Source organism: Marimonas lutisalis, assembly GCF_005434965.1.
Lineage (GTDB): Bacteria > Pseudomonadota > Alphaproteobacteria > Rhodobacterales > Rhodobacteraceae > Marimonas_A > Marimonas_A lutisalis.
Map to the genome: position 1 here is coordinate 1,197,924 of NZ_SKCI01000001.1, position 225,988 is coordinate 1,423,911.

At 63.5% G+C, this 225,988-nt stretch carries 210 protein-coding genes, 2 tRNA genes and 3 pseudogenes (1 of these 215 running past the window's edge); 117 read left to right on the forward strand and 98 right to left on the reverse strand.

Translation table 11 applies throughout. The annotated features are described in order from the left end of the window. Positions 1 to 1,327, forward strand: partial view of a divergent polysaccharide deacteylase family protein gene (locus E0501_RS05760; RefSeq protein ID WP_137700362.1) — the 3' portion only. It extends 356 nt beyond the left edge of the window; only the last 1,327 of its 1,683 coding nucleotides appear in the window; its start codon lies beyond the left edge, outside the window; its stop codon occupies positions 1,325 to 1,327. Between the two features lie 153 nt (positions 1,328 to 1,480). On the opposite strand, the gene E0501_RS05765 is transcribed toward E0501_RS05760, so the two are convergent. The 5 genes from E0501_RS05765 to E0501_RS05785 form a co-directional block, all read right to left on the reverse strand. Beyond that, positions 1,481 to 2,245 (reverse strand): FadR/GntR family transcriptional regulator, encoded by a 765-nt coding sequence (locus E0501_RS05765; protein WP_137700363.1) that lies wholly within the window; start codon positions 2,243 to 2,245, stop codon positions 1,481 to 1,483. Beyond that, positions 2,214 to 3,173: an ABC transporter ATP-binding protein gene (locus E0501_RS05770; protein WP_137700860.1), complete on the reverse strand. Its 960-nt coding sequence runs from the start codon at positions 3,171 to 3,173 to the stop codon at positions 2,214 to 2,216. The genes E0501_RS05765 and E0501_RS05770 overlap by 32 nt, the downstream gene beginning before the upstream one ends. Beyond that, positions 3,170 to 5,035, reverse strand: coding sequence for a dipeptide/oligopeptide/nickel ABC transporter permease/ATP-binding protein (locus E0501_RS05775; RefSeq protein ID WP_137700364.1), 1,866 nt, complete (start codon positions 5,033 to 5,035; stop codon positions 3,170 to 3,172). The genes E0501_RS05770 and E0501_RS05775 overlap by 4 nt, the downstream gene beginning before the upstream one ends. Beyond that, entirely contained in the window at positions 5,032 to 5,979 is a 948-nt protein-coding gene (locus E0501_RS05780) for an ABC transporter permease (RefSeq protein ID WP_137700365.1), read from the reverse strand. Before E0501_RS05780 ends, E0501_RS05775 begins: the two co-directional genes overlap by 4 nt. A gap of 119 nt (positions 5,980 to 6,098) precedes the next feature. Then, complete coding sequence (locus E0501_RS05785) at positions 6,099 to 7,679, reverse strand: ABC transporter substrate-binding protein (protein WP_137700366.1); 1,581 nt, start codon at positions 7,677 to 7,679, stop codon at positions 6,099 to 6,101. Between the two features lie 105 nt (positions 7,680 to 7,784). Here E0501_RS05785 and E0501_RS05790 point away from each other — a divergent pair, with 105 nt between their 5' ends. Next, positions 7,785 to 8,450: a DUF1028 domain-containing protein gene (locus E0501_RS05790; protein ID WP_137700367.1), complete on the forward strand. Its 666-nt coding sequence runs from the start codon at positions 7,785 to 7,787 to the stop codon at positions 8,448 to 8,450. Here the strand turns inward: E0501_RS05790 and E0501_RS05795 are convergent. The 8 genes from E0501_RS05795 to fabI form a co-directional block, all read right to left on the reverse strand. Further along, positions 8,447 to 9,130: an rRNA large subunit pseudouridine synthase E gene (locus E0501_RS05795; protein WP_137700368.1), complete on the reverse strand. Its 684-nt coding sequence runs from the start codon at positions 9,128 to 9,130 to the stop codon at positions 8,447 to 8,449. The genes E0501_RS05790 and E0501_RS05795 overlap by 4 nt on opposite strands. Continuing rightward, entirely contained in the window at positions 9,117 to 10,628 is a 1,512-nt protein-coding gene (gene trpE, locus E0501_RS05800; protein ID WP_137700369.1) for an anthranilate synthase component I, read from the reverse strand. The genes E0501_RS05795 and trpE overlap by 14 nt, the downstream gene beginning before the upstream one ends. Positions 10,629 to 10,636: 8 nt before the next feature. Further along, complete coding sequence (locus tag E0501_RS05805) at positions 10,637 to 12,478, reverse strand: peptidyl-prolyl cis-trans isomerase (protein ID WP_137700370.1); 1,842 nt, start codon at positions 12,476 to 12,478, stop codon at positions 10,637 to 10,639. A gap of 140 nt (positions 12,479 to 12,618) precedes the next feature. Further along, entirely contained in the window at positions 12,619 to 13,791 is a 1,173-nt protein-coding gene (locus tag E0501_RS05810) for an aminotransferase (RefSeq protein ID WP_137700371.1), read from the reverse strand. 33 nt (positions 13,792 to 13,824) lie between these two features. Continuing rightward, on the reverse strand, positions 13,825 to 14,328 hold the full coding sequence (gene gpt / locus E0501_RS05815) for a xanthine phosphoribosyltransferase (RefSeq protein ID WP_137700372.1): 504 nt from the start codon (positions 14,326 to 14,328) through the stop codon (positions 13,825 to 13,827). Between the two features lie 11 nt (positions 14,329 to 14,339). Continuing rightward, a complete protein-coding gene (locus E0501_RS05820; protein WP_137700373.1) occupies positions 14,340 to 14,948 on the reverse strand; it encodes a LysE family translocator in 609 nt (202 codons plus the stop codon). Continuing rightward, the gene (locus E0501_RS05825; RefSeq protein ID WP_137700374.1) at positions 14,945 to 15,316 is read right to left on the reverse strand and encodes a hypothetical protein; all 372 of its coding nucleotides are present in this window, start codon (positions 15,314 to 15,316) and stop codon (positions 14,945 to 14,947) included. The genes E0501_RS05820 and E0501_RS05825 overlap by 4 nt, the downstream gene beginning before the upstream one ends. Before the next feature lie 169 nt (positions 15,317 to 15,485). Then, on the reverse strand, positions 15,486 to 16,292 hold the full coding sequence (gene fabI / locus E0501_RS05830; protein ID WP_137700375.1) for an enoyl-ACP reductase FabI: 807 nt from the start codon (positions 16,290 to 16,292) through the stop codon (positions 15,486 to 15,488). 125 nt (positions 16,293 to 16,417) lie between these two features. Between fabI and pdxH the strand changes: the two genes are divergently transcribed. The 3 genes from pdxH to E0501_RS05845 all read left to right on the forward strand — a co-directional run bounded on the left by pdxH (position 16,418) and on the right by E0501_RS05845 (position 18,164). Continuing rightward, on the forward strand, positions 16,418 to 17,023 hold the full coding sequence (pdxH, locus tag E0501_RS05835; RefSeq protein ID WP_137700376.1) for a pyridoxamine 5'-phosphate oxidase: 606 nt from the start codon (positions 16,418 to 16,420) through the stop codon (positions 17,021 to 17,023). Between the two features lie 96 nt (positions 17,024 to 17,119). After that, entirely contained in the window at positions 17,120 to 17,680 is a 561-nt protein-coding gene (locus E0501_RS05840; RefSeq protein WP_137700861.1) for a cold-shock protein, read from the forward strand. Between the two features lie 4 nt (positions 17,681 to 17,684). Beyond that, positions 17,685 to 18,164 carry a DUF192 domain-containing protein gene (locus tag E0501_RS05845; protein WP_137700377.1) on the forward strand — a complete coding sequence of 160 codons (480 nt, stop codon included), beginning with the start codon at positions 17,685 to 17,687 and terminating at the stop codon, positions 18,162 to 18,164. Here E0501_RS05845 and E0501_RS05850 read toward each other — a convergent pair. From E0501_RS05850 to E0501_RS05875, 6 genes are all read right to left on the reverse strand, one after another. Then, positions 18,161 to 19,066 (reverse strand): glucokinase, encoded by a 906-nt coding sequence (locus E0501_RS05850; protein ID WP_137700378.1) that lies wholly within the window; start codon positions 19,064 to 19,066, stop codon positions 18,161 to 18,163. The two genes, E0501_RS05845 and E0501_RS05850, sit on opposite strands and share 4 nt — an antisense overlap. Before the next feature lie 50 nt (positions 19,067 to 19,116). Continuing rightward, on the reverse strand, positions 19,117 to 19,656 hold the full coding sequence (locus E0501_RS05855) for a GNAT family N-acetyltransferase (RefSeq protein ID WP_137700379.1): 540 nt from the start codon (positions 19,654 to 19,656) through the stop codon (positions 19,117 to 19,119). A gap of 62 nt (positions 19,657 to 19,718) precedes the next feature. Beyond that, the gene (locus tag E0501_RS05860; protein WP_137700380.1) at positions 19,719 to 20,801 is read right to left on the reverse strand and encodes a dihydropteroate synthase; all 1,083 of its coding nucleotides are present in this window, start codon (positions 20,799 to 20,801) and stop codon (positions 19,719 to 19,721) included. Between the two features lie 3 nt (positions 20,802 to 20,804). After that, positions 20,805 to 21,740 carry a methylenetetrahydrofolate reductase gene (locus E0501_RS05865; RefSeq protein ID WP_137700381.1) on the reverse strand — a complete coding sequence of 312 codons (936 nt, stop codon included), beginning with the start codon at positions 21,738 to 21,740 and terminating at the stop codon, positions 20,805 to 20,807. 27 nt (positions 21,741 to 21,767) lie between these two features. After that, a complete protein-coding gene (locus E0501_RS05870; RefSeq protein ID WP_137700382.1) occupies positions 21,768 to 22,064 on the reverse strand; it encodes a virulence factor in 297 nt (98 codons plus the stop codon). Positions 22,065 to 22,245: 181 nt separating this feature from the next. Continuing rightward, positions 22,246 to 24,123, reverse strand: coding sequence for a PhoX family protein (locus E0501_RS05875; RefSeq protein ID WP_137700383.1), 1,878 nt, complete (start codon positions 24,121 to 24,123; stop codon positions 22,246 to 22,248). 194 nt (positions 24,124 to 24,317) lie between these two features. On the opposite strand from E0501_RS05875, the gene E0501_RS05880 reads away from it, so the two are divergent. The 4 genes from E0501_RS05880 to E0501_RS05890 all read left to right on the forward strand — a co-directional run bounded on the left by E0501_RS05880 (position 24,318) and on the right by E0501_RS05890 (position 28,903). Further along, a complete protein-coding gene (locus tag E0501_RS05880) occupies positions 24,318 to 25,430 on the forward strand; it encodes a Ppx/GppA phosphatase family protein (protein ID WP_137700384.1) in 1,113 nt (370 codons plus the stop codon). A gap of 150 nt (positions 25,431 to 25,580) precedes the next feature. Next, on the forward strand, positions 25,581 to 27,749 hold the full coding sequence (locus E0501_RS05885) for a BTAD domain-containing putative transcriptional regulator (RefSeq protein ID WP_137700385.1): 2,169 nt from the start codon (positions 25,581 to 25,583) through the stop codon (positions 27,747 to 27,749). 165 nt (positions 27,750 to 27,914) lie between these two features. Then, on the forward strand, positions 27,915 to 28,085 hold the full coding sequence (locus E0501_RS21120; RefSeq protein WP_161594562.1) for a hypothetical protein: 171 nt from the start codon (positions 27,915 to 27,917) through the stop codon (positions 28,083 to 28,085). 116 nt (positions 28,086 to 28,201) lie between these two features. Beyond that, positions 28,202 to 28,903 carry an RlmE family RNA methyltransferase gene (locus tag E0501_RS05890; protein WP_137700386.1) on the forward strand — a complete coding sequence of 234 codons (702 nt, stop codon included), beginning with the start codon at positions 28,202 to 28,204 and terminating at the stop codon, positions 28,901 to 28,903. On the opposite strand, the gene E0501_RS05895 is transcribed toward E0501_RS05890, so the two are convergent. Next, positions 28,900 to 29,142, reverse strand: a complete 243-nt coding sequence (locus E0501_RS05895) for a hypothetical protein (protein WP_137700387.1) — start codon at positions 29,140 to 29,142, stop codon at positions 28,900 to 28,902. The two genes, E0501_RS05890 and E0501_RS05895, sit on opposite strands and share 4 nt — an antisense overlap. Positions 29,143 to 29,460: 318 nt before the next feature. Here E0501_RS05895 and E0501_RS05900 point away from each other — a divergent pair, with 318 nt between their 5' ends. From E0501_RS05900 to E0501_RS05925, 6 genes and pseudogenes are all read left to right on the forward strand, one after another. After that, complete coding sequence (locus E0501_RS05900; RefSeq protein ID WP_161594563.1) at positions 29,461 to 30,045, forward strand: TetR/AcrR family transcriptional regulator; 585 nt, start codon at positions 29,461 to 29,463, stop codon at positions 30,043 to 30,045. Between the two features lie 302 nt (positions 30,046 to 30,347). Beyond that, a complete protein-coding gene (locus E0501_RS05905; protein ID WP_235857750.1) occupies positions 30,348 to 31,346 on the forward strand; it encodes a phenylacetate--CoA ligase family protein in 999 nt (332 codons plus the stop codon). Further along, a complete protein-coding gene (locus tag E0501_RS05910) occupies positions 31,343 to 32,104 on the forward strand; it encodes an enoyl-CoA hydratase/isomerase family protein (RefSeq protein ID WP_137700390.1) in 762 nt (253 codons plus the stop codon). Before E0501_RS05905 ends, E0501_RS05910 begins: the two co-directional genes overlap by 4 nt. Before the next feature lie 107 nt (positions 32,105 to 32,211). Continuing rightward, positions 32,212 to 32,915: pseudogene (locus tag E0501_RS05915) on the forward strand (IS6 family transposase). A gap of 355 nt (positions 32,916 to 33,270) precedes the next feature. Further along, positions 33,271 to 34,551 carry a cellulase family glycosylhydrolase gene (locus E0501_RS05920; RefSeq protein WP_161594564.1) on the forward strand — a complete coding sequence of 427 codons (1,281 nt, stop codon included), beginning with the start codon at positions 33,271 to 33,273 and terminating at the stop codon, positions 34,549 to 34,551. Between the two features lie 279 nt (positions 34,552 to 34,830). Continuing rightward, on the forward strand, positions 34,831 to 35,706 hold the full coding sequence (locus E0501_RS05925; protein ID WP_137700392.1) for a hypothetical protein: 876 nt from the start codon (positions 34,831 to 34,833) through the stop codon (positions 35,704 to 35,706). Positions 35,707 to 35,733: 27 nt separating this feature from the next. Here E0501_RS05925 and E0501_RS05930 read toward each other — a convergent pair whose 3' ends face one another. The 6 genes from E0501_RS05930 to E0501_RS05955 all read right to left on the reverse strand — a co-directional run bounded on the left by E0501_RS05930 (position 35,734) and on the right by E0501_RS05955 (position 43,264). After that, complete coding sequence (locus E0501_RS05930) at positions 35,734 to 36,636, reverse strand: sulfotransferase family protein (RefSeq protein ID WP_137700393.1); 903 nt, start codon at positions 36,634 to 36,636, stop codon at positions 35,734 to 35,736. A gap of 15 nt (positions 36,637 to 36,651) precedes the next feature. Beyond that, entirely contained in the window at positions 36,652 to 37,482 is an 831-nt protein-coding gene (locus E0501_RS05935; RefSeq protein WP_137700394.1) for an SDR family oxidoreductase, read from the reverse strand. 133 nt (positions 37,483 to 37,615) lie between these two features. Continuing rightward, positions 37,616 to 39,394, reverse strand: coding sequence for a GMC oxidoreductase (locus E0501_RS05940; protein ID WP_137700395.1), 1,779 nt, complete (start codon positions 39,392 to 39,394; stop codon positions 37,616 to 37,618). A gap of 17 nt (positions 39,395 to 39,411) precedes the next feature. Further along, complete coding sequence (locus tag E0501_RS05945; RefSeq protein WP_205123450.1) at positions 39,412 to 40,575, reverse strand: DegT/DnrJ/EryC1/StrS family aminotransferase; 1,164 nt, start codon at positions 40,573 to 40,575, stop codon at positions 39,412 to 39,414. Positions 40,576 to 40,787: 212 nt separating this feature from the next. After that, positions 40,788 to 41,699: a CheR family methyltransferase gene (locus E0501_RS05950; protein WP_137700397.1), complete on the reverse strand. Its 912-nt coding sequence runs from the start codon at positions 41,697 to 41,699 to the stop codon at positions 40,788 to 40,790. A gap of 206 nt (positions 41,700 to 41,905) precedes the next feature. Beyond that, the gene (locus tag E0501_RS05955) at positions 41,906 to 43,264 is read right to left on the reverse strand and encodes a KamA family radical SAM protein (protein ID WP_137700398.1); all 1,359 of its coding nucleotides are present in this window, start codon (positions 43,262 to 43,264) and stop codon (positions 41,906 to 41,908) included. A 434-nt stretch (positions 43,265 to 43,698) separates the two neighbouring features. Between E0501_RS05955 and E0501_RS05960 the strand changes: the two genes are divergently transcribed. After that, complete coding sequence (locus E0501_RS05960) at positions 43,699 to 44,805, forward strand: ATP-binding protein (RefSeq protein ID WP_161594567.1); 1,107 nt, start codon at positions 43,699 to 43,701, stop codon at positions 44,803 to 44,805. 274 nt (positions 44,806 to 45,079) lie between these two features. Here E0501_RS05960 and E0501_RS05965 read toward each other — a convergent pair whose 3' ends face one another. Next, positions 45,080 to 45,778, reverse strand: a complete 699-nt coding sequence (locus tag E0501_RS05965) for a sugar transferase (RefSeq protein WP_137700400.1) — start codon at positions 45,776 to 45,778, stop codon at positions 45,080 to 45,082. Positions 45,779 to 46,305: 527 nt separating this feature from the next. Between E0501_RS05965 and E0501_RS05970 the strand changes: the two genes are divergently transcribed. From E0501_RS05970 to E0501_RS05990, 5 genes are all read left to right on the forward strand, one after another. Then, complete coding sequence (locus E0501_RS05970; RefSeq protein ID WP_161594568.1) at positions 46,306 to 47,487, forward strand: polysaccharide biosynthesis/export family protein; 1,182 nt, start codon at positions 46,306 to 46,308, stop codon at positions 47,485 to 47,487. Next, positions 47,484 to 49,697, forward strand: a complete 2,214-nt coding sequence (locus E0501_RS05975) for a GumC family protein (RefSeq protein WP_137700402.1) — start codon at positions 47,484 to 47,486, stop codon at positions 49,695 to 49,697. Before E0501_RS05970 ends, E0501_RS05975 begins: the two co-directional genes overlap by 4 nt. 18 nt (positions 49,698 to 49,715) lie before the next feature. Next, positions 49,716 to 50,807, forward strand: a complete 1,092-nt coding sequence (locus E0501_RS05980) for a glycosyltransferase (protein ID WP_235857751.1) — start codon at positions 49,716 to 49,718, stop codon at positions 50,805 to 50,807. Positions 50,808 to 50,866: 59 nt separating this feature from the next. Further along, the gene (locus E0501_RS05985; protein WP_137700404.1) at positions 50,867 to 52,258 is read left to right on the forward strand and encodes a hypothetical protein; all 1,392 of its coding nucleotides are present in this window, start codon (positions 50,867 to 50,869) and stop codon (positions 52,256 to 52,258) included. Between the two features lie 367 nt (positions 52,259 to 52,625). Further along, a complete protein-coding gene (locus E0501_RS05990; protein WP_205123451.1) occupies positions 52,626 to 54,158 on the forward strand; it encodes a glucosamine inositolphosphorylceramide transferase family protein in 1,533 nt (510 codons plus the stop codon). 12 nt (positions 54,159 to 54,170) lie between these two features. Here the strand turns inward: E0501_RS05990 and E0501_RS05995 are convergent, their stop codons facing one another. Beyond that, positions 54,171 to 55,346: a polysaccharide pyruvyl transferase family protein gene (locus tag E0501_RS05995; protein WP_161594569.1), complete on the reverse strand. Its 1,176-nt coding sequence runs from the start codon at positions 55,344 to 55,346 to the stop codon at positions 54,171 to 54,173. Positions 55,347 to 55,535: 189 nt separating this feature from the next. On the opposite strand from E0501_RS05995, the gene E0501_RS06000 reads away from it, so the two are divergent. Beyond that, complete coding sequence (locus tag E0501_RS06000) at positions 55,536 to 56,741, forward strand: glycosyltransferase family 4 protein (protein ID WP_161594570.1); 1,206 nt, start codon at positions 55,536 to 55,538, stop codon at positions 56,739 to 56,741. On the opposite strand, the gene E0501_RS06005 is transcribed toward E0501_RS06000, so the two are convergent. Both E0501_RS06005 and E0501_RS06010 read right to left on the reverse strand, forming a co-directional pair. Beyond that, on the reverse strand, positions 56,738 to 57,661 hold the full coding sequence (locus tag E0501_RS06005) for a glycosyltransferase family 2 protein (protein WP_137700408.1): 924 nt from the start codon (positions 57,659 to 57,661) through the stop codon (positions 56,738 to 56,740). The genes E0501_RS06000 and E0501_RS06005 overlap by 4 nt on opposite strands. A gap of 135 nt (positions 57,662 to 57,796) precedes the next feature. Next, positions 57,797 to 59,164 (reverse strand): oligosaccharide flippase family protein, encoded by a 1,368-nt coding sequence (locus E0501_RS06010; protein ID WP_137700409.1) that lies wholly within the window; start codon positions 59,162 to 59,164, stop codon positions 57,797 to 57,799. A 188-nt stretch (positions 59,165 to 59,352) separates the two neighbouring features. Here E0501_RS06010 and E0501_RS06015 point away from each other — a divergent pair, with 188 nt between their 5' ends. Then, positions 59,353 to 60,426 (forward strand): GNAT family N-acetyltransferase, encoded by a 1,074-nt coding sequence (locus tag E0501_RS06015; protein ID WP_137700410.1) that lies wholly within the window; start codon positions 59,353 to 59,355, stop codon positions 60,424 to 60,426. A gap of 3 nt (positions 60,427 to 60,429) precedes the next feature. Here E0501_RS06015 and E0501_RS06020 read toward each other — a convergent pair whose 3' ends face one another. Further along, positions 60,430 to 61,419: a GNAT family N-acetyltransferase gene (locus tag E0501_RS06020; protein WP_137700411.1), complete on the reverse strand. Its 990-nt coding sequence runs from the start codon at positions 61,417 to 61,419 to the stop codon at positions 60,430 to 60,432. A gap of 636 nt (positions 61,420 to 62,055) precedes the next feature. After that, positions 62,056 to 63,236: pseudogene (locus E0501_RS06025) on the reverse strand (IS3 family transposase). 56 nt (positions 63,237 to 63,292) lie between these two features. On the opposite strand from E0501_RS06025, the gene E0501_RS06030 reads away from it, so the two are divergent. Further along, positions 63,293 to 64,237: a recombinase family protein gene (locus tag E0501_RS06030; protein ID WP_137700412.1), complete on the forward strand. Its 945-nt coding sequence runs from the start codon at positions 63,293 to 63,295 to the stop codon at positions 64,235 to 64,237. 173 nt (positions 64,238 to 64,410) lie between these two features. On the opposite strand, the gene E0501_RS06035 is transcribed toward E0501_RS06030, so the two are convergent. Further along, a tRNA-Ser gene (locus E0501_RS06035) sits at positions 64,411 to 64,500 on the reverse strand. 124 nt (positions 64,501 to 64,624) lie between these two features. On the opposite strand from E0501_RS06035, the gene E0501_RS06040 reads away from it, so the two are divergent. After that, complete coding sequence (locus E0501_RS06040) at positions 64,625 to 65,467, forward strand: DUF2059 domain-containing protein (protein ID WP_137700413.1); 843 nt, start codon at positions 64,625 to 64,627, stop codon at positions 65,465 to 65,467. Beyond that, positions 65,464 to 66,306 (forward strand): DUF2059 domain-containing protein, encoded by an 843-nt coding sequence (locus tag E0501_RS06045; RefSeq protein WP_137700414.1) that lies wholly within the window; start codon positions 65,464 to 65,466, stop codon positions 66,304 to 66,306. Before E0501_RS06040 ends, E0501_RS06045 begins: the two co-directional genes overlap by 4 nt. A 28-nt stretch (positions 66,307 to 66,334) precedes the next feature. Here the strand turns inward: E0501_RS06045 and E0501_RS06050 are convergent, their stop codons facing one another. Next, positions 66,335 to 66,748 (reverse strand): SET domain-containing protein, encoded by a 414-nt coding sequence (locus E0501_RS06050; protein ID WP_137700862.1) that lies wholly within the window; start codon positions 66,746 to 66,748, stop codon positions 66,335 to 66,337. 351 nt (positions 66,749 to 67,099) lie between these two features. Here E0501_RS06050 and E0501_RS06055 point away from each other — a divergent pair, with 351 nt between their 5' ends. The 6 genes from E0501_RS06055 to E0501_RS06080 all read left to right on the forward strand — a co-directional run bounded on the left by E0501_RS06055 (position 67,100) and on the right by E0501_RS06080 (position 72,277). Continuing rightward, positions 67,100 to 67,777, forward strand: coding sequence for a 50S ribosomal protein L21 (locus E0501_RS06055; RefSeq protein ID WP_137700415.1), 678 nt, complete (start codon positions 67,100 to 67,102; stop codon positions 67,775 to 67,777). 21 nt (positions 67,778 to 67,798) lie between these two features. After that, positions 67,799 to 68,068 (forward strand): 50S ribosomal protein L27, encoded by a 270-nt coding sequence (gene rpmA, locus E0501_RS06060; protein ID WP_137700416.1) that lies wholly within the window; start codon positions 67,799 to 67,801, stop codon positions 68,066 to 68,068. A 170-nt stretch (positions 68,069 to 68,238) separates the two neighbouring features. Next, on the forward strand, positions 68,239 to 68,778 hold the full coding sequence (locus E0501_RS06065; RefSeq protein ID WP_137700417.1) for a GNAT family N-acetyltransferase: 540 nt from the start codon (positions 68,239 to 68,241) through the stop codon (positions 68,776 to 68,778). Between the two features lie 31 nt (positions 68,779 to 68,809). Continuing rightward, on the forward strand, positions 68,810 to 69,847 hold the full coding sequence (gene obgE, locus E0501_RS06070; protein WP_137700418.1) for a GTPase ObgE: 1,038 nt from the start codon (positions 68,810 to 68,812) through the stop codon (positions 69,845 to 69,847). Beyond that, positions 69,835 to 70,941: a glutamate 5-kinase gene (gene proB / locus E0501_RS06075; RefSeq protein WP_137700419.1), complete on the forward strand. Its 1,107-nt coding sequence runs from the start codon at positions 69,835 to 69,837 to the stop codon at positions 70,939 to 70,941. Before obgE ends, proB begins: the two co-directional genes overlap by 13 nt. Before the next feature lie 70 nt (positions 70,942 to 71,011). Beyond that, entirely contained in the window at positions 71,012 to 72,277 is a 1,266-nt protein-coding gene (locus E0501_RS06080; RefSeq protein ID WP_137700420.1) for a glutamate-5-semialdehyde dehydrogenase, read from the forward strand. A 3-nt stretch (positions 72,278 to 72,280) separates the two neighbouring features. On the opposite strand, the gene E0501_RS06085 is transcribed toward E0501_RS06080, so the two are convergent. Continuing rightward, the gene (locus E0501_RS06085) at positions 72,281 to 72,877 is read right to left on the reverse strand and encodes a histidine phosphotransferase family protein (RefSeq protein ID WP_137700421.1); all 597 of its coding nucleotides are present in this window, start codon (positions 72,875 to 72,877) and stop codon (positions 72,281 to 72,283) included. 24 nt (positions 72,878 to 72,901) lie between these two features. Between E0501_RS06085 and E0501_RS06090 the strand changes: the two genes are divergently transcribed. The 3 genes from E0501_RS06090 to E0501_RS06100 all read left to right on the forward strand — a co-directional run bounded on the left by E0501_RS06090 (position 72,902) and on the right by E0501_RS06100 (position 74,773). Further along, entirely contained in the window at positions 72,902 to 73,087 is a 186-nt protein-coding gene (locus tag E0501_RS06090; RefSeq protein ID WP_137700422.1) for a DUF3553 domain-containing protein, read from the forward strand. Between the two features lie 91 nt (positions 73,088 to 73,178). Then, positions 73,179 to 73,946 (forward strand): GNAT family N-acetyltransferase, encoded by a 768-nt coding sequence (locus E0501_RS06095; RefSeq protein WP_137700423.1) that lies wholly within the window; start codon positions 73,179 to 73,181, stop codon positions 73,944 to 73,946. After that, entirely contained in the window at positions 73,943 to 74,773 is an 831-nt protein-coding gene (locus tag E0501_RS06100; RefSeq protein WP_137700424.1) for a lysophospholipid acyltransferase family protein, read from the forward strand. Before E0501_RS06095 ends, E0501_RS06100 begins: the two co-directional genes overlap by 4 nt. Before the next feature lie 149 nt (positions 74,774 to 74,922). On the opposite strand, the gene E0501_RS06105 is transcribed toward E0501_RS06100, so the two are convergent. Next, complete coding sequence (locus tag E0501_RS06105) at positions 74,923 to 75,549, reverse strand: thiamine phosphate synthase (RefSeq protein ID WP_137700425.1); 627 nt, start codon at positions 75,547 to 75,549, stop codon at positions 74,923 to 74,925. Between the two features lie 197 nt (positions 75,550 to 75,746). Here E0501_RS06105 and E0501_RS06110 point away from each other — a divergent pair, with 197 nt between their 5' ends. The 4 genes from E0501_RS06110 to E0501_RS06125 are packed head-to-tail and all read left to right on the forward strand — an operon-like array spanning position 75,747 to position 79,564. Next, complete coding sequence (locus E0501_RS06110; RefSeq protein ID WP_137700426.1) at positions 75,747 to 76,484, forward strand: RNA methyltransferase; 738 nt, start codon at positions 75,747 to 75,749, stop codon at positions 76,482 to 76,484. A gap of 59 nt (positions 76,485 to 76,543) precedes the next feature. Continuing rightward, positions 76,544 to 77,683, forward strand: coding sequence for a heme A synthase (gene ctaA / locus E0501_RS06115; RefSeq protein ID WP_137700427.1), 1,140 nt, complete (start codon positions 76,544 to 76,546; stop codon positions 77,681 to 77,683). 3 nt (positions 77,684 to 77,686) lie between these two features. Further along, positions 77,687 to 79,162, forward strand: a complete 1,476-nt coding sequence (locus tag E0501_RS06120; protein WP_137700428.1) for a carboxypeptidase M32 — start codon at positions 77,687 to 77,689, stop codon at positions 79,160 to 79,162. Between the two features lie 21 nt (positions 79,163 to 79,183). Beyond that, positions 79,184 to 79,564, forward strand: a complete 381-nt coding sequence (locus E0501_RS06125) for a GFA family protein (protein WP_137700429.1) — start codon at positions 79,184 to 79,186, stop codon at positions 79,562 to 79,564. A 12-nt stretch (positions 79,565 to 79,576) separates the two neighbouring features. Here the strand turns inward: E0501_RS06125 and E0501_RS06130 are convergent, their stop codons facing one another. Together E0501_RS06130 and gyrA are read right to left on the reverse strand one after the other, a co-directional pair. Next, positions 79,577 to 79,927, reverse strand: coding sequence for a DUF6614 family protein (locus E0501_RS06130; protein WP_137700430.1), 351 nt, complete (start codon positions 79,925 to 79,927; stop codon positions 79,577 to 79,579). A 64-nt stretch (positions 79,928 to 79,991) separates the two neighbouring features. After that, positions 79,992 to 82,730, reverse strand: coding sequence for a DNA gyrase subunit A (gyrA, locus tag E0501_RS06135; RefSeq protein ID WP_137700431.1), 2,739 nt, complete (start codon positions 82,728 to 82,730; stop codon positions 79,992 to 79,994). A gap of 190 nt (positions 82,731 to 82,920) precedes the next feature. Between gyrA and E0501_RS06140 the strand changes: the two genes are divergently transcribed. Next, entirely contained in the window at positions 82,921 to 83,190 is a 270-nt protein-coding gene (locus tag E0501_RS06140; RefSeq protein ID WP_137700863.1) for an usg protein, read from the forward strand. A gap of 289 nt (positions 83,191 to 83,479) precedes the next feature. Here the strand turns inward: E0501_RS06140 and E0501_RS06145 are convergent, their stop codons facing one another. Further along, on the reverse strand, positions 83,480 to 84,040 hold the full coding sequence (locus E0501_RS06145; RefSeq protein WP_137700432.1) for a lipid-binding SYLF domain-containing protein: 561 nt from the start codon (positions 84,038 to 84,040) through the stop codon (positions 83,480 to 83,482). A 190-nt stretch (positions 84,041 to 84,230) separates the two neighbouring features. Beyond that, positions 84,231 to 85,226, reverse strand: a complete 996-nt coding sequence (gene hemB / locus E0501_RS06150; RefSeq protein WP_137700433.1) for a porphobilinogen synthase — start codon at positions 85,224 to 85,226, stop codon at positions 84,231 to 84,233. A gap of 119 nt (positions 85,227 to 85,345) precedes the next feature. Here hemB and E0501_RS06155 point away from each other — a divergent pair, with 119 nt between their 5' ends. From E0501_RS06155 to E0501_RS06165, 3 genes are read left to right on the forward strand one after another with little or no spacing between them, the layout of a single operon-like run. Then, positions 85,346 to 85,870 (forward strand): component of SufBCD complex, encoded by a 525-nt coding sequence (locus E0501_RS06155; RefSeq protein WP_137700434.1) that lies wholly within the window; start codon positions 85,346 to 85,348, stop codon positions 85,868 to 85,870. A 4-nt stretch (positions 85,871 to 85,874) separates the two neighbouring features. After that, on the forward strand, positions 85,875 to 89,333 hold the full coding sequence (gene mfd, locus E0501_RS06160; protein ID WP_137700435.1) for a transcription-repair coupling factor: 3,459 nt from the start codon (positions 85,875 to 85,877) through the stop codon (positions 89,331 to 89,333). Beyond that, the gene (locus tag E0501_RS06165; protein ID WP_137700436.1) at positions 89,330 to 89,926 is read left to right on the forward strand and encodes a GNAT family N-acetyltransferase; all 597 of its coding nucleotides are present in this window, start codon (positions 89,330 to 89,332) and stop codon (positions 89,924 to 89,926) included. The genes mfd and E0501_RS06165 overlap by 4 nt, the downstream gene beginning before the upstream one ends. Before the next feature lie 137 nt (positions 89,927 to 90,063). Here the strand turns inward: E0501_RS06165 and E0501_RS06170 are convergent, their stop codons facing one another. The 3 genes from E0501_RS06170 to E0501_RS06180 are packed head-to-tail and all read right to left on the reverse strand — an operon-like array spanning position 90,064 to position 91,543. Beyond that, complete coding sequence (locus E0501_RS06170) at positions 90,064 to 90,645, reverse strand: HD domain-containing protein (protein ID WP_137700437.1); 582 nt, start codon at positions 90,643 to 90,645, stop codon at positions 90,064 to 90,066. After that, complete coding sequence (locus tag E0501_RS06175; RefSeq protein ID WP_137700438.1) at positions 90,642 to 90,890, reverse strand: hypothetical protein; 249 nt, start codon at positions 90,888 to 90,890, stop codon at positions 90,642 to 90,644. The genes E0501_RS06170 and E0501_RS06175 overlap by 4 nt, the downstream gene beginning before the upstream one ends. After that, positions 90,890 to 91,543, reverse strand: a complete 654-nt coding sequence (locus E0501_RS06180) for an alpha/beta hydrolase (protein WP_137700439.1) — start codon at positions 91,541 to 91,543, stop codon at positions 90,890 to 90,892. The genes E0501_RS06175 and E0501_RS06180 overlap by 1 nt, the downstream gene beginning before the upstream one ends. Positions 91,544 to 91,733: 190 nt before the next feature. On the opposite strand from E0501_RS06180, the gene iscR reads away from it, so the two are divergent. From iscR to E0501_RS06235, 11 genes are all read left to right on the forward strand, one after another. Then, positions 91,734 to 92,201 carry a Fe-S cluster assembly transcriptional regulator IscR gene (gene iscR / locus E0501_RS06185; protein ID WP_137700440.1) on the forward strand — a complete coding sequence of 156 codons (468 nt, stop codon included), beginning with the start codon at positions 91,734 to 91,736 and terminating at the stop codon, positions 92,199 to 92,201. After that, entirely contained in the window at positions 92,198 to 93,241 is a 1,044-nt protein-coding gene (locus E0501_RS06190) for a cysteine desulfurase family protein (RefSeq protein ID WP_137700864.1), read from the forward strand. The genes iscR and E0501_RS06190 overlap by 4 nt, the downstream gene beginning before the upstream one ends. A gap of 27 nt (positions 93,242 to 93,268) precedes the next feature. Beyond that, positions 93,269 to 94,792 carry a Fe-S cluster assembly protein SufB gene (sufB, locus tag E0501_RS06195; protein ID WP_137700441.1) on the forward strand — a complete coding sequence of 508 codons (1,524 nt, stop codon included), beginning with the start codon at positions 93,269 to 93,271 and terminating at the stop codon, positions 94,790 to 94,792. A gap of 22 nt (positions 94,793 to 94,814) precedes the next feature. Beyond that, a complete protein-coding gene (locus E0501_RS06200; RefSeq protein WP_137700442.1) occupies positions 94,815 to 95,129 on the forward strand; it encodes a heavy metal-binding domain-containing protein in 315 nt (104 codons plus the stop codon). Between the two features lie 156 nt (positions 95,130 to 95,285). After that, positions 95,286 to 95,792 (forward strand): hypothetical protein, encoded by a 507-nt coding sequence (locus E0501_RS06205; protein WP_137700443.1) that lies wholly within the window; start codon positions 95,286 to 95,288, stop codon positions 95,790 to 95,792. 39 nt (positions 95,793 to 95,831) lie between these two features. Next, positions 95,832 to 96,428, forward strand: coding sequence for an O-methyltransferase (locus E0501_RS06210; protein ID WP_137700444.1), 597 nt, complete (start codon positions 95,832 to 95,834; stop codon positions 96,426 to 96,428). A 31-nt stretch (positions 96,429 to 96,459) separates the two neighbouring features. Further along, complete coding sequence (gene sufC, locus E0501_RS06215) at positions 96,460 to 97,218, forward strand: Fe-S cluster assembly ATPase SufC (protein ID WP_137700445.1); 759 nt, start codon at positions 96,460 to 96,462, stop codon at positions 97,216 to 97,218. Continuing rightward, positions 97,215 to 98,528, forward strand: coding sequence for a Fe-S cluster assembly protein SufD (sufD, locus tag E0501_RS06220; protein WP_137700446.1), 1,314 nt, complete (start codon positions 97,215 to 97,217; stop codon positions 98,526 to 98,528). Before sufC ends, sufD begins: the two co-directional genes overlap by 4 nt. Then, complete coding sequence (locus E0501_RS06225; protein ID WP_137700447.1) at positions 98,528 to 99,010, forward strand: YIP1 family protein; 483 nt, start codon at positions 98,528 to 98,530, stop codon at positions 99,008 to 99,010. The genes sufD and E0501_RS06225 overlap by 1 nt, the downstream gene beginning before the upstream one ends. After that, a complete protein-coding gene (locus tag E0501_RS06230; RefSeq protein ID WP_205123452.1) occupies positions 99,007 to 99,603 on the forward strand; it encodes a Yip1 family protein in 597 nt (198 codons plus the stop codon). The genes E0501_RS06225 and E0501_RS06230 overlap by 4 nt, the downstream gene beginning before the upstream one ends. Position 99,604: 1 nt before the next feature. Further along, the gene (locus E0501_RS06235; protein WP_137700449.1) at positions 99,605 to 100,825 is read left to right on the forward strand and encodes a cysteine desulfurase; all 1,221 of its coding nucleotides are present in this window, start codon (positions 99,605 to 99,607) and stop codon (positions 100,823 to 100,825) included. Between the two features lie 8 nt (positions 100,826 to 100,833). Here the strand turns inward: E0501_RS06235 and E0501_RS06240 are convergent, their stop codons facing one another. Next, on the reverse strand, positions 100,834 to 102,327 hold the full coding sequence (locus E0501_RS06240; protein WP_235857752.1) for a fused MFS/spermidine synthase: 1,494 nt from the start codon (positions 102,325 to 102,327) through the stop codon (positions 100,834 to 100,836). Positions 102,328 to 102,412: 85 nt separating this feature from the next. Between E0501_RS06240 and E0501_RS06245 the strand changes: the two genes are divergently transcribed. Then, positions 102,413 to 102,489: transfer RNA gene (locus tag E0501_RS06245), tRNA-Arg, on the forward strand. A 554-nt stretch (positions 102,490 to 103,043) separates the two neighbouring features. Further along, positions 103,044 to 105,515 (forward strand): calcium-binding protein, encoded by a 2,472-nt coding sequence (locus E0501_RS06250; RefSeq protein ID WP_137700451.1) that lies wholly within the window; start codon positions 103,044 to 103,046, stop codon positions 105,513 to 105,515. A 79-nt stretch (positions 105,516 to 105,594) separates the two neighbouring features. Here E0501_RS06250 and E0501_RS06255 read toward each other — a convergent pair whose 3' ends face one another. Then, positions 105,595 to 106,569 (reverse strand): LLM class flavin-dependent oxidoreductase, encoded by a 975-nt coding sequence (locus E0501_RS06255; protein WP_137700452.1) that lies wholly within the window; start codon positions 106,567 to 106,569, stop codon positions 105,595 to 105,597. Between the two features lie 182 nt (positions 106,570 to 106,751). Between E0501_RS06255 and E0501_RS06260 the strand changes: the two genes are divergently transcribed. Continuing rightward, positions 106,752 to 107,594 (forward strand): hypothetical protein, encoded by an 843-nt coding sequence (locus tag E0501_RS06260; RefSeq protein ID WP_137700453.1) that lies wholly within the window; start codon positions 106,752 to 106,754, stop codon positions 107,592 to 107,594. A 132-nt stretch (positions 107,595 to 107,726) separates the two neighbouring features. Next, entirely contained in the window at positions 107,727 to 109,526 is a 1,800-nt protein-coding gene (gene lepA, locus E0501_RS06265; RefSeq protein ID WP_137700454.1) for a translation elongation factor 4, read from the forward strand. 3 nt (positions 109,527 to 109,529) lie between these two features. On the opposite strand, the gene E0501_RS06270 is transcribed toward lepA, so the two are convergent. The 3 genes from E0501_RS06270 to E0501_RS06280 all read right to left on the reverse strand — a co-directional run bounded on the left by E0501_RS06270 (position 109,530) and on the right by E0501_RS06280 (position 112,731). Beyond that, positions 109,530 to 110,030: a hypothetical protein gene (locus E0501_RS06270; protein ID WP_137700455.1), complete on the reverse strand. Its 501-nt coding sequence runs from the start codon at positions 110,028 to 110,030 to the stop codon at positions 109,530 to 109,532. A 98-nt stretch (positions 110,031 to 110,128) separates the two neighbouring features. Continuing rightward, the gene (locus tag E0501_RS21330; protein ID WP_205123453.1) at positions 110,129 to 110,548 is read right to left on the reverse strand and encodes a hypothetical protein; all 420 of its coding nucleotides are present in this window, start codon (positions 110,546 to 110,548) and stop codon (positions 110,129 to 110,131) included. A gap of 725 nt (positions 110,549 to 111,273) precedes the next feature. Next, positions 111,274 to 112,731: an amidase gene (locus E0501_RS06280; protein ID WP_205123454.1), complete on the reverse strand. Its 1,458-nt coding sequence runs from the start codon at positions 112,729 to 112,731 to the stop codon at positions 111,274 to 111,276. 176 nt (positions 112,732 to 112,907) lie between these two features. Between E0501_RS06280 and E0501_RS06285 the strand changes: the two genes are divergently transcribed. Both E0501_RS06285 and E0501_RS06290 read left to right on the forward strand, forming a co-directional pair. Then, a complete protein-coding gene (locus tag E0501_RS06285) occupies positions 112,908 to 114,572 on the forward strand; it encodes a tetrathionate reductase family octaheme c-type cytochrome (protein WP_205123455.1) in 1,665 nt (554 codons plus the stop codon). Next, complete coding sequence (locus E0501_RS06290; protein WP_137700459.1) at positions 114,565 to 115,233, forward strand: cytochrome b/b6 domain-containing protein; 669 nt, start codon at positions 114,565 to 114,567, stop codon at positions 115,231 to 115,233. Before E0501_RS06285 ends, E0501_RS06290 begins: the two co-directional genes overlap by 8 nt. Positions 115,234 to 115,285: 52 nt before the next feature. On the opposite strand, the gene E0501_RS06295 is transcribed toward E0501_RS06290, so the two are convergent. Beyond that, on the reverse strand, positions 115,286 to 115,978 hold the full coding sequence (locus tag E0501_RS06295; protein WP_137700460.1) for a GNAT family N-acetyltransferase: 693 nt from the start codon (positions 115,976 to 115,978) through the stop codon (positions 115,286 to 115,288). A 97-nt stretch (positions 115,979 to 116,075) separates the two neighbouring features. Beyond that, complete coding sequence (locus tag E0501_RS06300) at positions 116,076 to 116,645, reverse strand: YcbK family protein (RefSeq protein WP_137700461.1); 570 nt, start codon at positions 116,643 to 116,645, stop codon at positions 116,076 to 116,078. A 328-nt stretch (positions 116,646 to 116,973) separates the two neighbouring features. On the opposite strand from E0501_RS06300, the gene E0501_RS06305 reads away from it, so the two are divergent. The 4 genes from E0501_RS06305 (at position 116,974) to E0501_RS06320 (ending at position 121,298) form a co-directional block, all read left to right on the forward strand. Beyond that, entirely contained in the window at positions 116,974 to 118,590 is a 1,617-nt protein-coding gene (locus tag E0501_RS06305; protein WP_407943400.1) for a L,D-transpeptidase family protein, read from the forward strand. 30 nt (positions 118,591 to 118,620) lie between these two features. Beyond that, positions 118,621 to 119,712, forward strand: a complete 1,092-nt coding sequence (lpxD, locus tag E0501_RS06310; protein ID WP_137700462.1) for a UDP-3-O-(3-hydroxymyristoyl)glucosamine N-acyltransferase — start codon at positions 118,621 to 118,623, stop codon at positions 119,710 to 119,712. A 106-nt stretch (positions 119,713 to 119,818) separates the two neighbouring features. Next, positions 119,819 to 120,079: an acyl carrier protein gene (locus E0501_RS06315; protein WP_137700463.1), complete on the forward strand. Its 261-nt coding sequence runs from the start codon at positions 119,819 to 119,821 to the stop codon at positions 120,077 to 120,079. Positions 120,080 to 120,089: 10 nt separating this feature from the next. After that, entirely contained in the window at positions 120,090 to 121,298 is a 1,209-nt protein-coding gene (locus E0501_RS06320) for a beta-ketoacyl-[acyl-carrier-protein] synthase family protein (protein WP_137700464.1), read from the forward strand. A 60-nt stretch (positions 121,299 to 121,358) separates the two neighbouring features. On the opposite strand, the gene E0501_RS06325 is transcribed toward E0501_RS06320, so the two are convergent. Next, a complete protein-coding gene (locus E0501_RS06325; protein WP_137700465.1) occupies positions 121,359 to 122,024 on the reverse strand; it encodes an invasion associated locus B family protein in 666 nt (221 codons plus the stop codon). Positions 122,025 to 122,465: 441 nt separating this feature from the next. Between E0501_RS06325 and E0501_RS06330 the strand changes: the two genes are divergently transcribed. Beyond that, entirely contained in the window at positions 122,466 to 124,007 is a 1,542-nt protein-coding gene (locus E0501_RS06330; RefSeq protein WP_137700466.1) for a helicase HerA-like domain-containing protein, read from the forward strand. Here the strand turns inward: E0501_RS06330 and E0501_RS06335 are convergent. The 8 genes from E0501_RS06335 to E0501_RS06370 all read right to left on the reverse strand — a co-directional run bounded on the left by E0501_RS06335 (position 124,004) and on the right by E0501_RS06370 (position 131,843). Next, positions 124,004 to 125,791 carry a transglycosylase domain-containing protein gene (locus E0501_RS06335; protein ID WP_161594572.1) on the reverse strand — a complete coding sequence of 596 codons (1,788 nt, stop codon included), beginning with the start codon at positions 125,789 to 125,791 and terminating at the stop codon, positions 124,004 to 124,006. The genes E0501_RS06330 and E0501_RS06335 overlap by 4 nt on opposite strands. A 133-nt stretch (positions 125,792 to 125,924) precedes the next feature. Next, entirely contained in the window at positions 125,925 to 127,229 is a 1,305-nt protein-coding gene (locus E0501_RS06340; RefSeq protein ID WP_137700468.1) for a branched-chain amino acid ABC transporter permease, read from the reverse strand. Continuing rightward, entirely contained in the window at positions 127,226 to 128,236 is a 1,011-nt protein-coding gene (locus tag E0501_RS06345) for a branched-chain amino acid ABC transporter permease (RefSeq protein ID WP_137700469.1), read from the reverse strand. Before E0501_RS06345 ends, E0501_RS06340 begins: the two co-directional genes overlap by 4 nt. Next, positions 128,237 to 128,581 (reverse strand): hypothetical protein, encoded by a 345-nt coding sequence (locus E0501_RS06350; protein ID WP_137700470.1) that lies wholly within the window; start codon positions 128,579 to 128,581, stop codon positions 128,237 to 128,239. Continuing rightward, entirely contained in the window at positions 128,578 to 128,916 is a 339-nt protein-coding gene (locus tag E0501_RS06355; protein WP_137700471.1) for a hypothetical protein, read from the reverse strand. Before E0501_RS06355 ends, E0501_RS06350 begins: the two co-directional genes overlap by 4 nt. Continuing rightward, positions 128,913 to 129,746, reverse strand: a complete 834-nt coding sequence (locus E0501_RS06360) for an ABC transporter ATP-binding protein (protein ID WP_137700472.1) — start codon at positions 129,744 to 129,746, stop codon at positions 128,913 to 128,915. Before E0501_RS06360 ends, E0501_RS06355 begins: the two co-directional genes overlap by 4 nt. Beyond that, positions 129,743 to 130,531, reverse strand: a complete 789-nt coding sequence (locus E0501_RS06365; protein WP_137700473.1) for an ABC transporter ATP-binding protein — start codon at positions 130,529 to 130,531, stop codon at positions 129,743 to 129,745. Before E0501_RS06365 ends, E0501_RS06360 begins: the two co-directional genes overlap by 4 nt. A 115-nt stretch (positions 130,532 to 130,646) precedes the next feature. Continuing rightward, positions 130,647 to 131,843: an ABC transporter substrate-binding protein gene (locus E0501_RS06370; RefSeq protein ID WP_137700474.1), complete on the reverse strand. Its 1,197-nt coding sequence runs from the start codon at positions 131,841 to 131,843 to the stop codon at positions 130,647 to 130,649. 167 nt (positions 131,844 to 132,010) lie between these two features. Here E0501_RS06370 and E0501_RS06375 point away from each other — a divergent pair, with 167 nt between their 5' ends. After that, positions 132,011 to 133,117, forward strand: coding sequence for a PQQ-dependent sugar dehydrogenase (locus E0501_RS06375; protein WP_137700475.1), 1,107 nt, complete (start codon positions 132,011 to 132,013; stop codon positions 133,115 to 133,117). 50 nt (positions 133,118 to 133,167) lie between these two features. Here the strand turns inward: E0501_RS06375 and E0501_RS06380 are convergent, their stop codons facing one another. After that, the gene (locus E0501_RS06380; protein WP_137700476.1) at positions 133,168 to 134,172 is read right to left on the reverse strand and encodes a GlxA family transcriptional regulator; all 1,005 of its coding nucleotides are present in this window, start codon (positions 134,170 to 134,172) and stop codon (positions 133,168 to 133,170) included. Positions 134,173 to 134,369: 197 nt separating this feature from the next. On the opposite strand from E0501_RS06380, the gene E0501_RS06385 reads away from it, so the two are divergent. Beyond that, positions 134,370 to 135,737, forward strand: coding sequence for a class II 3-deoxy-7-phosphoheptulonate synthase (locus E0501_RS06385; RefSeq protein ID WP_137700477.1), 1,368 nt, complete (start codon positions 134,370 to 134,372; stop codon positions 135,735 to 135,737). A gap of 56 nt (positions 135,738 to 135,793) precedes the next feature. Here the strand turns inward: E0501_RS06385 and E0501_RS06390 are convergent, their stop codons facing one another. Then, positions 135,794 to 136,483, reverse strand: a complete 690-nt coding sequence (locus E0501_RS06390; protein WP_137700478.1) for a PAS domain-containing protein — start codon at positions 136,481 to 136,483, stop codon at positions 135,794 to 135,796. Between the two features lie 249 nt (positions 136,484 to 136,732). Here E0501_RS06390 and E0501_RS06395 point away from each other — a divergent pair, with 249 nt between their 5' ends. From E0501_RS06395 to E0501_RS06405, 3 genes are read left to right on the forward strand one after another with little or no spacing between them, the layout of a single operon-like run. Then, positions 136,733 to 137,623, forward strand: coding sequence for a YicC/YloC family endoribonuclease (locus E0501_RS06395; RefSeq protein WP_235857753.1), 891 nt, complete (start codon positions 136,733 to 136,735; stop codon positions 137,621 to 137,623). 4 nt (positions 137,624 to 137,627) lie between these two features. Beyond that, complete coding sequence (gene gmk, locus E0501_RS06400; protein ID WP_137700479.1) at positions 137,628 to 138,272, forward strand: guanylate kinase; 645 nt, start codon at positions 137,628 to 137,630, stop codon at positions 138,270 to 138,272. Further along, on the forward strand, positions 138,269 to 138,793 hold the full coding sequence (locus E0501_RS06405; protein ID WP_137700480.1) for a gamma carbonic anhydrase family protein: 525 nt from the start codon (positions 138,269 to 138,271) through the stop codon (positions 138,791 to 138,793). The genes gmk and E0501_RS06405 overlap by 4 nt, the downstream gene beginning before the upstream one ends. A gap of 5 nt (positions 138,794 to 138,798) precedes the next feature. On the opposite strand, the gene E0501_RS06410 is transcribed toward E0501_RS06405, so the two are convergent. Then, complete coding sequence (locus E0501_RS06410; protein ID WP_137700481.1) at positions 138,799 to 139,227, reverse strand: hypothetical protein; 429 nt, start codon at positions 139,225 to 139,227, stop codon at positions 138,799 to 138,801. A gap of 181 nt (positions 139,228 to 139,408) precedes the next feature. On the opposite strand from E0501_RS06410, the gene E0501_RS06415 reads away from it, so the two are divergent. From E0501_RS06415 to phoB, 7 genes are all read left to right on the forward strand, one after another. Continuing rightward, positions 139,409 to 140,452, forward strand: coding sequence for an ATP-binding protein (locus E0501_RS06415; protein WP_137700482.1), 1,044 nt, complete (start codon positions 139,409 to 139,411; stop codon positions 140,450 to 140,452). Positions 140,453 to 140,592: 140 nt separating this feature from the next. Beyond that, positions 140,593 to 141,633 (forward strand): substrate-binding domain-containing protein, encoded by a 1,041-nt coding sequence (locus E0501_RS06420; RefSeq protein WP_137700483.1) that lies wholly within the window; start codon positions 140,593 to 140,595, stop codon positions 141,631 to 141,633. 87 nt (positions 141,634 to 141,720) lie between these two features. Then, on the forward strand, positions 141,721 to 143,193 hold the full coding sequence (pstC, locus tag E0501_RS06425) for a phosphate ABC transporter permease subunit PstC (RefSeq protein WP_137700484.1): 1,473 nt from the start codon (positions 141,721 to 141,723) through the stop codon (positions 143,191 to 143,193). Next, positions 143,190 to 144,521: a phosphate ABC transporter permease PstA gene (pstA, locus tag E0501_RS06430; protein WP_137700485.1), complete on the forward strand. Its 1,332-nt coding sequence runs from the start codon at positions 143,190 to 143,192 to the stop codon at positions 144,519 to 144,521. Before pstC ends, pstA begins: the two co-directional genes overlap by 4 nt. Positions 144,522 to 144,531: 10 nt before the next feature. Then, a complete protein-coding gene (pstB, locus tag E0501_RS06435; RefSeq protein ID WP_137700486.1) occupies positions 144,532 to 145,329 on the forward strand; it encodes a phosphate ABC transporter ATP-binding protein PstB in 798 nt (265 codons plus the stop codon). 11 nt (positions 145,330 to 145,340) lie between these two features. Further along, positions 145,341 to 146,060: a phosphate signaling complex protein PhoU gene (gene phoU / locus E0501_RS06440; protein WP_137700487.1), complete on the forward strand. Its 720-nt coding sequence runs from the start codon at positions 145,341 to 145,343 to the stop codon at positions 146,058 to 146,060. A 4-nt stretch (positions 146,061 to 146,064) separates the two neighbouring features. After that, positions 146,065 to 146,754: a phosphate regulon transcriptional regulator PhoB gene (gene phoB / locus E0501_RS06445; RefSeq protein ID WP_137700488.1), complete on the forward strand. Its 690-nt coding sequence runs from the start codon at positions 146,065 to 146,067 to the stop codon at positions 146,752 to 146,754. Between the two features lie 160 nt (positions 146,755 to 146,914). Here phoB and E0501_RS06450 read toward each other — a convergent pair whose 3' ends face one another. Beyond that, on the reverse strand, positions 146,915 to 147,823 hold the full coding sequence (locus E0501_RS06450) for a LysR family transcriptional regulator (RefSeq protein WP_137700489.1): 909 nt from the start codon (positions 147,821 to 147,823) through the stop codon (positions 146,915 to 146,917). A gap of 103 nt (positions 147,824 to 147,926) precedes the next feature. Between E0501_RS06450 and E0501_RS06455 the strand changes: the two genes are divergently transcribed. Together E0501_RS06455 and E0501_RS06460 are read left to right on the forward strand one after the other, a co-directional pair. After that, positions 147,927 to 149,147, forward strand: coding sequence for an acyl-CoA dehydrogenase (locus E0501_RS06455; RefSeq protein WP_137700490.1), 1,221 nt, complete (start codon positions 147,927 to 147,929; stop codon positions 149,145 to 149,147). A gap of 315 nt (positions 149,148 to 149,462) precedes the next feature. Further along, positions 149,463 to 150,218, forward strand: a complete 756-nt coding sequence (locus E0501_RS06460) for a helix-turn-helix transcriptional regulator (RefSeq protein ID WP_137700491.1) — start codon at positions 149,463 to 149,465, stop codon at positions 150,216 to 150,218. 462 nt (positions 150,219 to 150,680) lie between these two features. Here the strand turns inward: E0501_RS06460 and tsf are convergent, their stop codons facing one another. The 3 genes from tsf to E0501_RS06475 all read right to left on the reverse strand — a co-directional run bounded on the left by tsf (position 150,681) and on the right by E0501_RS06475 (position 153,880). Then, positions 150,681 to 151,556, reverse strand: a complete 876-nt coding sequence (gene tsf / locus E0501_RS06465) for a translation elongation factor Ts (RefSeq protein WP_137700492.1) — start codon at positions 151,554 to 151,556, stop codon at positions 150,681 to 150,683. Between the two features lie 84 nt (positions 151,557 to 151,640). Next, on the reverse strand, positions 151,641 to 152,450 hold the full coding sequence (gene rpsB / locus E0501_RS06470) for a 30S ribosomal protein S2 (protein ID WP_137700493.1): 810 nt from the start codon (positions 152,448 to 152,450) through the stop codon (positions 151,641 to 151,643). A 293-nt stretch (positions 152,451 to 152,743) separates the two neighbouring features. Next, positions 152,744 to 153,880, reverse strand: a complete 1,137-nt coding sequence (locus E0501_RS06475) for a HupE/UreJ family protein (RefSeq protein ID WP_137700494.1) — start codon at positions 153,878 to 153,880, stop codon at positions 152,744 to 152,746. On the opposite strand from E0501_RS06475, the gene E0501_RS06480 reads away from it, so the two are divergent. The 5 genes from E0501_RS06480 (at position 153,867) to E0501_RS06500 (ending at position 158,020) form a co-directional block, all read left to right on the forward strand. Then, positions 153,867 to 154,670 (forward strand): DUF4198 domain-containing protein, encoded by an 804-nt coding sequence (locus tag E0501_RS06480; RefSeq protein WP_137700495.1) that lies wholly within the window; start codon positions 153,867 to 153,869, stop codon positions 154,668 to 154,670. The two genes, E0501_RS06475 and E0501_RS06480, sit on opposite strands and share 14 nt — an antisense overlap. 1 nt (position 154,671) lies before the next feature. Then, positions 154,672 to 155,565: a PfkB family carbohydrate kinase gene (locus E0501_RS06485; protein WP_137700496.1), complete on the forward strand. Its 894-nt coding sequence runs from the start codon at positions 154,672 to 154,674 to the stop codon at positions 155,563 to 155,565. Next, the gene (locus tag E0501_RS06490) at positions 155,562 to 156,476 is read left to right on the forward strand and encodes a pseudouridine-5'-phosphate glycosidase (protein WP_137700497.1); all 915 of its coding nucleotides are present in this window, start codon (positions 155,562 to 155,564) and stop codon (positions 156,474 to 156,476) included. The genes E0501_RS06485 and E0501_RS06490 overlap by 4 nt, the downstream gene beginning before the upstream one ends. 86 nt (positions 156,477 to 156,562) lie before the next feature. After that, complete coding sequence (locus tag E0501_RS06495; protein ID WP_137700498.1) at positions 156,563 to 157,108, forward strand: hypothetical protein; 546 nt, start codon at positions 156,563 to 156,565, stop codon at positions 157,106 to 157,108. Positions 157,109 to 157,246: 138 nt separating this feature from the next. After that, complete coding sequence (locus E0501_RS06500) at positions 157,247 to 158,020, forward strand: DUF502 domain-containing protein (RefSeq protein ID WP_137700499.1); 774 nt, start codon at positions 157,247 to 157,249, stop codon at positions 158,018 to 158,020. Between the two features lie 14 nt (positions 158,021 to 158,034). Here E0501_RS06500 and E0501_RS06505 read toward each other — a convergent pair whose 3' ends face one another. The 3 genes from E0501_RS06505 to E0501_RS06515 form a co-directional block, all read right to left on the reverse strand. Beyond that, positions 158,035 to 159,060, reverse strand: a complete 1,026-nt coding sequence (locus E0501_RS06505) for a patatin-like phospholipase family protein (protein ID WP_137700500.1) — start codon at positions 159,058 to 159,060, stop codon at positions 158,035 to 158,037. After that, positions 159,038 to 159,811 (reverse strand): 3-hydroxybutyrate dehydrogenase, encoded by a 774-nt coding sequence (locus E0501_RS06510; RefSeq protein ID WP_137700501.1) that lies wholly within the window; start codon positions 159,809 to 159,811, stop codon positions 159,038 to 159,040. The genes E0501_RS06505 and E0501_RS06510 overlap by 23 nt, the downstream gene beginning before the upstream one ends. 82 nt (positions 159,812 to 159,893) lie before the next feature. Then, positions 159,894 to 160,076, reverse strand: a complete 183-nt coding sequence (locus E0501_RS06515) for a hypothetical protein (protein ID WP_137700502.1) — start codon at positions 160,074 to 160,076, stop codon at positions 159,894 to 159,896. Positions 160,077 to 160,400: 324 nt separating this feature from the next. Between E0501_RS06515 and E0501_RS06520 the strand changes: the two genes are divergently transcribed. From E0501_RS06520 to E0501_RS06530, 3 genes are read left to right on the forward strand one after another with little or no spacing between them, the layout of a single operon-like run. Next, a complete protein-coding gene (locus tag E0501_RS06520; RefSeq protein WP_407943401.1) occupies positions 160,401 to 162,227 on the forward strand; it encodes an extracellular solute-binding protein in 1,827 nt (608 codons plus the stop codon). Between the two features lie 43 nt (positions 162,228 to 162,270). Beyond that, positions 162,271 to 162,747, forward strand: a complete 477-nt coding sequence (locus E0501_RS06525) for an arsenate reductase ArsC (RefSeq protein ID WP_137700504.1) — start codon at positions 162,271 to 162,273, stop codon at positions 162,745 to 162,747. Then, positions 162,744 to 163,397: an aquaporin gene (locus tag E0501_RS06530; protein ID WP_137700505.1), complete on the forward strand. Its 654-nt coding sequence runs from the start codon at positions 162,744 to 162,746 to the stop codon at positions 163,395 to 163,397. The genes E0501_RS06525 and E0501_RS06530 overlap by 4 nt, the downstream gene beginning before the upstream one ends. A 90-nt stretch (positions 163,398 to 163,487) precedes the next feature. On the opposite strand, the gene E0501_RS06535 is transcribed toward E0501_RS06530, so the two are convergent. Further along, positions 163,488 to 164,111: a helix-turn-helix domain-containing protein gene (locus tag E0501_RS06535; RefSeq protein WP_137700506.1), complete on the reverse strand. Its 624-nt coding sequence runs from the start codon at positions 164,109 to 164,111 to the stop codon at positions 163,488 to 163,490. A gap of 65 nt (positions 164,112 to 164,176) precedes the next feature. Between E0501_RS06535 and E0501_RS06540 the strand changes: the two genes are divergently transcribed. The 6 genes from E0501_RS06540 (at position 164,177) to E0501_RS06565 (ending at position 170,013) form a co-directional block, all read left to right on the forward strand. Next, positions 164,177 to 165,709, forward strand: a complete 1,533-nt coding sequence (locus E0501_RS06540) for a class I adenylate-forming enzyme family protein (protein ID WP_137700507.1) — start codon at positions 164,177 to 164,179, stop codon at positions 165,707 to 165,709. Then, complete coding sequence (locus E0501_RS06545; protein ID WP_137700508.1) at positions 165,696 to 166,343, forward strand: DsbA family oxidoreductase; 648 nt, start codon at positions 165,696 to 165,698, stop codon at positions 166,341 to 166,343. The genes E0501_RS06540 and E0501_RS06545 overlap by 14 nt, the downstream gene beginning before the upstream one ends. Positions 166,344 to 166,378: 35 nt before the next feature. After that, a complete protein-coding gene (locus tag E0501_RS06550; RefSeq protein ID WP_137700867.1) occupies positions 166,379 to 167,575 on the forward strand; it encodes an MFS transporter in 1,197 nt (398 codons plus the stop codon). Between the two features lie 164 nt (positions 167,576 to 167,739). Continuing rightward, positions 167,740 to 168,669, forward strand: coding sequence for a LicD family protein (locus E0501_RS06555; protein WP_137700509.1), 930 nt, complete (start codon positions 167,740 to 167,742; stop codon positions 168,667 to 168,669). Further along, positions 168,666 to 169,082: an adenylyltransferase/cytidyltransferase family protein gene (locus tag E0501_RS06560; RefSeq protein ID WP_137700510.1), complete on the forward strand. Its 417-nt coding sequence runs from the start codon at positions 168,666 to 168,668 to the stop codon at positions 169,080 to 169,082. The genes E0501_RS06555 and E0501_RS06560 overlap by 4 nt, the downstream gene beginning before the upstream one ends. Positions 169,083 to 169,386: 304 nt before the next feature. Continuing rightward, positions 169,387 to 170,013: a hypothetical protein gene (locus E0501_RS06565; RefSeq protein ID WP_137700511.1), complete on the forward strand. Its 627-nt coding sequence runs from the start codon at positions 169,387 to 169,389 to the stop codon at positions 170,011 to 170,013. A gap of 27 nt (positions 170,014 to 170,040) precedes the next feature. Here E0501_RS06565 and E0501_RS06570 read toward each other — a convergent pair whose 3' ends face one another. Next, a complete protein-coding gene (locus tag E0501_RS06570) occupies positions 170,041 to 172,227 on the reverse strand; it encodes an NADP-dependent isocitrate dehydrogenase (protein ID WP_137700512.1) in 2,187 nt (728 codons plus the stop codon). A gap of 221 nt (positions 172,228 to 172,448) precedes the next feature. On the opposite strand from E0501_RS06570, the gene E0501_RS06575 reads away from it, so the two are divergent. Further along, positions 172,449 to 172,784 (forward strand): DMT family transporter, encoded by a 336-nt coding sequence (locus E0501_RS06575; protein ID WP_137700513.1) that lies wholly within the window; start codon positions 172,449 to 172,451, stop codon positions 172,782 to 172,784. Positions 172,785 to 172,839: 55 nt separating this feature from the next. On the opposite strand, the gene E0501_RS06580 is transcribed toward E0501_RS06575, so the two are convergent. The 3 genes from E0501_RS06580 to E0501_RS06590 form a co-directional block, all read right to left on the reverse strand. Further along, a complete protein-coding gene (locus E0501_RS06580; protein ID WP_137700514.1) occupies positions 172,840 to 173,799 on the reverse strand; it encodes an NAD(P)-dependent alcohol dehydrogenase in 960 nt (319 codons plus the stop codon). A 63-nt stretch (positions 173,800 to 173,862) separates the two neighbouring features. Next, positions 173,863 to 174,303 carry an ion channel gene (locus E0501_RS06585; protein ID WP_137700515.1) on the reverse strand — a complete coding sequence of 147 codons (441 nt, stop codon included), beginning with the start codon at positions 174,301 to 174,303 and terminating at the stop codon, positions 173,863 to 173,865. A gap of 73 nt (positions 174,304 to 174,376) precedes the next feature. Next, complete coding sequence (locus E0501_RS06590) at positions 174,377 to 175,249, reverse strand: NAD(P)-dependent oxidoreductase (protein WP_137700516.1); 873 nt, start codon at positions 175,247 to 175,249, stop codon at positions 174,377 to 174,379. Positions 175,250 to 175,378: 129 nt separating this feature from the next. Here E0501_RS06590 and E0501_RS06595 point away from each other — a divergent pair, with 129 nt between their 5' ends. After that, on the forward strand, positions 175,379 to 177,853 hold the full coding sequence (locus E0501_RS06595; protein WP_137700517.1) for a penicillin acylase family protein: 2,475 nt from the start codon (positions 175,379 to 175,381) through the stop codon (positions 177,851 to 177,853). Positions 177,854 to 177,864: 11 nt separating this feature from the next. Here the strand turns inward: E0501_RS06595 and hflX are convergent, their stop codons facing one another. The 4 genes from hflX to trkA form a co-directional block, all read right to left on the reverse strand. Continuing rightward, entirely contained in the window at positions 177,865 to 179,163 is a 1,299-nt protein-coding gene (gene hflX / locus E0501_RS06600) for a GTPase HflX (RefSeq protein WP_137700518.1), read from the reverse strand. After that, positions 179,163 to 179,402, reverse strand: a complete 240-nt coding sequence (hfq, locus tag E0501_RS06605) for an RNA chaperone Hfq (RefSeq protein WP_109464662.1) — start codon at positions 179,400 to 179,402, stop codon at positions 179,163 to 179,165. The genes hflX and hfq overlap by 1 nt, the downstream gene beginning before the upstream one ends. A 131-nt stretch (positions 179,403 to 179,533) precedes the next feature. Continuing rightward, the gene (locus tag E0501_RS06610) at positions 179,534 to 181,048 is read right to left on the reverse strand and encodes a TrkH family potassium uptake protein (RefSeq protein WP_137700519.1); all 1,515 of its coding nucleotides are present in this window, start codon (positions 181,046 to 181,048) and stop codon (positions 179,534 to 179,536) included. Positions 181,049 to 181,052: 4 nt separating this feature from the next. Beyond that, on the reverse strand, positions 181,053 to 182,429 hold the full coding sequence (trkA, locus tag E0501_RS06615) for a Trk system potassium transporter TrkA (protein WP_137700520.1): 1,377 nt from the start codon (positions 182,427 to 182,429) through the stop codon (positions 181,053 to 181,055). A gap of 125 nt (positions 182,430 to 182,554) precedes the next feature. Here trkA and E0501_RS06620 point away from each other — a divergent pair, with 125 nt between their 5' ends. Next, entirely contained in the window at positions 182,555 to 183,022 is a 468-nt protein-coding gene (locus tag E0501_RS06620) for a hypothetical protein (RefSeq protein WP_137700521.1), read from the forward strand. A 9-nt stretch (positions 183,023 to 183,031) separates the two neighbouring features. On the opposite strand, the gene ntrX is transcribed toward E0501_RS06620, so the two are convergent. The 5 genes from ntrX to dusB all read right to left on the reverse strand — a co-directional run bounded on the left by ntrX (position 183,032) and on the right by dusB (position 190,241). Next, positions 183,032 to 184,435 carry a nitrogen assimilation response regulator NtrX gene (gene ntrX, locus E0501_RS06625; RefSeq protein WP_137700522.1) on the reverse strand — a complete coding sequence of 468 codons (1,404 nt, stop codon included), beginning with the start codon at positions 184,433 to 184,435 and terminating at the stop codon, positions 183,032 to 183,034. 7 nt (positions 184,436 to 184,442) lie between these two features. Next, the gene (locus E0501_RS06630; protein WP_137700523.1) at positions 184,443 to 186,650 is read right to left on the reverse strand and encodes a sensor histidine kinase NtrY-like; all 2,208 of its coding nucleotides are present in this window, start codon (positions 186,648 to 186,650) and stop codon (positions 184,443 to 184,445) included. Positions 186,651 to 186,804: 154 nt separating this feature from the next. Next, complete coding sequence (locus E0501_RS06635; protein ID WP_137700524.1) at positions 186,805 to 188,172, reverse strand: response regulator; 1,368 nt, start codon at positions 188,170 to 188,172, stop codon at positions 186,805 to 186,807. 12 nt (positions 188,173 to 188,184) lie between these two features. Beyond that, positions 188,185 to 189,261, reverse strand: a complete 1,077-nt coding sequence (locus E0501_RS06640) for a two-component system sensor histidine kinase NtrB (RefSeq protein WP_137700525.1) — start codon at positions 189,259 to 189,261, stop codon at positions 188,185 to 188,187. Beyond that, on the reverse strand, positions 189,258 to 190,241 hold the full coding sequence (gene dusB, locus E0501_RS06645; RefSeq protein WP_137700526.1) for a tRNA dihydrouridine synthase DusB: 984 nt from the start codon (positions 190,239 to 190,241) through the stop codon (positions 189,258 to 189,260). The genes E0501_RS06640 and dusB overlap by 4 nt, the downstream gene beginning before the upstream one ends. A gap of 166 nt (positions 190,242 to 190,407) precedes the next feature. Here dusB and E0501_RS06650 point away from each other — a divergent pair, with 166 nt between their 5' ends. The 4 genes from E0501_RS06650 to E0501_RS06665 all read left to right on the forward strand — a co-directional run bounded on the left by E0501_RS06650 (position 190,408) and on the right by E0501_RS06665 (position 193,942). Further along, positions 190,408 to 191,538: a bifunctional 2-C-methyl-D-erythritol 4-phosphate cytidylyltransferase/2-C-methyl-D-erythritol 2,4-cyclodiphosphate synthase gene (locus E0501_RS06650; RefSeq protein WP_137700527.1), complete on the forward strand. Its 1,131-nt coding sequence runs from the start codon at positions 190,408 to 190,410 to the stop codon at positions 191,536 to 191,538. 97 nt (positions 191,539 to 191,635) lie between these two features. Then, positions 191,636 to 192,136 (forward strand): phosphatidylglycerophosphatase A family protein, encoded by a 501-nt coding sequence (locus E0501_RS06655; protein WP_137700528.1) that lies wholly within the window; start codon positions 191,636 to 191,638, stop codon positions 192,134 to 192,136. Beyond that, positions 192,133 to 192,600, forward strand: a complete 468-nt coding sequence (locus E0501_RS06660) for a CinA family protein (protein ID WP_137700529.1) — start codon at positions 192,133 to 192,135, stop codon at positions 192,598 to 192,600. Before E0501_RS06655 ends, E0501_RS06660 begins: the two co-directional genes overlap by 4 nt. 163 nt (positions 192,601 to 192,763) lie before the next feature. Beyond that, positions 192,764 to 193,942: an ammonium transporter gene (locus E0501_RS06665; RefSeq protein ID WP_137700530.1), complete on the forward strand. Its 1,179-nt coding sequence runs from the start codon at positions 192,764 to 192,766 to the stop codon at positions 193,940 to 193,942. A gap of 48 nt (positions 193,943 to 193,990) precedes the next feature. Here the strand turns inward: E0501_RS06665 and E0501_RS06670 are convergent, their stop codons facing one another. Both E0501_RS06670 and E0501_RS06675 read right to left on the reverse strand, forming a co-directional pair. Continuing rightward, positions 193,991 to 195,280: an MmgE/PrpD family protein gene (locus E0501_RS06670; protein ID WP_137700531.1), complete on the reverse strand. Its 1,290-nt coding sequence runs from the start codon at positions 195,278 to 195,280 to the stop codon at positions 193,991 to 193,993. Positions 195,281 to 195,396: 116 nt separating this feature from the next. Then, positions 195,397 to 195,846 carry a type II toxin-antitoxin system RatA family toxin gene (locus E0501_RS06675; RefSeq protein ID WP_137700532.1) on the reverse strand — a complete coding sequence of 150 codons (450 nt, stop codon included), beginning with the start codon at positions 195,844 to 195,846 and terminating at the stop codon, positions 195,397 to 195,399. A gap of 71 nt (positions 195,847 to 195,917) precedes the next feature. Between E0501_RS06675 and hpt the strand changes: the two genes are divergently transcribed. The 4 genes from hpt (at position 195,918) to E0501_RS06695 (ending at position 198,232) form a co-directional block, all read left to right on the forward strand. Continuing rightward, on the forward strand, positions 195,918 to 196,463 hold the full coding sequence (gene hpt, locus E0501_RS06680) for a hypoxanthine phosphoribosyltransferase (RefSeq protein ID WP_137700533.1): 546 nt from the start codon (positions 195,918 to 195,920) through the stop codon (positions 196,461 to 196,463). A 71-nt stretch (positions 196,464 to 196,534) separates the two neighbouring features. Beyond that, on the forward strand, positions 196,535 to 196,660 hold the full coding sequence (locus tag E0501_RS06685; protein ID WP_328591468.1) for a hypothetical protein: 126 nt from the start codon (positions 196,535 to 196,537) through the stop codon (positions 196,658 to 196,660). A 130-nt stretch (positions 196,661 to 196,790) separates the two neighbouring features. Beyond that, positions 196,791 to 197,273 (forward strand): c-type cytochrome, encoded by a 483-nt coding sequence (locus tag E0501_RS06690; RefSeq protein ID WP_137700535.1) that lies wholly within the window; start codon positions 196,791 to 196,793, stop codon positions 197,271 to 197,273. Between the two features lie 65 nt (positions 197,274 to 197,338). Beyond that, the gene (locus tag E0501_RS06695; RefSeq protein ID WP_137700536.1) at positions 197,339 to 198,232 is read left to right on the forward strand and encodes a cytochrome c; all 894 of its coding nucleotides are present in this window, start codon (positions 197,339 to 197,341) and stop codon (positions 198,230 to 198,232) included. 2 nt (positions 198,233 to 198,234) lie between these two features. On the opposite strand, the gene E0501_RS06700 is transcribed toward E0501_RS06695, so the two are convergent. The 4 genes from E0501_RS06700 to E0501_RS06715 form a co-directional block, all read right to left on the reverse strand. Beyond that, positions 198,235 to 199,515, reverse strand: a complete 1,281-nt coding sequence (locus E0501_RS06700; RefSeq protein ID WP_137700537.1) for a tetratricopeptide repeat protein — start codon at positions 199,513 to 199,515, stop codon at positions 198,235 to 198,237. 58 nt (positions 199,516 to 199,573) lie between these two features. Further along, positions 199,574 to 200,524: a lipoyl synthase gene (gene lipA / locus E0501_RS06705; protein WP_137700538.1), complete on the reverse strand. Its 951-nt coding sequence runs from the start codon at positions 200,522 to 200,524 to the stop codon at positions 199,574 to 199,576. Between the two features lie 89 nt (positions 200,525 to 200,613). Then, complete coding sequence (locus tag E0501_RS06710) at positions 200,614 to 201,546, reverse strand: LysR substrate-binding domain-containing protein (RefSeq protein WP_137700539.1); 933 nt, start codon at positions 201,544 to 201,546, stop codon at positions 200,614 to 200,616. Positions 201,547 to 201,677: 131 nt separating this feature from the next. Beyond that, positions 201,678 to 202,268 carry a Hint domain-containing protein gene (locus E0501_RS06715; protein ID WP_161594573.1) on the reverse strand — a complete coding sequence of 197 codons (591 nt, stop codon included), beginning with the start codon at positions 202,266 to 202,268 and terminating at the stop codon, positions 201,678 to 201,680. A gap of 320 nt (positions 202,269 to 202,588) precedes the next feature. Between E0501_RS06715 and E0501_RS06720 the strand changes: the two genes are divergently transcribed. Beyond that, a complete protein-coding gene (locus tag E0501_RS06720; protein WP_137700541.1) occupies positions 202,589 to 203,317 on the forward strand; it encodes a VIT1/CCC1 transporter family protein in 729 nt (242 codons plus the stop codon). A 50-nt stretch (positions 203,318 to 203,367) separates the two neighbouring features. On the opposite strand, the pseudogene E0501_RS06725 reads toward E0501_RS06720, so the two are convergent. After that, positions 203,368 to 204,444, reverse strand: a pseudogene (locus E0501_RS06725) (DUF6456 domain-containing protein); the annotation flags it as partial. Positions 204,445 to 204,670: 226 nt separating this feature from the next. Between E0501_RS06725 and E0501_RS06730 the strand changes: the two are divergent. Next, on the forward strand, positions 204,671 to 204,973 hold the full coding sequence (locus E0501_RS06730; RefSeq protein ID WP_137700542.1) for a DUF6477 family protein: 303 nt from the start codon (positions 204,671 to 204,673) through the stop codon (positions 204,971 to 204,973). A gap of 82 nt (positions 204,974 to 205,055) precedes the next feature. Here E0501_RS06730 and E0501_RS06735 read toward each other — a convergent pair whose 3' ends face one another. Next, positions 205,056 to 206,600 carry a trimethylamine methyltransferase family protein gene (locus E0501_RS06735; RefSeq protein WP_137700543.1) on the reverse strand — a complete coding sequence of 515 codons (1,545 nt, stop codon included), beginning with the start codon at positions 206,598 to 206,600 and terminating at the stop codon, positions 205,056 to 205,058. 271 nt (positions 206,601 to 206,871) lie between these two features. Between E0501_RS06735 and E0501_RS06740 the strand changes: the two genes are divergently transcribed. From E0501_RS06740 to E0501_RS06750, 3 genes are all read left to right on the forward strand, one after another. Beyond that, on the forward strand, positions 206,872 to 208,155 hold the full coding sequence (locus tag E0501_RS06740; RefSeq protein ID WP_137700544.1) for an OmpP1/FadL family transporter: 1,284 nt from the start codon (positions 206,872 to 206,874) through the stop codon (positions 208,153 to 208,155). 169 nt (positions 208,156 to 208,324) lie between these two features. Then, positions 208,325 to 209,881: a glutamine-hydrolyzing GMP synthase gene (gene guaA, locus E0501_RS06745; protein WP_137700545.1), complete on the forward strand. Its 1,557-nt coding sequence runs from the start codon at positions 208,325 to 208,327 to the stop codon at positions 209,879 to 209,881. A gap of 220 nt (positions 209,882 to 210,101) precedes the next feature. Then, a complete protein-coding gene (locus E0501_RS06750) occupies positions 210,102 to 210,830 on the forward strand; it encodes a class I SAM-dependent methyltransferase (RefSeq protein ID WP_137700546.1) in 729 nt (242 codons plus the stop codon). A gap of 191 nt (positions 210,831 to 211,021) precedes the next feature. Here the strand turns inward: E0501_RS06750 and E0501_RS06755 are convergent, their stop codons facing one another. Beyond that, entirely contained in the window at positions 211,022 to 212,632 is a 1,611-nt protein-coding gene (locus tag E0501_RS06755) for an AMP-binding protein (protein WP_161594574.1), read from the reverse strand. Positions 212,633 to 212,716: 84 nt separating this feature from the next. Here E0501_RS06755 and E0501_RS06760 point away from each other — a divergent pair, with 84 nt between their 5' ends. The 8 genes from E0501_RS06760 to E0501_RS06795 all read left to right on the forward strand — a co-directional run bounded on the left by E0501_RS06760 (position 212,717) and on the right by E0501_RS06795 (position 219,994). After that, entirely contained in the window at positions 212,717 to 213,589 is an 873-nt protein-coding gene (locus E0501_RS06760) for a DMT family transporter (RefSeq protein ID WP_137700548.1), read from the forward strand. Positions 213,590 to 213,658: 69 nt separating this feature from the next. After that, positions 213,659 to 214,543, forward strand: a complete 885-nt coding sequence (locus E0501_RS06765) for a DMT family transporter (protein WP_235857754.1) — start codon at positions 213,659 to 213,661, stop codon at positions 214,541 to 214,543. A gap of 53 nt (positions 214,544 to 214,596) precedes the next feature. Then, entirely contained in the window at positions 214,597 to 215,454 is an 858-nt protein-coding gene (locus E0501_RS06770) for an ATPase (protein WP_137700550.1), read from the forward strand. A gap of 45 nt (positions 215,455 to 215,499) precedes the next feature. Continuing rightward, positions 215,500 to 216,453, forward strand: a complete 954-nt coding sequence (locus E0501_RS06775) for a homoserine O-succinyltransferase (RefSeq protein ID WP_137700551.1) — start codon at positions 215,500 to 215,502, stop codon at positions 216,451 to 216,453. Between the two features lie 6 nt (positions 216,454 to 216,459). Continuing rightward, positions 216,460 to 217,410, forward strand: a complete 951-nt coding sequence (locus tag E0501_RS06780; RefSeq protein ID WP_137700552.1) for an alpha/beta fold hydrolase — start codon at positions 216,460 to 216,462, stop codon at positions 217,408 to 217,410. An 86-nt stretch (positions 217,411 to 217,496) separates the two neighbouring features. Beyond that, positions 217,497 to 218,519: a sterol desaturase family protein gene (locus E0501_RS06785; RefSeq protein WP_137700553.1), complete on the forward strand. Its 1,023-nt coding sequence runs from the start codon at positions 217,497 to 217,499 to the stop codon at positions 218,517 to 218,519. Beyond that, on the forward strand, positions 218,497 to 219,384 hold the full coding sequence (ppk2, locus tag E0501_RS06790) for a polyphosphate kinase 2 (RefSeq protein WP_235857755.1): 888 nt from the start codon (positions 218,497 to 218,499) through the stop codon (positions 219,382 to 219,384). The genes E0501_RS06785 and ppk2 overlap by 23 nt, the downstream gene beginning before the upstream one ends. Then, on the forward strand, positions 219,377 to 219,994 hold the full coding sequence (locus E0501_RS06795) for a TetR/AcrR family transcriptional regulator (RefSeq protein ID WP_137700555.1): 618 nt from the start codon (positions 219,377 to 219,379) through the stop codon (positions 219,992 to 219,994). Before ppk2 ends, E0501_RS06795 begins: the two co-directional genes overlap by 8 nt. Positions 219,995 to 220,059: 65 nt before the next feature. Here the strand turns inward: E0501_RS06795 and E0501_RS06800 are convergent, their stop codons facing one another. From E0501_RS06800 to E0501_RS06825, 6 genes are all read right to left on the reverse strand, one after another. After that, positions 220,060 to 220,647 (reverse strand): acyl-homoserine-lactone synthase, encoded by a 588-nt coding sequence (locus tag E0501_RS06800; protein ID WP_235857756.1) that lies wholly within the window; start codon positions 220,645 to 220,647, stop codon positions 220,060 to 220,062. Positions 220,648 to 221,016: 369 nt separating this feature from the next. After that, positions 221,017 to 222,447 carry a sensor histidine kinase gene (locus E0501_RS06805; protein WP_205123456.1) on the reverse strand — a complete coding sequence of 477 codons (1,431 nt, stop codon included), beginning with the start codon at positions 222,445 to 222,447 and terminating at the stop codon, positions 221,017 to 221,019. Between the two features lie 22 nt (positions 222,448 to 222,469). Then, positions 222,470 to 223,543, reverse strand: coding sequence for a response regulator (locus E0501_RS06810; protein WP_137700558.1), 1,074 nt, complete (start codon positions 223,541 to 223,543; stop codon positions 222,470 to 222,472). 265 nt (positions 223,544 to 223,808) lie between these two features. Continuing rightward, a complete protein-coding gene (gene rpsI / locus E0501_RS06815) occupies positions 223,809 to 224,303 on the reverse strand; it encodes a 30S ribosomal protein S9 (protein WP_137700559.1) in 495 nt (164 codons plus the stop codon). Between the two features lie 5 nt (positions 224,304 to 224,308). Beyond that, positions 224,309 to 224,770 (reverse strand): 50S ribosomal protein L13, encoded by a 462-nt coding sequence (rplM, locus tag E0501_RS06820; RefSeq protein ID WP_137700560.1) that lies wholly within the window; start codon positions 224,768 to 224,770, stop codon positions 224,309 to 224,311. A 168-nt stretch (positions 224,771 to 224,938) separates the two neighbouring features. Continuing rightward, positions 224,939 to 225,844, reverse strand: a complete 906-nt coding sequence (locus E0501_RS06825) for a DMT family transporter (protein WP_137700561.1) — start codon at positions 225,842 to 225,844, stop codon at positions 224,939 to 224,941. Positions 225,845 to 225,988 lie beyond the last annotated feature (144 nt).

Genomic DNA, 225,988 nt, shown 5'->3' on the forward strand with positions numbered 1-225,988 from the left:
GGAGGAGAGCCCGGTCAGCCCGGTAGAGGTGGCCGAAGCGCCCGCTGCGCCAGAGGAAGAAGGCGATCTGTCGATTTCGACCGACCCGGCACAGCCCCGGGCGCCATCGGCCGAAACGCCGCAGACCGCCTTTGGCGGCGCGTCGGAAACGGCCGGTGCCGGGCCAGAAGTGCAAAGCGATGCGCCGGCTGTTCCGGCCACACCGCAGGTTGATGAAGAGCCGGTGGATGCGGCGCAAGTTTCGGAAAAGAAAGACGAAACCGAGCTTGTCATCTCCGTGGAGCCGGAAGCGAAGCCCGAACCGCAGGCTCCGGATGTGGCGGTGACGATTGAAGAACCGCAAGCGCCGCAGGGCGGCGATGAGAGCGATACGGCGTCGCAGGCGGCCGTGAACGAGGCGCAGACGGAAAGCGAGGCAACGGAGGCCGAACCCGCGCCTGAGCCCGACGCGCCGACCGTGATCCGGCCGCGGGACGACGTGGTTGAACCCGCGAGCGCGGAGCAGCAGGAGGAGACCGCGATCAGGATCGGCAAGCCCGCCGGATCGCTGATTAATCGCGACACGGGCGCGACGGTACGACGCCCGACGACGCAGGACGCAGGCCGGGAAGCACCCGCCGCAGAGCCGGAAACGGGTCAGGAGATCAGTACCGAACCACCGGTAAGGCGCTATTCCGTGCCTTTTGAAGCACCTGAAAACAAAGCAAAAATGTCGATCATCCTGATTGATGATCCGGACAGCAGCGTGGGCATTGAGGCACTGTCGACCTTTCCCTATCAGTTGAGTTTCGCCGTGGATACGAGCCTGCCGCAAGCGGAAGATCGGATGGCGATCTACCGGGCGGCGGGGTTCGAGGTGCTGGCAATGGTGAGCCTGCCAGACGGCGCTGCGCCGGGGGATGTGGAGGTGGCGATGCAGAGCCTGATGGCGCGGGTGCCGGAAGCGGTGGCGGTGATGGAAACGCCGGGGGGCGGGATCCAGCAAAGCCGCAACATGTCGGCACAAGTTACTGAAATTCTGAGAGATTCCGGACATGGCCTGGTGCTGTTCCCGAAAGGGCTGAACACCGCGCAGAAACTGGCGGCGAAAGAGGGCGTGCCCTCGGCTGCGGTGTTCCGCGACTTCGATGCCAACGGCGAAAAGCCCGGTGTTATCAGGCGCTTCCTGAACTATGCCGTGCTGAAAGCGGACAGCGAAGGCGGCGTGGTGATGGTGGGCCGGCTGCGGCCCGACACGGTGACGGCACTGCTCTTGTGGGGGCTGGAGGACCGCGCCAGGGACGTGGCGCTGGCCCCGGTCAGCGCGCTGTTGCAGGCGCAGCAATAGCAATGGTTAACACCTCCGGGACCCGCGGAAACCGGGGGTGATCTGCGGCTGACATCCGGCTGACATCCGTGCACCGCCGCAGCGCGGCAATTCTTAAGAGAAAATTCATTAACGCAGCGTGCGCTGCGCTGGCCGCGCGTTGGCCGAGCGGGCCTATTCCGAGATAAAACGGCGCTCCATCGAAACCTCTTGCCGGCGCATCAGCGCCCAGGCTGTTTCCATGTGGTCGCGCATGATGTCGCGGGCCAGATCGGCATCGCCGTCGCGCAGGGCTGCGACCAGGCGCTCCTGGTGGTCGCGGCCCTGTTCCCAGAGCTCGAGGTTGGGCGGCGAGTAGAGCCGGCGATAGACCGTGAGATCGGACAGGAGATTGACCATGAAGTCGATCACGAAGCCCAGGAGCGGGTTTTGCGCCTGTTCGGCCAGGATGGCGTGAAACCGCAGCGAGGCGACGTGCTGCTGGCGTTCCTCGTCCACGGTGGTTGCCGGTTCGGAATATTGGGCGATGTTGGCGGCGAGCTGATCGAGCACGTCGTCAGACAGGTTTCCCGCGAGCGAGGCGGCCAGTTCGGGTTCGAGCGCGAGGCGCAGCTGGTAGATGTCGCCGATGGTGAGATTCTTGAAATAGAAGTAGTTGCCCAGGAGCGCCTTGGCGCGCTGGCGGCTGACCTCGTGCACGAAGCTGCCGCCGCCGGGGCCGGTGCGGGTCTTGATCAGGCCCTGCGCCTCGAGGATGCGCATCGCTTCGCGGATCGTGCCCTTGGCCATGCCGAAGCGTTCGATCAATTCGGCCTCGCCGGGCAGGCGATCACCGGCCTGCAGGCCCTGTTCGACGACCCAGTCCTTGATCGCCTCGGCGACCTGGACGGGGCGGCTGAGCCGGGGTTCAGGTTTCGAGCGGGTGGTGGCAGGCGGCAAGCTGGTCGTCTCCCATGGGTGTAAGGGCCGGTTCTTCCCGGCGGCAGATATCGGTGGCGCGCGGGCAGCGGCCGGCAAAGGCGCAGCCCGGCGGCGGGTTGAGCGGGTCGGGCAGTTCGGTGTCCTTCTGCTCGGGTGCCGTCAGCGGCCGGCCGACGACCGGCGCACTGTCGGCGAGCAGTTTTGTATAGGGGTGGCGGGGGTTTGCAAAGATGCTCTCGGCCCGGCCGATTTCGACGACAGCGCCGAAATAGAGCACGATGATGCGGTCGCTGACCGCTTCGACCACGGCCAGGTCATGGGTGATGAAAAGGTAGGTGAGGCCGAAGTCGCGCTTGAGATCGGCCAGCAGGTTCAGCACCTGCGCCTGCACCGAGACATCGAGCGCGCTGACCGGTTCATCGAGGATGATGATGCGTGGATTGGCGGCCAGCGCGCGGGCGATGCCGATGCGTTGCGCCTGGCCCCCGGAAAACTCGTGCGGGTAGCGGTCGAGGAACGCCTCGCGCAGGTTCACCGAGGCGAAAATCTCGGCGATGCGGACATCGCGTTCGGGCTTTGGCATGTGGTAGAGGCGCTTGAGCGGCGCCTCCATCACCTGGCGGATTGTCTTGCGCGGGTTGAGCGAGCTGAGCGGATCCTGGAAGACATACTGGATGAGCTTGCCGAAGGCGGCCGGGTCGGCGTTGTCAAGCGCGCGGCCCTCGATCTCGATCGTGCCCTGCGTGGGCTCCAGCAGCCCAACGAGCATGCGCGCCAGCGTGGACTTGCCGCAGCCGGATTCGCCCACGACGCCCAGGGTTTCGCCGGTTTCGACCTGAAACGACATCGGCCGCACTGCGCGCACGCCGGGCGGGGCCGCGCCGAAGAGCGGTTTCTTCAGCGGGAAGGTCTTGGCGAGGTTATCGACCTTGAGCGCGGGCATCAGACGAGCTCCTCGGGGTAAAGGCAGCGCACGGCGCGGGGCGGGGTGCCGGAGAGAGGGATGTCGCCCGTGCGGCAGGCCTCCTGCGCCTTGTCGCAACGGGGCGCAAAGGCGCAGCCCGGCGGCAGATCATCGACCATCGGGGGCAGGCCGGGGATGGCGGCCAGTTCGCGCCGCCCGCCCCCCAGTTCCGGCACGCAGGCGATGAGGCGTTTGGTATAGGGATGGGCAGGGGCGGCCAGCACAGCATCGGTCGGGCCGTTCTCGACGATCCGGCCGGCATACATCACCGCGACCCGGTCGCAGAGCTGCGCCACGACGCCGAAATCATGGGTGATGAAAATGATGGCGAGGCCGCGTGCGCGCCGCAGGTCATCGAGCAGCGACAGGATCTGCGCCTGCACGGTGACGTCGAGCGCGGTGGTAGGCTCGTCCGCGATGATCACGTCGGGCTCGTTCGCCAGCGCCATGGCGATGCCCACGCGCTGACGCATGCCACCCGACATCTCGTGCGGGAAATCGTCGATCCGCGCCTCGGCGTTGGGGATGCGCACATCGTGCAGGAGCTGGATGGCGCGGGCCCGCGCCTCGGCCATCGGCACCCTGTGATGCGACCGGATCGCCTCGGCCAGCTGGTGGCCGACGCGGTAGAGCGGGTGCAGCGTGGAAAGCGGATCCTGGAAGATATAGGCCACCTTGTCGCCGCGCTTGGCGCGCAGCGCGGCATAGGGCGCGCCGATCAGGTCTTCGCCCTGAAAGCGCACGGCGCCGCCGGTGATCACCCCGGGCGGCGAGGCGACGAGCCCCATGACCGACAGCGCGGTAACCGATTTGCCCGAGCCGGATTCGCCGATCACGCCCAGGCATTCGCCCGGTTTCACCGCGAGTGACACGCCGCCCACGGCGCGATAGATCCGCTCGCCCACGTGGAATTGCGTGTGCAGGTCCTGGATCGCCAGCAGATCATCGGTGGGGGCGGGAATATCGCCCTTGCGTGCGACCAGCGTGGTGGCGCGCGGCCGCGACAGCGCGCCCGAGCGCAGCCGCGGGTCGAGCGCATCGCGCACGCCATCGCCCAGCAGGTTGATCGACATGACGATGAGAAAGATCATGATCCCCGGCACGACCGAGGTATGCGGATGCGAGATGAGCGCCGAGCGCGCCTCGCCCAGCATCGAGCCCAGATCGGCCTGCGGCGGCTGGCTGCCGAGGCCGAGAAAGCTGAGCCCAGCGGTTTCCAGGATCATCCAGCCCACGGTGGTGGACATGGCGATGATGATCACCGGCAGGACATTGGGCAACAGTTCGGTCAGAAGGATGCGTGTGTGGCCCATGCCCGCGAGCCGCGCGGCATCGATGAATTCGCGGCCCGCAAGGCCCACGGTGACGCCGCGGATGTTGCGGGCGAAGAAAGGCACGTTGACGGCGGCCACGGCAATCAGCGCGTTCATCAGCCCGGGGCCAAGGGCCGCGACGATGGCCAGCGCCAGCAGGATGTAGGGAAAGGCCATCAGCATATCGACGCCGCGCATGATGACGTTGTCGATGCGCCCGCCGAAATAGCCCGCGACGATGCCGATCGCCGAGCCGATGGTGGCGGCAATGAGCGCCGCCGCGACCCCCACGGCCAGGCTGAGTCGCGTGCCGTGCAGCAACCGGCTGAGCAGGTCGCGGCCCAGGTGATCGGTGCCCAGGATGTGGCCGTCGGTCAGCGGCCGCTTGAAACGGTCGGCGGTGGCGGTGATATCGGGGTCCTGCAGCGGCAGGAGCGGGGTGAGCAGCACCAGCGCCACGATCACCGCCAGAACCACCGCGCCCATCGCCGCCAGCCGGTTGCGGAACAGCAGATTCAGGAACGCGCTCATGTCTTGATCCTCGGATCAAGCAGGCTCTGCGCGACATCGACGGCGATGTTGAACATCACGTAGCAGGCGGCGACGAAGACCACGCCGCCCTGAACCAGCAGCAGGTCGCGCTTCAGGATCGCGTCTACCAGCATGCGGCCAACGCCGGGCCACTGGAACACGATCTCGATATAGACCGCGCCCGACAGCACGAAACCCGCCTGGATGCCCAGCACCGGGATGATCGAGACCATCGCGGCGCGTAGCGCGTGGCCCAGGATGACGCGCCGTTCGGGCACGCCCTTGGCCCGCGCGGTGCGGATGTAGTCCTGCCGCAGCACTTCGAGCATGGCCGAGCGCGACAGCCGCGCCACCACGCCGGTGGCCACGGCGGCCAGCGCCAGCGCCGGCATCACCAGGTGCCGCAGCAGGTCGGGCAGGTCACCGCCGCCATAGATCGCGTACATCCCCGACACCGGCAGCCAGCGCAGGTTCACCGCGAAGGCCAGGATCATCATCATGCCCAGGAAGAACGACGGCACCGAGATGCCGATCAGCACCACGAAGGTGATGAGCTTGTCCGCGAGGCCGTACTGGCGGGCAGCGGAGACCACCCCGGCCAGGATGCCGAGCACCGAACACAGAACAAAGGCCGTGCCCGCCAGGATCAGCGTCGCGTTGAACCGTTCCAGCACCTCGTCCAGCACCGGCCGGTTGAGCGAGAAGGAGCGCCCGAAATCGCCCTGCAGCATGTTGCCCAGCCAGATGAAGTAGCGCTGCACCATCGGCTTGTCGAGGCCGAGATCGCGGTTCAGTTTCTCGACATTCTCGGGCGTCGCGTAAGAGCCCAGGATCGCGGTGGCCGGATCGCCGGGTATGAGCGACATGATCAGGAAAACGATGATCGTGATCCCGAAAAGCACCGGGATCGCCGAGACCAGTCGTTTCAGGATATAGCCGCCCATCGTCGCCCTTCATCTTGCCGGAAATATCCCGGGGGGAGTCACGAAATCCCCGGATTTCGTGGCCGGGGGGCAGCGCCCCCCGCCCTGGTCGGGCCGGGCATGGTCCGGCCCGAACCCTGTCAGTTCTTCACCACGCCCTGCAGGTGCAGCAGGAAGGACGGCTCGAGCCCGAAATTTTCGACCCGGTCATTGGTCACCGCGTTCTGTTTCCAGTTGGCGACAAAGACCCAGGGCGCGTCGTCCTGCACGATGGTCTGCATCTGCTTGTAAAGCTCGGCGCGCCTGGCCTGGTCGGTCGCCACGCGGGCCTCTTCCAGCAGTTTGTCGACCTCCGGGTTGGAGTAATAGCCCGAGTTGAAGCCGCCCTTGTCTGGCCAGGCCTCGGAGCGCAGCGCGAGATAGGGCAGGGTGTCGGGATCGTTCGTCATCCACGCCATCTCGGCCATGTCGGCCTTGCCTTCGAGCCCGGGGTTCACCTCGCCCAGGAAGGTGTTCCATTCGTAGGTCTCGATCTTCACGTCAAAGCCAACGGCCTGGAGATCGGCCTGGATGGCGGTGCCCATCGGCACCGGGTCGAGCATGCCCGAGCCGCCCTCGGTGACATAGAAGGTGAGCTCCGCCCCCTCGGCCCCGGCCTCGGCAATCAGTGCCTTGGCTTTCTCGGGGTCATAGGGGTAGGGATCGAGCGCCTCGTTATAGGCCCAGGCAAAGGCGGGCGGGGTCGGGCCTGCCGCAACGGTGGCGGTGCCTTCGAGCACGTCGTTCACGATCGCCTGCTTGTTGATCGCGTAGTTTGCTGCCTGGCGCACGCGCTTGTCGGCAAACGGGCCTTCCTTGGCGTTCAGGATCAGGAACCAGACATGCGGGCCGGCCTGTTCGGCGATCGAGAACCCGTCGCCCTGGAACTGGCCCAGCGAGGTGGGCGGCACTTCGACCATCAGATCGATGCCGCCGGCCAGCATCTCGGCCACGCGGGTGTTGGCATCGGTGATCGGGCGGAAGACCACGGCCTGGGTGCCGGCCTTGTCGCCCCAGTAGCCGTCGTTGCGTTCGATCACCACCGCCTCGTTCGAGCGCCATTCGGCGAATTTGAACGGCCCCGTGCCGACGGGGTTGCGGCCGAACTCCTTGCCGTGCGCCTTCACCGCCTCGGGCGAGACGAGAAGGCCGGTGGGGTAGGCAAGGTTCGACAGGAAGGGCGCGTAAGGCGCGTTGAGGGTGAATTTCACCGTCATCTCGTCGACCACCTCGGTCTTCTCGACCGCGCCGAAGAAGAACGACAGCGGGAAGGGGCCGGTGTCGTGATAGGGGTGATTCTCGTCCAGCATCCGGTCGAAATTGAATTTCACCGCCTCGGCGTTGAGCGGCGTGCCGTCATGGAAGCTGACGCCGTCGCGCAGGGTGAAGGTGTATTCGGTGCCGTCTTCGCTGATGTCCCAGCTGGTGGCCAGCGCCGGTTCGACCTCGAGCGTGCCGGATTTGTAGCGGGTCAGGCCCTCGTAAACATTGACGAGGATACGGAAATCATTGACCGCGGTGACGGCGGCTGGGTCGAGCGACTTGGGCTCGGCGATCTGGCCGACGATCAGCACGCCAGGGGGCGTTTGCGCGGTAACGGGCGTCGGCAGCGCGCCGAGCGACAGGAGGGCGCCGGCAGCGGCCGCCATCACGCCCCGGCGGGTCCATTTCAGTAATGTCATTGGTGAACTCCCAGTTGGCATTATAGCATAGCGGTAAATTATCATGATAAATTGTGTGGGTCAATTTTTCATGATAAATCTGCAGCCCCTGTTAGGATACGGATGATGACCTTTTCGATTCTCGCCAAAGACCCCGAAACCGGCGCCATCGGCGGCGCCGCGGCGACCGGCAGCCTGTGCGTGGGCGGCTGGGTGCTGCGCGGGGACCTGGCGGCGGGGATGTCGGCGAGCCAGGGCGCGGCGCCCTCGACCTTCTGGGGCGAGGAGGTGCTGGCGGGCATGCGCGGCGGCGAGCGCGCTGCGGCGGCGGTGGCGCGGGTGACGCAGGCCGATCCGGGCCGGGCCTACCGCCAGTTGTCGGCGCTGGACCTGGACGGCGGCACCGGCGCCTTTACCGGCGAGAAGAACGAGCCCGCGCGTGGCAGCCAGGCCTTTGCCGGTGGAATCGTGGCAGGCAACATGCTGGCCTCGACCGACGTTCTGGTGCGCATGGTCGCCGGATACGAGGCCGACGACGGCGCGTTCGACCGGCGGCTGCTGGCCGCGCTGCGCGCGGCCGAGGCCGCGGGCGGGGATTTTCGCGGGCTGATGTCGGCGGCGCTACTGGTGCTGCATCCCGAGCGCCCGCCGCTGACGCTGCGGGTGGATTTCCACGAGAGCGATCCGATCGGCGCGCTGGAGGCGCTGCACGGGCGCGCCACGAGCGGCGATTATGCCGACTGGGCCCGGCAGGTGCCGGTTGCCAGCGACCGCACGCGGGTGCTGGACTAGCCCCCCTTGACCGTGAGGGCGCGCCAGGCGCCCGGGGCGAGATCGCCCAGCCGCCAGTCGCCGACGGCGACGCGGATCAGGCGCAGCGTGGGGTGGCCGATATGGGCGGTCATCCGGCGGACCTGACGGTTGCGGCCTTCGGTGATGGTGATCTCGAGCCAGCAATCCGGCACGGATTTGCGAAAGCGCACCGGTGGGTCGCGCGGCCAGAGCCAATCGGGTTCGGGCACGCGGTGGACCTGCGCGGGACGGGTGGCACCATCCCTGAGCGTGACGCCCCGGCGCAGCTGGTCGAGAGCATCCTCGGAAGGAAGGCCCTCGACCTGGACGAGATAGGTTTTCGGCAATTTGAAACGCGGATTCGAAATGCGGGCCTGCAATTTACCGTCATCGGTGAGCAGCAGGAGCCCTTCGCTGTCGCGGTCGAGCCGGCCAGCCGGGTAGAGGCCCTTTTCGGTGATATAACCGGCCAGCGTGGGGCGCGGCGGATCGCTGTTGTCGGTGAACTGGGTCAGCACGCCGAAGGGTTTGTTGAAGAGGATCAGGCGCGCGGTCTGGCCGGCGCGGGAGGAGCGAGGGGCCAGCCCCTCGCGCTCCCCGAGGTATTTTTGGTCAGATGAAGAGGCGGAGGGGCGGCGCGGACGCCCGCGTTTGCCTTGTGGGCGCTTACCCGTTGCCATTGCCGGTAAAGCGCGCGGCATCGGCGGCGGCGCGGCGGATGGCGTTGGATTTGTGCACGGTCTCCTGGTACTCGGCCTCGGGGTCGCTGTCATAGACCACGCCGCCGCCGGCCTGAATGTAGAGCGTGTCGTCCTTGACCACCGCCGTGCGCAGCGCGATGCAGACATCCATGTCGCCGCCGGCGCTGAAATAGCCCACGCCGCCGCCGTAGACGCCACGTTTCTCCGGCTCGAGCTCGTCGATGATCTCCATCGCGCGGACCTTGGGCGCGCCCGAGACGGTGCCGGCGGGCAGGCCGGCGAGCAGCGCCGAGAGCGCGTCGTGATCTTCGGAAAGTTCGCCCACGACGTTGGAGACGATATGCATGACGTGGGAGTAGCGTTCGATGATGAACTTCTCGGTCGGGCGGACAGTGCCGATTTTCGCCACGCGGCCCACATCGTTGCGCCCGAGATCGAGCAGCATGAGATGTTCGGCCAGTTCCTTTTCGTCGGCCAGCAGGTCCTGTTCGAGGGCGAGATCCTCTTCCCGCGTAGCGCCGCGGGGGCGGGTGCCGGCGATCGGGCGGATGGTGACCTCCTGCCCGAAGACCCGGACGAGGATTTCGGGGCTGGCGCCCACCACCTGGAAGCCGCCGAAGTTGAAATAGAACATGAAGGGCGACGGGTTGGTGCGCCGCAGCGAGCGATAGAGCGCGAAGGGCGGCTGGCGGAAGGGCAGGGCCCAGCGTTGCGAGGGCACGACCTGGAAGATATCGCCGGCGCGGATGTAGTCCTTGGCCTTCTCGACCGCGTCCATGTAGCCCGCTTTGGTGAAGTTCGAGACCGGTTCGGCGTCTTCGCCCGCTTCTCCGAGGTCGCGGGCCTGCTGGGGCAGGGCGCGTTCGAGATCGCGCACCGCGTCCATCACGCGTTCGGCGGCCTGCGCATAGGCGGCGCGCGCCGATTGCCCGCCCGAGACCCAGGCGGGCGAGCAGACGGTGACATCGCCCTTCACCCCGTCGAGCACCGCCACCACTGTGGGGCGCAGGAGCGTGGCATCGGGCAGGCCCAGCGGATCGGGCGGTACGTCGGGCAGCCGTTCGACCAGGCGGATCATGTCATAGCCGAGATAGCCGAAGAGCCCGGCCGAGGCGGCGGGCAGGTCATCGGGCAGGTCGATCTTCGATTCCGCCAGAAGCGCGCGCAGGTTGTCGAGCGGGTGGCCGGCCTGAGCCTCGAACGCGTCGGCATCGAAGCGGGCATGGCGGTTGAGGCGGCTGTTCTCGCCGTGGCACTGCCAGATCAGGTCGGGCTTCATGCCGATGATCGAGTAGCGCCCGCGCACTTCGCCCCCGGTGACGGATTCGAGCATGAAGGCATCGCGCGCGGCGCCGGTGAGCTTCAGCATCAGTGACACCGGCGTGTCGAGATCGGCGGCCAAGCGGGTATAGACGAGCTGATTTTCGCCGCGGTCATAGGCGGCGGCGAAATCGTCGAAGGAGGGCGTGAGGTCCATAGCCGGCCTTACTGGAAGTTGGCGAGAACGGCGTTGATGGCGTTCTCGTCGAGTTGCAGGCCGGCGCGGGCCTGAACGTCGCTGATGAAATACTGGTAGATGTCCTGCGCCTGGCCGCTGCTCATCTGCTGGGCCAGGGCGGCGCGCAGCGCGGGCACGGCCTCGTCGGCGTCGTCGGGCGGCAGGATGGCGTCGAGCCGGACGATCAGAACCGCGGCGGGGATCTCGATCATCTCCACGGCGCCGGGTTCCATTTCGAAGACGCGGGTGAGGAAATCGGCGCTGGTGCCGGCGATGAATTCGCCCCGGGTGATGTCGGTCTCCTGCGTCACGGTCAGGCCGAGAGCGGCCATGTCGGCCTCGGGCGTGATCTGCGGGAGGAGAGCCTGGGCCTGACTGGCCAGGCGGCGGGCGGTTTCGGTATCCTGCCAGGCGGCGATGACATCGTCGCGCACATCCTCGAGCGGTTGCAGGCGGGGGGCCAGCATCTCGTCGAGGCGCAGGGTGGCGATGCCACCGTCGTCAAGCTCGATCAGTTCGGGGAAATCACCGTCCTTCACGGCCTGGGCGGCGTCCTGGAAGGCGATGTAGCCGGCGGGACCATCGGAGCTTTCGGGGGTCCAGTCGAGCGTTCCGAGCTGCATGTCGGTTTCCTGCGCCAGTTCCTCGATCGTGGCGCCGGCGGCGAGCAGGTCGTCGATCGGGCCCATCTCATCACCGATGGCGCGGCGGGCACGGTCGGCGGCAAGTTCGTCGCGCAGCTCGTCGCGGGCGTCCTCGAAGCTCATCGTGCGGGCGGGCAGCACGGCGTTGACGCGGAAAAGCGCGGGGCCGAGATCGGTGGCGAAGGGACCGACGACGGCGCCCGCATCGGCGTTGAAGGCGGCGGGGCCGGCTTCGCCCAGGTCGGATTGCAGAACGTCGCCCATATCCACGTCGGCGAGGTCGAGGCCGCGTTCGGCGACGATGTCCTCGAAGCTTTTCTCATCGGACTCGAGGGCGATCTTGGCAGCTTCGGCGCTGGCTTCGTCGGGGAAGGCCAGGCGTTCGACCAGGCGGCGTTCGGGCTGGTTGAACTCTTCGGCGCGTTCTTCGTATTTTTCGCGCAGGAGCGCGTCGTCGATCTGGATGTCGTCGGCCAGCATGTCGGGCGCGAGCCAGGCATAGGTGATGCGCTTCATCTCTGGCAGGGTGAAGGCCGCGGCGTTGTCCTGGTGGTAGGTTTCGAGCTCGGCCGCGGTGGGGGCGGGCAGGGGCTCGGCCAGGTCGGACTCGCCCAGGCGGGCCCAGGTGAAATTGCGGCGCTCGGCAACGTGTTTCAGGATCGTGTCGGCATAGGTGTCGGGCGCGGGCACCCCGGCGAGCATGGCGGCCTGCAGCAGGCCGCGGGCCATCTCATCGCGGATGCCGTTTTCGAACTCGGCCTCGGTCTGGCCGCTGCGGTCGAGGAAGAACTTGTAGGCTTCGCGGTCGAACTTGCCGTCGATGCCCTGCAGGCCCTGCAGCTGCTGCAGCTGGTCGGCGAGGTTGTCATCGCCGATCGAGATGCCGAGGCTGGCGGTCTCGGCGTCGAGTGCGGTGGCACCGATCAGGCGGGCCAGCGCGACCTGGTCGAGCCCCATGGCGCGGGCCTGCGGGAAGGGAATGGGTTGGCCGGTCTGCGCTTCGCGGGTGCGGATTTCATCCTGCAGGGCGCGGACATATTCGTTGACGGTGATCTCTTTGCCGCCGACATCGCCGATGGTGCGGATATTGCCCGACAGGTTGGTCACGCCGAAGCCGCCAAGCCCGAGAATGAGCAGGGCCATGAGGATCCAGACGAGGGTTTTGGTAGTGCTGCCGCGTGCCATGAGCGCCCCTTTGCCGGGTGAGTGATTTCAGGTCGGATGATGTCTATTGCTTTGGCCGCGCAGGGGCAAGGCTGAGACGGTCCCGACGGTGAAAAACATGGATCGTGCCAGGCCTTTGGCCGGGTGCGGACCGGCGGGTATCAGAGGCGGAGGGTTTCGAGCCGCGAGAAGAGTTCGGATATGCCGGCGCGGTCGATATTGGCGAAGGCGATACGCAACTGGCGGGTGCCGGTGGGGTCGCCTTCGGGCATGAACATGGTGCCGGGCAGCAAGAGCACGCCCGCCTGTTCCACCAGCCGCGGGGCAAGCTGATCCGAGGGCATGTCGAACGGGTGTTCGACATAGGCGAAATAGGCCCCAAGGCCCAGGAGTTTCCAGCCCTGCGCGGCGAGACGGGGAAACCCCTCTTCGATGGCGGCGCGGCGGTCGAGGATCTCGGCGCGTTCGCCGGCGAGCCATTGGGCGAGGTTCTGCATCCCCCAAAGGGCCGCGCGCTGGCCGAGCTGGCTGGGGCAGATGGTGACGGTGTCGATGAATTTCTCGACCTCGCGGAGCAGGTCCGCATTGGCCACCAGCGCGCCGACGCGGTGGCCGGTCAGCCGGTAAGCCTTTGAAAAGGAATAAAGGTGGATCAGGGTGTCGGGCCAGTCGGGATCGGTGAAAAGATCATGCGGTGCGCCCGATACCCCGTGAAAATCGCGGTAGGTTTCGTCGATGATGAGCCGGATACCGGCCTCTCGGGCGAGTTCGAAAAACGCGCGGATCGTGGCGGGCGGATATTCGACGCCGCCGGGATTGTTGGGGGTGACCAGCACGATGGCGCGGGTTTTCGGCGTGATCAGCGCGCGGGCGATTTCGGGGTCCGGAACGAGGTCCGCGCCGGTGGGCAGGGCCACGGCGTGGACGCCCGACATGTCGCACCACATCTTGTGATTGAAATACCAGGGCGTCGGCAGGAGGATCTCGTCGCCCTCGGTGGTCAGGGCGGCGCAGGCGGCGCAGAAGGCCTGGTTGCAGCCCGAGGTGATGGCGACCTGATCAGGCGACACGGCCCCGCCATAGAGGCCCGGCCATTGCGCCGCGATTTCGGCGCGCAGGGCGGGCAGGCCCAGGTCGGGGCCGTAGAGATGCACCGAGATATCATTGCGGATGATCTCGGCCAGCGCGTCGCGCATCGCTTCGGGGGGCGCGGCCACGGGGGCGGCCTGGCTGACGTTGATCAGCGGCCGGTCGGGCGGGAAGGTGACGCCCTTGAGCCAGCCGATCGCCTCCATTACGGGCGGGCGGAAGGTGGTGGCAGTGCGGCTGGTCATGCGGGGACCTCCGGAAGGGGCAGGGCGCCGGGCTCAGTCGACCCCGCGATAGGGTTCGACATATTGCAACGCCATGTCCCAGGGGAAGAAAATCCAGGTGTCCTGGCTGACCTCGGTGATGAAAGTGTCGACCTGCGGCCGGCCCTTGGGCTTGGCGTAGACGGTGGCGAAATGCGCCTTTGGATACATCTGGCGCACGAGTTCCAGCGTCTTGCCGGAATCAACCAGATCGTCGATGACCAGGACGCCTTCGCCATCGCCCATCATTTCGGCATCGGGGGCCTTGAGCACCTTGGCTTTGCCCTGATCCTGGTGGTGGTAGGATTTCACGCTGATCGTGTCGACGGTTCGGATGTCGAGTTCGCGCGCGACGATCATCGCGGGGGCCATGCCGCCGCGGGTGATGGCCACCACGGCGCGCCAGGCGCCGTCATCGGGGCCCTGCCCATCAAGCCGCCAGGCCAGCGCGCGGCTGTCGCGGTGAATCTGGTCCCAGCTGACGTGGAACCCTTTTTCGTGGGGCAAACGGTCGGTCATGGCAGCATTCCTTATCGATCGAGCAGGAGCCGCAGGCCGAGCACGCCCAGGACGGTAGCGGCGATGCGGTCGAAAACGGGTTTGAGGCGCAGATAGCCATCGCGCGCCGGCGCTGTCGAGAGGGCAATCGCGAAAAGACTGTAGGCAATATATTCGACGGCGAGGTGATTGGCCACGATCAGCGCCTTTTCCGTCAGGCTGAGCCCGGCGGGAAAGATCACGATTAGCACCGAGGCGGCGAAGAGCACCGATTTCGGGTTGGCGAGGTTCACGCTGAGCCCGGTAAGAAAGGCGCGGTGGCGCGGCACCGGCGCGGCATGGGCCGAGATCGGTTTCGCCGCGTCGCGCCACATGTGAGCCGCGATCCACATCAGGTAGAGCGCGCCGGCGATCTTCAGCGCGAGATAGGCCCAGGGAAAGAGCGCGAAGACCGCATCGAGCCCCAGGAGCGCCAGCGCGGTCCAGCCCGCCGCCATGGTGCCGAGGCCAAGGCCCGTGGCGATGCCATGTGCGCGCCCGCCGCTGAGCGTGGCACGGATCGAAAGCAGCATGGCCGGTCCGGGCGACGCCATGGCCGCCAGCAGCGTGAGGTTGAAGGCGATGAGATGGGCGAGGGTCATGGCTGGGGCGAGGCCTCGACTGGTTCGAAACGGGCGTGCAGGTGGTTGAAGGCGTCGATCCGTTCGACGCGCAAAAGCCCGGCCAGACGGGTGGCGGAGGCGGGCCAGAGTTCAAGCGTGAGTGTCGCCATACGGCCATCGATGCGGGTTATGCCGGTAGCGCGCAGCATCGAGAGTTCCTGAGCGGCGCAGGCTGCGCCCGAGAGGTCAGGATAGGCGAACGTGATCTTGTGGCGTCCCATTTCGACGGTGTGGTTTTCGGGGAGCGGAACGCTTGCGAGTTTCAACTCGACTGGGGTGCCATCCACCGAGACGTCCCGCAGAAGCGGCCCGATAATGAAGTCGTGGCTGCCGGGGGTCTTGTCCATGCGCAGGGCCGCGTCGCGCACCCGGTAGGCGCCCCGCGAGGTGAGTTGCCAGCGACTGTCTGACAGGGCGTTGGCGAGGTCGGCGTCGTCTTGCCATGGGCAGTCTGCCAGTGACGGCGACGCAACGAGAAGCCCGAGCGCCAAGCAGAGTGCCGGGCCCCGCACTCGGTCAGCCTTTCTCGATATCGGGGGCGTCGACCGCCTTCATCCCGACCACGTGGTAACCCGCATCGACGTGCAGGTTTTCGCCAGTCACGCCCGAGCCCAGGTCGCTGAGCAGGTAGAGCGCGGAATTGCCGACATCGTCGATGGTCACGTTGCGGCGCAGGGGCGAATTGTACTCGTTCCATTTCAGGATATAGCGGAAATCGCCGATGCCAGAAGCCGCGAGCGTCTTGATCGGGCCGGCGGAGATGGCGTTGACGCGGATGCCGTCCTTGCCAAGATCCTCGGCCATGTACTTGACCGACGCTTCGAGCGCGGCCTTGGCGACGCCCATGACGTTGTAATGCGGCATGACCTGCTCGGCGCCGTAATAGGTGAGGGTGAGGGCGCTGCCGCCGTCGCCCATGAGTTTCTCGGCGCGCTGCATGACGGCGGTAAAGCTGTAGCAACTGATATCCATGGTCATCAGGAAGTTGTCGCGGCTGGTGTCCACGTAGCGGCCGCGCAGCTCGTTCTTGTCGGAAAAGCCGATGGCGTGGACGAGGAAATCGAGCTTGCCCCACTTGGCTTCGATCTCGGCAAAGGCGGCGTCGATCGAGGCGGCGTCGGAGACGTCGCAATCGATCAGCGTATCGACACCCAGCTGATCGGCCAGCGGGGCCACGCGTTTGCGGAAGGCATCGCCCATGTAGGAAAAGGCCATTTCGGCGCCGGCCTCGGCACAGGCCTTGGCGATGCCCCAGGCGATCGACTTGTCATTGGCAAGCCCCATGATCAGGCCGCGCTTGCCCGCCATCAGATTGTTCGACATGGTTTTCCCCCATATGAAGGCCGATGGCCTGTCCCTCTATTCAGTTGATTGAATTCTTTAGGCGATTGGCTAGGGTGCATCAAGGGCGCGGGTGACGCGAAGCCGGGACGGGAGAGCGGTGTATCATGACGGACAGATCGGGAATTTTCGCGGGCGACGACCCGTTTGCCATCGCGCGGACGTGGCTGGCCGAGGCCGAGGCCAGCGAGGTGAACGATCCCAACGCGATCGCACTGTCGACGGTCGATGCTGACGGCCTGCCCAATGCGCGCATGGTGCTGCTCAAGGAAATCGAGCCCGACGCTTTCGTATTCTATACCAACTACGGCAGCACGAAGGCGCAGGAACTGGACGGCGCCGGCAAGGCCGCGTTCGTGATGCACTGGAAGAGCCTGCGCCGGCAGATCCGGGTGCGGGGCCTGATCAGCCGCGAGGAAGGCCCGAAGGCGGACGAGTATTACGAATCGCGGTCCTTGAAGAGCCGCCTGGGAGCCTGGGCATCGCGCCAGTCGCAGCCGCTGAGTTCGCGCGGGGCGCTGATGGCCGAGGTCGCCAAGGTGACGGCCCAGCACGGCACCCATCCCAAGCGACCGCCGTTCTGGGGCGGGTATCGTTTGCAACCGCTGGAAATCGAGTTCTGGGCCGACGGAGCCTTCCGCTTGCATGATAGGTTCCGGTGGCGCCGTTCCGACGTAACGTCAGTTTGGGAGACTCAACGCCTGAATCCATGAATTTCGCGTCACGCGAAATGCAATCGGTTGAAAAACCTTTTGTTTTTTCCGCTTGCAAGTCGTGGTCGCATTGCGCAAGACAGATGTGTCTGGGGGATGGAAGCTGACGGATGTCTAATTTTGGTACAGGATGGGAATAACGCGCGCGCGCTTTTTGGACATGTGAAATGGTTTGATCCCGTAAAGGGGTTCGGGTTCGTGGTTGCCGATGAAGGCGGGCCGGATATCTTGCTTCACGCAAACGTTTTGCGGAACTTTGGCCAGAGTTCGGTCGCCGATGGCGCCCGGATCGAGGTGACGGTTCAGGAAACGGAGCGTGGGGTTCAGGCTGTGGAGGTGCTGAAGATCGAACCGCCCGAGGGCATCGAGGAAGCACCCCTGGCTGATTTTCAGGAAATTGATCCGGAGGTGCTGAGTTCGGCGCCGTTGGAACCTGCACGCGTGAAATGGTTCGACAAAGCCAAAGGGTTCGGCTTTGCGAATGTTTTCGGGCGCAAGGAAGATGTGTTTCTTCACATCGAGGTTCTGCGTCGCTCGGGCCTGGCGGATCTTCAGCCGGGCGAGGCGCTGGCGCTTCGGGTGATCGATGGCAAGCGCGGCCGCATGGCGACTGAGGTCTGCGCCTGGGAGGCCGGGCTGAATTCCCGAGAGGACTGACCGGATGACCGGTGCCCTGCGGCGGATCGGATGGGCGGTGCTGACCGCAGTTCTGGTCGCCACGGGGGCGGTGGCGGAAACCTGCCGGGAGGACGCGGTGCTGTTGCGCGGTGACTGGGGGCAGGCGCGGTTCGGCGTGGAAGTCGCCGATACTGGTGGCGAACGGGCCCGCGGGCTGATGCATCGCGAGAACCTGCCGAAAAGCCGGGGCATGCTGTTTGTCTATCACAAGGTGGGATACGTGGCGTTCTGGATGAAGAACACGCTGATCCCGCTCGACATGATTTTCCTGGATGAAACCGGAACGGTGGTGAAAGTGCACCACGAAGCGCAGCCGCTCGACCCAACGGTGATCCCCGGGGGCGACAATGTGAAGGCCGTGCTGGAGATCAATGGCGGGCTGGCCCGCGACATGGGCATCGCCGAAGGCAGCGAGATGCGGCACCCGTCCTTTGGCAAGGCGGCCGCCTGGCCCTGCGACTAGCCTTCCGCCTGCGCCAGGCAGAGCGCGGCGCCATGCAGCGCGGCGCTGTCATTCTCGATCAGGCGCAGGGGCATGGATGTGACGATATCGCGATAGGCGCCGCGGTCTGAAAAGGGCCCGGTGAAATCGGGGCCGTCGCACCAGCGAAAGAGCGCCCGCCCGACCGATCCGGCAAGGTAGATCCCGCCATAGGACAGATGCGCCAGCGCGAGGCTGCCGAGATAGGCGCCGAGCACGCGCAGCACGAGGGCGAGGCTGGCCTCGGTGCCCGGGGCGCGGGCGGTGATGTCATGTGGCGCGCGCGCCTGGCCTGCCAGCACGCGGTGCACGCGGGCGAGGCCGGGACCCGAGAGCACGGCCTCGGCCACGGGCGCGCCGAAATCGGCGGCGATGCGGGCGAGGGCGGCGGCATCGGCCTTGCCGGTGAAGGGCAGCGACAGGTAGCCGGATTCACTTGGCGGCACGAACACCCTGCCGCCCAGAGAATGCGCCACGGCGACGTTGATGCCGGTGCCGATGGCCACCACCAGCCGCGTGTGCGACAGCACGGAGCCCGCGATGTCGGGACAGGCCAGTGCATAGCCCATGGCCTGAAGATCATTGAGCAGCACAATGGCGTCGCAGCCGGTGGCGCGGGCCAGTGCGGCGCGGTTGGTGGACCAGTCGCGGTTCGTCAGTTGCACGCGGTCACCCTGCACTGGGCCCGCGGCAGCCACGCAGACGGCGGCGGGTCGGGCACCGGTATCAGAGAGATACTCGGCCAGCAGCGTTTCAATGCCCGCAACACCGTCATTGGCGATGTTGCGCACCGATCCCGGGCGTAGCGTGGCGCCATCGGACAGGGCCAACCGGCTGTTGGTGCCGCCGATATCGGCAAGGAGGAAGGGGGCATTGCGCGACATGGGGCAAGCTTAGCCGGAAAGCCGGGCAGAAAAACCCCGCATCGAGGGCCCTACCAGTAGTCGGGGTGATCAAGGGCGGGCGCGCAGTGCGCCGTCCCCCGGAGCGGGGTGAGCCTGTCGCCGCCGAGGGATTGCGCGAGCCAGCCAATCGGCATGCCCAGAGGCTGGGGCGCGCGCGCCACGTCTTCGGTGATCTGGTGGAAGCCGACGCGGGAATAGTAGGCCGGATTGCCATAGGTGATGGCCACGTCGACGCCACGCTGGCGCAGGGCGTCAAGCCCGTGGTTCAGGAGCGCCTGGCCGATGCCCTGTCCCTGCCGGTCCGGCGCGACGGCGACGGGCGAGAGCAGGAAGACAACCCGATGATCCTGATCGTAGCGCAGACGCGTGAAGGCGATGCAGCCCAGCAGCGTGCCGTCCCCGATAGCGGAAAAAACCAAGAGATCGTCCGGGGGCGTAGTGGCGAGCAGGTTTTGCACCAAGGCGCCGATCAGGCGACCCTCGTCCGCGCCTTCTGACGCTGTGAAGGTGCGGGTGAAAAGCGCGATGATGTCATCTGCGCGGTTTTGATGGCTGTCGCTGAATTCCATGCGGGCTTTAATGGAAACGGGCGCGCGCGATATGGCGCGCGCGCCGGTCTGGTTTTCGCGGATCAGGCGCGGCGGCGGCGCCCACCGGCGCGGCCGCCCCGGCCGCGGGTCTCTTCGCCGGGTTTCACCGGAACCTTGTTGAAGCGGATCCACTCGCCGCCACCTTCATCGTGGTTCATCAGGAAGTTGGCGGCGCGGATCGCTTCCATTTCCTTGCCGGCGCGCGGCTTGGTCGAGCCCATGCCGAAGAGCTGCACGAAGGTTTCGTCATCCATGTCCGCAGGCATCATGATGCCGGCGGCGAGGACTTCTTCCTTCTTGGCGGCGATGGCCTTGGGGCCCACCGGCAGCGCGACGGGGTTCATGATGGCCGAGGTCATGCCGGCCTCGATCGCCATGGGCAGGAAGGCGTTGTTGATGCCGTGACGGTTGGGCAGGCCGAAGGAGATGTTCGACGCGCCGCAGGTGGTGTTGACGCCCAGTTCCTCGCGCAGGCGGCGGACCAGGGTGAAGACCTGCTGGCCGGCGGTGCCCATCGCGCCGATCGGCATGACCAGCGGATCGACGACGATGTCATGCGCGGGGATGCCGAAATCGGCGGCGCGCTCGACGATCTTCTTGGCCACGGCGAAGCGCACTTCGGGATCTTCGCTGATGCCGGTATCGTCGTTCGAGATGGCGACCACGGGCACGTTGTATTTCTTGACCAGCGGCAGGACCAGTTCGAGCCGTTCCTCTTCGCCGGTGACCGAGTTCAGGAGCGGGCGGCCTTCGGCGGCGGCCAGGCCGTTTTCCAGCGCGCCGGGCACCGAGCTGTCGATGCAGAGAGGCACGTCGACGACCTTCTGCACCACTTCGACCAGCTGTTTCATCAGCGTGGGCTCGACGAAGTTGTTGTCGGCATAGCGCGGGTCCTCGGCCATCTTGCCCGAGAAGACGGCGCCCGAGTTGATGTCGAGCACGGTGGCCCCGGCGGCGACCTGGGCCAGCGCGTCGGCCTCGACGCGGCTGAAATCGCCGCGCTCCAGCTCCTCGTTGAGGATCTTGCGGCCGGTGGGGTTGATGCGCTCGCCGATCACGCAGAAGGGCTGATCAAAGCCGATGATGGCGGTCTTGGTTTTCGATTCAACGACGGTCTGGGTCATGTCTTATCCTTGCTGGCTGGCGGGGACGGCCGAGGCGCCGCCATTGTCGATGGCCCATTGGGCGTTGGTCTTGATCCCGCCCAGCGGGAAGAAGTGGACCTGCTCGATGTTGAAGTCCGGGTGCGCGGCCTTGTGGGCGGCGAGCGCCTCGACGACCTCGGTCGGCTCATAGGGCAGGAGCAGTTTCGAGACATCCTTGGCGCGGCGCTGGAGCACGCGGATCGAGGGGCCGACGCCACAGGTGACCGCGAACTTGATCATGGTCTGCAGCTTGGCCGGGCCGGCGATGCCGATATGCACGGGCAGGTCGATACCGGCCTCTTTCAGCGCATTGGCCCAGTGTATGATCGGCGTGGCCTCGAACGCGAACTGCGTGGCCAGCGCCATCTTGGCGTCGGTGCGCTCCGAAAACTTCTGTTTCCACTGCAGCGCTTCGTCGACGTTGCGGGTGCCGCCGTCGGGGTCGATGTCGCGGTTGCCTTCGGGGTGGCCGGCGACGTGCAGGCGGGTGAATCCCGCCTTGTCGAATAGGCCGGTTTCCATCAGCTGCATCGAGCAGTGGAACTCGCCATGCGGTTTGTCCACGCCACCGGCCAGCAGCAGCGCCTGTTTCACGTCCGCTTCGCCCTGGTACATGGCGATCCAGTTTTCCAGCGTGGCGGCATCCTTGATGATGCGGGCGGGGAAATGCGGCATGGCGTCAAAGCCTTCGCGCTTCAGCCGCGCGGCGGTGGCGACCATGTCCTCGATCGGGGTGCCCTCAATATGGGCGATGTAGACGCGCGTGCCGGCGGGCAGGTGATCGCGGAAATCCTCGACCTTCTCGGCGGTGCGCGGCATCACCTCGATCGAGTAGCCCTGCAGGAAGGCTTCGACCTGCGGGTTGACGGGGGTCGCGACCGGCGCGGTTTCTTTCCTGCGGAAGTTCAAAAGAGACATCATCGCACTCCAAAGGCGCATGGGCGCTCAGGCCCAGCCATCGTTGGCGATCAGGGCCTTGATGCGGTCCTGATCATATTCGGCATCGATACGGGCGGCCTCGGCCGCGGCGATATCGGATGCCTCTCCCTCGACAGTGTAGGGATCGGCCTTGCGCCATTCGGCGAGGTAGGCGTCGGTATCCGAGGCGCCCACCTTCATCGCCGCGCGGTCGATCGCCTGTTCGAACCGTTCGGGTAACGGCATTTTCGATCCGCGACGGCCCTTGCCGACGATGACCTGTGCCGGGATGTCCCGCCAGTAGACGATTGTGACCTCAGGCATGGCTGATTCCTTGCTGTTCTTCGCCCTGAGTAATTGAGCGCGCGCGCGTTAAAGGGTCGGTTTTCGACTTCAAGGCGCGATGTTGCGACGTTTGGCTGACGATAAAGGCCCCGGTGGATGGAAACCACCGGGGCCAGTCGTGGAAATTTTCATGTAGATGATGAGAGGTGTTGCGGAAATCTCAGCCCACCGGGGCGCCGTCATCGCGAGTGACCGCGATGATGGCCGAGCGCGGCACCGAGGCGCCGCCATCGGGCCAGTGCGAATTGCCGCGTTCGCCAGGGTGCTGGATGCCGACGAACATGGTGCGGCGGTCGGGCGACCAGCACAGGCCCGTCACCTCGCATTCCCTGGGGCCGACGAGGAAGCGGCGGATTTCGCCGGTGACCGGATCGCCCGCCAGCATCTGGTTGTTGCCCTGGCCTTCGAACTCTTCGGCGTTGGAGTAGTTGCCGTCGGTCTGGATCCACAGAAGGCCTGTGGAGTCGAAGGCGAGCCCGTCGGGCGAATTGAACATGTTCGACGGCGTGACATTCTCGGAGCCGCGGCGCGTGTCGTCGAGCTTTTCCGGGTTGCCGGCCAGCACGTAGAGATCCCAGGCAAAGCCATCGGCGGTGTGATCGCCGCCATTGGGCCGCCAGCGCACGATCTGGCCGAACTTGTTGGCCTCGCGCGGGTTGGGGCCGCCCACCGGGGTGAGATCGCCGCCCGCGTTGGGTTTGATCCCGCGGTTCTTGTTGTTGGTGAGCGCGCAGTAGAGCTCGGGTCCGTTGGGGTTTGCGGTGACCCATTCGGGCCGGTCCATCGTGGTGGCGCCCACGGCGGAGGCGGCAAGGCGGGTGTGGATGCAGATCTCGGCCTTGCTCATCCCCGTGGTTTCGGGGGTCAGCGGCAGCCATTCGCCCGCGCCGGTGTCGTGGAATTTGGCGGCATAAAGCGTGCCGTTTTCCATCAGGGCGTCGGTATCGGCGCCCGGGGCATAGACCCCGTCGGATATGTAGCGATAGAGGAACTCGCCGCGTTCGTCATCGCCCATGTAGATCACAAGGCGGCCATCGGTGTTGATGACGCATTCGGCGTTTTCGTGTTTGAACCGGCCAAGCGCGGTGCGCTTTTTCGGCGTGCTGTCGGGGTTGCGCGGGTCGATTTCGACGACATAGCCGGCGCGGTTGGGCTCATTTGGGGATTTCGACACGTCGAAGCGCTCGTCGATCTGCGCCCAGCCATAGCCCCAGTCCTTGGCCGAAACACCGTAGCGTTTGAGTGCCGGGCTGACCGCGTGATCGGGATCTTCGGCCGAGAAGTAGCCGTTGAAGTTTTCCTCGCAGGCCAGATAGGTGCCCCAGGGCGTGCGCCCCGAGCCGCAGTTGTTCCAGGTGCCGAGGCACCGGGTGCCCGAGGGATCGGCCGCGGTTTTCATCCCGTCGTGGCCGCGCGCCGGGCCGGTGATGTCCATCGGCGTTTGCGGGGTGATGCGGCGATTGTAGGGGCTGTAGGTGACGATCTGCCAGCCGTCGTCACCCGCGGCCAGTTCGACCACGGTGACGCCATGGGCGAGCAGGCCCTTTTCGATGTCGTCGGCGTTGGGGGCGTCATCGCCGCGGTTGCCCCAGATGATGGAGCGGTTGGTGTATTCGTTGTTCACCACCAGAAGCGTGCGGCCCTGATGCGAGAAGATCTCCATCCCATCGGTATTGTCGCCAAAGGCCAGCGCCTGGCTGGCGGCGGTGCCGCGGGTTTCGGGATCGAAGGCGGTGCCTTCCGACCAGAGCGGATCGCCCCAGCGGACGACCACGCGGGCGGAATAGCCCGGCGGCACGGTGACGGCATCGGCGGTCGAGCTGGCAATGGGGGCGAAGGGGAAACGGGCGCCCGACGCGCGGGCCCCCGAGGGCAGAACGCTGCCGAGCGTGGCAAAGCCGCCGGCGGCCAGCACGCCGCCCAGGAAGCCGCGGCGGGAAAGCGCGGCCTCGACCACCTGGTCGAAACCGGTCTCCTCGGGGCGGGGGGAAACCTGTTCGTCGTGATCGTCGAAGCTGATTTCGGGGATGTCTTTCATTGTGTCCTCGGATGCGGTTGAGAAAATCCTATCAGTCTTTGGCTACGCGGTGCGAGGGAATCGCCTGGCCGCGTCGCGCTGCCTGAAATGGCGGCCTTTCATGACAGCGACATGACGCTTGGCGGTGAAACATCTTGCGTGGAACCGATCGCGCGCCTACCTTGGGGGCAACTCGAAATGGAGGGCGTGGAGTTATGGCGCCCAAGCGTCCCGAAGGTGCGGGCGCGTTCCCGAAACCGGTTGAGAGCCCCGCGCCCAATCTGCCGGATCCATCGCAGCTTTATGCCGCGCTGGACCTGGGCACAAACAGTTGCCGCATGCTGATTGCCCAGCCCAAGGGCAGCCAGTTCCATGTGGTCGATTCCTTTTCCAAGTCGGTGCAGCTCGGGGCAGGGTTGGAGCGCACCGGGCGGCTGAGCCGTGCCTCGATGGGGCGCACGGTGCAGGCGCTGCGCATCTGCCAGCAAAAGCTCAAGCGCCACAACGTCAAGCGCATGCGCCTGGTGGCCACCGAGGCCTGCCGGCGCGCCAAGAACGCGCGCGATTTCATCCGAACGGTGCAGCGCGAGACGGGGCTGGAGCTGGAAATCATCAAACCCGAGGAAGAGGCGCGGCTGGCGGTGATCTCCTGCGCGCCTTTGGTCAGCACCAAGACCGAGCAGCTGCTTGTCGTCGATATCGGAGGCGGGTCGACCGAGCTCGTGTGGATCGACCTGTCGAGCGTGCCCAAACGCGACCGGCCGCGCGCGATCATGCGGCTGCATAGCGGGTTTCACCCGACCGAGAGCCCGTTTCCGGCGGCGAAGGTGGTGGACTGGATCAGCGTGCCGCTGGGCGTGGCGACGCTGCGCGACCAGTTCCGCGATGTCGAGGACGACGCGGCGCGCTTTGCGCTGATGAGCTGGTTCTTCGAGGAGAACCTGGCGGAGTTTGCGCCCTACAAGGACGAGCAGACCCGCGAGGGATTCCAGATCGTCGGGACATCGGGCACGGTGACGACGGTGGCGGCAAGCCACCTCGGCCTGAAACGCTATGACCGGACCAAGGTGGACGGGCTGCGCATGACATCCGACCAGATCGATCAGGTGATCCGGACCTACCTGCGCATGGGCCCGGGCGGGCGGCGGCGCGATCCGCGCATCGGCCAGGACCGGCAGGCGCTGATCATGTCGGGCAGCGCGATCCTGCAGGCGCTCTTGCGGTGCTGGCCGACGGACAGGCTGTCCGTGGCGGACCGCGGCTTGCGCGAGGGGCTGCTTTACGCGCAGATGAGTGCTGATGGCGTGCTGGAGGACGGGCCGTTCTAGCCGACGGAGGTGACCCGAACGGCAAAACTTGCTAGGCTACGATGAAATCGAAGCCTGCAGGAGCGCGAAATGCGGTTTCATATCAACCTGTTCGGACCGCCGGCCATTATCGTGTAGGGCGAGCGCCATGCGCTGAGCGCACGCAAGGCGATGGCGCTTCTGGCCTACCTCGCGATGCGGATGAACGAACCCGTGACGCGCGGCCACCTGGCCGGGCTCCTCTGGCCCGACAGCCCCGAGGACCAGGCCCGCACCAACCTTCGACAGGCGCTCAGCCAGTTGCGCAAGCTTTTCGCGGCGGCGGGGCACGATCCGCTGGAGGCCAGCGGCGACCAGGTGGTGCTGCGCGCGGACGGGGTTGACGCCCCGGCGCGTGCGCTTCTGGCCGGTGAACTGGAGGATGCGATGGCGCTGGCCGGGCAGCCTGCCTTTCTCGAAGGTTTCGTGCCGGTTGCCGCACCTTTCGAGGATTGGGCGAATGCCCGCGCCCGCGAGATCGACGCGCGCATGGTCGCCGCGCTGACCGGGCTTGCCGAGCAGGCCGCCGAGTCGCGCGACCATGCCCGCGCCAGTGCCGCGCTGTCCGAGGCGCTGCGTCGCGACCCGTTGAACGAGGCCTTGCACCGCAAGCAGATGCGGATGCTGGCGGCCATGGGCAAGACCGACGCCGCCCTGGCGCAGTACGAGACCTGCCGCAAGGCGCTGGAGGCGCAACTGGGCGTGGTTCCCGAAAGTGAAACCCGGCAATTGGCAAGTCATATCCGCGCCACACGCATGGCGCCTGCCGCCCAAGACACGCGACGCAACGGCGTCGTGACGGTTCTTCTGACCCCGGCGGGCGATCTCGATCATGTGGCCGAGGCTTCGTCGATCGAGCAGGCGCTGAGTGCCGCTTTCAATCATGACCGGGACGGCAAGGGGCGCGCCGTGGTGTTGAACGCCGCCGAGACCGGCGGCGACCCGCTGGACGCGGCGCGCGAATACCTGGACAACACGGAGGCCGGGTGCCTTGCCAGCCCCGCGATTTGTGGCGAGAGCGATCATAGCTCGGCCTTCTGTTTCACCCCCTGCGCCGGGAGCGAGGGCTATGAGGTGTCACAGGTGCCACGCCACCGGATGCAGGTGGGCTCCGTCTACGACGCGCCGGAACGCAAGCTGGGGGCGGACCTGTCCCTTCTCATTCTGCCGTTTCAGGATCTGAACACCGAGGCGGGCGGCATCCCGTTGGGGCTGGTCCTGGCCGAGGAAATAACTGCCCGGGTGTCCCGGTTTGGCGGGCTGACCGTGGCGTCGCCCACCGCGGCGCAGACCTGCCGCAAGCTGGGGATGGACGCGGCGGATCTAAAGGACCGACTCGGGGTGAATTACCTGGTGGATGGCAGCGTGTTGCGCATGGGCGACCGGCTGCGCATCGCGATGAGCATTACCGATCTCACCGACATGACGACGATCCACAGCGACCGCTTCGACGGCCGTTTCGACGAGCTTTTCGAACAGCAAAGCCTGATGGTCGACCGGATCGCGACGCTGGTCGTCCACAAGTCCGAGATTGCCGCGAGCGAACGTGCCGAGCGCGCAATGACCAATTCCATGGGGGCGTTCGACTGGTACCTGCGCGGGCTCTACAATCACCGCCGGGCGGGGCTGTCGCTCGACAATGCCAAGCGTGCGTCGCGGTTTTTCACCGAGGCGATCGATATCGACCGGGATTTCGCGCGCTCCTATGCATGGCGGGTCTGTTCGACGTCCTGGTTCGACGCGGACTATGCCCTGGGTGACGGGCTCCGGGATGTGTCCCAGGCGCTGACCATTCACGAACACGACCCCGAGGTGCAGCGGATTGCCGGGGCGATCGCCATGATGAACCGCGATTTCGACAAGGGCCTGCACCATGTGCAGCGCGCCGTCGAGTTGAACCCCAGCGATGCCTATCTGACCGGGACCTCGGCGGTCTACTGGTGCTGGAGCGGGCATGACGACAAGGCGCAGGAGGTCATGGACCGCGCGCTCAGCCTCGACCCCTTCCTGCCGGTCTGGGCGGTCGAGGACCAGGGGGTGCTGCTTTATTCCCGGGGCGATTACGCGGGGGCGGTCGACTCCCTCAGGAGGCTGGCCTTTCCCACGCCGCGCGCGCTGAGTTTCAAGGCCGCTTCACAGGTGGCGCTGGATGATGTGGACGGGGCCAGGGAGAGCGTTGCCCAGATTTTCCGGCTCGATCCGGATTACAGTTTCGACCAGCTGGAACTCGTCACGCTTTACCAGGACAGGTCGAAGACAGAAGGTCTGCGCAAGCGCCTGAAAACAGCGAGACTGACCTGAATCGCACCTGTACGTGTGACCGGTCAGTGACCGTGAATCCGCATGTTTCACGCCCATCCCCGCCGTTTTCACGCTTTTTTCACGGCGCGACAGACGTTCGGAACACAGGCGATCGGTAGCTTGGTGGCATCAAACGACGCAACCAAGCAACCAGGAGCCAAGCCAATGTTCGACAACCCGATCATCCTCAACCAACACCTCAAGGATCTCGAGAAAGAGGCCGAATTCTGCAAGCAGCAGGGCTTCTCGCTCTACCGGCTGGCCAACTCGCCGGTTGCCGCGGTTCTCGCGATGATCGTCATCGTGGGCGGTATCGCCGGGGTGATGGCGATCTGACCAGGCACCGGCTCGCGAAGCCAGGCACCCGCCAGACCCGCTCTGGCGGGTTTGCCTTTGCCTTGTACCGCCATGGGGGAATGGCTATTTCCGATGGGGAAAGCGGGGTCGGACAGATGGTACGAAAATCTTCGGGACGCGGACGGCGCGATCTGACCGTGAAGGTCAAGACCGCGCGGGGCCGCAAGCTCAGCTCGACGCGGTGGCTGCAACGGCAGCTGAACGATCCGTATGTGCAGCGGGCGAAAAAGGAAGGGTATCGCGGGCGCGCGGCCTTCAAGATCATGGAACTGGACGACAAGTTCCGGTTCCTGGTGCCGGGCGCGCGGGTGGTGGATCTGGGCTGTGCGCCGGGCGGGTGGATCCAGGTGGCGGTGCCGCGCATCAACGCGCTGGGCGAGAAACAGGGCAAGGCCGTGGGCCGGATCATCGGCATCGACCTGCAGGAGGTCGAACCGATCGCGGGCGCCGAAATTCACCAGCTGGATTTCCTGGAAGAAGGTGCCGACGAAAAAGTCAAGGAATGGCTGGGCGGCAAGGCCGACGTGGTGATGAGCGACATGGCCGCGGCCAGTTCGGGCCACAAGCAGACCGATCACCTGCGTATCATCGCGCTGTGCGAGGCGGCGGCCTATTTCGCCTTTGATGTGCTGGAAGAGGGCGGCACCTTTGTCGCCAAGGTGCTGGCGGGGGGCGCGGAGGGCGAGCTTCAGAAGCTGCTCAAGCAGAAATTCGCCAAGGTCGCCAACGTGAAACCGCCCGCGAGCCGGGCGGATTCATCGGAAAAATTCGTGGTTGCGACGGGGTTCCGCGGTTAGCGGCCGAAGCTGGCGGTAATGCCAAGGGCCTGCTGTTCTTCGGGCGAAAGCGACTGACGGGCAGACTGTGCGAACTCGTGCACCTTGGCCGTGGGCCCGGTGGTCTGGGCCGAGGGACGGGCACCGCCGCTGGCCTGCATGGCGCGCAGGTTGTGCTGGCGGATCAGCTCGAACAGGCGCGCGTGGCGCGGTTCGTGCGTGGCGTCAGAGGCCGTTTCGATCATCAGGGCGTTTTCCATGTTTCCCTCGGTCCTGTTGGCCCACGTCGGGGCGTTCAGGCCAATCTGGCGGGCAAATGCGGCGTTTTGTGTCCGCAACGGAAACAATTTCGGGGAAATTTCGCGCCAATCCGGGCCGGAATGTGGCGATGATCCCGGGCATAGCCCGGCGGAATTCCGATAATTTGCGCCAGCGGGGAAGCTCGGGCTCTTGACTTGGTCAAAATATGATAGTGATGTCATGTTCATAAAATTGGAGTTCCTATGATTCCGGCCTCGAGAACAAAGACAGCGATCGCAGATCCGTTCGAAGCTTGGCTCGTCCAGGGCCGAGAGGGCATGCGCAAGGGGGAGCGCACCCGCCTGAACCTTCTTGTCGCCGGCGCAGGTTTCCTGGCCGAAAACAACCTGGATGCGCTGACCGTATCGGCCATCTGCGGGCATGCCGGCGTCGCACATGGCACTTTCTATCTGTACTTCCAGGACCGAAACGACGTGGCCGGCGCGCTTCTGAGCAAGTTCGTGGACTACCTGCAGGTTCAGATGCGCATTTCAGCCCGGCAAGCCGGCGATCCGGTCCGCAACACGACGGCGGCCTATTTCGAGCTTTTCAAGGCCAATGCGGGCCTGATGAAATGCCTGGTCGTGGGAATCGACGCCTTTCCGGAGGCCAGGACGGCTTTTCAGCGGCTCAACAACGAATGGGCACGAACCGTCGTGCGGGCTTATGTGAAGAACCACCGGGGCGGCGGCCTGTCCGAAGATGAACTGATGCGACGTGCCTATGCGCTGGGCGGCATGGTCGACCAGTATCTTACCGCGCTTTTCGTAACGGAAGATCCCTGGATTGCTTCGCTTTCGAAAGACATGGACGCCGTTATCGACACCCTTACGACCCTCTGGAGGAAAGGCATGCACGAATGAGCTTGTTGCAGGACGGGCACCTGATGCCACTCGACGAAATATCGTCACACAGGCAGGACGCCTGGGAAAAGCAAAGCGATTATGTCGCCAGGAACTCTGAATTTTATCAAAGGCTCTGGAACGGCCGGCGGCCTCCCAGGCGGCTTGAAGATCTTGCCGAACTGCCATTTTCGGACAAGGCGGATCTGAGATTGTCGCAACCCGCGTCGCCGCCGTTCGGCGACTACCTTGCGGCCCCGGCGGACAGGGTGAGCAGGCTGCACCGAACATCCGGCACGACCGGCCAGGCCATGAACCTGGCCATGAGCGCAAGGGATTGCGAAATCACGGAAATCGTGGGGGGGCGGGCGCAATCGCTTGCCGGGTTGAAGCCGGGCATCACCGTTGTGCATTGCCTCAATTACCAGATGTGGATGGGGGGGCTTACCGACCACCTGACACTTGAACGCACAGGCGCAACGGTCGTGCCCTTCGGTGTCGGCTCAACCGAGCTGCTGATCGACACGATCCTGGAAACAAAGATCACGGCGATTTCCTGCACCCCGTCCTATCCAGCGGTTCTGGAACGCGTGATTGCAGAAAAATACCCTTCCATGAAACCTCGTGACCTGGGCCTGAAGCTGGGGCTCTTTGGCGGGGAACCCGGGATCGACGACCCGGCATTCCGCAGACGCCTTGGCGATATCTGGGGCATGCAACCAAGAAACGCGAATTACGGGGTGTCCGACGTCTTCTGCAATTTCGCATCCGAATGTCGCCACGACACGGCGCTGCATTTCGTCGCCCATGACGTCCTGCATGCCGAATTGATCGACCCGGACAGCGGGGATGGCAAGGGATTGGACCCCGGCAACGAGGGGGAGTTGGTGCTTACGCATCTCAGCCGCGAATGCCAGCCTCTGGTTCGCTTCCGGACCGGGGACATCATTCGGGTAGAGAACACGGACAAGTGCGCGTGCGGTTGCACGGGGTTCCGGTTTCGAGTGATCGGGCGTTCGGACGACATGGTGGTGGTCAGGGGGCTCAACATGTTCCCGACCATGGTCGCCGCGGTCGTCACCGGTTTCGACGAGTTGTCGGGCGATTACAGGATCATGCTGGATACGCCGCCTCCCTATGATGTCCTGCCCGTGCATGTAGAATTGGCGGTCGAGGGCAGGGACGATGGAACGCTTGCGCGGCGGATAGAGGAGACCTGCAAGAAAAAGCTGGGGGCGACAATTCGCGCCACCGTTCTGCCCCATGGGACGTTTCCCCGGACCGAGGGAAAAACCAAGCGGGTCATAAGGAGCTATGAATGACAACCTTCACTTATGAAACCATCCGGTCAGAGATGACCGGCGATGGCGTCCGCACGATCTGCCTGAACAGGCCGCATGCGATGAACGCGATGAACCGACGGCTGATCGACGATGTGTCCCTGGCGTTGGACGATGCGAACCGCGATCCGCAGACACGGGCCATCATTTTTACCGGGGAAGGCAGGGCTTTTTGCGCGGGCGATGATCGGCACGAACATGTGCACCCGGAAACCGAGGAAGAGGCGCGGGAACTCGTCGACGCCATTCAGCGCGCGACGGTCGCGATCGTCTTCGGCGCGAAACCGGTTATCGGGGCCATCAATGGCTGGGCTGTCGGAGGTGGTTTTGAATGGGCCATCAATTGCGATTTCCCGATCTGGGCGGAAAGCGCCAGGGGATTTTTCCCCGAGGTCTCGCTCAACCTCTTCGTGACGGGGGCGGTGACCTCGATCCTGCCGGCCCTGGTCGGTCCTCTGAAAGCGCGCGAGATGCTGTTCCTGGGGCAGCGCTATTCGGCGGAGGAACTGAGGGAGGTCGGTGTCGCGTGGAAGGTGGTGCCGGACGACAGTTTGCTGGCGGAAGCGGGCGCCGTCGCGGCACAGCTGGCATCGCTGCCGCCTTTGTCCACGCGGGCAATGAAGCGGGTTTTGAACCAGGCAACGGCCGGCGGCCTTCACCAGGCGCTGCAACTGGAGACCGAGGCGACTGTTGCAGGGTTCCTGGATCCGGAAACGACCCGATTGCTCAAGGACTTCTGATCGCGGCTGCGGGCCGGCAAGACGCCGTTCTCGTACATCAATGCGCTGAAGGTCATGTCAAATTAACTTGGCTTGAGCCGGGCAGGTCGCTTTCGTAGCTTCCGGTCATGACCAAGCGCTCCCCATTCAAGTTTTCAAAACGAGCCGTGAGATCATCCGCCTAGCGGTGATGCTCTATGTTCGATTCCCGCTTTGACTTCGCAATGTCGAGGACCTGATTCATGAACGAGGCATCGATGTCAGTCATGAAACCATCCGGTTCTGGTGGAACAGGTTCGGGCCGATGTTCGCATAGGAAACTCGACGCAAAAGGGTTCAGCAACTTCGGGCTTTCTCTTGATGGCAGTATCACGTGGACGAGGTGTTCGTAAAGATTACCGGCGAGCGCTACTGTCTGTGGCGCGCCGTCGATCAAGAAGGCGAGGTGTTTGAGAGTGTCGTCATGAAGCGAAGAAACAAATGCGTTGCATTGAAAATGCTTTGGAAATTGATGCGGCGCTACGGTCCGCCGGAGGTCTTGGTCACTGATCGGTTTCCGGCTTACAAAGCGGCGCTGCGAGTCTTGGGTCACGACCATCTCCAACCCTGTGGACATTGCCTCAACAAACGATTCTAGAACTTGCATCTACCACTCCGGCAGCGAGAAACGGCGATGCAGCGCTTTCGACGGATGCGAAGTTTGCAGAATTTGTCGCTGCCCTCTCCTCCGTCTTCAACCACTTCAACAAGGATAGCAGTCTCTCAAGTCGAGATCATTTACGCAAAACCGAACCGCTTCTCTGGAGAGTGGCGCGGTCTCTGCGCGGCATAACGGACAGAGCTAATGTCCTGGCGGAGACGAGTTCGAATTCGTCTGACAGCACCATCCCGACACCGTTGGCATTCCAGATCGGTCTGGGAGGATTGTTCGGGTAGTGAATAAACAGCCAATCGTGTATCAATGTTTTGTCGATTTCCGAAATCGGGGCCAGATGGTCGCGATCTGCGAGACTTGTGATCCTGGAAATTCAGTCATGCAAACAGTTGCACACGCACTTTCAACGTTGATGGCGGTAACTCTGCTACTGTGCGCCCCGTCAGCGTCTGATGCCCAAGTGCCCCCTCGAATAACCGGGCAGACGACCGGATTGCTAGATAGTTTGCACCGCAACACCAACGATAACAGAGTGAAACTTCTACTGAATGTGGGTGGAACACATCCTTCAGCGCTGTCCGGCGATACCGTGACCGACCGGACGGGGGTACAATTCAAGAATGGCGATCACGCGCGGATTGACCTTGCAGAAGGTGCCGGTTTCGGAGTGATCAGAAAGGGATTGTACTGGTCGCGTGTCGAAAAAACATACGGACAATACGACTTTGCCTGGTTTGATGAAATTGTGAACCAAGCCAAGGCGCGTGGAATGGTTGTGAGCGCCACGCTCTTCGGAAACAACTCGCTCTACGGGCACGTTGAAGAGGGTGCCGTTGCGATTGTAACCGAAAAAGGGCGCCAGGGGTTCGCGAAATTTGCGGCAGCGGCAGCGGCGCACTATGCGGACGAACCCGTCGTGTTCGAAATCTGGAATGAACCGAACCTTCGGCAGTTTTGGCGAGCTCACCCGGCCAATCCGAACAAATCGAATATCGACGCGATGGCTGACGAGTACACGTTGCTGGTGCGAGCGGTGGTGCCTGCGATGAAGGCAGCCAATCCGGATGTTTTTGTATCGGCCGGATCGATCTCAGCGCTGTGGCGGGAATCTTTTTCCTGGTTTGACAGGACGATACAGCAGGGCATGCTTGAAAGCGGCATCGATGCGATTTCGGTACACCCGTACGGCTTTGCCTGGCCCGAATTGGCGGACGTCAGAGGCTATTCGTTTGTGCGCCAGAAACTTGCCGCCGCGGGTCGCAGTGACCTCATGATCGTGAATACGGAGGTCGGTTTTCCTGCAACCGACTGGATCTCTGATCGTGGCTATTCACACGAGGAGGCAAGGAAGCTTCAAGGCGCCTTGTTGATCCGTCAGCAGTTACTCGACCATCTTCACAAGCTGGAATACAGCGTCTGGTATGAATTCCGGTCGTCGGACACATACGGTCTCATCAATAACGAATTCGAATTGAGACCGGCTTATACGGCGGCGAAGACCATGCATAACGAGTTGGATGGTTTCCGGTTGGTCGGTCGCGAAACGACGGGGAGGCAGGAGGATTTCCTGCTGCTTTTCACGAATGGGAAAGAGGAAAAAATGGTCGCCTGGACCTCGCCACCGCTGCTTCGGAACAGGGCTGTCCCGCACACGATCAAAACCGATTATGAAATTCTGGGCGTTGTGGATAGTTTCGGCCGGAATGTTGCCGTGAGCGGTCATACGCTGGACTTGAGCGAGTACCCGATCTTCGTAGCGGTCAAGTCGATTGCCGGGGGCGCTGTTGGTCGCGATCAGACGTCCAGTGACTGACGGGGTCTGGTCGGTGTTTCTGATATCCGGCCGTTCACGAACCGTGGTCTAAGCATGCCCCTGGTCATGGCAGTGCGGAGCTTTGAAACCCGTGGCTTCGAGCCGTGTCCCGACGACGCCGGAACAGCGTGAAAAGGTCAAACGAAAGACCATGGCCGGAACGCGACGCTTGCGTCATCGCATATCCGCTGCATAATCAAACCAAGCAGTTGAGCCGGAAACCTTGTTGGACGAGGGCGTGGAACAGCCCATCGTCGTGGCCATGGACACTTTGTTGGAATGAAGAAACGCTATTTGTTTGTCCTTTTGCCGCTGGCCTTTGCCTATGGAATGCTGAGCGCGCAACTGAAGATCTTCCCCTATGAGCAACTCCGCCAGATCAAGCACCTGATCTCGATGAGGGACGTGTTGGCGAACCGGTACGTGGACACGGCGGGGAAGGTCCCGCTGGCGTCGGTCGCGACCTATCCCGAGAGGTTGGTTTTCCTGACTTACGGACAATCGAATGCCGCGAATACCGGGCAGTTGGGCTATGAAGTGCGCCAGCCCGTGTTCATGGTCAGCGATGGCGTGGCCTATGAATACTCCGACCCGTCGTTGGGCACGACCGGGCCGAACGGATCGGTCTGGGGGCGGGTGGGAGACAAGTTGATCGAGCAGGGCGCTGCGAAGGCCGTGTTCTTCATCAATGTCGCTTGGGGCGGAGCGTCGATGGAGGAACTGGTGAGGGATCACCCGTTCGATTATCTCGAGAACCAGCTTCGGCAAGGTCTGGACCAGTTCGGCCGGATCGACGGCATCCTGATCCACCACGGCGAGCGCCACAACAAGAACATCCCTGACAAGACGCCCATGGGCGCGGAAACCTACCCGGAGCCGTTCATGGAGTTCCGGGGAAAACTTGCACAGCTCACGGATGCGCCGATCTACCTGAGCCTGGTCTCCTATTGCGGGGATCGCGGGATCGACGAGGAGTTGCTGAAGGTTCAGGATGGCCTGATCCGCGACTTGGAAGGCGTTTTGCGAGGCGTGAACAGCGATGCGTTGGTGGACGTGAAGTATCGCTTGCCGGATCAGTGTCATTTCTCGGCCGCCGGACTGGATGCGATGGCGGACGATTGGGTTTCGGCGATTCTGGCGAAAAGCGAGGACTGAGCGACAAAAAGCGCTTCCAGGCGCTTGCTAACGACACCAGTGACTGAGATCGCGACCGATCATCCGCGAAAGCTGTTCGACATCGCTGCGAAAATGGTCTTTGAGCTCCTGAATGAACTCCGGCGGCAGGGGCGCGCGCTTTTCCACCACGGTATTGTGTTTCGCGACAATATCCCGAAGGCCGATCCGCTTGATTCCCAAGACTTTCTTGAAGCGATTCCGGGCGGAGATCAGCCAGGAGGGCTGGTTGATGAGAAACGTGCCCAGCCAGTGCAGCCTGTGACGGCGGCTTTCGAGCGACGGGACGAAGTCGGTACGACCATCGTCCCGAACGCCGAGAAATGCGAGCACGTCCAGGTAGGCCTGCCGCGTGTCGCGCTTGAAATCGTCGAACAGGATGATTTTTACCTGGTCGTCCGGGAAAATCTGTTTCAGCCGAGCTATCTGGGCGGCATATTCGGCGATGGCTGAGTATTGCAGAAACCGAGCTTCTTTACAGTATTTCGGAATGCCGTGGCCGTTATGTCGGGCGCTCTGCATATTCCAAGCCGCCATGAAATCGGACTGGGTTTCGTAGCGCCGGTGAAAGAGTTCCTGATGCATGGAATAGACCTGCTCGACCGGGTTGCGCAGCATCACGATAATCCGGGCGTCAGGATCGTATTGACGGATGTTTTCCAGCGCCACGCGGGAATAGAGATACCAAACCGATCCTTCACCGACGGCCTTGTGGTGGGGGCCGGCCTCTTGGAAGAGTGCGCTGTACGCCTCGGGCGTGCTGACCAACTGCTGACCGGGGAAATCATTCGAGAAAAAACAGGGTTCCTTCGGCTTGCAGACGAAAACCTCTTCGTGATCGTCAAGGTAGTCAGCCATGGCTGTCGTACCGCTTTTTGGCGCTCCTGCGATGAAGAAATTCGGGTTTTTCATGGGGTTGAACCAAGCTTATCGAAAACGCTTGTCGAGCGCGGCATCGGAGAAGAACCGGCGCAGTCGGGCGAAGCGCCGGGCGTCCTTGCCGACAAGGTAGCGCGCTTTGGGGGCCGGGACCGTCATGGCGTGCACGACCACTTCGGCCACATTTTCCGGGGCGGATTTCACGGCGGGGCCATAGCTCCCGTTCTCGTTCCTTGAAAAGCGGCTGCCGTAGATCTGTTTTGCTGCGCCCGAAAAACGCTCTTCGAGTGATTGCCCCTTGGTGATGGAGGTTTGCCAGATATCGGTGTCGATATTGCCCGGTTGGATGAGCGACAGGGCGACACCGACTTGTTTCAATTCCCGGCGCAGGGAATCGCTCAGACCCTCGAGCGCGAATTTCGATGCGGCATAGGCGCCGAAAAAGGGAAAGCCGATGAAGCCGCTGATCGAGCTGATGTTGATGATCCGTCCGCGCCCGGCGCGCAGTTGCGGCAGGAAAGTCTGGATCATCGCGATGTGGCCGAACAGATTGACCTCGAACTCCGACCGGATTTCATCGAGTGGGAGAAACTCCAGCGGCCCCAAGGCGGCGTTTCCGGCGTTGTTGACAAGTCCCTGAAGCTCTCTGCCCGCAAGCGCCTCGCTCAAGGCGGCGATATCGGCGCTATTCGTGATGTCGAGCGTAACGGGAGACAGGTTATCGAGTTCCAGGGCGGCCAGGCTGTTGGCGGCCTCGAGGGTGCGCACACCGGCAAAAACATGAAATCCCGCCTCGGCGAGAGCAATGGCGGTGTGGCGCCCGATGCCCCGGGATGCGCCGGAGACGATGACGTGTTTCTGTTGCGTTTGTTCGGTCATGGAGACATAGCCGGGCGCGGGAGCAGCCGGTTTCAAGTTGGTGTCGCTTGCGCTTGCTCGGTGCGATGGTGATGGGTTTCAAGCGAGCAAGTATTTGAAAAACCTATTTGTTCGAAACTTTCCTGTCCAGTTTTCATTGTTGGCCTTTCAGGTGATCGGCGAGACGGAGAGCGAAACCCATGACCATCAGCGTAGGGTTGGCATGACCGCTGGTCGGGAACACCGAAGCGCCGGCAGCGAAGAGACCCTGGACGCCGTGAACCATGCAATTTCGGTCGACAACCCCATTCCGCGGATCGATCGACATGCGAGTCGTCCCGGCCGAATGTGCCATGTCGATCACCGCGATATCACCGAGGTCGCCGTTGCCGGTCCAGATTTCCAACTGGGGCGCGGGCAACCCGGCCTCAGCAAATTCCCTGCGCAGGATATGGGCAAACCGCGCCATTGTGTGCGCTTCGCGATTGCCGATGCGCCAATTAACAAGCGGAAGGGGGGTGCCGAAACGATCCTTTTCAGTGGAAAGAACGACGCGATTGTCAGGATCAGGCGCCTGCTCGCAAACGGCGATGATCTTGAGCCCCGTGAGTTTGTGCGGAACGCCTTGGGTGAGGTATTCTTCGGCCACCATGTTGGGCCGGAAGCGGACCAGCTGGTTGACGACGAAGCGCGTGATGGGTTTGGGAAATTTCTCGCTTTGAAAGGCCAGCCGACCCAGTCCTTTCGCCACGAGCCCGGGCGATTTGAGAACGGCCATGATATCCGCTGAATAGCTTTGGCTGCGGCGTCTGAGAAGCCGTTTCGCGGCGTTGAAGGGATCATCGGGCGCGCGTTCGCCCTGGAAATAGACGGCGCAATTCAGTAGTTTTTCTTTCTTTTGAACGGTGGGTGTGGGGGCGAGGCCACGCATGTACATGCTGCTGCCGTTTTTGTGCTTCAGGCCGTAGAATCCAAAGAGTTCGGCCATGGCCGCTATGTCCCGGTCATCGAAACTGGCCAGCGCCGCGGAGGGATGATCAAGCAGGTAACGCCCGACATTGTCATGGTCATTGCCGAGCCCCCGTGACCGGTGATCGTTGGAGACGAGAAGCAGGCGCGCGTTCTCGATGGTGCTTGTGGCCAGAACGACTGTGCCGGCCCGGACGGTTCTGGTCGCGCCGGACCTGTCAGCGAAGAGGGCACCCGTGACCCGCGATCCGGCTGGTTCGGTCAGGACTTTGACAGCTGTTGCCCCCGTCAGTACGCGCGCGTTGGCGGGCGGACGATGCAGGAACTCGCGGCCCAGATGCATGACCTCCATCGGGCTGATCGTGGAGCGCGCGAACTGCCAGAAGAACGAGCGCAAGATCTCCGGGTCGGGTCGGGGGAGGGGCGGATTGCGGCCCATCAAGGACCAAAGGTTGTCGTCATAGCAATTGGCCGACAGGTTGAGGAGTTCGGCGGCCCGGTCAAGAAAGGGAGAGAGTTCCTTGCCGTCCACCGGCCAACCGCTTTGCGGTATCCAGGGGCGGGCGGCGAAATCCATTTCATCGAAGGTCGCGGACTTGCCGGCCCATGCGGACGTGGACCCGCCGAGACCGCGACATCGGACGCCGAAGTTCTGGTTTTCATGTGACCAGTATCGGGTTTGCGGTCCGTGGAAAGATTCGCGACGGGCGATCTGTTCATCGTTCCAGTTTGCGGGGTGGGTAAGAACCCGATTGAGCGTATCGGTGTCCTGGGCCTCTTCCAGGCCACCGCTTTCGGCGATCAGCACGTCGAAACCTGTGCCATCAAGCCCGCGTGCCAGGGTGAGACCGGCCGCGCCGCCGCCAATAATCAGGATGTCGCATGAAACGTCTTCTCCTGTCGCCAAGTCGCTCAACTCGCGGACATGGGCAGCTTGGCCTTGGGAGAGGGATCCGGAAGGCATCGGCGCAGTCCGGTTCTCTATTCCGCGGCCTGCGGCGACAGGTAGGCAAGCGTTCTCGTGGCTTTCCGCCGGAGCGATTTCGCCCAGCGTCGCAGCACGAAGAGGGGCAGGTCGGGCCGAAGCGAAATCACGCAGGTCCTGCTTAGGACATCCAGTGTCGTCTGGTAGTCCGCCGGGTCATACGAGATGTCGCGATGCGCCCATCTGTGAGGGTTCATCCGCTCATCGAAGGATCGCTTGCAAAGAACGGCCTCCCAATTTGTGAACACGTGCCGGTTTGTTTCGATCAACCGTTGCACCCCACGCGTTTGACCGAGTAATTCAGCCGCGCGTTCGTCATTGAAGACGACAGTGAGGCCAAGCGCATTCTCGGGGTCATTGTGAGGTGAGATGTGGCAATCGGGCAGGTTGGAAAACGCCTTGGCAAGCAACGTCCGGCGCGCTTTGAGTCGCGCCATCAAGGAATCAAGCCGCGAAAGTTGGGAGTGTAGCAACGTGCCGGTGATCTCGGAGACGCGGAAATTCATGGCTGCGAACAGCGGCTCGTTGAATCGCGCATGGTCGCGAATGAAACTGCCAGGATCATGATACATCCGGGCGCGCACGAACAGCCGTTCATCGTTGCACAGAACCGCGCCGCCTTCGCCGCTTGTCATGTTCTTGTAATGATTGAAGCTTAGCGCGCCCAGATCGCCGATCGCACCGACCCTGCGGCCCTTATAGATACCGCCGACACATTGGCAGGCGTCTTCGATGACTTTCAGTCCGTGACGTTGGGCGATGTCCAAAATCGCGTCCATATCCGCTACAAGATTGAGCATGTGAACCGGGATGATAGCCTTGGTGTGAGGCGTGATGCGGCGTTCGATATCGGCGGGGTCGATGGTAAGGCTTTCATCGATGTCCACCAGCACCGGCACGGCGCCGACGGCAAGCGGGGCAAGCGCGGTGGCGACCCAAGTATAGGCCGGTACGAGAACCTCGTCGCCGGGGCCAATGCCGGCGGCGGCAAGCGCCGTGATCAGCGCATTGGTGCCGCTATTGACGGTGAGCACGTGGTCCACACCGAATTTCCGGGCCATGGCGGTTTCAAAGCGTGCGGTATAGCTGCGCTCACCCCGGGCATATCGCAGCAACCTGCCGCTGGCCAGGACCCGGTTGACCGCGAGGATTTCTTTCAAGGCAATTCTGGGCATTTCAATCCGACCCAAAGAAAACATTGCTTATACAACAGAAGGCTACGCACAAGACGTCGCGCCAGTCCAGAAAATCTGCACAGTCTCAATATTAGCGCGCATCCGATTTCCGGCGCAATTTGGTGAGCCGCCGATGTCGCGGTCGGTCCGGGTGCGATTTCCGGGCGCGCGTGGTAGATGTCGCGGCGGGCGGGAGATCAATAGCTGGTGCCCTCGTCACGCTTGAAAGCAGTGCCGTATCTTCGCGCGCGGTCCTTGCGCCAGAACAGAAAAGGTTCGGTCCCCCAATAGACCCGCCACCAATGCGGCGGTGTGTGGACCCGGGTTTCTTGGAAGATTTGCCGTAAATTCTGGGTGAAGGGGCTGAGGCCGTATTTTTTGGTGAGCGCGACGCGCAGGTCGAGTTGCATGCCCTCGATGAGCAAGACACCGCGCGGCGCCAACAGGCTTACCAGATTGTCAAAGGCGCTGGCGGTGTCCTCGGGTGTGAGGTGGAAGAGCACGTTCTGCGCGATGACGAGCGGCGACTGGCCGAATTTCGCGCGTAGCGTTTCGCCGTCGAGCAAGTTCGCCTGAGAAAAGCTGACATACTCGCGAAGTTCAGGTCGCACCACGTAGCTATCACCCTGGGCGAGGAACGTGTCTTGGAGGAATTCCTCGGTCATGTAGACGCTGTGTAGAACCTCATCACTAGAGTACTCGGCAGCTTTCGCTCGGTCGATCATCGACTGGTGAAGATCGGACGCGTAGATGTGAAAGTCGAGATCGGGGTGTGTTTTGCGCAAGACAGATGCGATCGTGTAAGTTTCGGCGCCGTTGGAACAGGCGAGCAAAGTAATGTCGAGCCGGCCTTGAGGGCGGATGAAATCGAGAACCGGACCGGTGAGCAGCCTAAGCTGAGCCGGCCCGCGCAGAAAGCAGGTGTAGGTGTGATCGTTGACCCGCTTGCTCTTCTTCAAGAGGCGCCGATGGCGCAGGAGCCCATAGGGCAGCAGAATCGTGTCGTACAAGACCCGATTGCGAAGGAACTCGTACAGGCTGTTTGCCTTAGCAGCCTCCGTGCCGGGCGGCTTCGCGGAATAGTCCTTGTAATCGGGTGACACAGACATGGGCAAATCCGATTTCTCCAATCAGAACTTAATGCTAGCAGTATTTCTTGGGCATGTCTTCCGTCAAATCCGGGTAGTCCGTCGGTGCCGACCCCGAAGTTGTCGGAGCCGCGTTCGCATTGGTGACATAGCGTCAAGAAGACTGGTTCGGGGCGCCGGACCACTGCGGGTGCCGATGCGTTTTATTAGGAATGTGTTCTGGGCGCCTAGAGTGGCGACTTTCTTGACACAGGTTTGAGTATTTGGGGGGGTGGCGGGAAGCGGCCGGTTTCCGAGAGCTGCTTGTTCCACAGACTTTTCGTTTCGAGCTGATCGAACCAACAAGCATCGTGGGGGCCCTCGGCCCAGAAGGGTTTACGCACTCGGGATGGGTCGCGGGCTTGAAGGAACTGCAGAAGGAAGCGGGTGCGATCCGGACGGAACTGGGTGTCGATCACTTCGACCTTCCCAGGCGCGGCGCTCATCACCGGGCCGCGGGCGCTGCGCGCCAAGCCCGAGACTTGCTGAATCGCTCTACGATAGATCAAAAGGCTGCGGCTCAGCGGCACTTCGAAGAACTGGCGCGGGCCGGTGTCGCGTTCGATGAACATATAGTAGGGATGCACGCCGAGACGAACCTGATCGCGCCAGTTCCGGGCCCAGATATCGGGATCGTCGTTGATGCCGGCCAGAAGCGGGCCCTGGCTGTGTACGATCGCCCCGGAATCGCGCAGACGGCGAATCGCGGCGTGGGCGATCGGGTGATCCAACTCGCGCCAGTGGTTGACATGGGCCATGACGGCGACATTGCGACCGGCGCGGTTAACGCGTTCGATGAGGCGAAGAAGCTCATCGGCATCGGGATCACTGACATAGCGCTGCGGCCAGAATGTGAGACTTTTGGTGCCGATACGGATTGTTTGGATGTGGTCGAATTCCGGGGCAAGCAGCGGTTCGATATGTGCCGCCAGGTGATGCGTGGCCATGATCATCGGATCACCGCCGGTAAAGAGCACATCGGTGATGTCAGGGTGCGTGCGCAGGTAACGGACGAGCGCCTTGGACTCCTTGCTGGCGAATTTCATCTTTGTATTGCCGACGAATTGCGCCCAGCGGAAACAGAAGGTGCAATAGGCGTGGCAGGTCTGGCCTCGGGCAGGAAAGTATAGAACGGTTTCCTTGTATTTATGCTGAAACCCGGCCGCTGGCGCGCCGTCCAGTTCAGGTACATTATGTTCGCGCTGGCCGGAAGGATGTGGATTCAGATGCGCGCGGATTTCCCGCGCAGCGGCCGCGATCTCGGTCGAAGAAGCATTGCGGGAGACAAGGTTTTCGATGCGGGTGAAAGCCTCGGGCGAGAGCATTTCGCGCGCTGGAAACACGAGCCGGAATACCGGATCGTCGGGGGCCGCGTCCCAGTCAATCAGATTGGAGGTGACATGCGCGTTTACACGAAAGGGCAGGACTTTCGAAACGATCTTCAGGGCATGGCGGGTTTCGGCGGGCAGGCGATTGGCCTGCGGCAAACGGTGCAGCGAATCTGCGCCGATGGCTTTATAGCGTTCGGTTGCTTCGGAAATCCGCATGTCACCCACCCAGCCCCCAACGACTACTGCAAATGGGTCGCCGAAAGTAATGACCCGCCCGCAAAGGTTAAAAGTTTTTTTGCCGAGACCCCAATCTCGAACGTCACTCGAAAAACCACCCTCCGACCCGCGAGCTTCGGAAGTAGTCCAGGTCAATATCTTTTATTATTTTCATATACAGTATCTTTTATTATTTTCATATACAGTTGATTTTGCAAGTTATTTCTGCAAGATCGAAGAGCAAATCCGTGTTTTTTTCAGGAGGGTCAGGCCTTGTTCAGAAATTGCCTGAATATCCGGCAAACGATTGCTGATTTTTGGCCTGAATTCGGATCAGGTTGTTTGAACTTTTTCCATGAGGTGACGGTATGAGAGGCCAAGAATCGGTTCTGCTTCTTGGAAACTACCGTCCTTCAGTCGCGGTGTCGCGGCGAATGGCGCTGTTAGGTTATCGTGTGATCGTAACGCGCGATCATGGAGGCCTGGCGGCGGTTTCGCGAGCGGTGTCGGAGGTGTGGGACGCGCCGAAAACTGCGAAAGAACCGGGGTTCTTCGAATGTCTTAGCGAGTATCTGGCCGAGCGCCCTGATATCGGCGCCGTTGTGCCGGTGGAAGAATCCTATGTGCTGGGGCTGGCGCGGAACCGCGCCAAGCTTCCGCCGGACCGGATATACGGAACGCCGTCGGATGAAATCGTCACGACATGTCTCGACAAGGTAGCAATGCTCGAAGTGGCCGGACGTGCCGGAGTGCCGTCGGCGGCGGCTCAAGTTGTCGAAACGCTGGACCAGATTTTCGACGCTGCGGCACGGATCGGGTTTCCGCTGATTGTGCGTCCGCTTTCGTCTTTGCAACCGATTGCCGGGCGAAAGGCGTTCATCACGCAGGAGGAAAGCGTACTGCGCGAGGCACTGACCGAGTGGCCGGAAGGGCATGACCGGCTGATCGTTCAGCGGTTCATTCGGGGACCGCGATTCAACGTCGATTTCGCGGCCCAAAAAGGCAGGGTGATACGGGCGGTGGCAACCCAAATTCTGAGAACCGACGCGTATGACGGCACCGGGATCGATGTTTGCGGAAAGACCTTGCCGATGCCTGACGATCTGCGCGAGTTCACGGCACGAATGGCGGCAGCGCTGGATTATACCGGGGTCGGGCTTATTCAGTTCATGGTCGACCGCGACCGTGACGAGATCAGTTTTCTGGAACTCAACCCAAGGTTCAACGGCAACACCGCGGTGCCGGATCGGGCAGGGCTTGAACTGTGTCGCCTGTCCATCGACCTGGCGGAGGACCCCGATCGGGAGGAAAAGGTATTCGAATCCGAGGGCGGGCTGCGGCACGCATGGTTCTATGGCGATGTTCAGGGCATCCGCAAATCGGTGAGCCATGGCATGATGCGACGCGGACAGGTTCCGGGTGCGTTGTGGCAGGCGGTGCGCGATGCGGTTACCGCGGATTTTCACGTCATATGGAGTTGGCGCGATCCGCGCCCCGGAATATCGCAATTCACCAACAGTCTGCGAAACGCTTTTCGGTGAGGCAACCCTGGTCGAATTGGCGGTTTCTTGCCATGCAAGCAGGAAGGGGTGCCTCGTTCTTGCCACAATTCGGGATTAGCCTGTAAAAGCCGCATCGCGACGTACTTTCCGCGTCAATTCGTCCTACGGAAACCCGATGATCCTGCGAAACAGCATCTCTGCCTGCAAAGAGTGGGTTCGCTCGACAAGCCCGCAAAAGCTGAGATTGATCGTGATCGTGGCGTCGGTGCTGTTCTGGCTGGCAGTGATCGGATTAGTCTTTCTTTGATCGAGCCTAGCAGGCGCCGTCGCGGGTGAGAACCACTTTGACCGTTTTCAAGATGATCTTGAGATCGCGGGAAAATGACCGATTCTTGACATATTCGACATCCATCTCGACGCGCTGGTCATAGGACACGTCGCTGCGGCCGCTGACCTGCCAGACTCCCGTTATGCCGGGTTTTACCGAGATGTAGTCGCCGAAATTCTCGCCATATCGAATGGCTTCCTCGGCCACGATCGGACGCGGGCCGACCAGTGCCATGTCACCTTTGAGAACGTTGAGAAACTGGGGCAGCTCGTCGAGGCTGGACTTGCGCAGCAAGAGCCCGAGGCAGGTCACGCGCGGATCGCTTTCGAGCTTCTGGGTGGCTTCCCATTCCTTGCGTGCTTCGGCGTCACTTGCCAGGAGGCGCGCAAGGCGCTCATTAGCATCAACCGCCATGGTGCGGAACTTCAGGCATTTGAACGTTTTTCCATTCTTACCGATCCGCGTATGACCGAAGAAAACCGGTCTGCCCTCGCGGATGAGCAGAAGGGCGCAAACAGCAAGCATGAACGGGGCGAAGAAGATCAGCGCGCCAAGTGCGAATGCCTTGTCGAAAGCCGCTCTCAGATGAACCGTGACACTGGCTTCATTGTGTTTGGCCGCCATTGCAGCAAGCTTTGAGGCGTCGGAATCGACGCTGTCAAAGGTGTGAAAGTGTGTACCCATGTTTTGTATTCACTACGCTTGGAAAAAGCGTACCCCCCCGAAAAAAGCGTTCCCCCAATCAAGCGCCCCCCACAAGGCCTCTCAATGAAAATACGAATCAAGTTTCTTCTTCATTATAGAAGGGTAACCGAGATCGCGGAAGGTTTCTTAATGATCGTTAATCAACTAGCTCATTGTTTCCATACGGGAAATAGTTATCCACATTCCGGCAGAAAATTGACATGTTTCCGCCTTATTTCTAGGCAAACGTCAATCGCGACATTGCTTTGATTGAAAAATGGCAATGAAAAAATTCTTTTAGTTGTGGTCCCTCAGATCCGCGTGAAACCCATTTGTTGCGAAACGGCGTAGTGCTGGCCGGGATCCGGGCCGGCATGGCCGGAACAAAAAGCTGACACCTGCCCCTGACCTGATATCATAGGTGCTTCAAATAGAAGACATCGTGATTCGAAATGATCAGGCCTAAATTTTCCGAGCGGCCACTGGTGCTTTGGCAGCTTGTTGCATGTTTGATCGTCGGTGCAACGATGGTCGCAGCGCAGGCCGGGGCGATTCCGGACGACTATATCATCAATATCGGCGACGAGATCGAGCTGGATATCCTCGACGACAGCGACGCTCCACAGCGTTTCACGGTGGGGCGCGACGGGGCGGTTCAATTGCCTTTCATCGGAGGGCTGGAGCTGGCGAATGTTCCGGTGGCAACGGCGCGCCAACGGGTAAGGCAGACCTATATCGAGCGGGAGATTTTTGTGAACCCCTCGGTCGAGCTTTCGATTGCGACATTCCGGCCGGTTTCGGTTCTGGGCGATGTCCGGGAGCCGGGAAATTTCGACTTCCAGCCCTTCATGACGGCCGAGCAGGCGGTGGGCCTGGCAGGTGGACCCGCGATCTCTGCCAACAACGAGGAAGCGCGAGTTCTGGAAAGGCGCAATCTCGAGGGCGTGCTGAGTAACCTTGAATACGACCTGGCGGCAGCAGCAGCCCAATACGCGCGCGTGCGCGCTCAGTTGCAAGGGGCCGAGGTTCTGCAGTGGTCGGACGTGCCGCCGGATCTGAGAACCGGAATCAATCGCGAGCTGTTCGATGAGCAAAAAGCCGAGGAAGACCAGATCATCGCCCTTGAACGGCGCGACGCGGACACAAGGCGTGGCCTGTTGGCCGATGCGCTTGCCGAAGCCGAGGGACGGGTTGCGCTACTGAAACAGCGCGAACGGGTTCAGACCGAGATTCTGGACGCATCGAAGGCCGAGCTTGCACGCACGAAGGAAATGGCCGAGCGCGGTCTTGTGCCGAAGGCCGACATCTCCGAGGAAGAAAGAAGAACCGCGCTGGCCGAGGACAACCTGCTGCAGTTGCGCGAGCAGCGCGCCGGTGTGCTGGTGCAGGTTGCCAACCTGAAAAGCGAGTTGTCGCAGTTCGATGCCGAGCGCGAGCGCGCCTTGCTGTCGGAGTCGCAGCGTTTTCTGAACGAGATCAAGAAACAGATCGCCAGCCGGTCCTCGGTGCAGGATCGCATCCGGCTATTGCAGCAGTGGATGAACGCCGCCGCCGGGATGCAAACCGAGCTTCTGGTGAGCTATCAGGTGCGGCGGCGGGGCAAGGGCGGCGTAGAAACACTTGAATTGCGGGCATTCGACGAATTGCTGCCCGGCGATCTGTTGGTTGTGACCGTCATTCCTCCGGAAACCATGCAGGCGCCGGGATGAGCCTTTCCAGCAGCAATCAATGGCGCCGCGAGGCGGACGGCGGCAGTTCGCGCTTTGGCCGTGCCCAGCAAGAAGGCGTCGGCGCGGTCGACCTGATGTATCTTTATTCGGTGTTGCGCAGCAATGCGCGGCTGATCGTGCTGGTGACGTTGGCGACGATTGTCGCGATGTTCGCCTATCTGCAGACGGTTCCTCCGACCTATAGCGCATGGTCGCAGGTTCTGATGGATACGCGTGAGGAGCGGGTGGCGCCGGCGGTCGCAGTCGTTTCCAATCTGGACGTCACCAATTCGGTGATTGCCGGTGAGGTCGTGACATTGCGTTCGAACGTGCTGCTTGGCGAGGTCGTCGACGAACTCGATCTCGTCAACGCGCCCGAATTCGATCCGAGGCAGCTTCGGCGCGAGTCGTTCCTTGCGTTGCTCAAGCGGGTTGCCCGGGGAGGGGAGCCGCCCCACGTAGTAGCCGCGCGGATGCCCGAGAGCATGCTTCGGGCAATGGTCGTAGACGCGATCCGCCGGGACCTCGAAGTGACACAGATCGGGATTTCTTACGCGATAGGTATCCGGTTCCAGAGTAACAGGCCCGAGGTGGCGGCCAGAATCGCGAATGCGGTTGCCGACCGATATATCGCCTCCCAACTCAGCAACAAGTTGGACGCCACTTTGCGGGCCAATGCCTGGCTGGCCGACCGGTTGGAGGAACTGAGCGCGCAGGTTGAGACGGCAGATGGCGCGGTTGTCGATTTCAAGGCCGAGATGATCGATATGGCCCAGGGCAGCGAAGACAGCATCAACCAACTGCTCGCCGAGTTGAACACCAGACTGGTCGCAAGCTCGACCGAGCGGGCGGATGCAGAGGTGCGATTTGGCCAGATCGAGGCGCTGATGTCCGGCGGAGGGCTGACTGCTGTGGCCGACGTGGTCACGTCGCCGCTGCTGGAGAATCTGCAGCGCCGGAGGGCCGAGTTGGCCTCGGAGCAGGCGCAACTGGCCAGCACGCTGGGACGCAAGCACCCCGACATGGTGAGCATTTCCGCCCAGATCGAGAACATCGACCGGTCGATCCAAGAAGAACTTCATCGCAAGGTCGAAGAAATGCGGAGCGATGTCGTGGTGACGCGGAACCGCGAGACCGCGCTGCAAGGTCAGATCGAGGTCGTGTCGGACCGGGCGGATGCGCTGTCAAAGGCATCGGTCCGGCTGAGTCAGTTGGAGCGGAGCGCCGAGGCGACGCGGCTGGTATATGAAAACTTCCTGTCGCGCTACAAGGAAACAAGCGCGCAGGCGGATTTCCAGACGCCGGAGGCGCGGGTGATCGGCCGGGCAGAGATCCCCACCGTTCCCTCGGCGCCGCGCAAAACGCTGATGATGATCGGCGCGATGGTTCTTGGGTTCTCTGCAGCGGTGGCGTTGGTGTTCCTGCGCAACATGGTGCGCGCGCCGGTATCGAGTGAAAGTGAACTGACGGCACTCTCGAGACTGCCCAATTTCGGATTGCTGCCTTATGTGGGACATTTCGGAGGAGGTTTCGGGTGGTTGCGGCGCGAGCTGTCAGACGATCCTAAGTCCACCTTTATGGAGCATGTGAAATCGATCCAGACGGTTCTTTTCGACGATAAGACTGTCGCCGGTTCGCGTCATGTGATGATCACCTCGTCAGTTCCCAACGAAGGCAAAACCGCACTTTCAGTGGCGTTGGCCAAATCCTTGAGCAAGGCGAAGTATTCGGTCGTTCTGCTGGATGCTGACTTGCGGCAGCCGGATTTGCGTCAGATGGCGGGTATCACCCACAAGGAAGGATGTCTTGTAGATTTCCTGGAGAGCAACAAGAACTTGAAAGACATCGTGCAATACTCGGAGGTTTACGGGATAAACGTCGTGTCTCCGGCACGGCCCTGTACCGCTGCTGCGGACCTGTTGTCGTCCCCGCAATTCGACAAGCTGCTCTCGCGTCTGAAATCGCGATACAGCACGGTCATCGTGAATGCGCCGCCGGTGCTCTACCTGGCGGATGCTGTGCTGTTGGGGAAGAAGGTGGGCGTGACCCTGATGACCGTGCAATGCGGTCGGACGCCTGCCAGGGTCGTTCGCAACTCGATCCAACGGCTTGAAACCGCCGAAGTGGAAGTCGAGGGCACCGTTCTGACAATGGTTCGCAAGATCGATACGGCGGCGCGCGAAACCGAAATGTATTCTTATGGCTATTGAGTGAGCGGCGCTGTGAGGGTGGCGATTATCCATTATTGGCTGGTGGCTCAGCGCGGTGGCGAGAAGGTTCTTGAGGAACTGCTAAAGATATACCCGGAGGCCGATGTGTTTACCCATGTCGTCGACCGGGACAGGCTGACGGGCGACCTGGCCGAGCGGCCAATCACCGAAACGTTCATCGGCCGCCTGCCTTTCGCCCGGCGACATTATCAGAAATACCTTGCGCTGATGCCGCGCGCCCTGGAGGAGTTGGACCTGTCTGGTTACGATCTGGTCATTTCTTCGGAGAGTGGACCGGCAAAGGGCATAATTGTGCCGCCGGGGGCGCGCCATGTCTGCTATGTTCATTCGCCCATGCGCTATATCTGGGATCATTATCACCCCTACGCGGCGCAGCTGGGCCGGGTGGGTCGGATGTATTTCTCGAGGCTTGCACACCGTTTGCGGATCTGGGACGTGACAACGGCGGCGCGGGTCGACCGCTTCGTCGCAAATTCGAGCTTCGTGGCCGATAGGGTGCAGCGCTACTATAACCGCGAGGCAGATATCGTGTACCCGCCGGTGGACCTGGAGGCGTATTCGTTGCCAGAAGCGGACACGCTGCGCGACTATTACCTCTTCGTGTCGCAGCTCGTGTCCTATAAACGCGCCGACCTGGTGATCGAGGCCTTTGCCGGTATGGAACGCAATTTGCTGGTGGTGGGCGAAGGCAACCAGCGGGCGGAGTTGGAACGGGACCTGCCGGAAAACGTGACGCTTCTGGGCCGAGTTTCGGCTGACGATCTTCCACGGCTCTACCAGGGCGCTCGGGCGCTGATATTTCCGGCAGAGGAGGATTTCGGTATCGTTCCGGTCGAGGCCATGGCCTGCGGGACGCCGGTAATCGCCTATGGTCGCGGCGGCGCGCGCGATAGCGTGATAGAGGGAAAGACGGGGCTTTTCTTTCTTAATCAGACCGCTTCGGATATCCGCGCGGCCGTGACCGCGTTCGAAAGCCGGGAGCAGGCGTTCGACGCGGCGGCGCTGAATGCGCATGCGCGCAAATTCAGCGCCGAGAGGTTTCGCCGTGAGTTCAAGGCGGTCGTGGACGCCGCTTTTCAGAACGCCTAGCATGGCTGTGAGCTAGCCATCTGCCGGTGGAAACCGATCGCGTCAGCAAAGGAGAGACGATGACACTGTATCCTGTCTCCCTGCTGTTCATCCTGATTTGGCTGCGTGTCAGCCTGAAGGATCCGGACAGGGGCGTATCCGTGGCCCTTGCCGCGTTGCCTTTCGGTATGTTCGCCGCGCTGGCCGTTGGCGGACTTTCGGTCTTGATGGCGCATTTCCTGGTGTTGCTGTGTTGCGGGGTCTTCGCGATCCGCTGGGCCAGTGGCGCGATCGGGCGGTTGCATGTGCCGCGGGCTGGGATCCTTCTGCTGCTTTTCGGACTTTATTCGCTGTTCTCGGCGATCATTCTGGTGCGTTTGTTCGCGGGAACCTTCCTTGTTTTCCCGCTGTCCTTCGATTTGAAGGGCACCGCGGTGAGCATCTATTTCTTTTCGACGATGAAGCCGCTGGCGCCGTCCAACTCGAACATCGCGCAGGCCGGTTACATCCTGATTTCAATCGCTTTCTTTCTGGTGATGGTGAATTCACTGCGCCGGCGCGGTGCCGAGATCATCGAGAGCGGGCTGGTCTGGGCGGCAGGGGTGAACATAGCGCTTGGCGCGGTCGATCTTGTGGGGCTCGACAATGCGTTGTCGATAATTCGCACAGCTGATTATGCGCTCAACAACGAGCATGCGTTGCTCGGTTTCGCGCGGGTGATCGGAGGCTTTCCCGAGGCTTCTGAATTCGGCGCGTTTTCGGCGGCGATGTTTGCGTATTTCGCGACATCGTTTCTGATTTCGCGGCGGCGCGGGCATGGCGCCTTGGCGTTGGGAAGCTTCACTTGCGCGCTGCTTTCCTTTTCCAGCACGGGCTATGCGGCGCTTTTTGCCGCGGCGATCATGCTGGCGCTGCACGCACGCCATTTCGCAGTGCGCGGAATATCTTGGAACATTGCCCACGGGATGGCGGTTCTTCTGGCGCTGGCGCTGGTTGGTCTGAGCGCGGCGCTGATTGCCACCCCGTTTCTGGAGACCTTCATGGGGCTGATCGATCGACTCTTCTTCGACAAAGCAAATTCGACCTCGGGGCTGGAACGCGCGGCCTGGGCGCGATCGGGTCTGAATGCTTTCGTGCAGAGCTGGGGATTGGGGGCCGGTGCCGGCTCACTGCGCGCGAACGGACTTGTGGCGGTTCTATTGGGCAGCGTGGGCTTGCCGGGAACGCTGGCCTTCGTGGCGTATCTGTGGAGCGCGCTGGGACCATTTCGGGCATTCGGCAATGTCAGGGCCGCTTGTTTTTTCTATTCCGCCCGCGTTGCCGCGATCACATACTTGGCTGCCAAGCTTGTCTCCGGGACAACCCCCGACCCGACTCTGTTTCTTGTGGCGGTTACTGCTATTGCCGCTGTCGCCCGCGAGGTCCACTTGAAAAGGGCCGCTCGGGCCAGGCACGGGACCGTTTTGGCCTGATCGCATAGGGCTGCTTTCAGAAGTAGGCCTCCAGGACAAGAACCCAGAAAAGCAAACAGCCTGCGACGACAGAAACGCGAAGAACCGGTGCAGGGATTGACTTCATCATGCTCGTACAGGCTTTCCACGTTTGGGTGGCGGGTTTTTGAATTACCACGATGTTGCTCGATTTGCTATATTTTGTGTATGCGTAGTATGTGACCCACAAGGTTCTTGTCAACGTTAGACAAAAAAATGCGGGAGAATGCGCGAGAATCCGACCAAAGCTTTTCGACATCACCGTGAATCTCGGCACAATGGTGGAGAAGCGTGTCGAAAGGTCGGGCCGCAGCAAAGACAAGGGTTGTCCAGAAATGATTTTGCATCAATGGATTACCGCGAAATGAATCGAACCCATTCGGAAAGCGATCCGATCACTGTTTCGATAATCCTGCCGGAAAGCCATCTGAGGTTGCGGTCGGTCAGGTTTTTCTTGGATGGGCTGGTGGGGCCGCTGGTCAAGGGCGAGGTGTTTGTCGATCCTGTTTCGGCAAGTCAGCATGGTTCAATGGTTTTTGCCGGGTTGGTCGCGTTGGAGCGCGCAGTGCTATCCAAAGGTCGGGTGAAGGACGGAACACCAATCGGCCGCAATCTGCCGCTGAGCCCTGAAGAGATAGCCCCTTGCGATGTAATTTTGGATTTTCGCCCGGGACCGGCACCGGCCGAAATCTGCGCGCGGGCACGGTTTGGCGTCTGGTCGTTTTCCTGCAATGACATCGGCGGCGTTGCACGGGCCGTGACCCGAGGCGAAAGTGCTGTGGAATGTCGGCTTTACAGTCAGACCGACGATGACCGCGCGCGGCGCGGCATCGCATGTATGACCGTGCAGAGCAAACACGCGATTGCCTCCACATTGACCTTTGCCAGGGAGAAATCGGTTCAGTTGGCCTTGCGCGAACTCAGACGGTTGGCGATGCGACGGGAGCTGCCGAAGGCGGAGCCCGCGGTGGAAGGACGGGAAATGCCGGACCTGGCCGATTTCGCCCGCTATAGCGCGCGGATGCTCCAACTTGGAACGGTGCGGTTGATTTCACGAATCTGGCCGTCAGTTGGAAAAGGCGCGCCATTTGCGCTGCGGGTCGGCAAGGGATATTTACCGGATATCGATCCGGGTGTCGGTGTCGATCTTCCGCGCCTCGGGGATGCATTCTGTGCCGATCCTTTCTTGTTCGAAAGAGACGGCGAAGTTTACTGCTTTTACGAAGAGTTCCCCTATGACACGCGCTTGGGAAAGATCGCCGTGGCGCGGCTTTCCGATGTCGGAGCGGAACGGCTCGGTGATGCATTGGTGGCCGATCATCACCTGTCCTTTCCCTTCGTCTTCGCGCACGAGGGCGAGATATTCCTGATGCCAGAGACAATGCAGGCCGAGCAGGTCGAGATGTGGCGTTGCACGGATTTTCCGCTGGGCTGGGAGCTGCACGCGACGGCTTTCGAAGGTCGACAACTGGCGGATCCCGTGTTGTTCCGACAAGGTGATACCTGGTGGCTTTTCGCCAACAGCTGTCACGATTCCTTCGGAGATTTTAGCAGCGAGCTTAGCCTTTTCCGGGTTGATGGGCCGGACTTGCGGCAGATCGTTCCGCATCCTTTGAACCCGGTCGTCGTGGGGTCGGATGTGGCACGGGGCGGCGGGCGAGTGTTCGAAAGCAACGGCCGGCTTTTTCGGTTCTCGCAGGACAACAGCGGTGACATCTATGGATACGGGTTGAACCTGATGGAGATCACGGAATTGTCCCACACAGGCTATGAGGAACATCGTGCCGCACATTTCACGCCGGATCGCATTCCGGGGGCGGTGGGATGCCACCACGCTGATGCTGTGGCCGGGCGATTCGTTGTCGATGTCCGGTGGCCATGATCTGATGCGCGCCTAGAGGGCGGCAAGGATGGCGCGGATCGCGGATCGGGTTTCCGCAACGACCGCGGCGTGACGATCCGGGTCGATGCCGGATTTCACGGCCGCTTCGAGCAAATGCGCGACGTTCTCCTGCGTGAGGGAGTTTGCAGGTAGGAAATTGTCTTCGAGCCCGACCGATTGGAAAAAACTTTCCAGTTTTCGGTCCCAGCCCAGCCCCACGATTGGGCGCCGGAAGGCATAGCCCAGGATGCAGGCGTGCAGCCTGTGAGCGACGATTGCACGAAGCCGCGCTATGATCGCGGCGAGTTCGGCGGGAGTGTCAGGGGGCGGGGCGATGTCGATCTGTCCGCTTTCCATCGCGGCTGCGATCTCGGGCTGCGTTTGAGTCGCCGACAACGCTTCGCGGTCTTCGACGGCGCCGTTGCAAAAGAGAGTGACGCGATGTCCGCGCGCCACCAAAGCAAGCGCGATCTCGGCGAAGGTTCCGCTTTGGCTGATCGCGGTTTTCCCGCCTTCAGCGTGATAGGAGAGAATCGCGGGGTCGGTGACGCATAGGCCAAAAGGGCTGTCCTGGGTGACTTCGCCAGGTTTGTAGACCTGTGCGGCGATCAGGGCAGGATCACGCGTCAGGACGGGCCGAGGACCATCGTCGCCCATCTGGTCGCGCCAGTTGCGGATCGAGGTTTCGTCCCGCAACCCGACAGCGCGGAGGTCGCATTCCAGCAGACGGCGGAAGAGGGCGCGTCCGCGCGGGCTCCAATTGCGTGCCGCGCCAGCGGCATGGACGACGACTGGGCAACCGCTCGCGTCAAGAACGCGGGCGACGCGTTCGATCTTGAGGCAGAAATTCAGGTCCGCGTCCGAAAATATCTGCCCACCGCCGATGATCGCCAGATCGGCTCCTGCGGCGGCCTGCCGCCAGTCAGGTTCGAAGCCATCGAGCAACCGGCCCAGGCGGAACATGACGAGACGCTGTGCCAGCGGTCGTGGCAGCGCGCGCAGGACGGCAAGCGCGAGCGAACGGCGCTTCACGGTGACTTCGCCAAAGCCTTGCCGGCCCGAGATATCAATGCATTGCACCTCCGCCTCGGGCGCCGCCTCGAGGAGACCGGCACGAAGGCAGTCGGCGATCACGCCGTCCCCGACATTCGGGCTGTAGGGAAGGCCAAGAATGACAATGCGGGACAAAGTAGTTGGTTCCAATTGCTGCGTTCCGACACCCAATATCGGGCAATTCCCAGACTTTGGCACGAAGTTTCCGAACTTTCGCGCCGGAAGACTCGCCACGGGCCGTGCAGCCAGTCATAGTTAGTGTATTACAGATGGCAATTTGAGCCCACACTGGAGGCAGGGATGCCGCTTTCGCATGTTGTCGTATTGAACGACTCGAGTCGCGCGAAGGGCGGGGCGACGGGGCTTGCCATCCTGAGCGCGCTGGAGTTGAGCGCGCGGGGGTTGAAGGTGAGTTTTGTCTGCGGCGATGCCGGCGATGCGCCGGAGCTGAAGGCCAAGGGGATCGACGTGATCGCGGCCGGATCGGGGCGGCTGTTGGATCGAGGGCGGGCGCACGCGATGCGCAAAGGCGTCTATGATCGGCAGATGCGCGACTTCATCGACGATGTCGTGCGAAAGACCGAAGGTGCCGGGACCGTTTATCACCTACACGGCTGGGCACAGATATTTTCGCCCGCGGTTTTTGCGGCGCTGGCCCGCGTGGCACCTCGCACCTTCGTGCATGCACATGACATGTTCCTGGCCTGCCCGAACGGTGTTTACATGGATTATCGCCGCAACGTGCTTTGCACGCGAACGCCGCTGTCCGCAAACTGCGTTCTGACCCACTGTGACAAGCGCAGTTATGCCCACAAGCTCTGGCGGGTGATGCGGCAACGGGCCCTGTTCCGGAATTTCGATCCGGCCCAAGGTTGGGCCGGGATACTTACCATACATCCCGGCATGTTGCCCCGCTTGGCGCGCGCGGGCTATCCCGACGCCCTGATGAAAGTGTTGCGCAATCCGGCAACGCCCTACACCGATGCACGCGTGCAGGTCGAGCGCAACAGCCGGTACGTTTACGTCGGACGTCTTGAAGAGGATAAGGGTGTACTCGACCTGGCGCGAGCGGTGAGCCGGGTTGGGGCTGAACTGGTATGTGTCGGTGACGGCGTGTTGAAGGATCGGCTGGCGCAGGAGTTTCCAGGAATCCAGGTGACGGGCTGGCTGTCGAAATCCGAGATCGGCCAGTGGGTCGGGAATGCGCGGGCCCTAGTCATGCCATCGCATCACCCCGAGCCGTTTGCGCTGGTTCTGGCGGAAGCGATTGGCAGTGGGTTGCCGGTCGCCGTGGCCAAGACCGCACTCATGGCTGAAGAAATCGAGGCAGCCGGGTTGGGGCTGAGCTTTGATGTGTTCGATCCGGACGACATGGATCGGGTCATCAGGGAGTTCCGTGAAATGGAGGAGACGACAATCGAGCAGATGAGCTGGCGCTGCAGGGAAGGGCCGGTGAAGCTGGCGCTGGACGCGGGCGAGTGGGTTGAACGGCTTGTTGGACTGTACGAGGGTGCGGTTTCCGCGGCCTAAAGCCTGGTGATGCGGCTTGGGGTGCAACGGCCCCGGACCAGGTCAATGAATGCGAGCAGGTTGCCCAAGAGTCTGCCGCGATGATCAGCCCAGTCGACCGGTAGCAAACTGTATCGGAGGTTCGATGCGACGTTGCGCGACATCCGGTACCACAACGCCTTGCGCGTGATCGTGCCCTTTCGCCGGAGATACAACAGGTTGGCCACTTGCGAATAGCCGAACTTTTTGCCCGGTGTTCGGCCTGTTTTGGTGCCCAGGTGTACGCCGCGAAGCATGTCGGCACGAACGACGCGACCGTGTTGGCCCACGCGGACCGAGAAATCGACATCCTCGAACCAGCCGTAGAGCGGCAGCGCCTCGTCGAATTGCAGTTCATGCTCGAGGACGGGTTTCATGCGCACGGCCATGTTGCAGCCATAGCCATTGCGCACGGGCGTTATGTCGTGCTGGGCGGGACGCTCCAACCCTTTCTCAAGCGCGGCCTTACCTTCGTCGAAGTCAAGTCCCGGGCCCAGGATACCATCAACCAGGACGTGACCCGTCGCGATGACGATATCGGGGGCGTCATGCATGAGAGCTTCGAGTTCACGCAGGTAGTCGTCGGCGAGCAGGAAATCGTCATCCATGACGAGCAGGATGTCGGCTGGCGTCAGGTGGGAGAGGATCAGGTTGCGTTGGGCGCAAGAGCCTTTGGGACCTGTCAGAAGTTTCAGGGGAAAGGGCAGGTTTTCGCCAGGCAGCGCGCCGAAATCCGTGTCCGAGGTGCCGCTGACGACAACAAGATCGGGCAAACGCTGTTGCCGGGCAATGTCCCTGACCGCTTGGGTAACGATGTCGCCACGGCCGAGCGTCGCAATACCGACGACGATGCGGGGCGCATTCTGCGAGGGGCTGCTGGTCTCGGTTATCCTGCTATCCATTTCGGTTATGGCGCTGAGAATGCTTTTGGAAAGGACGCCCGGGTGGCTGAACTGGGTTGAGAAAGGGTTTCGGGGCCCTTGCGGCGGTCCTACAAGTCCATCGAATAAAGGTGGCATCGTCAAGGCCGCAGCGTGTCAAGGTGTGGGCCAGCGCAGGAAGCCTTTCCACAAGGACAGCGCCACTGCGCCGCTCCAGACGACGAGGAGGCCGACGAGGGTGAGAAACAGGCCGGATGCAGGCGCAAGCGCAACGCGCAACGGTTCTGTCGCCATGACAAAACCGCCACAGAGTCCGCTGAGCAGCAGCCCGGGAAGAAAGGTCCGGAAAAGATCACCGGGCGAGATGTTCAGGACCTGACGTGTCAGCTCCAACGAGATCAATGCGACAATGACCGACGTGTAGACTTGGACGATTGCGGTTGATTCCGCGCTGCTTCGGCCAAACACGAGGATCGCCAGAAACGTGAAGGTCAGGCCGAACAGGCGGATCGCGAGCTGAAGCCCCTGTCTGTCGAGGCTCGTAAGGGTGGGTTCGAGTTGGGAGGTCAGAATGCGGATCGCGCGCACAAGGCTGAGGATCGAGATAATCGCGGCCGTCGGTAACCAGGCATCATCTAGGATGACGGTGACGAGTTCTTTGCTCAGCAGCGCAACGCAGAGCATGAGGGGCCACGCGACGGAGGTTCCGAACGACATGTTCACTCTCCAGGCGAGGGTGATCAGGCGCCCGCGTTGTTCCGCGGCAAGCCGGGAAAACCGCGACCAGGTGAGCACCGTGAGCGGTTGCTGAACCAAATCCGCGGCGGTTTGCGAAATTCTTGCGCCGCCGCGATATGTGCCGACTTGGGAAGGGTTCAGGAAAATCCCGAGAATCAAGTCGATTCCATAGTTTGCCAGCATTGCCGCGCCGGTGCTGATCCAGAGCGGTATTGCGGTCCGTCTCCCTTTGCGCAGCACCGCGCGATCGAAAGACGGCCGAGGGAACCGCCGGACCAGAAATGTGGAGATCGTCAGGTTTAGACCGGTGGCCGCATATCGCGCCGCAACCAGGGCCATCGGACCGAGGCCCTCGAAGAGGCCGAGAGCAAGAACGAGGGTCGCCAAGGCCTCGGACGCGGCGCCGATCAGGCTGATCGTGCGCATCCGGGTTTCGCGCAGGAGATGCACCTCGTTCCAGGCGTAGACCGCTTCAATGATCGGCAGGAGCGCGAAGGACAGGAATATCCGTGCGACAAGGCCTTCGCCGATCGACATGCCCGCCGCCAGCAGAACCAGGGATGCAACCAGCGCGAAGGCAAGCATCATGCCAAAGGTGGTGTGCCTGTCTTCGTCGGGGTGTTCGGAGCGGAGAAAGGCCTGGTAGTAACCGGTGAACACAAAGGCCGAGAAAATGGCCACACAGGCCCAGGCAAGCGCGTAGGAACCGAATTCGGCCAGCCCGATGAAGCGCGAGGCCATCATGATTTGCGCCAAGGCGAAAAGCTGAACGACCAGCCGGGACATCACTCCGACGGCAAAGGCTGAGGTCAGCGTAGCGCGTAGCAAAATCTTCTCCTGAAAATCGAGATTGAGACGGGGAGGCCGGGTTCCTTGCCCGAGTTTGCTGGCTTGTGGCTGCGCGGTTTCCTGTTGCGAGCCGCGTCTGACGCGCCCATGATGCCGATATTGATACCTTATTTGAAAACTTTCAAATGCGACATGAGATATTGCGCCCGAGCGAATTCACACCAGATCTGGCCCGGATCTGGAATGATCTCTTGGATCAGAACGACGATTTTTCAAGCCCGTTTTTCGCTCATGAGTTCACGATGGCGGTTGGGCGGCATCGCAACGATCTGCGCATTGCGGTGTTGCGCAGCGAAGCCGGAATCACGGGCTTTCTTCCGTTTCATCTGAAGCTGGGCGGATGCGCCGCGCCGGTGGGTGGGCAGATTTGCGACTACCAGGGGGTCATAGGAGGTGTCGAAGATCCGGGGCCGCGCGGAGGCAGGCTGATGCGCGATTGCGGGCTCTCTTCTTACGACTTTAATCATGGGCTCGCAGCGCAGAGTATTCTTGAAGATAACGCGTTCAGTTTTTCAAATTCGCTTCGCGCCGATCTGCGTGACGGATTCGATCAATGGCAGAACGAAGTCCGGGCACAGACCAAGCAAATGACGAAGCTGAACCGCATGGTACGGAAAATCGAACGCGAACAGGGAGAATTGCGGTTTGTGCGTGATGACAACTCGGAACAGGCGTGGGCCGCCTTCGTCGGCTGGAAAGACATGGCGCTGCGCCAGCAAGGCGCCCCAGGATTTCCCGGACCCGACTGGATAGCGGATCTGTTGGGCGATATTCGAGTGGTCAATACGGCGCGTTTCGCCGGGCTTTTCAGCACGCTTTATTCCGGGGATCGTATGATTGCCGCGCATTTCGGAATGCGGTCCGATCGGGCCTGGCATTGGTGGTTCCCGAGTTACGATCCCGAGATGCAGCAATACGCGCCGGGGCTGTTGCTGTTGCTGTTCTGCGTCGAAGAAGCGGCGCGGATTGAGCTGAAGGAGTTTGATTTCGGACGCGGTACGCAGCGCTACAAGACGCAATTCGGCACGCGCGCGCGGCGGCTCTGCGAAGGGTCCCTCGAGCGGTCGGGAACAGCGTTTGGAACGGCACGGGTGCTGCGGAAGTCCGCGCAGCGGCTGGCGAACAAGGCATTGCCGGAACAGGCCGCCGCCTTTGTGCGCCGGGCAGGGACGAAAGTATTTCGGGCCGGCCTGATCTGACCGTCAATCGCGGTTTTTTGCGATCCTGGCGGCAAACCGCTGTCGGGCCATCTGCCAGCTGTCGAGAGCCAATCGGCCAAGGCCGAAAACGGTCAGGGGATAGAAGCGAAGAGCCTCGATTTCCGTTGCATCTTCGGCCCAGGCGCGGGTCCACGGCGCGTCCTTGCCGCAGAATTCGAATGAAGAATAGTCGTTTTCGGCGGAATAGCGGATCAATTCGACGAGCAACGCCTCGCCCGGAGAGATGGGGGCGAAGTTTTCGTCATAGCCGACCTTGATTGCCCAGAAACGATTGTCCCAGACAGTGGCGAAGGTCATGGCCGCATCCTGCCCGCCGATGGTGAGGAAACAGAGCCTTAAACGGCCCTTCGCGGCCATTTTTCGGCCGAAACTGCGGAAAAACGCGGCCTGTTTTTCATCGTGCAGAAGGGCAGTGCCGGCACGTCCTTTCCAGCTTTTCGCCTCGACGGCCACGATGCGGTCGAAGATCGGTTCCATTTCCGTTTCACTAGGGGTTAGGATTTCCAAGGCAACGGGGCCGATGGCCTCGGCCTTGCGCCATTTTCGACGATACTGTTGACGTCGCGACCGGCTGCATTGATCGAGCGGCGTCTTCCATTTCTCATCCAGCGAAAGGCTGGGCATTGCCTGTTGCGGGAGCTTTCGCACCAGGGTGAGCCCCCGCCCTTTTCCAGCCTTGCTCAGACGTTGCGAAAAATCGCCGCTTGTCGGGTAGTGCCCCAGGTCCACGGCGAAACCGAGCCGAACTATGCCGCGAGCGAGATCATCTTTCGCCGTATCGTCAGCGTAAAGCGCCTCGACAGATTCCCCTATATCCATCGCCCCGGCCAGTCGAAGCCCGCGCATTACTCCATTTCGGCAGAACACGGCGATAGCCCGGGGGGCTGAAATGTCGCCCACTATCACGGTTTCGTTTTGGCCATCTTGCCCATAGACCTCGGTGGCCGTTTGAATCCAGTCATAGGTTTGCATGAGACTGAGCGGCCTTGACGGACCGCTGTTCCATGCCCTGGCTGGAAGAACGTCGAAATCCACCAGTTTCGCCTCAGTGTGTTTCGACAAATGCGGTCCCCAATGCTGCGTTTGGTTGTGTTTAACACTGTTTCCACTTGAGAATAACGAGAAATCATTGCCGGGGACACTCCAACGCTTTGTTCCCTTGAAAAGCGACTTGATCCTTAAAAAAAGTTGTCACGGTTTTCGACGGTTTGGAGGCTGATCCAAGGTATCAGGGACTTGTCAGAGTCAATTGGCATGAAACAGGCGGGGAGGTTTCGTGGCGTCGGCCACTGCTCTCCGCGGCTCGTTCCGCTGACTCAAAGCCTGTTTCGAGATTATTAACCTTGCCGTGACGCTCCACGTCCGGCTCCCGCTGTCGCTGGAGAACGCCGAGGGATTGCTGCGCCGGCGCGGTATCGAAGTGAATCACTAGGGCCTGTGGTTCTGGTGGTACAGCGTCGGGCCGATGTTAGCATCTGCGAACCCAAGCGGCGTATCGTTGCCTTGAGGTTTGGCCCCAGGGGTTGGAAAATCGATGAGATGTTCGTGATTATTTGAGGCGAGGCGCGTTCCCTTGAGCAGCCCGATCTGATTGGTCCAAGTTAATTGTTAGTGCATGATTGGGCTGGTTTCCATTGGGATGATGGTTTCAGGAGCCGGTGGCCGATAGCCCAATGCACTGTGCGGTCTCCTGGTGTTGTAGTGTTTCCTCCATTGCTCGATCAGGATTTGAGCCTCGCGCAAGGTATGGAAGATCTCGCCGTTGAGCAGTTCATCCCGCATCCGCCCATTGAAGCTTTCGCAATATCCGTTCTCCCAAGGCAATCCTGGCTCGATGTAAACGGTCTGTGCGCCAACAGCGACAATCCAGTCCCGAACAGCCTGTGCAACGAACTCAGGGCCATTGTCCGACCGGATGAAGGCGGGAGCGCCTCGCAGGATGAACAGGTCTGTCAGAGCATCAATTACATCTGTTGAGTTCAGCTTGCGCTTCACCCTGATCGCCAGACATTCGCGGCTGTGCTCATCCAAAATGTTCAACGTGCGGAATGCTTTCCCATCATCGGTCCGACAATGAACGAAGTCATAGCTCCAGACATGATTCCGATACTCAGGTCGCAGCCGGAGGCATGATCCGTCATTCATCCATAGACGCCCCTTCTTGGGCTGCTTCTGTGGAACCTTCAGCGCCTCTCGCCGCCACAGCCGTTCAACCCGACCATCGCTGACAGACCAGCCTGCATCTCTCAGCAAAGCCGCAATCCGCCGATAGCCGTAGCGACCAAACTGTCTGGCCAGTTCGATCATGTCGGCAACCAGCTGATCCTCATCTGCACGACCCTTCGGCACATGCCGCTGGGTCGAACGATGTTGTCCCAGCACTCGACAGGCTCTGCGCTCAGACACTTTGAACTGGTCACGGACATGGTCGATACAGGCACGCCGACGAGCGGGGCTCAGGGGCTCCGCCCGTTTAGGCCTGAAATGGTCCACTGGACCATTTCCAAGACGGCCCTCACTCCCTTTGCGGCCTCCGTCAGGATCAGCTTGTCCAGTGTCAGATCCGACAATGCGCGTCTCAGCTGCTCGTTCTCTTTCTGGAGCCGCTTCAGTTCCTTCAGTTGCTCCACACCCATTCCGCCATACTGCTTGCGCCACCGATAATACGTCTGTTCAACAACGCCGATCTGTCGGATCGCGTCGAGACGGGACATGCCTTGTCCCATCAGCGCCTCAACCTGCCGTAACTTCGAGACAATCTCTTCGGGCTTTGGTCGCTTGTTTGCCATTCCTGGTCCTCCGTTTCCTAAACATAGCGGCGGACCAATGCAGTTGGGGAGGCTCAATGAGACGCGGCCAGATCCACCACGTGTTGTCAAACCCGGTCTATGCCGGACGCATCCGTCACAAGCACACGGTCTATGACGGCCAGCACGATGCAATCATTGATCCGAAGCGGTTTGAAGCGATCCAGGCGCAACTTATGGACCTTTCAGCCAAGCCCCGCGCGAAACCCCACGCGGCGGCTCATCCATCGCCGCTGGCTGGCCGGCTTACCGATGAGACCGGTGATCGGCTGACGCCTACGCATGCGTCGAAAGGGGGCAGGCGCTATCGTTACTATGTCTCACGCCGACTGATTGTCGGGGATGGCGATGCATGCTGCAGCAAGGGATGGCGGCTGCCGGCGCACCGGTTGGAACGTGACCTGGCGCAAGCCGTCCAGGATCATCTGACCGGGTGCTGTGCGCGGGGCAAGCTTGGCGCAGACGGTGCAGGTTCGATTGATCGGCTTCGCAGTGTTGCTGAAGGCCTCGATCGCCAGTGCCTGGAGCTTATTGTTGCGGCAAAGCTTATCGATGGAACGATCCGGATTGATCTCGACAGGAGCAGGATCGCTGAGACCTTCGGATTGACCGAGACAGCTATACCGCCTGCCGCAATGAGCTTCACCGCACCGTTCTCGCAGCGCCGCCGGGGTGTCGAAACACGCCTCGTCATCGGCGAGTCCCCGACGGAGCGGGATGATATCCTGATCGCCAATGTCGCAAAGGCGGCGCAATGGCGCGCGGCTCTCTGCAAAGGCGATGAGCTGGCCGTCATCGCCACCCGCGACGGCATCACAGTCAAATATCTGGGCCAGATGCTGACTTTTGCTTTCCTGTCACCGAAACTCGTCAGGATGATCATGAGAGGTCACCAGCCGCCGGCGCTGACCACGAACTGGATCCGCCGCCATGGCCTGCCGTCATCCTGGGCTGAACAGGACCGCATCGTCGCGCAGCTCTGAGCATCGCCCTCGCAGCCAAGTCTACCCTGGAAATGGCGCTCTGAGACTTATCGCCAGGTCAGCCACCGAAACCTGCAATCCGGCAGTCTCTGGATGCAGCACCACCCGCTAGTCCCCGGAAATACGGGACTAATTTGCGCTTCTCGGAAGAACCCCAATCAGAGGGGACTGTATGGCGGAGAGACAGGGATTCGAACCCTGGGTTCCCGTGAAGGAACAACGGTTTTCGAGACCGCCCCGTTCGACCACTCCGGCACCTCTCCGCGGGGGTCTGGGGCGTCCGTTTAATCGGCTTTGGCAGGCGGATCAAGGCCCGTTTTGCATTGTTTCGGCCGCAGGATGCCTTAGGTATGCAGATGAGGCGGATTTTCAGCGAGGGAGACCGGTATGGGCGAGGCAATGGGCAGGGCAGCGCAGCGGGTATTGGCGCTGCTGGCGGTGATGGTCCTGACGGCGGGCGCGTCCATGGGGGCGGATCGCGACAGGCTTGAGGCGTTCCTGAACGTGACCGGGTTCGACGTGGCGCTGGAATCGATCGCGCTGTCGGCGGCGGATGCGCCGGTGATGTTAGGCATGAGCGCCGAGGATTTCGGGATTCGCTGGAAACAGATCACCGAAGAGGTGTTCGACACCGGGCAGATGCATGACATGGCCATGGATATCTTGGACAAGACGTTGAGCGAGGACCTGCTGCATCACGCGGTAGGGTTCTATGCCTCGGACCTGGGGCAGCGGCTGGTCGAAGTGGAAAACGCGGCGCACATGGAGACAGATGACGAGGCCAAGCGCGCGCAGGGCGAAGAGATCGTTGCCGGTCTGCTGGAAGCGGGCAGCGTGCGGCTGGAGTATCTCAAGCGGATGAATGCGGCGATCGACAGCGCCGGCAACGCGGTGCGCGCGGTGCAGGAGATCCAGCTGCGGTTCCTGCTGGCGGCCAGCGACGCGGGTGTGATCGACCGGCGGCTGGACGAGGATGCGCTGCGGGCGCTTCTGAAGGAGAACGAGGCCGAGATGCGCCTGCGCATGCAGCGCTCGGCGCTGGCCAATTCCGCCTATACCTATCGCGGGTTTTCGGATGAAGACGTGCTGGCCTATGCCGAGGCGCTGGAGGACGGGAAGATGCAACAGGTCTATGACCTGATGAACGCGATCCAGTGGGAGATCATGGCCAACAGGTTCGAGGCGCTGGCGCTGAAAATGGCCGATCTGAACCCCGGAGAGGAATTGTGAGCGTGCAGGCCGTCGTGGGACCATGGCGCGCGGCGTTGGCCGTCTTCTGGCTCGTGGCTGGCGCACTGGCATTGCAGGCGGACGAAGCCGAAGACCGTGCGGCGCTTAACGTGGCGCTGGGGATCGGGCCGCTGCTGGAGATCATGCAAGAGGAGGGCGCCGAATTCGGCGCCGGGATTGGCCGCGATTTCCTGCCCGATGGCGGCGGCGCGGGCTGGGCGGAGGTGGTGCGCCGCATATATGATCGCGACAAGATGCGCACCGTGGTCGAGCGCGGCATGGCGGCCGAACTGGACGCGCAATACCTGCCAGAGCTTCTGGCGTTTTTCCGCTCGGACCGGGGCCAGCGGATCGTGGCGCAGGAAATCGCGGCACGGCGGGCGTTTCTGGCACCGGAAACGGAAGAAATGGCGCGCGAGGCCTATCGCAACGCGGGCGCGGAGCTGGAGAAGCGGCTGGAATTGCTGCGCGCCTATGTCGAGGCCAACGACCTGGTCGAGTTCAACGTGGCCGGGGCGCTGAATTCCAACCTGCGCTTTTTCCGCGGCCTGGCCGAGGGCGGCGCGCTGGACATGGGCGAGGACGAAATGCTGGCCCAGGTCTGGGAGCAGGAAGAGGAAACCCGCGCCGACACCGAGGAATGGCTGATGGCCTATCTCCTGATGGCCTATGACGATCTGAGCGATGACGATATCAGCGCCTATGTCAGGCTTTCGGAAGGCGCGGCAGGCAAGGCGCTGAACCGGGCGCTCTTTGCCGGGTTTGACGCGATGTATGGCGATGTGAGCTATGCTCTGGGACTTGCCGTTGCGGCGCAGGGCAAGGGCGAGGATCTCTGACCCTCGCCCCGGGGCTGTGCGCGGGGCTTCAGGCGGCGGCGATGCGCTGGCCGATCTGGTGGCGCGAGGGCTGGAACTCGACCGCGCCGGTGGTGAAATGCGCGTAGTCGCAGGTCAGCTCTTCGCCAATGGCAATCGCACGGGTGGCGATGCCGCGCGCCGGGTCAGTCAGATCGACATTCGGCATGGACGAGTGGTTCATGAACCGCCCTTCATCGCAATCGAGCACGACCCGGTCGGGATCGGTGGGGTGGTCATAGGTATAGCGTTCGAGAAAATCCCGGAAGTGGGCCGGGGCTTTCTCGACCTCGTCGCGGAAGTAGCTGACATCGAAGCGGGGATCGTAGAACCAGACCAGATCGCCGGGGCGGATCTGGGTGGCGGTGAATACCCCGAGCCCCTCGATCGCGGAGGGAGCGAGGTAGCAGCGCACCATCATCATGCGCATCATCCTTTTCTGAAAGGCCGTCACGCCCTGCCGGTCCGAAGATGTAGCGGAAACAGCCCGCGCGCCGGGCGGATAGCGCACGCCAAGCGAGGCGCCAAATCCGCGATTCTGGCAAGCGGCATTTGCGGATGAAATGAAATCGTGATGAAACACGGTGGCGCATGAACCGCTTGGCCCTTGACAGCGTGGTGCGATTTGCCGATAAGCGCGCGACCGGGCAGGGGGAACCTTGCCCGTGTATTGATTCAATGACGCCCGGCGGGGCGCGCTGTTCGAGGCGGGAACACTTCCCGAAACACCCGCAAGCGGGGGCCACAGGACGCGGAAGCAAGAAGGAAGACGCGCATGTTCGCGGTGATGAAGACCGGCGGCAAGCAATACAAGGTTCAATCGGGCGATACGCTCACGGTTGAGAAGCTGGCCGCAGACGCAGGTGAAAAAGTTCAATTCAACGAAGTGCTGATGCTGGGTGGCGACAAGGTCGTCGTCGGCGCACCTTTCGTTGAGGGCGCGGCCGTGCAGGCCGAAGTGGTCGACCAGGTCAAGGGTGACAAGGTCATCCATTTCGTGCGTCGCCGCCGCAAGCACAGCTCGAAGCGCACCAAGGGCCACCGTCAGCAACTGACCATGCTTAAGATCACCGAGATCCTTGAGAAGGGCGCTGACAAGTCGGGCGTGAAAGCCGCCGTGGGCGCCGGTTCGGTGGCTGCTGTTGCTGCCGCGGCCGCGACGGCAAAGAAACCGGCCAAGAAGGCCGAAGCCAAAGCCGCGCCGAAGGCCGAGGAAAAGAAAGCTGCGCCGAAGAAGGCCGCCAAGGCCGAAGCCGGTGCAGATGACCTCAAGCAACTGTCGGGCGTTGGTCCCGCGCTCGAGAAGAAACTGCATGAAGCTGGCGTGACCACCTTTGCCCAGATCGCAGCCTGGGGCGCCGACGATATTGCGGCGATGGACGAGAAACTCAGCTTCAAGGGCCGCATCGAGCGCGAAGGCTGGGTTGAACAGGCCAAGAAACTGGCCAAATAAGACGAACAAAGGAGAAGCGAAATGGCACACAAGAAAGCAGGCGGTAGCTCCCGCAACGGCCGCGACTCCGCTGGTCGTCGCCTTGGCGTCAAGAAATACGGTGGCCAGGAAGTCATTGCCGGCAACATCATCATCCGCCAGCGCGGCACCAAGTGCTGGCCGGGCGACGGTGTCGGCATGGGCAAGGATCACACCATTTTTGCAACCACCGACGGCCGTGTGAAGTTCCACAAGGGCCTCAAGGGCCGCACCTTTATTTCGGTGCTCCCGGCAGCGGAGGCCGCAGAATAAGCCGACCTTAAGGTATCAAGAAATTAGGGGGATCGGCTTACAAGGCCGGTCCCTTTTCTCGTTTCGGCGTGCATCGCGCCGTTGTGCACGGCCCGTGAGGAGGAAGGCGGGTAGACTGGCACAGGTGAACGGAAGATGCCCCGAGGATGCGTTTGGAGGAGAAACAGCGCATGATGTTTGAGAAAGTGATCAATCAGCCGGTGATCGAAACCGAGCGTTTCGACCTGCGCCCGTTGCGCCTGTCGGACATGGGGCTGATCGAGATGTATGCCAGTGACGAGCGCGTCGCCTGCAACACCCGGTCGATTCCGCACCCGCTCCCGCCCGGCGTGACCGAGGATTTCATCCGCCGGGCGCAAGCCGAGGACCGGGTTGAGGATGTCTGGGCGATGGATGGCACCCGCACCGGCGGGCCTGAGGTGATGGGCCTCATCGGGCTGGAGCGGATGGACCGCAACCAGTCGGAAATCGGGTACTGGGTCGCACCGGTGTTCTGGAACTCGGGCGTGGCATCAGCCGCGGTAGGCGCGCTGATCACGTCCAACCCGCAGGCCAGCAAGACGATCTTCGCCGAGGTTTTCCAGGACAATCCCGCCTCGGCGCGGGTGCTGACCAACCGCGGGTTCGAATACCTGGGCGATGCCGAAACCTTCTGCCTGGGGCGGGGCGCCAACGTGGCGACCTGGACCTACAGTCTTAAACTCAGTTGAGCCGATCGGGGCCTTTGCGTAAGAGGATGACATGAAATTTCTTGATCTCGCAAAGGTCCAGATCCGCTCGGGCTCGGGCGGCAATGGATGCATCAGCTTCCGCCGGGAGAAGTATATCGAATATGGCGGCCCCGATGGCGGCGATGGTGGGCGCGGCGGCGATGTCTGGGCCGAGGCCGTGGACGGGCTCAACACGCTGATCGACTTTCGCTACCAGCAGCATTTCTTTGCCGGCAACGGCCGCCCCGGGATGGGCAAGCAGCGCACCGGCAAGGATGGCGATGACATCGTGCTGCGCGTGCCGGTGGGCACCGAGATCCTGGACGAGGACCAGGAGACGGTGATCGCCGACATTACCGAGGTGGGCCAGCGCGTGCTGCTGGCCAAGGGCGGCAATGGCGGCTTTGGCAACCTGCATTTCAAGACCTCGACCAACCAGGCGCCGCGCCGCGCCAACCCGGGCCAGCCGGGGGTGGAACGTGTGTTGTGGCTGCGGCTGAAACTGATCGCCGATGCGGGCCTTCTGGGCCTGCCCAATGCGGGCAAGTCGACCTTCCTGGCCGCCACCTCGAACGCGCGACCGAAGATCGCGGATTATCCGTTTACCACGCTGCATCCGAACCTGGGCGTCGTTGGCGTGGACAACGCCGAGTTCGTTATCGCAGATATCCCCGGCCTGATCGCCGGTGCGCACGAGGGCAAAGGCATCGGCGATCGGTTCCTGGGCCATGTCGAGCGCTGCGCGGTTCTGCTGCACCTGGTGGACGCCACCAGCGAAACCCTGGTCGACGACTATCGCACGATCATTCACGAGCTTGAGGCCTATGGCGGCCACCTGGCCGAGAAACCGCGGGTGACCGCGCTGAACAAGGTCGATGCGCTGGACCCCGAGCAGCGCGCCGAGGCCAGGGCGGCGCTCGAGGCGGCCGTTGGCGGGCCTGTTCTGCTGATGTCTGGCGTGTCGGGCGAGGGGCTGACCGAAGTGCTGCGCGCCCTGAAGGCCGAGATCGACGAGGACCGCCTGCGCTACAAGGCGGCGGGCGAGGAGAAAGAGCCGTGGCATCCCTGAGTGAGGCGAAGCGGATCGTCGTCAAGATCGGCTCGGCCCTGCTGGTCGAGAAGGCCGGCGGCGGATTGCGGGCTGCGTGGCTGACGGCGCTGGCAGAGGACGTGGCCTGGCTGAAAGGATTGGGCAAGGACGTGGTGCTTGTCTCGTCGGGCTCGATCGCGCTTGGCCGGGGGGTCCTGGGCCTGCCGGCCACGGAACTGGCGCTTGAGCAGGCACAGGCTGCCGCCGCCGTGGGCCAGATCCGGCTGGCGCGGGCCTATGAAGAGGCGCTGGCGCCGCATGGCATCACCACGGCGCAGGTTCTGGTCACGCTCGAGGATTCGGCGGATCGGCGGCGTTACCTCAACTCCCGCGCGACGATGGAGCAGCTTCTGGGGTTGGGCGTGGTGCCGATCGTGAACGAGAACGACACCGTGGCGACCGACGAGATCCGTTATGGCGACAATGACCGGCTGGCCGCCCAGGTCGCGGTGACGGTGGGCGCGGATGTCCTGGTGCTGCTGTCCGATGTCGATGGGCTTTACGATGCAAACCCGGGCGACAATCCCGATGCCAGGCGGTTCGAACGCGTGGAACGCATCACCCCCGAGATCGAAGCGATGGCGGGCGATGCGGGATCGGGCCTGTCGAAGGGCGGTATGAAGACCAAGCTGATGGCGGGCAAGACCGCGACGGCGGCAGGGTGCGCCATGGCGATCACGCAAGGTTTGAATTCTAACCCCTTAAAAGCGCTAGAGAAAGGGGCGCCGGCCACATGGTTTGACGCGCATGGCGATCCGCAGGCGGCACGCAAACGCTGGATCGCGTCGATGAAGCCGCGCGGCGCGGTCAGCGTGGATGACGGTGCCGCCCGCGCGCTGGCGCGGGGCACAAGCCTGTTGCCCGCTGGTGTAGCCGCTGTCACCGGAGCGTTCGGCCGGGGCGATCCGGTCGAGATTCTGAACGCGCAGGGCCACAAGATTGGCCAGGGGCTGAGCCGCTATACTGCCGAAGAAGCGGAGCGGATACGCGGCCATCGCAGCGAAGAGATCGAAGAGGTGCTGGGCTATCCAGGCCGGGCGGCGCTGATTCATCGTGATGACATGGCGCTCTGAGCTTCATCCTGCTAGAAATATCCCCGCCGGAGGCATCCCGCCGTGTCGGCCAGACCGAAGAGACGATCCGATGAAAGACATTGCCGATATTTCCGCCCTGATGGCCGATATGGGCGCACGCGCCAAGGCCGCCGCCGCCGAGCTGGCCTTTGCCAGTGCCGAAGCGAAGACGCAGGCGCTGAACGCGGCTGCCGATGCCGTCTGGGCGCACCGCTCCGAGATCATCGCGGCCAACGCAAAGGACATGGAGTTTGGCCGCGACAAGGGGCTGAGCCCGGCAATGATGGACCGGCTGATGCTGGACGAAGACCGCGTCAAGTCCATGGTCGAAGGCCTGCGCGCCGTGGCCGCGCAGGACGATCCTGTGGGCGAGGTGATCGCCGAGTGGGACCGGCCCAGCGGGTTGCACATCAAGCGCGTACGCACGCCCCTGGGCGTGGTCGGCGTGATCTATGAAAGCCGCCCCAACGTGACCGCCGATGCGGGCGCGCTGTGCCTGAAGGCGGGCAATGCCGTCATCCTGCGTGGCGGCTCCGAGGGCTTTCACAGCTCCGGTGCGATCCATGCCTGCCTGGTCGAGGGGTTGAAGCAGGCGGGGCTGCCCGAGGATGCGATCCAGCTCGTGCCCACGCGCGACCGCGTGGCGGTAAGCGAGATGCTGACCATGACCGAGTTTATCGACGTGATCGTGCCGCGGGGCGGCAAGGGCCTCGTCGGTCTTGTTCAGCGCGAGGCCCGCGTGCCGGTCTTCGCCCATCTTGAAGGGATCGTGCATGTCTACCTCGATTCCGCCGCGGATCCGGTGAAGGCGCTCAACGTGGTGATGAACGCGAAGACGCGGCGCACGGGTATCTGTGGTGCGGCCGAGTGCCTGCTGATCCACGAAAGCATCGCCGACACGATCGGGCAGGGCGTGATCCGGGCGCTGATCGACAAGGGTGTGCGCGTGCATGCCGACGCGGCGCTGCAGAAGATCGACGGAACCGTGCCCGCGACCGACGAGGATTGGGGCCGGGAATACCTGGATATGGATATCGCAGCGCGGGTTGTGCCGGATCTCGATGCTGCGATCGCGCATATCCGGGACTACGGCTCGCAACACACCGATTGCATCATCACCGAGGATGACGCCGCCGCGGCACGGTTCTTTCAGCGGCTGGATTCGGCGATCCTGATGCGCAATGCCTCGACCCAGTTCGCCGATGGGAGCGAGTTCGGCATGGGCGCGGAGATTGGCATTGCCACGGGCAAGATGCATGCGCGCGGGCCCGTCGGCGCGGCGCAACTGACGAGCTTCAAATATATCGTCGAAGGCGACGGTACGGTGCGCGCCTGAACCTTAGAACGCGAGGGTGATGCTGGTTTCGCCCGGCGTGACCAGCGCGGTCTTGCCCATCGCGGCCAGGCAGAGCGGCAGCAGGCCGAACTGCACTTGCGCCGGGCTGAGATCGGGTGTTTCGCGTCCCGAGAGACATGCCCAGAGGTCAGGCATGTCGGCGAGGCGGGGGCCGCTGCCGGTAAGCCGCCAGTCGCCCTGCGCGCCGCTGATGGTGATATCGCCGCCCTGTGGCAGCGCGGTTTCAAGGCACAGCAGCGCGAGATAGAGCGCCTGCACCTCGGCGCGGGGCACATCGCCGGTGCCCGCCCAGGTGACGTGGTAGCGGGTTTTGCCGAAAACGTCGGCGATGACGTTGCCGATTTCCGGGGTGCCGATCATCTGTTCGGCCGACGCCACGCCGAATGCGACGCGGAAAAGCTTGATCCGGGCACTGGCATTCTGGACGCTGCCGGAGATGAGGTTAAGCTCGGGCGTGTCGATGGGGCCGCCCATCGCCATCAGTTCGAGCCCGTTGTTGATGGCGCCGACAGGGCTGATCAGATCGTGGCAGATTCGCGAACCTACCAGCGCGGCGAATGTCAGGCTAGGATGAGACATAGGTGACTCCGAAAGGATGAAAATATGAGCGATCTCAACGCGATGCTGGAACCGGGGATGCGGGTGCGCCACCCGGATCGCCCGGATTGGGGGCTGGGACAGGTGCAATCGAACATCGCGGGCAGGATCACGGTGAATTTCCCCGAGGCCGGAAAGGTTGTAATTGACGGATCGCGCATTGCGCTGATCCCCGTCTTTGATGACGGATGAAGGTTATCGAAAGGTTAACAGGATTTAACCAAGCTTGCGAAGTGGCGGGCGGGGGCCTAAACACGCGGAAACTTCGCGACAGACAGGCAAGATGGCGGAACCGCAATTCGAGGTGAGACTGGCGACGGGCGAGGCGGATCTTCGGGCCGCGCAGCGCCTTCGGTATCATGTATTCGTCGAGGAGCTGGGCGGCGGTGGTGCGCTGGTGGACCACGAGAACCGATATGAGCGGGACCGGTTCGACGCGCATTGCGACCACATGATACTGATCGATCATGCCCGCGCGGCGGACCCTGGCGAACACGTGGTTGGGGTCTATCGGCTGATGCGTGAGGAACAGGCCCGGGCCGCCGGGCAGTTCTATTCCGAAGGCGAATACAACCTCGCGCCGCTGAAGGCGAGTGGTCGGCGGCTGCTGGAGTTGGGGCGGTCCTGCCTCTTGCCCGAGTATCGCGGCGGGGCGGCAATGTTCCACCTTTGGAATGGGCTGGCCGCTTACGTGGAAGCCCATGACATCGAAATACTTTTCGGCGTGGCCAGCTTTCATGGCACCGATATCGCCGCGCTGGCGCAGCCGCTGTCGCTGTTGCATCACCGGCATCTGGCGCCGCCCGAGTTGCGCGTGCGGGCGCGGGTGTTTCAGAGCATGGACCTGGTGCCGGAGGATCAGCTGGACCGGCGGGCGGCGATGCTGCAGGTGCCGGCGCTGATCAAGGCCTATCTGCGGCTGGGCGGGGTGGTGGGCGAGGGCGCCTATATCGACCACGCGTTCAACACCACGGATGTGTGCCTGATCATGGACACGGCGCGGATGAACGCACAGCGCGCGCGGCTTTACGGGCGCGAGGACCGGGCATGAGCACCTGGGATCCCGGGATCGAACCGCCGCATGTGCCCATCGGACCGGTTGGCTGGATTCTTGTTGTTTTCCGGGGGCTTGTGCTGGGCGTGGTCACCTTTGGTGGTCTGGCGCTGTTGCTGTTGGTGCGGGTGGTGGAGCAGCCGATTCATGGGCTCAACCGGCCGTGGACGCCGTGGATCACACAGGCGGTCTGTGCCACTGCTTTCGTGGTGCTGGGCATTCGCTATCGCGTCGAGGGCAAACGGATGACCGAGCGCGGCGCGGTTGTGTCGAACCACGTGGCCTGGCTGGACATCTTTGCGCTGAATGCCCGTAAGCGCGTCTACTTCGTGTCGAAATCCGAAGTTGCGCACTGGCCCGGGATCGGCTGGCTGGCCAAGGCGACGGGCACGGTGTTCATCAATCGCGACCGGCGCGAGGCGAAGGCGCAGCAGACGATCTTCGAAGACCGCCTGCTGGCGGGGCATAAACTGCTGTTCTTTCCCGAGGGAACCTCGACCGATGGACGGCGTGTTTTGCCTTTCAAATCAACGCTTTTCCAGGCGTTCTTCAGTCCAAGACTCGAACATGCTCTTTATATCCAGCCGGTCACGCTGATCTACCGTGCGCCCAGGGGGCAGGACAAGCGGTTCTATGGCTGGTGGGGCGACATGGAGTTCGGGCCGCACTTGTTGCAGGTGCTGGGCGCGCTGCGGCAGGGATCGGTGACGGTGAAGTATCACGCTCCGCTGCGGGTGGATGAATATGCCAACCGAAAGGCGCTGGCCGAAGCCTGCGAAGCGGAGGTGCGCAGCGGATTGCCCGCGGACCTGCGCGAGGATTGAGCCGGGCGGGTTAACGCCCCTCACTGGCGCCGAATCGGGGGAGTGATTTGCGTGCACCCGCCGCGCACCCTGCGTGCACCCCCAAAATTGCGTGGTTGCGAAACGGCGCAGTGTTAACGCGGCGCGCGGTAAAACATCGTCAAGATTGATTAACCGTTGCCGAGCGGCGCGAGGAGCGCCTTGAGCGCGGCGGTGGGATCGTCGTCCATCCAGATCTCATCGCCGATGCCGAAGAAATCGGTGACCGGCGCGAGGGCGGCGACCAGATCGGTATCGAGCGCGCCTTCGGCCACGACAGGCACCTCGATCATCTGGCTCCACCAGTCGAAGAGCTCGTGCTCGGCGATGGTGCCGTCGCCCAGAGGCGTGTCGCCCACGGGGCCGAAGCTGACATAATCGGCGCCGGCTTCTCCGGCGGTCATACCATCATGGCGCGAGGCGGCGCAGAAGGCGCCGACGATGGCGTCCTTGCCCAGCTCTTTGCGCGCCTTCCGCACCGAGCGGGCCGCGTCGGTTAGGTGCACGCCGTCGAGGCCCAGGCGCTCGACCAGAAGGATGTGGCGTTCGATCACCAGCGCCACGTCGCGCGCGATGGTCACTTCGCGCACGGCGTCGGCCGCGCGGCAGAGCGTGTCTTCGTCATGGCTGGAGAGCGCGAGGCGCACGCAGGCGACCGGTTGCGCGTCGAGCACGCGGGCGAGCTGATCGGGAAAGCGCGAAAGCTCGATCTCGGGCGGGGAGATAAGGTAGATCTGCGGCTGCTCGGGCTGGGCCATGGTGCGGCTCCTGACTTGGCGTTTGGCGCTGCTATAGCGTGGAAAATCGCGCCGGGGCAAGCGTTTGCACCCGAAACCCCGACGAAGTTGCGGATCGCAGGGCGGGTGCAATGAGTATTTTTGCCAAGAAAGAGCAGCGGGGCCTTGGAACGCGCGGGGGGCTGGGGTAATTCGCGGCAGGTGCGAAAGGAGACCCCATGCCAAGCGAAACCCCGCAGCCCGCCTTTGTCCTGGTGCGCCCGCAGATGGGCGAGAACATCGGTGCCGCGGCGCGCGCGATGTGGAATTTCGGGCTGGACCGGATGCGGGTTGTGGCCCCGCGCGATGGCTGGCCCAGCGAAAAGGCGGTGGCGATGGCCAGCGGCGCGGGCCGCCTGCTGGACGAGGCGGGACTGTTTGCGGATCTGGCTGGCGCGCTTGAGGATTGCAGCTACGTCTATGCCACCACGGCGCGGCCGCGCGAACTGACCAAGCCGGTGCTGAGCCCGGAGCGCGCCATGGCCGAGGCGCGCGCGCGCATCGCCGCGGGCGAGAAGGTGGCGGTGATGTTCGGGCCCGAGCGCGCCGGGCTGGAGAACGAGGACGTGGCGAAGGCGAATGCCATCATCTCGGTCCCGGTAAACCCGGACTTTCCATCGCTGAACCTGGCGCAATGCGTGCTGCTGACAGGATACGAGTGGATGCGGGCGCAGGGCGAGGTGCAGCACGTGCTGGACGAGCCCAGGGGCGACTGGGCGACGGGGCTGGAGATCGAGAAACTGGCCGAGCATTACGAAGACCGGCTGGAGGAGGCGGGGTTCTTTTTCCCCGAGGCCAAGGCCGAGGGCATGAAGGTGAACCTGCGCAACCTGTGGAGCCGGATGCGGCTGACCCGGGCGGATGTGCAGATGCTGCACGGGATCATGCGGCAGATGGTGCGGTGGAAGACCCGTTGAAGGGCCGTTGAAGCCGGGGGCCGGGCGGCATAGGTTGGCGGCGACAGTGGAGGCAGGGCATGGCTGAGAAACGATCCATTTTCGAGGAAGTCGGCGAAGGCACGCAGGCGAAGGCGACACCGCAGGGCGGCATGATCGACAAGGGCCGGCGTGGGGCGCGGGGCGCGGTGCGCGCCTGGCTGATGGTGCTCTTTGCGCTGGTGGTGATCATGATCGCGGTGGGCGGTCTGACCCGGTTGACCGACAGCGGGCTGAGCATCACCGAATGGAAGCCGATCACCGGGGCGCTACCGCCGATGAACGAGGCCCATTGGCAGGCGGAATTCGAGAAATACCAGGCGATCCCAGAGTTCCAGATCGAGAACAGCTGGATGACGCTGGAGGATTTCAAGGTCATCTACTGGTGGGAATGGGGCCACCGGCAGCTGGGCCGGGTGATCGGCCTGGTCTGGGCGGTGGGCCTGCTGGTGTTCTGGCTGACCAGGCGCATCCCGCCGGGCTGGGCCGGGCGGCTGGTGCTGATCGGGGCGCTTGGCGGTGTGCAGGGCGCGGTTGGCTGGTGGATGGTGTCGAGCGGGCTGACCGGCTCGATGACCGATGTGGCGAGCTACCGGCTGGCCACCCACCTGGGGCTGGCCTTTGTCATCCTGGGGTTCATTGCCTGGTACGTCTTCCTGCTGGGCCGCGAGGAGCGCGAGTTGATGCAGGCGCGGCGGCTGCGCGAGGCGAAGCTGTTTTCGCTGGGCACGGGGTGGATGCATTTCGCCTTTCTGCAGATCCTGCTGGGCGCGTTGGTGGCCGGCATCGATGCCGGGCGCAGCTATACCGACTGGCCGTTGATGGGCGGGCAGGTGATCCCGCCGGACGCGATGATGCTGGAGCCCGCGTGGCGCAATTTCTTTGAAAATCCGGGCACGGTTCAGTTCATCCACCGGGTGGTGGGCTACCTTCTGCTGGCGTTCACGGTGATGGCCTGGCTGCGCGGGCGCGGGAGTGCGAACCGCGCGACGCAGGTGGCGTTCTCGGCCGCGGCGATCGGGGTTCTGTTCCAGATCGTGCTGGGCATCTACACGGTGATGACGGCAGCGCCGTGGCAGGTGGCGATCCTGCACCAACTGGGTGCGGTCGTGGTCTGGGTGCTGATCATCCGGGCGCGGTTCGCCGCGCAATACCCGGTTGTGACGTCGATCAGGGGGTAAGATATGACGGCCTATGACGAACTGATGGCGCATCAGCGCCAGACCGAGGCGCTGGCGCAGATCGCCGGCAGGCTGGGCTGGGACCAGGAGACGGTGATGCCGCGTGGCAGCGCCGAGCAACGGGCCGAGGAGAGCGCGGCGCTGCAGCAGGTGCTGCATGCGCGCCGCACCGATCCGCGCGTGGGCGAGTGGCTGGCCGCGGTGGACGAGGCGGCGCTGGACGAGGTGGGCCGCGCCAATATCCGCCATGTCCGGCGATCCTTTGAACGGGTGAGCCGTGTGCCCGAGGCTCTGGCCACGGCGCTGGCGCGCCTGACCAGCCGGGCGCAGGGGCAATGGGCCGAGGCGCGCGCGAACGAGGACGTGGCGGCCTTTGTTCCGGTGCTGGAAGAGATCGTGAAGCTGAAGCGCGAGGAGGGCGCGGCGCTGGCGGCGGGCGGCGATGTCTATGATGCGCTCTTGGATGACTATGAGCCCGAGGCGAAGGCGGCGGACCTGAGCGCGATGTTCGATGCGCTGCGTCCGCGGCTGGTGAAGCTGCGCGAAGCGGCGTTGGCGGAAGCGCCGCCAAAGGGGCTGAGCGGCGAATTCGACGAGCAGGCGCAGATGAAGTTGGCGCGCAAGCTCGCGAAGACCTTCGGCTATGACATGAGCCGGGGGCGGATCGACAAGGCGGTGCATCCGTTTTCGTCCGGGTCGCACAACGATGTGCGGATCACAACGCGCACCAACCCGGCCGATCCGTTCAACTGCTTCTACTCGACCATCCACGAGACCGGGCATGCCTGTTACGAGCAGAACATCGACCAGGCCTATGGCTTCACGCCGTTGGGGCAGGGCGTGTCGATGGGCGTGCATGAAAGCCAGAGCCGGATCTACGAGAACCAGCTGGGCCGCTCGCGGGCCTTCACCGGATGGCTTTTCCGCGAGATGACCGAGGCATTCGGCGATCTGGGACTGGCGGATGAGGATGCGTTCTATGCCGCGGTGAACCGGCTGCATAACGGCTATATTCGGACCGAGGCGGACGAGGTGCAGTATAACCTGCACGTAATGCTGCGGTTCGACCTGGAACAGCAGATGATCGCCGGCGATCTGGCGGTGGCCGACCTGGAAGAGGCCTGGAATGCGCGTTTCGAGGCGGATTTCGGGTTTGCCGTCGACACACCGTCGAACGGCTGCTTGCAGGATGTGCACTGGTCGGTGGGGCTCTTTGGCTATTTCCCGACCTACTCGCTGGGCAATGTCTATGCCGGGTGCCTGCACGCGGCACTGCGCGACGCTGTGCCGGACCTGGATGTGCACCTGACGCGCGGTGACCTGGGGCCGGCGACGGACTGGCTGCGCGATAACGTGCAGCGGCACGGCGGGCTCTATCGCCCCCGAGAGGTGATCGAGAAGGCCACCGGGACGGCGCCGTCGGAAGCGCCGCTTCTTGACTATGTCGAGGCGAAGTTCGGGGCGCTTTACGGCGTCTAGGCGCAACGCGGGGGATGCGAGATGCCTGAAATTACGGGCGGGTGTCAATGCGGCCAGCTGCGGTTTCGGGCGTCGGGTGAGCCGAAGCGCGTTGGCATCTGCCATTGCCTGGATTGCCGCAAACATCATGGCGCGTTGTTCTACGCGGCCGCGATTTTCCCGGCAGACGCTGTTGTGATCAAGGGGGAAGTGAAGGGATATGCCGGGCGGTTCGTCTGCCCGGTCTGCGGATCCTCGGTTTTCGCGCGAAGCGGGGACGAGACCGAGCTGCATCTAGGGGCGATGGATGCGCCCGATCAGTTCACCCCGAGCTATGAGTGCTGGACGATCCGGCGCGAAGCCTGGTTGCCGCCGTTCCCGACCGCACGGCAATACGCCCGCGACCGCGAGACCGAAGACTGACGCGCCTGGCCGCTAGAGAAGCGCCATGCGCTCGGCCCGTTCGGGATCGGGGAAGGGGCGGTAGAGGCCGAATTCTTCTTCCGCGATCAACGTATTAACCGCGCGGTAGAGCGTGGCGACATGTTCGTCATGACTGCCCGAGAGGCGAAAGGCGTCGTCGAGCTGGGCGAGGTTTGCGACCTCGACATGCAGGATGAAATCGCGATGCGAATCCGAGGCGAGGTTGAGCTTGCGCCGTAGGAGCCGCCAGCCGCCGATCACGCCCTTGGATTGCAGGAAGCCCATCCATTCGCTGACAGCATGGGCAAAGGCCAGCGCCTTGGCGTCATCCTTGAGATCGATCGAGCAGGTATAGAGATTCATGAAAAATACCCCGGGGTGGTGATGCCCCGGGGTATCGCAGAAAAAGGTTACAATCCCGTGAAACTCAGCTTTCTTCGGCGTCGTCCTCTTCGTCGCCCTGGTCGGCGATCCAGGCGACCGAGACCACCTCTTCACCCTTGCCGGTATCGAAGACTTTGACCCCGCCGGCACTACGCGAGCGGAACGAGATGCCCTCGACCGGGACGCGGATCGACTGGCCCTTGGAGGTGGCGAGCATCACCTGGTCGTCCATCTCGACGGGGAAGGCGGCCACGATATCTCCGCCGCGCATCGCCTTGTCCATCGCCATCACGCCCATGCCGCCACGCCCGCGCACCGGGTAATCGTGGCTGGAGCTGAGCTTGCCCGCGCCCTGCGCTGTGATGGTCAAGATCAGGTTCTCGGCCGCCGACATCTCAGCATAGCGCTCCTGGCTCAGTTCGCCCGGTGTGGCCTCTTCGTCCTCGACCTCGGCATCGTCGGCCAGGCCGGCCATGGCGCGGCGCATCTTGAGATAGGCGGCACGCTCTTCCGGGGTGGCCTCGAAATGTCGGATCACGGCCATCGACACGACCTCGTCCTTGCCCGAGAGACGGATGCCGCGCACGCCTGTCGAACTGCGCCCGGCAAAGACCCGCACATCGGTGGTGGGGAAGCGGATGGCACGCCCGGAATTGGTGAACAGCATCACATCTTCGTCTTCGGAACAAATCCTTGCATTGACAAGGCTTACACCGCCTTCTTCAGGCAGTTTCATGGCGATCTTGCCATTGGATTTCACGTTGGTGAAATCCGACAGGCGGTTGCGCCGAACGTCGCCCGCCGAGGTGGCGAAAACGATCTGCAGGTCATCCCATTCCTCCTCGGGGCGGTCGACCGGCATGATCGCGGCGACGGAAACGCCCTGCGGAATGGGCAGGATATTGACGATCGCCTTACCCTTCGAGGTGCGCCCGCCCAGCGGCAGGCGCCAGGTCTTGAGCTTGTAGACCATGCCATCGGTGGTGAAGAACAGAAGCTGGGTATGGGTGTTGGCCACGAAGAGGGTGGTAACTACGTCCTCTTCCTTGGTGGCCATGCCGCTGAGCCCCTTGCCGCCGCGCTTCTGGGCGCGGAAATCGGCCAGCGCGGTGCGCTTGATATAGCCGCCCTGGGTGACGGTGACGACCATGTCCTCGCGCTCGATCAGGTCTTCGTCGTCCATGTCGCCCGACCAGTCGACGATCTCGGTACGGCGGGGCACGGCGAAAAGCTCTTTCACCTCGCGCAACTCATCGGCGATGATGCCCATGATGCGTTCGCGACTGCCCAGGATTTCCAGGTATTCCTTGATCTTGCCGGCCAGCTCTTCCAGCTCGTCGGTAACCTCTTTCACGCCGATCTGGGTCAGGCGCTGCAGCCGCAGCTCGAGGATGGCGCGGGCCTGGGTTTCGGACAGGTTATAGGTGCCGTCCTCGTTCATCGTATGGGTCGGATCGTCGATCAGGCGGATGTAATCGGCGATGTCGGCGGCGGGCCAGCGGCGTTCCATCAGCTTGCGGCGCGCCTCGGCGGCGTCGGCCGAACTGCGAATGGTGGCGACGACCTCGTCGACATTCGAGACGGCCACGGCCAGACCACAGAGGATATGGCTGCGTTCCCGCGCCTTGCGCAGCTCAAAGGCGGTGCGGCGCGCGACAACATCTTCGCGAAAGTCTATGAAATAGCTTAGGAAATTGCGCAGCGTCAGGGTTTCCGGACGACCGCCGTTCAGCGCCAGCATATTGCAGCCGAACGAGGTTTGCATCGGCGTGAAGCGGAAGAGCTGGTTCAGCACCACCTCGGCGGTCGCGTCGCGCTTGAGCTCGACCACGACGCGCACGCCGTTGCGGTCGGATTCGTCCTGCACGTGGGCGATGCCCTCGATCTTCTTCTCGCGCACCATTTCGGCGATCTTCTCGATCATCGAGGCTTTGTTCACCTGGTAGGGAATCTCGTCGATGACGATGGCGTAGCGGTCCTTGCGGATCTCCTCGACCCGGGTCTTGGAGCGAATGATCACGCTGCCGCGTCCCTCGAGATAGGCCTTGCGCGCGCCGGAGCGACCGAGAAGGATGCCGCCGGTGGGGAAGTCGGGGCCGGGGACGTACTCGATCAGCTGTTCCGAGCTGAGATCGGGGTTCTCGATCAGCGCGAGGCAGGCCTCGACCACTTCGCCCAGGTTGTGCGGCGGGATGTTGGTGGCCATGCCGACGGCGATACCGCCCGCGCCATTGACCAACATGTTCGGGAACCGCGCCGGCAGCACCGTGGGTTCCCGGTCCTTGCCGTCGTAATTGTCTTGGAAATCAACGGTTTCCTTGTCGATGTCGGCCAGCAGATAGGCCGCCGGCTTGTCCATGCGGACCTCGGTGTAGCGCATGGCGGCGGGGTTGTCGCCGTCCATCGAGCCGAAGTTGCCCTGGCCATCCAGGAGCGGCAGCGACATCGAGAAATCCTGCGCCATCCGCACCAGCGCGTCATAGATCGCGCTGTCGCCGTGGGGGTGGTATTTCCCCATCACGTCGCCGACCGGGCGGGCGGATTTGCGGTAGGGCTTGTCATGGGCGTTGCCGGTCTCGTGCATGGCATAGAGGATGCGGCGGTGCACCGGTTTCAGACCGTCGCGCAGATCGGGGATCGCGCGGCTCACGATCACGCTCATCGCGTAATCGAGATAGGAGCTTTTCATCTCCTCGGTGATCGACACCGTCGGACCGTCGTATTCCGGCCGTTCAGGTGCGTTTTCTTCTTCCGTTTCAGGGGGTTCCGGCGTGTCGCTCACGTTATCTGCCCGTCTTTTCCGTGCGGCCCATATCTAGTTGCATCGCTTATATCAGAGCCAGCATATAGGGTGCAATGAAAGATGCCCCCTTGTGTTGGCAGCCTCCGAAGGCGGCTGATAACACATTGTTTTAGTTGAAAAATAATTTCCCGCTGGCATGATTTTACCAGAAGAAACTTCAGGAGGTGCAATTGCAGTGACCGAAACCGAGATGCTCTTGAAGGGATATGGCGTGACAACGGCGGAATTCTTCTATCGCATGCCGGACCATATCCATGTCCTCAACACTTTTGTCTGGCAGGACTATGACCTGGCGCCGGACCACCCGAAACTGTTCGATTTCATCGCGTTCTGGCAGCGCGAGATCGAGGGACCGTTGCACTCGGTGCGCTTCAACCATCGCAAGCTGGTGGCGCCCGGAGAGTGGCGCAACGTGGTGGGCGAGTTCACGCTGCATTAAGCGTACCGTTCCGAGCGGTTAACGCGAATTTCCGCGGAAAAACCGGGGGTGATTTGCGTGCACCGCCCGGCTGACATCCGGCTGCCAGCAGAATCCGGGCCGTGCGGCGCCGCAACCGGTTAACAGCGCGCGCGCCTGCGTTCTTTCTTGGCAAAAATACTCAAGTCCCCGGCACGGAAGGGCGAGAACGCCGATGCCGGGGCCCGGTCCGGGACGCAAGGGCAGGCCGAGCGAAGCGAGGCCTGCCCCCGGGCGACGCGCAGAGCGCGGCGCAAAACCTGGGGCAGTGTCAGGGAATGATGCGGGTGTATTTCACGCCTTCGAGCGTGGCGCCGATATGCAGGCCGGCCTGGCCGAAGATCACCGCCAGCACCGGCGCGGTCGTAGTGGTGGTCTCGGCGCGCAGGTTTTCGCCCTGGTCGTTGAACACGTATTCCACGTCGGCCCCCGCGGCCCAGCCGGGCGAGCGGCGGAACCGCATCAGCGCGTCCTCGGTCATGAAAAAGAGCACGTGGGCATATTGCTGCGCCCCGATCTGGAGCCCGAAACTGCCCTTGGTGGCCGAGTAGTAATCGACCGATACGCCGTTGACGCGCAGCGCGCCGCGGCCATAGCCGCCGCCAAAGCCGAAGCCCGCCTCGGTCACCAGCGGCATGACCAGCATGCCGTTCGATTTCGCGGCCAGCCCCTGGGTGGCGGGGTAGGTGGAATAGAGGTAATTGAGCGTCGTATCCACGCGCGCGTCGATCTTCTGCGCGCCGTTCGAGCCGACACCGTTGCCGCAGGCCGAAAGCGTGCCGGCGGATGCCATCATGGAGAGCGCGAAGCCGCGCCGAGTCATCGAAGTCATGGGTTCACTGCCTCGAATATTGCCTAGGTTGCCTGACTGCCGGGTTCATCCCGGTCGTATCAGGCGTCACTATAGGCCGGATCATCTGCCCTGTCACGCCCCGTCGCGGGGGTGGGCGGGTCTTTGCGCGGCGGCGGCGCCGTAGGGCGGGCTTCAGCCCGCCGAACAGGTCCGGATCGGGCCGGGTCAGTCAGGCCAGCGCGCGCGCCACGGCGGGGGCGAAATAGGTCAGGATGCCGTCACAGCCCGCGCGCTTGAAGCACATCAGCGACTCCACCATCGCCTTGTCGCCGTCGATCCAGCCGTTCTGCGCGGCCGCCATGATCATCGCGTATTCGCCCGACACCTGGTAGGCGAAGGTCGGTGCGCCGAAGGTGTCCTTCACCCGCCAGCAGATGTCGAGGTAAGGCATGCCCGGTTTCACCATCACCATGTCGGCGCCTTCGCGCAGGTCACGTTCTATCAGGCGCAGCGCCTCGTCGGTGTTGGCGGGGTTCATCTGGTAGGATTTCTTGTCGCCCTTGAGCGCACCGCTGGCGCCCACCGCATCGCGGAAGGGGCCGTAGAAGGCGCTGGCATACTTGGCCGCGTAGGACAGGATCGTCGTGTTCTTGAAGCCCTTGTCCTCGAGCGCGTCGCGGATCGCGCCGATGCGGCCATCCATCATGTCCGAGGGGCCGATGATGTCGACGCCGGCCTCGGCCTGGCTCAGCGCCTGTTTCACCAGCGCGTCGACGGTTTCGTCATTGACGATCTCGCCGTCGACGACAAAGCCGTCATGGCCCAGCGAATTGTAGGGGTCGAGCGCCACGTCGGACATGATCGCGATATCGGGCGCGGCCTGCTTGATTGCGCGGGTGGCGCGGTTCGACAGGTTCTCGGGGTTCCAGGCCTCTTCGCAGGTCGGCGTTTTCAGGGACGGGTCGGTATAGGGGAAAAGGCAGATCGCGGGGATGCCCAGATCCTGCGCTTCCTTTGCCGCCTCGGCCACCCGGTCGACGCTGCGCCGCACCACGCCCGGCATCGAGGCAACGGGCTGTTCCACGCCTTCGCCATCGCAGACGAAAACCGGCCAGATCAGATCGTTCACCGTCAGTTCGTTTTCCTGCACGAGCGCCCGCACCGCGGCGGACGACCGCGTGCGGCGGTGGCGGGTCAGCGGGAAAGGGGCCTGGACCGGTCTCATGCGTGCTCTCCTCCTTGCACTGGCTGAAATGCAATGGCATGGAAGCGCCCGCATCTTCAAGGGTAGGAATTGCCGCAAAGCGCCGTTAGAAGAAGCCTCAACGACGATAGGACAGTATATTGGACTGGTATCATTCCGTTTTCGAACTGATCGACATGCGGAGCTTTTCGAACCTGTGGTTCTGGATTGCGCTGGCGGTCGTGTGGTCGACGGCATCGCACTGGGTGCTGGGGGTGCCGTGGGACTTTGTGCTGCGCGCGCGCCGCGAGGGTGGCCAGTTCGAGGCCGACCTGGAAGACCTGGTGCGCATCTATACCACGCGGCTTCTGTATATCGCGCGGGTGTCGGGGCTGTGGCTCCTTGGGTTCGGCTGTTTCTTCCTGACGATGCTGGGCATGCTGGGGTTCTGGTACGATTTCGAGTTCGGCCAGGCGTTGTTCCTGCTGGGTTTTCCGATGTCGATCGTCGGCGCGCTGAGCCTGAACACCGCGAAACTGATCCGCGAGAACGAGGAGGTCGGCGATGCGCTGTATCGCCGGCTGCACAAGCACCGGATCATCGTCCAGATCATCGGCATGATCTCGATCTTCATCACCGCGCTATGGGGGATGTTCCAGAACCTGGCGGTGGGCCCGTTCGGATAACCGCGTGAGCAAGGCGAGCGATCATATCACCGTGGGCGGCGCGCCCGAGGGGTTCGATGCACGGCTGGTGCTGGACGAGGTTGGAAAATCCGGCCCGGTGATCCATGTCGCGCGCGATGACAAGCGCATGGCGGCGATGGCCGGCGCGCTGCGTTTCTTTGCCCCCGACATGCCGGTGATCAGCTTTCCGGGCTGGGATTGCCTGCCTTATGACCGGGTGTCGCCCAATGCCGATATTTCCGCGGCGCGGATGGCCACGCTGGCGGGGCTGGTGCATGGCATGCCCGAGCGCTTTGTCCTGCTGACCACGCTGAATGCCGCCACCCAGAGGGTGCCCGCGCGCGAGGTGCTGCGCGAGGCGGCATTTACCGCGCAGGTGGGCCAGCGCATCGACGAGGACGCGCTGCGCGCCTTCCTGGTGCGGATGGGGTTTTCGCAGGCGCCCACCGTGACCGAGCCCGGCGATTACGCGATCCGCGGCGGCATCATCGACATCTACCCGCCGGGCGAAAGCGGGCCGGTGCGGCTCGATCTCTTCGGCGACGTGCTGGATGGCGCGCGGCGCTTCGACCCGGCGACGCAACGCACGACCGAGAAGCTCGACCTGGTCGAGTTGGCGCCGGTGAGCGAGGTGATCCTCGACGAGGCGGCGATCCTGCGCTTCCGGCAGAATTACCGCATCGAGTTCGGCGCGGCGGGCACCGATGATCCGCTTTACGAGGCGGTGTCGGCGGGGCGCAAGCACGCGGGCGTCGAGCACTGGCTGCCGTTTTTCCACGAGCGGCTGGAGACGCTGTTCGATTACCTGCCGGGCGCGACGGTGACGCTGGATGACGGGTTGACGCCGCAGCGGATCGCACGGTGGGACAGCGTTGAAGATCAGTACGAGACCCGACGGATCGCCATGGGCGAGCGTTCGCGGCTCGACACCGTCTACAAGCCGGTGCCGGCGGGGCAGCTCTACCTGGACGAGACCGCCTGGGACGCGGCGGTGGTAGGGCGGCGGATGCTGCAGTTTCACGCGCTGCCACAGGCCACGGGGCCCGGGGTGATCGACGCCGGCGGGCGGATCGGCCGCAATTTTGCGCCCGAACGTCAGCTGGAAAACGTGAGCCTTTTCAGCGTTTTGAAAGATCATGTCGAGGCGCGCATGGCCGAAGGGCCGGTGCTGGTGGCGTCCTATTCCGAGGGCGCACGCGAGCGGATCGAGGGGCTTCTGGAAGACGAGGGCCTGATCGGCGCGGTCACGGTGAAAGACGCCCGCGCGGTGGGTAAGCACGGGCTGCACCTGGCGGTCTGGCCGCTGGAGCACGGGTTTGAGGCGCCGGGCCTGACGGTGATCGCCGAACAGGACGTTCTGGGCGACCGCCTGATCCGCACCACGCGCAAGAAACGCCGGGCCGAGAATTTCCTGACCGAGGCGCAAAGCCTGAGCCCCGGTGACCTGGTGGTGCATGTCGATCATGGTATCGGGCGTTACCTGGGGCTGGAGGTGATCACGGCGGCGGGGGCGGCGCATGAATGTCTGGCGCTGGAATATGCCGAGAACGCCAAGCTCTACCTGCCGGTCGAGAATATCGAGCTGCTGTCGAAATACGGCCACGAAGAGGGCCTGTTGGACCGGCTGGGCGGTGGTGCCTGGCAGGCCAAGAAGGCGCGGCTGAAGGAACGCATCCGCGAGATGGCCGACCGCCTGATCCGGGTGGCCGCCGAGCGGGAATTGCGCAAGGCGCCGGTGCTGGAGCCACAGCACCACGCCTGGGAGGAGTTCGCCGCGCGCTTCCCCTATGAAGAAACCGACGATCAGCTGCGCGCCATCGAGGATGTGCTGGACGATCTTTCCGCCGGCCGCCCGATGGACCGGCTGGTTTGCGGCGACGTGGGCTTTGGCAAGACCGAGGTCGCGATGCGCGCGGCCTTTGTCGCGGCGATGTCGGGCGTGCAGGTGGCGGTGATCGCGCCGACGACGCTTCTGGCCCGTCAGCACTATAACAGCTTTGCCGAGCGGTTCCGGGGATTTCCCATCAATGTTAGGCCCTTGTCACGTTTTGTTAGCGCGCGCGACGCCAACCTGACGCGCGAGGGGCTGTCGAAGGGCACGGTGGATATCGTGATCGGCACGCATGCGCTCCTGGCCAAGAATATCCGTTTCAAGGACCTCGGCCTTCTGATCGTGGACGAAGAACAGCATTTCGGCGTGGCGCACAAGGAGCGGCTCAAACAGCTGCGCAGCGACGTGCATGTGCTGACGCTGACCGCCACGCCGATTCCGCGCACGCTGCAACTGTCGCTTTCGGGCGTGCGCGACCTGTCGATCATCGGCACGCCGCCGGTCGACCGTCTGGCGATCCGCACCTATGTGAGCGAGTTCGACACGGTGACGATCCGCGAGGCGCTCTTGCGCGAGCATTACCGCGGCGGGCAGAGTTTCTATGTCGTGCCGCGCATTTCCGACCTGCCCGAGATCGAAGAGTTCCTGAACGAACAGGTGCCCGAGGTGAGTTACGTCACCGCGCATGGCCAGATGGCGGCGGGCGAGCTGGATGATCGGATGAACGCGTTCTACGACGGCAAGTTCGACGTGCTGCTGGCCACGACGATCGTGGAATCGGGGCTGGATATCCCGACGGCCAACACGATGGTGGTGCACCGCGCCGACATGTTCGGGCTGGCGCAGCTTTACCAGATTCGCGGCCGGGTGGGGCGGTCGAAAACGCGGGCCTATGCCTATCTGACGACGAAACCGCGCGCGCGGCTGACGCCCGCGGCGGAGAAGCGGCTGCGCGTGCTGGGCTCGCTCGATACGCTGGGCGCGGGTTTCACGCTGGCCAGCCAGGACCTCGATATTCGCGGGGCCGGCAACCTGCTGGGCGAGGAACAGTCGGGCCAGATGCGCGACGTGGGATACGAGCTTTACCAGTCGATGCTGGAAGAGGCGATCGCCAAGATCCGCGCCGGCGAGATGGAGGGCCTGACCGAGGCCGACGAGCAATGGGCGCCGCAGATCAACCTCAGCGTGTCGGTGCTGATCCCCGAAACTTACGTGCCCGACCTGGATGTGCGGCTGGGATTGTATCGCCGTCTCAGCGGGTTGCACAGCAAAGTTGAACTGGAGGGCTTTGCCGCCGAACTGATCGACCGCTTCGGCAAACTGCCGCGCGAGGTGAACACGCTTCTGCTGATCGTGCGGATCAAGGAGATGTGCAAACGCGCCGGTATTTCCAAGCTGGATGGCGGGCCCAGGGGCGCGACGATCCAGTTCCACAATGACAAGTTTGCCTCGCCCCAGGGGCTTGTGGAGTTCATCCAGGATCAGCGCGGGCTGGCCAAGGTCAAGGACAACAGGATCGTGGTGCGGCGCGACTGGAAAAAGGACAGTGACAAGATCAAGGGCGCCTTTGCCATCGCCCGCGACCTGGCCGCGAAGGTGAAAGATGCACAGACGGGGAAGGCGGGGACATGACGCTGGCGCCGGGGTTTTATGACATCGCGCCGGGCGACGTGGCCACGGTGGTGACCTATCTTGAGATGCGCGCGCCCGTGGCGCCGCGCCCCGAGCTGGACCCGGGGTTTCGGCTGCGGCGGGTCGAGACGCCCGAAGCCAATTGGTACCGGCGGCTCTTCCGCAAGGTCGGCGCCGAGGACTGGATGTGGTTTTCTCGGCTGGTGATCGACGAGCCGGCGCTGCTCGAAATCCTGCATGACCCCGGGGTCGAGGTCTATGTGGCCGAGCGTGACGGCGAGGAACTGGGCCTTCTGGAGCTGGATTTCCGCGAGGCGGGTGCCTGCGAACTGGCGTTTTTCGGGCTGGCGCGCGCGGCGATCGGGCAGGGCGCCGGACGCTGGCTGATGAACCGGGCGCTGGAGCTGGCCTGGCGCGAAGGGGTCGCGCGGTTTCACTTGCATACCTGCACACTCGACAGCCCGCAGGCGCTGGATTTCTATCGCCGCTCGGGGTTCGAGCCGGTGAAGCGCGAGGTCGAGGTGCTGCGCGATCCGCGCCTGACCGGGCACCTGCCGGAAGACGCCGCGCCGCATGTGCCTGTGTTGAAATAGAAACCCCTGGAAAGGAGTTTCTTTTCAAGTGATTACAGTCAGTTATTCATCTTGCCGAAAAGATCCCGGGGGAAGGTGCAAAACGCCACGCGTTTTGCACCTAGGGGGGCAGAGCCCCCAAGGCGGTTAAGGCAGGCCTAGCGGTTGGCCTTGAACCAGGCGGCGGCGCGGGGTCTGAGCCAGTCCCAGAGCGAGGGCGCGCCGTTTGCGATCTTGGCTGCCACGCGGGTTTCGAACTGGTCCCATTGCGTGTCGTAGTCCACCCAGGAGCCACCGCCCGAGGCGAGGTTCTGGTTCGGGGGCTGAAACCGGTCGAGCGACTTGGCGAATTGCGCGTCCGGGGTTTCGTTGGCCTCGAACTCGTCCCAGAGCGCGCGGAAGGCCGCGGCCTGGTCGGGCGGCAGCAGGCCGAAGATGCGCGTCGCGGCGGCCTGTTCCAGTTCGGCCATTTCCGCCGGGTCGTGATCGCCGAAAATCGGCGCATCGCCCGCGTCGATTTCCACGAGGTCGTGCAGCAGAAGCATCTGGATGACGCGGTGGATCGACACGCCTTCGGGCGCGTGTTCCGAGAGCGTCAGCGCGTAGAGCGCGATATGCCAGCTGTGCTCGCCCGAGTTTTCATACCGCGAACCGTCGCAGAGCTGCGTGCCGCGGGTGACGGATTTGAGCTTGCAGGCCTCGTTGAGGAAAGCCATCTGGGCGGTGAGGCGGTCGCTCATTCTTTCCTGGGCGCGGCTTTGGCCTGTTTCGCGATCTCGGAGACCTTTTCCTTGAGAAACGCCTTCGCGGCCTTGCCGGCGAGACGCACCCGTACCTCGGTCAGGTAGGCCTCTTCCAGCGTCTGCGAGGACGAGCCCAGCACCTTGGCGACCTCGTAATGCAGGCGGTCCTCGCCGGTCTTGTTCATGATCGCGATGGTGTCGTCTGCCAGGTCCGAGGCGATTTTCTCAAGCGACGAAGACATCAGCGGGTGGTCTCCGTCAGGCGGCGCTTGACATAGTCGGTGACCGTGCTGGTCAGCGTTTCCATGTGATCGTTCTCGAAGAAATGCCCTGCACCCTCGACCTCGGTATGGGTGATGGTGATGCCCTTCTGTTCGTGCAGCTTGTTCACCAGCGCCGTGGTGTCGGCGGGCGGCGCCACGCGGTCAGCGGTGCCGTTGATGATCAGGCCCGAGCTGGGGCAGGGCGCCAGGAACGAGAAGTCATACATGTTGGCCGGCGGCGAGACCGAGATGAAACCGGTGATTTCCGGCCGGCGCATCAGAAGCTGCATGCCGATCCATGCGCCGAAGGAGAAGCCCGCGACCCAGCAGTGTTTCGAGTTCTGGTTCATCGACTGGAGATAATCGAGCGCCGAGGCCGCATCAGAGAGTTCGCCCACGCCCTGGTCGTATTCGCCCTGGCTCCGGCCCACGCCGCGGAAATTGAAGCGCAGCACGGTGAAGCCCATGTTGTAGAAGGCGTAATGCAGGTTGTAGACAACCTTGTTGTTCATCGTGCCCCCGAATTGCGGGTGCGGGTGCAGGACAATGGCGATGGGCGCATCGCGTTCGGGCTGCGGGTGGTAGCGGCCTTCGAGGCGGCCTTCGGGTCCGGGAAAAATGACCTCGGGCATATGGCGTTTTCACTTCCTTCGTGGAGGGTCCGGGGAAATTCTTGACGAAATCGGTCGGACACCTTAGAACAATTCCAAATCCGGGCCGGGTGTTGCGGGATCGGCCGGGACTCCAAGCGAGATAGTGCGACAGGGGCGCAACGTCAATGAATTCGCGCGTGAATGCAGGGCGCCACGAGGGGGAAAACCCATGAAACTCAGCACCAAGGGACGCTATGCCATGGTGGCACTGGCCGATATCGCGCTGCAGCCCGATGGCACGCTGGTGACACTGGGTGAGGTGTCGAAGCGCGAGGATATCTCGCTGCCTTACCTGGAACAGCTTTTCGTCAAGCTGCGCCGCGCCGGGCTGGTCGAGTCGGTGCGCGGGCCGGGGGGCGGGTATCGCCTGGCCAAACCGGCGAGCGAGATTCGCGTCGTCGACGTGCTGAGCGCGGTGGACGAGACGGTGGACGCGATGCACAAGGGCGCGGGCGCCAGCGGCGGGCTGTCGGGATCGCGCGCGCAGTCGGTGACCAACCGGCTGTGGGAAAGCCTGAGCGCGCATGTCTATGTCTTCCTGCACCAGACCCGTTTGTCGGACGTGGTGAACAACGACCTGGCCCCATGCCCGGCGGTGCCGGGCCTGTTTGCCGTGGTGGACGACGAAGAAGACTGATGCGGGTTTACCTGGATCATAACGCCACCACGCCGCTGCGGCCGGAGGCGCGCGAAGCGATGATTGCCGCCATGGACGTGGTCGGCAACCCGTCGAGCGTGCATGCCGAGGGCCGCGCGGCCAAGGCGCTGATCGAGAAGGCGCGGGCGCAGCTGGCCCGTGCGATCGGGGCCGAGGGGGCCGAGATCGTCTTTACCGCCAGTGCCACCGAGGCGGCGGCGCTGGCGCTGCGCGGGCGCGGCATGCACGGCGCGGGCATCGAGCATGACGCGGTGGCGGCCTGGGTCGATCACAGCCTGCACACGGACGCGCAGGGCCGGGTCGCGGTGGCCGAGCCGCATGAAAGCACGTTGCAACTGGCCAATTCCGAAACCGGAGTGTTGCAGGACCTGCCCGAGGGGCTGGCCGTGTCGGATATGACGCAGGCCTTTGGCAAGGTGCCGGTGGATTTCCTGCACTCCGGCGCGATGATCGGCATCCTTTCGGCGCACAAGCTGGGTGGGCCCAAGGGCGTGGGCGCGCTGGTGATGCGGCGCGGCATCGATCTTGATCCGCTGCTGCTGGGCGGTGGGCAGGAGATGGGCCGGCGCGCGGGCACGGAAAACATCATCGGCATTGCCGGTTTTGCCGCCGCGGCCGAGGCGGCGGCGCGCGACGTGGCGGTGGGCCGCTGGGCGCAGGTGGAAGAATTTAGAAATATTCTAGAAACATCTATTGCGGCTGCCGCAAAGGATACTATTTTTGTCGGGAAAGCCGCCGGGCGACTCCCCAACACGTCGTGCTTTGCCACGCCGGGCTGGAAGGGTGAGACGCAGGTGATGCAGATGGACCTGGCCGGGATCGCGATCAGCGCGGGATCAGCCTGTTCCAGCGGCAAGGTGCGGGCGAGCCGGGTGCTGACCGCGATGGGCTATGACGAAACCACGGCGCAGAGCGCGATCCGCGTGTCGCTGGGCCTGGAGACGACGAAGGACGAGGTGGCGCGTTTCGTGGATGCGTGGAGCGCCGCCCATACGAAATTCCGCGCGCGCGCGGCGTGAGAGCGAACAGGACGGAAGGAACATCACATGGCTGGTCTGGAAGAACCGCAGGTCAAGGAAGGTGTCGAGGAGGAAACGGTCGAGGCCGTCCGCTCGCTTGGCGAGAAATACAAGTATGGCTGGGAAACCGAGATCGAGATGGAATACGCCCCCAAGGGCGTGAACCCCGATATCGTCCGGCTGATTTCGGAAAAGAACGAAGAGCCCGAATGGATGACCGAATGGCGCCTGCAGGCCTTTGAGCGCTGGAGCCAGATGGAAGAGCCGGACTGGGCGATGGTCAACTATCCGCAGATCGATTTCCAGGACCAGTACTACTATGCCCGTCCCAAGAGCATGGAGACAAAGCCCAAGTCGCTGGACGAGGTCGACCCCAAGTTGCTGGCGACCTATGAGAAGCTGGGCATTCCGTTGAAGGAACAGATGATCCTGGCCGGTGTCGAAGGCGCCGAGAACGCGCCTGCTGAGGGCCGCAAGGTGGCGGTGGACGCGGTGTTCGATTCCGTTTCGGTCGGCACCACCTTCCAGGAGGAGCTGGAAAAGGCGGGCGTGATCTTCTGCTCGATCTCGGAGGCGATCAAGAAGCACCCGGACCTGGTGAAGAAATACCTCGGCTCGGTCGTGCCGGTGTCGGACAATTTCTATGCCACGCTGAACAGCGCCGTCTTCTCGGACGGCTCGTTTGTCTATGTGCCGCCCGGGGTGCGCTGCCCGATGGAGCTGTCGACCTATTTCCGCATCAACGCGGAAAATACCGGCCAGTTCGAGCGCACGCTGATCATCGCCGACAAGGGCTCTTACGTATCCTACCTGGAAGGCTGCACCGCGCCGCAGCGCGATGTGGCACAGCTGCATGCCGCGGTGGTGGAAATCATCATCGAGGAAGATGCCGAGGTGAAATATTCCACCGTGCAGAACTGGTTCCCCGGTGACGAGAACGGCAAGGGCGGGATCTACAACTTCGTGACCAAGCGCGCCGATTGCCGCGGCGACCGCGCCAAGGTGATGTGGACGCAGGTGGAGACCGGCAGCGCGGTGACGTGGAAGTATCCCAGCTGCATCCTGCGCGGCGACGACAGCCAGGGCGAGTTCTATTCGATTGCCATCGCCAACAACCATCAGCAGGCCGATACCGGCACCAAGATGGTGCATCTGGGAAAGAACACCAAGTCGCGGATCGTGTCCAAGGGCATCAGCGCGGGGGTGGCACAGAACACCTATCGCGGGCTCGTGTCGATGCATCCGAAGGCCAAGAACAGCCGCAACTATACCCAGTGCGACAGCCTGCTGATCGGCGACAAATGCGGGGCGCATACGGTGCCGTATATCGAGGTGAAGAACAACTCGTCCCGGGCCGAGCACGAGGCAACGACGTCGAAGGTGGACGAGGAACAGATGTTCTATTGCCGCCAGCGCGGCATGGACGAGGAAGAGGCGGTGGCGCTGATCGTCAACGGTTTTGCAAAGGAAGTGCTGCAGGCGCTGCCGATGGAATTTGCCATGGAAGCCCAACAGCTTGTGGCGATTTCGCTGGAAGGCTCGGTGGGCTGAGCCGCGGCGACAGGAGGATCACATGATCATCACGACGACACCGACGATCGAAGGCAAGGCCATCCGCGAATACAAGGGCATCGTGGTGGGCGAGGCGATCATGGGCGCCAACGTGGTGCGCGACGTCTTTGCCAGCATCACGGATATCGTCGGCGGCCGATCGGGCGCCTATGAATCGAAGCTGGAGGACGGACGGCGCACGGCGCTGAGCGAGCTGGAGGACCGCGCCCGCGAACTGGGCGCGAATGCGGTGGTTGGCGTGGACCTCGACTACGAGGTCGTGGGCCAGTCGATGCTGATGGTTTCGGCCAGTGGCACGGCGGTGGTGGTGGCGTGAGTGCCACGCGTTACATATCGAGCGCCCGAAAGTTACCCTGCGTAACTTTTTCCGGGTCGATGGCTTTTTTCACGCTGTCGCCCTGTGATCGCCGCAATCTGTTGTCAAGACAACCGCGGGTTGGGGACGTGAGCAGCTTGGTCGTGCACCATGTCGATGGCAAAGGGACATACGGATTTTCAGGATCGCCTGAAGCGGATCGAGAAGAAAGGCGCCGGTCGAAACGAGGTTTTCAACACCGGTCGCTGGACTGCCGAGACGGGCGGACGCGCGAAGCGCGCCTGCCGTCTGTGCTTTCTGAAACTGCCATTGTCGTTTCTCGTCGGGTTTCTGTCCTTTACCGGCGGGCAGTATACGCTGTTCAGGGCCGGGGGCCTGCCGCCCGAGTACGCGTTGCCGGATTACGAGCTGGTGGCCCAGGCAGGGATGGCGCTGGTCATCACCTTCGCGGTGCGGCTGTTTCTGAACCTGACCGGCAAGTCGCAATTCGTGATGTCCGTGCTGGGCATCGCGGCGAGCATCACGCTGATGCACAACCTGGTGCATATCGCGCCGGCGCAATGGTCGGAGCTGTTTTCGCCGCAATGGGTGGACCAGATCCGCAAGGGCACCGAGCCGGGCACGATGCTGTTTCGCGGAGAAACGCTGTATCGTCTGGGCTGACGCCACGCTGTGCATCTGAACTGGCGCGGGCGGGCTGAGATGAACATGGCCGCGCCCATATCCCGCCCCGAGCTGACATTGCCCGAGGCCGAAGCGCAGGCGCTGCGCGCGGCCTATGCGCAGGCCGGCACGATCCTGGAATACGGATCGGGCGGCTCGACGGTGATGGCGGCCGAGATGCCGGGCAAGCGCATCTTTTCGGTGGAGAGCGACAAGGACTGGGCGCGGATGATGCGCGCATGGTTTGCCGGGAACCCGGGCCAGAGCCCGGTCGAGGTGATCCATGCCGATATCGGCCCGACGAAAGAGTGGGGCCACCCCGAGGATGACCGGGCGTGGAAGCGCTTTGCGCTCTATCCGCTGGGAGTATGGGAAAACACCGATATGGGCCAGCCCGACGTGGTGCTGGTGGATGGGCGGTTCCGGGTGGGCTGTGCGCTGGCGACGGCGTTTCACACGCAAAAGCCGGTGACGCTTTACTTCGACGATTACAAGCGGCGCGAGCAGTATCACGCCGCCGAGGAAATTCTGGGCAAGCCCGAACTGATCGGCCGCATGGCGCGGTTCGAGGTTACGCCCACGCCCGTGCCGGTCGAGCGGCTGGCCTGGGTTATTCGGATGATCACGCGGCCCTGAGGGGCGAACAGGACTTGGGAAAGGAAATATCATGTTGGAAATCAAGGGCCTGAAGGTCAAACTTGAAGAAGAGGACAAGCAGATCCTGAAAGGTGTCGACCTGACGGTCGAGGCCGGCAAGGTGCATGCGATCATGGGGCCCAACGGCTCGGGCAAGTCGACGCTGAGCTATGTGCTGTCCGGCCGCGACGGATACGAGGTGACCGGCGGCAGCGCGACGCTGGATGGCGAGGACCTGCTGGAGCTGGAACCCGAAGAGCGCGCGGCCCTGGGCCTTTTCCTGGCGTTCCAGTACCCGGTCGAGATCCCCGGCGTGGGCAACATGACCTTCCTGCGCACCGCCGTGAACGCGCAGCGCAAGGCGCGCGGTCAGGAAGAGATGAGCGCCACCGAGTTCCTGAAGGTGATCCGCGAAAAGGCGAAGACCCTGAAGATCGACGCCGACATGCTCAAACGCCCGGTCAACGTCGGCTTTTCCGGCGGTGAGAAGAAGCGCAACGAGATCCTGCAGATGGCGATGCTGGAGCCCAAGATGTGCATCCTCGATGAGACAGACAGCGGTTTGGACGTGGATGCGATGAAACTGGTGGCCGATGGCGTGAACGCGCTGCGCGACGCGGGCCGGGGCTTCCTCGTTATCACCCACTATCAGCGCCTGTTGGACCACATCAAACCCGACGTGGTGCATATCATGGCCGATGGCCGCATCGTGAAGACCGGCGGGCCGGAATTGGCGCTTGAGGTTGAGAACAACGGCTATGCCGACATCCTGGCCGAGGTGGCAGCATGAGTGCACAGGTGCAATCGAAACGCGCGCAGCTGAAGGAAGCCAAGCTGGCCGCCACGGCCGAGCGGCTGGAGGGCCAGAGCCTGCCCGCGGGCGGCAAATGGGCGAGCGCGGCGCGCGCGGATGCGTTGAGCCGGCTGAGGGCAATGGGCCTGCCGGGGCGGCGCGACGAGTACTGGAAATACACCCGGCCCGACACACTGACCCAGGCCGAGGCGCCGGCGGCGGCGGTGTTTGCCAATGACGAAGCCCCGGTGTTTGGCGAAATCGACCGGGTGAAGATCGTTTTCGTCGACGGTGTGTTCAGCGCCGAGGAGTCCGACGCGCTGGACCTGGCCGGGGTCGAGATCGAGCGGCTGACCGATGCGGGCGGCAAGGACATCCACTGGGCCAAGGACATCTATGGCGTGCTGGAAGCGCGTGGGCAGGACCCGGTCGAACGGCCGCTGGCGGCCTATAACACCGCCTTTGCCAGCGATGGCGTGGTGATCCGGGTGACGGGCAAGGCCGAGAAGCCCGTGAGCCTGATCTACCGGCACGAATCCGAGAGCTCGGACGCGGTGCTGCATCACGTGATCAAGCTGGAAGAGGGGGCCGACCTGACCCTGCTGGAAAACGGCCCGGCGGCGGCGCGGTTCAACAAGGTGCTCGAAGTCGAGCTGGCCGATGGCGCGGCGTTCCATCACGTGCGCGCGCAGGGCCGCGACCATGAGCGCCGGGCGGTGACGCATATCTTTGCCCGCCTGGGCCGCGAGGCGACCTTCAAAAGCTTCACCCTGACGGTGAACGGCAAGCTGACGCGCAATGAATGCGTGATCGAGTTCACCGGCGACGAGGCGGTGGCGCATGTCGCCGGGGCTTGCCTGGGCGATGGCGATTTCGTGCATGACGACACGGTGTTCATCACCCATGACGCCGAGGATTGCGAAAGCCGCCAGGTGTTCAAGAAGGTGCTGCGCAACGGCGCCACGGGGGTGTTCCAGGGCAAGATTCTAGTGAAACCCGGGGCGCAGCGCACCGATGGTTATCAGAAATCGCAGTCGCTTCTGCTGGATGACGACAGCCAGTTCCTGGCCAAGCCCGAGCTGGAGATCTATGCCGATGACGTGGCCTGTTCGCACGGCTCGACCAGCGGTGCGATCGACGAGGAGGCGCTTTTCTACCTGCGTTCGCGCGGGGTGCCGTCGCCCGAGGCGACCGACCTGCTGACGCTGGCCTTCCTGGCCGAGGCGGTCGAGGAGGTCGAGGACGCGCGCCTGGCCGAGGAGATCACCGGCCGGCTGGAAGGCTGGCTGACCCGGCGCCGCGACTGATGTCGGTTCTGGGCGATATCGGCGCGACCTATCGCGGGCCGCGCCGCGTGGTGCGGCGACTCTTGGCTGCCGGCCCGCGCGAGGACCGGGCGCTGGCCATCCTGATGGCGGCTTGCGTGCTGGTTTTCGTGGCGCAATGGCCGCGACTGGCGCGGCAGGCGCATCTGTTGGACCAGGACCTGCCGCAGCTTCTGGGCGGCACGCTGATGGCGTGGCTGTTCATTGCGCCGCTGCTGTTTTACGTGCTTGCCTTTGTCGCCTGGGGGCTGATGCGCCTCTTGGGCGGCAAGGGCGCCCCCCATGAGGCGCGGATCGCGCTGTTCTGGGCGTTCCTGGCCTCGTCGCCGCTGATCCTGCTCACGGGGCTGGTGGCGGGGTTCATCGGACCGGGCCCGGGGCTTTCGCTGGTGGGGTTCGCCTGGTTCGTCGTTTTCGCTTGGTTCTGGCTGTCTGGCATGGCCGAGGCATGGGGTTCCACATGAAGAACGGCTGGCAAGATCTTGTAAAGATGACCTTCATGGCGCCCAATGCGGCGGCTGAGCAGATCATGTCGATGCGTCGCGCGCTGTCGAATGAGGTGTTGTGGATGGCGGTGATTCTGGTGGCGATTTTGAACGCCATCGTGGTCAGCGGCAACCTGGCGCTGTTTCCGCCGGACGCGGAAACCGCCGCGGCAATGCCACCTGCGTTCAATTCTCCGGGGCTTCTGGCGATGTTCGTGGCAGGCGGGCTGGTGATCTCGGTCTTCGTGCTTTACTGGGCTGGCCGCGCCCTGGGCGGTACGGCCGAGCTGGCCGATGTGCTGGCCGCGCTGACCTGGCTGGAACTGGTGCAGGTGGGGGTGCAGATCGGCCTGCTGGTGCTGGCCTTGGCAATCCCGTCACTGGCGCAGATCGTGGGCTTTGTCGCCAGTTTCTGGATGCTTTACATCCTGATTGCCTTTCTCGACACGGTGCACGGCTTTAACAGCCCGCTGCGCGCGGTCGGGGTGGTGTTGCTGAGCTTTGGCCTGCTGATCGCGGGCCTGATGTTCTTTTTGCTCCTGATCGGGGCGATGGCCGAGGGGGCCGGTTGAGATGTATGACGTCGAAAAGATCCGCGGGGATTTCCCGATCCTGAGCCGCGAAGTGAACGGCAAGCCGCTGACCTATCTCGATAACGGTGCCAGCGCGCAGAAACCGCAATGCGTGATCGACGCGGTGACCCGCGCCTATAGCCACGAATACGCCAACGTGCATCGGGGCCTGCATTACCTGTCGAACCTCGCCACCGAGAAATACGAGGCCGTGCGCGGCACCATCGCGCGGTTCCTGAACGCCGCGAGCGAGGACGAGATCGTGCTGAACTCGGGCACCACCGAGGGCATCAACATGGTCGCCTATGGCTGGGCCATGCCGCGGATGCAGCCGGGCGACGAAATCGTGCTGAGCGTGATGGAGCATCACGCTAATATCGTGCCCTGGCATTTCCTGCGCGAGCGGCAGGGCGTGGTGCTGAAATGGGTGGATACCGATGCCACCGGCGCGCTCGACCCGCAGAAGGTAATCGACGCGATCGGGCCCAAGACAAGGCTGGTGGCGGTGACCCATGTGTCGAACGTGCTGGGCACCGTGGTCGATGTGAAAACGATCTGCGAGGCCGCGCACGAAAAGGGCGTGCCGGTGCTGGTCGATGGCAGCCAGGGCGCGGTGCACATGCCGGTGGACGTGCAGGAAATGGGCTGTGATTTCTACCCAATCACCGGGCACAAGCTTTATGGGCCGTCGGGGTCGGGCGCGATCTATGTGCGCCGCGAGCGGATGGCGGAAATGCAGCCCTTCCTGGGCGGCGGGGACATGATCAAGGAAGTCACCAAGGACAGCGTGATCTACAACGACCCGCCGATGAAGTTCGAAGCCGGCACGCCCGGCATCGTGCAGACGATCGGGCTGGGCGTGGCGCTGGAGTACCTGATGGAGCTGGGCATGGAGAATGTCGCCGCCCACGAGGCCGGATTGGCGGCCTATGCCAGCGAGAAACTGACCGGGCTCAACTGGCTGCACCTGCAGGGCAGCGCGCCGGGCAAGGTGGCGATCTTTTCCTTCACCATGGAGGGCGCCGCGCATGCGCATGACATCTCGACCATCCTGGACAAGAAGGGGGTCGCGGTGCGGGCCGGCCATCACTGTGCCGGGCCGCTGATGGAGCATCTGGGCGTGACCGCGACCTGCCGGGCGAGCTTTGGCCTTTACAACACGACAGACGAGGTCGACGGGCTGGTCGAGGCGCTGGACCTGGCGCATAACCTCTTTGGCTGAGCGCGGCCCTAGTCCGGCCGGCCGATCAGCCGGTCGATGGGCGCGTAATCATCGGTCAGAAGGGTGCCGCGTGTGTCGATCAGCTGCGCCACCCATGCCGGATCCATCGCGCCGAAGGTGTTGCGATCGGGGGCCGGCACGGTAAAGCGCGCGCCCTCGGTCGGAGTCCGGCCGGCGGCGATGACGAACACCACCCGCGCGCCGGGCCGGGGCGGGGCGGTGTTGGTCCAGATCTCGACCGAGGGGAACACGGCAGCCAGCGTGCGCGCGACCGAGGCCAGCGCCTGAAGCCGGTCCTGGTAGTCGATCACGTTCATCAGGAAGCTGCCCTCGTCGGTCAGCCGGCTTGCGACCAGCTCGAAGAACTCGCGGGTGACAAGATGAGCGGGCACGGCGACATCGGTGAAGGCGTCGCCGATGATCACGTCATAGCGGCGGTCATCTTCGCGCAGGGCGCGGCGGGCGTCCTGGTGCAGGATCGTGGCGGTGGCGGGTTCGAACCAGAAATCGCGCACGGCCATTTCGGTGACGCCCGGGTCGATCTCGGCCACCACGCGGGGGCCGGTGCCATGAAGCGCAAAGGCGCGGGGGATCGCGTAATTGCCGCCGCCGATGAAGAAAGACGAAAAATCATCGCGCGGCGCGCGGATGCGGGCCAGCGCATCGAGCATCGCCGCATGTTCGGTGAACATCACCTGCGGCACGTCCCGCGCGCTCATCCCGTGGGTCAGGTGGTCGATCACCATCATGCGCACGGGGCGCGCGGGATCGGAGGAGACATCGAGCGAGCGCAGGCAGAAATAGCGGCTTTCCACCGTGCAGGGCGCGGGCGCGGCCAACGAGGCCCCGGCCAGCCCGAGCGCGGCCAAGGAGGCCAGCACCGGCAGGAGCGCAAGCCGCCGGGCGAGGTGCAGGAAGAGCAGCGCGGCGATCACGTAAGTGGCGGTGACAACGGCAAGCGTAAGGGCGGTACCCAGCCAGGAGATAAAGAGAAACCCGGCCAGAAGCGTGCCGGCGATGGCGCCGATCGCGCCCGAGGCGAACATCGCGCCCAGGGCCTGGCCCGGGCGGGCATGGGAATCGACCGCGATCTTGGCCAGCACCGGGGCAGGGACCCCGGCAAAGAACGAGGGCAGGAAAAACACCGCCATAGTCAGCACGGTGATGCCCCAGACGGGATGGGCCAGCGCCGACAGGACCGGCCCGGCAATCGCCTGCAGCAGAACCAGCGCCGTGGCGGTGGTAAGGGCCGCGCCCACCATCGCCCAGCCGGTGCGCGCCAGTGCCCGGGGCCCCTCGTGTTCGGCCAGGCGGCCGCCCCACCAGTGACCCAGCGAAAAGCCGGCCAGCACCACCGCGATGATCGAGGTCCAGGTATAAAGCGACATGCCGACATAGGGGGCCAGCATCCGACCGGCCACGATTTCAACCACCAGCGAGGCGGCGGAAACCGCGCCTTGCAGCGTGACCAGAAGCCAGAGCGGGATGGGACGAGCGATCATGCGCGGCAGTTTCATGCGATGTGCGTCGAAGTCCAGCGATTTCGTGATTGCGGGGCGGCGGCGGGGCGGCTATACGGACCCCGATGGACCCATAGCTCAGCTGGATAGAGCGCTGCCCTCCGAAGGCAGAGGCCAGAGGTTCGAATCCTCTTGGGTCCGCCACTTCCACAGAATCCTGATTCGAGAATGTCCCGCGAGCGCCCGGCCCGGGCCGATTAACGCCACGTCACCGGCTGCCTCGACGCTCCTCCGGGGCGGTAGCAGCAAATAAATTCTACTGGCAGGACGGGTAACCGTGACGCGTGAGTCCGCCCGTTGCGATGGCCCGCGTTTTCCATGTTTGCAGGCATAAACCCCGAATAAACCAAGGGGATAAGCCATGCCTACAATGGCTGCTCTGATTGGGGGTGAACGCCGGAAATCCGGCCAGAACCTTCCCGCGCGGGAAGGTGTGTATCCGTGTATTTGGATTTCTTGATACAAATCAATGATAGCTCCCGAACATACGATTTAAACTTTTGGTGTAACCCGGCGGAAGTGCGTTGGCATGGCATGCGGCGGCGGGCTGGGTGGACTTTTTCAGTTGTGTGTGACGGTGCCTTTTCGGGGCCGGAAAGCTTGAAAGAAAATTGGCTTTGACGGGCGCGAACCGCGTTTGCCCGAACAGCCGAACTGTGACTGTAAACAATTAACTTGGACACGCGAGGAGAGAAGAAATGGCCCTGCCAGATATTGATCAACCCCTTCAGACGACGCCGACCTTCACGTCGAGCTACACGTTTTCAACTGCCGATGTGACGGGTTCTTTTGACGGAACCACTTTGGCCGATGATCCGACGATCATCGATCTGACAGCTGAACCGAAAAACGCCGATGGCACGCTGCTGTACCCGATCGATACCGAGTTCGGATTCTACGTTTCGGATTTCGAGAATGCCGAGCAGAAAGTACGTGACGGCCTTTACGAAGAAGGCTGGGTCGGTGACCTGACCGGCGAAGGCGGCGAGCAACTGGGGATTGTCATCTCGGATGCGCCGACCGACACATTCAAGGTTCCGGCAACCTTTGGTACCTGGCTGTCCGGTCTGGGTGGCAACTCGGTCAAGGCCTCGACCGAGCACTACGTGGTCATGCAGAACGTGCTGTCGGACCAGGAATACCCGGGCGATCCGGACGCGCTTTACCCGCTCGATGACAACCTGATCATCGTCGGCGGCGCCTATGACGGCCAGTATGTCGCCGACGTGCTGCCACTGGTGGGCGACGTGAACGGCGACGGCGAGGTCGACCTGATCGACGTTCTTGCGCCGAACGAAACCGAGATCACCGAGAACATCGCCTACAGCTCCGACTACTCGGTCACGCTGAAAGACGATGGCAAGCTGCTCTATCGCTGGGGCAACATGATCAAGAAGCCGAACGATGTTCGGCTGGACGCCAAGATGGACCTGCCCACCGAGTGGACGGCCGAGCCGACGAAAGGCCCGCAGACGCTCTATCGGGTGAGCGCGGCCGAACTGGTGATCCGTCACACCGTGACGAACAACCCCAACGACCAGGTCCGCCCCGAGGACTATGAAAACGAGGCCGCCATCGGCCGTCTGCCCACCTATACCGAGCTGCCCGATGGCACTTGGGTGTCGGTCGGCGATTTCTACGCCGGTGATGGCACCTTCTACCCGGACGGTACGGTGCTGAAGGATCCGGCACTGGCGGCGGCGGCCGAAGGTTCGCTGATCGACCAGCTGACCCCGCTTTCCGGCGACCTGGCGGAAGGGTTCACCAACGCCTGGTACACCACGCTTGACCGCGCGCCGTTTGAATCGGTTGTCACCGACGGCGAATACGAGATCGGCCCGCGCTGGCGTCTGAAGCCCGACAAATACGGCCAGGACCTGCCCGGTGTTGTGATCCCCGAGGATCCGGCCGATGAGCCGCCGGTGCAGAACGGGGAAGAGAAGTACGAGGTGGGTGCCGACACCCAGACCGTGCTCAACCTGCTGGATTGGGGTGGCATCTCGCCGCTGTCGACCAGCGCGGGCTTCCTGAACCAGGCCGGGACGGTCAGCGTCAACGGTGTGAACTACACCGAGCAGTTCGACGTGGCCTATTATGTCAAGGGCGACATCAAGCCGGCAACCGTTTACGGCGCCGACCTGCTGCTGACCTATGAAGAGATCCCGCTGGTCAACCGTGGCCTGGACGCCATCGGTACCGCCGAGGACGACATCCTGGTCGGTCGCGACAACAACCTGTTCACCGGCGATGCCGGCGCGGACCTGTTCATCGTGTCCTACGCGGCCGAAGGGCTGGCCGAGGTGTCGCCCGAGGGCAACCTGATCACCGACTTCGAAGTGGGTGTCGATGCGCTCGGTCTCTACAACTTCGGTGTCACGCTCGACACGTTCGACTATATCGTGACGCAGACCGTGGATGGCGGCGACCTGACCGTTTCCGTGGCCGGTGTCGAGGTTGCGACCCTGCAGGGCGTCGACGCGCCGCTGGACATGGAAGCGGACTTCCAGCTGATCAACACCGGGGGTGCGGTTGTCGGTGACATCATCATGGGCACGGCCGGTGATGACAGCCTGACCGGCACCGAGTTCAGTGACCTGATGATCGGCATGGACGGCCAGGACACCATGAACGGTCTGGGCGGTAACGACACGCTCGATGGTGGCGACAACCGCGACTGGCTCTATGGCGACGAGGGCAACAACGTTCTCATCGGCGGCGGTGGCCGTGACCGTCTGGAAGGCCACGACGGCAACGACGTGATCCAGGGCGGCGACGGCATCGACGTGATCCGCGCCGGTCGCGGCAACGACCGCGTCGAAGGTGGCGACCTGGACGACATCATCCTTGCCGGCCGTGGTCAGGACCTGATCAACGGTGGCACGGGTGCCGACCAGATCAGCGGTGGTTTTGGTGCCGACACCTTCTACTACCTTGACGGGGACGAAGCCGACGTCGTGAGCGACTTCGAAACCGACGCCGGTGTCGACATGCTCATGCTGGATGCCCAGCTGTGGGGCGGCGGCGCCAAGACGGCGGCCCAGGTTCTGACCGACCACGCCAACGTGGTGGGTACCGACCTTGTCTTCGATTTCGGCGGCGGCGACACGATGACCCTTCTGGGCGTCGACAACACCACGCTGATGGAAGACAACATTCTGGTCATGGTCTGACGTCCTCGCATCAGGCTATGATCAACCCTGGGCCCGCGCCGGTTTTCCCGGTGCGGGCCCTTCCTTTTGCGCGGTGGGGTCAGAGAGACTTCATCACCTGCGCGGCGATCTCGAAACTGCGCAGCCGCGCGGCATGGTCGTGGATCTGGCCGGCGAGGATCACCTCGTCGGGGGCGTGCCGGGCGATCAACGCCGAGAGCTGATCGTGCACCATGTCCGGGCTGCCCACGGCGGCCACGCGCAGCGCGGCCGCTGCCGTCTCGATGGCCTGAGGCGAGCCGGTGAGCGTGTCACGCGGGGCGGGCAGGGGGCCCGGCCGCCCGGTGCGCAGGTTTATGAAGCCCTGCACCTGGGACGAGCGCAGGCGTTTGGCCTCGGCCTCGGTCTCGGCGGCGAAGACGTTGATCGCCAGCATGAAGCGGGGGGCGTCCGTCATCCCGGGTTTGAACGTGCTGCGATAGGTCTCGATCGCCGCTTCCAGCGCGTCGGGGGCGAAATGGCTGGCAAAGGCGTAAGGCAGGCCCAGATGCGCGGCCAGCTGTGCGCCGTAGAGCGAGGAGCCCAGGATCCAGACCGGCACCTGCGTGCCTTCGCCGGGAATGGCGCGCACCGGCTGGCCGGGTTGGGCGGGGTTCAGGAAGCCCAGCAGCTCGATTACCTCGTCGGGGAACTTGTCCTCCATCCGGCCGCGGCGCAGCGCATAGGCGGTGGCCGCATCCGTGCCCGGTGCCCGGCCGAGGCCCAGGTCGATCCGGTCGCCGTAAAGCGTGGCCAGGGTGCCGAACTGTTCGGCAATGACCAGCGGCGCATGGTTGGGCAGCATCACCCCGCCCGAGCCGACGCGCAGCGTTTTCGTGCGGCTGGCCACGTGGCCGATCAGCAGCGCGGTGGCCGATGACGCGATGCCGGGCATGTTGTGGTGCTCGGCCAGCCAGTAGCGGGTGTAGCCCAGCGCCTCGGCATGCACGGCGAGATCGCCGGTATTGCGCAGCGCATCCGCCGCGCTGCCGCCTTCGGGGATGGGCGAAAGATCAAGAACGGAATAGGGGATCATGGCGCGTTTTCCTGATGAATTCGTGCGCAGGCTATGACAATGCGGCCGCATTGTCAGGTCTGTCGTTGCGTCGGAAACAATATCCCGGGTTCTTCGCCTAAGTCTTGGAAACGGCGTTCTTTTCGCGCTAGAGGTTGGTGACGGGCAGAACGCTCGCGTTGGACCAGACATGTGGGGGACTGATGTTCGACGAGACAGCATTTGGCTATCTGGAACTGGATGGCGCGTCGGCCGATGCCGATCTGATCGCGCGGTTCATCGAGGAGGGCGGCATCGACGGTGTGCGCCTGATCGTGCTGCGCGATTTCCTGGACCTTGACGCCTGTGCCCGGCTGGAGGCGCGGTTCAACGAGATCATCGCGGCCCAGGGCAGCAACCGCGGCGAAGACGGGTTCGTGAAGATCCAGCAGATCGGTGCGACGCAGTTCGGGCGCAACGGCCAGGACTACATGCGCGAAACGCTGCGCCACCTGGGCCACGTGATCGACCTCTATTCGGTGCTCGATGCGGCGACGGTGCGGAACCTCTTTTTCGACGAGGCGCTGGAACGCGCCTTTGCCGCGCGCGGCAAGACCTATCGTCAGGCGCGGCACCTGGGCGGCACCGGCAATTTCGCCACCACGCGCAAGTGGCTGGACAACGGCGAGATGGCGCTGCACCCGCACGAGGACAGCGCCCAGGTGGCGCAGGCCGCGCAGGACGGGTTCGAGATCGGCGCGGGCAGGCACACCATCGCCGCCAACCTGTGCATCGCCGACGACGCCGAGGGCAGCGCCACGGTGCTGTGGAACCATTGCCCCGACGATGCGGTGCGCCGGCACATGGGTCTGGAGAACACGGGCTACCCTTATCCGATCGACTATGCCGACCGGTTCGAGAAGATCCGGGTGAAGATTCGGCGTGGCGATCTTTACTTCATGAACGCGTCCTTCCTGCACGGGGTCGAGACCTCGCCCACGAATTACCGGATCACGGCGGGGCGGTTCATCACCTGTGTCGAGCACAAGGTGCTGAGCTGGACCTGAGCGCCGGAGCGAGGGGCCAGCCCCTCGCGCTCCCCGGGATATTTCAGGGCAAGATGAAGGATCGTGCGGGTGCCGCGGCGCGGGTGCAAGCGCTCTATTGACCGCGCGCGAAAACCCCTACATATGCAGGCCATGACCGATCTTTCGCATATCCGCAATTTCTCGATCGTGGCGCATATCGACCACGGGAAATCGACGCTGGCCGACCGCCTGATCCAGGAGACGAAAACCGTCGCCGATCGGGATATGAAAGAGCAGATGCTCGACGCGATGGATATTGAGCGCGAGCGGGGCATCACCATCAAGGCCAACACCGTGCGGCTGGAATACGAGGCCGATGACGGGGAGACCTATATCCTCAACCTGATCGACACGCCGGGGCATGTGGACTTTGCCTATGAGGTGTCTCGGTCGATGCGCGCGGTCGAGGGCAGCCTGCTGGTGGTTGACAGCACCCAGGGCGTCGAAGCGCAGACTCTGGCCAATGTCTACCAGGCGATCGACGCCGACCATGAAATCGTGCCGGTGCTGAACAAGATCGACCTGCCGGCGAGCGATTGTGACCGCGTGGCCGAACAGATCGAGGACGTGATCGGCATCGATGCCTCGGGCGCGATCCGGGTGTCTGCCAAGACGGGCGAGGGGATCCATGAGACGCTGGAGGCGATCGTGCGCGATCTGCCCGCGCCCAAGGGCGACCGAGACGCGCCTCTGAAGGCGATGCTGGTGGATTCGTGGTACGACGCCTATCTGGGCGTGATCGTCCTGGTCCGCATCATGGACGGCGTTCTGAAAAAGGGCGAGCGGGTGCGCATGATGTCGAACAACACCGTGCACCAGGTTGACCGGATCGGTGTGTTCCGCCCCGGCATGGTGCCGGTGGATCAGCTGGGCCCCGGCGAGATCGGCTTTATCACCGCGAGCATCAAGCAGGTGCGCGACACGCGGGTGGGCGACACCATCACGCATGAGAAGAAGGGCGCCGAGACGCCGCTGCCGGGCTTTAATCCTTCGGTCCCGGTTGTGTTCTGCGGGCTTTTCCCGGTGGATTCGGCCGAGTTCGAGGACCTGCGCGACGCGATCGAGAAACTGGCGCTGAACGATGCCTCGTTCAGCTTCGAGATGGAAACCAGCGCCGCGCTCGGCTTTGGCTTCCGCTGCGGGTTCCTGGGGCTCTTGCATCTCGAGGTGATCCGCGACCGGATCGAACGCGAATACGATATCGACCTGATCACCACCGCGCCCAGCGTGATCTATCACGTCTACATGAAAGACGGCGAGATGATCGAGCTGCACAACCCCGCCGACATGCCCGACATGTCGAAGGTGGACCACCTGGAGGAGCCGCGGATCAAGGCGACGATCCTGGTGCCGGACGAGTTCCTGGGCGACGTGCTGAAGCTCTGCCAGGACCGGCGCGGCATCCAGCTGGACCTGACCTATGCGGGTTCCCGCGCGATGGTGGTCTATGATCTGCCGCTCAATGAGGTGGTGTTCGATTTCTACGACCGGCTGAAATCGGTGACCAAGGGCTATGCGTCGTTCGATTACCAGATGACCGGTTATCGCGAGGACAACCTGGTCAAGATGCAGATCCTGGTGAATGACGAGCCGGTGGATGCGCTGAGCACCATGGTGCACCGCGACCGGGCCGAGATGCGCGGCCGGGCGATGTGCGAGAAGCTGAAAGAGCTGATCCCGCGCCATATGTTCAAGATCCCGATCCAGGCGGCCATCGGCGGCAAGGTGATCGCGCGCGAAACGCTGAGCGCTTTGCGCAAGGACGTGACGGCGAAGTGCTATGGCGGGGACGCGACGCGGAAGAAGAAACTGCTGGAGAAGCAGAAGGCCGGGAAAAAGAAGATGCGCCAGTTCGGGAAGGTTGATATCCCGCAGGAGGCGTTTATTTCGGCGTTGAAGATGGATGGGTGACTATCAGGTTTTCTTGTAAGGCCAATAACTTGGATCATTGGCCAGCTGTGTGGCAATTCGCTCAGCGCACTCCTTTGAATATCTGTTGACGGGATACTTATGGCCGCCTAAAGCAAAGTGGTATTTTGGGTTTCCCTTAAGTCCTAAGTCCTTTACCGCCGCAACGGCGAAACTTTGGTTTTTTCCAATTTTCTTACCTAGCGATGTTGCAGTGTGTGGGTATTGAGTATTCACATCTGCAAAGTCCAGTTCAAGCAAGCCTTCATTTCCCGCTATTTTCAGCGGAATGGCGTGATCTTCATCGCTAATTTTCACCCCGAAAGACGAAATGGAATTGGCAACTGCGCTAAGTACATCGCGGACTTTTCTAGCAATAATTCGTTGCACGTCATCACCAGTTGCCGGCTCGGTCTTTGACGAGTGCCTCACGTAAATTTGACCAGGATAAAACGCGGATTTTTGTTTTCCATTCGCGTCTAGATAGTTCGCCTCTTTAGTAATCACGTGCGGGGCAGAGGAGGAGGCCGCCACGGAAATGGTAACACTACCATTCTGACTTAATTCTGCCGTTATACCGTTTACGCGAGGCAGCACCCACTTGTTTAGTGCGTCATCAATACGAGATGAATCGATTGCTTTGCTGCCGCAAGAACGTTCTTTATTGTGATGGAACCTCCTTGGCCGTTTGCGAAGGCGATCAGAGTTTTCAATATTTTGTAGTCTTGATCTTGGTTCCAGGTCGCATTTGACTTTTCCTCGTATTCTTCCGATTCAGGTTGGTCTTCCAAAGTCATCACATTACGTCGCTTCTCTGGCCGCAATTGATGATAGCAATGAAAGTAAATCTTGCAAGCAAGGGGTGTGCCGCGGATGGGCGTCGCATTTTCGTGCCCGTCCGAAATATCGAAAAAGCTTAGGTGAGTATTGGCAGTTGCAGATCGTGCTTGATCCGTCGCATGCCAGCACCTTCCCTTGAAGGCGGTAAGGTGCTGGCACCGAAGGAAAAACGGAACCACCTCCACAACAAATCCACAAACCTTTCCAAAGACTTATCCCCAGAAACTTTTCCACAGGGGGAGGTTTTTTTCTTGAACGACTCACGTGGCCGAGTCAGCCTGAATTTAACGCAAGGGGTGGCAACACCCGGAGCGGGACGCGGAGGTCTTCCAGGGCTGAGCGGGGGTTGGGATAGGTTACACCGAACCAAAGCCTGCGTTGAAAGCCAGGGGACGCTGGCCGAAATCGAAGGGGTCCTCGGGCCCCTGAGACGAAGGCGGTGAAAAAGCCATCGCGTGGGCCGGTTGGGGCAAAGGGGCAACCCGATGTCGGAACCGGTTTGGGGGGACAGATCGCAAGGTCTGAATCCCGCTGCCGAGGCCGCAAGGCCAGAGCAAACCGAACGGGGCTTTCTTTGAAGGCCGAAGTTCAGGGAAGGCGTCAGGATATGCAAAGACCGCGTCTGCGCATCTGACGCCTTCTTTCTTTTTCGCGGTGACATTCTGGCACGAAGGGCGGCGCCCGGCCCGGGGTGGGCGTGAAGCGCCCGCCCATGGGGCGGGTCGGGCGCTGCCCGGGGCAAGCCCGGGCGGGACATATCCTTGAAGCAGTGAAAGAAACGGGGCCGGTCACCCATTGGCAACCGGCCCCGCGCGTCAGACATGCAATACCGCGTCTAGTGCATCTGTGCGCCCCTCATAGCGGGGCGGATGCTGCGCTGCAACAAGATGTTGCGGTGTTATGCAATTTGTCACACCCCATCTGGCCCGCGGGCGATGACCTCCTGCTGTTTCGCGGCCCAGGGCGCGGCGCGCTCGATCTGGCCGCAGAGCGACATGAGTTCCGCATCCATGCCGAAGGGCGCGGCGAAATGGATGCCGACGGGCAGGTTATCGGCGCTCCAGTGCAGGGGGAGGGACACGGCGGGCTGGCCGCTGGCGTTGAAGATCGCGGTGAAGGGCGAATATTCGAAGACGCTGCCGGGGCCGTTGCGGTAGGCCACGAAATCCTCGCTGACCGGCGCGAGGTAATCGGCGCGGCAGGGGGGCGTGGCCAGCGTGGGCGACAGGATGATGTCGCAGGTGTCGAAGGCATGCGCCATGCGGCGGCCAAATGAATGCACCGCGCCCAGCGCATCGAGGTAGTCGGCGCCGCTGACCCGTTTGGAGTATTCGACCGCGCCGAAGGTGACGCCATCGACCATGCCGCGTTCCAGCTTGCGATCGCCCAGGATCTTCTGCACCCGTCCGGCGGTGCCGCAGGCGACGATTTTCGTCCAGGCCATCATCATCGCGGGCACGTCGAGCGCCTCTTCGGGGGTCCAGTGCTCGACCACGTGGCCCAGATCCTCCATCAGTTTCGCGGCCTTTTCCACGCCTGCCACGCAATCGGGGTGCAGCGCGTCGCCGGTGAAACTGGTGGTGACATAGCGGATACGAAGCTGGCCCGGGTCATGGGCCATGGCCTGGGCGAAACTTTCCTCCATCACCGGCGCGGCATAGGGCGCGCCCAGTTCCGGGCCCGCGACGGCATCGAGAAGCGCGGCGGTATCGCGCAGCGAGCGCGAGAGCACGCCGTCGATCGCCATGCCGCCCCAGCCTTCGGACGCGACCGGCCCCATCGGAATGCGCGCGCGGGTGGCCTTGAACCCCACGAGCCCGCAGGAGGCCGCCGGGATGCGGATCGAGCCCCCACCATCGCTGCCATGCGCGGCCGGTACAATGCCCGCCGACACCGCCGCGCCGGTGCCGCCCGAACTGCCACCCGGGGTATGGTCGAGGTTCCAGGGGTTGCGCGTGGGCCCGCCATAGACGCCCGCATTGGTGACCGGGCCGATGCCGAACTCGGGGCTGGTGGTGCGGGCGAAAGCGTTGAGCCCGGTGGCGCGGAACCGGGTTAAGAGCGTGGAGTCGTAGCTCCAGCGCATGCCTTCGCAGAGCTTTGAGCCGTTGTTGGTGGGGAAGTCCACCGCCTCGATCCCCAGATCCTTGATGAGGAAGGGCACGCCGCTGAACGGCCCCTGGGGCAGGCCCTCGGCGATTTTGGCGCGAGCCACGTCCTCTTGCACATGGACGATGGCGTTGAGTTTCGGGTTCCAGGCGGCGGTGCGCTCCAGTGCCTCGGTCAGGAGCTCGTCCGCCGTGACCTCGTCCTTGGCCACCAGCGCGGCCAGCCCGGTGGCATCGCTTTGTGAATAGATCTCGGACATGCGCATTCCTCCCTCGGCAATCCGGGGATCAGACTAGCCGGGCCGGGCGGCCGGTAAAGCGAAACGCAACGGCAGATTAACATTCCTGATTTGATATATGTCAAAGTTATATCTGCTGTGCAGGTTTACGTTGCCGAAAATGGCCCGGAAACGCGCAAAGGACCGGGGATGAAATGTTGACGCATTTGAAAGGGGCAGGGGCGGCCTTGGCGCTGATCCTGCTGGGAGGATCGGCCCTGGCCGAAGAGGCCGGTGCGCCAAAGGCGCCCGAAGGACCTAAATCGGTGGTGCCCGTGCATGCCAGCACGGCAGACCATTCGAAATTCGACGCTTTGAAGAAGGAATTCACCTCGGGCCCCGAGGTGACCGAGGCCTGCCTGAGCTGCCATACCGAGGCGGATGACCAGGTGATGCATTCGATCCACTTCCAGTGGGATTTCACCCATCCCGATACCGGCCAGAAGCTGGGCAAGTCCAACGTGATCAACGCCTTCTGTGGCTCGGTCGCGGGGAATGAGCCGCGCTGCACCTCGTGCCACGCGGGCTATGGCTGGGAGGATATGAACCAGCCGCCGCCGCAACAATCGAGCGCCGTGGATTGCTTGGTCTGCCATGACCGCTCCGGCCAGTACACGAAAACCGCGACGGGCGCGGGACATCCGCCGCTCGATCCTGTGAAACCCGGCACCAAGACCATCACCGGCGCGGCCGCCTGGCCCGTCGACCTGGCGAAGGCCGCGCAGTCGGTGGGCCTGCCGGGGCGTGACAATTGCGGCAACTGCCACTTCTATGGCGGCGGCGGCGATAACGTGAAGCACGGCGATCTGAGTTCCGCGCTCTACATGCCGTCGAAAGAGGTCGATGTGCACATGTCGCCCGACGGCGAGAACATGGCCTGTTCCACCTGTCACGTGAGCGATCAGCATAAATGGGCGGGCTCGCGCTATGACGTGAATGCCAGTGATCCGCATCATGGCGACGTAAAGCCCGGCGCGCGGCGCGATGTCGCCACCTGCCAGAGCTGCCACGGAGAAGAGCCGCACCCCGCCAGCCTTAAGGGCATGAAGCTGAACGATCATACCGACAAGCTGGCCTGCCAGACCTGCCACATCCCCGAGTTCGCCCGGGGCGGCGTGGCCACGAAAACCGTCTGGGACTGGTCGACCGCCGGCAAACTGGGCGAGGATGGCAAGCCGATCGCGTTGCACGAGTTCAAGCAATCGGACGGCAAGGAGCTTCATTCCTACCTGTCGACCAAGGGCAATTTCGAGTGGGGCGAGGATGTCGAGCCCTATTACGCCTGGTTCGATGGGCAGGTGGAATACACCACCTCCGGCTACACCATCGACCCGTCAAGAACCGTCGAGGTCAACACGATCAAGGGCGACCCGGCCGATGGCATCAGCCGCATCTGGCCGTTCAAGCGGATGGAGGGGCGGCAGGCCTATGACGCCAAGCTGAACCACCTGGTCTATACCCATGTCTGGGGCCCGACGACCGACACGGCGTTCTGGACCAATTTCGACTGGGGCCGCGCTATCGAGGCCGGGATGAAGGCCGCGGGAGTCGAGTATTCGGGCGAATACGGGTTCGTCGATACCTACATGTACTGGCCCATCACCCACATGGTGGCCCCGGCCGAAAAGGCGGTGGATTGCGCCGAATGCCACGCCGCCGATGGCCGCATGGCGGAGCTGGCGGGCATCTTCATGCCGGGCACCGACACCAACAACTGGACCGGGATCCTGGGCAAGCTGATCGTGCTGGCGGCACTTCTGGGCGTACTGGCGCATGGCGCGATCCGGATTTTTGCCGGCAAGAAAGGGGACAGCCATGACTAAGCGCATCGTCAAGGTCTATCCACGGTTCGAACGTCTTTGGCACTGGTCCCAGGTGATCCTGATCGTGACGCTGATGGTCACGGGTTTTGGCCTGAACGGCGTGCATTCGCTGATCCCGTTCGGCCCGGCGGTGATGCTGCACACGATCGCGGCGCTGGCGCTTCTGGCGCTGTGGATATTCGCCACGTTCTGGCTTTTCACCACCGGCACGTGGAAACAGTTCGTGCCAACGCTGCAGGGCATGATGCAGGTCGCGCTCTACTACGCCTGGGGCGTCTTCCGGGGCGAGAAGCATCCTTACAAGAAGGTGCTGTGGCGCAAGCACAACCCGTTGCAGGCAGCCACCTATTTCGGCCTGAAATGGTTTGTGTTTCCGGCGATCTGGAGCACGGGGTTGCTCTACCTGACCTACAATTTCTGGGCCGGGGCGGTGCCGAATGCCAGTTTCTGGATCTGGGCCATCGCCAACCTGCACCTGCTGGCGGCCTATGTGATCGCCGCCTTCGTCATCGTGCATGTCTACCTGCTGACCGTCGGGCATGGCTTCCGCGCGCATGTGGAGCCGATGATCACCGGCTATGACGAGGTCGACCTGACCCCGGAACAAGAGGCCTATCTGCAAGCGGATGAGCCGTGGAGATTGAAACCACAGGAAAGCTGACCTCCCTTGGTTTTCCTGTTCAACTGGCCCGGGGTTCTTGTGCCCCGGGCTTTTATTTCGTGCGCAGCGGGGATTTCTGCCCGCCGCCGGTTTCGAAATTTTCCGGCTCCAGCCAGGCGATGAACGCATCGCGGATCGCCGGCCATTCGCTGTCGATGATCGAAAACCAGGCGGTATCGCGGTTGCGGCCCTTGTAATGGGTGGCCTGGCGGAACGTGCCTTCATAGTTAAATCCCAGCCGGTTGGCGGCGGCCATAGACGGCGCGTTCAGCGCGTCGCATTTCCATTCGTAGCGGCGGTAACCCAGCTCGTCGAAAGCGCGTGACATCATCAGGAACATCGCCTCGGTGCTGATCCGGCTGCGTTGCATCAGGTGCGAGAAATTGATGAACCCCACCTCGATCACCCCCGCGCCGGGATCGATCCGCAGGAAACTGGCGGTTCCCAGTGGGCGGTCGTCCGGGGCCAGCACGGTGAAAAACAGCGGGTCCTCGCTCTTGGCGGCGTCGGCCACCCAGGCGGCATAGCTGTCTTCGTCGGCGAAGGGGCCATGCGGCAGGTAGGTCCAGCCGCGCGCGTCCGGCGCCGAGGCATAGGCCGCATGCAGCGCCGCGGCATGATCAGGCAGCAGCGGCACGAGACTGCAATAGCGGCCCTCCATCGCCGTGCGCGGCGGGCGGGGGCGGGGAAACGCGCCATCCAGCGGGTCTCCGATTGGTTGTCCGAATTCATTCGTGCGTGTCATGCGCGCAGCTTAGCGCGGCGCGGCCCACGCACCAGCCCAAAAACAAAACACCCGGCCAGAGGCCGGGCGCTTTGGAAAAACCATGGGTTTGCGCGGCTTAGCGGCCCCAGCTGCGCACCGGGCCGCAATCCATGTGCACGAAGTTCGAACCGGAGTAGCGCCCGACACCCCCGGCGTGGCAGGACGACGCGGCGCGCGCCATCTGGTTGACCGAGCGCGAAGCGAGCCGCAGATCGGCCGCCTGGCCCTTGAGGTGGAGCGAATTCTTGGCGACACCGCTGGAGCGGCGGCGCAGCATGGCATTGGTTTTCGGGCTGCGATAGCCCGACAGCAGCATGTAGGGCTCGTTCACGTCCATCAGGTTGTGCGCGGCGGCCATGATGTCCATGGTGCGCATGTCGATGTGCTTGGTGTCGTTGGTGCGCCAGTCGCGCATGAACCAGGTAACTTCCTGGACGGCATCCTTGATGTAGTCGCCTTCGATCCAGTAGATCATGTCGATCTTTTCACCGGTGCGGGCGGAATACATCTTGAGCCGTCGGATATCACCCGATCCGCGAAGAAAACCTGCTGCCTTGGAGTAGGTCGGAGCCGCGGTCACTGCGGTTGCCGCAAAGGCTCCGAGAAGAGCACGTCTCGAAATGCTCAGCGAGCTTGTATCAGTCATATATAAAGCGCCGTCCCGTCGCTTACTTACCTGTGTTAACGCGATGTTACGCGTGTCCTGCCATCTCTTCCCCAGATGCAACGCTTGTATGGCATATCTCGAATCGCCAACCAAGTCCGATTTACATCGAATGCTTTGTAAGCAAGGAATTTCGGCAGATTTTTGCTGAAAAAATGCTGATTGTGGTGAACGGGCGTTAAAACCGGTGTTTCGGTGCATCAGGTCAAAGGCTCGTGCCGGGGTTGAAGCCATTGTGAATGGACAGGATGTGGCGGTTTGCGCCACAAGACCCTCCATATATGCGTGAAAAGACCATTTGGGGGTTTGGATGACGATGTTTATGGCGAAACGGCGGATCGGGTATGCTCTGATCGCCGCGCTGACAGTGATGTTTTCCCAGTTTGCCGCACCGGGGGCCGCGCAGGCCCAGGTGACGGCATTCAAACAGGCCGTGGCCGAGGCCGCGGCGCGGGATAAGGATATTGCGGCCTTTTATCAGGCCAATGATTACAAGGGCATCTGGACCGGCGGGTTCGGTCGCGATGCCAGCCGCCGGAAGGCACTGTTCGAGGCAATTGCCAGCGCCGACGAACATGGGCTTCCGGTTGCGCGCTACGATGCCGAGGGCCTGATGGCCCGGCTCAAGGCGGCGAAAACCGCCCGCGACCGCGGCTTTGCCGAGGTCGAGATGTCGCGCACCTTCCTGGAACTGGCCCGGGACATGCAGACCGGCGCGCTGGTGCCCTCGCGCATCGACGACGGGATCAAGCGTGCGGTGCCCTATCGCGAGCGCGTGTCCTACCTGGTGAATTTCGCCAAGAGCAACCCGCGTGGGTTTTTCCGGGCGCTGCCGCCCAAGACCCATGAATATGCCCGCCTGATGAAGGAAAAGCTGCGGCTTGAACGGCTTCTGGCGAAGGGTGGCTGGGGCCAGAAGGTGCCGGCGAAATCGCTCAAGCCCGGACAATCGGGCAATGCCGTGGTGATCCTGCGCAACCGGCTGATGGCGATGGGTTATCTGAGGCGGTCCTCGTCGCAGACCTATGATGCCAATCTTCAGGCCGCCGTGCAGCAGTTCCAGCTGGATCACGGGCTGGCCGCCGATGGCGTTGCTGGCGCCGGCACGATGACCGAGATCAACGTGGATGTTGCAGACCGGCTGAAATCGGTCATCGTGGCGATGGAGCGCGAACGCTGGTTCAACACCGAACGCGGCAAACGCCACGTGCTGGTCAACATCACCGATTTCACGGCCAAGATCCTCGACAACGACAAGGTGACGTTCGAAACCCGGTCGGTTGTCGGCGCCACAAGCCATGACCGCCGCACGCCCGAGTTCTCGGATGTGATGGAGTTCATGGTGATCAATCCGACCTGGAACGTGCCGCGCTCGATCACCGTCAAGGAATACCTGCCGATGCTCAAGCGCAACCCCAATGCGGCGGGCCACTTGCGGATCGTCGACAGCCGCGGGCGCACCGTTTCGCGCGGGGCAGTCAACTTCGGGGCCTACAATGCCAAGACCTTTCCCTTTGCGCTGAAACAGCCGCCGTCGCGGCGTAACGCGCTTGGCCTGGTAAAGTTCATGTTCCCGAACAAGTACAACATCTATCTTCACGACACCCCGGCCAAGAACCTGTTCGCGCGCGAAACCCGCGCCTACAGCCATGGCTGCATCCGGTTGCATCAGCCGTTCGAGTTCGCCTACACGCTTCTGGCCAAGCAGACGCGCGACCCTCAGGGCGAGTTCAAGCGCCACCTGGATACGGGCCGTGAATCCGTTGTGCCGCTGGAACAGCCGGTGCCGGTGCACCTGATCTATCGCACCGCCTACACGCAGGCCAAGGGCCGCACCCAGTTCCGCCGCGACATCTATGGACGCGACGCGAGAATCTGGAATGCGCTGGCCAAGGCGGGGGTGGCGCTGCGCGCGGTTCAGGGGTAAGCCTTGCCCCCGAGAACCAGGGGGGCAGACATGAGCCACACGATTGAAGAGATTGCCAAGGCGCTCGGGGCACAGGCCCTGGGCGCCTTGTCGCTTGAAATCACCGGCACGGCCGAACCGGCCGATGCCGGGCCCGCGGACCTGGCCCTGGCGATGAGCCCGAAATACGCCGACGGCCTGGCCCGGGGTCAGGCCCGGGCGGCCATGCTGTGGGAGGGCGCCGACTGGCAGGCCCTGGGCCTCGAGGCGGCGATCATCCCGGCGCGGCCGCGCTATGCGATGGCCGGGCTGACGGCGCTGCTGGATCAGGGTCACGGCTATACCAGCGGCATCCACCCCACCGCGATCATAGGCGTTGGTGCCGAGATCGGCGCCGACGTCAGCATCGGCGCCTACACGGTGATCGGGGCAGGGGCCCGCATCGGCGCGGGCACCGTCATCGGCCCGCAGGCCTATATCGGTGTCGACAGCCAGTTGGGTGCGCGCTGCTACCTGCATGTCGGCGTGCGTATCGGCCCGCGCGTGCGCATCGGCGAGGGGTGCACCCTGCACCCCGGGGCCACCATCGGGATGGACGGGTTTTCCTTTGTCACGCCCGAGGTCAACGCGGTCGAACAGGCCCGCGCCAGCCTGGGCGAATCCGTCGATGCCGAGGGTCAGGCCTGGGTCCGGATCCATAGCCTGGGCAGCGTGGTCATCGGCGACGAGGTCGAGCTGGGCTGCAACACGACGATCGACGCGGGCACCATCCGGCCCACGCTGATTGGCAATGGCACCAAGATGGATAACCAGTGCCATATCGGGCACAATGTGGTGGTCGGGCGTGACTGCCTGTTTGCCGGAATGGTGGGCGTTGCCGGCTCGACCACGATTGGCAACAACGTGGTGCTGGCCGGTCAGGTTGGCATCAGCGACAATATCACCGTCGGCGACAACGTGGTGGCCGGGGGCGCTTCGGTGGTGCTGAGCAAGGTTCCCGCAGGCCGCGTCGTGCTGGGCTATCCGGCGGTCAAGATGGACACCCATGTGGACATGTACAAGGCCCTGCGCCGCCTGCCGCGGGTGATGGAGGAATTCACCCGGATGAAGGCGCGGCTGGACGCGCTGGAGGACGAGGACTGATCCGCGCGGGCGCGGCGGCGTTACACAAATATCGCAAATCGCCTGTTCCGCTTTGCCCTGAAACGCATTACATGGGCGCCAACAACCAAGAACGGGGTCTTTGGCCATGAGCGTGAAAGACAAGGTTATCGAGATCATTGCCGAGCAGGCCGTGCTGGAGCCGTCGGATGTGACCATGGACAGCACATTGGAGGACCTGGGCATCGACAGCCTGGGCCTCGTCGAGTCGATCTTCGCGATCGAAGAAGCCTTCGACATCTCGGTGCCCTTCAACGCCAATGAACCCCAGGCCAGCGATTTCGATATCTCCTCGGTGGCCTCGATCGTGCGGGGCATCGAACAGCTCATCTCCGAGCAGGCCGGCTGAGGCGGCCGGGATGAAGCGGGTCGTCATCACCGGGGCGGGCACGATCAACGCGCTTGGCCACAACGTGCCCGACACGCTCGAGGCGATGCGCGAAGGCCGCTGCGGCATTGGTGCCATCGACATCCGTGATGTCGACCGGCTGGCTATCCAGATCGGCGGCCAGGTCAAGGGGTTCGAGGCCGAGGGCCTGTTCAACCGCCAGCAGATGTCGCTTTATGACCGTTTCACCCAGTTCACCCTGGTCGCCGCGCGCGAGGCGATCGGCCAGTCTGGTCTGGAGTTCCATGGTGAGCTGGCGGCGAAATCCGGCGTGGTGCTGGGCAATTCGGGCGGCGGGATGACGACGCTCGACGACAATTACCGCAGCGTTTACGAGGACGGGAAGAACCGGGTGCATCCCTTCGTCGTTCCGAAGTTGATGAACAACGCCGCGGCCAGCCATGTCAGCATGGAGTTCAATCTCAAGGGGCCGAGCTTTACCGTCGCCTCGGCCTGTGCCAGTTCGAACCACGCGATGGCGCAGGCCTTCCAGATGGTGCGCAGCGGCATGGCGCCGGTGATGATTACCGGCGGGTCCGAGTCGATGCTGTGCTTTGGCGGGGTAAAGGCCTGGGAGGGGCTGCGGGTGATGTCGAAGGACGCCTGCCGCCCGTTCAGCGCCAACCGCAACGGCATGGTTCAGGGCGAAGGCGCAGGCGTTTTCGTGTTCGAAGCGTATGAGCACGCGAAGAAACGCGGTGCCGAGATCCTGGCCGAGGTGGCGGGCTTTGCCATGTCCTCGGACGCGTCCGATATCGTCATGCCGTCGAAACAGGGGGCTGCCCGCGCCATCGCCGGCGCATTGCAGGATGCTGGGCTCAATGCGTCGGATGTCTGCTATATAAACGCCCACGGCACCGGCACGGCCGCCAATGACAAAACCGAATGCGCTGCCGTGGCCGACGTGTTCGGCGCCCATGCCGATGACCTGATGATATCGTCGACCAAGTCGATGCATGGCCACCTGATCGGCGGTACCGGCGCGGTCGAGCTTCTGGCCTGCATCATGGCACTTCGCGATGGCGTCGTGGCGCCGACGATCGGCTACGAGGAGCCCGACCCGGAATGCGCGCTTGACGTTGTGCCGAATGTCGCGCGCGAGGCCAGGGTTGATGCGGCCTTGTCCAACGCCTTCGCCTTTGGCGGGCTCAATGCCGTGCTGGCGCTCAAACGGGTCTGAAACGCAAAAGGCCGCCCGGTGGGGCGGCCTTCTCGATCGTTACAGAACCTCGGATCCGGTTCAGTTCTTGATCTCGGTCGCGGCGTTGAAGCCGGCGGTGAAGCCCGAGAGCGACATTTTCAGAACCACCTTTTGATCCGGGGCCGGGGCCGGCACCAGAGTGACGGTGGCGTTTGCGCCCTTCTTGAAGGCCGCGATGTCGGCCGCGGTAAAGCCGATACGGGCATAGCAGCCCACCGGCGAGCAGAACGAGAACGGGTAACGCTTGCCCTTGGCGCCGTCGACGGCAATCGTCAGCTGCGCGGTCAGAAGCGTTTCCAGCGGCACGGTCACGGTGGCACCGGCAACCGCCTGACCGCCCGAGGGCAGCCGGAACAGCGCCACTTCGGCCACGTCGGTGCCCTGGTCGTCCTTCAGCAGCTGGTACAGCTGGCAGGGTTCTTCGCCTTCCTCGACCGGGAAGCACTGCAGTTTCCAGTCGCCATGCTCTTCCTTGACATAAGGTTCAAAGACCTTGGGCGCGCTGTCTTCGCCCATGCTCAGGCCTTCGGTCATCTGGCTGTCGCCGGTGGTGGCCTCTGCTGAGGACTCGGCCGTGGTCTCGGCGGTCTCGGTCTGGGCGGCGTCGGCGCCCTCCGATTGGGTTTCGCTCGTGCTCTGTGCCTGCGCGGTCTGCGTCAGCGCCAGAAGCGCAATCATCGAAAGGGTCGAAAGAAACTTGGGCATGAGTGATCCCGTTTGTTGCATAGTCCAAAACTCTGTCGGGGCTGTATCATGCCGATGGCGGGATGTCAGCGCAAAAGCGCGCCGGGACGGTGGGAAAACGGCAGGTTTCCGCTGTGGGGCGGCATGAAGGCCGTACGCCAAGTGCCCGGCTCAAAAGAAAAAGAGGCCTGACGGCCTCTTTCTCGTATTTTGCTCCCCGTCGGACTGGCCGACTTAGTCATTGGGGGAACGCTATGACGTTTCCATGCAGGCGTCAACAGCCTTTGGCCGATATTTTTGGCCCCAAAAAAAGCCGCGCCCGAAGGCGCGGCCAGTCTGACAGGGAGGAAGTCACCCCGAGACCAAGAGGACAGGCGGCCCCGGAGTGATTTCATACTGGCACCAATTGGTTAAGTTTGTATTTTCATACCGGACGAAATCAGAAAAACGGGGGCTCAGGCCGTGGAAGACGCGATTTTTATCGGTGGTGGTGGCGAAGATTACGCGGTCAAGCAGGGGCTGACCTTGAAATACGCCAACCGTCACGGCCTCGTGGCCGGGGCTACCGGCACGGGCAAGACCGTAACCCTGCAGATTCTGGCCGAAGGATTTTCCGCCGCCGGCGTTCCGGTCTTCCTGTCGGATGTGAAGGGCGATCTGTCGGGGCTGGCGAAACCGGGCAGCGAAGGCTTCAAGCTGCACAAGGCGTTTTCCGAGCGCGCCGCCAAGATTGGTTTCGACGATTACCACTACGAAGGCTTCCCGGTCACCTTCTGGGACCTGTTCGGCCGGCAGGGCCACCCGGTGCGCACCACCGTGGCCGAGATGGGCCCGCTCCTGCTCTCGCGCCTGCTGGAACTGAGCGAGGCGCAGGAAGGCATCCTGAACATCGCCTTCCGCCTGGCCGATGAAGAGGGGCTAGCGCTGCTTGATCTCAAGGACCTGCAGGCGCTGCTGGTCTGGGTCGGTGAAAACCGCGCCGAGCTGAGCCTGCGCTATGGCAATGTCTCGGTCCAGTCGATCGGCGCGATCCAACGCCGCCTGCTGGTGCTGGAAAACCAGGGCGGGGCGCAGATCTTTGGCGAACCCGCGCTGGAACTGTCGGACATGATGCTGACCGACAAGGCGGGCAGGGGTCGGATCAACATCCTTGCTGCCGACGAATTGATGCAATCGCCCCGGCTTTATGCCACCTTCCTTCTGTGGCTGCTCAGCGAGCTTTTCGAGGAGCTGCCCGAGGTGGGCGACCCGGACAAGCCGAAGCTGGTCTTCTTCTTCGATGAGGCGCACCTGCTTTTTGATGACGCGCCCAAGGCCTTGGTCGACAAGGTCGAGCAGGTGGCGCGGTTGATCCGCTCGAAGGGCGTTGGCGTCTATTTCATCACCCAGAACCCGGCCGACGTGCCCGAGGACATCCTGGGCCAACTGGGCAACCGGGTGCAGCATGCGCTGCGCGCCTTTACCGCCAAGGACCGCAAGGAACTGCGCATGGCCGCCGAAACCTACCGCGAAAACCCGCGCTTCAGCATCGAAGACGCGATCCGCGAGGTGGGCGTCGGCGAAGCGGTGACCTCGATGCTGGAAAAAAAGGGTGTGCCCGGTGTGGCCGAGCGCACGCTCATCCGCCCGCCTTCGTCGCAACTGGGCCCGATCGAGCCGGGTGAACGCGCCGCGCTGATCAACGGTTCGCCCATCGCGGGCAAGTATGAAGAGGTAAAGGATCGCCAGTCGGCCTATGAAATCCTGGCAAAACGCGCCGCCGACGCCGCCCGCGAGGCCGAAGAAGCCGAGGCCGAGGTCGCCGCGCAGGAGGAAAAGGAGCGCGAATTCCGCAATGCGCGCCGCTACTCCGCAGAGGAAGAGCGCAGCACGTCGTCGCGCAAGTCGAGCCGTGGCGACAGTTTCGGTGAGAAGCTGACCAAGAACGTCATGCGTGAACTGACCGGCACCACTGGCCGGCGCATCGTGCGCGGTATTCTGGGCAGCCTGTTTCGCGGGCGCTAGGGCCGGTTCAAGTCGCGACAGTAATCCTTGGGAACGCAGTCGCGCCGCTCGACATAGCCGCGGAAGCGCTCGACCAGGTTGACGTTGAAAAAGGCAAAGCTTTTTGCCGGCATGTCTCCGCCTGCCACGCCGTTCATCTGGCGCCCTTCGGCCGGTCCAGCCCAGATTCCGGTGGCAATGCCGTGATCGGCAAAGCCGATAAACCAGGCATCGCGGTTTTCCTGGCTGGTGCCGGTCTTGCCAAAGGCCGCCGCGCCGCGAAACTGCGCGGCGGGCGCGGTGCCGCCCGGCATCGTCACGCGCGCCAGAAGAGCCCGCATGGCGCGCGCAATTTCCGGCATGACCGCGCGTTCAGAGCGGGGCCACCGGCGATAAAGCATGTCGCCATTCTGCCCCAGCACCCCGCGCAGCACGTAGGGATGGTACAGCATCCCATCATGCGCGACCGCATCATAGGCCGCGGTGACCGAGGCAAGCGATGTTTCCGACGCGCCCAGCACGACGCTTGCGCCGGGTTCACGGCCTTCGGTCAGGCCGATGCGCTCGGCCATCTCTGACACTTTGGCAAACCCAACCTGCTGCGCCAGCCAGTAGGTGCAGACATTGCGCGATTGCCGCAGGCAGTCCCAAAGCGGGATCTGGCCCAGGTAACGGTAGTCGCTGTTGCGCGGCCGAAACCGGCCGGTCAGTGCGGCGCGATCGTCCTGCACCGTCGAATTGGCCGTCCAGCCCGCTTCCAGCGCGGCCAGGTAGGTTGCGATCTTGGCGGTCGAGGCCGCCTGCCTGCGCGCCTGCGTGGCGTGGTTCCAGGTAGATCGGCCATAGTTGAGTCCGCCCACCATGGCGAGCATCCGGCCTTTGCCATCCAGCGAGATCAGGGCGGCTCTTTCCACGCCGCGTCCGATGTATTTCTTGGCTTCCCGGGTGATCACGCGGCGTGCCTGCACCTGTGCGATCGGGTCGATCGTGCTCAGCGCGAAAAGCCGCCCGTCTGGCAATTCACCGGCCACCTCGCGCAGTTCGCGCATGATCTGGTCTTCGAGATGGCGGTCGCGTTCGGGCAGGCGGCGTAGCTGCCGGGGCATCGCCGCGGCGATGTCAACGCGCTTCCCGTTTTCCAGGTATCCGGCGTCGCGCATCCGTGCCAGCACCAGTTCCGCCCGCTGTTTTACCGCGTCGGGGCGGCGCAGCGGGTTATAGTAGCTCGGCGCGTTGATCATGGCGACAAGGATCGCGGATTGCGCCAGGCTGAGTTGTTCGGGGTCTATGCCGAAATAGGCCCCGGCGGCATCGCGCAGCCCGAAGACAGGCACGCCACGCGCCCGCCCGAAATTGACCCGGCTCAGATAGAGCCGGATCACGTCATTCTTGGAATGGGTCAGGCTGATGCGGGTGGCAAAGAAGACCTCGGCATATTTTCGGAAATAGGTTGGCGCGTTGCCGGTGATCGTGTTCTTCGACAGCTGCATTGCGAGCGTTGAGCCGCCCCTACGTCCGCCGCTTGCGATCGCACGCCCAAGCGAGAGCGGATCGACACCGAAGTGATAGGGAAACCGCCTGTCCTCGGTGGCGATCAGCGCCTGTGCCAGGTGGCCGGGAATTTCATCCTGGCGCAGGGTCGGGCCGCAGATGCAGCCGACAGCGCGGACCTGCGTACCGCTTTTTTCCACGATCAGCAGCGGTTGCTTGAGCGCGGCGTGAAAAGCACGCGAGTCGACCGGATAGAGGATGAGCAGGACAGATACGCAAACCAATGTGGCCAGGAACACGGCAAGCCAGCGCAAAGAGGTTTTGAAAATCCTGACGAGGGTCGGCAATTGTCCTGTCTGCCAAGTGTTGCAAACCGAAGAAGGGGGGGTGCATCACGTTACGATACAACCCCCAGATGTGCAAACCCAGTAAACCGGAAACGCGGGCTTACTTTTCCGGAATCAGCCCCCGCGGGCTGAACCTCAGCACCAGGAGCAGGATCAGCCCCATGGTCAGGAGCCGCATATGCGCGGCGCTTTCCATCAGGTGGGTTTTCAGCCAGTAGCCATCGCTCATGCCGCTGGTGATGACCTGCATCAGCCACGCGCCGATGGGCTCCACCTGGACCCAGAGGAACCAGATCAGGAATCCGCCCAGCACCGCGCCCATGTTGTTGCCCGAGCCGCCGACAATCACCATCACCCAGATCAGGAAGGTAAAGCGCAGCGGCTGGTAGGAGGACGGGGTGAGTTGCCCGTCGAGCGTGGTCATCATCGCGCCCGCCATGCCGCAGATGGCCGAGCCCAGGATGAAGATCTGCAAATGCCGGGCGGTCACGTCCTTGCCCATCGCCTCGGCGGCGACCTCGTTGTCGCGGATCGCGCGCATCATCCGGCCCCAGGGGCTGTGCAGTGCGCGCTGTGCCATCCACAAGAGGATCAGCAGCACGATCAGGAACAGGACCGCGTAGCCGAATTTCACGTAAAGCGTCGAGGCGGTAACCGGATCCATGCCCAGCCCCTCGGCCCGGGCGATAAAGGCCGGGTCCTGCTGCAGGTCGATTTCGTAGGGTACGGGGCGGGGCAAGCCCACCACGTTCTTCACCCCGCGCGCCAGCCAGTCTTCGTTCTTCATCACCGCGATGATGATCTCGGCGATGCCCAGAGTGGCGATGGCCAGGTAGTCCGAGCGAAGGCCCAGTGCCGTCTTGCCGATGATCCAGGCGGCCCCGGCGGCCAGAACCGCGCCGATAGGCCAGGCCAACAGGATCGGCAGGCCCAGCCCGCCCAGGTATCCGGTGCCGGCCGGGTTCACGGCTTCCACGGCCATTACGCCGCCGTCGAAGACGGTGCGGTAAAGGAAGAAACCGCCCACGAGAATAACCAGCATGGCCAGCGTGCGCGCCCGGCCCGCAGGGACCTTCTGGTAGGCCAGGATGGCCGCCACGATGGTGGCTGCACCCAGAACCAGCCCCAGCATCACGCGCAACCCGCCTGCGGCCCAGGCATCGTTGACCGGCGGCATCGACACGATCACCGTGGCCAGCCCGCCAAGCGCGACAAAGCCCATGATCCCCACGTTGAAAAGGCCCGCATAGCCCCATTGCAGGTTTACGCCCAGCGCCATGATCGCGCTGATCAGGCCCATGTTGAGGATCAGAAGCGCCGAGTTCCAGCTCTGACTGAACCCGGTCCACAGGATTAGCAGGCCGACAAGGGCGAAAAGCCCGACATTCTTGAGCGTATCGTTCATACCGCTTTCCCCGTGAAGAGGCCCCTGGGTTTGAAGAGCAGGACGATCAGCAGGATGCCGAAGCTGACCGCGAATTTGTAATCCGTGCTGAGCAGCTGCACGAGGCCCGAAGGTTCGAGCGATTCAGGCAGCATGTAGCCCAGCACCTTTTTCCAGGCATAGGTGATGAACACCTCGGAAAAGGCGATGACGAAGCCGCCGGCGATCGCACCCAGCGGGTTGCCCAGGCCGCCCACGATGGCACTGGCAAAGATCGGCAGCAGAAGCTGGAAATAGGTGAAGGGCTTGAAGCTCTTGTCGAGGCCGTAAAGCACGCCTGCGATCGTGGCCAGCGCCGCAACGATCAGCCAGGTCACCATCACCACGCGTTCGGGGTTGATGCCCGACAAAAGCGCCAGGTCCTCGTTATCGGAATAGGCGCGCATTGATTTGCCGGTGCGGGTTCGGTTCAGGAACCAGAACAGCAACGCCACGACGATGACCGCGCTGACCACGGTAATGCCCTGCGTGGTCTTCAGCGCCAGGCCTTCCTGCAGGCCGGTCATCTGTTTGAATTCGCGTGCTGTGATGATGAAACGTTCGCCATCGGCAAAGCGCTGTTCATCGGGCCCGATGATAAAGCGCGTCAATCCGTTGAGGATGAACATCACCCCAAGCGAGGCCATCACGAAGATGATCGGCTTGGCCTTCACCCGTCGGTAGAACCGGTAAACCACGCGGTCGGTGGCCAGCATCATCAGCCCTGTCACGATGATCCCGAAGGGCAGAGCCAGAAGGGCGGTGGGGAACGGCCCCAGGCCGATGCCCATCGACTGGAACCACCAGGTGAACAGGATCACCGTCATGGTGCCCACGGCCATCGTGTCGCCATGGGCGAAATTCGAAAACCGCAGGATGCCGTAGATCAGCGTGACCCCCAGCGCGCCCAGCGCCAGCTGGCTGCCATAGGCGATGCCCGGGACCAGCACGAAATTGGAAAGCGCCACGATGGCGTTGAGAAAATCCATTCAGTCCACTCCGCAATCGCCGTAGTAGTTGATGACCACGGGGCCAGTGCCGATATGGACCGAGAGAATCGATCGGCTGCGCCCCATCGTCAGGGTATTGAAACTGCCACCCCAGCTTTCAAAGACCGCCTGGCGCCAGTCTGGCCCCTCGGCAGTGAGCCGGATGTCGAAATCGCCGGTGACGTCCGAAATCTTGCCCGCGTCGAGATCGGCCGTGATCTGATAGTCGGTAGGCGTGCAGGCCAGTGTCGCGTGACATTCCTGCTCGAACGTGCAATCAACAGGCGCAGACTGTGCCGGGGCGGCCAGGAACAACGCGAGGGCGGGCAGGGCAAGGCGGATCATCCGAACGCCCCCTCGCAGCGGCCGAGATAGGAAATCACCTCGGGGCCATTGTTGTTATGGGTCGACAGCCGCGCCGCGGCGGGGGTCAGCGACAGCATGTACTCCGCGCCCGCGCCGGTGGCGAACATCGTCATCAGCCGCCCGGTTTCCTTGACCGCGACGATCACCAGGTCACCGTAGTCGGTCGAGATCGTCTTGCCTTCGACATCCACCTCGATGGCAAACGTCGTGCCGGCGCAGGGCTCGTTTTCGTAGCACTCAGTATCGAAACCGCAGGGAAAGGCGAGCGCCGCGCCGGGCAGCAGGCAAAGGGATATGAGGGCAGGGCGCATCATCCCCCGAGGAAGCTCGCCCGTACTTCCGGATCGGCCAGCAGTTCCTTGCCCGTGCCGGTATGCGCATTGGCGCCCTGCACAAGCACATAGCCCTTGTCGGCGATCTCCAGCGCTTGGCGCGCGTTCTGTTCGACCATCAGGACCGGCAGGCCGGTGCGGGCTACTTCGATGATCCTGTCGAACAGCTCGTCCATCACGATCGGCGACACGCCCGCCGTGGGTTCATCCAGCATCAGCACCTTGGGCCGGGTCATCAGCGCGCGGCCCACGGCCACCTGCTGGCGTTGCCCGCCCGAAAGTTCGCCTGCCGCCTGGCGGCGCTTTTCTTTCAGTATCGGAAACAGGTCATAGACCTGTGCCATCGTATCCGAGAAATCGTCGGTGCGGATGAAGGCGCCCATTTCCAGGTTTTCCTCGACGGTCATCGAGGTGAAAATGTTGTTGTTCTGCGGCACAAAGCCCATGCCCTTGGCCACCCGGTCCTGCGGGGACAGGGCGGTGATGTCCTCGCCATCCAGCAGAACGTGGCCTTCGCGCAAATCCAGCATGCCGAACACCGCCTTCATCGCCGTCGATTTGCCGGCGCCATTGGGGCCCACGATCACCGCGATCTCGCCCGGGTTCACGGCGATGGTGCAATTGTGCAGGATGTCCGGGCCGCCCTTGCCATACCCGCCGGTCATGTTCTCGCCGATCAGGAACGGGCTGCCTTCGGCGGGCGATGTCTTGCCGCTGGTCTTGCTGGGAATTTCGCCCACGCCGTCCGGGTTGGTGATCGACCGGTCCTTGTTGCCGCGGTCGTCCTGGTAGGGGTTGTCGCTGCCGCTCATGCTTCTGCCCCCGCTTTTTCCTTGTTTTTCAGGCCGGTGCCCAGGTAGGCCTCGATCACCTGTTCATTGGCCTTGATCTCGGCCAGCGTACCCTCGGCCAGGACCTTGCCTTCGGCCATACAGATCACCGGGTCGCACAGGCGCTCGATGAAATCCATGTCGTGTTCGATCACCACGAAGGTATAGTTGCGCTCCTTGTTCAGGCGCAGAATGGCATCGGCGATGGTGTTCAGAAGGGTGCGGTTCACCCCCGCGCCGACCTCGTCCAGGAACACGATCTTGGCGTCCACCATCATCGTCCGGCCCAGTTCCAGCAGTTTCTTCTGCCCGCCCGAAACCTGGCCCGCCTTGTGATCGGCCAGGTGTTCGATGGTCAGGAACTCCAGCACCTCGTCGGCCTTGGCGCGCAGGGCGCGCTCCTCGTCGGCGATGCGCTTGCGGCCGAACCAGGTGTTCCACAGCTGTTCGCCCGACTGGTTGCCCGGCACCATCATCAGGTTTTCCCGGCAAGTCATCGAGCCGAACTCATGCGCGATCTGGAAGGTACGCAGCAGGCCCTTCTGGAACAACGTGTGCGGCGGCAGCCCGGTGATGTCTTCACCCGCCATCGTCACGCGGCCTGACGTTGGTTCAAGAACGCCCGCGATCACGTTGAAAAGAGTGGTTTTTCCGGCGCCATTAGGGCCGATCAGCCCGGTGATCGAACGTTCCTCGATCGTCAGCGTGGCCCCGTCAACGGCGTGAAAGCCGCCGAAGTGCTTGTGCACGTTTTCAACGGTGATCATGTATACCCCCCCGTATCCCGGATCTTGTCGTCCGGTCAGACGTTCAAACTGTGTAGCTTGAAACAGACGGCCCGGGCAAGCCCGGACCGTCCATGTGGTTGTCGTTCCAGCCCGCTCAGCGGTACTGAACCGTCATGTCCTTGCCGTCCTTGATCTCGACTTCGCGGTAGTTGCCTGCCGCTTCGCCGGGGCCCACGAGCTCGACGCCGGTGCCGCCGACAAAGTCGATCTCACCACCTTCGGCGAGGATCTTGAGCGCCTTGGCCAATTCACCGGCCTGGATCGGCTCGCCCGGGGCGTTGGCCACGTCCATGATCTTGCCTTTGTAGTCGGCCGGATCCGACGAACCCGCGGCCTGCATCGCCAGCAGGATCAGCGCCGCCGCGTCATAGGACTCGGGCGAGAACGGCGTGGTCGGCTCCCAGTCGGCGCCCGCTGCCGCGGCCACTTCCTTGAAGCGGTTGGCCAGCTCTTCCGAGGGGCTGGGGTGCTGACCGGTCGACCCTTCGATTTCCGCACCGAAGTTGGCGACCAGCGCGTCCGAGATCATCCCGTCGGGGAAGTGGAACGTGTCGAACGCCCCGGTGTCGAGGGCTGCACGCACGATGCCGGCACCACCCTGGTCGACATAGCCCGCCACGACCAGGCGCTGACCACCGGCTGCCGCCAGCGCGGCCACCTCGGCCGAGTAGTCGGCCTTGCCGTCTTCGTGGGCGGCGTTGATCGTCACGGTGCCGCCTGCGGCCTCGAACGCGGCCTGGAAGCTGTCGGCCAGGCCCTTGCCGTAGTCGTTGTTGGTGTAGGTCACGGCCACTTCCTTGATGCCGCGATCCATCAGCACCTGCGTCATCACCACACCCTGGCGGGCATCCGACGGGGCGGTGCGGAAGAACAGGCCGTCATCTTCGTTATTCATGTGGCTCAGCGCCGGCGAGGTGGCCGAGGGCGAGATCATGACGATGCCGTTGGCCTTGGCCACGTTGTTGAGAACCGCGCCGGTCACGCCCGAGCAGTCACCGCCGACGATGCCCTTGACGCCGTCCGAGGTGATCAGGCGCTCGGCTGCCGCGGTGGCAGCCGACGAGTCGATGCAGGTGGTGTCGCCGTTCACGCCGGTCACGGTCGAACCGCCCAGCAGCAGGCCGCTGTCGCTGACTTCCTTGATGGCCAGGTGCGCGGCCGGGGCCATATGCGCCACGGTCGATTCAATCGGGCCGGTAAAGCCCAGAAGAACGCCGATCTTGATGTCTTCGGCGTGGCCCGCGCCTGCGATCAGCGCGGTCAGGGCCGTGGTTGCAAAAAGCTTTTTCATTTGTGTACTCCCAAGTTGGAACTTTAAGTCCGGGTCGCACCCTATTCGTTGGAATCGGAAAAGAAAAGCGTTTCCGCTAGGTAAACTTGGGCCGTCCAGCCTCACGCGAATTTGCCCTGCGGGGTGGGGCCGGTGTGTTAGTCTCGGGGGCAAGAAGGAGACCTTGCATGCCACTGTGGAAAACCGCGTTTCGCCTCGCTTTTTCAATTCTCGTCGCGCTTCCCGGGCTGGCCGCCGCGCAAGAGATCAACACGCCATTCGGCCCGGCCCGCATCGAACGCGTGGCCGATGGCTTTCGCGTGCCGTGGTCTGTGGCGTTCCTGCCCGGCGGCGACATGCTGGTGACCGAGCGTGCCGGCCGGCTTTGGCGGCTCGCGCCCGATGGCGCGCGCCGGCAGGTCGCGGGCCTGCCGCAGGTGGCGGCGCGCGGGCAGGGCGGCCTGCTCGACGTGGTCGTAGCGCGTGATTTTTCCCAGACTGGCGAGGTTTTCCTCAGCTTCGCCCGGCCGCAGGGGCAGGGGGCGGGCACGGCGCTGGCCGTGGCCCGCCTTGAAGACGACCGCCTCAGCGACTTGCGCGTGATCTTCGAGATGGCCCGGGGTTCGTCCGGTGGTCGGCATTTCGGTGGCCGCATCGCCGAAGCCAGCGATGGCAAGCTCTACCTGACCATTGGCGAGCGCGGCGACCGGCCGTCGGCGCAGGACCTGTCGCGCCACAATGGCAGCGTGATCCGCGTGAATCGCGATGGCAGCATCCCCGCCGACAACCCGTTTCGGGGCGCCGCGGGCGCACGGCCCGAAATCTGGTCCTATGGCCACCGCAACCCGCAGGGGGCCGCGCTCGATGCGCAGGGGCAGCTCTGGATCGTTGAGCACGGCGCCCGCGGCGGGGACGAGGTGAACCTGATCCGGCGCGGGGCAAATTACGGCTGGCCGGTCATCGCCTATGGCCGCCATTACTCGGGTGCGAAAATCGGAGAAGGCACGGAAAAGCCGGGGATGGAACAGCCCGTGTTCTATTGGGACCCGTCAATTGCGCCGTCGGGTTTTGTCATCCATTCCGGCACGGGCTGGCCCGCCGCGCGAGGAGCGTTTTTCGTCGGTTCTTTGAAATTCGACCAGGTCACGGTGCTGGCGCCCGGGGCGCGGTCGCAGCTTGGCCTTATCGAAGGGCCGCAAACCATCCGGGTACGGGACCTGCGCGAAGGCCCCGACGGGGCGCTCTGGCTTCTGTCCGAAGGCAACGGCGCGCTGTACCGCATCGCGCCCGAGTGATCGGGCGCCCGCAGGCGCGGCTTTTCGGAGCGATCGCCGACCGTTTCTGATCAGACCGAAAGCCGCGTGGCATGGCTGCCGCGCTCGCGATAGGGTGTCGTGTCGTAATGCGCCCGATAACATTTCGAGAAATGCGAGGGCGAGGCAAAGCCGCAGGCCAGCGCCACGTTGATCACGCTCATATCCGTCTGCATCAGCAGGTTGCGCGCCTTCTGCAGGCGCAGCTCCATATAGTAGCGTTTGGGGCTGCGGTTCAGGTAGCGGCGGAACAGACGTTCCAACTGCCGGGTCGACATGCCCACCTCTTTCGCCAGTATCGAGGGGCTGATCGGCTCCTCGATATTCTGTTCCATCATCTGGATCACTTGGCTCAGCTTTGGATGGCGCACGCCGATGCGGGTGGGGACCGACAGGCGCTGCGTATCCTGATCGGTGCGGATCGAGGAATAGATCAGTTGATCGGCCACCGCATTGGCCAGTTCCTCGCCATGATCGTCGGCAATCAGCTTCAGCATCAGATCGATAGACGAGGTGCCACCCGCCGTCGTCAACCGGTTGCCATCGACCACGAACACCGATTTCGTAAGGTTCACCTCGTCGAATTCCTCGGTGAAACTGTCCTGGTTCTCCCAGTGAATCGTCGCGCGTTTGCCGTCCAGCAGGCCGGCCTTGGCCAGCGTATAGGCCGCGGTGCAAAGCCCGCCGATGATCGGCCCTTTGCGCGCTTCGCGGCGCAGCCAGGACAACAGCTTCTTCGTCGTGGCCTTCTGGATGTTGATCCCGCCACATAGCAGGATCGTGTCATCGCGGCCGACCTCTTCCAGATCCATGTCCATGGTAAAGGTCGTGCCGGCAGAACAGCTGACGGTTTCGCCACCTTCGCCGGCCAGGCGCCATTCGTAAAGCGTGCGGTCCGACATCCGGTTGGCGATGCGCAACGCCTCGAGCGCCGAGGCGAACGACAGCAGCGTGAACTGGTCCATGAGGACAAAGATGAAACGGCGCGGCTTGGCCGGCGCGTTGGCAATGTCGATCGTCTGGCGGGGTTCGTTCATCGTCGTGTCTTTTCGAAATCGTATGCTCCCGGGTGTTGCGCCGCGCTGCGCCGCATGATCCGAAAGCGTCACTTCATGTCGGTCATCGCCACATGGTCAGACCCGGGCGGCGCCGTCAAGGGTGCGATTCTGATATGGTCAGCGCTGGATGGGTTCTGTATATGGAGGCTTCGATTGAAAGAGACCGGAGAAAGACAATGAGTGACTGGACCAAATCCGGCTGGCGCGCGAAGCCGCGCATCCAGATGCCGGATTACACGGATGAAGCCGAGCTGAAGGCCGTTGAAGCCCAGCTGGCGAAATATCCGCCGCTCGTCTTTGCCGGCGAGGCGCGCCGCCTGAAGGAGCAACTCGGTGCCGCCTCGCGCGGCGAGGCGTTTTTGCTGCAGGGCGGGGATTGCGCCGAAAGTTTCGAGCAGTTTTCTGCCGATGCGATCCGCGACACCTTCAAGGTGATGCTGCAGATGGCGATGGTGCTGACCTACGGCGCAAAGGTGCCGGTGGTCAAGGTCGGCCGCATGGCCGGCCAGTTCGCCAAGCCCCGCAGCGCGCCGACCGAGGTGGTCGATGGCGTCGAACTGCCCAGCTACCGTGGCGACATCATCAACGAGCTCGACTTTACACCTGAGGCGCGTATCCCCGATCCGCGCAAGATGCTGCAGGCCTATACTCAGGCCGCGGCCACGCTGAACCTCCTGCGCGCGTTCTCGACCGGGGGCTATGCCGATGTGCACCAGGTACACAGCTGGACCCTCGGCTTTACCGAGGGCGAGAAGGCCGCGCGCTATCGCGAAATGGCCGGCCGGATCAGCGACACGCTCGATTTCATGAAGGCCGCCGGCGTCGACAGTTCGAATTCGTCCTCGCTGCGCACTGTCAGCTTCTACACCAGCCACGAAGCGCTGCTCCTGGAATACGAAGAGGCGCTGACGCGCGTCGATTCCACCTCGGGCAACTGGCTGGCAGGCTCGGGCCACATGCTGTGGATCGGCGACCGCACCCGGCAGCCCGATGGCGCGCATGTCGAGTTCCTCAGCGGCGTGCTGAACCCGATCGGCCTGAAATGCGGCCCGACGATGGAAGCCGACGATCTCAAGCGCCTCCTAGGGAAGCTGAACCCGCAAAACGAAGCCGGCCGGCTGACGCTGATCACGCGCTTCGGCGCGGGCAACGTGGGCGAACATCTGCCGCGGCTGATCCGGACGGTGAAGGAAGAAGGCGCCAACGTGCTCTGGGTTTGCGACCCGATGCATGGCAACACCATCAAGTCGGGCACCGGCTACAAGACCCGCCCGTTTGACTCGGTGCTGCGCGAGGTGCGCGAGTTTTTCGCCGTGCACAAGGCCGAGGGCACCGTGCCCGGCGGCGTGCATTTCGAGATGACCGGCCAGGACGTGACGGAATGCACCGGCGGTGTCCGCGCGGTGACCGAGGAGAACCTGAGCGACCGCTACCATACCGCCTGCGATCCGCGTCTGAACGCCTCGCAATCGCTGGAACTGGCGTTCCTGGTGGCCGAGGAATTGACCTCGCTGCGCGACGAAAAACAGGCCGCGGCGGTTTAAGATCGCCCTCTAACAGCCTGAAAACAAAAACCGGCGCCCGTTGGCGCCGGATTTTCTTAGTCCTCCGACTTGACCAGCCGCAGGTAACTTGGACGCTCGCCGCGCGCGGGCCCCTGCCGGAATGGGCGGCGCGGTTCGGCCAGGCCGGCCGGCGTGGGCCGGGGCGCAGGCGCCGTGATCATCGGCGCGCTATTCACCGGCCGCAACTCGGTATGCATCAGGTTGAACCGGCGCGGCGCGCGCCCGATCGGTCCGCTGGTTTCGAAACAACCCAGCACGCGGCCCAGCACGCGGCTGATGTCGCCCAGGTCGCTTTGCAGCGGCAACAGTACCATCTGGCCCTCCAGCGCCGGCTTGCCGATGCCGGTTTCCGCGCTCAGCGTGACCCGGGCTGTGGCCGGCGTATTCAGCACCGCCTCCAGCGTTTCGGAAAACCGGCTGCGCCCGGCGGGCGGGATGAAGGAACTCACCGGCATGCCGCGCACCTCCATGCCCATCAGGTCGTTCAGGTGCATCCCCGCGATGCGCAGGCGTGCGAGGCCGGGGGCGATCCGTTCCAGCACGAAAGCGTATTCCAGCGCGTTTTCGATTCCGCGCGGGTCGATCTCGCTGCGCCGGGGCACGCCTGCGCCCTGGCGCAGGGCCTCCCAATAGGTTTCAACCTCTGCAACCGCGCGGTACCTTCTGTTGCCCAGATTGCCCGTCATGTCGATTACGTTGCCACCCTCATTCTCCAGCCATCGCATGCACACCACCTCGATCGTCCGTTACTTGCCTGACCGGGTGTCGTGGCTCGCGTCAACAATATGGTCAGAATGATTACCCAAGTCTTAATATGCCACCGTTTGAGGTGCATTTGGTGAATTTTCTAAGGATTTGGTTAACCGCGCCTGTCTCGGGGCATCCCTATGCCGCGTCCGTATCGCAACTGTCAGGCCTTGCCCCCGGACCGGGGCAATGGCATCACGGGGCCCAAGCCTGACAAGGGGATGAACGTGATACAGTCGATGACCGGCTTTGCCTCGGCCAAGGGACAGATGGGAGCCTATGGCTGGAACTGGGAACTGCGCAGCGTCAATGCCAAGGGGCTTGATCTGCGGCTGCGGGTGCCTGACTGGATCGGCGGGTTAGAGGCAGCGTTGCGCACACGCTTGGGCGCGGCGCTGTCGCGCGGCTCGGTCACGCTGTCGCTGCGCGTTCAGCGCGAGGATGACGCAGGCACGCTGGCGGTCAACCAGGCGCAGCTCGATGCGGTGCTCACGGCGCTGGCACAGGTCGAGGAGCGCGCGCATGAGAAAGGCGTCAGTCTGGGGCCGACGCGCGCCTCTGACATTCTCGGGCAGCGTGGCGTTCTGGAACAGGTCAGCGCCGAGGACGACACCGCACCGCTGCGCGATGCACTGCTGAAGGCGTTCGAGCCGCTGCTGGCCGAGTTCCTCGACATGCGTGCGGCCGAAGGCCGCGCGCTGAATGACGTGCTGAACACCCAGATCGCCCAGATCGAGGCGCTGACGGCCAGCGCCGCCGCCGCCGCCGTGGACCGCCGCGCCGACATGGCCGAGGCGCTTCGCCACGCGCTGGCGCGCGTTCTCGACAATGCTGCGGGCGCAGACGAAGACCGCGTAGCGCAGGAGCTGGCGTTGATTGCGGTCAAGGCCGACATCACCGAAGAGCTTGACCGGCTGACCGCCCATGTCGGCGCCGCCCGCGATCTGCTGGCCGCCGACGGGCCGGTTGGGCGCAAGCTCGACTTCCTCACCCAGGAATTCAACCGCGAGGCCAACACCCTTTGCTCGAAATCGCAGTCGAAGGCGCTCACCGCCATCGGGCTCGAGCTCAAGGCGGTGATCGACCAGTTGCGCGAACAGGTTCAGAACGTGGAATGACGATATGACGAAACGGCGTGGCCTTCTCATCATACTGTCCTCGCCCTCGGGCGCGGGCAAATCGACGCTCTCCAAGCGCCTGCGCGAATGGGATCCGACGATCCGCTTTTCGGTGTCGGCGACCACGCGCAAACCCCGCCCCGGCGAGGTGGACGGCAAGGATTATCACTTCATGACCGAAGAGGCGTTCAAGCGCGATGTCTCCGAAGGCGACATGCTGGAACATGCGCATGTCTTCGGCAATTTCTACGGCTCGCCCCGGCGGCCCGTAGAACGTGCGATCGAGGCCGGGCAGGATGTGCTGTTCGATATCGACTGGCAGGGCGCCCAGCAGATTCGCAACTCTGCGCTTGCGCCGCATACGCTTTCAATCTTCCTGTTGCCGCCTTCGATCACCGAACTGCACCGCCGGCTGGTCAGCCGCGCACAGGACAGCGACGAGGTGATCGCCCGTCGCATGCAGAAAAGCTGGGACGAGATCTCGCACTGGGGCAGCTATGACTACGTGCTGATCAACGATGATCTCGACCGCACCGATGCCGATCTCAAGGGCATCGTCACCGCCACCCGCCTGCGCCGGATCCAGCAGCCGATGCTGGTTGATCACGTGCGCAAGCTGCAATCAGAATTCGAGGAGATGCAGACATGACGCTTTACGCGCTTGAGGGCCACAGCCCGCAATGTCACGAAGACAGCTGGGTTGCCCCCGATGCCAACCTGATCGGCCAGGTCGTGCTTGAGGAGGGCGCCTCGGTCTGGTTCGGCGCCACGCTGCGCGGCGACAACGAGCCGATCATCGTCGGGCGCGGCTCGAACGTGCAGGAAAACTGCGTGATGCATACCGACATGGGTTTTCCGCTGACCATCGGCGCGGATTGCACCATCGGGCACAAGGTTATGCTGCATGGCTGCACCATCGGTGACAACACCCTGATCGGCATGGGTGCGACCATCCTGAATGGGGCCAGGATCGGCAAGAACTGCCTGATCGGGGCCGGCGCATTGATCACTGAGAAAAAAGAGATCCCGGATGGCAGCCTGGTGATGGGCGCGCCCGGCAAGGTCGTGCGTCAACTCGACGGACCGGCCATTGCCATGCTGACGGCCAGCGCGCAGCACTACCAGGATAACATGCGCCGTTTCCGCGACGGGCTGAGCCCGGTCGGCTGAACCGCTTAAGGGGTTGCATCTTCCTGCGCCCAGGCCTGCCGGGGCGAGGCGGATGGACGCGTGATTGCCCGATGATAGGCGCGGGCCCGTCCCGAGAGGCGCGCGGGCGATAACAGCTGAAAGGCCAGCCCGGGGAACCGCGCGCGCAGTTCCTTCTCGACAATGCTCTTGCGTGGAAGTTGCGCTGCGGCGGCGATCAGTGTCCCCTCGAAACCGGCCGCCTCAAGGTGCGCCGCGATGTCGAAAACGTCATAGCGCGGGCAGAACAGCCAGCAGATCACCTTGTCCGGCGCCATGCGACGCACCGCCTCCACGCTCAGGGTCTCAATCGGCAACTCGACCAGGGTATGTTTTCCGTCGGGCGTCGGGCCCGGTTCGTCCCCCGCCGCGATACTCAGGATGAACGGGTCCAGTGGCAGTTCAATTTCGGGCATTGTGCAAAGGTCCTTCCCCAAAAGAATTCAGCGCAACACGAGTCAGCCCGCACCACCTTAGGCGTGTGCCAAGCGTGTGCAATTCCCCAAAAAGTGCGATGCCGGCGCCGGGCGGCCCGGCGCATTTACAATTCCGGTAAACTGGACGACTGTCCCGGCAGGATCCAGCGGACGCCCGAGAATGACCGAAAACACCGCCCAGACGCTTGTCGATGCCGTTCCACTGGCGGCGATCCTCGTTGCGCGCGATGAACGCGTTACGGTGGCGAATGCCAGGGCGGTCGCCCTCCTGGGGGATCACGTGATCGGCCGGCACTACGCTGCCGCCCTGCGCCAGCCCGAGATCCTGGATGCGATCGAGAACTGCGGGCGCGCGCTGACCCCGGGCAAGGCACGCTACCTTGCACGCAGCGGCGGCAGCGATGCCACTTACGTGGTGCATTGTGGCTGGGTCGAATGCGGCGATTTCAGCGGCGTCCTGGTCAGCTTCGAGGATATCTCGGAGCTGGAGTCTGCCGGCCAGATGCGCCGTGATTTTGTCGCCAATGTCAGCCACGAACTGCGCACGCCGCTGACCGCGCTGATGGGCTTCATCGAAACCCTGCAGGGCCCCGCCCGCAACGATCCCGACGCGCAGGACCGTTTTCTTGCCACCATGCAGGCCGAGGCCCAGCGCATGGAGCGGCTGGTGCGCGACCTTCTGGCGCTCAGCCGGGTCGAGGCGCAGGAACGCCAGCGCCCGGCTGCGCCGGTCGATCTGGCCGCGCTGGCGCGCTCAGTGCTGCACGGGCTGGGCCCCGTGGCCGCGCAAAGCAACGTGACTCTTGAAACCCGGATGCCCGACGGGGCCGTCACCGTGCCGGGCGACGAGGAGCAGCTGCGCCAGCTTTTGACGAACCTCGTTGAGAACGCGATCAAATATGGCGGGGCAGGGGGCACCGTCACCCTCGGCCTGTCGCTGTCCGAACGCGAAGCGGCCCTGCGCGGCCCCGGCGTGCTGCTGAGTGTCACGGATACCGGCCCCGGTATCGACCCGCTTCACATCCCGCGGCTGACCGAACGCTTCTACCGTGTCGATTCGCACCGGTCGCGGCAGGTGGGGGGCACCGGGCTTGGCCTGGCTATCGTCAAGCATATCGTTAACCGCCACCGCGGTCGGTTACGCATCGACAGCACACCGGGCAAGGGCAGTACATTTACGGTCATCCTGCCTGCCGACGGCTGATCTCGCGAAAATTCGCCGCGAAAATGATCGTTGTCATGAAACTGTTACACACCTGTCACAAAAGCATTGCGTGCAACGCGTAGGCCGCGCCGCAAGGTTCCTCGGGATGGGGGCCGCGCAAACGCAATCAGGAGTGATCCATGACCCTTTTCAAACTCGCCACCTCGGCTGCTGCCATTGCCGCCGTTTCCGCCACCGCCGCCGCCGCGCGCGACCAGGTCCAGGTGGCCGGCTCGTCGACCGTGCTGCCCTATGCCTCGATCGTGGCCGAGCTGTTCGGCGACAACACGGATTTCCCGACGCCGGTCGTCGAGTCGGGCGGCTCCTCGGCCGGGCTCAAGCGCTTCTGCGAAGGCGTGGGCGAGAACACCATCGACATCGCCAATGCCTCGCGCAAGATCCGCGAAAAGGAAATCAATGCCTGCGCCGAAAACGGTGTGACCGACATCATCGAGGTCCGCATCGGCTATGACGGCATCGTCTTTGCCTCCCAGCAGTCGGGCCCGGCCTTCGCCGCGTTCGAGCCCTCGGACATCTTCAACGCCATCGGCGCCAAGGTGCTGAAAGACGGCGAAGTGGTCGACAACCCCTATAACAGCTGGACCGAGTTCAACGCCGAGCTGCCCGATGCCGAGATCGCGATGTTCATCCCAGGCACCAAGCACGGCACCCGCGAGGTTTTCGAAGACAAGGTGCTGCTGACAGGCTGTGAAGACACCGGTACCATGAAAGCCATGATGGACGGCGGCATGACCGAAGACGACGCCGAGGATGCCTGCCTCGACGTGCGCCAGGACGGCAAGTCGGTCGATATCGACGGCGACTATACCGAAACGCTGGCGCGCATCGACGCCAACACCAACGGCATCGGCGTCTTTGGTCTCGCGTTCTACGAGAACAATACCGACAAGCTGAAGGTCGCCACCATGGGCGGCGTCTCGCCCTCGACCGAGACCATCGCCAGCGGCGAATACCCGGTCTCGCGCCCGCTCTTCTTCTACGTCAAGAAGGCGCATATCGGCGTGATCCCGGGACTCAAGGAGTACGCCCAGTTCTTCACCGCCGACGAAATCGCAGGCCCGCAGGGCCCGCTGGCCCAATACGGCCTTGTCGCCGATCCGGAACTGGCTGCCACCCAGGCCGCCGTGGCCGAAGAAAAGACCATGGGCAGCGGTATGTAATCCGGTCGTTGACCTGTTCCCAAGGGGCGGCATATTCCGCCGCCCCTTTTCCTTTTAGGACCTTTTCCAACGCTCTTCGGGGGATACATGCCGCTACTCTGGCTCATTCTGATTGTGCTCGGCATCGCCGCCGCCGGCTACCTGCTGGGCCGCGGGCGTGCCCTGGCCAGCGTCGGGGGAGACCGCCGCGCGCTGCATTCGCTGCCGTCCTACTATGGCGCGAACGTCGCGCTGAAAGCCGTCGTTCCCGCCGTGCTGCTGCTTCTCGTCTGGTTGCTGGCGCAACCGTTCTACGTGAACTCGGTCGTCTCGGGCTTGATCCCCGACAGCGAGATCGCCGAAGGCTCTAGCCGCGGGCTGGTGCTGGCCGAAGTGCGCCGCACCGCCGATGGTCTCGATGCCGCAGTGGCCGCTGGCCAGATGGACGAAGGCTTTGCGGGCAACGCCGGGGCCGACGCTGCCGAGGTGACCCAGAAGCTCAAGGATGCGGGCCAGATCGTGACCTCGCAGATCACCGCGCCGATCCTGCGCGCGGCCCAGGAATACCGCGTTCAGAACGCGGCTGGGCGGCTTTGGATGGCGATCGCGGTGATCGCGGTTGCGGTCTTGGGCGCGCTCTGGGGCCTGCGTGAAACCAGCGCAGAGTTTCGCGCGCGCAACGTGGTTGAAACGGGCATTCGCGCGCTCCTGATCGGGGCGGCGTCGATTGCCATCCTTACCACCATCGGCATCGTGCTCAGCCTCGTCTTCAACACGGTCGAGTTTTTCCGCCTCTACCCGGCCTCGGATTTCTTCACCGGGCTCAACTGGGCGCCCAGTTTCTCGGGTCGTGGAGGGGCATCCGACCTTGGCGTGCTGCCGCTTCTCTGGGGCACGTTCTACATCTCTATCGTCGCGCTGGCCGTGGCGGTGCCGATCGGCCTTTTCTCGGCCATCTACCTGTCGGAATATGCCACCCCGCGCGTGCGCGCCGTGGCCAAGCCGATGCTGGAAATCCTCGCCGGCATCCCCACCATCGTCTATGGCCTTTTCGCGCTGCTGACGGTCGGGCCGCTGCTGATGACCGTGTTTGGCAAGGAGGGTCTCGGCTGGATGCAGGCCGGCACCGCGGTGATGACGGCGGGCCTGGTGATGGGCATCATGCTCATCCCGTTTGTCAGCTCGCTTTCCGATGACATCATCAATGCCGTGCCGCAGGCTTTGCGCGATGGCGCCTACGGCCTTGGCGCCACGAAGTCCGAAACCATACGGCAGGTGGTGCTGCCTGCCGCGCTGCCGGGGATCGTCGGTGCGATCCTGCTGGCCGCCAGCCGCGCCATCGGTGAAACCATGATCGTGGTGCTCGGGGCAGGGGCCGCCGCGCGGCTCTCGCTCAACCCGTTCGAGGCGATGACCACGGTGACCGCCAAGATCGTCAGCCAGCTGACCGGCGACGCCGATTTCGCCTCGCCCGAGGCGCTGGTGGCCTTCGCGCTCGGCATGACGCTCTTCGTCATCACGCTCGGGCTCAACATCTTCGCGCTCTACATCGTGCGCAAGTATCGGGAGCAGTACGAATGACCGACGCAACGCTGAACTCCGGCGGCGAATCCCCGAAAAACCGCTCTCTGCACACGCTGGACGTCCGCACCAAGCGCCGCAACCGCGCCGAGTCCCGGTTCAAGGCCTATGGCATCGCCGCGATCCTGGTGGGGATCTTCTTTCTTGTCGTGCTGGCGGTGTCGATCATCCGTTCGGGAGCGCCGGCCTTTTCCCGCACCGTCGTCGATATCGAGTTCACGCTGACCCAGGCCCAGCTTGACGAGGCCGAAAGCCAGCTCTTCAAGACCAAGGCCTACCAGACGATGTTTATCGCCGCGCTGAAGGAAAAGCTTGATGCGCGCGGGCTTGACGTGGCGTTTGACGATGCCGCCATCGAACGGCTGCTGGGCAAGATCGGCGGCGACCTGCGCAGCTTCTACGCGGCAAATCCCGATCAGGTGGGGCAGGCGGTCTCGTTCCAGCTGCCCGCCTCGTCGCGCGTCGACGGCTATTTCAAGGGGCGCGTCAGCCGCGATACCCTGCAGGACAGCCGCTTCCTGATGAAAACCGATCTCGACCTCGTCGATGCGCTGCACGATGCGGGCATTGTCAGGACCGCCTTCAACTCGACCTTCATCACCGGCGCCGACTCGGGCGTGGACAACCCCGGCGGCGCGGGGCTGGGCGCCTCGGTCGTTGGCTCGTTCTTCATGATGCTGGTGGTGCTCGTGCTGTCGCTGCCGATCGGTGTCGCCGCCTCGATCTATCTTGAGGAATTCGCGCCGAAGAACCGCTTCACCGACCTGATCGAGGTGAATATCTCGAACCTGGCCGCGGTGCCCTCGATCGTCTTCGGTATCCTCGGGCTCGCGGTGTTCATCCAGTTCATGCACCTGCCGCAATCGGCCCCGTTGGTGGGCGGCCTGGTGCTCACGCTGATGACGCTGCCGACGATCATCATCTCGACCCGGGCGTCGCTCAAATCCGTGCCGCCGTCGATCCGCGATGCCGCGCTCGGGGTGGGCGCCTCGAAGATGCAGGCGGTGTTCCACCACGTGTTGCCGCTGGCCATGCCCGGGATCCTGACCGGCACCATCATCGGCCTTGCCCAGGCGCTTGGCGAAACCGCGCCGCTTTTGCTCATCGGTATGGTGGGGTTCGTCGCGCGCGGTTACCCGGAAACCGTGATGGCCGGCTTTACCGAACCGAACTCGGCCATGCCGGCACAGATCTACACATGGGCCGCGCGCGCCGATGCCAGCTTTTATGAAAAGGCCTGGGGCGGGATTATCATCCTGCTTGCCTTCCTGCTGGCCATGAACATCATCGCCATCATCCTGCGCCGCCGGTTTGAGCGCCGTTGGTAGGGAGACACCCATGTTCGACACACCCAATAGGGAGGCCTCCGTGAGCCAGACCGATATCAAGATCAACGCCCGCGACGTTCAGGTGTTCTACGGCGACAACCACGCGATCAAAGATGTCAGCGTCGACATCGAGGACAAAACCGTGACCGCCTTCATCGGCCCCTCGGGCTGCGGCAAGTCGACCTTCCTGCGGTGCCTGAACCGGATGAACGATACGATCGACATCTGTCGCGTCGAAGGCACGATCCTGCTGGACGGCGAAGACATCTACGATAAATCCGTCGATCCGGTGCAGCTGCGCGCCAAGGTGGGCATGGTGTTTCAGAAACCGAACCCGTTTCCGAAATCGATCTACGACAACATCGCCTATGGTCCGCGTATCCACGGGTTGGCCCGCAACAAGGCCGAGCTTGACGAGATCGTCGAGAAATCCCTGCGCCGCGGCGCCCTCTGGGATGAGGTGAAGGACAGGCTTCACGCCCCTGGCACCGGCCTTTCCGGCGGTCAGCAACAACGGCTCTGCATCGCGCGCGCCATCGCCACCGAGCCCGAGGTTCTGCTCATGGACGAACCCTGCTCGGCGCTCGATCCCATTGCCACCGCGCAGGTCGAGGAACTGATCGACGAGCTGAAGCAGAACTTCTCGGTCGTCATCGTGACCCACTCGATGCAGCAGGCCGCCCGCGTCAGCCAGAAAACCGCCTTCTTCCACCTGGGTAACCTGGTCGAATACGGTGAAACCGGGCAGATCTTCACCAAACCAAACGATCCCCGCACCGAATCCTACATCACCGGCCGGATCGGCTAAGGAGAACACAGATGTCTCACGAACATATCGCCTCGGCCTTCGACCGCGATCTCGAAACCGTTCAGGCGCAGATCATGAAAATGGGCGGGATGGTCGAAAAGGCGATCCTTGACGCCGCCGACTGCCTGGCCAATCGGGATGAGGAGCAGGCCGAACAGGTCCGCGCCGGCGATCGCGCCATCGACGATCTCGAGGAACTGATCAATGACGAGGCCGCCCGCATCATCGCGCTGCGCGCGCCCACCGCGATCGACCTGCGGCTGATCCTGTCGGTGATGAAAATCGCTGGCAACCTCGAACGCATCGGTGACTATGCCAAGAACATGGCCAAGCGCACCAGCGTGCTGGTCCAGATGACACCGATCGAAGAGGCGAACGTCTCGCTCAAGCGCATGTCGCGCGACGTGCAGCTGATGCTCAAGGATGCGCTCGATGCCTATATCCGGCGCGACGCAGAACTGGCCATGGATGTCATTCACCGCGATCGTGACATCGACCAGCTCTACAATGCGCTCTTCCGCGAATTCATCACTTTCATGATGGAAGACCCGCGTAACATCACCCCCTGCATGCACCTGCATTTCATCGCCAAGAACACCGAACGCATGGGCGATCATGTCACCGCCATCGCCGAGCAGGTTGTCTATCTTGTAACGGGCGAAATCCCGGACGAAGACCGGAAAAAACTCGACCTCACTTCGATTGACGCGTCGATCACCGAAGAGGACTGATCCCATGTCGTCCGAACAGCCCACCGTGCTTCTGGTCGAGGATGAACCGGCCCAGCGCGAGGTGCTGGCCTACAATCTCGAGGCCGAAGGCTTTCGCGTGGCCCGCGCCGGTGACGGCGAAGAGGCGATCATGATGGTCGAAGAGGAGCAGCCAGACATCATCCTGCTCGACTGGATGCTGCCGAACCTTTCCGGCATCGAAGTCTGCCGGCGTCTCAAGATGCGCCCGGAGACCCGGCAGGTGCCGGTGATCATGATCTCGGCCCGATCCGAAGAGGTCGACCGCGTGCGCGGACTGGAAACCGGCGCCGATGACTATGTCGTCAAACCCTACTCGGTGGTCGAGTTGATGGCCCGGGTGCGCACACAGCTGCGGCGCGTGCGCCCCTCGACCGTGGGCGAGCGGCTCGAATACCAGGACATCGTGCTCGACAGCGAAACCCACCGTGTGACCCGCGACGGCAAAGAGCTCAAGCTCGGCCCGACCGAGTTCCGGCTGCTGTCCACGTTCATGGAAAAGCCGGGCCGGGTCTGGAGCCGCGAACAGCTGCTCGACAGGGTCTGGGGGCGCGACATCTATGTCGACACCCGCACTGTCGACGTGCATGTCGGGCGCCTGCGCAAGGCGCTGACCCGTCATGGCGGATCCGATCCCGTGCGCACCGTCCGCGGCGCCGGCTACGCCCTGGGCTAGGGCAGGGGGCGTGCGCCCGGTTAACCCTTCTGACGGGTCGTCGATTAACGGATTGCCCGGCAGCCGGATGTCAGCCGGGGGGTGCACGCATGTCACCCCCTGTTGGACGGCGACGGATTAACGTCAACGATTGGAATTAACCATTCCGTGCAGGCATGGATCACCGTGGCAGCATATCCTCGGCCTCGATCTCGTCGGCCAGCCAGTCGCGGAAATGACGCAGGGCCGGGTCGCTTGACTTGTCCTCGGGCCATGTCAGCCAATAGGCGCCGCGACTTTCAATGGGGTCGCCGAAGACCACTTTCAATCGCCTTTCGGCCAGTTCCTGGCGGATCAGATAGTCCGGCAGCAACGCCACTCCCAACCCATGCAGAACGGCCTGGATCATCGTCGTGAACTGGTCGTAATAGGTGCCGGTCACATGTGGCGTCGGCAGGTCATGCGCTGCAAACCATTCCGCCCAGGCCCTTGGCCGCGTCTGGATATGCAAGAGCGGCAGACGCAGTAAATCCTGCGGGCTATTGATTGCCTGATCCGCGATCAGGCCGGGCAGGGCGACGGGCACCACATGCTCGCGGGCGAGCAGCATGCGCTCGGTTCCCGGCCAGGTTCCTTCGCTGAAAACTATTGCCGCATCAAAGGGTTCCGAGGCAAAATTGAACTGCTCGAGCCGTGTTGTCATGTTGATCGTAATCTCGGGATGCGCGCTGGCGAACCGTGGAAGGCGTGGCACCAGCCAGCGCATGCCGAAACTGGGCAGGATGGCCAGGTTGACAGCGCCGCCGCCAATATCCGTCTGCAGCCGCAGCGAGGCCTGCGCGATCTGCTGCAGTGCGCCGCGCACGTCCGAGGCATAACGCGCGCCTGCCGGCGTCAGGCCCAGCCGCTTGCGCGAGCGGTTGAGAAGCGGCACACCGAGCTGCGCTTCGAGCGCCTGCAACTGGCGCGACACGGCGCTTTGCGTCAGCGCGAGCTCCTCGGCCGCTGCCGTCGCGCTGCCCAGGCGCTCGACGGCTTCAAGGGCCTGCAGGGCAGGGACCGAGGGCAGGAACCGGCGCGGGGCGATCATGTATTCCAATTCCTCATGAAACCATGCAGATAAGTCGATTTATCATGCGGAAAACGCAAGGTAAACTACCGCGCGACACACCCCTCAACCGGAGTCCGAAAAAATGCTTGATAAACCGACACTTCGCGCCAAGGACGCGCCCGATCTGGGCCTATTCAACTGGGAAGACGCCTTCCGCCTCGAGGACCAGCTCACCGAAGAAGAGCGCATGATCCGCGACAGCGCCCAAGCCTACGCGCAGGAAAAACTCCTGCCGCGTGTGACCAAGGCCTTCGAGAGCGAGGAAACCGATCCCGAAATCTTCCGTGAAATGGGGGAAATGGGGCTCCTGGGGGTCACCACGCCGGAAGAATATGGTGGGTTGTCCGCGGGTTACGTGACTTACGGTCTCGTCGCGCGCGAAGTCGAGCGCATCGACTCCGGCTATCGCTCGATGATGAGCGTGCAAAGCTCGCTGGTGATGTATCCGATCTATGCCTACGGCTCGGAAGAGCAGCGGCAGAAGTACCTGCCCAAGCTCGCCTCGGGTGAATGGATCGGCTGTTTTGGCCTGACGGAACCCGATGCGGGCTCGGACCCGGCTGGCATGAAGACGCGCGCCGAGAAGACCGATGGCGGCTATCGGATCACTGGCTCGAAAATGTGGATTTCGAACGCACCTATCGCCGATGTATTCGTGGTCTGGGCGAAATCCGACGCTCATGGCGGCAAAATCCGCGGCTTCGTGCTTGAAAAGGGCATGAAAGGCCTGAGCGCGCCCAAGATCATGAACAAGATGAGCCTGCGTGCCTCGATCACCGGCGAAATCGTCATGGATGGCGTCGAGGTGGGCGAGGAGGCATTGCTGCCGAATGTCGAAGGGCTCAAAGGGCCGTTCGGCTGCCTGAACCGTGCGCGTTACGGCATCAGCTGGGGCGCGCTTGGCGCGGCCGAGTTCTGCTGGCACGCTGCGCGGCAGTACGGGCTGGACCGGCATCAGTTCAAGCGTCCGCTCGCGCAGACGCAGTTGTTCCAGAAGAAGCTGGCGGACATGCAGACCGAAATTGCGCTTGGCCTTCAGGCCAGCCTGCGGGTCGGCCGGCTGATGGACGAGGCCAATGCGGCGCCCGAGATGATTTCGATCGTGAAGCGCAACAACGTCGGCAAGGCGCTTGATATCGCGCGCATGGCACGTGACATGCATGGCGGCAATGGCATCAGCCTAGAGTTTCACGTGATAAGGCACATGATCAACCTTGAGACCGTGAATACCTATGAAGGCACGCATGATGTTCACGCCTTGATCCTGGGCCGTGCGCAAACCGGCTTGCAGGCCTTCTTTTGAGGGGGATTGCTTTCGGGAGGGGTCTTGTGCCTCTCCCGGTTCCCATGTCTGTAAGGCGCATAATCAGTATTATGTTAACAAAAGATCGCCATACAAGGCGATCCAAAACTAAATGGGTAAAGACTGTATTGCCGTTGCGTTCCGCGCGCTTCAAACGGCCTGCCTGACACTCGACTCCAATTTGGAAATTCGGTTAACTCGTGTTCACGATTTCGACGGACGCCTCTGCTTTTGTGTTTTGTAGGATCACGGCCCTGATCTGGACGAGTATCTTGTGATGGCATGAACGTCCCGACACATACTGGAGACGGCTGAATGAGTGTGATTGCATATCTCGAGGAGTTGACGAATGCCCCGTCGACAGAAGTGCTTTGGGGTCTGCATTGCCGGAAAATGGCTGAGTACGGGTTCACGCGGGTGTTTTACGGATTCACCAACTACCGTCTGGGCAAGTCGCTGGGTGACCCGGAAGACTTCGTCATTCTGACCAACCACAAGAAAGAATACACCGACTGGTTCCTTGGGCAGTCGATGTACTTTCATGCGCCTATGGTCAAATGGTCGCTTGAAAATGAAGGCGTGGCCAGCTGGCGCATGATCGCGGACATGGCGCGTAGCGGTCTTCTGACCGAAAGCGAGATGAAAGTCGTTGAATTCAATGCAAAAATGAAGGTCACCGCGGGCTACACGATCAGTTTCAAATCCGTCTCTCCGCGATCGAAGGGGGCGATCGCTCTTACGGGGCACGAGGACATGAGCCAGGACGAAGTCGATGCCGTCTGGGCCGAACATGGAACGGATCTGATCGTGATGAACAACGTCGTGCATCTCAAGATCCTCTCCCTGCCCTATTCGAGCCCTGCACGAGGTTTGACCAAACGTCAGCTCGAGGCTTTGCATTGGGTCGGCGATGGAAAGACCACCGCAGATATCGCCATTCTCATGGGGTTGACGCCCGCAACGGTCGAAAAACACCTGCGCTTGGCGCGCGAGGTTCTGAATGTCGAGACGACGGCCCAGGCGGTGCTGAAGGCCGCGCTTCAGAATCAGATGTTCGTTGTCGAATACTGACAGAAGCCCGCTTCCCTGCTCTCGATTTCGCTGAAAAATTGATCATCTGGTCCACTTTGGCGATTTAGTCAGGAATTTATCGTCCTTGCGATCCGAAAATTAGCCCTATTTTCAAGTGGTTGGGATGCAGCAATGGCGAGGACCCTCGCAAGGTAAGGATTCCCTTACTTTTGTGTGACGCGCGTCACTGGCAGATTGAACATGTTCCGTGAGTGGTGGCTTAGAGCCTTGGAACAAACAGAACGAACCCTTGAGATTTCGAGGCTCTTTGTTCTGCCGGAGCAATCCGGGGTCGGTCTGAAAGCTTATTCCTCGGCTGGAGGACCGACACTTGACCCGTCCCATCTCATCCCCATTTGCCGGGGCGGGATCAAAAAATAAACGGTGCCATCCGCGAGGATGGCACCGTTTTTTTCTTTTCCACAGAGTGCCTTACGGATCACTCTTGGTGTAGGCTGGAAGTTATCCTTGCGCCGCTTTTGCGACCTCGGCCGCAAAATCTTCCTGCTTTTTCTCGATGCCTTCGCCGACTTCGAGGCGGACGAAACCGGTGATTTCTGCGCCGGCTTCCTCGGCGGCCTTGGCCACGGTCAGGTCGGGGTTGACCACGAACTGCTGGCCAAGAAGCGTAACCTCGGCCATGAATTTCTTCATCCGGCCTTCGATCATCTTTTCGATCACGTTGTCGGGCTTGCCCGATTCCTTGGCGATGTCGATCTGGACCTGGCGCTCTTTTTCGACCACGGCGGGATCAAGATCATCCGACGAAAGCGACTGCGGGTTCACGGCTGCGATGTGCATCGCGACCTGCTTGCCAAAGCCTTCGTCCCCGCCCTTCATTGCGACCAGAACGCCGATCTTGCCCATGCCGGGGGCTGCAGCGTTGTGCACGTAGGACACGACGCTGTCGCCTTCCACGGATGCCATGCGGCGCAGCGTCATGTTCTCGCCGATCTTGGCGATCGCATCGGTCACGGCGGTTTCCACCGGCTTGCCGCCCAGGTCGGCCACTTTCAGCGCCTCGATGTCTGCGGCGCCCAGGGCGGCTTCTGCGATGCCCGAGACGAGGTTCTGGAACTCTTCGTTCTTTGCCACGAAGTCGGTTTCGGAATTCAGCTCGACCGCGACGCCCTTGCCGCCGTTCACGGCAACGCCGATCAGGCCCTCGGCCGCGGTGCGGCCCGATTTCTTGGCGGCTTTCGCCAGGCCCTTGGTGCGCAGCCAGTCAACGGCCGCCTCCATGTCACCATCGGTTTCGGTCAGCGCTTTCTTCGCGTCCATCATGCCTGCGCCAGTGCTGTCGCGCAGTTCCTTTACCATTGCTGCTGTGATCGCCATGTCAGGCTCTCCTGAAAAGATTTCGAATTGATTATTGTTGCGGGCGCGCCTCTTGCACGCCCGCATGTCACCTGCGTGACAGGATCAGGCGTCCTTGGCTTCGCCTGCGTCCGGTGCGGCTTCGGCTTCTGCCGGGGCCTCTTCGGCGACGGCTTCCTCGGCAGGCGCTTCGGCGAGTTCGCCCACATCGACGCCGGCGGCGCCCAGTTGCGCCTGCATGCCGTCAAGGGCTGCGCGCGCGGCGAGGTCGCAGTAAAGCGAGATGGCGCGGGCGGCGTCGTCGTTGCCGGGGATGATGTAGTCGATGTCGTCGGGCGAGCAGTTGGTATCGACCACGGCGATAACCGGAATGCCGAGTTTCTTGGCTTCTGCCACGGCCAGCGCTTCTTTTTTCACGTCGATGACGAAGAGAAGATCGGGTACGCCGCCCATTTCGCGGATACCACCCAGCGAGGCCTGCAGTTTGGCCTGCTCACGCTCCATGCCCAGACGCTCTTTCTTGGTCAGGCCTTCGGCGCCTCCGGCGAGACGTTCGTCATATTCTTTCAGCCGGTTGATCGACTGCGAAACGGTTTGCCAGTTGGTCAGCGTGCCGCCCAGCCAGCGGTGGTTCATGTAGTACTGGGCGCTTTTTTCTGCAGCTTCCGCAATGGGTTGCTGGGCCTGGCGCTTGGTGCCGACGAAGAGGACGCGGCCGCCTTTGGCGACGGTTTCGCGCACGACGTTCAGCGCGGCGTCGAGCATCGGCACGGTTTGCGTCAGGTCGAGAATGTGGATGCCGTTGCGCGCGCCATAGATGAACTCGCCCATACGGGGGTTCCAACGCTGCGTCTGGTGGCCGAAGTGAACGCCTGCTTCCAGAAGCTGGCGCATGGTGAACTCGGGAAGAGCCATGTCCTTGTTTCCTTTCCGGTTTTCGCCTTGGCAAGGGGTGCAAAGCAGATGCTTCAACCGGTGGACAAATGGGGATGTCTCCCCCATTCACCCGCCCTTGCCTGCGGATTGAATAGCGGGCGTATAGAGGGGTTTTCGCGCCTTTGCAACCCCCCGCCCCGCATCATCGGTTAACGCCGCCGAACCCCCGGAAAACGGGGGGTGATTTGCGTGCACCGTCCGGCTGACATCCGGCTGCCGGGCAAATCGGCGGAAGATTAACGCGGATTAGGTAAATGCACCGTGCGCAGCCCCTAGAGAAGCGTGCGTTCAACCACCCACCAGGCGCCGATGGCGGCGATAACCAGCGAGGCGGGAATGGAGATTGCGCGGCGATACCAGTCGCGGTTGCGAAACCAGGCGCCGACCAGCAGGAAGGCGATCGCGATCACTGTCAGCTGGCCCAGCTCAACGCCCACGTTGAAGCCCAGAAGCGCGGGAATGAAGTGATCCTCGGGCAGACCAAACTCTTCGAGCACCGAGGCAAAGCCCAGACCGTGCAGCAACCCGAACCCGAAGACAATGAAGGGCCGCCAGGGGTTCATGTGATCGGTGAACACGTTCTCGATGGCGACATAGCAGATCGAGGCGGCGATCAGCGGCTCGACGATGCTGCCCGGCACCGTGACCCAGCCCAGAGCCCCCAGCGCCAGCGTCACGGTATGGGCCGCCGTGAAGGCGGTGACCTGCCACAGAAGCGGCCGGAGCCGCGCGGCAAGCAGGAAAAGCCCAAGCACGAAGAGGATATGATCGAGCCCCTTGGGCAGGATGTGGTCGAAGCCGATGGGGATATATTGGCCGAAGACGCCCCAGCCCGACATCTGGCTGCCGCCGGCGATGGGAAACTCGGGGCTGAGCTCTCCGCCGCGGATGGTGCCGGTATACGGCTCTTCGGGGCCGTTCTGGCGCACCACCAGCGTGCCGTATTCCGCCGCCCAGCCGACCTGAAGCATCCGGGCCCCGTCGGGCAGCGACGCGGTGTAGATCAGCCGGGTCTGGCGCGCGACCTCGACATTGCCCGGGTCAAACACCTCCTGCCCCGAGAACAAGAGATCGAGGCGCGTGCCATCTGCCAGCACGCGGATGTTGCCGGTGATATTGTCGACGCCCGCGTTCAGGCGCGCAACCAGCGCCTGCGGGTCAAGCGCGCGTAGTTCATCGTAATCGGATGCATTCTCGGCGTCGTTGGTATCGTCCAGCCCCTGCAGGTCGACCCCGGCGAGCATCGCCTCGAGATTGGCGTCGAACTCCAGGTAGAGCCCGCCGTCACGGGTTTCGACGTTGAGGATCGAGGGAAACACTTCATGCGCGCGGGCCGGCAGGCTGAGCCATGCAAAAACGCTTGCAACCAGCGCAAGGATCGTCAGGTTTGTGCCTATGCGCGCCTTCATCCTCTGTCTCCTCGCAACGGTTTGCGCCCTTGGCCCCGTCAGGGCTACGCTGGCGCACGAGTTTTGGATCGAACCCGAGGAATATCAAGTCGATTCTCCCGGGCGCGTCACTGCGGCGCTGATCAACGGGCAGGATTTCCGCGGCACACGGGTTGCGTGGTTCGACTCCCGGATTGCGCGGGCTGAATGGCGGCAGGGCGATACCCGCGCCGAGATTGCCGGACGCCCGGGCGATCGCCCTGCCCTGTCGCTGGGCGCGCCGGGTGAAGGGTTGCTGCAACTGGTCTATGTCTCGACCCCGTCAAAGCTGACCTATTCGGAGTGGGCGAAATTCAGCGAGTTCGTGCAGTCCAAGGGATTTCCGGATGCCGTTGAGCGGCACAGGGCGCGCGGGCTGCCCGAAACCGGTTTCAGGGAAATCTACACCCGCTATTGCAAGAGCCTGATTGCCGTGGGCGATGGCGCGGGCGCCGATGCGCCTGCCGGGATGGAGGCCGAGATCGTGGCGCTGGCTAACCCCTATACCGATGACATGGGCGGCGGATTGCCGGTGCAGATCCTTTACCGGGGCGCGCCGCGCGCCGGGGCGCTGCTGGATGTGTTCGAGCGGTCGCCCACGGGCAACGTGACCAAGACCCAGATCGCCGCCGATGCCGAGGGCCGCTTAGAGGTGCCGGTGCGCGCCGGTCATGTCTACCTGCTCGACAGTGTCGTTCTGCGCGAGAGCGCGGCCGAGGACGCGGTGTGGGAGAGCCTCTGGGCCTCACTGACCTTTGCCGTGCCTGACTGACATGACGGCCGCCCCCGATATCCTGTGCGTCGGCAGCGTGCTGTGGGACGTGATCGGTCGTGCGCCCTGCCACATGGAGCGCGGATCGGACGTGGCCGGACGGATCACCCGCCTGCCCGGGGGCGTGGCAATGAACATCGCGATGACGCTGGCGCGCTTTGGTCTGCGCCCTGCCCTTCTTTCGGCCCTGGGCCACGACGCCGAGGGCCAGGACCTGCTGCGCGCCTGCGCGGCGATGGGGCTGGAGACGCGCTTCATCTACCGCTCGCCCGACCTGCCGACCGATCGGTACATGGCCGTCGAGGGGGCGAATGGCCTGATCGCGGCGATTGCCGATGCCTATTCGCTGGAACAGGCAGGCGCGCGGATACTGGAATCGCTTTTCGATGGGCGGCTGGGATCCGAGGCAAACCCCTATTCGGGCGTGGTGGCGCTGGACGGCAACCTGACGGTGGAGCTGTTGCAGGAGATGGCGGTGAGCCCGGCCCTGGCGCGGGCCGATCTGCGGGTGGCCCCGGCCTCACCGGGCAAGGCCGAGAGGTTGCGGCCCTTCCTGCGCCATGGGCGCGCGGTGCTTTACGTGAACCGCGAGGAGGCCGGGCTGTTGTGCGGGCGGGCCTTTGATGGCGCGGCGCGTGCCGCGCGCGCGCTGCTGGCGGCAGGCGCCGGCCGGGTTCTGGTAACGGATGGCGCCGACACGGCGGCCGAGGGCGGGCCTGACGGGGTGATCGAGCGGCTGCCGCCGCAGGTGATGGCCGTGCAGGTGACCGGCGCGGGCGATACGTTCATGGCGGCACATATCGCCGGAGAACTGGCTGGGCTGGGCCGGGTGGCGGCGCTGGAACGCGCGCTTGAGGCCGCGGCGGCGCATGTGGCGGGCAAGGAGGCGGGATGATCGACATCGTTTACGCGGCGGAGGTGGTGGCGGCGCGGGCCGAGGCGCGGCCCATCGTGGCGCTGGAATCGACCATCATCACCCATGGCATGCCCTGGCCGCAGAATGCCCAGACCGCCCGCGCCGTCGAGGCGGATGTGCGCGCGGGCGGCGCGGTGCCGGCGACGATGGCGGTGATCGGCGGGCGGCTGCATGTGGGGCTTGAGGCCGCAGAACTGGACGCGCTGGCGCAGGCCCGGGACGTGGCCAAGCTGAGCCGGGCCGATTTCGCCGCCTGCCTGGCGCAGGGCGGCACCGGGGCCACCACGGTGGCGGCGACGATGATCGCGGCGCGGCTGGCGGGTATCGCGGTTTTCGCGACCGGGGGCATCGGCGGGGTGCATCGCGGGGCGGAGAGCAGTTTCGACATGTCCGCCGACCTGCACGAGCTGGCCCAGACCCCGGTGAGCGTGGTGGCCGCGGGCGCCAAGGCGATCCTCGACCTGCCGAAAACGCTGGAGGTGCTGGAGACGCTGGGCGTCCCGGTGATCGCCGTGGGCGAGGATGAGTTCCCGGCCTTCTGGTCGCGCGGATCGGGGCTGCGCGCCCCGCTGCGGATGGAGAGCGCGGCCGAGATCGCGCGGGCGCATGTAATGCGGGGCGACATGGGGTTGCCCGGCGGGCAGCTGGTGGCCAACCCGGTGCCGCGGGCCGCGGAAATCCCGCGCGCGGAAATCGAGCCGATCATCGCGCGGGCGCTTGCCGAGGCCGAGGCGCAGGGCGTGGCGGGCAAGGCCGTCACCCCGTTCCTGCTGGGCCGGATATTCGAGCTGACGGAGGGGCGGTCGCTGGAGACCAACATTGCGCTGGTGCGCAACAATGCGCGGCTCGCCGCCGAAATCGCCGTTGAGATCGCGGCGCTGCGCGGCTGACCGGCAGAATTCAGCGCATGCGGCACCCTGCCCCTCGGACCTTGCTCTGCCTTTGGTAGAGTGGGACAGGGAAGAGGAGAGAGGCCATGACACGCAGTTTTTTCGCCGCCGCGGTTGCCGCGTTCCTGATCGGCGCCCCGCTGGGCGCGCAGGATATTCCGCTCGTCCCGCTGGTGCCGCCCGATCTGGGTGACCGCGCGGATGCCGGCAAGATCGATCTTACCGGTGTCTGGGAGTTCGCCACGTCAAATCACCAGGGCGGATGCCCGGGCAGCGGTCCGGGCTTTGCCATGGCCGGGATCATGGAGATCGTTCAGAAGGACGGGGCCATCGCGATGCATCTCGAAACCGGTGCGAAATGCGATCCCGCCTCGATGTGCAGCTTCACGGGCGAAATCGCCGATGGGGATCTGATCCTGTGGAACTCGGACACCGTCGATGACGAAGGCGGCACCGCCACCAATACGCTGCACCTGATTTTCCAGAACGAGGCGCTGGCGCAGGGCGTCGGCGGATCGGTCTACAAGCATCCGAAAATGACCTGCATGTGGACCTGGGACATGATAATGCACCGCCCCGAGATCAAGGACGGCGAATGGCAGCCCGGTGCCGCCGGCAAGGAAACCGACTGAGCGCCCGGTTCTTGCCCGGAAATGCGGCCAACCAGGCCCGCCGGCACAGATTTGATGCTGCGCGGGGGAGGTGAAGCATTGTCGGCACGCGAAATACCGCCTATGTGAAATCCTGATCCTTTCTGGCGGTATCGCGTAATGACCACCCCTTTCGACGAAGAAGACCACCAACAGAGCCGCCGGCGCTGGCGCCCGTTCGCGGGGTTGCGCAACAACTTCCTGGCCGGGCTTGTCGTGGTAGTGCCGATCGCCATCACAATCTGGCTGATCTGGACCTTCGTCGGCTGGATCGACAGCTGGGTGCTGCCCTTCGTGCCGCAGAAATACCACCCCGACGAGCTTATCAATCGCTGGTTCGGACAGGCGGAATGGTTCCAGTGGGTGTTTGGCACCGAAGAGGTGCATATCAACATCCGCGGTGTCGGCGTCGTCCTGTTCCTGATCTTCACCATGCTGGTGGGCTGGCTGACCAAGGGGATCATCGGGCGCAGTTTCCTGCATTGGGGCGAAGGCGTGGTCGACCGGATGCCGGTTGTCCGCTCGCTCTATAACGGCATCAAGCAGATCGCCGAGACGGTTTTTGCGCAAACGGATTCGAAATTCGACAAGGCCTGCCTGGTGGAATACCCGCGCAAGGGCATCTGGGCGATCGCCTTCATCTCGACCAGCGCCAAGGGCGAGATCGACCGCCGGATCCCGGTGGAGGAAGAGATCATCTCGGTATTCCTGCCGACCACGCCGAACCCGACCAGCGGGTTTCTTCTGTTCGTGCCGCGCCATTCGGTGATCGAACTGGACATGACGGTGGAGGACGCCGCGAAGCTGGTGATCTCGGCCGGCCTTGTCTATCCGAACAAGAAAGACCCGTCGAAGCCGGCCGGCGCCGAGACGGTCAAGCCCGCCGCACAATAGGCGCGGCGCCCTGCCTAGCCATACATCGCCGGCAAATCGACCGTGGCGCGGTGGCCCAGATCGGCGGCATGCGCCTGAAGAAACGCATCCGCCGCCGCGCGTCCCGCGGCCTTGAGCCGGGCGATCACCGCGGGGATGGGCACAAGTTTCGTTGCCACAGACAGATCGTTCATCAGCGCATCATCCGCGATCATGTGCATGTGGATGCGCTTCATCGCCCCCTCTGCGACCGCGCCCTGATCCAGCAGCCGCTGGACAAAGGCGATGGCCCGCAATTCGCGCAGGAGCGAGGAATTGAAGCTGATCTCGTTGATGCGGTTACGGATGTCCTGCGGGGTTTTCGGCACCTCGGCGCGTTCCAGCGGGTTGATGTTGACGATCAAGATATCGGGCGGCAGGTCGCGATCGAAGAGCGGAAAGAGCGCCGGGTTGCCGGTATAGCCGCCGTCCCAATACGCTTCGCCGTCGATTTCGACCGCGCGGAACAGCGTGGGCAGGCAGGCCGACGCCAAGATCGCATCGGTGTTGATGTCATCGCCCCGAAACACCTTGATCTTGCCGGTGCGCACATTCGTGGCCCCGATATAGAGCGCCGGGCCCTGCGCGGCACAGACGCGCCCGTAATCGAAACGGTCGGCCACCCGCCTGAGTGGGTTGGCATAGAACGGCCCGCTGGCATAGGGCGAGACCAGCCGTTCCCAGCTTTCGGCCCACAGATATGGCAGGGAGGTCTCAAGCGTCGAGGAGAGCTGCGAGAGGCCCATCCACTCGGGGAAGACCGGGCTGTCGATCGCGCCCATCTGTGACCATAGCCAGTCAAGGTTGTCGCGCGCGCCATCGCGCCCGCCGGCCAGCCAGCCGGCCTTGAACGCGGCGCCGTTGAGCGCCCCGGCCGAGGTGCCGGAGATACCGGCGATTTCAAGATCATCCTCGTCCAGCAGCCTGTCGAGCACGCCCCAGGTGAAGGCGCCATGCGCGCCCCCGCCCTGAAGCGCGAGATTGATCCGCCGGGTCACGTCAGAGCGCGGTCCAGCCGCCATCGACGCTGATCGTGGTGCCGGTGATCTGGTCGGCGGCGGGCGAACACAGGAAGACGGTGGTGCCGCCGATCTGTTCGGTGGTGGCGAATTCCTTCGAGGGCTGGCGCTGCAGCATCACTTCTTTCACCACGGTGTCGCGGTCCATATTGTGGGCCTTCATCTGGTCGGGGATCTGCGCCTCGACCAGCGGGGTGAGCACATAGCCCGGACAGATCGCGTTGCAGGTGATCCCCTGCCCCGCACATTCCAGCGCCGTGGTCTTCGACAGGCCGACGATGCCGTGCTTGGCCGCGATATAGGCCGATTTGTAGGGCGAGGCAGTCAGCCCGTGGGCCGAGGCGATGTTGACCACCCGGCCCCATCCGGCCTTGCGCATCATCGGCAGCGCCGCGGCCGTGGTGTGAAAGGCCGAGCTGAGGTTAATGGCGATGATCGCGTCCCACTTCTCTTGCGGAAATTCGTCGATCGGGGCGACGTGCTGGATGCCTGCGTTGTTGACCAGGATATCGCAGGCGCCGGCCTGTTCGACCAGCGCGCGGCATTGATCGGCTTTCGACATGTCGGCGGCAACATAGCGTGCCTCGACGCCGAATTCCTGGGCGATTTCCGCTGCGAGCGCATGGTCTTCGTCGCGGTCGGTGAAGGAATTGAGCAAGACATCGGCACCCGCGCGGGCCAGTTCGCGCACGATGCCAAGCCCTATGCCCGAGTTCGACCCGGTGACGACGGCGGTTTTTCCTGCAAGTGTCATGACTGCCCTCCTGAATTGATCGGGCAGCAGTGTGACACGAGACCCGGTCAGTTGGAACCGGGATTCGCAAAGGGCGGCTGACTCATCCCTGGCCTGGCGGGCTGGTTACGCTGAGGGCATTTCGGATCCTCTGCCAGTTGGCCACTTCGGTTGCGTCGCCCTTGGCCTCGTAGGCGCGAATCCTTCGGGCGGCCACGGCGGGCGCCTCTGCCCCGTGCGCATCGCGCAAAGCGCGGGCCAGTTCGGCGGCTTTCAGGGCGTCCATGATGTATCCTCCCCTGGTTGTTGGTGTACGGTCGGTTCCGCGCGATGTGCAGCGGACCGAAGCCAGTCTAGCATATGCCGGGCGCCTGTCGGCGACGGCGCGATGTGACGGGCAAAACCAGCAGTCTTCCGCGCAAAAAAAACGCCGGCACGAAGCCGGCGTTAAGTTATTGAGGCAGGTTTCATACAGGCAAGAAACCTATCGAGCAGTGACCCCTTTATAAGCAATCCGGCGCCCGTGTCCAAGCTAAAAGTTTGATAACACGTAAATCCCCCGTTAGCGTGGCCTCCAACAAAACAAGGGCAGAGCGAGATTGTTGCGCAAATGAGACCAGTTTTTTTCTTCCGCCGTTTGCGGAAATCCGCCGTTCTGGCGGCCTGTGCGGCGCTTTTGAGCGTCACGCAATCCGCGCGGGCAGAACCGGCGCACGGGCTATCTATGTATGGGGCCCCCGCCCTGCCACCGGATTTTGTGGCCCTGCCCTATGCCGACCCGCAGGCGCCCAAGGGCGGGCGCCTGGTGACAGGCAACACCGGCGGCTTCGACAGTCTCAACCCGTTTATCCTGAAAGGCACGGCGCCCTGGCAGTTGCGCTTCCTTGGATACGAGAGCCTGATGGGCCGCAATTGGGACGAGCCGTTCACGCTATACGGTCTGCTGGCCGAATCGGTTGAAGTGGGCCCGGATCGGCAATGGGTGGCCTTCACCCTGCGCGAGGAGGCCCGATTCTCGGATGGTAGCCCGGTCACGATCGAGGACGTGATCTGGAGCTACGAGACGCTGGGCACGCAGGGCCACCCGCGCTACCTGACCTTCTGGACCCGTGTCGAGAGCATCGAACAGACCGGCCCGCGCAGCGTGAAGATCACGTTCAACACGCAGGATCGCGAGCTGGCACTGATCGCGGGCCTGCGCCCGATCCTGAAGAAGGCACAATGGCAGGACGCGGACTTCACCGAGTCCGGTCTGACCACCGTGCCCATCGGCACAGGCCCCTACGTGATCGACAGCTTCGAGCCCGGCCGCAACGTGGTACTGAAACGCAATCCCGATTACTGGGGCCGCGATCTGCCGCTGATGCAGGGACGCGCCAATCTCGATGAAATCCGGATCGAGTTCTACGGCGATGCCGCGGTGATGTTCGAGGCTTTCAAGGCCGGTGAGCTGAATGTCTATCGCGAGCGCAACGCCGAGAAATGGGCCAGCGCCTATGAGTTTCCCGCCGTGCAGTCCGGCGATGTGGTGAAATCTGAAATTCCCAGCGGCACGCCCTCGGGCATGACCGGGTTCGTCATGAACACCCGCCGCGCCCCCTTTGACGATTGGCGCGTGCGCGAGGCGATGCTCTTGGCCTTCAACTTCGAATACATGAACGACACCATCACCGGCGGGCGGCAGACGCGGATTTCGTCTTATTTCTCGGGCACCGAGCTGGGCATGCGCCCGGGCCCGGCCGAGGGGCGCGTGCGCGCCCTGCTGGAGCCCTTTGCCGAAGGCCTGCCGCCCGGCGCGCTCGACGGCTATGCCCTGCCCGCCTCGGACGGGACAGTGCGCAACCGCAAGAACCTGCGCCAGGCGCTGCGCCTTCTTGAGGAGGCGGGCTGGCGCGCGGACCAGGGTGTGCTGAAGAACGCGAGTGGCGCGCCGCTGAGCTTCCAGATCCTGCTGCCGCAGGGCGCCTCCGAGAAACAGGCCTTCGCCAATATCTTCGTCAAGGCGCTTGAGCGGCTGGGCATTACCGCGCGGCTCGACGTGGTGGACAACGCCCAGTATTTCGCGCGCCTGCAGGAATTCGATTTCGACATGACCGATTTCCGCCGCGCCTTTTCGCTCAGCCCCGGGAACGAGCAGCGGCTCTACTGGGGCAGCGCCGCCGCCGAAAGCCCCGGATCGCGCAACCTGATGGGGGTGCAGTCGCCCGCCATCGACGCGATGATCGACCATATGCTCGAAACCGATGACCCGGCCGAATTCACCGCCGCGGTGCGGGCGCTCGACCGGGTGCTGATGGCCGGGCGTTACGTGATCCCGACCTATGATTACGGCATCGGGCGCATCGCCCATGCAAGCAATCTGAAATACCCCGCGTATCTTCCGGTCTACGGCGACGGCTACTGGTTCATGCCGGATGTCTGGTGGTGGGAAAAATGATACCCGTCACGCAGCTGTTACAAAACGGTCTTAGGCGGGCCTCATGAACATTCTCGTCCTCTGCACCGGCAACTCGGCCCGGTCCATCCTTCTCGAAGCGCTGCTGAACCGCCTGGGCAACGGGCGCGTCACGGCCTTCTCCGCAGGCTCGCAACCCGCCGGTGCGGTGCATCCGCAATCGCTGAAACTGCTGGGCGAAAAGGGTTATGACCTGTCGGGGCTGCGCTCGAAAAGCTGGGACGAATTCGCCGGACCGGACGCGCCCAAGATGGATGCGGTAATCACCGTCTGCGCCAGCGCCGCGGGCGAGACCTGCCCGATCTGGCCCGGCGTGCCGGTGCGGGCGCACTGGGGCGTCGACGATCCGGCCGCCGCGCAGGAACCGGAATGGCAGGATGCCTTCGACCGCGCCTACGGAATCCTTGAACGCCGCGCGCAGGCGCTGCTCGACCTGCCGGTCGAGGACATGGAAGCGGGCGAGTTGAAGCTGCATCTCGACCGGATCGGGGAAGTGCCATGAGCCTGAATCGCAAACTGGTGGCCGAACTGATCGGCACGGCGATGTTGCTGATCGGTGTCGTTGGCTCGGGCATCATGGCCGAGACGCTCGCGGACGGGAACACGGCGCTGGCACTGCTGGCCAACGCGATCGCCACGGGGGCGATGCTCTATTCCATCATCACCACGCTGGGCCCGGTATCGGGCGCGCATTTCAACCCCGCCGTCACGCTGGCCTTCGCCATCCGGGGCGAACATCCCTGGCGCGAGGTCGCGCCCTATATCGGCGTGCAGGTGGCAGGCGGTCTCCTCGGCGTCTGGGCCAGCCACGCGATGTTCGATCTCGAGATATTTCAGACCTCCACAACCATGCACCGGACCGGCCCCGCGCAGTGGTTTTCCGAGGTGCTCGCCACCTTCGGCCTTCTCTTCGTGATCTTCGGCGGCGTGCGCCACCGCCCCGACACGGTGCCGACTCTGGTGGCGCTCTATATCACCGGGGCCTACTGGTTCACCTCATCGACCAGTTTCGCCAACCCCGCCGTGACCATCGCGCGTGGGTTCAGCGACACTTTCGCCGGCATTTACCCGGGCCATATTGCGATGTTCATCGCCATGCAGCTGGTTGCGGTGGGCATCGCGCATGTCGTCCTGACACGGCTTTTCCGTTAGGCCTCCATCGCTTCATCTTGCCAGAAATACTCTGGGGGTTTGGGGGTGAAACGGGGGTTTGGGGGTGAAACCCCCAAACAGGCCGTCCGGTCAGGTCAGCGACGTGACCCATAGCACGGTGGCATCGTCCTCGCTGACCGAGATCAGGTTGTGCCCCATCGAGGCATCGTAATAGGCGCTGTCGCCCCGGCGCATCTCGACCGGCTCGTAGAACTCGGTATAGAGCCGCACCACGCCGGTCAGAACGTAAAGGAATTCCTCTCCGTCATGGCGCACCCAGCCGTCGAACTCTTCCATTCGGCGGGCGCGGATGCGGGCGCGGTAGGGCAGCATCGCCTTGCGGGTCAGCGTGCCGGCAAGCAGCTCGTGTTCGTAGGTGGCGGTGACATGCGCCACGCCCTCGCCCGATCGGGTGAAGGCCATGCGGCCGCTGATCTGGTCGCGCGCAGGCGGGGTGAAAAGCTGCGGCACGGAAATGCCCAGCCCCTGGGCCAGCTTCTTGACCGCCTCGTAGGTGGGCGACATCTGGTCGTTCTCGATCTTCGACAGGGTCGAGCGCGCGAGTCCCGCCTGCTGCGCGGCCTGTTCCAGCGTCAGGCCGCGCGCCTTGCGCAGTTCGCGCACGCGCCGGCCGAGGTTGAGCGGTTCGGCGACGTGGCTTTCGCCGCTTTCGCGGGCGATGCGGATGATCGAGGGCTGGTCCTGTGACGTCATGGCATTCTATTAGGCATCGCCGGGGGCGCTTGCAACCTCGGCCCGGGCGGCATAGCAACGCGGGCATGCACTCGGTTTACGACGAAGGGCCGTTCGCGCCCTGCCCCGCCCCGTTCAACTTCACGGCCCACGTGCTGGGCCGCGCGGATGCGTTGCCCGACAAGATCGCGCTGGCGGTGCTGGGCCCGGCCCGGGCCGAGCGCTGGTCCTATGCGCGGCTGCAGGCGGCGGTGCGCGGCACGGGAACCGGGCTTTTGCGGGCGGGGCTGCGGACCGGCGACATCGTGCTGATGCGGCTGGGCAATACGGTCGAGTTTCCCATCGCCTATCTCGGCGCCATCGCCGTGGGCTGCGTGCCGGTGCCCACGTCCTCGCAACTGACCGAGCGCGAGGTGGCGGCGATGATCGACACGCTGCGCCCGGCGGCGATCCTGCTGGGCGACGGGGTAGCCTGCCCGGCGGACCCGGGCGTGCCGGTGATCGGGCAGGACGAGCTGGAGGCGATGCGCGATCTGGAGCCCTGCGCCTGGCAGATTGGCGATCCGGACCGGCTGGCCTATATCATCTTCACCTCGGGCACTTCGGGCAAGCCGCGCGCGGTGATGCACGCGCATCGGGCGATCTGGGCGCGCCACATGATGCATGACGGCTGGTACGGGCTGACCGAGGCCGACCGGCTGTGCCATGCGGGCGCGTTCAACTGGACCTACACGCTGGGCACCGGGCTGATGGACCCTTGGAGCGTGGGCGCGACCGCGCTGATCCCCGCGCCGGGCACTGCGCCCGAGACGCTGCCCTTGCTTCTCAAGCGTCATGACGCAACGATTTTCGCTGCAGCCCCGGGGGTTTATCGCAAGATTCTCAACCGGAATGCGCAGCTTGACCTGCCCAAGCTGCGCCACGGGCTGAGCGCGGGCGAGAAACTCTCGGAGGCGCTGCGCGCGGCCTGGAACACCGCCAGCGGCACGATGCTCTACGAGGCCTTCGGCATGTCGGAATGTTCGACCTTCATCTCGGCCAGCCCCGACACCCCGGCGCGCCCGGGCACGCTGGGCCGGCCGCAAAAGGGCCGCCGGGTGGCGATCGTCGACGATGCGGGCCAGCCGGTGGAAATGGGCGCAGATGGCACGATTGCCGTGTCGAGCCGTGATCCCGGGCTGATGCTGGGCTACCTCGGCGCCGAGGATGAGACCCGCGCGCGGTTCCGCGGCGAATGGTTTCTGACCGGCGATCATGGCGCGATGGGCCCCGATTTCATGATCGAATACCACGCCCGGGTCGATGACATGATGAACGCGGGCGGCTATCGGGTATCGCCGCTCGAGGTCGAGGCGGCGCTGCATGATTTCCCGGGCCTTGCGGACATCGCGGTGACCGATGTGGAAGTGAAGGCCGATGCGCGGGTGATCGCTGCCTTCTACACCGCGCCCGCCCCGCTGGACGAGGCGGCGCTGGCCGCCTATGCCGGCGAGCGGCTGGCGCGCTACAAACAGCCACGGCTTTTCCTGCATGTCGCGGAATTGCCGAGAAACCCCAACGGAAAACTTCAGCGCCAGGCGCTGAAACAGGTCTACGAGGCACACCATGGTCAAGCTTGATATCATCTCCGATCCGATCTGCCCGTGGTGCTTTATCGGCAAGGCGCAGTTGGACCGCGCGCTGGAAAGCCGCCCCGAACATCCGTTCGAGATCGAGTGGCATCCGTTCCAGCTCAATCCCGACATGCCGCCCGAGGGCATGGACCGGCGCGCCTATCTTGAGGCGAAATTCGGCGGCAAGGAGGCCGCCTTTCAGGCTTATCAGCCGGTCGTGGAACATGCGAAGAAGGCCGGCGTGAACATCGAGTTCGACAAGATCGCGCGCACGCCCAACACGCTGGATGCGCACCGTCTGATCCATTGGGCGGGCATCGAGGGGCGGCAGACGCCGGTCGTAGCCGCGCTATTTCGCGCCTATTTCCAGGACGGCCGCGATATCGGCGACCGCGAAGTGCTGGCCGATATCGCCGACAGTGCCGGGATGGATGCCGGCGTTGTCCTGCGGCTTTTGGAGACGGAGGAAGACAAGGCAGGCCTTCTGGACAAGGAAAAGGGCTTTCGCGAGATGGGCGTGCGCTCGGTCCCGACCTTCATCATCAACGGCCAGCACGCGGTGCCCGGCGCGCAGCCGGTCGAGCTGTGGCAGAAGGTGATCGACGAGATTTCCGAGCAGATCCGGAAAGACACCGAGTGAGTGCGCCAGACGCAACGGAAGCGCACCGCGCGGGCATGACACCGGCCGAGTTCGTCGCGCTGATGGCGATGCTGTTCGCGACGGTGGCCTTTTCCATCGACGCGATGCTGCCCGCCCTGCCCGAGATCGGCGCCGAACTGAGCCCGGACAACTTGAACCGGGCGCAGCTGATCCTGACGGCCTTTGTCATCGGCATGGGTCTGGGCACCTTCGTGACCGGGCCGCTGTCGGACACGCTGGGCCGCAAACCGGTGATCCTTGGTGGTGCCGCACTCTATATCGCCGGGGCCTTTGCCGCCTGGGCGGCGCAGAGCCTGGAACTGATGCTTGCCGCGCGGCTGGTGCAGGGGCTGGGCGCGGCGGGGCCGAGGGTTGTCGGCATGGCGGTGATCCGCGACCTTTATGCCGGGCGCCACATGGCGCGGCTGATGTCGATCGTGATGATGATCTTTACCCTTGTCCCGGCAATCGCGCCCCTGCTGGGGGCCGGCATCATCGCCATTTCCGACTGGCGGGGCATCTTCCTTGCCTTTGTGCTCTTCTCGCTGCTGGGCGCGGGCTGGACCGGCCTGCGGCTTGAGGAAACCCTGTCACCCGACCGGCGGCGGCCATTCCGGCTGGGCCCGATCTGGGCGGCGCTGCGCGAAATCCTGGGTCATCCGATGGTGCGCATCACCATCGCGACGCAGACCCTGTGCTTCGCGATGCTGTTTTCCACCATTTCCAGCGTTCAACAGATCTATGACATCACTTTCGGTCGTGCCGACAGTTTTCCGCTGTGGTTCGGGGCCATTTGCATCGTTTCGGCCAGCGCGAGCTTCGTGAACGCCGCGTTGGTCGTGCGGCTGGGCATGCGGTTCCTGGTGACGGTGATGCTGTCGGCGCAGGTTGTCTTTTCCGGCATCATGCTGGTGCTGAGCCAGGTGCCGCTTCCCGAGACGCTGGCATTCGGCTTTTTCCTTGCCTGGCAGACGACGCTATTCTTCCAGGCCGGGCTGACGCTGGGCAATCTGAATGCCATGGGGATGGAGCCGCTGGGCCATATCGCGGGTATGGCGGCCTCGATCATCGGGGGGCTGGCGACGGTGCTGTCGATGGCCGTGGCTGCGCCCATCGGCCTGGGCTTTGACGGCACCTGGTTCCCGCTGTCACTGGGGGTGTTCGTGCTGGCACTTGCCGCGCTTGGTCTGATGCTGTGGCTGCGCAAGATCGAAGAGCGCACGCTGCCCTGAGCCGCGCGGTGTGGCAAAAAATCACGTATCTGCGCGGGTTTGGCGAAAATTCGACAAAACGCTTGGCTTGATTCGCCGGGCTCGGCCATAATTTGGTCAAGGCGACGTGCTAAGCCGGAGCAACCGGCAGTCGCGATAACGAGGCAGGCAGTATAGTCAACGGTATGAAACGCTGGCAGCGCAGAGCGCGCATACAAGAGATTCACGCGGTGGTTTCCGGGGTGATGAATGGCGCGCCCTATGAGGTGAATTTCGCCAAGTATTACAGCGAACTGAACGCGTTGAAGCAGGTCAAGCCCAGCACGCTGTGGATCGAGGCCGTGGTGATGCTGTGCGTGATCTTTCGCGAACGTGCACCGCGGGCGCGTGGCCTACTGCGCCGCCTGGGCCAGCGCCACGCCGCCGCCGGCACGCCCGAGCTCTTCGAGGCGTTCGAGCAACGCATCACCGCCTACCTGCATCCCGACAAGCTGACCGGGCATGGCTATGGCCAGACCTTCGAGGACATGGATCACGATGACCTGTGGGATCATGTCAGCGGCCTGATCGCCGTGCTGGAAGAGCTTGAGCACGAAGTGTTCCTCAACTCCGGCACGCTTCTGGGCGTGGTGCGCGATGGCAAGCTGATCGAGCATGACGACGATATCGACCTCGCGGTCGAACTGGCCGCGCGCACGCCCGAGGAGGCCGCGCGCGAATGGATCAAGCTCAAGGCCGACCTGATCGAACTGGGCATCTTCGACGAAGCCGCGCACCGCGATCCGTCGATTTACAAGCTGACTTCGGCCGGCAAGGTCGAGATCGACCTGTTCCCGCTGTGGTTCGACAAGGATGACAACGCCTATCTCTACCCGCACACGTTCGGGGAACTGTCGCGGAAAGACATCTTTCCGTTGCAGGAGTGCGGGACCACCGGGCTCATGCTGCCGAAAGAGCCCGAGAAAATGCTCGCGATCAACTATGGCGAGGGCTGGCGCGTGCCCGATCCGTTCTTCCGCTTCGACTGGAAGACGCAGCGGGAGAAATTCGCCCCGTTCCTGTCCGCCCTGACGCGCGCCGGGCGCAAAGAAAAGAAACGCAAGGAGGCAGCATGACCCGCGTTCTGACCTATGGCACTTTCGACTTGTTCCATCACGGCCATGTGCGCCTGCTCGAACGCCTGGCGGCGCTTGGCGACGAGCTTTATGTCGGTTGTTCGACCGATGCGTTCAACGCGCTGAAGGGCAAGAAGACGGCCCTGCCCTATCGCCACCGCGTCGAGGTGTTGGAGGCGTGCCGCCATGTCACCCACGTGTTCCCCGAAGAGTGCTGGGAGCAGAAACGCGACGACGTGCAGCGCTTCGACATCGACGTGTTCGGCATGGGCAGCGACTGGAAGGGCGAATTCGATTTCCTGGGCGATCTGTGCAAGGTCGTCTACCTGCCGCGCACGCGCAATGTCTCGACCACCGAGATCAAGGACATGGTCTATGACCTGCAGCATGAGCTGCGTCTGGTGAAGGGCTGACGGGGGACGGACACATGGTCGTCGTTTTCCACCTTGGCTTGTTCAAGACAGGAACAACAACGCTTCAGCATACCTTTGGCAAGAACCGTGACCGCCTGAAGCGTGTTGGTGTGCTTTATCCCGAAACTGGGCTGACCTTTCGCGACCGGAAAGACAAGCGGCAGGTCGGCCTGTCGCATGCTCCGGACGGGTCTGACGAGCAGCGGAAAGTGTTCGATCAGTTTTCCGGGAAATCGAGGAAAAAGACACGCCTGTCGCTCTCTTGTCGTCGGAAAGCTGGTGTTCGCCAGCCCACGAGGCGCGATTGCGACGGCTGGTGCGCGAATGCAAGGCCCGGAAGTTCGAGACCATCGGTATCATGTTCATGCGCAACCGGTTCCAGTTCGCCCGCAGCCATTACCGGGAATGGGTTCAGAACTGGAACAACGCGCTGCCGTTCCCGAAATATGTCAAGGAGCGGCGCAAGCAATGGGATTTCGTGGCAATTGCCGAGCGGATGAACCGTATTTTCGACGGCAATATGCACTATCATAGTTACGTGCCGGGCCATGATACCGTGAAGGTGTTCACCGATCTTCTCAGCTTGCCAAAGCTGGCCCCGGTTCAGCTGCAGAACCCCAGCCTGAACGCCATCGAGGCCGAGGCCGCGCGCCTTCTGATCGAACAAGGGGTTAAGGATTATCAGCCCCATCTGGAAGCAAAGCGAACGCGCCTTTTGGCGCTGGCAGGCGATGGCGGAGTGAAAGCCTTTTCCGAGGATCTCGACCAGAAACCGCTGCGCGAGACGCGCGGAGAGGCGCAACGCCTGATGCAAGCGACGAACCTGCCCGAGGATGAGGTGCGCGCGCTTCTGGATCTGCCACATAAAGAGGCGGAGAAAATCATCCGCCTGCGCGGTGACATTGCCCGGGAAATCGGGCTGGCGGCCTGACGGGCGTTTCCCGTCAGGCCAATTCGCTTAGCCGATAATCGCGTTCAGCGTTGCGCTCGGGCGCATCACGGAGGCGCGTTTTGCCGGGTCGGCGTGGTAGTAACCGCCAAGGTCCACGGCCTTGCCCTGCCCGTCCATCAACTCGGCGATGATCGCCGTTTCCTTCTCGGCCAGTTGCTGTGCGATCGGCGCGAAATGGGCGGCCAGCTCGGCATCTGATGCCTGCGCGGCCAAGGCCTCGGCCCAGTAGCGGGCAAACCAGTAGTGCGAGGTACGGTTGTCGGCCTGGCCCACCTTGCGTTCGGGGCTGTTGCCGTTCTCCAGCACCTTCTGTGTGGCCGCCTCGACCGCCTCGCCCAAGATCTCGGCCTTGGCGCGGCCCTTGTCGGCCAGGAACTTGAAGCTCTCGCCCAGGGCGCAGAATTCCCCAAGGCTGTCCCAGCGCAGGTGGTTTTCCTCCATCAGCTGTTCCACGTGTTTGGGGGCCGAGCCACCCGCGCCCGTCTCGAAGAGGCCGCCACCCTGCATCAGCGACACGATCGACAGCATCTTGGCCGAGGTGCCCAGTTCCAGGATCGGGAAGAGGTCGGTCAGGTAGTCGCGCAGCACGTTGCCGGTGATGGTCACCACGTCGCGGCCTTCGCGCATGTTTTCCAGCGTGAAGCGGGTGGCTTCGCGCGGGGCCATGATCGGGATCTCGACGCCGGCCTCTTTCAGCGCGGGCTCGACATACTTGATCAGCTCGGCGTCATGCGCGCGGTTCGCGTCCAGCCAGAAGGCCGCGAGGCCCGTGGCCTTCATGCGGCGGATGCCCAGCTGGATCCAGTCGAGGATCGGCGCCTTTTTCGCGGTACAGGAGCGCCAGATATCGCCCTGCTCCACCGCGTGGCTGTGCAGCACCTCGCCACCCGCAAGCACGATGGCGATGGTGCCATCGGCGGGCGCTTCGAAGGTGGTGGGGTGGCTGCCGTATTCCTCGGCCTTCTGGGCCATAAGGCCCACGTTCGATACCGCGCCACAGGTGGTGACATCCAGTTTGCCGGTCTGTTTGAAATACTCGATCGTCTCGTCATAGACGGGCGCATAGCAGTTGTCGGGGATGCAGCACTTGGTCGGCGCGGGTTCGCCATCCGGGCCCCAGCCGATGCCGCCGGCGCGGATGACCGCGGGCATCGAGGCGTCGATGATCACGTCCGAGGGCACGTGCAGGTTGGTGATGCCACGATCCGAGTTCACCATGTAAAGCGGCGGGCGCGCGGCCAGCGCGGCCTTGAGGTCGGCCTGCGCCGCAGCATTGCCTTCGATCTGCTTTTCCAGGTCGCCGATGCCGTCATTGGGGTTCCAGTCGAGATCCGCACCATGCTTGGCGATGAAATCCTCGAGATACACACTGACGAAATGGCCGAAAATGATCGGGTCGGAGACCTTCATCATCGTGGCCTTGAGGTGGACCGAGAACAGAACGCCCGGTTCCATGCTGGCGACTTCGTCGCGGATATAGCTGCGCAGCGCCTTCGCGGACATGAAGGTGGCGTCGACTACGGTGCCTTCGTCATAGGAGAGCCCGTCTTTGAGCACGGTTTCGCTGCCGTCCTTGGCGGAGAAGACGATTTTCGCGCCGCCGGCCTGGGCCGCGGTGATGGTGGCGGATTTCTCGTTGGCGAAGAAATCGTTGCCCGGCATCGAGGCGACGGTGGTCTTGCTGTCGGCGGTCCATTCGCCCATCGAATGCGGGTGCGCCTTGGCATATTCCTTGACGGCCTTGGCCGCGCGGCGGTCCGAGTTGCCTTCGCGCAGCACCGGGTTCACCGCCGAGCCCTTGATCGTGTCATAGCGCGCGCGGATTTCCTTTTCCGCGTCGGTCTGCGGATCGGCCGGGTAGTCCGGCACCGCGTAGCCCTGCGATTGCAGCTCGGCAATCGCCTCTTCCAGCTGCGGCACCGAGGCCGAGATATTGGGCAGCTTGATGACGTTGGCGTCGGGCGTTTTCACCAACTCACCCAGCCAGGCCAGGTCGTCCGACTGACGCTGATCTTCGCTCAGGCGGTCGGGAAAGGTGGCCAGGATCCGCCCCGCGAGCGAGATGTCGCGCGTGCCCACGTCGATGCCCGCGGCGCCGGCAAAACTGCGCACGATCGGCAAGAGCGAGGCGCTGGCCAGTTCGGGGGCTTCGTCGACGATGGTGTAGATGATATCGGGGGTCTTGTCGGCCATGGGTCCGGTCTCTCCATGCTGAAATGGGAACGGGCGGTGCTGCCCTCTTGCCGCCCCGGGTATCCGAGCAGGGCGGGATAGTCAATGTGTGCGATGGTATACAAACAGAAAATTTTTTAACGGCTCGCAGCTTCCGGGCAGGCCCGGCGCAGATTTTGCTTCCCGGTTTCAGTGCCCTGTGGCACATCCAGTCATGTCTGTTGCATCAAGGGATCACGACCATGCCCGGGGCCTATGTCTATCTTTTTATCGCCATTTTGACGGAAACCATCGGCACCACCGCGTTGCAGGCCAGCCACCAATTCACGCGGCTGGCGCCCTCGCTTCTGGTCGTGGTGGCCTATGGCGCGTCGTTCTGGTTCATGGCGATGGCACTGAAAACGATGCCGGTGGGGCTGGTCTATGCGATCTGGTCGGGGCTGGGCATCGTGTTCATCGCGATGATCGGATACCTGGTCTTCCAGCAACGACTGGATCTGCCGGCGGTCCTCGGTATCGGGTTGATCATGGCCGGCATCGTGGTGATCCAGCTGTTTTCACAGACAACGCATCACTGAGCGGCATGGCGCCTGCGCGCTGTTGCACCCGGGACCATGTGCCGCCTCCCGATGCTTACAGGTCCGGTCGGATCACCAGCTTGCCTTTGACTTCGCCCTGCCCGGTGCGGCGCAGCGCCTCGGGCGTGTCGCGCAAGGGCAGCACGGCCTCGAGATGCGGCGCGATCCTGCCCTCCACCGCCATCTGCGCCACCTGCGCCGTCAGTGCGGCCCCCGAGGGCACCATCAACATGCCGATGGATTTTCCGCGCAATCGCCACAAGGTCCCGCCAAATAGCAGCCCCAGCAGCGTCGACACATTGCCGCCGACCGCCTGGTACCGGCCGTTCGGAGCAAGCGCCCGGGCAATCGCCCCCGGCCCGCGCGTCGCTACCATGTCAAGGATCCGGGTCCAGCGCTGCCCTATCCGCGTGAAATCCTGCGTGTGATAGTCGATCACCGCATCCGCGCCCAGACTGCGCAACCAGTCCATCTTGCCCGCATTGTCCACGGCGGTGACATGCGCGCCCGCCGCCTTGGCCAGTTGCAGCGCCATTGTGCCCGACCCGCCCCCGGCCCCGTTGATAAGCAGCCGGTCGTGCGGCCCCAGCCCCTCCGTGCCCGCCACGGCGATCCCTCCGGCCTGCGGCAGGCAGGCGGCGATCTCGTCCGAAAGCGCTTCGGGCACCGCGACCATATGGTTTGCGGCGACACAGGCATATTCGGAAAAGCCGCCACGCGTCATCACCAGGTCGCCCATCACCCGCGCACCGATTTCGAACCCGGATACGCCCGGCCCCAATTCCTCGACAATCCCCACGATATCCGAGCCCAGCACAAGGCGCTTCGGCCGGAACAGCCCGCCCACCATGCGGGCATAGAAGGGTGACCCGGTCAGGTATTCCCAGTCCGACAGGTTGACCGCACAGGCCAGAACCCTGAGCCGCATCTCGCCCCTGCCGGGCGTGGGCACGGGCAAATCTGCCAGCCGCAGCGCCTCGGGGCCGCCATAGCTGTTCTGGACCACGGCTTTCATCGCATTGCCTCCGGTTCCGGGGCAGTATGGGCCGGTCGCGTCCGGCTCACAACATCGCGTGGCTCAGGATCCCAGCTGGTTCTTGCGCACCACGCGCAGGGTTTCCAGAACCACCGCCGACATCATGCCGATATTCAGGAACCCGTTGGCCGCCGTCATGCCGCTCAAGATGCGCCATTCGGGCGGCAGGATGATATCGCCGAAGCCCAGCGTGGTGAAACTGACCAGGCTGAAATAGAGCGAGGCCTCGAAGGTGACGAAGACCGCGAGTTTGTAATAGGCGATGGCCCAGACCCAGACGCTGACCGTGATCATGCCAAGTGCCGCCAGCACCGAGATGATCAGCACCAGGATGAGCTTGGGCAGGTGCGGCCGCCGGATCAGCCAGAGATGCGAGCGCGCCATCAGGATTTCCAGCGCGAAGAAGATTGCGCCGGACAACAGCACCGATATCAGCACCAGCCCCGAGCCGATGGCGATCTGGTGGAAAAGGTTCCAGGTCATCCGCGCGCCCCTGCCCGCTGTGAGATTTCATCCGTGAACGCGCGGCCGAGCCCGGGCCCGGCCGCTGCGGATATCAACCCATGGCATTGAGGCGTTTGATCAGCGAGGAGGTGTCCCACCGCCCGCCGCCCAGTTTCTGCACGTCCTTGTAGAACTGGTCGACCAGCGCGGTCACCGGCAGAGAGGCGCCGTTTTCATTGGCGGTCTGCAGGCAGATGCCCAGGTCCTTGCGCATCCAGTCGACCGCGAAACCGTATTCGAAGAAATCGTCGAGCATGGTTTCGTGCCGGTTGACCATCTGCCAGCTGCCTGCCGCGCCGCCCTGGATCACCTCGACCACGGCCTTGCCATCCAGCCCGGCCTTCTGGGCGAAATGCAGCCCCTCGGCCAGACCCTGCACGAGACCCGCGATGCAGATCTGGTTGACCATCTTGGTCAATTGCCCGGCCCCGCTCTCGCCCAGGCGCTTGATCGACTTGCCATAGGCCTGCATGATCGGCTCGGCCGCCGCGAACTTGTCTTCGTCACCGCCGCACATGATCGACAGCACGCCATTTTCGGCGCCCGCCTGCCCGCCCGACACGGGCGCATCGACAAAGGACACGCCCTTGGCCGCCGAGTCCTCGTAAAGCTCGCGCGTGACGGCGGCCGAAACGGTAGTGTGATCGACGAAGATCGTGTTCGGCTCCATGCCGGCAAAAGCGCCGTCCGGGCCCTGGCAGACCGAGCGCAGGTCATCGTCATTGCCGACGCAGGCCATCACGAATTCGGCGCCCAGTGCCGCTTCGCGCGGAGTGGGTGCCGAGGCGCCGCCATGTTCCTTCACCCAGGCCTCGGCCTTGGCGGCGGTCCGGTTATAGACCGTCACCTCGTGCCCCTTGGCCTGAAGATGCCCGGCCATCGGGTAGCCCATTACGCCCAATCCAAGAAATGCAACCTTTGCCATGTCTTTCCCCTTGCAATTTGTCAGCATAAGGTTTGTCTGGCGCGCACCGGAATGGCAAGGCCCTTCCGGCGTGGCGAAGCCGGGTGGAAACGGGCCGGCAAACGGGGCAGCAAACAGGACAGGCACGCAATGGCGAGGCTTTTTCAGTGGCTCATGCGGATCGTGGTGGCGGCCTTCGCGCTGTCCGCGCTGACGATCGGCGTGGTCTACTACCTCGCGGCGCGGTCCCTGCCCGACTATGACAAGACGCTGCGCACCCCGGGCCTGGGCGCGCCGGTCGAGATCGTGCGCGATCATGCGAACGTGCCGCATATATTCTCCGAGGACGAGCATGCCGTGTTCTTTGGGCTGGGCTATGCCCATGCACAGGACCGCCTGTGGCAGATGACGGTCTTGCGCCGTACCGTGCAGGGCCGTCAGAGCGAGCTTTTCGGCCCGCGCACGGTGGAAACCGACAAGCTGATGCGGCGGTTCGATCTCTACCGGCTGGCGCAGGAGTCGGTCGCGGCGCAGGACCCGCAGACCCTTGCCGCGCTCGAGGCCTATGCCGCGGGGGTGAACGCGCGACTGGACGAGATCAACCGCGATGCGCTTGGCCGCGGGGCGCCCGAGATGTTCATCTTCAACGCGCCGATTTCACCATGGCGTCCGGCGGATTCTCTGGCGCTGATGAAACTCTGGGCCTTGCAGACCTCGGTGCACCTGGAGCGCGAGGTCTTGCGCGCCCGCCTGTCGCTGGCTGTGCCGGACGAGGCGCGGCTGGCCGACATCCAGCCCGAGGCCCCGGGCCCCGGCCTTGCCGCCCTGCCCGATTATGCCGCGCTGGTGCCCGGCGCCGGGCGTGCGCGTTATGCCCGCACCGAAGCGCGACCTGCCGACCCGTTGTCGCCCTTCCCGCGCTCGCCTTTTACCGGCGCGTCGAATGCCTGGGCGGCGGCGCCGCACCGCTCGGCCTCGGGCGGGACGCTTCTGGCCAGCGATCCGCATATGGGGTTTTCTGCCCCGTCGATCTGGTATCTGGCGCGGCTGGAGCTGGCCGATGGCGGGGTGATCGGCGGCACGATCCCGGGCATGCCCGTTGTCCTGTCGGGCCGCAGCGCGCGGCTGGGATGGGGCATGACGGCATCCTATATGGATGATCTCGACGTGTTCATCGAGGAGCTGAACCCCGATGACCCCGAGGAATACCGCACGCCCGACGGCTTCAAACGCTTTGAAACCCGCCGCTCGATCATCGAGATCAAGGACAACGCCCCGGTCACCATCACCCTGCGCTGGACCGGGAACGGCCCGGTTCTGCCCGCCAGCCATGCCAACCTGGGCAGCGTGACGCCGCCGGGCCACGTGGCGGCGGTTGCCTGGACCGCGCTGTCGGACAGGGACACGACAATGAGTGCGGCCATGGCGCTGATGCGGGCGCGCAACGTACGCGAGGCGGTGGAGGTCAGCGAACCTTTCGTTGCCCCGGCGCAGAACCTGATCCTGGCCGACCTGACCAACGTGGCGATGAAAACGATCGGCGCGATGCCCCGCCGCGATGCCGGCCATGACAGCCAGGGCCGCATGCCGGCACTGGGCGCGGTGGCGCATAACCGCTGGCAGGGCCTGTCGCCCTACGCCGCCAACCCCGAGTTCATCGCCCCGCGCGGCGGTATCGTCGGCAACACCAACAACAAGACGGTGGACCGGCCCTTTCCGCTGCATGTCTCGTATTTCTGGGGCGATACGCAGCGGGTGAACCGCTGGAGCCGCCTCATGCAGACCCGCCAGGTACATGCCCGCGACAGTTTCATCGAGGCGCAGCTCGACACGGTCAGCTATACCGCGCGGGCGCTCTTGCCTCTGGTGGGGGCCGACCTGTGGTTCACGGGCGAGGCCGCGCCCGACGGCACGCCGGACCGGCGCCGCCAGATCGCGCTGGACCTCCTGGCGAACTGGAACGGCGAAATGAACGAACACCTGCCCGAACCGGTGATCTACATGGCCTGGATGCGCGCCCTGCAACAGCGCCTGATCCAGGACGAGCTGGGCCCGCTGGCGGCCGAGTTCACCCATATCGAGCCGCTCTTCATCGAGCGCGTCTTCCGCGATGTCGACGGGGCCGACGCGTGGTGCGACGTGGTGCAGTCGACGGCGACGGAAAGCTGCCCCGAGATCGCCCGCCTGGCGCTTGACGATGCGCTGGTCTGGATCGCTGAAACACAGGGAACGGCTCTGGAATCGCTGGCCTGGGGCGACATGCACCAGGCCACGCATGACCACGCGGTGCTGGGCGAGGTGCCGCTCCTGCGGTATTTCGTGAATATCCGCCAGTCGACCAGCGGCGGCGACAACACGCTCAACCGTGGCCTGACCCTGGGCACCGGCCCGAACCCGTTCCAGAACGTACACGGCGCGGGGTATCGCGGGGTCTATGATTTCGCCGATCCCGACAGCTCGGTCTTCGTGATCTCGACCGGCCAGTCGGGCCATTTCCTCAGCCGGCACTACGACGACATGGCCACGCTGTGGCGGCGCGGCGAATACATCCCGATGTCGCTCGATGCCGATCTGGCGCGCGCGGCGGCCGTGGGCGTGACGCGGCTGCTGCCCGACGTGCAATAGGCGCGCGGCCGTCAGAGCGCGCGGAAGCGTTGCTCCTGGCGGTCGGTCCAGCGCACGGTCAGGGCGTAGCCGTCTTCGGTCTGCTCTTCTTGTTCGATCACGCCTTCCTCGTGCAGCCAGGCGCGTTTGCGCCCTTCCGAGAAGGACAAAAGCAGCTGCGTTTCATGCCGCTGCCCCGCCAGTAGTGCGGAGACGCGCCCGAGAAAATCCTCCATCCCCTGCCCGGTGATCGCCGACAGCGCGACGATATCGTCGTCGCGCGATGCCCGTGTCAGCGCCGCGGCGCGGGCCTCGTCATCCAGCAGGTCGATCTTGTTCCAGACCTCGATCTGCGGAGTGTCCCCGTCCACCCCCAGCGAGGCCAAGATGGCGCGCACGTCCTGCGCCTGCTCCTCGGTCTCGGGATGCGAGATGTCGCGCACATGCACGATCAGGTTGGCGGCCAGAACCTCCTCCAGCGTGGCGCGGAACGCCGCGACGAGCTCGGTCGGCAGGTCCGAGATGAACCCCACCGTGTCGCTCAGGATCACTTCGGGCCCGCCATCGGGCAACTGCACCCGGCGCATCGTGGGGTCGAGCGTGGCAAAGAGCATGTCCTTGGCCATCACCTCGGCCCCGGTCAGGCGGTTGAACAGCGTCGACTTGCCGGCGTTGGTATAGCCCACCAGCGCAACGATCGGATAGGGCACCTTGGCGCGGGCCTTGCGGTGCAATTCGCGCGTTTTGACCACCTTGTCGAGTTGGCGGCGCAGGCGCACCAGCTGTTCGTCGATGGCGCGGCGGTCGGCCTCGATCTGGGTTTCGCCGGGACCGCCGACAAAGCCGAGCCCGCCACGCTGCCGCTCAAGGTGGGTCCAGGCGCGCACCAGCCGCGTGCGCTGATAGGACAGCGCGGCCATTTCAACCTGCAGCACGCCTTCGCGCGTCGCCGCGCGGTCCGAGAAGATTTCGAGAATGAGACCCGTGCGGTCGAGGAGCTTCACCCCCCAGGCCTTTTCGAGGTTGCGCTGCTGCACGGGGCTGACCGGGCCATCGACCAGCACCAGTTCGATCTCGTGGGCCTCGAAGCGTTGCTTCAGCTCTTCGATCTTGCCCGAGCCGAAAAGGTGCCCGGGATGCGGCCGGGCAAGGCGCACGACTTCGCTGCCGGCCACTTCCATCCCCGGCAGGGCCGCGGCCAGCGCCACGCCTTCCTCCAGCGCGCGCGCCGGATCGCGGCGGCTGTCGTCACTGCGAATATCGGGATGGATCACCCAGGCGCGGGTGATCTGGGGTTGTCCTGTCTCGGCGGGACCGGTCGTGTCGCCCATCAGGAGGCGTCTTCACCCTCGTAAAGGCTGATCGGCTGGGCCGGCATGATGGTCGAGATCGCGTGCTTGTAGACCAGCTGCGATTGCCCATCGCGGCGCAGCAGCACGCAGAAATTGTCGAACCAGGTGATGACGCCCTGCAGCTTGACACCGTTGATCAGGAAGATCGTCACGGGAACCTTGGTTTTGCGCACGTGGTTGAGGAATGCGTCTTGAAGGTTCTGTTTGTCGGAAGCCATGTTTCTTATGCCTTTGTTTTTCTAAGTGCCGCGCGACGGCTTTCGTTCCATTGCGAGGCAGTATGTCGCGCCGCCGCGGGAGATTCCAGAGCTAAATGTAAGACAAGAAAAACATTGACTTGGGGCCCGCGTCAATCGCGCCACAGCGCGGGGTTCAGAAGCGCGATGATCGCCAGCATTTCAAGCCGCCCGAGGATCATCGCGCCACACAGGATCAGCTTCGCAGCGAGGCCGAGATCGGCCAGCGCGATCGGGTGCTCCGCGGCCGCCTGAATCAGCGGTCCCGTGGTTGACAGGCTGGCAATCGCCAGGATGGTCGCCTGTTCGAACCCCACGCCCAGCATCGCAAGCATGGCCATCACCGCGGCCAGCGAAATCGCGAACAGCATGAAGAACACCCAGGCCACGAAGGCCCCCTTGCGGCGGATGCGCCGGCTCTGCCCACGTGCCCGCCCGACCGAGTTGGGATGGACGAGCCGTTCCATTTCGCGCAAGCCGTTGAGGTAAAGCGCATAAACCCTGAGCAGCTTGACCCCACCCGCGGTGGTGGCCACGCCGCCGCCGGTGATCGCCAGCCCCAGAAGGATCATGCCGGGGTTGCCCAGCCCGGACCAGTCGCGCACGTCCTGCCAGGCGGCGCTTTCGAAGCCGGTGGTCGACAGGAACGACAGCACGGTAAAGACGCCGCCCCAGAGGCTGCGCAGCGCGGCCGAGAGGTTTTCCACCTCGTCGACTTCGAAGGCGGCCAGCCAGTGACGCAGGAACAGCACCAGCGGCACGCCGATGATCAGCAGAAGGCCGAACCGGAATTCCGGATCGTGATGCAGCCCGGTGCGTGCCGTGGTGATCGTGTCCGAGGAAAAGGTCAGCCGGCTGAGCGCGAAGAAGAGAAACAGGAAGATCAGCAATTCGCCGACCATGCCCGATTGCGCGTTCTGCACGCCCCCCACCGCCGAGATGCCGCTGGTCGCCATGGTCGACATCGCGTGCACCAGGCCGACAAGCGGCCGGTCGCCCGCGACCACCAGGCAGATCCAAAGCACCGCCGTCAGCCCGGCATAGATCGGCGTCAGCGCCCGGGCCGAGCGCAGGATGCGATGCATCGCGTCCGAACGCTCATAGCGGTCGAGCGGCGTGTCGCCCTGCCCCGGCTCGGCCGAGGCGGTCACCTCGAACCCGCCAAGGTTCAGCGGGGCCAGGATCGCCGCGGCCGCGATCCACATCAACAGTCCCCCCATCCAGCCCACCTGCGCGCGCCAAAGGTGCATCGTGTCCGACAGGCGGTCGGGCAAATAAAGCGTGGCGCCCGTGGTGGTCAGCGACGAGACCATTTCGAAATAGGCATTGGCATAGCTGGTGGTCTTCAGCCCCTCGAAGAACGGCAGCGCCAGAAACAGCGGCAGCACGGTGAAGGCCCCGAACAGCGCGAAAAGCTCGCCAAGGCCGCCACGCTTGCGCCGGGGGCGTCCACGCAGGGTGATGCCGATCAGCACGACAGCGAACAGCCCCAGCGTGCCGGCATAGAAGAACGCCCGGGATTCGGCAAAGCGCTCTTGCAGCACGGCATGGATGGCCGGCACGTACATCGACAGCGCCGCGACCCCCCAGAGCGCCAGAAACAGCGGTATATGCCGCAATCTCTCCATCGCGTCAGAAAAAGTCGATCGAGACCTGCAGCAGCCGTTCGACCTGCGACACGTCCTTGGCCATCGAGAAGATGACGATCACGTCGCCCTCGTCCACGCGCAGCCCGCCGGTGGGTTTGACCACCTTGCCGTCTTTCAGAACCGCGCCGATCAGCACGCCTTCGGGGAAATCGATGTCGCGGATCGCCTGGCCGGTGATGGGCGAGGTTGACAGAACCTCGGCCTCGATGATCTCGGCCTCGGCATCGCCGATCGAGTAGACACCGCGCACCCGGCCATGGCGGATATGGCGCAGGATCGAGCTGACAGTGGTGGCGCGCGGGTTGATATAGGCGTCGATCCCCATCGGCCCCATCAGCGGCACCAGCGTTGGATCGTTGATCAGCGCGATCGCCATCGGGCAGCCTTCGGACTTTGCGCGCACCGCGGCCAGAAGGTTGGTCTTGTCGTCATCGGTCACGCAAAGCACCGCATCGGCGCGGTCGATGCTGGCCTCGGCCAGAATTGCGGCATCCAGCCCGTCCCCGTTCAGCACGATGGTGCGTTCCAGCGCATCGGCGGCACGTTCGGCGATGGTGCGGCTTTTCTCGATCACCTTGGCGCGGATTCGCTCCTCGTGCTCCTCCAGCGCGCGGGCCACGGCCAGGCCCACATTGCCGCCGCCGACGATGACGACGCGCTCCTGCTTCTCGGTGGTCTTGCCGAACACCTCGAGCGTGCGGGCGGTGTCCTCGGTCGCGACGCAGAGGTAACAATCATCGCCGGGAAAGATCTGGTCGCCGGCCTCGGGCGCAAACAGCCGGCCCTGCCGGCGGATCCCCACCACGATCACCTTGAGCGTGGAAAAGAGATCGGTCAGCTGGCGCAGCGGCGTGTTCACCACCGGACAGTCGTCGCCGATGCTGATCCCCATGATCTTGGCGCGGCCGCCCAGGAAGGTTTCAGTGTCGAAGGCGGCCGGCGCGTAAAGCCGGCTCAGCGCGGCCTCGGCGACTTCGCGCTCGGGGCTGATCACCACGTCGATGGGCATGTGATCGCGGCGGTAGAGATCGGAATAGATCGCGGTCAGATAGCTTTGCGAGCGCAACCTTGCGATCTTGCGCGGGATGGAAAACACCGAATGCGCCACCTGGCAGGTGACCATGTTCACCTCGTCCGAATGGGTGGCGGCGATGATCATGTCGGCATCGCGCGCACCGGCGCGTTGAAGAACATCGGGATAAGAGGCGAAGCCGGCGATGCCCTGCACATCCAGCGTATCGGTCGCCCGACGCACCAGGTCGGGGTTGGAATCCACCACCGTGACATCGTTCTTTTCGCCGGAAAGATGGCGCGCGATCTGCCAGCCCACCTGGCCGGCGCCGCAGATAATGACCTTCATGGGCATGATCCCCTGTTTCCGGGTGTTTTGCATGACAGAAGGCTCGCGCGCGGTCAATTGCTTTGTCTGGGCTCAAATTCGCGGTATCATGGCGCACGATCACCTCAAGACATCAGGGGAAGCCTTTGAAAATCCGCGCTCTTTTCTTTCTCATTGCATTGGCCGGCTGCGCGCCGATGGGGCTTTACTACAAGCCGGGCACGCCGGTTTCCAATGTTCAGCGTGATGAGCTGAACTGCACGGTCGAGGCCGAGAGGAAAGTGCCCGTGCGCAATGTCACGCGGATCATTCCGGGGCGGTTCATTCCCGGCCGCAGAATTTGCGACGCGGCGGGCAATTGCCGCGTGACGCCGCCCTACTGGACCGAGCCCGTGGTGATCACCGAAGATGCCAATCTCGAGTTGCGCGACCGGGTCGCGGCGCAGTGCATGGCAGATCGCGGATATGCCCGCATCAGCCTGCCGCCCTGCCCGCCCGAGGTCGAACGCGCTGTCCCGCCCGCGATTACCATGGTGATGCCGAAAAACCTGTCGCCAAAGGCCTGCGTTATCCGCCGCGCGGGCGGGCAATTCCAGATCGTCAATCGCGGCTAGGTCCGCGCGCTACTCGTCTTCGTCCTCGACGGTGGCGACCCGGGCACCGGCCTTGTTGGTGGTCACCACGCCCAGGCTTTTCAGCTTGCGGTGCAGCGCGCTGCGCTCCATGCCAACAAATTGCGCCGTGCGGCTGATATTGCCGCCGAAGCGGTTGATCTGGGTCAGCAGGTATTCGCGCTCGAACGCCTCGCGCGCTTCGCGCAGGGGCATCGTCGCCAGAACGCCTGACAGCACGACACGGCCTTCCTCGTCGCTCTTTTCCTCTTCTCCGGGCAGTTCGCGCGCCTCGATTTCGCCGGTGCCGTCGCCCAGGATCAGCAGCCGCTCGATCACGTTGCGCAGCTGGCGCACGTTGCCAGGCCAGTTCATGGTCTGCATCAGCGCCACCGCCTCGTCCGACAGTTGGCGCAGCGGCAGGCCCTGCGTGCGGTTGAACTCGGCAATGAAATATTCGGCCAGGTGCGGGATATCCTCGCGGCGCTCCTCGAGACTGGGCACGGCGATCGGGACCACGTTCAGGCGGTGATACAGCTCTTCGCGGAAGCGCCCGGCCGCGATCTCGGATTCGAGATCGCGCGAGGTCGATGAAATCACCCGCAGATCGACGCGCACCTTGTCGGTGCCACCTACCCGGAGGAACTGCTGATCGACCAGCACGCGCAGGATTTTCGACTGCGTGCCAACCGGCATATCGGCGATCTCGTCGAAATAGATCACGCCGCCATGGGCTTCTTCCAAGAGGCCGGGTTCGACCCCGCGATCGGCGGTTTCGCGGCCAAACAGAACCTCTTCCATCCGGTCGGGTTCGATCGAGGCGGAGCTGACGACGACAAATGGCCCGCCCTTGCGGCCCGAGTTGCCGTGGATGTAGCGCGCGGCGATTTCCTTGCCCACGCCGGACGGCCCCGAGAGCATCACCCGCCCGTTCGACTTGGTCACCTTTTCCAGCTGGCCCACCAGCGTGCGGAAGGCCGCCGACTGGCCGATCATTTCGGCGCTGGCGGTCTCCTTGCGCTTGAGTTGCGTGTTTTCGCGCCGCAGACGCGAGGTTTCCATCGCCCGGCGGATTACCACCAGAAGCTGGTCGATGTTGAAGGGCTTCTCGATGAAGTCGTAGGCGCCCTGCTTGATCGCGGCTACCGCGATCTCGATATTGCCGTGCCCCGAGATGATGATGATCGGCACATCGGGATTGTCGCGCTTTACCGCCTTGAGGATGTCGATCCCGTCCATCCGGCTGTCCTTGAGCCAGATATCGAGGATCAGAAGCGCCGGCGGTTCGCCGTTGATCTCCTTCATCGCGTCGTCGGAATTGCCCGCGAGGCGCGTGGTATAGCCTTCATCCTCGAGGATATCGGAAATCAGTTCTCGAATGTCGCGTTCGTCATCGACGATCAGAATATCACTCATGGCTTCCTCACACGGTCTCTTTACTTGGCTGCTCTGAAATTTCGGATTTGGTTCCCACCGGCAGGCGGATCACCGCCATCGCGCCGCGATGGGCTCCGTCCGCGAATGGCGCCGCGTCTTCCAGGGCAAGGCTCCCGCCATGCTCCTCGATGATCTTCTTGACGATGGGCAGGCCCAGCCCGGTGCCCTTGTCACGCGTGGTCACGTACGGCTCAAACAGTTTGGCGCGATCCTCGGGCAGGCCGATGCCGTTGTCGGCAATGGTGATCACCGCATGGCCGTCCATGCGCGCGGCCTCGATGCGGATCTCGGGCGTATAGCCCTCACCGCCATGCTTCTCGGCATAGCTTTCGGTCGCCTCGCCCGCGTTCTTGATCAGGTTGGTCAGGGCCTGGCTGATCATCGTGGCGTCGAACTCGCCTTCCAGCGTGTCGTCGGTCAGCTGGGCGGTGATGGTCACGTCGGGCTGGCCGGATTGCTGCAACAGGACCGCGCCGTTCACCAGCTCGCGCAGGCTTTCGTGGCGGCGGTCGGGTTCGGGCATGCGGGCGAACTTGGAAAACTCGTCGACGATCCGGCGCAGATCGCCGGTCTGGCGCACGATCACGTCGGTCAGGTCCGCGAGGCTCGCCGCCTCCTCCTCGCCCAAGTGGCGGGCGAACTTGCGCTTGATCCGCTCGGCCGACAGCTGGATCGGTGTTAGCGGGTTCTTGATCTCGTGGGCGATGCGGCGGGCCACGTCGCCCCAGGCCGCCATCCGCTGCGCGCTGACAAGGTCGGTCACGTCATCGAAGGCAACCACGTAGCCTTCGAGATCACCCTCTTCGCTGCGCCGTGTCGACATGCGCACCAGCAGGTTTTCCAGCCGCCCTGCCCGGCTCACCTTTACTTCCTCCTGCACGACCTCGCCGCCGGCGGCGCGCAGGTTGTCGAAAAGCTGCCCGAACTCGGGCACTGCCACCGAAAGCGCGAGGCTGGACTGGTCGCCATGCACGTCCAGAAGGCGCTCGGCCGAGCGGTTGACGAAGGTCACCCGGCCTTCCGGGTCCACCCCCACCACGCCCGAGGTGACCGAACTCAGCACCGAATCAAAGAGCCGCCGGCGGCGCTCGATCTGTTCGGTATTGCTGAGCAATGTGTCGCGCTGAGCCTTCAGCTGCCGGGTCATCTGGTTGAAATAGCGCCCCAGCATCGAGATCTCGTCGTCGCCCTCCTCCTCGACCACCTGCACATCCAGGTCGCCGGCACCCACCCGCTGTGCTGCGCCGGTCAGGCGCCCCACCGGGCGCGACAGGCGCTCGGCAAACCAAAGGCCCAGCCAGATCGCCGCCAGGATCAGGATCACCGCAAAGCCCAGGTAAAGCAGGCCGAACTCGAAGAGAACGCGCCCGCGCTCGCTTTCAAGCTGTTGATACAGCCGGACGGTTTCCTGGGTTTCATCGAGCAGGTTCAGGATGCGGCCATCGACCTCGCGGCTGACATAGACCAGCCGGTCGGGAAAATTCGCCAGCGGCACGATGGCGCGGAACTCGTTATTGTCCCAGTCCTGGATAATGGCGATGCCGGTGTCGCGCGCCTCGGCGATCTTGTCCGCCGTGGGGCGTTCGAACTCGAACAGGTAGGAGCGTTCGCCGCGCGCGCGCAGGTCGCCGGTGCCGTCGATCACATAGGCCTCGCGCATGGCCGGCTGATAACGTTGCTGCCCCAGCGTCAGGACCTCGCGCACCTCCGGGTCCTGCATGAAGGGGCTGGCGGTGCGCGCCAGGTCGATCATCCGGGCCACCGACCGTGCGCTTGTGTCAAGCGACTGGCGGTGTTCTTCCTCATAGGCCTGCGCGGCCGAGAAGGAACTGCCCACCACTTGCCGGACCCGGTCCGAGAACCACCCTTCAAGCCCGATATTCACGGTCAGCACGGCAAAGATCGCCACGATGATCGTCGGGATCAGCGCCATGATGGTGAACACGCCCGTCAACCGCATGTGCAGGCGCGAGCCCGCCGATTGCGCGCGCCGGTCGGCGATCATCTTGCCCACGCGCGACAGCACCAGCGCCGCGACGAGAAGCACGTACACGAGGTCGGCCAGCATGACGAAGCGCAGCGAAGGCGAGCTGGCCCCCTGCTGCAGCGGCCCCAGGACAAGGTAGGTGGAGAGAACCAGAACCGGCCCGAGGATCACCAGGCCCAGCGTGGCGAAGTTTTTCGCACGCCGCATCCGCCGGAGTTTCACCAGCCGATTCCACGTGGACTGTCGTGCCCGGGATGCCACCCGCTGCCCTCTTGATTTCGTGGCGCCAAAGCGCCCAACCGCCTTATTTTGTGGTCTCTCGCACCTAGTGAGGCGTGCGGGCCACGGTTATGTTGCGGTTTTACATCAATTTGCGGCGGCGAGTCACGCGAATATCCAGATCCGTGATCTTCTTGCGCAGGGTATTGCGGTTGATGCCCAGCAGGTCGGCGCATTTTGCCTGGTTGCCGCCGGTGGCATCCAGCGCGATCTCGATCAGGGGCATTTCCACCTCGCGCAGGATACGGGCATAAAGCCCCGGCGGCGGTAGCATGTTGCCATGCAGGTCGAAATAGCGCCGCAGGTGACGCGCAACACTGGCCGAGAGCTTGTCGCCATCGCTGACACCCAGCACCGGTTCGGTATCAGGCTGGTTGCCCAGAACCTGCTCGACCTCCGAGCGGGATATTTCGTCGCCCCGCGCGGTCAGGCCAAGCCGGCGTACCGCGTTTTCCAGCTGCCGCACATTGCCCGGCCAGCTGTATTTGCGCATCAGCTTCATGGCATCATCCGAGAGGTAGCGCTTGGGTGCGCCATCGCGCTCGGCCTTGGCCAGGAAATGCTCGGCCAGAAGCGGAATGTCATCGACCCGTTCGCGCAGCGACGGCACCGAGAGCGCGGCCCCGTCGAGGCGATAATAGAGATCCTGCCGCAGCCGGCCATCCTCCATCGCCTTGGCCATGTCGCCTTGGCTGGTCGCCATGAAGCGCGGCAGATGCTCGCCGGGATTGTCGATCATGCGCACGATACGCGCCTGAAGTTCCGGTTCTATATCATTGATTTCTTCAAACAATATGGTGCCGCCTCGGGCCTTGGCCAGGATCCGTGCCGGTCCTTCCAGGTCACGCAGGTCACCCGCCGTCACGGTGACGAAGGGCAAGGTGCGGCGATCGGAGAAATCATGGATCGCCCGCGCGATCAGGGATTTGCCCGTGCCGCTCTCGCCCGAGATCAGAACGCCCAGATCGGTGTTCATCACCCGCGCCACCAGCCGGTAAAGCGCCTGCATCGCGGGGGTCCGGCCCACAAGCGGCAATTCGTCGGGGCGCTCGGCCTCTTCCGTCTCGGCGCGTGGCGCGCTGCGGCGGCGGTTTTCCAGCGCCCGCGCCGTGCGTTTCATCAGGTCGGGCAGATCGAAGGGTTTGGGCAGGTAGTCATAAGCCTCGGCCTCGGCGGCCTGGATCGCCGTCATGATCGTGTTCTGCGCGCTGATCACGATTACCGGCAGGCCGGGGCGGTCCTCGGCGATCTTGGGCAGCATTTCCAGCCCATTACCGTCCGGCATCATCACGTCGCTGATCACCACGTCGCCCTTGCCCTCGCCCACCCATCGCATCAGCGTGGTCAGCGAACTGGTCGCGTGCACCTTGCAGCCCGCGCGCGTCAGCGCCTGCGTCAGCACGGTGCGAATGGTGCGGTCGTCATCGGCAACAAGTACGGTGCCATCCATCGGTCGTTCTCCTTATGCGTCCGGCGTGGCCGCTTTCGGGGCCAGTGGTAGCGAAATGCGAAACACGGTGCGTCCAGGTACTGAATTCACGGAAATCCATCCGCCATGTTCGGAAATGATCTTGGCCGTCAGCGCCAGGCCCAGCCCGGTGCCGTTCTCCCGGCCCGACACGAACGGGTCGAACACGTCCGAGGCGATCTCGGGCGGCAGGCCCGGCCCGTCATCGATTACCTCGATCTGCAATGGCAGGCTCTCGCCCGTGCCGTCCGAGCGGCGCAGGCGGAAGGAATGCTCATAGAAGGTATGCAGGGTGATCTTCCCGCCCTTCCGGCCGGCGGCCTCGGCGGCATTCTTCAGTAGGTTCTGCATCACCTGCAAAAGTTGGTCCGGGTCCCCCCAGGCCAGCGGCAGCGATGGGTCATAGTCCTCGACGATTGTCATATGCGCGCCAAAGCCCAGCAGCGCCGAACGTCGGGCGCGGTCCAGCACATCATGCACGTTGACCGCCCGGAAATCCGGCGCAGTCAGGTTGCCGAACTGTTCGACCTGCTCCAAGAGCTTCACGATCCGGCGACTTTCATTGACGATAAGGTCTGTCAATTCAAGGTCTTCCGGCGAAAGGTTCATACTCAGAAGCTGCGCCGCCCCGGTGATGCCCGCGAGCGGGTTCTTGATCTCGTGGGCCAGCATCTCGGCCATGCCGATCGCTGATTTCGCCGCCGATTTCACGCTCAGGCTCTGCGTCATGCGGCCCGCCAGTTCGCGCGGCGAGATCAGGAACAGCATCACGCCGGGTTCGCCCTGCACCGGCGCGATCTGCAGGTTGCAATGCAGCGGCGCGCGCTCGCCCGTGCCGACATCGACATCGTTGACGAACAGCGGCGTGGTGTTCGCGCGCGCCCGCTCGAAGGCTTCCTCCAGCGGCGCGTCGATCATCACCTTGTCCCAAACCGGCTGTCCGCGCAGCGACTTGGCTGAATTCATCATGAACCCCTCGCCCGCGGGGTTCACATCGAGGATCGTGTCATCCGGCCCGACCAGAAGCGCCGGCACCGGCAGCGAGGCCCAGATCGCATCATCCATCTTCATGCCGCGGCCCTTTCTCCGTGGTGGATGGCCAGCGGGATCAGCCGCGCCACCTGGCGCGAATCCCGGCAGGTCAGCACCTCGCGCCGCATGTCTGGCGGCGTGCCGGCCTCATCCATGTACCAGCCCAGATGCTTGCGGGCGACACGGTTGCCCAGCTCGGCCCCATAGAACCTCAGCATCTCGGCGTAATGCTCTGAAATCATGTCGCTCAGCGCCTCTGCGCGGGGGACATCGGGCGCCGGCGTGCCATAAACCGCATGGGCCACCTCGGCCAGCGCCCAGGGCCGCCCCTGCGCGCCGCGTCCGATCATCACGCCATCCGCGCCCGATTGCGCCAGCGCCTTCCGCGCGCTGGTCGCATCCACGATATCGCCATTGGCCAGCACCGGGATCGTGACCGCGTCCTTCACCGCGCGGATCGCCGCCCAGTCGGCCCGGCCCTTGTAGAACTGGCAGCGCGTTCGCCCGTGGATCACGATGCGCTTCACCCCCGCCGCCTCGGCCCGCCGGGCCAGGTCGGGCGCGTTCAGCTGCGTGTCATCCCAGCCCAGCCGGGTTTTCAGCGTCACCGGCAGGTCCACCGCGCCGACCACCGCCTCGATCAGGCGCAGCGCGTGATCGGGCTCGCGCATCAGCGCCGAGCCCGACATGCCGCCGGTCACCTTCTTGGCCGGGCAGCCCATGTTGATGTCGATCACCTTGGCGCCCATCCCGGCCACCTGTTTCGCGGCCTCGGCCATCGGTTCGGGCGCGCGCCCGGCGATCTGCACGGCGGTGTTCTCCACCCGCGCGCCCAGTTCGGCCTTTTCCCGTGTGCCCGGCCGCGCCGTCAGGAACTCACCGCTCGCAATCATTTCCGACACCACCAGCCCCGCACCGAAGCGGCTGACCAGCGTTCGGAACGGCAGATCGGTGATTCCGGCGAGCGGCGCCAGCGCCAACGGCGGGTCGAGTGAGAGGTCTGAGGGGTGCTCGGACAAACGATTAATCCTTGTGCAATATCGATGAAGTATGTCGGAACCGCACCAATCTCAATAAAACAGGGGCAAAAATTAAACGCCCTGCGGCGCTTTGCCCAATTTTTGTGCATTCGGGCCGGGTGATCGCCGATTGCCCTTTTCCCGCCATGGCCGTATTGCAGGGCGCATGAGCACCGCCGCCCTCATCGTTGCTGCCGGGCGTGGCACCCGCGCCGGCCCCGGCGCGCCCAAGCAATGGCGCCCGCTGGCCGGGCGGCGGGTGATCGACTGGACGCTGGCGCGGTTTCTTTCGGCGCCGCAGATCGACCGGATCCTGCTGGTGCTGCATCCGGACGACATCGCCGGTTTCACCCCACCGTCCGGTGTCGAGGTAACCGCCGGCGGCGCGACCCGTGCGCAATCGGTGCGCAACGGGCTCGAGGCGCTGGCCGCCGATCCGCCCGATCTGGTGCTGATCCACGATGTCGCCCGCCCCTGCCTGCCGCAGCCGGTGATCGATGCCGTAATTCGCGCGCTCGGGGCCGCGCCGGGGGCCGCGCCGGCCCTGCCCGTCACCGACGCGCTTTGGCGTGGCGATAATCACCACGTCACCGGCACGCAGGACCGCGCCGGCCTCTTTCGCGCGCAAACCCCGCAGGGCTTTCGCTTTGCCGAAATCCTCGCCGCGCATCGCGCCCACGCGGGCGATGCCGCCGACGACGTGGAAATCGCCCGCGCCGCGGGGCTTGAGGTTGCCATCGTTCCGGGGCATGAGGACAACCTGAAAATCACCCACGCCGACGATTTCGCGCGGGCCGAACGCATCCTGGGGGGACAGATGGATATCCGGCTGGGCAATGGCTACGATGTGCACCGCTTCGGGCCGGGCGATCACGTGATGCTCTGCGGCGTGGCCGTCCCGCATGATCGCGGCCTGCAGGGCCATTCGGATGCCGATGTTGGCATGCACGCCGTCACCGATGCGATCTATGGCGCGCTCGCCATGGGCGATATCGGCCGTCACTTCCCGCCCTCCGATCCGCAATGGAAAGGCGCCGCAAGCGACATCTTCCTGCGCCATGCCGCCGATCTGGCCCGCGACAATGGCTTCGCGATCTCCAACATCGATTGCACGCTAGTCTGCGAACGGCCCAAGATCGGCCCACACGCCGCCGCGATGCAGGCCCGCATGTCCGCGATTCTCGACATCGCGCCCGAGCGCGTGTCGATCAAGGCCACCACCTCCGAACGTCTGGGCTTTACCGGACGTGAAGAAGGCATCGCCGCCCTTGCCACCGCCGCGCTGATGAAACCATGATCCGCCCTTTCATCTTGCCGCAAATATCCCGGGGGTGTGGGGGCTGGCCCCCACGCAGGTCCCTCCCGTCACAACCAAAGGTCAAACATACGCAGCCATGACCCGTCTCATCGCCACCTTCTTCTTCACCGGCTATCTCAAACCCTTCTCCGGCACCTGGGGCTCGGCCGCCGCCGTGCTCGCGGGGTTCGGCCTTTTCCTTCTCGGCGGCTGGTGGCTGGTCGCGGCGCTCGTGCCGGTGGCCTTCGTCGCCGGGCTCTGGGCCACGGCCGAGGAAACCCGCGGCCGCGACAATCACGATCCCTCCGAGATCGTGATCGACGAGGTCGCAGGCCAGTGGATCGCGCTTCTGCCCGTGCTGATCGGCGCCAGCCATGCGGGCTATACCGGCACCGACGCCCTGGCGCTCTGGCCCGGCTGGCTCACCGCCTTTTTCGCCTTCCGCTTCTTCGACATTCTCAAGCCCGGCCCGATCGGCTGGGCCGACCGCCAGAAGGGCCCGATGGGCGTGATGCTCGACGATATCTTCGCCGGGATTGCGGCGGCTGTCGTCGTGGGGTTGGGCGCCTACGTGTCTCATGGCATACTTGGTCTATGACCGCTGCCCACGTTCTTGAAGAGGCCCGCAAGCGCGGGATCATGATCGCCACCGCCGAGAGCTGCACCGGCGGCATGGTCTCGGCCGCGCTGACCGAGGTTCCGGGCAGTTCCGCCGTCTTCGACCGCGGTTTCGTCACCTATTCCAACGCCGCCAAGCAGGACATGCTGGGCGTCTCGCGTGACACGCTCGACCGGTTCGGCGCCGTCAGCGAAGAGGTCGCCCGCGAGATGGCCGACGGTGCGCTGACGCACTCGCGCGCCCAGCTTTCGGTCTCGGTCACCGGCATCGCCGGCCCCGGCGGGTCCGAGTTCAAGCCCGAAGGCCGCGTCTGTTTCGGCCTAGCTTTCGATGGCCGCGTTACCGACGTCGAAACCCAGGAATTCGGCCCGCGCGGGCGCGAATGGGTGCGCATGGCCGCGCGCGATCACGCGCTTTTCCTGCTTCTGTCAGCCCTGTCCTGATCGCGCCCAATTGGTGGGCGCTCGCCGCCCACGCCGCCCAAAAATAAGGCAGTTCGCGAATTGCGCGGTTTTTCACCGCCCCCGGGCCGCCTTGCCTCTTTTTTCCCCATCCACCTTCGGCTTTGTCGCGGCTCAACGATCGGGACAAAGGGAAGGAAAAGAAATGAACGGAGCGGACACAGCCTGGATCATCGTCGCCACGGCGCTGGTGCTCTTCATGTCGCTGCCAGGGCTGGCGCTGTTTTACGGCGGGCTCGTGCGCGCGCGCAACGTGCTCAGCGTTTTCATGCATGTCTACGCGATCGCCTGTTTGATGAGTGTGCTATGGCTGGCCCTGGGCTATTCCATCGCCTTTGGCGACGGCAACGCCGTCTGGGGCGGGCTGGGCAAGGCTTTCCTCAACGGTGTTGACGCCGACAGCCTCTCGGGCACCCTGCCTGAGGTCCTCTTCTTCGCGTTCCAGATGACCTTCGCCGTCATTACCCCCGCGCTGATCGTCGGCGCCTATGTCGAACGCATCGGATTTGGCTTCGTGCTGCTCTTCTCGGCGCTCTGGATGCTTATTTGTTATGCACCGGTGACACATTGGATCTGGGGCGGCGGGTTCCTGGCCGATGGTGGCATCTTCGGCGAAACCGGGGTCAAGGATTTCGCGGGCGGCATCGTCGTGCACGAAACCGCGGGCCTTGCCGCGCTGGTGATCGCCGTCTTCCTCGGGCCCCGGCGCAACCGCACCACCCCGCCGCACAGCCCGGGTTACGTGATGATCGGTGCGGCCATGCTCTGGGTCGGCTGGTTCGGCTTCAACGGCGGCTCACAGCTCGCTGCCGATGGCGGCGCGGCGATGGCGCTGACCGTCACGCATATCTCGGCCGCGACCGCCTCGCTCAGCTGGGCGCTTTGGGAAAAGATCAAGTATGGCAAGGCCTCGCTCGTGGGCCTCGTCACCGGGACCATCGCGGGGCTGGCCTCGATCACCCCGGCCTCGGGCTTTGTCGGCCCCATCGCGGCGCTCATCATCGGTGGTGTTGCCGGTATCCTCTGCCAGGAGGCGGTGAACGTCATCCGCAACAAGCTGCAGATCGACGACACGCTCGACGTTTTCGCGGTGCACGGCGTGGGCGGCATCTTCGGCACGATCATGATCGCCGTCTTCGGCGCAGGCGCCTGGGCGGCGCAACTTGGCAGCCTGGTCATCGTCGGTGTCTTCACGCTGGTCGTCACCGTGGTACTGGTGAAACTCGTGGGTCTTGTGACGCCCTTGCGCGTCGATGTCGAAACCGAAACCAACGGGCTCGATCTCAGCGTGCATGGCGAACGCGCCTATGACATGACCTCCTAGGCCGAGCCGAAATTCAGAACGGATGAGCGGGCCCTGCGGGGCCCGTTCTCATGTGCCCAGTTCCGCGGCGATCTCGCCCGGCGCGGCCTGCCCCTCGATCAGCGTGCGCACCCGTGCGGCCCGTGCCTCGCCCAAGAGCGATGCCGCCTTGGCCGCGATCTTCTGCGCCCGCGCGTCCAGCGCCAGCGGCGCATCGAGATCGTGAAACGCTGCCAGCACCTCGCCCGCGCGCGTCTCGACCTCCAGCCGCGCCTGCATCTCGCTCAGGCTGTCATCTTCCTGCACTTTGACCCGCCCGCGCAGCGCCACCAGCGCCGGATCGGCACACAGCGCGTCGGAATAGCTCTGCAATTGCGCGGTGTCATGGCCCAGGAAATGCATCGGCAGCACCGTGGCATAGGAGAACTTCGCCCCCAGTCCGGTGTCGGGCGCGGGTTGGTTGCAGACGCTCATCCAGCGCGGATGGGTCGCCACCCGGATCTCGGCGATGTCCCCGGCGGCAACCTCGATCTGCGCCGCCGCTTCCAGGGACGCATGCAACCCGTGGCAACAGGCATGGAACTTGTGGCTGACGCTTTCGAACATCCAGGTCTCGCCCAGCCCCGCCAGCCCGGCCGCATCCGCCGCGCCGTGATGGGTCGGGCCCAGGCCCAGCGGCCCCTCCAGCGCGCCCAGCCGCGCCTCCATGCCCAGCCGCGCCAGCATCGCCGCCTCGACCCCGTTGGCGGCCGACAGCCCCGCATTGAACGGCTTGCCCATGGTTCCGAACTGCGACTTGAGCCCGCTGGCCCGCGTCGCGACCAGCCCCAGCGCGGTCCGCATTTGCGCCTGGCTCAGCCCGTTCAACCGGCCCGCGGCCACCGTGGCGCCCACCGCGCCCGCCGTCGCTGTCTGGTGATAGCCCACCTGGTAATGTCCACGCCCCAGCCACATGCCGAAACGGATCGACGCCTCCATGCCGATCAGCGCCGCCTCCTGCACGTCGGCCCCGGACAGGCCCAGGTGCTCGCCCACCGCCAGCGCCGCGGGAATCACCCCCACCGACGGATGGCCGATATGCGCGAAATGCGTGTCGTCATAGTCCAGCGCGTGCGAGATCGTGCCGTTGACCAGCGCCGCCATCCGCGCCGGCGCCCGGCCACCGCCAATGAGCCCCGCCTGCGCCGCGCCGCTCTCTTCGGCCGCCATGGCCCGCAAGACACCTGCCACAGGCTCGTCCGCGCCCGCAATGCCGACCGCCATCCAGTCGATCAGCGACAACCGTGCCACGGCCCGCACCGCCTCCGGCGCGCGGCACGGCGCCAAGGCAAACTCCGCCAGGGTGTCAGATAGATCCATCCTGCTCTCCCACGATCTCTGGCGCGACCCTAGCACCACGCGGGCGAAAGAAAACCATCCGGCTCCTTCATCTGACCGGAAATACCTCGCGCCATCGCCCACAACACGCGTCCCGCTTAGCCGTAAAGCACCTTCGCCCGTTCCTCGAAGGCGCGGACGATCCGTTGCATCGCTTCGTTGAACACCAGCCCGATCGCCTTTTGCAGGATGATGTTCTTGAACTCGAAATCGACGAAGAACTTCACCTCGCAGGCGCCATCGTCCACGTCGCGGAACTCCCAGGTCGAGCGCATGTATTTGAACGGTCCTTCGATATACTCGGTCTCGATCCGTTCGTCGTCACGGTAGAGGCAGACGCGGCTGCCGAACCGTTCGCGGAATACCTTGAAGGAAATCACCAGGTCGGCCAGCATCTCGTCCCCGCCATCTTCCATCGGCGTGACCGAGCGCACCCGCGCCGCTGCGCACCAGGGCAGGAACTGCGGATAGGCGGCCACGTCGGCCACAAGGTCGAACATCTGGCGTGCGTGATATGGCAGAACCCGGGTTTCCGCGTGCGTCGGCATGTCATCCCCAATTGTGCCGTGACAGTGCGCGCCCATTTCGTATTAATGGGCCCGAGATTCAAGGGGGAAGCATGCCTGATCGTCCATACGTGATCGACGAAATGATTTCGGCCAAACAGATCGCGGCCCGGATCGAGGAACTCTGCCGCGCCATCCGCACCGAATTCGCGGATACCGACAAGCTCGTCGTCGTGGGGCTTCTGCGGGGCTCCTTTGTTTTCATCGCCGATCTCGTGCGCGAGCTTGAAATGCCGGTCGAGGTCGACTTTCTCGAAGCCTCCTCCTATGGCAACGAGATGGAGTCGAGCCGCGAGGTCAAGATCCTCAAGGATCTGCGCGGCCAGATCGAGGGTCGCGATGTGCTTGTGGTCGAGGATATCGTCGACACCGGCTATACGCTCGATCACGTGCTGCACGTTCTCAAAAGCCGCAAACCGCGCAAACTCAAGACCATCGCGCTGCTCGACAAGCCTTCGCGCCGGGAAACCTCGGTGCGCGCCGATTGGACCGGGTTCGAAATCCCCGACGAATTCGTCGTCGGCTACGGCATCGACTTTGCCCAGCGCAACCGCAACCTGCCCTATATCGGCAAGGTGCGTTTCACCGGCGAAGGCTGAGCCGCACGATGCTGGGCCCGCGTCTTTTCTTGCGCATGGCCAGGTGGGCGCGGAATCCACCGCCCGCCCGGATGGTGATACTCGTTGCGGGGATCGTGGCGATCGGCCTTGTCATCGTCGCCATCGAGCATTTTTTCGGCTGGCCGGATTTCCTCACCCTCGATCCACGGCCGCCGCGGGTGCCGCGCCTGCAATAGCGTTTTGTCCAGTCACGAACGCGCGAGGTATGTTCACTCATGCACAGGTCCCCTGCGTAATCCCGTCTTCGCGCGCAAAGATCAGGCGCTATAGTGGGCTCAAGTAAAAATTGTAACCAGGGAGGTTCCCATGAAGAAGACACTGACCGCACTGACCGGCCTCGCCCTTGCAGGCGCCGTGGCCACCACCGCGCTTTCGGGCAGCCACGGCAACGAGGCCGCGATGGCCGCCGTGAAGGCGCGCAAGGCGCAAATGCAACTTTACGCCTTCAATATCGGGCTGCTGGGCGGCATGGCCAAGGGCGAGATCGAGTACAACGCCGACGCGGCCAGCGCCGCGGCGTCGAACCTCGCCGCGCTGTCGAAGCTCGACCAGTCGCGCCTCTGGCCGGCAGGCTCCGACAACATGGAGCTGGGCACCGAAACCGCGGCCCTGCCCGCGATCTGGGATGCCGACAGCGATGTTATGGCCAAGGGCACGGCCTTTGTCGAAGCCGCGGCCGCGATGGAACAGGCCGCCGGTGGCGGGCTCGATTCGCTCAAGGGCGCGATCGGTCCGCTCGGGGCCAGCTGTGGCGGCTGCCACAAGGCCTATCGCCAGCCCAACAACTGATCGGGGCCAATCCGATCCCGTCAATCGGGGCGGCTCCTCGCCGCCCCTTTCGCGCATGAGGAACGATGTATAACCTTCTGCGATACCTCAGTTACCTGGCGATCATTGGCCTGGCGATCTTCTGGTTCGTCACCCGGCCCGAACGGCTGGACGACACGGCGATGGCCGGGCTCGACGCGGATGCCGCGCGCGGCGAAACCGTGTTCTGGGCCGCCGGCTGCGCCTCCTGCCACGCCGCGCCGGGCGCCGAGGGCGAGGCACGGCTGGTGCTTACGGGCGGGATGGAGTTCCCCTCGCCCTTCGGTACCTTCCATGCGCCCAACATTTCCCCCGATCCCGACCACGGCATCGGCGGCTGGAGCGCGCTGGACCTCGCCAACGCGATGCGCCACGGCACGTCGCCCGCGGGCGCGCATTACTACCCGGCCTTTCCCTACACCTCCTATGCCCGGGCCGACCTGTCGGATATCGCCGATCTGCACGCCTACCTGATGACGCTGCCGGCCAGCACCACTCCCAGCCAGCCGCATGGCGTGGGCTTTCCTTTCAACATCCGCCGCAGCCTGGGCGGCTGGAAGCTACTCTTCGCGCAAGACGGCTGGGTCGTCGACGTGAGCGGAGACGAGGCCACGCGCGGCCGCTACCTGGTCGAGGCCCTGGGCCATTGCGGTGAATGCCACACGCCGCGCAACGCGCTTGGCGGGCTGGATTACGCCCGCTGGCTTCAGGGCGCGGCCTCGCCCGATGGCAAGGGGCGCGTGCCGGGCATCGCGCCGGGTCAACTCGACTGGTCCGACATTGATATCGCGGGCTACCTGACCACTGGCTTCACCCCGGAATACGATGTCGCCGGCGGCCACATGGCCGAGGTGGTGCAGAACCTTGCCAGGTTGCCCGAGGACGATATCCGCGCCATCGTCGCCTACCTGCGTCAGGTGCCTGCCGCCCCCGCGCAGTAACCCTAGGCCGCCAGCCCCTGCACCGCGCCCGCGCTGTCGGTCAGCGGCCGCCGCATCGCCAGCAGGCGGCGCGCCTCGTCCGCCTTGCCCTGCCGGATCAGCGCCTGCAGCAACGTGTATTCCAACAGGTCGCGTTGCGCGCGGCTGCCGCCCAGCCGCTCGTGGCCCGCCATCACCGGCACCAGCGCCGCCTCGGCCCCGGCCCAGTCCTGCGCCGCCATCGCGCGGAACCCCTCGGCGCAGGGTGTCACCAGGTCTGCCGCCGGGCCCTTGGCCCCTTCGATGATCTTCATCAGCGGTTCGTCCTGCCCAGCCATCGCATGCGCCAGCGCCGCGTGAATATCGGCAAAGCCCAGGGCCGGGTTGGGAAAGGCCTGCGCCGCATAATCCGACAGCGCCGCCCAGCGGTCGGGCGCCACCGCCTCGCCGGCCATCTCGGCCCGCCAGTAGAGCGAGGCCAGATCCGTCAGGATGTTGAGCGACGGGCTTTGCGAAGCCCCGGGCGCCAGATCAGCATCGGCGATCGCCCACATCCGCGCCGTATCGCCCAGCCCCAGCGACCACAGCGCCACGTGCCATGAGTTGTGGCAATGCATCATGCCATCGCGCGCATAGCCCGCCATCCAGTCCGACAGGTAATCGCGCCCGTCCTGCGTCTGGCCCATTTCATAGTAGAGATGCGCCCGGATATGCGCGCCATGGGCCGATCGCGGACGTAAATTCAGCGATGCCTCGATCGACGCCTCCGCCGGTTTCAGCTGCCCTGCCTCCATCTGGGCAAAGGCCAGCTGCGACAGGAACCAGCCATCCTGCCCATAGGCCGGCGCCAGTTGCTCGGCAATAGCCAGGTATTCCGCCTCGCGCCCCGGCTGGCCGGAAAAACCTATGAGCGAAAACACCCCCATGCAGGTCTGCGCCACCAGCGCATCGCGCGGATACTCCAGCAGATGCGCTCGCACCATGGCATAGCCTTCGCGCACGCGGCTGTTGATCAAGTGGTCGAAAATCTCCAGATGCGCCCGCGCCTGGCCCTTCAGCCCCGCGCCCGTCTCCATCGCCTGCGCCATCAGCGCCCGCGCCTCGCCCATCCGGGCAAAGACCTGCGCATTGCGCGCCTTCAGCGCATAGGCCAGCGCAAACCCGTCATCGGCGGCGATCGCCCGGTCCAGCGCCGCATCCACCCCCGGCAATGCCTCCAGATAGGCCACCAGCGCGTTGTCATAGGCCTCGCGCGCGGTTGCGTTCTTCGTATGCAGCGGGTTTCCGTAGTTATCGGTCAGCATGGGCGCGTCTCCTCGCGGGCGGGTGTCGCCCTACCCTACGCGCCCGGCGGCGATCCGCCTAGCCCTGACCCAGCTTTGCCAGCCGGTTCGCCCGCAGCCGGGCGAAATCATCGCCCGCATGGTAGGACGAACGCGTCAGCGGCGTGGCCGACACCATCAGGAAGCCCTTGCCATAGGCGGCCTTCTCATAGGCGGCAAATTCATCGGGATGCACAAAGCGGTCCACGGCGTGGTGTTTCGGCGTGGGTTGCAGATACTGGCCGATGGTCAGGAAATCGATATCGGCGGCGCGCATGTCATCCATCACCTGCAGCACCGCCTGGCGGTCTTCGCCCAGCCCCACCATGATGCCGGACTTGGTGAACATGCCCGGGTCCAGCTCTTTCACCCGCTGCAACAGGCGCAGCGAATGGAAATAACGCGCGCCGGGCCGCACCTCGGGGTAAAGCCCCGGCACGGTTTCAAGGTTGTGGTTGAACACGTCCGGCCGCGCCTCCACGACGACCTCCAGCACGCTGTCATCGCATTTCAGGAAATCCGGTGTCAGGATCTCGATCGTGGTCTCGGGGCTTTGATGGCGCACCGCGCGGATCGTCTGGGCGAAATGTTCGGCGCCCCCGTCTTCCAGGTCGTCGCGGTCCACGCTGGTGATCACCACGTGATTGAGGCCCAGCGTCTTCACCGCATGGGCCACCCGGCCCGGCTCGAACGCGTCGAGGTCCTGCGGCTTGCCGGTGGCGACGTTGCAGAAGGTGCAGCCACGGGTGCAGATCTCGCCCATGATCATCATTGTGGCGTGGCCCTGGCTCCAGCATTCGCCGGCATTGGGGCACCCCGCCTCTTCGCAGACGGTGACCAGCTTGTTTTCCCGCATAATCCTGTGCGTTTCGGCATAGCCTTTGCCACTGGGCGCCTTGACGCGGATCCACTTGGGCTTTTTCGGCTGGGCGTTGTCGGCGCGGTGCGCCTTTTCCGGGTGACGCTGGTCGGGGATTTTCAGATCACGCATTCTGCACCTGTGTGGCCATTGTTCCGCTATCTAAGGGCTGATGCCGGGAAAGTCACGTCAAACTGCCTGAAGGCAGGCATGCGCCCGGCTCATGGCACGCGCGCGCGCGCGGTATCCAGCACGGCGCGGCCGGCCTCGCGCAGGATGGCGGCCAGTTCGATGAACCAGCCGTCATTCCCCGACAGATCGCGCCGCACCAGCCCCACCATGCGCGCCGGTTCGGGCGCAGGAAAGCGGATAACCCGCAACGCCGGCGTGGCCGCCATTTCGCTTTCCAGCGCCAGTTCCGGCAGCAAGGTCAGGCCGAAGCCTTCGGCCACCAGTCCCGACAAGGTGGCCAGCGACGACGCCCCCAGATCCACTCGCGTGGCCGAGCGGCGCAGCCCGCAGACCTCGAGCGCCTGGTCGGCCAGGCAATGGCCCTCATCCAGCAACAGGAGCCTGTCGGGGTTCAGTTCGGTCGGGCGCAGGGCCTCGGTGCGCGCGGACAGTTCCTCGATCTGCGCGGCCGATCCGGCCAGCGTGAACCGATCCTCGAAAAGCGGGGTTTCGACCAGCCCGGGCACCCCCGTGGGCAGGGCCAGCACGGCCGCGTCCACATGCCCGTCGCCGAGGTCCGAGAGAATCTGATCGGTCTGCGCCTCGCGTACGCGCAGGTCCAGCGACAGGTCACGCGCCCGCAGCATCGGCAGTGCCACCGGCAGCAGGTAGGGCGCGACCGTCGGGATTACCCCCAGTTTCAACCGCCCGGACAGCCCGCCCTGCCAGCGCACCGCGTCCTGCATCCGGTCCAGCTCGCCCATCACCCGCCGGGCCGAGGCCAGAACCTCCTGCCCTGCCGGTGTCAACGCCGGCTGGCGCCCTTCACGCGCGATCAGCTGCGCGCCCAGCCGGTCCTCGAGTTCGCGGATCTGTACCGACAGCGCGGGTTGGGTGACATGACAGCGCTCGGCCGCGCGGCCGAAATGCCGGGTTTCGGCCAGCGCGATGAAATAGGTCAGTTGTCGCAGGGTTATGTCCATAACCGCTATTTATCGAAATGCGCAAAATATGCAATTTCAACAAATGACGATTTCGGGGTACCCGGGTTTCACTTCAAACGCGCGAACACGGGGCGCAGGGTTATCCCTGCGCCCTTTTTGTCTGTCCCGTGTCAGGCGGCGCGAAAGACGTCCGCGCAGGCAGCGCCGCTGGTCAGCCGGAACAGGCGCGCCTGTGCCGGGGTCAGCCATTCGAACCGCGCAGACGCGCCTCCGCCGCGTGCCCCGCAATAGAGGCACAGCCCGCCACTGGCCCAGATCACCTCGTCTTCGTCGAACAGCATCTCGCAGGCGCCCAGATCCGCCGTCGCCGGGTGCCGGGCAACGCCCAGGTGACCCACGAGATTCTGCGCGCACACTATCGCCGCGGCGAGGTTGAACAACCGCGCCAGCGCAGTTCCATCAAGCAGAACCTCCTGGTCGGGCAGCAGATCGACCGCGCGATCATTGCACAGCACACCCGCCGGCACATGGATCAGGTCGCGCCCCTCGGGCACGCGCCGCCAGCGCGTGGCGCGCAGCCTGCGCAAACCGCCATCGACGGTCTCGACCATGTCGCCGGGCGCCAAACGCTCAACCGCCCGCCACCCGGCCAGTGTTTCCACCTGCGTGCCCGGCAACAGCCCGCGCACCGGCGCGGCTCGGGCAATACCCGGCAAGACGGGCTCGGCACGGGAAAAATCATTCTGGGAGGGGCTGAACATGTCTGACATCCTTCTGCTACGCGGGTCTGTCGGCCCGCTTGACCGCGCTCAGGAAAGCCTGCGAATTCTGCCGGGATTTGGGCACCATGCTGGCCAAGCCGCGGCACCGTTTCCCGCGCCTCTGCAATCTTCACGCGTCCGCATGTTTGATGGGCACGCGTCAACTCTTGACCATGAAGTATTAACCTTAACAACGGCATACGGGGTACTGTTCATGCGAATGGTGATTCCGCGCCTGCCCCCTGGTCAAAGCGATTCCTTGCCAAGCGCCCGGCGATCGGGCACCCAGTCGGAGACAGGAACATCAACGCGGGGGGCCTATGGACTGGCAGGCGCACCGGCGCGAGGCCCATGCTCTGGGGCGGGCGCAGGAATATCTCAAGCAGATCACCTATGGCGGCAATGACGGCATCGTCACCACCTTCGCCATTGTCGCGGGTTTTGCCGGGGCCTCGGCCGAAGGCGTGGCCCAGATCGGCGGGTTGGCGGTGCTGGTCTTCGGTCTCGCCAATCTCTTTGCCGATGGCGTCAGCATGGGGTTGGGCGAATTCCTCTCAACCCGCTCCGAGCATGACATGTTCCACGCCCGCCGGGTCCGCGAACTCGACGAACTCGCCACCAATCCTGCGCAGGAACGCCGCGAGCTCACCGCGATCCTGCACCAGCGCGGCCTGAACGCGCCCGATGCCGAGACGGTCACCGATATCCTGGTGCGCAACCCCGACATGGTCGCTGACCTGATGATGACTTACGAATTCGGCATGTCCCACCCCGACGATGACAGCCCGGCCGCCAAAGCGCTCTTTACCTTCCTGGCCTTCATCGTCTTTGGCATCGTGCCGCTCCTGCCCTATTTCCTGCTGCCCGCCGATGCCACGGCGTTCCGCTTCTCGCTCGTGGCGACGGGCCTGTCGCTGGTCGCTCTGGGCCTGTTGCGCTGGCACGCCACCGGCGAACGCATGGCCCGCTGCGTGGGCGAAACGCTCGCCGTCGGCGCCACCTGCTCGGCGGTGGCCTTTGCCGTGGGCTGGGCCGTCGGCGGGGCCTGACCGGTTACCCGATCAGGCCCCGCCGCGGCGCCCAGGCCGTCATAATGCCGCCTGAGCCGCTGCAGCGCGATGCGCAGCACGATCTTGCCCGAGCGCGCGCTCCAGCCCATGGTTTTCTCGGTCTGCTCCAGCCCTTCCAGGTAACAGCAGCAGCGCAGCACGACGTCGCCCAGGCCCGGGCCCAGGTCCTGCAGCGCCGCTGCCACGCGGTCGCGGGCGGCGCTCGATCCGCCCAGCGCGTCGCCCGCGCGCGGCCCCGCGCCGGTGCCCCCGGTCAGGAAGGCTTCCCAGTTCTGGGTGGTGCGCGGGCCCATCTGTGCCAGTTCGAAATCCTCGCGCAGGCGTTCGCCCGCCGCCACCAGCCCGTCCGACAGGAACGGCTGGCCGTCGCGGTCCTTGCGCCGCGCCAGCGCGGTCAGCGGCGATTCCCCCATCGCATAGCGCAGGCGCCGCCCGCGCTGTCCGCCATCGCCCGCGGGAACGGCCGCCGAAAACGGCGCCTGCGCTTCGGCAAAGCCGCTTGCTGCGTTCTGTGCCGCGTTTTCCGCCTCGGCCAGCATACGGCCCAGGGCCGCGCGCCCTGCGGCGGTGATCCGGTAGCGCGCAACGCGCCCGGGCGTGATACAGCTGATCCAGTCCTTGACCGCCAGCGCCTGCGCCAGGTCGCGCTCGACAACGGCGGTGCGCGTGGTCTGGCCGCCGGGCGTGTCGCGTACGATCACCGCCTTGTCCATCTCGGCGGCCACCGCCAGGAGCGCGCCCGGCTCGCTCAGGCGGCGCAATACCCGGCGCGCCTCGTTTTCGAATACCTCGTCGGTCGGCGACGCTCCGGTTCGGCTATCTTGAAGGGTCATCATGCTTGGCTCCTTGATCTTTCTGCGCGTGGGCGTGGAGGCAAGCGCACGGCACACCCGCGCCAGGCGTTGCAGCGCTTCGTCGATCAGCAGGTCATCGCGCAGCCCTTCCCAGCGGCGCACCTGCCGCAATACGGTCGAAGGATGGCAGGCAACCGCCCGGGCGATCGCCCGGATCGTCAACCCGCATTCGGTGTGTAACAGGTAGAGATGCGCCGGCTGCGGCACCCAACCCGGCAGCGAGCCGCCCCCAATGGCGTTATTCGGTGACATGCGCGTTTTTCGCCCCCTGACAGCTTAGCACCGTGGCTTTTGTCCACAGAGTTATCCACAACCTAGACGTGCGACCGTTACTCTTTGGTTAACGGATCCGCATGGGAGCAGGATGGGGCGTCAGGAGATAACCAATCCTTAACCATCCGTTCGCCCGAACGTGCGAAGCGCAACACCCGCTTGGGTTGTGCGAGGTCTTGACCCGCAAACATGTCGAGGAGCCAAGATGTCCGATATCCTGAACGCTTTCGATCGCCTCAGCCGCCCGCAGCTTCTGATTCAGGCCGCCCGCGCAGGCATGGCCGATTACTGCCGCGAGCCGCATCTGCGCCGCTTGATGGGGCCGGGCAACCCGCCCTGCGGCCCCAACGCGGTCGCGCGCCTCCTGCCGATCGAAGCCCAGCTGAACCAGCAGCGTGTCGCCAATGATGCGGGCTATTCCATCATCCGGCATGTCGATGTTCTGATCGCCCTGATGGCCGAGGCGCAACGCCTGCGCAGCGCGTTGCCGCTGGAACCGGCCGAGTAACCCGCACCGGCGGCGCGGACATGAAAAAAACCGGCGCGGCAATGGCCCGCGCCGGTCAGTGGTCTTCGCCCTGCCCCGCGCCTTACATGAAGGCGTCGGGCTCGGCGTCTTTCTTCTGCTGCACGTAGGCGTCCAGCGCTTCGGCAATTCCGGGGTCCAGCGCAGGCGCCTGGTAGCTGCCCAGCAACTTTTCGACCCGCGCCGACGCCAGCGCCTGCGTATCGCGCGCGCCTTCGTCCTCCCAGGTCTCGAACGGCTTGTAGTCCAGCAGCTCGGATTTCCAGAAGGCGGTTTTGAAATTGGCCTGGGTATGCGCGCAACCCAGGTAGTGCCCGCCCGGCCCCACCTCGCGGATGGCGTCCATCGCCTGCGCGTTCTCGTCCACCGAAATCCCCTTGGCCAGGTGGTGCAGCACGCCCAGCTGATCGGCGTCCATGACGAATTTCTCGAAGCTTGAGACAAGCCCCCCTTCCAGCCATCCGCAGGAATGCAGCATGAAGTTCACGCCGCTCAGAAGGCCCATGTTCAGGCTGTTGGCAGTTTCATAGGCCGCCTGTGCATCCGGCAGCTTCGAGCCGCAGAACGACCCGGCCGAGCGATACGGCAGCCCCAACCGGCGCGCCAGCTGGCCCGCGCCATAGGTGATGTGGCTCGCTTCCGGGGTGCCGAAGGTGGGCGCGCCCGAATTCATGTCGATCGAACTGACGAAGGCGCCGAAGATAACCGGCGCGCCCGGGCGCACCAGCTGGCTATAGGCCACGCCCGCCAGAACCTCGGCCAGAACCTGCGTCAGCGTTCCGGCCACTGAAACCGGCGCCATCGCCCCGCCGACGATGAAGGGCGAAACGATACAGGCCTGCCCGGCCTCGGCGTAAACCTCCAGCGCGCCCATCATCACGTCGTCGAAGGTCAGCGGCGAGTTGATGTTGATCAGCGAGGTCATCACCGTGTTCTGCGCCACGAAATCCTTGCCGAACAGGATCTCGCTCATCTCGACGCTGTCGCGCGCCCGCTGCGGATCGGTCACCGATCCCATGTAGGGCTTGTCGCTCAGCGTCATGTGCGCATGCAGCATGTCCAGGTGGCGCTTGTTCACGGCGATGTCCGTGGGCTCGCAAACGGTGCCGCCTGAATGGTGCAGCCATTTCGCCATGTAGCCCAGTTTCACGAACTTGCGGAAATCCTCCATCGTGGCATAGCGCCGTCCGCCGGCGGCATCGCGCACGAAGGGCGGGCCATAGACCGGCGCCAGCACCAGGTTGCGGCCGCCCACCTCGACGTTGCGGGCGGGGTTGCGCGCGTGCTGGGTGAACTGGCTCGGCGCCGTCGCGCAGAGCTTGCGGGCCAGGCCGCGCGGGATGCGCACGCGCTCGCCCTGCACATCCGCGCCCGCGTCGCGCCAGCGCTGCAATGCGGCGGGGTTGTTCACGAAATTGACGCCCACCTCTTCCAGCACCGTGTCTGCATTGGCTTCGATGATTTCGAGCGCCTCTTCGTTCAGCACATCGAAATCGGGGATGTTGCGTTCAATGTAACGGGCCGTTTCAAACGAAACCGCCCCCCGTTCCGCCCGGCGGGCCGCTCCACCGCCCGAACGGGCGCGTCTGCGCGTGGTCGTCTCTGTCATGGCAATCCTGTCCTGCGCTGAAAGCCGTTGCTGAATGGGATTTACTCTACCTGCCCCGCACGCCACGGCCGATTTGCGGCGCATGACGGGGAAATACGACATTTGCCGGCTTCCCGGGCCGCGTCCTGCGTGCCACAGGTCCGTTAGCGCCTGAACTGCGAGGTTTACATTTGAGTATTTGTATCTAAGGATATTTACACAGGCCCTTTTGATACCAAGAAAACAAGGGCCTCTTACGGGGTGGAGGACCCCGCTAAGGGAGAGGAGACAGATGAACACCACCTTGAAGTCACGGGCCGCTCTGCGCGCCCCGGCCGCCACGGCCATCGCGCTGGCGCTGATGTCGGCCCCGGCCATGGCCACCACCGGTTATTTCGCCAACGGCACCAGCACCCAGTCCAAGGGTATGGCCGGCGCCGGAACCGCCATCGGCACGGGCCTCATGGGCGCAGCCCAGAACCCCGCCATGGCGCTTCGCTATCCCAATCAAGGCGATGCCTGCCTGTCGCTCTTCTCGCCGCGCCGCTCGGTCACGATCGGCGGTGCTGGCCCGATGACGCCCGGCACGCACGAAAGCGAGAACGAAGCCTTCCTCGTGCCCTGCGGCGGTGTCAACTTCCGCATCGGCGACCGCGCCACGCTGGGCGTGCTGATGTACGGCAACGGTGGCATGAACACCGAATACAACACCAACTTCTTCGCCGGTTTCGGCGCGGGTACCTCGCCCCTGGGCGTGAACCTCGAACAGCTCTTCATCGCGGTGAACTACGCCTACGAGGTGAACGAGAACGTCGCGGTCGGCATCGCGCCGGTCTTCGCCGCGCAACGCTTCTCGGCCACCGGTCTCGAGGCGTTCCAGGGCTTCACGCTACCGACGCGGGCCCTTCTTGTCACCGGCAACGGCGATGACTGGTCCACCGGCATCGGCCTCAATCTTGGCGCCACCTTCAATGCCTCGCCCAACCTGACCTTCGGCGTGGCCTACCGCACCAAGATCGACATGGATCCGTTCGGCTCCTATTCCGGCCTCTTTGCCGAAGATGGCGATTTCGACATTCCGGCCTCGGCCTCGGTCGGTGTGGCCTTCACGCCGCCGTCGAACTCGGGCCTGACGCTGACCGCGGAATGGCAGCGCATCTTCTATTCCGATGTCGCCTCCATCGCCAACCCCGGCCCGGTCCCGCCCGCCACGGGCTTCCCGCTGGGCACGGCCGCGGGCGCGGGCTTTGGCTGGAAGGATATGGATGTCTTCCGCATCGGTGCCGAGTACCAACTCAACCCGAAATGGACGGTTCGCGGCGGTCTCGCCTACAACACCGATTTCACCGATGGCTCGCAGGTGCTGTTGAACACGCTGGCCCCGGCCACGCCGAAGATGCACGCCTCGGTCGGTGCGACGATGAACATCGACGACCGCCGCCAGCTGCACATTGCCTATACCCACGCCTTCGACGAGTCGCTCTCGGGCAACGCGCCGCTGCCGTTCGGCGGTCAGCCCGTCTCGATGCAGATGAGCCAGCACGAGCTCAGCGTCGGCATGACCTGGAAATGGTAGGCCGCGGTCAAACGTTCTGACCTGAATGAGCGCGGGCCTTCGGGCCCGCGCGCTTTTTTGTCTCGTCTTCGGCCATCCGGCCTCATCCTCGGGGCCTCCGGCGGGAGTATTTTCGGCAAGATGAAGCATCGCGCTTGCGCCCGTTCCGGCCTTGGCATAATCCCGGGCCATGAGCACACATGACCGCCTCCTGATCATCGACTTCGGCAGCCAGGTGACCCAGCTGATCGCCCGTCGCCTGCGCGAGCTGAACGTCTATTGCGAAATCCACCCCTACCAGAACGTCACCGATGCCTTCCTGGCCGAGTTCGCGCCGAAGGCGGTGATCTTCTCCGGTGGTCCGGCCTCTGTCATCGACGATGGCAGCCCGCGCCCCCCCGAAAGCGTTTTCGACCTGGGCGTGCCGATCCTGGGCATCTGCTATGGCCAGCAGGTGATGATGCACATGCTGGGCGGCAAGGTGGAACGCGGCCACGGCACCGCCGAGTTCGGCCGCGCCTATGTCGAGCCCAAGGCCAGGAACGACGACTTGCTCTTCGGCTGGTTCCTCGACGGGCGCGAGCAGGTCTGGATGAGCCACGGCGACCACGTCAGCCAAATCGCCCCGGGCTTCGAAGTCTACGGCACCTCGCCCAACGCGCCTTTCGCCATCACCGGCGATCCCGCGCGCCGCTTTTTTGCCGTGCAGTTCCACCCCGAAGTGCACCACACCCCCAACGGCAAGACGCTTTATGAAAACTTCGTTCGCATGGCGGGCTTCAAGGGCGACTGGACGATGGGCGCCTATCGCGAGGAAGCGATTGCCCGCATCCGTGAACAGGTCGGCGACAGCCATGTGATCTGCGGCCTCTCGGGCGGCGTTGACAGCTCGGTCACCGCCATCCTCCTGCACGAGGCGATCGGAGATCAGCTCACCTGCGTTTTCGTCGACCACGGGCTGTTGCGGATGAACGAGGCAGACGAAGTGGTCAGCATGTTCCGCGACCACTACAATATCAAGCTGATCCATGCCGATGAATCTGACCTCTTCCTGGGTGAACTTGAGGGCGTAAGCGACCCGGAAACAAAGAGAAAAACCATCGGGCGCCTGTTCATCGACGTGTTCCAGAAATACGCGGGCCAGATCGACGGCGCCGAATTCCTGGCCCAGGGCACGCTCTATCCGGACGTGATCGAAAGCGTCAGTTTCTCGGGCGGGCCCTCGGTCACGATCAAGTCGCACCACAACGTGGGCGGCCTGCCGGAAAAGATGGGCCTGAAACTCGTTGAACCGCTGCGCGAGCTTTTCAAGGACGAGGTCCGCGCCCTGGGTCACGAGTTGGGCCTGCCCGCGAGCTTCATCGGCCGACATCCCTTCCCCGGTCCGGGCCTCGCCATTCGCTGCCCCGGAGAGATCACGCGTGACAAGCTCGACATCCTGCGCAAGGCCGATGCCGTCTATATCGACCAGATCCGCAAGCACGGTCTCTACGATGAAATCTGGCAGGCTTTCGTGGCCATTCTTCCCGTCCGCACCGTGGGCGTGATGGGCGACGGGCGCACCTATGATTACGCCTGTGCGCTGCGTGCGGTTACGTCCGTCGATGGCATGACAGCCGATTACTATCCCTTCACGCACGATTTCCTCGGCGAAACCGCGACTCGGATCATCAACGAGGTCAAGGGCATCAACCGGGTGACCTATGACATCACCTCGAAGCCTCCGGGCACGATCGAGTGGGAGTAGCTTGGCAAACGAATGCCATCGAGTCGTTACGCATGTGGCGCAGGTAAAACAGCCTCGCCATCTCAGGTTGATTATGTGGATGCGCGACTTTTCTCAGGGTCGCAAGGAATGCTACGGTCCAAATACGAAACATCGAGAACAAAGACGAAAGTTCTTTGAGAGATTGGCTCTGTTGCCGGGACGCTGAGGGCAACAAAGTCGGCTGGTGAGTGGAAGTATTATGGACCTGGATGAGATCAAGAAAGTTGTTTCCAGAGCTGTTCAAGAGAGTTCGAATCGACTTGAGCTGTGGGAAAAGATTTTGAATGCCGTGCAGCCGTCAGTGATGTGTGAAGTCGGTGTCTGGAAAGGCGGGTACGCAAGGCACATTTTGGACAACGTGCCGGGCATAAGTAAGTATATATTCGTCGATCCCTGGAGAAATCTGCCCAACTGGAACAAGCCGGCAAATGTTTCCAACGAAGTTTTCGATGAAATCAGGGCGGAGGCTCTGGCAAAGAACAAGCGCCATTCCGACGTCATCGAAGAGTTGAGAATGACCACGAAAGAAGCGGTCGCGCATATCGATGAGACGTCCATAGACTTTGCCTATATCGACGGAGACCATACGCTCAGAGGTATCACGATTGACCTCATCTCGATATTGCCAAGAATAAAGCCAAACGGTTTGATCGGTGGCGATGATTTCACCAAGAACATCTGGCAGCATTCGGACGAGTTTGATCCAACAGAGGTTTTCCCTTTTGCAATCTATTTTGCCGAGGCAAACGACCTGGCGATTTTCACGCTTCCTTTTAACCAGTTCTTGATCGTTAAAACTGACCATTTCGAAGTCATAGATCTGGCGCGCTACGCGGCATTGACGCCCAGAAGGATCTACACAAGAAGAGAGCCGCAAAGCCCTAATCTGCGGACATACATCATGGATATTTTCAAAAAGGCGCGTTGAACGTGTGTGGCCAACGCCTCCAGTCGTGTTGAAACACACTGGAAGCGTCGTAGGGTGGGGTTTCACCCCACCATCCAACGCACGCTGCATTAACCTTAACGCGCGATGACCGAGGCCGATTTTGCCGGCAGCCGGATGTCAGCCGGGCGGTGCACGCATGTCACCCCCCGGGTTTCGACCGTGCGGTGGCGTTAACCCTTCTTCTTCAGGTCGCGGAAATCCAGGATGCCGGGCCGTGTCCTCGGGTCTTCGCCGGGCTCGAAGATCTTGTGCTTCACCACTTTCTGCGTGCCGGTGACGGGCAGTTCGTCGACGAACAGAATCCACCCCGGGGTCTTGTAATATGCCAATTTGTCAAAGGCTTGCTGGAATATCTTCAACCCTGTTTCGCGGCTGGCCTCGACCCCTTCGGCCAGCACGATACAGGCCAGTACCTCCTCCTCGCGCACATCGTCCGGCGCGGCCACGCACGCGACGTTCACCACCCTTTCATCCTCGGACAATACATTCTCGACCTCGGCCGCCGCGATGTTTTCGCCCGCCCGGCGGATGATGTTTTTCTTGCGGTCGACGAAAAACAATACGCCGTCGGCGTCCATGGTGACGGTATCGCCGGTGTGAAACCATCCACCGGCCCAGGCCTCTTTGGTTGCTTCGGGCTTGTTCAGGTAGCCCGAGAAGAACCCCTTCTGCGGGTCTGGCCCGGGATGGCGCAGAACCATTTCCCCCGGTGTTTCCGGCGGGCAAGGCTGGCCTGCATCGTCCCAGACCTGAACATCAAGGTCGTCGCGCGCCCGTCCGAAGGCGCGGGTGTGGATCAACCGCGGTTCCTCGGCCAGCGCATAGACCCGGCACATCTCGGTCATGCCCCAGACCTCGATCAGCGGGATGCCGAAGCGGCGCTCGAATTCCACGTGCAGCGCCGGCTCCACCCCGGCTCCGATGCCCGCGCGCAGATGGCCCAGAACCTCGGGCCCGATCCGCTTGTCCGCCAACAGCACCGCGATCACCACGCCCAGGTAGTGAAAGATCGTCGCCCGCGCCTCGGCGATATCGCGCCACCATGACGAAGCGCTAAATCTTTGCGGTTGAATCAAGCAGTTACCGGTCTGCATGACGCCGAAAAAGGACACCACGCCAGCATTGATGTGAAAGGCCGGCAGCGGATTGAACACCCGGTCGGAGGCTTCGCGCAGGGCGATGGGCGGGCCGATCTTCACATAGCTCTGGCCGACCATCAGTTCGTATTCATGGCTCAGGATACAGCCCTTGGGCCGCCCCGTCGTGCCCGAGGTATAAAGCAGCCCCGCCTCGCTCTCCGACGTCACCGGGCCGCCGCCCGCTGGACTTTGCGCCGCCGGCAGGTCGCTCAGAAGTGTCTCGAACGCGGCAAAGGCAGGTGTGGTCTCCGCCTCGGCAATCCCGGCCTGCATCAGCGCCACATGCGGCGCGCTCGCCACCGCCAGGGCCGCGTTGCTGTCCTCCAACAGGTAGGCAAGTTCTCCGGGCCGGTAATCGGGGTTCACCGGCACGAAGGACAGCCCCAGCCGGTTCGCCGCCAGCTTAAGGATATAGTGCTCCGGGCAGGTGCCCATCAGCGCCGCCAGCCGGTGCCCCGGCCCATAGCCCGCCGCACGCAGCGCCCCGGCATATTTGTCAACAAGATCAGCGACCTGCCGATAGGTCAGCACGCGCGCGGCAGCCCCGTCCTGGGCCGCCGCGCCCAGGAAATCGGCCTCCGGCCATCGCGTGACGGCCTCGCGGAACACGGCGTCGACGGTCTTGCCCTCGATCTCAAGCACGGGTTGCCTCCCCTTCCCCATTGCCAAGCCTCGCTTTTACCGTAGAGATAACCGCATGACGCAGACAAGCCCCCGGCCCCTTTCATGAACCCGTTTATCCTGGCCGCCGCCTGGATGAGCGGTGCAATCCTGTCCTTTTCTTCCATGGCCGTGGCCGGCCGGCATCTGTCCGAGCGGTTCGATACGTTCGAAATCATGATGTATCGTAGCTTTGTCGGCATCCTCATCGTTCTGTCGCTCGCCTATCTCACCGGCACCTGGCGGGAAATCCGGCGCCGTGATCTGCGCACCCATGGGCTGCGCAACCTGGCGCATTTCGCGGGCCAGAACCTGTGGTTCTACGCACTCACGCTCATCCCGCTGGCGCAGGTTTTCGCGCTCGAATTCACCTCGCCGATCTGGGTTGTGCTGCTCTCGCCCCTGGTCCTGGGCGAACGTCTCACGCCAATCCGGCTTCTGTCGGCGCTGATCGGCTTCTGTGGCATCCTGATCGTCGCCCGCCCCAGCCCAGAAAGTTTCGATGTCGGCATCCTTTTCGCTGCGGCCTCGGCGATCTGCTTTGCCATGACAACGATGCTGACAAAACGGCTGACGCGCACCGAAACCGTGACCTGCATTCTGTTCTATCTAACAGTGATGCAGGCTTTTTTTGGGGTGGTCGCGGCCGGGTATGACATGGATATCGCACTGCCCCAGACGGCTGATCTGCCCTGGCTCGGGCTTGTCGGCTGCGCCGGGTTGCTCGCGCATTACTGCATTGCCAAGGCCCTCTCGATGGCCCCGGCGACCGTGGTCATGCCGATCGATTTCATCCGTCTGCCGGTGATCGCCGTCGTCGGTATGCTGTTTTACAGCGAACCGCTCGACTGGTTCGTGCTTCTGGGCGCGCTGGTCATCTTCGGCGCCAATTACCTCAATATCTGGACCGAGTCGCGCGCGCTCAGAAAACCCGCATGATCCGGGTGGCGCGGCCCCGGCCAACAGGCTAAGCCCGGCCGCATGGCACCGCAGAAAACCCTCTCGCCCATGGCATGGGCCCTTTTGCTGACACTGGCGCTGATCTGGGGCGGCATTTTTCCCGCGGGCAAGACCATGCTGCACGAGGTCGGCCCGGTCACCATCGTCGCCTATCGTACTCTGGGCGGTGCGCTCCTGATGTGGGCCGTGGTGCTGCTGCGCGGCGTCGTCATTCCCGGCAGCGCGCGCATCTGGATCGGTTTTTCGGTCATGGGCCTCATCAACAACGTGCTTCCATTCTCGCTGATCTTCTGGGGGCAGCAGCATATCGAGGCGGGCCTCGCCTCGATCCTCAACAGTGCCACGGCCATTTTCGGCGTGCTGACGGCGGCGATCTTCTTCGCCGACGAACGCCTGACCGCGCGCAAGCTGATCGGCGTGGTGCTCGGTTTTGCCGGGGTCGCCACCGCCATGGGCCTGGAACACCTGCAGGAATTCAACATCCGCAGTCTGGCGCAGTTGGCCCTGATCGGTGCCACGATCTGTTATGCGCTGGCCAGCGTCTGGGGCCGCAAGATGCTGCACGATGTGCCGCCCACATTGTCCGCTGCCGGCATGCTGACGTTTTCGGCGCTGATCTCGGTGCCCGGGGCCTGGATCCTTGAAGGCGCGCCGCGCTTCGATCTCAGCGCGCTCACCTTCGGCCTGCTGGCCTATACGGCCTTTCTGGGCACCGGGGTGGCCTTTCTGCTCTACTACCGGGTTCTGGCGCTGGCCGGGGCCGGCAACCTGCTTCTGGTCACGCTCATGGTCTCGCCCGTGGCGATCCTTCTCAGCACCGTCTTCCTGGGTGAACGGCTCGCGCCCAATGCCTATGCGGGCTTTGCGCTTCTGGCGCTTGGCCTGGCGATCCTTGACGGGCGCATCCTGCGCCTCCTGCGCATAAGGGTTTGACCGCGCGCGCCTCGCGATTTACCAAGCGCCAAAGGCACTTGAAGGATCGCCCCATGCTCTATGCATCGCCCGAGGACTGGCTTGGTGCCCCGCACAAGCGGGTGCTGTTTTTCGGAATGTCGGGGCTGGGCAAGACCCATGTGTCGAACATGTTGCGCGATGCCGGCGACTGGTTCCACTACTCGATCGATTACCGCATCGGCACCCGTTACATGGGCGAATTCATCGCCGACAACGCCAAGCGCGAGGCGATGAAAAACCCCTTCCTGCGCGATCTGCTGATGTCGGATTCGATCTATATCGGCTCGAACATCACCTTCAACAACCTCGCCCCGGTCTCGACCTACCTGGGCAAACCGGGCGATCCGGCCAAGGGCGGGCTCAGCTATTCCGAATATACCCGCCGGCAGGATCAGTTCCGCACCGCCGAAATTGCCGCTCTGAACGACACGCCCTATTTCATCACTCGCGCCGAACAGCTTTACGGTTATCCGCATTTCATCTGCGATACCGGGGGCTCGATCTGCGAATGGGTCGATGCAGATGATCCTGCCGATCCGCTGATGACCACGCTGTCGCAACACACGCTGATGGTCTGGATCAAGGGCAGCGAGGCACATACCGAAGAGCTGATCCGCCGCTTCGACAAGGCGCCGAAGCCGATGGCCTATCAGCCTGAATTCCTCGACCGGATGTGGCATGCCTACCTTGAGGAGAATGGCTGCGCCGAGGCCGAGGTCGATCCCGATGCCTTTATCCGCTGGACCTATGCCAAGGCGCTGGCGCATCGCCAGCCGCGTTACGAGGCGATGGCGGAATGGGGCGTCACCGTTCTGGCCGATGATGTGGCGAAGGTGAGAACCGAGACCGATTTCAACGCCATGATCGCCGCCGCGCTTGAGAAACGCTGAGACAGCGTTTATCTGCCTGTCTTCACTCGCCAAGGACCCCGACCGATGCCGATCAAGTTGCCTTCCGACCTTCCCGCCTTCCACGTGCTCACGCGCGAGGGTGTGCAGGTCATGGACGAAGACGCCGCATCGCGCCAGGATATCCGCCCGCTGCGCATCGGGCTTCTGAACCTGATGCCGAAGAAGATTCAGACCGAGAACCAGTTCGCCCGACTGATCGGTGCCACGCCCCTGCAGATCGAGCTCAGCCTCATCCGCATGAGCGAGCATCAGACCAGGAACACCGCGGCCGAGCATATGGAAAGCTTCTACCGCCCCTTCTCGGATGTGCGGGAGACCGGCGAGAAATTCGATGGCCTGATCATCACCGGCGCCCCGATCGAGCACCTGCCCTTCGAGGACGTCACCTATTGGGATGAGCTGTGTGCAGTGTTCGACTGGACCCAGACGAACGTGCATTCCACCTTCGGCGTGTGCTGGGGCGGCATGGCGATGGCAAACTATTTCCACGGTGTCGAAAAACACATGCTGCCGCACAAGCTTTTTGGCTGCTACCGCCATTCCAACCTGGCGCCGCAAAGCGCCTACCTGCGCGGGTTTTCCGACGATCTGGTCATGCCCGTCAGCCGCTGGACCGAGATGCGCCGCGAAGAGATGGAGGCGCAGGGCCTCGCCGTGCTGCTGCATTCCGAAGAGGTCGGTCCGGCGCTGGTGGAAGACCGGGCGCGCCGTGCGCTCTATATCTTCAACCATCTGGAATATGACAGCGATACCCTGAACGAGGAATACCAGCGCGATCTTGCCAACGTGCAGGTCGAAGGCGCCGAGATCCAGATCCCGGTGAACTATTTTCCCGATAACGACCCCGCGCTGACGCCCCAGAACCGATGGCGCAGCCATGCCCACCTGCTCTATGGCAACTGGATTTCCGAGATCTACGAAACCACGCCCTATGACATCTCGAAGATCGGGCTGGAGAGCACCGACCTGCGGGGATAATCTGCCATGAAACTGGCCATCGTGATCCTGCTGGTACTGGCCTGTTTTGCCGCTTACGTGGTTTGGAAGGCCCGCGCCCACGAAACCCGCGCCGAGGCGCAATATCCCCCTGAAGGGCAGATCCTGAAGGTGGATGGCCACGACGTGCATGCGGTCGTCATGGGCGATGGCCCGGATCTTGTGCTGATTCACGGCTCGTCCGGCAACACTCGGGATTTCACCCACACGCTGGCGCCGAAACTGGCCGAACGCTACCGCGTCATCGTCTTCGATCGGCCCGGGCTGGGATACACAGAACGGATAAACACCACCGGCGCCACGATCACGCAGCAGGCTCGCCTATTGTCGCGCGCGGCCACACAGCTGGGTGCCGAGGCTCCCATCGTGCTGGGCCAGTCCTATGGTGGCGCGGTGGCTCTGGCCTGGGCGGTGCACGAGGCCGATAATCTTTCGGCGCTTGTGCTGCTCTCGGCCGCGTCTCAGCCATGGACAACCGGGCTTGGCTGGTTCTACGAGATCACCTCGCACCCGGTTCTCGGGCCTCTGGTCATCCCGCTTCTGACCGCCTTTGTCGACGACAAGCGTGTCACGACCGAACTCGACGCGATCTTCCACCCGCAGGAGCCGCCCAGCGGCTATAATACGCATATCGGGGCGGGCCTGACATTGCGGCGGCATTCGTTGCGCGCCAACGCGTTGCAGCGTGCCAACCTACTGGATGAGATCACGGCACTCAAACCGCATTACCCGGGCATCTCGGTCCCGGTCGAAAGCCTGCACGGCACAGCCGATCGCACCGTGGGCCTGGAAATCCATGCCGAACCGCTCGCCGAACAGATACCGGGCGCCAATCTCGTCCGGCTCGACGGGGTCGGCCACATGCCCCAACACGTGGCGCAGGATGCCGTCTATACTGCCGTCGACCGCGCGGCGCGACGGGCCGGGCTTTTGCCATGATGCGACAAATTTCCCCGCTTGGGTCAAACTCTCGCCGCGTTCTTCTGGTCTGATCCCTGAAAAGAGCAGACCCGGAGGATTGGCCAATGTCCTACGACGCCATCAAAGAGACGCTGTTACATCCGTTCACGCTTTTCTTCGACCCGTCACAGCGGTTGTCGATCCTCTACCTGTTCACCGCGCTCATCGTCGCGCTGGCCGTCTACCGCGTCCGCACCGGCAGCTTCAAAGGCCTGGTCGCCTGGCTCTTGCCGAAGGAGGTGCTGTTGCACCCGTCGTCCAAGGCCGACTACGTGATGTTCTTCATCAACAAATCCGTGGTCGCCGCGATCTATGCGTCGATCATCATCCAGTCGCAGTTCTGGTTCGACCTGGTCACCAATTGGCTGGGCAAACCCGAAACTGTCGAAGCGTCGCTGGGGGTCACCATCCTGACCACGATCCTGGTCGCAATGGCGCTCGATGCGGCGCTCTGGTTCGGCCACTACCTCTTTCACAAGGTCCCCTTCCTGTGGGAGTTCCACAAGGTGCATCATTCAGCCGAAGTGATGACCCCGTTGACCGCCGCGCGCATGCACCCGTTCGAGGAAGTGATCGAATCCATCATGGGCGGCATCGCGGTGGGCGTGACCGCGGCTCTCATCGATCAGGCCTTCGGCCAAGGGGCGGTCATGCTCAACATCTTCGGGATCAATGTGGTACTGGCGCTCTTCTTCGTCGCCGCTTTCAACCTGCGCCACAGCCATGTCTGGGTGCGCTACCCGGTCTGGCTTCAACACATCTTCGTCTGCCCCGCCCAGCACCAGATCCACCATTCCAAGGCGCGCCAGCACTGGGACAAGAACATGGGCTTCATCTTTGGCCTGTGGGACTGGGCCGCCGGAACGCTTTACGCGCCCCGGGGATATGAAAAGCTCGAATACGGGCTTGGCAATGGTGAAGACGGCACCTGGAACAGCGCGACAACGCTTTACTTCCGCCCCTTCCTAAACGCCTACCGGCTGTTTGCGAGCGGCTGGCGGAATGCCTTTTTCAACCCCGAGAAATCCGCTACGCATGAGGGACCCAAGCAAGAGGACCCTCAAGGTGAGCAAAACCCAGCCGTTTGAGATACCGTTCGACGGTGCGATTAGCCGGTTTTTCGAGGACGAGGCCCCTGCCGATATCCGCAACGCCATCAAGCGCGCCGAAAAAGGCGATATCCTGAACCCGGACTATCCCCACTCCGAGCGGATGCCGCGGAAGGCCTATGAAAAAGAACTGGCCGCGCTTCAGATCGAGCTGGTCAAACTGCAATTCTGGGCCAGGCAAAGCGGCGCCCGCATCGCCGTCGTGTTCGAGGGGCGCGATGCCGCCGGCAAGGGCGGCACGATCAAGCGCTTCCGCGAAAACCTGAACCCGCGCGGCGCGCGCGTCGTGGCCTTGTCGAAGCCCACCGACAAGGAAGCCACGCAATGGTATTTCCAGCGCTACATCGATCACCTGCCCTCGGGCGGAGAAATCGTGTTCTTCGACCGCAGCTGGTACAATCGCGGTGTGGTCGAAAAGGTGTTCGGCTTTTGCACCGGTGACCAGCGCGAACACTTCTTCACCCAGGTGCCCGAGTTCGAATCCATGCTGGTCGATGAAGGCATCCTGCTCTTCAAGATCTGGCTCAATGTCGGCCGTGGCGAACAGCTAAGACGGTTTCTCCAGCGGGAGAACGATCCGCTGAAGCATTGGAAGCTCAGCTGGATCGACGTGGAAGGCCTGAAAAAGTGGAACGCGTATTCCAATGCGATCCAGGAAACCTTCGCCCGCTCGCACACCGATCACGCGCCCTGGACGATTGTCCGTTCCGATGACAAGCGCCGCGCCCGGATCAACGCCATCCGCGCGGTACTGAGCGGGATCGACTATGATCACAAGGATCCCAGGGGGCTGGGTCGGGTCGATACGGCCATCTGCGGCGGACCCGATATCTGGGATGCGTAAACGCGGTTATCACCACGGCAACCTGCGCCAGGCCCTGGTCGACGCTGCCCTGCAGTTGATCGAGGCCAAGGGCCCGACGGGCTTTACCCTGTCGGAGGCCGCGAAACAGGCCGGTGTTACGCCTGCTGCCGTCTACCGGCATTTCGAAGGGCGCGAGGATCTGATCGCCGAGGCCGCGCGGCAGGGCTACGAGATTTTCGCCGACGTGATGCAATACGCCTATGACAAGGGTCAGCCTTCCGCCCTCGCCGCATTCGAGGCGACCGGGCGTGCCTACCTCGCCTTCGCGCGGAAATATCCCGGTCACTATATCGCGATGTTCGAAAGCGGCATTTCGGTCAACCGTACGCCCGAACTGGCCGCCGTGGTGCGTCGGGCGTGGGACGTGCTGGAAAATGCCGCTGCTGATCTCAGCCAGCATATTCCCCCCGACAGGCGCCCACCGGCGGCGATGTTCTCGGCGCATATCTGGGCCCTGTCCCACGGCGTGGTCGAGCTTTTCGCGCGCAATTCACCCGGAAAGCAGTCCCCCTTCTCGCCCGAGGACCTGCTGGAAAGCGGTATCGGCGTGTATCTCAGGGGGTTGGGGCTGATCGGGCCGGACGACTGAAAGAAAGCCGGCCGATAGTCGAACCCGAATTGCAGAAACGCCCCCCTACCCGGCGGGCATTGCCACTAGTGCATAGCGTTTCGCGCGTTGAACAGGATGGCCTGGTTCTGGGTGCCGTCGATGGCGAACCGCGGCCCCACCGGCACGGCATCCAGGTCCAGCCGGCGCAGCCAGCGCGCGTAGATGCTTGGCACGATTCCGATGATGCTGTTCGCGCCGTGTTGGACAGCGGTCCGGATCATCGTGCCAACAAGAATTCGTTGGATTTCGGGTCGCCTGCTGGCGTTGACAGAGTCGGTAATGAAAACCCGCGTCGCCTCCCACACTGTCGGATCGACCGGGGCTTCGAAAAACAGCACATCACGCGGGATGTTCTCAAGAAGCCCCAACTGGGCATCGCGTAGCATGTAGCTGTGCAACCCGACCTTGGCCGTGGTCGGACTCAGGCGGATACCGGCAAGAATTTCACCATATTCATGCACGACAACCATCTGGCTCAGCGGATTGTCGTACTGGTCAAACTCCATCCCGTCGGCTTGCGGCAGGTTCCATCCCAGCTGATCGATGAACACCCTTTTTCGGGTCTTCATGTAATTCACGAACAGCTCTCCATACTGATGCATGGAGCCGAACGACATGGTCGTGGCGCGCACCGAGCGATTCCTTTCGGCCGCAGCCGACAGGTCGATTCTTCTGAGTTTCGCCGGTTGCACACCTACCTTATTCCGGCCTGCCTGAGGTTCATTGCTCGGCGACAAATCCGGAAATACAACACTCGCACGCGATCCCGACGATGGGACTCGCTGGTGTTTCATAACCTGCCTAGTTCTTGTTGTTCGTTACAGCGTTAAGAAACCAACGAATACGCCACATTGTCCACAATTTTTCGCCTTAAACGCGCCATGGTTGCATCAAGCGCGCGCGGGCATGGCCAAACTGCAACAGTTTGGCGCCACGCGTTACCATCCATTTTGAGATCGGGTCTTCAGAGAGTGGCATGCGCCGGCGTGTGCGGCCCCCGCCTACTGGGCCGCTGGAAGCAGTTCCTGCAAATCGCGATCTGCTGACGGGCGCGATGCAAGCCGGTCATCCGAACACACATCCAGGGCGATGAAAAAGGTCGATCCGTTTCCCAGCTCGCTCTCATAGTCGATTACGCCGCCATGCTTGTCGATGATCTGTTTGCTGATGCTCATGCCAAGCCCGGATCCACCCTTGCGGCGTTGATCCGACGAATCCACCTGGGTGAAATGGCCAAAGACCTTGTGGCGCGAATTCTGCGGAATCCCAATTCCGTCGTCGCGCACGCAGATGCGCACCTTGCCATCGGACACTTCCGACCAGACTTCGACCATGCCGGACTCGTTGGAAAACTTGACTGCGTTCGAAAGAAGGTTTGTGACGACCTGCATAAGGCGGCGCTCATCTCCCAGTACGTGCTCGTCCCCGGAGGCTCCGCGAAACAGAAGTTGGACGCCGTGCTTCTCGGCAAACCCCCGGTTGACCTCCAGTGCCTCTTCCAGAAGTGCGGCCACATGAACGGGCTGGAACGTGTCAAAGCCCGAATCCGCTTCCATCCTCTGCACGTCGAGCACATCGTTGATCAGGTGTTCCAGTCTCACGCTGTTGCGTCCGGCAATCTCCAGTATCTTGCGTTGTTGCTCAGGCACAGGGCCGAGGGCGCCGCTGTTTATCAGGTCTATCGCGCCCTTGATCGACGTCAGCGGCGTTCGCAGTTCATGGCTGACGGTCGAAACGAAATTCGATTTGACCTCATAGGCCTCTTTCACGCGCTTGTGTTCGCGCTCCAGTCGCTTCATGCTTTTGAGGTTCTCACGATACATGTCCAGAAGAACGCGGCTGACATCGATGATGAAATACAACACGAAAATGATGGTGAAGAAGTTCAACCAGATCTGGCTATCGATAGGCGGCGCAAAGCGCACGACATCGATCAGGGCGATGGTGACGAAGGACACGCCATAGACAAGCTCGCGGATCAGGAGCGCGGCAAAGATCTGGTGATTGTTCATCGCCGCAAAGAGCGCGGCCGCCAGAAGGAAAAAGAGCGGCGGGAAATGCCCACCGGGTTGCTGCTGTATGGCGAAGGTGATGACGAAACTGCTGATCGCAAATGCGCTCAGCGTCGTGCTGACGAGGATCTGGCGCTGCACCTTCTGCAGGTTCGGCACCGCTCCCGTCTTCCACTTGTCAACGGTGCCGGCAATCCGGATATCCAGAAGCTCCGTCGCGATCACCGAAAGATAGCACATCAACCCGACCATCGGGTCGAGGTAGAAAGCCGTCAGAAGGAACACGGCAAAGAAAATCCCCTGCCTTTGCCAAAGCAGGCCTCGGATCGCCGCGACATAGTCTTCGATCTGCTTGCGAGATGTCGCGAACAAATACCGCTTCAACCGGCTCAGCCGGATCGCGATACCATTTTTGGACAACACACCGGGCACTCTGCCATCGTCACTTTTGTTTCAGCATCGCGCCGAACAGTTCGCGATAGACCTGCGTGTCACAGGCCCGCCATTCCGACAGGCGTGTCTGGCTTTCGGCCGGACGATGCGACGGTGCCGGGACCAGTTTCTTCTCGCCGCGCAGCTTCTCAAGATTGGGCGTCTCGACCGTCATCATCGCATCGCGCAACAGTCCCGCTGCGGTGCCATGCGGCGTTTCCTCGAGTTCGACATGCTTCGAAACGATGACGGAGGGACGAATCCGTCCGATCTGCATTTCGGACAGTTCGGTATTGATCCGCAAGCCAAGGTCCGACGTGTTCGAGATCCGTGTTCCATATTCGAGGCACAGGAAAATACCGCGGCCCTGGTAGGAGATCAGGCTGCCGTTTTCCTCGGTCGCGCCCGAGATGCAGTCGGCGATCTTGCCCATGACCTTGACGAATTCCGGGCCGGACACAGCCTTGTGTATGAAGTATGCGTTGGACACCTTCACCGCGAAGGCGCTTGTATACTTCGCTTTCGAGCGCAGCATCTGGCGCACGTAATTCTCGAAACGCTGTGCGCCCAAGACGCGATCAATCCCTTCAAGCTCGACCGCCGCATCGAATTTCACGGTTTTCGCAACGACCGGTTCCGGCGTCGACGGTTTGACGTCGCTGTCCATGGTTTCTGCCGTCGGCATCAGGCGGGCCCGGAACAGTCGGTGGGCATGCCCCACCCGCGTGCGCAGGTCTTCGAAGTTGAACGGCTTGGTCACGTAGTCCGTCGCGCCAAGCTTGAAGGCGCGTTCGACATAGTCGATGTCGGACATGGCCGTCAGCATGATGATCGGGACATGGCGGTACAGCGACTTGCGCCGGATTTCGGCGCAGACGTCGATCCCGTTCAGTTCCGGCATCTGAATATCAAGCAGAATGCAGTCGAATATCGGGCCATCCGCCTTAATCAGGCGCAAAGCCTGTGCTCCGGACTCTGCGGTTGTGACCTTGTAATTGCCCAGCGATTCGAGCGCTGTGCTCAAAAGCTCCAGAATACTGGGCTCATCATCCACGATGAGCAGACGTACGACATCCTTGTCCATGTTCGTTGACCTCACAACGCATTTTCTTTTCTTGGCGAGGCACTATTTACGCACATTCACCTGCATAGGTTGATTGCCTAGCTCGCGAATGTGGCGAAATGATGCGCGGAACGCGGCATTTTTTCTGGATGTTCATAATTCTGCGAATGTCCGGGCCTTTGACGACCGAATTGACGCCAATGCGCACCACTTTTGCGCCTTGTCAGTTGCCAAAGAAAAAGGCCACCCAGGAGGGCGGCCTTTGACAGAGATATGTCCGTGCGGATCAGCGCTTGGAGAACTGGAAGCTCCGGCGCGCCTTGCGCTTACCGTATTTCTTCCGTTCCACAACGCGGCTGTCGCGGGTCAGGAAGCCGGCAGCCTTGAGGGCGCCACGCAGGCTCGGATCGTAAAGCTGAAGCGCTTTCGAGATGCCATGCTTGACCGCACCGGCCTGGCCCGAGAGGCCACCGCCCTTGACGGTTGCCATCACGTCGAACTGGTCTTCCACACCGGCCACGCTGAACGGCTGGCGCAGGATCATCTGCAGCACGGGACGGGCAAAATACTTGTCCATCTCCTTGCCGTTCACGGTCACCTTGCCCGAACCGGGCTTGATCCAGACGCGGGCCACCGCGTCCTTCCGCTTGCCGGTGGCATAGGAACGGCCCAGCTCGTCGCGGACGGGCTCACGCGGGGTTTCGACCTCGGTTGCCACGGGCGCTTCGGTGCCTTCGGCGACCTGGCCCAGCTCTTCGAGCGAGTTCACTTGATCGGTCATCTCTCTCAGCTCCGCGTGTTTTTCTTGTTCATGGATTTCACATCCAGCACTTCGGGGTTCTGGGCCTCGTGCGGATGCTCGGCGCCGGCATAGACGCGAAGGTTGGTCATCTGCTTGCGGCTCAGGCGGTTGCCCGGCAGCATGCGCTTGACGGCCTGCGTGACCAGGCGCTCGGGATGCGCCCCTTCCAGGATCTGGCCCGCGGTGCGGTTCTTGATCCCGCCGGGATAGCCGGTGTGCCAGTAGTGCACCTTGTCAGTGCGTTTCTTACCCGTCAGCTGCACCTTGTCGGCGTTGATGACGATGACGTTGTCGCCCATGTCCATGTGCGGGGTAAAGCTTGCTTTGTGCTTACCGCGCAGACGCATGGCGACGATCGATGCAAGACGGCCCAGAACAACGCCCTCGGCGTCGATCAGGATCCATTTCTTGTCGATATCTGCAGGCGTTGCAGTAAAGGTTTTCATCTGTGAAACCCCATTATCGTGGTTTTCGGTTGATCGCATATGCGCCGCTTGCACGGCCACGCGCGTGATGGGCGGGTTATATCCGTGGAAAATCCCCAGTCAAGCGGATAAAGGTTAGAAAATAGGAGCAAAAACAAAAGCTTATAATTATGGTATTATTTTACCCCATCATCCACGCCGATTTTCACGCCACATGATCAGGGCCCCTGCCCCCACGATCAGCAGAACACCCGGGAACAAGGTTTCCACCGGCGCTTCGCCGAAAACGAGCCAGCCGAAGAAAAACGCGCTCAGAATCCCGAAATAGCCGAATGGCGCAAGGATCGACGGCGCCGCGCTGCGATAGGCCAGCATCATGAACAGAACACCAGTACCGCCGAGGATCCCCATGACAAAGATCAATCCCGCATCGAACAGGCTTTGCAACTGGCTGAATTCGGTTGTGAACGCGGCCAGTATAATCGCGCCGACCGCGGCCGAGGCCGAGGAGTAGAGATACAGAAGCCCGTTGGACACCTCGGGCCCGAAAAACCGCACCGTCACCATCGACAGCGCATAGCAGAACGCAGCGCCCACCGGGAATAGCGCGGCAAGCGTGAACGTCTCCGATCCGGGCCGCAGGATCAGAACCACCCCCAGAAACCCGATCAGAAGCGCGCCGATGCGCCAGGGGCCAACGCGCTCGCGCAGCAGAAGGATCGACAGCAGCACCACGAACATCGCGTTGGTCTGGCCCAGCGTTGCCACCGTGGCCAGTTCCAGCTTGCCCAGCGCAGTGTAGAAAAAGAGCTGCGCCAGCGCCACGGCAAACCCGCGCCCGACCGCCAGCGGCCAGTTCTCAATTTTCAGTGACGAGCCGCGCAGACGCAGCTCGCCCGTCCAGATCAGCAACGCGAGCGATGGCACGATCCCCAGAATATTGCGATAGGCCGACAGCTCGGGCGCGGCGTAACGCGCCGACAGGATGCGCACCAGAAGGCTCATCATGTCGAAGCAGAGGATCGCCAGTAAAAGCAGCCCGATCGCTTTTAGCGCCTGGCGTAACTCGCTTTGCTCATGGCCTTCAATCTGCATTGCTGAACTCCTGTCTTCATCAATACCGATTGCCTCGAAACGGCAAGCCGACGCGCCGCAATTGATCTCGAAACCGACGCAACGGAACTTTGTGGCCAAAAACTTGTGCCGAGGCGCATGTTTCTTCTTGATCGACTCGCTCCG

What these genes read in the sequence shown, in the direction of transcription:
- E0501_RS05775 (WP_137700364.1), bottom strand. Translation starts at nt 5,035, where the DNA reads ATGAGCGCGTTCCTGAATCTGCTGTTCCGCAACCGGCTGGCGGCGATG.
- E0501_RS05780 (WP_137700365.1), bottom strand. Translation starts at nt 5,979, where the DNA reads ATGGGCGGCTATATCCTGAAACGACTGGTCTCGGCGATCCCGGTGCTT.
- E0501_RS05785 (WP_137700366.1), bottom strand. Translation starts at nt 7,679, where the DNA reads ATGACATTACTGAAATGGACCCGCCGGGGCGTGATGGCGGCCGCTGCC.
- E0501_RS05790 (WP_137700367.1), top strand. Translation starts at nt 7,785, where the DNA reads ATGACCTTTTCGATTCTCGCCAAAGACCCCGAAACCGGCGCCATCGGC.
- E0501_RS05795 (WP_137700368.1), bottom strand. Translation starts at nt 9,130, where the DNA reads ATGGCAACGGGTAAGCGCCCACAAGGCAAACGCGGGCGTCCGCGCCGC.
- trpE (WP_137700369.1), bottom strand. Translation starts at nt 10,628, where the DNA reads ATGGACCTCACGCCCTCCTTCGACGATTTCGCCGCCGCCTATGACCGC.
- E0501_RS05805 (WP_137700370.1), bottom strand. Translation starts at nt 12,478, where the DNA reads ATGGCACGCGGCAGCACTACCAAAACCCTCGTCTGGATCCTCATGGCC.
- E0501_RS05810 (WP_137700371.1), bottom strand. Translation starts at nt 13,791, where the DNA reads ATGACCAGCCGCACTGCCACCACCTTCCGCCCGCCCGTAATGGAGGCG.
- gpt (WP_137700372.1), bottom strand. Translation starts at nt 14,328, where the DNA reads ATGACCGACCGTTTGCCCCACGAAAAAGGGTTCCACGTCAGCTGGGAC.
- E0501_RS05820 (WP_137700373.1), bottom strand. Translation starts at nt 14,948, where the DNA reads ATGACCCTCGCCCATCTCATCGCCTTCAACCTCACGCTGCTGGCGGCC.
- E0501_RS05825 (WP_137700374.1), bottom strand. Translation starts at nt 15,316, where the DNA reads ATGGACAAGACCCCCGGCAGCCACGACTTCATTATCGGGCCGCTTCTG.
- fabI (WP_137700375.1), bottom strand. Translation starts at nt 16,292, where the DNA reads ATGTCGAACAATCTGATGGCGGGCAAGCGCGGCCTGATCATGGGGCTT.
- pdxH (WP_137700376.1), top strand. Translation starts at nt 16,418, where the DNA reads ATGACGGACAGATCGGGAATTTTCGCGGGCGACGACCCGTTTGCCATC.
- E0501_RS05840 (WP_137700861.1), top strand. Translation starts at nt 17,120, where the DNA reads ATGGAAGCTGACGGATGTCTAATTTTGGTACAGGATGGGAATAACGCG.
- E0501_RS05845 (WP_137700377.1), top strand. Translation starts at nt 17,685, where the DNA reads ATGACCGGTGCCCTGCGGCGGATCGGATGGGCGGTGCTGACCGCAGTT.
- E0501_RS05850 (WP_137700378.1), bottom strand. Translation starts at nt 19,066, where the DNA reads ATGTCGCGCAATGCCCCCTTCCTCCTTGCCGATATCGGCGGCACCAAC.
- E0501_RS05855 (WP_137700379.1), bottom strand. Translation starts at nt 19,656, where the DNA reads ATGGAATTCAGCGACAGCCATCAAAACCGCGCAGATGACATCATCGCG.
- E0501_RS05860 (WP_137700380.1), bottom strand. Translation starts at nt 20,801, where the DNA reads ATGACCCAGACCGTCGTTGAATCGAAAACCAAGACCGCCATCATCGGC.
- E0501_RS05865 (WP_137700381.1), bottom strand. Translation starts at nt 21,740, where the DNA reads ATGTCTCTTTTGAACTTCCGCAGGAAAGAAACCGCGCCGGTCGCGACC.
- E0501_RS05870 (WP_137700382.1), bottom strand. Translation starts at nt 22,064, where the DNA reads ATGCCTGAGGTCACAATCGTCTACTGGCGGGACATCCCGGCACAGGTC.
- E0501_RS05875 (WP_137700383.1), bottom strand. Translation starts at nt 24,123, where the DNA reads ATGAAAGACATCCCCGAAATCAGCTTCGACGATCACGACGAACAGGTT.
- E0501_RS05880 (WP_137700384.1), top strand. Translation starts at nt 24,318, where the DNA reads ATGGCGCCCAAGCGTCCCGAAGGTGCGGGCGCGTTCCCGAAACCGGTT.
- E0501_RS05885 (WP_137700385.1), top strand. Translation starts at nt 25,581, where the DNA reads ATGGCGCTTCTGGCCTACCTCGCGATGCGGATGAACGAACCCGTGACG.
- E0501_RS21120 (WP_161594562.1), top strand. Translation starts at nt 27,915, where the DNA reads ATGTTCGACAACCCGATCATCCTCAACCAACACCTCAAGGATCTCGAG.
- E0501_RS05890 (WP_137700386.1), top strand. Translation starts at nt 28,202, where the DNA reads ATGGTACGAAAATCTTCGGGACGCGGACGGCGCGATCTGACCGTGAAG.
- E0501_RS05895 (WP_137700387.1), bottom strand. Translation starts at nt 29,142, where the DNA reads ATGGAAAACGCCCTGATGATCGAAACGGCCTCTGACGCCACGCACGAA.
- E0501_RS05900 (WP_161594563.1), top strand. Translation starts at nt 29,461, where the DNA reads ATGCGCAAGGGGGAGCGCACCCGCCTGAACCTTCTTGTCGCCGGCGCA.
- E0501_RS05905 (WP_235857750.1), top strand. Translation starts at nt 30,348, where the DNA reads ATGAGCGCAAGGGATTGCGAAATCACGGAAATCGTGGGGGGGCGGGCG.
- E0501_RS05910 (WP_137700390.1), top strand. Translation starts at nt 31,343, where the DNA reads ATGACAACCTTCACTTATGAAACCATCCGGTCAGAGATGACCGGCGAT.
- E0501_RS05925 (WP_137700392.1), top strand. Translation starts at nt 34,831, where the DNA reads ATGAAGAAACGCTATTTGTTTGTCCTTTTGCCGCTGGCCTTTGCCTAT.
- E0501_RS05930 (WP_137700393.1), bottom strand. Translation starts at nt 36,636, where the DNA reads ATGAAAAACCCGAATTTCTTCATCGCAGGAGCGCCAAAAAGCGGTACG.
- E0501_RS05935 (WP_137700394.1), bottom strand. Translation starts at nt 37,482, where the DNA reads ATGACCGAACAAACGCAACAGAAACACGTCATCGTCTCCGGCGCATCC.
- E0501_RS05940 (WP_137700395.1), bottom strand. Translation starts at nt 39,394, where the DNA reads ATGCCTTCCGGATCCCTCTCCCAAGGCCAAGCTGCCCATGTCCGCGAG.
- E0501_RS05950 (WP_137700397.1), bottom strand. Translation starts at nt 41,699, where the DNA reads ATGTCTGTGTCACCCGATTACAAGGACTATTCCGCGAAGCCGCCCGGC.
- E0501_RS05955 (WP_137700398.1), bottom strand. Translation starts at nt 43,264, where the DNA reads ATGCGGATTTCCGAAGCAACCGAACGCTATAAAGCCATCGGCGCAGAT.
- E0501_RS05960 (WP_161594567.1), top strand. Translation starts at nt 43,699, where the DNA reads ATGGCGCTGTTAGGTTATCGTGTGATCGTAACGCGCGATCATGGAGGC.
- E0501_RS05965 (WP_137700400.1), bottom strand. Translation starts at nt 45,778, where the DNA reads ATGGGTACACACTTTCACACCTTTGACAGCGTCGATTCCGACGCCTCA.
- E0501_RS05970 (WP_161594568.1), top strand. Translation starts at nt 46,306, where the DNA reads ATGGTCGCAGCGCAGGCCGGGGCGATTCCGGACGACTATATCATCAAT.
- E0501_RS05975 (WP_137700402.1), top strand. Translation starts at nt 47,484, where the DNA reads ATGAGCCTTTCCAGCAGCAATCAATGGCGCCGCGAGGCGGACGGCGGC.
- E0501_RS05985 (WP_137700404.1), top strand. Translation starts at nt 50,867, where the DNA reads ATGACACTGTATCCTGTCTCCCTGCTGTTCATCCTGATTTGGCTGCGT.
- E0501_RS05990 (WP_205123451.1), top strand. Translation starts at nt 52,626, where the DNA reads ATGGATTACCGCGAAATGAATCGAACCCATTCGGAAAGCGATCCGATC.
- E0501_RS06005 (WP_137700408.1), bottom strand. Translation starts at nt 57,661, where the DNA reads ATGGATAGCAGGATAACCGAGACCAGCAGCCCCTCGCAGAATGCGCCC.
- E0501_RS06010 (WP_137700409.1), bottom strand. Translation starts at nt 59,164, where the DNA reads ATGTCCCGGCTGGTCGTTCAGCTTTTCGCCTTGGCGCAAATCATGATG.
- E0501_RS06015 (WP_137700410.1), top strand. Translation starts at nt 59,353, where the DNA reads ATGCGACATGAGATATTGCGCCCGAGCGAATTCACACCAGATCTGGCC.
- E0501_RS06020 (WP_137700411.1), bottom strand. Translation starts at nt 61,419, where the DNA reads ATGCAAACCTATGACTGGATTCAAACGGCCACCGAGGTCTATGGGCAA.
- E0501_RS06030 (WP_137700412.1), top strand. Translation starts at nt 63,293, where the DNA reads ATGAGACGCGGCCAGATCCACCACGTGTTGTCAAACCCGGTCTATGCC.
- E0501_RS06040 (WP_137700413.1), top strand. Translation starts at nt 64,625, where the DNA reads ATGGGCGAGGCAATGGGCAGGGCAGCGCAGCGGGTATTGGCGCTGCTG.
- E0501_RS06050 (WP_137700862.1), bottom strand. Translation starts at nt 66,748, where the DNA reads ATGATGATGGTGCGCTGCTACCTCGCTCCCTCCGCGATCGAGGGGCTC.
- E0501_RS06055 (WP_137700415.1), top strand. Translation starts at nt 67,100, where the DNA reads ATGTTCGCGGTGATGAAGACCGGCGGCAAGCAATACAAGGTTCAATCG.
- rpmA (WP_137700416.1), top strand. Translation starts at nt 67,799, where the DNA reads ATGGCACACAAGAAAGCAGGCGGTAGCTCCCGCAACGGCCGCGACTCC.
- E0501_RS06065 (WP_137700417.1), top strand. Translation starts at nt 68,239, where the DNA reads ATGATGTTTGAGAAAGTGATCAATCAGCCGGTGATCGAAACCGAGCGT.
- obgE (WP_137700418.1), top strand. Translation starts at nt 68,810, where the DNA reads ATGAAATTTCTTGATCTCGCAAAGGTCCAGATCCGCTCGGGCTCGGGC.
- E0501_RS06080 (WP_137700420.1), top strand. Translation starts at nt 71,012, where the DNA reads ATGAAAGACATTGCCGATATTTCCGCCCTGATGGCCGATATGGGCGCA.
- E0501_RS06085 (WP_137700421.1), bottom strand. Translation starts at nt 72,877, where the DNA reads ATGTCTCATCCTAGCCTGACATTCGCCGCGCTGGTAGGTTCGCGAATC.
- E0501_RS06090 (WP_137700422.1), top strand. Translation starts at nt 72,902, where the DNA reads ATGAGCGATCTCAACGCGATGCTGGAACCGGGGATGCGGGTGCGCCAC.
- E0501_RS06095 (WP_137700423.1), top strand. Translation starts at nt 73,179, where the DNA reads ATGGCGGAACCGCAATTCGAGGTGAGACTGGCGACGGGCGAGGCGGAT.
- E0501_RS06100 (WP_137700424.1), top strand. Translation starts at nt 73,943, where the DNA reads ATGAGCACCTGGGATCCCGGGATCGAACCGCCGCATGTGCCCATCGGA.
- E0501_RS06105 (WP_137700425.1), bottom strand. Translation starts at nt 75,549, where the DNA reads ATGGCCCAGCCCGAGCAGCCGCAGATCTACCTTATCTCCCCGCCCGAG.
- E0501_RS06110 (WP_137700426.1), top strand. Translation starts at nt 75,747, where the DNA reads ATGCCAAGCGAAACCCCGCAGCCCGCCTTTGTCCTGGTGCGCCCGCAG.
- ctaA (WP_137700427.1), top strand. Translation starts at nt 76,544, where the DNA reads ATGGCTGAGAAACGATCCATTTTCGAGGAAGTCGGCGAAGGCACGCAG.
- E0501_RS06120 (WP_137700428.1), top strand. Translation starts at nt 77,687, where the DNA reads ATGACGGCCTATGACGAACTGATGGCGCATCAGCGCCAGACCGAGGCG.
- E0501_RS06125 (WP_137700429.1), top strand. Translation starts at nt 79,184, where the DNA reads ATGCCTGAAATTACGGGCGGGTGTCAATGCGGCCAGCTGCGGTTTCGG.
- E0501_RS06130 (WP_137700430.1), bottom strand. Translation starts at nt 79,927, where the DNA reads ATGAATCTCTATACCTGCTCGATCGATCTCAAGGATGACGCCAAGGCG.
- E0501_RS06145 (WP_137700432.1), bottom strand. Translation starts at nt 84,040, where the DNA reads ATGACTTCGATGACTCGGCGCGGCTTCGCGCTCTCCATGATGGCATCC.
- hemB (WP_137700433.1), bottom strand. Translation starts at nt 85,226, where the DNA reads ATGAGACCGGTCCAGGCCCCTTTCCCGCTGACCCGCCACCGCCGCACG.
- E0501_RS06165 (WP_137700436.1), top strand. Translation starts at nt 89,330, where the DNA reads ATGACGCTGGCGCCGGGGTTTTATGACATCGCGCCGGGCGACGTGGCC.
- E0501_RS06170 (WP_137700437.1), bottom strand. Translation starts at nt 90,645, where the DNA reads ATGAGCGACCGCCTCACCGCCCAGATGGCTTTCCTCAACGAGGCCTGC.
- E0501_RS06175 (WP_137700438.1), bottom strand. Translation starts at nt 90,890, where the DNA reads ATGTCTTCGTCGCTTGAGAAAATCGCCTCGGACCTGGCAGACGACACC.
- E0501_RS06180 (WP_137700439.1), bottom strand. Translation starts at nt 91,543, where the DNA reads ATGCCCGAGGTCATTTTTCCCGGACCCGAAGGCCGCCTCGAAGGCCGC.
- iscR (WP_137700440.1), top strand. Translation starts at nt 91,734, where the DNA reads ATGAAACTCAGCACCAAGGGACGCTATGCCATGGTGGCACTGGCCGAT.
- sufB (WP_137700441.1), top strand. Translation starts at nt 93,269, where the DNA reads ATGGCTGGTCTGGAAGAACCGCAGGTCAAGGAAGGTGTCGAGGAGGAA.
- E0501_RS06200 (WP_137700442.1), top strand. Translation starts at nt 94,815, where the DNA reads ATGATCATCACGACGACACCGACGATCGAAGGCAAGGCCATCCGCGAA.
- E0501_RS06205 (WP_137700443.1), top strand. Translation starts at nt 95,286, where the DNA reads ATGGCAAAGGGACATACGGATTTTCAGGATCGCCTGAAGCGGATCGAG.
- E0501_RS06210 (WP_137700444.1), top strand. Translation starts at nt 95,832, where the DNA reads ATGAACATGGCCGCGCCCATATCCCGCCCCGAGCTGACATTGCCCGAG.
- sufC (WP_137700445.1), top strand. Translation starts at nt 96,460, where the DNA reads ATGTTGGAAATCAAGGGCCTGAAGGTCAAACTTGAAGAAGAGGACAAG.
- sufD (WP_137700446.1), top strand. Translation starts at nt 97,215, where the DNA reads ATGAGTGCACAGGTGCAATCGAAACGCGCGCAGCTGAAGGAAGCCAAG.
- E0501_RS06225 (WP_137700447.1), top strand. Translation starts at nt 98,528, where the DNA reads ATGTCGGTTCTGGGCGATATCGGCGCGACCTATCGCGGGCCGCGCCGC.
- E0501_RS06230 (WP_205123452.1), top strand. Translation starts at nt 99,007, where the DNA reads ATGAAGAACGGCTGGCAAGATCTTGTAAAGATGACCTTCATGGCGCCC.
- E0501_RS06235 (WP_137700449.1), top strand. Translation starts at nt 99,605, where the DNA reads ATGTATGACGTCGAAAAGATCCGCGGGGATTTCCCGATCCTGAGCCGC.
- E0501_RS06240 (WP_235857752.1), bottom strand. Translation starts at nt 102,327, where the DNA reads ATGATCGCTCGTCCCATCCCGCTCTGGCTTCTGGTCACGCTGCAAGGC.
- E0501_RS06250 (WP_137700451.1), top strand. Translation starts at nt 103,044, where the DNA reads ATGGCCCTGCCAGATATTGATCAACCCCTTCAGACGACGCCGACCTTC.
- E0501_RS06255 (WP_137700452.1), bottom strand. Translation starts at nt 106,569, where the DNA reads ATGATCCCCTATTCCGTTCTTGATCTTTCGCCCATCCCCGAAGGCGGC.
- E0501_RS06260 (WP_137700453.1), top strand. Translation starts at nt 106,752, where the DNA reads ATGTTCGACGAGACAGCATTTGGCTATCTGGAACTGGATGGCGCGTCG.
- lepA (WP_137700454.1), top strand. Translation starts at nt 107,727, where the DNA reads ATGACCGATCTTTCGCATATCCGCAATTTCTCGATCGTGGCGCATATC.
- E0501_RS06280 (WP_205123454.1), bottom strand. Translation starts at nt 112,731, where the DNA reads ATGTCCGAGATCTATTCACAAAGCGATGCCACCGGGCTGGCCGCGCTG.
- E0501_RS06290 (WP_137700459.1), top strand. Translation starts at nt 114,565, where the DNA reads ATGACTAAGCGCATCGTCAAGGTCTATCCACGGTTCGAACGTCTTTGG.
- E0501_RS06295 (WP_137700460.1), bottom strand. Translation starts at nt 115,978, where the DNA reads ATGACACGCACGAATGAATTCGGACAACCAATCGGAGACCCGCTGGAT.
- E0501_RS06300 (WP_137700461.1), bottom strand. Translation starts at nt 116,645, where the DNA reads ATGACTGATACAAGCTCGCTGAGCATTTCGAGACGTGCTCTTCTCGGA.
- E0501_RS06305 (WP_407943400.1), top strand. Translation starts at nt 116,974, where the DNA reads ATGACGATGTTTATGGCGAAACGGCGGATCGGGTATGCTCTGATCGCC.
- lpxD (WP_137700462.1), top strand. Translation starts at nt 118,621, where the DNA reads ATGAGCCACACGATTGAAGAGATTGCCAAGGCGCTCGGGGCACAGGCC.
- E0501_RS06315 (WP_137700463.1), top strand. Translation starts at nt 119,819, where the DNA reads ATGAGCGTGAAAGACAAGGTTATCGAGATCATTGCCGAGCAGGCCGTG.
- E0501_RS06320 (WP_137700464.1), top strand. Translation starts at nt 120,090, where the DNA reads ATGAAGCGGGTCGTCATCACCGGGGCGGGCACGATCAACGCGCTTGGC.
- E0501_RS06325 (WP_137700465.1), bottom strand. Translation starts at nt 122,024, where the DNA reads ATGCCCAAGTTTCTTTCGACCCTTTCGATGATTGCGCTTCTGGCGCTG.
- E0501_RS06340 (WP_137700468.1), bottom strand. Translation starts at nt 127,229, where the DNA reads ATGAACGATACGCTCAAGAATGTCGGGCTTTTCGCCCTTGTCGGCCTG.
- E0501_RS06345 (WP_137700469.1), bottom strand. Translation starts at nt 128,236, where the DNA reads ATGGATTTTCTCAACGCCATCGTGGCGCTTTCCAATTTCGTGCTGGTC.
- E0501_RS06350 (WP_137700470.1), bottom strand. Translation starts at nt 128,581, where the DNA reads ATGATCCGCCTTGCCCTGCCCGCCCTCGCGTTGTTCCTGGCCGCCCCG.
- E0501_RS06355 (WP_137700471.1), bottom strand. Translation starts at nt 128,916, where the DNA reads ATGATGCGCCCTGCCCTCATATCCCTTTGCCTGCTGCCCGGCGCGGCG.
- E0501_RS06360 (WP_137700472.1), bottom strand. Translation starts at nt 129,746, where the DNA reads ATGAGCGGCAGCGACAACCCCTACCAGGACGACCGCGGCAACAAGGAC.
- E0501_RS06365 (WP_137700473.1), bottom strand. Translation starts at nt 130,531, where the DNA reads ATGATCACCGTTGAAAACGTGCACAAGCACTTCGGCGGCTTTCACGCC.
- E0501_RS06370 (WP_137700474.1), bottom strand. Translation starts at nt 131,843, where the DNA reads ATGAAAAAGCTTTTTGCAACCACGGCCCTGACCGCGCTGATCGCAGGC.
- E0501_RS06375 (WP_137700475.1), top strand. Translation starts at nt 132,011, where the DNA reads ATGCCACTGTGGAAAACCGCGTTTCGCCTCGCTTTTTCAATTCTCGTC.
- E0501_RS06380 (WP_137700476.1), bottom strand. Translation starts at nt 134,172, where the DNA reads ATGAACGAACCCCGCCAGACGATCGACATTGCCAACGCGCCGGCCAAG.
- E0501_RS06385 (WP_137700477.1), top strand. Translation starts at nt 134,370, where the DNA reads ATGAGTGACTGGACCAAATCCGGCTGGCGCGCGAAGCCGCGCATCCAG.
- E0501_RS06390 (WP_137700478.1), bottom strand. Translation starts at nt 136,483, where the DNA reads ATGCGATGGCTGGAGAATGAGGGTGGCAACGTAATCGACATGACGGGC.
- gmk (WP_137700479.1), top strand. Translation starts at nt 137,628, where the DNA reads ATGACGAAACGGCGTGGCCTTCTCATCATACTGTCCTCGCCCTCGGGC.
- E0501_RS06405 (WP_137700480.1), top strand. Translation starts at nt 138,269, where the DNA reads ATGACGCTTTACGCGCTTGAGGGCCACAGCCCGCAATGTCACGAAGAC.
- E0501_RS06410 (WP_137700481.1), bottom strand. Translation starts at nt 139,227, where the DNA reads ATGCCCGAAATTGAACTGCCACTGGACCCGTTCATCCTGAGTATCGCG.
- E0501_RS06415 (WP_137700482.1), top strand. Translation starts at nt 139,409, where the DNA reads ATGACCGAAAACACCGCCCAGACGCTTGTCGATGCCGTTCCACTGGCG.
- E0501_RS06420 (WP_137700483.1), top strand. Translation starts at nt 140,593, where the DNA reads ATGACCCTTTTCAAACTCGCCACCTCGGCTGCTGCCATTGCCGCCGTT.
- pstC (WP_137700484.1), top strand. Translation starts at nt 141,721, where the DNA reads ATGCCGCTACTCTGGCTCATTCTGATTGTGCTCGGCATCGCCGCCGCC.
- pstA (WP_137700485.1), top strand. Translation starts at nt 143,190, where the DNA reads ATGACCGACGCAACGCTGAACTCCGGCGGCGAATCCCCGAAAAACCGC.
- pstB (WP_137700486.1), top strand. Translation starts at nt 144,532, where the DNA reads ATGTTCGACACACCCAATAGGGAGGCCTCCGTGAGCCAGACCGATATC.
- phoU (WP_137700487.1), top strand. Translation starts at nt 145,341, where the DNA reads ATGTCTCACGAACATATCGCCTCGGCCTTCGACCGCGATCTCGAAACC.
- phoB (WP_137700488.1), top strand. Translation starts at nt 146,065, where the DNA reads ATGTCGTCCGAACAGCCCACCGTGCTTCTGGTCGAGGATGAACCGGCC.
- E0501_RS06450 (WP_137700489.1), bottom strand. Translation starts at nt 147,823, where the DNA reads ATGATCGCCCCGCGCCGGTTCCTGCCCTCGGTCCCTGCCCTGCAGGCC.
- E0501_RS06455 (WP_137700490.1), top strand. Translation starts at nt 147,927, where the DNA reads ATGCTTGATAAACCGACACTTCGCGCCAAGGACGCGCCCGATCTGGGC.
- E0501_RS06460 (WP_137700491.1), top strand. Translation starts at nt 149,463, where the DNA reads ATGAGTGTGATTGCATATCTCGAGGAGTTGACGAATGCCCCGTCGACA.
- tsf (WP_137700492.1), bottom strand. Translation starts at nt 151,556, where the DNA reads ATGGCGATCACAGCAGCAATGGTAAAGGAACTGCGCGACAGCACTGGC.
- rpsB (WP_137700493.1), bottom strand. Translation starts at nt 152,450, where the DNA reads ATGGCTCTTCCCGAGTTCACCATGCGCCAGCTTCTGGAAGCAGGCGTT.
- E0501_RS06480 (WP_137700495.1), top strand. Translation starts at nt 153,867, where the DNA reads ATGCGCGCCTTCATCCTCTGTCTCCTCGCAACGGTTTGCGCCCTTGGC.
- E0501_RS06475 (WP_137700494.1), bottom strand. Translation starts at nt 153,880, where the DNA reads ATGAAGGCGCGCATAGGCACAAACCTGACGATCCTTGCGCTGGTTGCA.
- E0501_RS06485 (WP_137700496.1), top strand. Translation starts at nt 154,672, where the DNA reads ATGACGGCCGCCCCCGATATCCTGTGCGTCGGCAGCGTGCTGTGGGAC.
- E0501_RS06490 (WP_137700497.1), top strand. Translation starts at nt 155,562, where the DNA reads ATGATCGACATCGTTTACGCGGCGGAGGTGGTGGCGGCGCGGGCCGAG.
- E0501_RS06495 (WP_137700498.1), top strand. Translation starts at nt 156,563, where the DNA reads ATGACACGCAGTTTTTTCGCCGCCGCGGTTGCCGCGTTCCTGATCGGC.
- E0501_RS06500 (WP_137700499.1), top strand. Translation starts at nt 157,247, where the DNA reads ATGACCACCCCTTTCGACGAAGAAGACCACCAACAGAGCCGCCGGCGC.
- E0501_RS06505 (WP_137700500.1), bottom strand. Translation starts at nt 159,060, where the DNA reads ATGGCGGCTGGACCGCGCTCTGACGTGACCCGGCGGATCAATCTCGCG.
- E0501_RS06510 (WP_137700501.1), bottom strand. Translation starts at nt 159,811, where the DNA reads ATGACACTTGCAGGAAAAACCGCCGTCGTCACCGGGTCGAACTCGGGC.
- E0501_RS06515 (WP_137700502.1), bottom strand. Translation starts at nt 160,076, where the DNA reads ATGGACGCCCTGAAAGCCGCCGAACTGGCCCGCGCTTTGCGCGATGCG.
- E0501_RS06520 (WP_407943401.1), top strand. Translation starts at nt 160,401, where the DNA reads ATGAGACCAGTTTTTTTCTTCCGCCGTTTGCGGAAATCCGCCGTTCTG.
- E0501_RS06525 (WP_137700504.1), top strand. Translation starts at nt 162,271, where the DNA reads ATGAACATTCTCGTCCTCTGCACCGGCAACTCGGCCCGGTCCATCCTT.
- E0501_RS06530 (WP_137700505.1), top strand. Translation starts at nt 162,744, where the DNA reads ATGAGCCTGAATCGCAAACTGGTGGCCGAACTGATCGGCACGGCGATG.
- E0501_RS06535 (WP_137700506.1), bottom strand. Translation starts at nt 164,111, where the DNA reads ATGACGTCACAGGACCAGCCCTCGATCATCCGCATCGCCCGCGAAAGC.
- E0501_RS06540 (WP_137700507.1), top strand. Translation starts at nt 164,177, where the DNA reads ATGCACTCGGTTTACGACGAAGGGCCGTTCGCGCCCTGCCCCGCCCCG.
- E0501_RS06545 (WP_137700508.1), top strand. Translation starts at nt 165,696, where the DNA reads ATGGTCAAGCTTGATATCATCTCCGATCCGATCTGCCCGTGGTGCTTT.
- E0501_RS06550 (WP_137700867.1), top strand. Translation starts at nt 166,379, where the DNA reads ATGACACCGGCCGAGTTCGTCGCGCTGATGGCGATGCTGTTCGCGACG.
- E0501_RS06555 (WP_137700509.1), top strand. Translation starts at nt 167,740, where the DNA reads ATGAAACGCTGGCAGCGCAGAGCGCGCATACAAGAGATTCACGCGGTG.
- E0501_RS06560 (WP_137700510.1), top strand. Translation starts at nt 168,666, where the DNA reads ATGACCCGCGTTCTGACCTATGGCACTTTCGACTTGTTCCATCACGGC.
- E0501_RS06570 (WP_137700512.1), bottom strand. Translation starts at nt 172,227, where the DNA reads ATGGCCGACAAGACCCCCGATATCATCTACACCATCGTCGACGAAGCC.
- E0501_RS06575 (WP_137700513.1), top strand. Translation starts at nt 172,449, where the DNA reads ATGCCCGGGGCCTATGTCTATCTTTTTATCGCCATTTTGACGGAAACC.
- E0501_RS06580 (WP_137700514.1), bottom strand. Translation starts at nt 173,799, where the DNA reads ATGAAAGCCGTGGTCCAGAACAGCTATGGCGGCCCCGAGGCGCTGCGG.
- E0501_RS06585 (WP_137700515.1), bottom strand. Translation starts at nt 174,303, where the DNA reads ATGACCTGGAACCTTTTCCACCAGATCGCCATCGGCTCGGGGCTGGTG.
- E0501_RS06590 (WP_137700516.1), bottom strand. Translation starts at nt 175,249, where the DNA reads ATGGCAAAGGTTGCATTTCTTGGATTGGGCGTAATGGGCTACCCGATG.
- E0501_RS06595 (WP_137700517.1), top strand. Translation starts at nt 175,379, where the DNA reads ATGGCGAGGCTTTTTCAGTGGCTCATGCGGATCGTGGTGGCGGCCTTC.
- hflX (WP_137700518.1), bottom strand. Translation starts at nt 179,163, where the DNA reads ATGGGCGACACGACCGGTCCCGCCGAGACAGGACAACCCCAGATCACC.
- hfq (WP_109464662.1), bottom strand. Translation starts at nt 179,402, where the DNA reads ATGGCTTCCGACAAACAGAACCTTCAAGACGCATTCCTCAACCACGTG.
- E0501_RS06610 (WP_137700519.1), bottom strand. Translation starts at nt 181,048, where the DNA reads ATGGAGAGATTGCGGCATATACCGCTGTTTCTGGCGCTCTGGGGGGTC.
- trkA (WP_137700520.1), bottom strand. Translation starts at nt 182,429, where the DNA reads ATGAAGGTCATTATCTGCGGCGCCGGCCAGGTGGGCTGGCAGATCGCG.
- ntrX (WP_137700522.1), bottom strand. Translation starts at nt 184,435, where the DNA reads ATGAGTGATATTCTGATCGTCGATGACGAACGCGACATTCGAGAACTG.
- E0501_RS06630 (WP_137700523.1), bottom strand. Translation starts at nt 186,650, where the DNA reads ATGCGGCGTGCGAAAAACTTCGCCACGCTGGGCCTGGTGATCCTCGGG.
- E0501_RS06635 (WP_137700524.1), bottom strand. Translation starts at nt 188,172, where the DNA reads ATGGATGGCACCGTACTTGTTGCCGATGACGACCGCACCATTCGCACC.
- E0501_RS06640 (WP_137700525.1), bottom strand. Translation starts at nt 189,261, where the DNA reads ATGAAGATGGATGATGCGATCTGGGCCTCGCTGCCGGTGCCGGCGCTT.
- E0501_RS06650 (WP_137700527.1), top strand. Translation starts at nt 190,408, where the DNA reads ATGAGCACCGCCGCCCTCATCGTTGCTGCCGGGCGTGGCACCCGCGCC.
- E0501_RS06655 (WP_137700528.1), top strand. Translation starts at nt 191,636, where the DNA reads ATGACCCGTCTCATCGCCACCTTCTTCTTCACCGGCTATCTCAAACCC.
- E0501_RS06660 (WP_137700529.1), top strand. Translation starts at nt 192,133, where the DNA reads ATGACCGCTGCCCACGTTCTTGAAGAGGCCCGCAAGCGCGGGATCATG.
- E0501_RS06665 (WP_137700530.1), top strand. Translation starts at nt 192,764, where the DNA reads ATGAACGGAGCGGACACAGCCTGGATCATCGTCGCCACGGCGCTGGTG.
- E0501_RS06670 (WP_137700531.1), bottom strand. Translation starts at nt 195,280, where the DNA reads ATGGATCTATCTGACACCCTGGCGGAGTTTGCCTTGGCGCCGTGCCGC.
- E0501_RS06675 (WP_137700532.1), bottom strand. Translation starts at nt 195,846, where the DNA reads ATGCCGACGCACGCGGAAACCCGGGTTCTGCCATATCACGCACGCCAG.
- hpt (WP_137700533.1), top strand. Translation starts at nt 195,918, where the DNA reads ATGCCTGATCGTCCATACGTGATCGACGAAATGATTTCGGCCAAACAG.
- E0501_RS06685 (WP_328591468.1), top strand. Translation starts at nt 196,535, where the DNA reads ATGGTGATACTCGTTGCGGGGATCGTGGCGATCGGCCTTGTCATCGTC.
- E0501_RS06690 (WP_137700535.1), top strand. Translation starts at nt 196,791, where the DNA reads ATGAAGAAGACACTGACCGCACTGACCGGCCTCGCCCTTGCAGGCGCC.
- E0501_RS06695 (WP_137700536.1), top strand. Translation starts at nt 197,339, where the DNA reads ATGTATAACCTTCTGCGATACCTCAGTTACCTGGCGATCATTGGCCTG.
- E0501_RS06700 (WP_137700537.1), bottom strand. Translation starts at nt 199,515, where the DNA reads ATGCTGACCGATAACTACGGAAACCCGCTGCATACGAAGAACGCAACC.
- lipA (WP_137700538.1), bottom strand. Translation starts at nt 200,524, where the DNA reads ATGCGTGATCTGAAAATCCCCGACCAGCGTCACCCGGAAAAGGCGCAC.
- E0501_RS06710 (WP_137700539.1), bottom strand. Translation starts at nt 201,546, where the DNA reads ATGGACATAACCCTGCGACAACTGACCTATTTCATCGCGCTGGCCGAA.
- E0501_RS06715 (WP_161594573.1), bottom strand. Translation starts at nt 202,268, where the DNA reads ATGTTCAGCCCCTCCCAGAATGATTTTTCCCGTGCCGAGCCCGTCTTG.
- E0501_RS06720 (WP_137700541.1), top strand. Translation starts at nt 202,589, where the DNA reads ATGGACTGGCAGGCGCACCGGCGCGAGGCCCATGCTCTGGGGCGGGCG.
- E0501_RS06730 (WP_137700542.1), top strand. Translation starts at nt 204,671, where the DNA reads ATGTCCGATATCCTGAACGCTTTCGATCGCCTCAGCCGCCCGCAGCTT.
- E0501_RS06735 (WP_137700543.1), bottom strand. Translation starts at nt 206,600, where the DNA reads ATGACAGAGACGACCACGCGCAGACGCGCCCGTTCGGGCGGTGGAGCG.
- E0501_RS06740 (WP_137700544.1), top strand. Translation starts at nt 206,872, where the DNA reads ATGAACACCACCTTGAAGTCACGGGCCGCTCTGCGCGCCCCGGCCGCC.
- guaA (WP_137700545.1), top strand. Translation starts at nt 208,325, where the DNA reads ATGAGCACACATGACCGCCTCCTGATCATCGACTTCGGCAGCCAGGTG.
- E0501_RS06750 (WP_137700546.1), top strand. Translation starts at nt 210,102, where the DNA reads ATGGACCTGGATGAGATCAAGAAAGTTGTTTCCAGAGCTGTTCAAGAG.
- E0501_RS06760 (WP_137700548.1), top strand. Translation starts at nt 212,717, where the DNA reads ATGAACCCGTTTATCCTGGCCGCCGCCTGGATGAGCGGTGCAATCCTG.
- E0501_RS06765 (WP_235857754.1), top strand. Translation starts at nt 213,659, where the DNA reads ATGGCATGGGCCCTTTTGCTGACACTGGCGCTGATCTGGGGCGGCATT.
- E0501_RS06770 (WP_137700550.1), top strand. Translation starts at nt 214,597, where the DNA reads ATGCTCTATGCATCGCCCGAGGACTGGCTTGGTGCCCCGCACAAGCGG.
- E0501_RS06775 (WP_137700551.1), top strand. Translation starts at nt 215,500, where the DNA reads ATGCCGATCAAGTTGCCTTCCGACCTTCCCGCCTTCCACGTGCTCACG.
- E0501_RS06780 (WP_137700552.1), top strand. Translation starts at nt 216,460, where the DNA reads ATGAAACTGGCCATCGTGATCCTGCTGGTACTGGCCTGTTTTGCCGCT.
- E0501_RS06785 (WP_137700553.1), top strand. Translation starts at nt 217,497, where the DNA reads ATGTCCTACGACGCCATCAAAGAGACGCTGTTACATCCGTTCACGCTT.
- E0501_RS06795 (WP_137700555.1), top strand. Translation starts at nt 219,377, where the DNA reads ATGCGTAAACGCGGTTATCACCACGGCAACCTGCGCCAGGCCCTGGTC.
- E0501_RS06810 (WP_137700558.1), bottom strand. Translation starts at nt 223,543, where the DNA reads ATGGACAAGGATGTCGTACGTCTGCTCATCGTGGATGATGAGCCCAGT.
- rpsI (WP_137700559.1), bottom strand. Translation starts at nt 224,303, where the DNA reads ATGACCGATCAAGTGAACTCGCTCGAAGAGCTGGGCCAGGTCGCCGAA.
- rplM (WP_137700560.1), bottom strand. Translation starts at nt 224,770, where the DNA reads ATGAAAACCTTTACTGCAACGCCTGCAGATATCGACAAGAAATGGATC.
- E0501_RS06825 (WP_137700561.1), bottom strand. Translation starts at nt 225,844, where the DNA reads ATGCAGATTGAAGGCCATGAGCAAAGCGAGTTACGCCAGGCGCTAAAA.